This is a genomic window from Sorangium sp. So ce385 (assembly GCF_051474135.1).
Lineage (GTDB): Bacteria > Myxococcota_A > Polyangia > Polyangiales > Polyangiaceae > Sorangium > Sorangium cellulosum_D.
The window spans coordinates 517,134-747,819 of sequence record NZ_CP150337.1; the positions used below are offsets into that span (position 1 = coordinate 517,134).

A 230,686-nucleotide genomic window follows, 5' to 3' on the forward strand; every position below is an offset into this window, starting at 1 on the left:
GGAACCGCATCACAGGCGGCGGGGTGACGTCAGGCATCGATTTCGGCCTCCGGATCGCCGCCAAGATTCGGGGCGAGGCGGCCGCGCAGACGGCGCAGCTCGTGATGGAGTACGACCCGGATCCGCCGTTCCAGGCGGGCTCGCCCGACTCCGCGCCCGCGGCGGTGGTGGAGGGGCTGCGCGACCGCATCGCGCCGGCGCTCGCGCAGGCCAGCGAGGCCGCGGAGCAGGCCGCGGTGCGCTGGTGAGGCGCGCCGGGTCGACCCCGAAGGGCCGCTGATGCCGCGCCCGCCGGCCAGGGCCCGTCAGCTCGTCCGGAAGGCGCGGTAGAGCTCGTCGCGCCACGCGATCAGGTCGGCGTAGCGATCGCGCATCTCGGGGTCGGAGAAGCTCCGGCGGCTGGCCGCGCCGAGCTTCAGCGCGGCGGGCGGCGCCACGTTCACGAGCACCTGGCTCATCGCGATGTCGGCGAACGTGAAGCGGCCGAGGAGCGTCCTCGGCCCGTCGCCCGACGGCGCGCTCCGCGCGAGCGTCGCGCGGAGCTCGTCCAGCGCCGCGACCATCGTCCGCAGGTGCGCCTCGGCGCCGTCCTCGTGGCCGCCGTACTTGCGCAGGGTGCGGCGGACGCCGAACGCGCCGAGCCGCGCGGCGAGGGCGCCGTGCGCGCGGCGGATCGGCGGCGGGGCCATCTCGGCGAGCGCCTCGTCGTCGGCCAGCATGCGCGCCAGCGCGCGGGCGCGCCCGGCGGCGAGCGCGCGCTCCGACAGGTCGATGAGCCGCGCGATCTCGGCCTCGTGCTCGGCCGGGAACAGGGTCGGACCGGCGCCGCGCCCGTCGGCCCAGCGCGCGATGTCGGCCGAGTCCGCGAGCACGCGCCCGTCGTCGGCGGTGAGCACCGGCACGGAGACGCGCCCGGTGAGCCGGCGGAGCTTCACCCGGAGCGCCGGCTCGCCGAGGAGCGGCTGGTAGTGCCGGAAGGTGTACGGCACGCCGCGGACGTCGAGCGCCCAGCGCGCCTTCTCGGTCCACGGCGAGAACACGAGGCCCAGGAGCTCGGTCATGGCGCCGGCAGCCTACCACACGCGCCCGCGCGCCCTCGGCCGATCGCCCGCGGAGGGCGCGGCTCCTCGCCGCAGGCCTCGGGCCCACCCCGGTCGATCTCACGCGCCGGCGTCGATCTCGACCCAGATCGACTCGGGCGCGTCGAAATCCTTGAGCCGGAACGCGCCCGCCCGGCGGAAGTCCGCGCGCGCCGCGTCGGGGAGCGCGGCGGCCGCCGCGCGCGAGAGCGTCACCCGACCGGGGCGCGGCAGGGCGACCCCGGAGCTCGGCTCGTCCGCGCGATCTTCCTCGGTGACCGCCTCGATCCGGAAGAGCCGGTGGACCTCCGTGCCGAAGACGTCGTGATCGCTCATCCGCACCCGGCCCCAGTGGACGATGAGGCGGAGCTCGGCCGCGTCGCCGACGGCGCGACGGAGCACGCGGGCCGCCTCGACCGCGCGGGCCACCGTGGAATAGACCGCGAGGTACCCGTCGCCGGTCCCCTTGAGGAGGCGCGGGCTCGTCGACCCACGCAGCGCGCCGCGGAGCCGGTCGAGGTGAGCGACGAAGCTCGTATCGCCGATGTTGTGGAGCATGCGGGTCGATCGGACGATATCGATGAGCAGCATCGCCACCTCCACCCGGTCGGTCAGCTCGGGCTCCTCCTCCCGGCGCCGTGTCGGGAAGAGCTCGAGGAGCGCGAGGTGGAGGTCGTCCCAGTGGATTCGCTCCAGGTGCGCGCTGACGCGGGCGAAGGTGGGGGAGGCGGCGATCGCGCGGCGCGCGGCGCCCTCGCCCTCGCCGTCGGCGATGTCGGCCGAGAGGCGGTCGAGGAGGGAGAACACCGCGTCGCCGATCTCCTCGTCGGCGTCCGGTCGCCGGAAGAGCTCGCGCTGGACGTCGACCACGAGGTCCCAGTGGCGGGGCCAGGGCTCCCCGTGGCCGATGACGATGTTGCGGATCGCGTGGAACTCGCCGCCGCCGGGGAGCGGCTCGATCAGCGCGCGCAGGGAAGGGTGGAGCAGGTAATACCGCGAGCGCGGCAGCGCGTGGCGCGAGCCGACCACGGCGTCGTGCGGCTGTCGGAAGCGCTGGACCTCGGGCTCGTCGCCGAGCACGCCGAGCAGGCCGCACTCGAAGAGCTCGCGGAAAGGGTGGTAGACATCGTCGGCGTCCCGGCCGTGGGCGTCGAAGTACGCGCGGTCGACCTGGTGGAACTTGCACCACACCTCGACCAGCTCGTCGTGGGTGAGGACGTCGCTGGGGAGCAGGGCGAGGAACTCGGCCCGCTTGTCGCGGTGGCGGAGCACCTCGAGGAAGACGCGCATCTCGTCGAAGATGTTGGCGACGAGGAGGCCGGCGCTGGTGCTCTGCACGATCCGCGTGAAGGTGCGCTCGTCGAGGACCTGCCGGTTGCGCGAGATCTCCGAGGCGAGGATCACGAGATCGCGCGGCCGCCCGAGGGTGTGCCGGTAGAGGAAGTCGAAGGTCGACTCGCCGCGCGCCGAGCGCCCCGCGCGCACCTCGTCGAGGTGGATGAACTCGCGGAGCGGCAGCCGCTCGTAATAATACGAGAGCTTCTCGAGCAGCTCGAAGAGCTCGTGCTTTTCGTAGCGGAGCCTCGCGGTCGCGCCGAAGAGGTTGTTCTTGATGTCGGACTCGTAGGCCGAGAACGCCTCTTCCCGGATCGTGGCGAAGATCTTGACGTGCGGATTGGCGTTCATCAGATCCCACGCGGCCTCGATCATCCCGGCTTGCATGTGGATCCACGCGTCCCGCGGCAGCCCCCGGAGCGCCTGATCGAGCTTGTCGATGAAGATGAAGACGCCGCTGTGGAGCGAGCGCAGCCGCCGCTCGAGCGGGCGCTCCATCGCGTCGACGACCTGGTTGATCTGGCGGACGGTCATCGAGAGGAGCTCCTTCAGCACCATCGTCGGCTCGACCGGCCGGCCTTCGAGGAGCCCGCGCAGGTTCCGGGGGAGCGGCGAGAGGTCCTCGGGATCGCCGGCGCCGGCGCCGGACTGGTAGGAGACGATCGACAGGCGGAGGCTGAAGCTCCAGAGCCGCTTGCAGTCGTTGAGCCGCGACATGAGGTCGCGCTGGGGCTGGTCGACGCTGGGCAGGTCGCCCATCAAGTCGAGGTACGGCCGCCCCTCCGGGATGAACTGCACGGCGGCGTGGCGGCGCTCGCGGCCCGTCGCGAGGTAGATCTCGCTGAGGACCGAGCGCTTGTACGTGAGGAGGAGGGTCTTGCCGAGCCCCTTGCTCCCCGAGACGAAGTGCTTCTTGGCGCTGTCGAGGAACTCGCGGACCACGGCGTTCTTGAACGTCAGGTCCTTGAGGGCGCCGATGTCGATCTGGTTGCCGTCCGAGATCCAGCTGTGGTCTTTCGGGAGGTCGGGCGGGCCGCCGGGGGGCGGCCTCTGCGCGGGCCTGTCCGGCGGGCGGCCGGCGAGCGCCCGGAGCGCCTCGAGGAGCTCGCCGGCGGAGGCGAACCGGCGGTCGCGGTCGCGGTGGGTCGCGCGGGCGAACCAGGCGTCGAAGCCGCTCGGGACCTCGGCCAGCCGCGACGGCGCCGGCGGGACATCGAAGCAGATCTTGTGGACCAGCTCGAACAGCGACTCGCCGCGGAAGGGCCGGCGCCCGGTCATGCACTCGTAGGCGATCACGCCGAGCGACCACAGGTCCGCGCGGTGATCGACGCCGCGGGCGTTGGCGATCTGCTCCGGGCTCATGTAGCTCACGGTGCCCAGGGTCGCGCCCGCGTCGGTCTGCGGCGTCCCCTGGCGATCGAGCCCGAGGTCCTCGAGCTTGACGATCCCGAAGTCGAGGACCTTGCAGAGCGGGCGATCGTCGTCGACGAGGAAGATGTTGGCCGGCTTGATGTCGCGGTGGACGACGCCGAGGCGGTGGGCCTTGCCGAGCGCGCTGCAGACGTCGCCGAGGACCGCGACCGTCTCCTCGTAGGAGAGCGGCCCGCGGGCGATCCGCTCGGCCAGGTCCTCGCCGCGGAGGAGCTCCATGGCGATGTAGGGCACCTGCGTGGCGGCATCGACGTTGAAGTCGAGGACCTGCACCACGTTCGTGCCCCGCAGCTTCGCCCCGGTCTGCGCCTCGCGGAGGAAGCGGGCGCGCGCCTTCTCGGTCCCGACGACCCCCGGATCCATCAGCTTGAGCGCCGCCGGCCCGCCGAGGTGAAGGTCGGTCGCCCGGAAGACCCGGCCCATGCCCCCTTTCTTGAGGAACTCCTCGAGCCGCCAGCGCTCGCCAACGACGTCCCCCGGGCCGAGGCGCCTCCGCGACGAGTCGCTCTGACCCGCGGAGGACACCGTGGCTCCTTCCGGTCGGTGGGCACTCTCATCCGACATGTCGCGCAGCGTACCAGCCCCGGCGCTCCAGGAGAACCGGTGTCGCCCGCGGCTACCAGCCGAGTCCGATGCGCAGCGGCAGGAACACCGCCATCCCGGTCACGATGGTGCCGAGGATGTCGCGGCGAGAGAAGTAGTAGACGCTCGCCGCGAGGCTCGCGGGCAGCCGCGCGTCCTGCAAGGTCGCGATCAGGCGCCCGTCCGTCATCACCACCTCGGGCACGATCACGGCCGCCAGCGCGGCCAGCGGCGCATAGCGCAGCCCGCGCCGGAGCCAGCCGGGCAGCGGCAGATCCCGGTCGGGGTACAGGAAGAAGGCGCGGGTGAACGCCGTGATCAGGGCGAGGCCGAGGATGGCGACGAAGATCTCCGAGGGGCTCATCGCCGGGCCTCCTCGGCCCCCTGGCGCGCGCGTCGGTGCGCCCCTTCGGCCGCCTCGATGCCCAGGCCGACCACGACCGCGGCGGCGATGGCGACGAGGATGTTGAGCTTCAGCGGCAGCGCGTAGGCGGCCACCGCGGCGCTGGCGGCGGTGCCGGCGGCGAGCCAGGTGGCCCTGTCCTGGAGCAGCGAGCACGTCACGCCGAGGAGCGCGAGCACGCCCGCGAAGCCGAGGCCCCACTCGATCGGGATCACGTTGGCCAGCGCGATGCCGCCCAGCGACGAGCCTTGCCACGCCGACCAGTTCGTCGCGACGCCGCCCCAGAAATAGGGCTCCTGCTCGGGCGCCGGGCCGGGCACGGGGAAGCGCTTCATGAAGATCACGTAGTTCAGGTCGCCGCTGAAGTAGCCGCACAGGCACCGCCGCCAGCGCGGGAGCGGCGCGAAATAGGGCCGCCACATCGCGCTGAAGATCACGAACCGCAGGTTCACGCAGGCGGCGGTGGCCCAGACGACCCAGATCGGCGCGCCGGACGCGATGAGCGGCATCGCGGCGAGCTGCGCGCTGCCGGCGAAGACCGCGAGCGACATCAGCACCGCGAGCGGCGCCGTGAGCCCGCTCTTGACCATCGCGACGCCGGTCACGAGCCCCCAGGCGGAGACGCCGAGCGACACGTGCAGCATCTCGCGCGCGCCGCGGCGGAACTCGGGGTGGAGCGCGGTGGCGCGGGCGAAGGCGGCGAAGGACATGCGGGCGCTCGGGAGGTAGGAACTGTCCAGGCGGGCTGCAAAAGTCAAGGCCGTCAGCCCGGCGCCGCCGCCCGTCCAGGGCGGCCGCCTCGGGATCCTCCGGCGCCTGGCGCTGGAGGGGAGCGATCGCCTTGCATACCGACCGACTGGTCGGTATACATCTTCGATGCCGGCGCGGACCTACTCCAGCGCGCGAGAGCGCATCCTCGACGCGGCCGAGCGGCTCATCGTCTCGCGCGGGGTGAACCAGCTGACCGTCGAGGCGGTGATCACCGAGGCGGGGATCAGCAAAGGGGGCTTCTTTCACCACTTCGCGACGAAGGACGCGCTCCTCTTGGCGATCGTCGATCGGCTGACGGCGCGGGTGAACGACGACGCCGCGAGGCGCGCGGCGCAGGACCCGGAGCCCCGGGGCGCCCGGCTGCGGGCGCAGATCGCGCTGACCTTCGATGAGGACAAGCGCGAGACCGCCGCGCCTCGCGCCTTGCTCCTCGCGATCATCGAGGCGGCGAGCGCTCAGCCCGCGCTGGCGCGCCACGGCAGCAAGCTGACCGCCGAGGCGGTCGCGCGCGACGCTGCCGAGGACATCCCGGAGGGGCGGGCCATCGCGATCCAGTTTGCGCTCGACGGTTTCTGGCTCTCCCAGGCGCTCGGGGCGATGGCGCTCAGCGAAGGCCAGCTGCGGGCGCTGCGCGACGCGCTCCTCGCGCTCGCGCAGCCCGAGGCGGGCGCGGGGCGCCGGCCCAGGCGGCCACGAGCTTCCAAGAAAGGCGGTCCAGCATGATGTCGATCCCGGATATCTCCAGCGCGAAGCACAAGGCGAACCCTTATCCCCTGTACGCGCGGCTGCGCGCGGAGGCGCCGGTCGTGCGCACCGTTCTCAAGGACGGGAAGCCCGCGTGGCTCGTGACGCGCTACGCCGACGTGGCGTCTGCGCTCAAGGACCCGCGCCTGGGCAAGGACCCGTACCGCGCGCTCAGCGCGGAGGAGCGGGCGAGGCAGGTGCCGTGGACGCCCGAGTTTTTTCGCCCGTTCACGAAGAACATGCTCGATCAGGACCCGCCGGATCACACCCGCTTGCGCGCCCTGGTGCACCAGGTCTTCACGCCGCGGCGGGTGGAGGAGCTGCGCGGGCGCGTCGAGGCGATCACCCAGCGCCTCGTCGCGCGGGCGCGGGCGCGCGGCGCGGTCGACCTCCTGGAGGAGATCGCGCTGCCGCTGCCGATGACGGTGATCTGCGAGCTGCTCGGCATTCCCGAGGCGGACTGGCCGCGTTTCCGGGCCTGGACGAACCGCATGGTCGGCATCGCCACGAGCGTGGACATGGTGCTCGCGATGCCGTCTCTCTACATGTTCCTGCGCTACCTGCGCGCGCTGCTGGAGCGGCGCCGCCGCGCGGGCGGGGACGATCTCATCGCGGCGCTCGTGCGCGCCGAGGAGGCGGGCAGCCGGCTGAACGAGGAGGAGCTGCTCGCGATGGTCATGCTCCTGGTCGTGGCGGGCCACGAGACGACGGTGAACCTGATCGCCAGCGGGACGCTCGCCCTGCTCGACGATCCGGAGGCGCTCGATCGCCTGCGGCGCGAGCCTGCGCTGATCAAGCCGGCGGTCGAGGAGCTCCTGCGCTTCACGAGCCCGGTCGAGCTGGCGACCGAGCGGTACACGACGGAGGACGTCGCGTTCGGCGAGCGCGTGGTCCCGCGGGGGCAGCGGCTCTTCGCGGTGCTCGGCTCGGCGAACCGCGACGAGGAGGTCTTCGCGAGCCCCGAGCGGCTGATGCTCGACCGCGACCCCAACCGTCACCTCGCCTTCGGCAGCGGCGTGCACTACTGCCTCGGCGCGCCGCTGGCGCGCCTCGAGGCGCAGATCGCGTTTCCCGCGATCGTCCAGGATCTCCCCGGCTTGCGGCTCGCCGTGCCGCGCTCGTCCCTGACGTGGAAGCCGTCAGCCATCCTGCGCGGGCTCGACCGGCTGCCGGTGACGTGCGCGGCGGCGCCGGTCTACTCCGTCCCCCGGGCTGCGCGACCGCCCGAGGCGGGCGCGCAGCTGTAGAGCACGCTCTTCGCGCTCGGCGTTCGTGCGCCGATGTCGCGGAGTGTCCCGGTGTGGCAGAAAGGTCGTTTTCTCCTCTGCGCAGCCGGGAAAGCCGGGTGAGGATCCCGCCTGTTTCCGTCCGTGGCCGTGCCTTTGCCGTCCTCCCGTTCACGCGATCTGGAGCCCGGCGACCGGCATGCTCCATGCACTCACCGTGCCTCATGCGCTCCGGGGAGCCCGGGCTTTGTCCTCGCGATCGTCGGCGAGCGGGTCGCCGGGAGCGCGCCGAGCGCGCGACGTGCGGTGTGCCCGCCTCGACACCGGGCCATCGCGCGGCCGTCCCCGGGGCAGGGTAGCGGCGAAAGGAGAGGCGTCCGTGCGAATCCATCATCTCAACTGCATCTCGACCTGTCCGATCGGCGGCGCGCTGATGGATGGCCAGACGCTGGGGCTCCGCGGGAGGCTGACGTGCCACTGCTTGCTCCTGGAGACGGACAGCGGCCTCGTCCTCGTGGACACCGGGCTCGGGCTGCTGGACGTCTCGATGGCGCGAAAGCGGCTCAGCCGGTTCTTTCTGTTCCTGGTACGACCGGAGTTTCGCGCCGAGATGACGGCGTACCGGCAGATCCAGCGCCTCGGCTTTCGGCCCGAGGACGTCCGTCACATCGTGCTCACCCACCTCGATTTCGACCATGCTGGCGGCCTCGACGACTTTCCCGGCGCGGAGGTCCACCTGCTCGCGGACGAGCGTGACGCCGCGGTCGCCCGTCGGACGCTGCTCGACCGGATGCGTTACCGGCCGGCCCAGTGGTCGACGCAGCCGAACTGGATCGCCTATCCCTCGGACGGCGGCGAGCGCTGGTTCGGCTTCGAGGGGGCGCGGCCGGTGGGTGGTTTGAAGGACGAGGTGCTCTTCGTCCCGCTCGTCGGTCACACGCTCGGCCACGCGGGCGTGGCGATCCGGAGCGATGGCGGCTGGCTGCTCCTCGCCGGCGACGCGTACTTCTATCACCGCGAGATGGACCTGGTGCGGCCCACCTGCACGCCCGGCCTGCGCTTCTATCAGATCATGATGGAGAAGGACCGCGGCGCGCGGCTCGAGAACCAGCGCCGGCTGCGCGCGCTGCGCCGGGAGCACGGCCACGAGGTGACCCTCGTGTGCTCTCATGACGTCGTGGAGTTCGAGCGCCTCACCGGGCGGAGCCACGCCGTACCGGCGGGCGCCCGGGAGAAGGGCGCGTCCGAGCCACCGCTGTGGGCCCCCGCCGCGGCCCGAGCGCAGCGGATTTGAGCCGCAGAGGGCCTGTGACTACGCCGCGTCCCGCCGCGGCGCCGCCCCCACCGGCAGCGTGAAATAGAATGTCGTGAATCCCCCTTTGGGGCTCTCGACCCAGATCCTGCCGTGGTGCGCCTCGACCAGCCCCTTCGCGATGTACAGCCCGAGCCCGAGCCCGACCGCGCGTTCCTCTCTCGCCCTCCCCCGGAAGAACCGCTCGAACAGCAGCGGGAGATCCTCGGCCGGGATCTCGCGGCCGCTGTTCCGGATGGAGACCTGCACCTCATCGCCGCGCCGCTCCAGCGACGCCCGGATCGGCGTCTCCGGATCACCGTATTTCACGGCGTTGGAGAGGAGGTTGCTGAGCACCTGCTCGACGCGCCCCGCGTCCGCGCACACGACCGGGATCTCGCCCCGGATCTCGACCTCGACCGCGTGCCCTGCCGTCTCGCCCGCCATCCGCTCCACGACCGCCTGGAGGAGCGCCGGCAGATCGACGGGAGCGCTCTCGATCGTGAGCCGCCGCGACTCGATCTGGGAGATGTCCGTCAGATCGGACACCATCCGCCCGAGCCGCTTGGCGCTCGCCAGGATATGCCCGGCCCGCGTCTTCACCGCGGCCGCCACCTGGGGCTTGCGCTCGATCTGGGTCGCATAGCCGATGATCGTCGTCACCGGCTGCTTCAGATCGTGCGCCACCACCGACGTCCACTCTTCCTTGAGCCGCTCGAGCTCCTTGAGCCGCGTGATGTCGTCGAACACGACGACCGCCCCGAGCAGCTTCCCGCTCCCGTCGACGATCGGCCCGGCGCTCACGAGCACCGCCAGCGTGCCGCCGTCGGCGCGCCGCAGCGCGAGCTCCCTCGAGCTCGTGACCTCGCCGCGCAGCGCGCTCGCCGAGGGCTGCTCGCCGTCGGGGAGCGGCTGCCCGTCCAGGGAGTAGAGGCCCCACGCGCCCGCCTGTCCGGGCGGCGCGTCGATGCCGGCGAGCTCCTGGGCGCGGTGATTCCAGGCGATCTGCGCGCCGGACTGGTCGAGGAGGAGGATGCCGACCGGCGAGCGCTCGATGACCGCGTTGAGCCAGCTCCGCTCGGCCGAGAGCTGCCGGAGGAGCTGCTCGCGCTCCTCGTCGGCGAGCTTCTCCGCCGTGACGTCGCGCGAGATGCCGATCCCGGCGACCGGGTTGCCGTGCTCGTCGCGCTGGATGGTGATGTGGGTCGATATCCACCGCGTCCGGCCGCTCCTGTCGATGATCCGGAAGGTGAGCCGCCCGCCGGCCGCGGCCATCTGCTCGACGAACTCGTAATAACGCCGCTTGTCCTCGGGATGGATCAGCGTGAGGAACAGCTGAGGGTCCTCGTACCAGGCCTCGGGCGGATGACCGGTGTGCTCGAGGACGGCGGGGCTGATGTACTCGTAGCCCCCTTCGGGGCCGAGCCGCATGCGGAAGATGACGTCGCTCGCGTGCTCCGCGATCAGCCGCAGGCGCTCCTCGCTGAGCCGCAAGGCGTGCTCGGCGCGCCGCTGCTCGGTGACGTCGAGGGCCGTGCCGATGAGCCGGAGCGGGGTTCCGTCGTCGGCGCGGACCACGTCCGCCTCGGTGTGGATGAGGCGCTCTTCGCCGCTCGGGCGGAGGATCCGGTACTCCATGCAATACGGCCTCTCCCCCTGGAGCGCGAGGTCGACGGCGCGCATGAGGCCTTCGCGATCCTCCGGGTGGACGCAGGCGAGGAAGCGCTCGTACGTGAGCGCGCCGGCGTCGCGGGACAGCCCCAGCATCGGATAGCACTCCTCGGACCAGAACAGCTCGTCGGTCGGAATGTGCCAGTCCCAGTTGCCCAGCCTGGCGATCTTCTGCGCCCGGGCGAGGCTGTCCTCGCTCAGCCGGAGCGCGGCCTCGGTCTTCCTGGCCTCCGCGATCGCCGCGTTCAGCTGCTCGCGCGTGCGCTCCAGCGCGCGCTTCTCCTGTTCGAGCTCCTCGATCCGCGCGCGCAGCGCGCGGGGCTCGGCGGCGGCGAGCGCCATCCCGAAGAGGCTCGCCAGGGCGCTCGCGATCTCGACCGCCTCGGCCTGCGGCAGGGTCGGCTGCGCGGCGGCGCAGAGCAGCACCGCGCGCACGTCGCCGGCGAAGGCGACCGGGATCGCGACCGCGTGGGCGCAGCCGCAGCGGTCGCGCAGGTGGGCGACGTCGAGCAGCGCCGCGGCGCCCTGGCCGTCGGGCGCGCCCTGCACGACCCTGGCGCGGGCGGCCTCGGCCGCGAGGCTCGGGGCGTCGAGCGGTAGGCGCTGGAGCGCGTCCAGCGAGCAACCGCCGCCCTCGGAGGCGACGAGCACGAGCGTACGCGGTCCCTCGGCGAGCTCGTAGAGACAGGCGATGTCGGCCTGCAGGAGGCGCGACGCCGCCGCGACGATCGCGCGCGGCGTGCCGCCCTCGCCGGCGCGCAACAGGGCCAGCGACGCGTCGGCCACGGCGCCGGCCAGCGCGCCGTCCGGCGCCGGCGGCTCGCCGCGACGTCCCCTCCCGGACGGCCCACCCCGCTCGGCCCCACGCCCTCCGTCGTCGCTGTTCACTCCGCCCCTCGCGCCTTCTACCAGGATTCCGGCAGGCGCGAGGTGAGATTATCACGAGCGCTCGGGAGGCAACTCGGTCCGCTCAGCGGCCCTGCGTCGGGCTCGAGGCAAGGCGCCGACAACGCTCGGCCCCGCGCAGCGGAGATCGCCGGGGGAGCCTTGGGTGCTCTCCGGCTGCGCGGCATTCGACCGCGGGAGACAGCGCACGTCGTTACAGTGTGAGCGTCGCGATCGCTGCCGTCGAGCTCGCCCTCGTGGCGAGGACGGCGAACCCCGCGCTGCCGAGTCGATGCGAGCCCGAGGGGATCCGTCGGCCCTTGAAGAGAGCCCCTCGGCGACCCGACGGCCGTAGTCCTGATCGCACTGGACGAGGTCGCCGATCATCCGCTCCTGGACGGCGCGGTCGCGCTGCGACAGCGCCTCAACGAGGTTCTTCACGAGCTCGTCGCGCTCCCAGGGCTCGAACGCGCGGTACCGCTCGCCGGGCGTCCCCGCCGCGTGGTCGGGGTGCGGGTGCTCTCGTGAACCGTATCCTTCGTGGTGCCGCTCCTCATCGCTCCATCCTCCCCGGCCGATAGCGACGGCTGCGCGACGCGGCAGGCGGCCGCGGCGCGCCGGGAGCCGCGGTGCTCGGCGACCGCGAGCGAGTGCTGGAGCTGGCGGAGCGTGAGGGGACGCGGTGACCAGCGCACGGGCGCAGGGTAGTACGCGGCGCGCGGGGGTGCTCTGGGGGCGGAGGGGCGGGCCGCGGGCGGGGGGTGGGGGGCCTCGGGGGGCGGGCGCCCTGGGCGACATGCCCGGCGGTTGACGCCTGCGGTCATCTCTCCATGTTCCCCGCGGACGCGGGTTGTCCGCGCACGGAGGGACCATGTCCAAGACAGCGTCGAACGAGACCAGGAAGATCCGCTACGCCGTCGTGGGGGCGGGCAACATCGCGCAGGTCGCCGTGCTGCCGGCGTTCAAGAACGCCGCCGAGAACTCGGAGCTCGTGGCGCTGGTCTCGGGCGACCCCGAGAAGCTCGCCGCGCTGGGCGAGCGCTACGGTATCACCGAGCGCGGCGGGTACGACGAGCTCGAGGACGTCCTGAGGCGCGCGCGGGCGGACGCGGTGTACATCGCCCTGCCCAACGCGATGCACCGCGAGTACACGGAGCGGGCCGCGGCGGCGGGCGCCCACGTGCTCTGCGAGAAGCCCATGGCCATGACCGAGGAGGACTGCGAGGCGATGATCCGCGCCACGAAGGACCGCGGCGTGAAGCTGATGATCGCCTATCGCCTGCATTTCGAGGAGGCGAACCTGCAGGCGATCGAGATCGCGCGCTCGGGCAAGCTCGGCGAGGTGCGCGCCTTCACCTCGCTGTTCACGCAGGTGGTGCGCCCCGGCGACATTCGCACCCGGAGGGACGAGGGCGGGGGCGTGCTGTTCGATCTGGGCGTGTACTGCGTGAATGCCGCTCGGTACCTCTTCCGCGAGGAGCCGAGCGAGGTGCTCGCCACGAGCCTGCGGATCGACGAGAGGCGCGCCAAGGATGTCGACGAGACCACGGCGGCCATCCTGCGTTTCCCGAGCGGCGCCGTCGCGCAGTTCACCGTCAGCCAGGGGCTCGCGAGCGTGTCGTCGTTCCGCCTCGCGGGCACCGAGGGGGACCTGCGCGTGGAGCCGGCCTTTGATTACACGGCCGACATCAAGCATTACCTGACGGTGGGCGGGAAGACGGAGGAGAAGACGTTCAAGAAGCGCGACCAGTTCGCCCCCGAGCTCGTCTATTTCTCGCGCTGCATCCTTGAGGACAGGGAGCCGGAGCCGTCGGGGCTCGAGGGGCTCGCGGACGTGCGGGTGATGCTGGCGATCCAGAGCTCCGCGGCGAGCGGGAGGGTCGAGGCGATCCCGCCGCTCAAGCTGGAGCAACGGCCTGATATGGGCCAGAACATCAAGAAGCCCGCGGTTGCCGCGCCGGAGCCGGTGAAGGCGCCGTCACCGTCGGAGCAGTGAAGGAGGACCAGGACGACGCCAACCCGGACGACCCAACCGGATGGCCTTAACCCCGGACGGCCTTACCCGGGTTGGGACGACGCCAACCCGGACGACCCAACCGGATGGCCATAACCCCGGACGGCCTTACCCGGGTTGGCAGGAGAGAGGGCCGATCCGATCACGTCGCGCGGACCACGCGTGAACCCAGGTTGCAGGGCCACCCGACGACCCACCACCCGACCCAGGTTGAGGACCATCCGACCCAGGTTGCGCGACCGACTGGACCATCCGACCCAGGTTGCGCGACCGACTGCGACCCGACCCGACCACCCGACCCAGGTTGCGCGACCGACCGAGGTTGGGACGACCAGATTGGTGGCGCCCGACCCGCTCTCCGCCCTCCGCTCTCGCCCAACCCAGGTCGGGAGAGGAGGAGGAGGGCGATGGTGACGAACACAGGTCAGGGGAGGGGAGGAGGGAGAACCCAGGTTGGGGATGGGTGTGGGTGGGGGAGGGGCAGCCCAGGCCAGAGGAGCCGCCGCAGGTTGGGCGAGCCGCAAGACTGTCCAGGTGGCGGACCACCGGGCGCCCTGGCGGCGCCACCCAAAGGGGCGAGCCAAGGCCCTGAAATCATTCGCCCCAGCCGCCGGCACGGCGTTTGTCATTGCACGCCAGCCATGAGCCAGCCCCGCGAGATTGCCGCAGGCGCCACCTACCTCATCACCCGTCGTGTCCTGCGCAGGCATCTGCTCTTCCGCCCCGACGCCGCCATCACCCAGCTCTTGGTCTACACCCTCGCCGTCTCGACGCGCCGCTTCGGCATCGAGGTCCACGCGCTCTGCGCGATGTCGACGCACCTGCACCTCGTCGTGACCGATACGATGGGCGTCCTGCCGCGTTTTTTGCAATTCTACCATCGCATCGTCGCGCTCGGGACCAAGGTGCTCCGCACGTGGGAAGGGCCAGTGTGGGACCACGAGGCGACGAGCGTGGTGCGGCTGCTGACGCGGACGGCGGTGGTGGAGAAGATCGCCTACGTGCTCGCGAATCCCGTGGCCGCCGGCCTGGTCCGACATGCGCGCGAGTGGCCGGGCGCCAAGGTGGACGTGAACGAGCTCGGCTGCGGCGTGCTGCGCGCGATGCGACCCGCGGCATATCTCGATCCGAAAAACCCGCAGTGGCCAGAAGAAGTAACGCTCGCGCTCGCGCTGCCGCCTGCCATAGAACAGGACGGCGGCGACGGCTTTCGCGGCGAGGTCGCCGCCGAGCTGGAGCGACAGGAAGCGCACGCACGTGAGGAGGTGGAGCGGCGAGGGCAACACGTCCTTGGCGCCGAGGGCGCCATCCGGGTGTCCCCCTATGAGCGTGCCACGAGCTTCGAGCCGCTGCGCGACTGCAGTCCGACGTTTGCGGTCGGCCGCGAGCAGGGTGATGCATGGCGAAACGCTGCTGCCGCCGTGCGCGCGTTTCGCGCGTCGTACCGCGCGGCGCTCGAACGGTGGCGCAGCGGGGTGCGCAGCGCCGTATTCCCCGCGGGGACGTGGTGGATGCGAGCGTTTCACGGGGTCGCCGTGACGGACGCCGTGCTCACGGTGTAGTTGCTGCGCCGGCGGGGCACAGTGAGGCGGTGAGAGGCGACGGGGGGCGACACGTCGCCGGGGGGCACGTGCGTCTGAAGATGGCGGAGCGAGGCGACTCAAGACGCCCATGAGCCATGCGCATGACGACGTGGGATGGCGTTGCGGGCCGAGCGACCACGATGTGGCGCCGGGGTGAGATTGCGACAGGCTCTGCTTGGTCGGATCGAACACAACCTGGGTTGACTCGGGTGGGTAGGTCGCAGGTGGCAATGCAGGTTGCAACCCGAGTTGAATTGCTCTTCACGGGTCCGTTTGAAGCTGTCTGCGGCGCGTGGGTGTACAAGCGCGAGGTGCTCTGTACAGATTCGTGACTGGCGAGCGGCCGAGGTCCACTCGGGTAGCTCGCGGGTGAGCATCCGGGCCGGGTGAGCCGCCCCTGGGTGGCTTGCAGGTGGGCAACCCGGGTCGGGCAAATCCGGGTAAGTCCGGGCGAGCAACCCGGGTCGGGTAAGCCCGGTGAGCAACCTGGGTCGAGCAAGCCCGATAGTACGGGTGAGCAACCCGGGTCGGGTAAGTCGGTCGGGTAAGTCCCGCGGCCGACCTCCACTCGGGTAGCTCGCGGGTGAGCATCCGGGCCGGGTAAGCCGCCCCGGGTGGCTTGCGGGTGGGCAACCCGGGTCGGGGAAGTCCCAATCCGGGTCAGGTCCGCGTCACTCAATGGGGGTCAGGTCCGCCCACTCAGCGTCAGGTCCGGGCCGGCTTACCCGTGGGCCGTGACGACCGCCTCGAGCTGGGCAGCGCACTGGCCCCAGCCTTCGTGGAACCCCATCTTCTCGTGCGCCTCGCGGTCGGCGACCGTCCAGTGGCGGGCGCGGGCGGTGTACTTCGTTTTGCCGCCTTGATCCTCGAACGTCAGGATCACCGTCATGAACGGCTTGTCCGACGGCTCCCATGCCGAGGTGTACGCGTCGGTAAAGACGAGCCGCTCGTTCTCGACAACCTCGAGGAAGACGCCCCTGTTCGGGTACTCGTTCCCTTGTGGGTCGCGCATCACGATCAGGCTGGCGCCGCCAGGCCGCACGTCGAGCTCGGCGAAGGGCGTGGTGAACGGCTGAGGGGCGAACCACATCTTGAGGAGCTCAGGGTCGGTCCAGGCCTTGAACACCTTCTCGCGCGGCGCGTCGATGATGCGCGTCAACACGAGGTCGCGGTCAGAAGTCGGGGTGGCTTCGGGGTTGGTGGTCATGCGTCGTCTCCTCGTTCGGCGATGGGCGTAGGACGTTCGAGAGAGCCCTGGGCAGCCGCCGCCTCAGACGGCTGGATGCGCGTGGCGTTCAGCGTTTAGAAGGACGCGAGCACGGCGCCGCCGTTCCGGTCCTCGGCTTCCTTGGCTCGTGCTCGTTCGCTCTTCGAAGTGTTGGACAGACCGGCGCCCCGAAACTCATCGGTCGTCGGTCGTTTTTGGGGACGGGTGCCGCACTTCCGCGTCGCGCTGGACGACATCAGCGCCGACACGGACGAGGCGCTGCGGGCGCGGGCGACGACGGCGCTGGCGCGCGTCGTGCTCCGGCGCTTCAGCCATGCCCGTCACCCGAGGAGCCGGTCGCGCGCCTACCAGGTTGGAGCGATCGGGCCCCGCAGGCGCGTCGCGCACCGGGTGCCCGTGGGTGCGGCCTCGCGCGTGTGGCGGGATCCTGCGCATCGCCGAGCAGCGAACCACGTCGCTCCGTGGTTCCAGCTGCGCATCGGCGAGCTCCCTGGGCCGATCGCGACGCGTCCGCGCCGCCGCCGCCGGCCCGATCGAAGGCTGCGCGAGCGCGCCCTCACCGCGCCCCCGCTCGCCGGTCGCTTGACCGAGCGCTGGCGCGGCTCCACGCGCCCTCGCGCGCGCCTCGGCCCCGCGGTCACCCTTCGAGGTACGAGCCGAGCTCTCGTTGCCGCGAGCGCATCCGGAGCTTCTCGAGCAGCTTCGCCTCGATCTGGCGGATGCGCTCCCGCGTCAGCGAGAACGACTGCCCGATCTCCTCGAGCGTCTCGTCCTCGTTGCCGTCGAGGCCGAAGCGGCGCCGCAGGAGCTCGCGCTCGCGCGGCTGCAGCGAGTCGAGCAGCTCGCGCGTCTGCTCGATCAAGCGGCGCCGGGCCAGCATGTCGGCGGGCGTCGGCTCCTCGTTGGCCAGCAGATCGCCGAACCGGGTGTCGCCTTCCTCGCCGACCGGGGCGTCGAGGCTGAGCGGCTCGAGGGCGAGCTCGCCGATCACGCGCACCTTCTCCACGGAGAGCCCGCTGCGCTCCGCGACCTCTTCGACGGTGGGCTCGTGCCCGCGCTCCTGCACCAGGTCGCGCCGGGCGCGCACCACCTGGCTGCGGATCGCGGTGAGGTGGACCGGCATGCGGACGGGCTTACCCTGGTTGAGGATCGTCCGCTTGATGGCCTGCTTGATCCACCACGCAGCGTAGGTGCCGAAGCGGTGGCCGCGGCGGTACTCGAACTTGTCGGCGGCGCGGATCAGGCCGAGGTTGCCTTCCTGCACGAGGTCGAGCAGCGGGACGCCGAAGCGCTGGTGCTCCCGCGCGATGGCGACCGCGAGCCTGAGGTTCGCCTGGACGAGCTCGGACTTCGCCTGGGCGACCGCGCGGCGCCCCCGGGCGATCGCCGCGAGCGTGGCCTCGATGGACGCGCGCTCCGCCGCGTCAGCTGCGGCCGCCGCGGCGCGCAGGCTCCGCTCGATGCGCTCCTCGAAGGCCGGATCGAGGCGCAGCTCGGCGAGGCCTGCGGCCAGGCCCGCGAGGGCGATCTCCACGCCCTCGTCGTCCTGCTTGCGGGCGGCGAGCGCTCGCGCGACATCGAGCAGGCCCGCGAGCCGCGTCGCGCAGGCGTCCGCCTCGGGATCGTTCGCGTCGGCCTCGCACAAGAGATCCCGGAGGCTGAGCGCCCCGTTCTCGACGTCCTCCGCCGTGAAGGCCAGCTCGCGAAGGGCGACCGGCGAGCGGACCCACGCCTCGAAGCACGCGAGCGCGCCCGCCTCGATGCGACGGCCGATCGCGACCTCGCCCTCGCGCGTGAGCGGCTGGCTTCCGGCGAGCGACCGGAAGTAGAGCTCGGTCGCCCCGAGCGTGGCGTGCGCGCCTGCGGCCTTCGCACGGCGCGCAGGAGCGCGCTCGCCCCCGCGCTCGCCCGCGGAATCGATGGAAACGGGAAAACTCGATTCGGACTCGCTCGCCGAGAGCGAGGAACGGAACCTCATTCAATGCGCTCCAGGGTTGCCGCTGCGTCGTGCCTGACCACGAAGGGCGTGAGGGGGCACGATCATCGAGGCGCCTCGATATCCTAACCGCCGAGGACGTAAATAGGAAAACGAATCGCGCGCCGATTTGGCGTATTTTCAAGGCGTTTTTCTTGGGTCTGCCGCCGCTCGGAGCGGCGGCTTCCTCCGCCGGCGCGGGACCGCGCGGGCGCGGGTCGCCAGACGAGCGGGCACGGCGTGCTGGGCCGTCGGCGGTGCACGCCGGTGCGGCTTGGTCGTCGGGTACTGTCGCTGGAGGTGGCCAAGCCGGCGCCCGACGCACACGGCGGAGCGAGTCGCCGGGCCTTGTTCGTCATGGACATCAAGGCCGAGGTTGCTCGAAGCGTTCCCGACCTGCGCGATCCATCGAGGCAAGCGGGGCGTTGGAAGCGAGCGGAGCGGCTCATGGGGGAGCGCTCCAGAGGCTCCGCTCGGCGCGCTGTCGAGGGCCCGTGCTCCGTGCGTGGTGCCGGGGTCCGGCGTCCGGGCGAGCCGCCTGGCGACCCGGCGTTCTGGCGAGCGCCTAGCGACCCGGCGTCTGGGCGAGCGCCTGGCGACCCGGCGAACCGTGCGCCTCCCCGCGGGCTGCGCTTCCGGGGACTTCAGGGGGAGGCGCGTCGCTCGATCCGACCCGCTGAAGCTCGTCTGATCCGACCCCCTGAAGCTCGTCCGACCGCTGCCGCCCCACCCGTGCCGTGCCGCCCCACCCGGGTTCGCCTTCGCGGTGCCGCCCCACCCAGGTTCGCCTTCGCCGGGGGACGACGCGGCGCTCGTGGATGGGTTCGGGCGACGTGATCCCGGGGCGTGCTCCGCCCTGTACGACCGGTGTGCCGAGCACGTTTAGCGGGTGCTCTACCGGCTGCTCGGCTTCCATCGCCACCTCGTGGACCTGCACCTCGACGTCTTCGTGCGCGTGCTCGGGTCGCTGTCGAAGCTCGAGGCCCGAGCGCGCCAAAGCCTCCCCGCCGGCGAGCGGCTCGTGGTTTCGCCCGCGACAAACTCGCTCGAGGTGGGGCCGATCGACGCGACAACGTTGACCGACGCTGCGGCTGCCGGCCGCAACCTCGGTCGGCGGCGGCCGGCCGCAACGTCGGAGGGCCGCAACGTCGGCCGGCGGCTCAACGTCGGCCGGCGGCTCAACGTCGGCCGGCGGCTCAACGTCGGCCGGCGGCTCAACCTCGGTCGGCGCGACCTGCGCAACCTCGGTCGGCGCGACCTGCGCAACCTCGGTCGGCGCGACCTGCGCAACCTCGGTCGGAGCAACATCGCCCAGCGTTGCTCCCGCGACACGTCGCTCCCCGATGCCCTCTTCCTCCCCGCCACCCCCGGCCCACGGCCGGGCCTGCGCTGCGCTCCGCGTCGTCGAAATCCTGCGCGCCAGCCTCCACGAGTCCTTCCCGCCGACGCCTCCGCCCGGAGAGTCGCTCGCGACCCCCGAGATCTGCGCGAAGACGCGCGTCCCGGCGCTCGCCGCCGCGCCGGCTTCGCCGCCGCGCCGGCTTCGCCGTCCGCCCCGGCGTCGCCGTCCGCGCCGGCGTCGCCGTCCGCGCCGGCGCTCCTCTCTCGTTCGCTCCCGGCGCCCTGCTGAGCCCGGGCGGCCTCGGCGAATCGGCCAACGCCGACCTCGGCCTCGTCCGGACGCCGAGCCGAGCGCGTCGGCGTCTTCGCGCGCGCGGCGTCCCCGTCCAGCAACGCGCAGCTCGATCGATCGCCGATCGCGCCTGAGCGTCGCTCCCCCGGCCCTGCTCGCCGGCGGGGCACCTTGCCACCCGTGAGGGCCGGTTTGCCCCCTCGGTGGATCTCGGCCCGGCCGTCGTCTCGTCGTCTCGCTCTGGAGCCCGGCGACGCTCGTCAGCTCGGATGAGCCGTCTTCGCGCCCTCCAGGGACTCCATATCAGCAACCCGATCCGGAGAATGAGCGAATGAACCGACGAATGATGGCTGTCGGAGCCGTGGCCATGTTGATCATAGGGTGTGACGAGATCCCCTTTCCCCCATTCCAGGGCGGATGGGGCGACGGCGATGCCCCCTCGGGCTCCGGCGGCAGCGCCGCGGACCCCGATGTCATCGCGATGAGAGCCGGCGACGTGTCTTTCCCCCCCGACATCGAGCCTCTGATACCCCCCGCGGATGACCCTGACGCGCTCGTCCTGTTCTTCAGCAGCGTTGTTCAGCAGTGCGCAGACCCCTGGGTCTCCGTGACGTGCGACACCGCGCCCATCTGGCAGTTCATCCTGGTCGTGCCGGCCGAGCTCCTGACGGACGGCCTCATCGACCTGTCGGATTCACGGATCAGCTATTACGAAGAGCTGGCCTACCCCGGTTGCTGGGGCACGGGCGCAGGCGGCTCCGGGTTCCGGGGCACGCTCGAGATCGTCAGCAGCGACGACGCCTCTCTCTTCGTGAAGCTGCGCGGCGCCGCCAACGAGGATCTCTCGCTCGACGGAGACTACACGGTCGACCGCTGCGGTGCGGCGACCGTCCCCGCACCTGACGAGTGATCATCAGCCTCGCCCCCGCTCGAGCGCTGCTGCACAGCGGCCGCACCGGCGCCACGCGGGCGCTCTTCACCGCGTCCCCGCCCGCTCGCCCCGGCGGCCGGCCTGCTCCTGGTCCGGTCCGCCGGTCCCGTCCTCGCGCGGCGCGGGATCCACCGGCGTCCCGCCTCGTTGCCGCCTGGTCGGCTGCCGCGTCCGCGCCTATGCTTCACGCCCGCGCTGCCCTCGGGGCGCGAAGCGGGCCACGCCACGCAGGAGCGACGCGCATGATCCAGATCTTCGGCACCGCCAAGTGCAAGGCGACGCGGGCGGCGCAGCGGTTCTTCGCCGACCGCGGCATCAAGGTGCAGCTCGTCGACGTGCGCGAGAAGGGCCTCTCCAAGGGGGAGCTCGCGAGCGTGGCGCGCGCCGTGGGCGGCATGCGCGCGCTCTACGACGCGGAGGGCGCTCGGGTGAAGGAGCGCGGCCTGCAGCACCTCGGCCCGAGCGAAGCGCGGATCGCCGAGCTCCTGCTGGACGATCCGCTCCTGCTCCGCACGCCCATCGTGCGCGACGGCGCGCGCGCGTGCGTGGGCCAGGCCGAGGCGACGTGGAAGGCCTTCGCGGAGGCCGCCAAGGCCGGCTGAGGCGCTCACGCGACGGCCGCGGGAGCCCTCGACAGGCGCGCCGTCACGCCGTCACCCCCCAGGCGCGCGCCCGTACTCCTTGAGCTTGCGGTACAGCGTCGACACGCCGATCCCGAGCTCCGCCGCGGTCCGCGTCTGATTGCCGTCGTTGCGCGCCAGCGCGGCCAGGATGTGCTCCTTCTCGACCTCGCCGAGCGTCCGCGCGCGCTCGCCGAACGTCCGCGCGCGCGCCGGCGCGCGCGGGCCGGCGTCCGGCGGCTGCAGGGCCGAGCGCACCTCCTCGGGCAGATCGTCGGCCTCGACCCGCCGCGCCTCGGCGAGCGCCACGGCGCGCTCCATGGCGTTCTCCAGCTCCCGCACGTTGCCGGGCCACGCGTACCGGACCAGGCGATCGGCCGCGCCGGGGCTGAGGCGCGGCGCCGGACGCCGCATGCGCGCGGCCGCCTGCGCGAGCAGCGCCCGCGCGAGCGGCAGGATGTCCTCCCGGCGCTCGCGCAGCGGCGGGAGCCGGAGCTCGACCACCTTCAGCCGATAGTAAAGATCCTTCCTGAATCGGCCGGACGCCACCTCCGCGGCGAGCTCGCGGTTGGTCGCCGCCACCACCCGCACGTCGACCGGGCGGCTGCGGTTCTCGCCCACCCGCCGCACCTCGCGCGCCTGCAGCGCCCGGAGCAGCTTCACCTGCGCCCCCGCCGGCAGCTCGCCCACCTCGTCGAGGAACAGCGTCCCTCCCGCCGCCGCCTCGAAGATCCCCGCGCGATCCCGCGTCGCGCCCGTGAAGGCGCCGCGCGCGTGCCCGAAGAGCTCGCTCTCGAGCAGCGGCTCCGGGATCGCCGCGCAGTTGATGGCGAGCAGCGGCGCCCGCGCGCGGGGCGAAGCGTCGTGGACGAGCCGCGCCACCCGCTCCTTACCGGTGCCGCTCTCGCCCGTGATCAGCACCGTGGCGTCCACCTGGGCCACCCGCCGCGCGAGCTCCAGCACGCGCTGCATGGCCGGGCTCGACGCGACGATGCCGCCCGGCTCCGCCGCCGCCGCCGCGGTCCGCAGGAGCGTCTCGGCGCGCGCCTTCAGCCTGCGCTCGGCGCGCCCCAGCGCCTCGGCGGCGCGGCGCAGCGAGGCGTCGAGGCGATCCTCCTGGAAGAACGGCAGGTGCGGCTCGAGCTCGGCGCCCCAGGCCTCGGCCGTGCGACCGGCGAACAGGCAGCTCGCGTCGCCGCGGCCGAGGCAGCGGCGCTCGATCACGTAGATGTCCCGGCCCTCGACGCAGCTCAGGTAGCCGCTCGCGAAGCCCGCGAGCGTCCAGCACACCGGCGCCTCCGCGCGGCCGAGGTGCAAGAGGTGCTGCTCCGCCTCGTACGAGGCCTCCACCGTCGCGCCCCCGGGCGACAGCGGGCCGTCCGCGCCCGGCGCGAGGCGGATCATCCCCTGAAGCGTGTGGATGCGCCCGCCCGCGTCGCGCCACTCCTCGTCGCTCTCCAGCGGCAGCTCGGCGCGCGCCGCCTCGGCCGTGCGGAAGCCGTGCGCGAAGCCGAAGCGGGTGAGGAGCGCGCGGGCGGCCGCGGCCCCCAGCGCGTCGATGAGCTGCTTGCGCAGGAGGCCCATCGCGACGGCATCGAGCAGGATCGCTCGCGCCCCGGAGAAGCGGAGCTCGCCGGCCTGCGGATCGACCGTGAGGAGCTCCGAGAGATCGAGATCCGCTGCGCGCATGCTGCCTGCCGGGTCGGCGTGACCGGAGCATAGGTGGCTCGCCGGGCGCGCGGAAGGCTCGGACGCGCCGCTCGGCGCCCGGCGGGGAGCGGGCGGCGCGGGGCCCGCCGGACCGCTGCTTCACGAGACATCCCGGCGAGCGCGCGTCACAGCCGAGCGTGGTAGTCCTGGAGGATGTCGTGATGCGCCTGCGACATGACCGGTCCGGTCGAGAGGCGCTCGATGCGCGGCTGCCTGAATCGCCACGAGACCTGTGATGGCGACACGCCGAGGGCCCGCGCGTCAGAGGCGTCCGACCGCCCTGGCGCGCCGTGTCGAGCTCAGAGCGGCTTTTTCGCACGATAGCGCGAGTAGCAACCCGGGCAGCGCCACTCCATCGTCCTCCGCCCGTTCGCGTCGACGGTCCGCGTCAATCGCCAGCCATAACGAGAGCTGATGAGCGTGTAGTTCGTCTCCGTCTTCGGTGCGGGAGTACCGCAATCCACGCACCGCTGCGCGACGCGCTGCTCGCTGTCCGGCGGCTCTCCCGTCGTGCGACCCGACGCAGGGGCCGTGCTCTTCGGGCCGTCGAGCGTTCCCGGGTAGAATGAATCGCGCCTCGTCGCCGACATCTGAACCTCAGGGGGTGCGCCGAAAGTCCGCTGAGCGTGCCACCTCGCCCGTCCTCGGGGCGCCCGGAGGCTAGCCGTGAGAAGTGTACCGAAGCACGTCTCGGGTGCCAAGGTTGATCTCGGTGAGCCGAGCCCTCACGGGGGGCGCCGGCCTCTCCTGCATTCAGCGCATGCAGCGGCTCCGAAAGCGATACCGCGGATTGCGGATGGACGCCTACAGCGCGCGAGACCGACCTCCCTTGTCGCCACGATGCGCGCTCGCGTGCGCTGCGTGGGTGATGGGCACGTGAAGACCCTCGACCTCCACATTCCCAGTCTCGATCGGGGGTCCGATCACGCGATGCGACGACGTGCAGGTACAGCCGGTGCGTAGCCGATTTCGCATTGTCGCCCGCGCGCTCGCCGCCGGCGGGGCGGCGAAGGCTGCGACGCTGCTCATCTGGCTCCGTCCCACGCTGCCCCGGGCTCGGCGCGGGCCGGCCCGCCGCGGCGTGAGTCGGGGTCGTCCCGGTCGTCCGGGCGCGCTCATGGCGCTCGGTGGAGCCTGGAGGCAGCGACGGGCGGGAGCGTGCTGCCGCGATCACCGCTCGCGGTGCCGCTCCTCGACGTGGTGCCGTCGACGCTCCGCGCGAGGCTTCTTCGCCGGCCGCGCCGGTGTCGCCGGCCTGGCCGCCGCCCCCGCCTTGACCGTCGCGCCTGCCCTGACCGTCGCTCCTGCCCGGACCGTGACCGCTGGCCTCGCCGGCGCCGCCGGCCGGACCGTGGCCGCGTGGTGCCCGTGGTCGCGGTGCACGTGGCCGCGGTGCACGTGGTGCCCGTGGTCGTGGCGCACCTGGGGATGGTGGTGATGGTGAGCGCGGCGGCGCTCGAAGTCGACGCGGTAGTGGACAAGCGCGTGCGGCTCGTCGCGGTAGTAGACCCAGCCGTGGCGCGACGGATAGTACCAGCGGCCGTCCACGTAGTAGACGTAGGCCCCGCGGTAGTACACGCGCGGGTAGGTCTCGACGTGGACCGGCGGCGCTGCGATGTGAACGACTGGCTCCTCGTACACCGCGAACTCGTGGTACGTGACCGTCGCGGGCGCGGCGGCCCTGGTGTGGACCTCCGCCGCGCATCCGGTCGCGCCGAGGAGCGCGAGCGCGACGAGCGCGGCCAGCGCGGCGAGCCTGCTGCGCTGCGGGGGATGCGCCGTGGCTGTGGGGGACGAGTGTTCGAGGACTGGCACGTTCATCTCCATGGGGTTCACAGGAGCAACTGCGATGCCACCCGGCAGCCCGGAGGCAGCCGCCGGCGCCTGGCAGCGCGCCTGCTCCTGGTATAGCGCTTGCTGACCCTCCGCGCATCGGCGCGACGGCGCCAGACTTGGATAAAGGAAGACGATCCCATGAAACTCTCGAAGGTGCTCTCGGGTCTCGCTGGCTGCGTCCTCGCCTCCGCCTCGCTCACGGGGTGCATCATCGTCGCTGATGACGATGACCACGTTCACGTCACGAGCGGCTCGCTCACCGTCACGATGACCATCGACGGCAGCGACGACGCGTGGGAGTGCTTCGATCACGACGTGAGCGGGCTCGCGGTCAGCGTCGAGGACGAGGCAGGCTTCCTCGTCGCGGAGGAGGTCGTGGACTGCGAGGATTTCGGCCTCACGATCGGCGGCCTCTCCGACGGTTACTACGACGTCGACGTCTGGCTCGTGGATTTCGACGGATACACCATCAGCGATATCGTGCGCGTCGAGGGCGTCGACGTGCTCGAGGGCCACGACACGCTCGTGGACGTCGATTTCCCCTGGACGTGGATCGATCCGTGACGCGCGCGGCTCGCCCGAGCGGCCGCGGGTAGGCCCTGCCGCCGGCGGGCGCTCGCGCCGCTCAGAATTTTTCCACCGACGGGCGCACGTCGATCTCGTGGGTCCAGGCGCTCGGCGGCTGGGCGTGGAGCTGGAAGTACGTCTCTGCCAGCGCCTCCGGGGCGAGCAGCGTGGCGGCGTCTCGGTCCGGCGCCATGGCGCGCACGCGGGGCGTGTCGATCAGCCCGTCGACGATCACGTGCGCCACATGGATGCCGCGCGGGCCGAGCTCGCGCGCGAGCGACTGCGCGAGGGCGCGGAGGCCGAACTTGCCCACCGCCAGGGCCGCGAAGCGCGCGCCGCCGCGGAGCGAGGCCGTGGCGCCGGTGAAGAGGAGCGTTCCCCGGCCGCGCGCGAGCATGTCGGGCAGCGCGGCCTGCGCGCTCAGGAAGCCGCCGAGGCAGTTGATCTTCCAGGCGTCCTCGAGCTCTCGCGGCGTGAGCTCCAGGGCGCCGGCCATGCGAAATACACCGGCGTTGTAGATCATCGCCTCCGCCGGGCCGAGCGCCTCCTTCACCCGCGCGAAGGCCGCCGCGACCGAGGCCGGATCGGCGGCGTCCGCGGGGACGCTCAGGGCGCGGCCGCCGGCCTGCTCGATCTCCCGCTGCACGGCCTCGCAGGTGGCGGCCGTCCGGGCCACGAGCCCGATGGAGAATCCCGCGCTCGCAAAACGCCTGGACACCGCGGCCCCCAGGCCGGGGCCGACACCGACGACGACAGCTACCCTGTTCGAGCTCATGCGTTGACCACCTTCCTGCCGGGCCTCGCGCCCGGCGAACGCTGGCAGATTACCCCCGTCCTGGGCTCGCAGCCGCGCGCGTCGCATCGCCTGGAGCAGACCCTCGTCAAGGCGCGTGAGGCGCCCCGCGCCGTGACGGGGATCTGCCTCGAAGCTCGGCGAGGGCGTCCTCCGGTGGTGCCCTCCACTGACGCACGAAGAAGGGCCACGCGTCGTGGAGATACACGCCGAACGGGACCCACCAGAGGAGGTCGTTCGTCAGGCAGAGAACGGCGGACCGGGGCGGCCACTGCCCGGTCGCGAGCAGGGCCGCGAGGCCGATCGGCCCGAGGACCTTGCCGAGCAGGCCGACGGCGGCGAGGAGAAAGCCGCGCTCCGGGGCGCGCGCGACCTCCGCATAGAGGATGGCGTACACCCCGACCACCATCCCGAGGCAGGCGAAGATCGCGGGGTGGTTGAGGGGCGGCATGCCCGCGAAGCGAAACAGCCATTGCGGGTCGAGCGCCGCGTAAAGCCCCCAGCAGGCGTTGTAGAGGGCGGCGAGCGAGAAGACGGCGCGGTGCAGTCGGCGGCGGGCGATCATGGGGGCTCTCAGGCGGTGGGCGTGAGGGCCAATATATCCGTGATCCGCGCGATCCTGAAGAGCGCGGCCACGATCGGGGAGGGATTCCCCTTACCGCTGATTCGGCTGACTGCCGTGCTGCTGCGCGTACGCCTGCGGGCCTCGCCGCTGGCCGCGTTGCTGCTGGCCGAGCTAGACGCCCTGCTGCTGGCCGAGCTAGACGCCCTGCTGCTGGCCGCGTTGCTGCTGGCCGAGCTGGGCGCCCTGCTGCTGGCCGCGTTGCTGCTGGCCGAGCTGGGCGCCCTGCTGCTGGCCGCGTTGCTGCTGGCCGAGCTGGGCGCCCTGCTGCTGGCCGCGTTGCTGCTGGCCGAGCTGGGCGCCCTGCTGCTGGCCGCGCTGCTGCTGGCCGAGCTGGGCGCCCTGCAGCCGGGACTGCGCGCGCTGCTGTCCTTGCTGCTGGACGCTTTGCTGGCCGAACTGGGCGCCCTGCTGCTGGCCGCGCTGCTGCTGCGCTTGCTTCTGCGGGCCCTGCTGCTGCACGCCTTGCTGCCCGTACCGGCCGCCTTGCTGCCCGTACTGGGCGCCTTGCTGCTGGCCGCCTTGCTGCCCGTACTGGGCGCCTTGCTGCTGGCCGCCTTGCTGCTGCTCCTGCAGCAGCGCGCAGAAGAGCTGCTCGGCCTCCCTCAGGTGCTGCTCGACGTCCGCTCGCATCGCCTCGACGCGAGCGCGCAGCTTGGCGTTGTCCGCGCTCGCGACGAGCGGCATGTCGAGGAGCTCGAGGGCGCGGCGATGGAAGGAGACCTGCGCCCAGATGTAGGCGATGTCGAACTCGGCGCCTTCCTGGTCTTCCAGAGACTCGCTCAGCTCGGTCGAGCTGGCCTCGAGCTGCTCGCAGCGCGAGCAGGCCTCGATGTTGGCCCTGCCGCCCTGCGACAGCTCCGCCCCGCGCTGCCCCGCCTGCGAGTGCTCCTCGATGATCTGCTCGGCGTAGCGCTGCACCTCCGGGGATTCGGCCTTGTCTCGGGCGACCTCCGACAGCTCGACCTCCTTCCGGTGGATGAGCGAGACCAGCATCGTGATCTCCGTCTCCGACCCCTGCTGCATCGCGCCTTGCCGGCCGGCCTGCCCGCGGTCGCCTTGCCGACTGCCAATCTCGCCGCGGCCTCCCTGCCTGCCGCCTTGATAGCCGGCCTGCTCGCCGCACTCGTGCGTGCCGCCCACGCGCTGCCCGCCGCCGCGCTGCCCGCCTTGCTGGCCGGCCTGCCCGCCGCCGCGCTGCCCGCCTTGCTGGCCGGCCTGCTCGCCGCCGCGCTGCCCGCCTTGCTGGCCGGCCTGCCCGCGGCCTCCCTGCCGGCCGCCGGCGTGCTCGCCGCCGCGCTGCCCGCCAGCGCCTCTCGCGCCGTCTCTGCCTGTCTGGCCGCCGCCCCTGTCTGCGCCCGTGGTGCCCCTGCCGGTCCCGTGGTCGCCGGCCGTCCCCCCGCGGCCCGCCTCGGCATCGTCGTCGCTGCCGATGCAGCCGCCAGCCCCCGCGAGGACAAAGCTCCCCGCGAACATGATCGCCATGAGGCGACCTGAACGATTGCCCAACATCTGCTTGCTCCTTGCTCGATATCGGCGCGCTGTCGCGCTCACCTGCCGGTTATCGGCCCCCAACATCTGGGTTCGCGCTGCGGGGATGGTGAGCGAGGGGGAGCCCGAAGCCAGCATCGTCTTTTCCCCGAGAGCCCCACGCCTCCGGCGCCATCAGCGCGACAATCGTAGTCCCGCTCAACGTCGACCCTGCCCGTCGCAAAACAGCCAACCCGCAGCTGCGGCTCTATCTCACGCTCACTGACCTCTCCGCGCATGCGCCCGCCCGGGGCGCCGCCCCGGAGCCGCCGCCCGCCCCCGTCCGCGCCGGCGCGGGTCGGACAGGCCGCCTGACAGCCGAGCCGCCGTGCGCGCGCCCAAGAACCTGCTCGCCGCTCGCCGGCGGGAACCCTCCGGCGCGCGCGGCTGTCCCACGGGGCCATGCCGCCGACCGTCGTCCGGTTCTTCGTCCTCGCCTATGCCATCACCTGGCTGTGCCAGCTGCCGCTCCTCCTCCAGCAGTGGGGCGCGCCCATCCCGCCGGAGGCCGCCATGGCGCCGCTCGCGCTCGGCGCCGTCGGCCCCTCGGTCGCAGCAGCGGTGTGCGCCTGGAAGGAGCGCGGCCGCGCCGGGCTCTCTGGGCTGTTCTCGGCGCGCCGCGCTCCAGCGGGCTGGGCCCATGCGCCGCTCGCGCTGTGCATGCCGGCGCTATTGCACCTCCTCGGCCTCGCGCTGCTCGCGCTCGCCGGCGGGAGCATGCCGGCGACGCTCCTCTACCCCCCGATCACCCCGGAGCAGCGCGGCATCGCCGTGCTCGCGCCCCTCGGCGAGGAGCTCGGCTGGCGCGGCTATGCCCTCCCGCGGCTCCTGCCGGCACACGGGCCCATTCGCGCCAGCCTCATCATCGGCGCTGCGTGGACCCTCTGGCACCTTCCCATGATGTGCCTGCCGGGCGTCCCGTGGTGGTCGATCGTGCTGAGCGCGCTCTTCATCACCTCGCTGAGCGTGCTGATGACGGCGCTGCACCTCGCCTCCGGCGGCAGCATGCTCGTCGCGTGGGCGGCGCACCTCGGCATCCACCTCGACAACGTCTCGCGCGCGCACCTGTCCGGCGACGGCGCGACGCCGCTCCTCGTGACGACGATCGCCGCGATCGCCGCCGCCACGGTCGCGGCGCGGCGCATGCGGACCCGGCAGGCGTCGGCCGAGGCCGCGGCGGCGGCGCAGCCTCGATCGCGCGCTGCGTGAGCCGCTCCGGCCGCGGCCTCGCGCGGCGGGGCGGCGCGCGATCCGGCCCGCGCCGCCGCTCGCCGCGCCGCCTTTCGCCGCGCCGCCGATGAGCGTAAGCTCCGGGCGACGTCCGCCCGAGCGACGCCTCGGCCCCGCCCCGAGCCCCCGGTTGCGGTCACTCTATGGGAACCCCCGCGCACCCCCGCCCGTCCTCCGGCCCCTCGATCAGCGTTGACTCCATGGACATCGAAGCCCTGAAGCGCGAGCTCGAGCGGCTCCGGGTCGTGGCTTCCCGCGATCGCGGGTGGCTCAACGCGGTGCTCGAGCACAGCCCGCACGGCGTCATCATCTGCGACGCCTCCGGGAAGCTCGTCCTGCACAACCGGGCGGCGGAGCGCATCTGGGCCGGCAGCGCCTCGACCGAGTCGATGCAGGACTGGACGTTGTATCGCGCCTTCCACGAGGACGGCCGCCCGTACGAGGCCGCCGACTGGGCGATGGCGCGCGCGATGTCCGCGAGGCAGGTCATCGAGAGCGAGGAGACCCGGATCCAGCGCTTCGATGGGACGCGGGGCATGGTCCTCGGGAGCGCCGCGCCGATCATCGGGCCCGGTGGCGAGCTCGAGGGCGGGATCTCGGTGTTCGCCGACATTTCCCGCCTGAAGCAGGTCGAGGCGGAGCGCGGCGAGCTCGCGGCGCAGCTCTCGCGGCGCCTCGAGGAGCTCGATCGCAGCGCCCGGCTCACGCAGGCGCTGCTCGCGGTCAGCTCCGCGCTGAGCGGCGCGATGACGATCGAACAGATGGCCTCCGCCGTCGTCCACGACGTCCACCGCGTGCTCGGCGCCTCGACGACGATGATGTACGCGGTCGACGAGGCGGCCGGGGCCGCGACGCTGATCGGCCAGTCGGGGCTGGAGGAGCAGCGCGCGAGCCCTTACGCGATCGTGCCCCTCGACGCCCGACTGCCGCTCTCGGAGGCGCTCCGGCAACGCCGCCCGATCTGGGTGGACACCCAGAGGAGCTTGTACGCGGCGTACCCCGAGCTCGCGGCGCTCAGGCCTGCTCGCGACGACATCCAGGCGCTCGCCGTCCTGCCGATCGTCGCCCACGGAGAGCTGCTCGGCGCGCTCTCGTTCTCGTTCGCGGCCGAGCGGGCGTGGACCGACGAAGCGCGCGAGTTCTTGCTCAGCGTGGCCGCGCAGTGCGCGTCGGCGCTCGACCGGGCGCGCCTGCTCGAGCAGGAGCGAAAGGCCCGGGCGCGCGCGGAGATGCTCGCGGCCGCGCTCGAGCGGCAGCAGGCGACCTTGCGCCTGCTGAGCGAGGCGGGCGCCGTGCTCTCGAACTCGCTCGACGTCGGCGCGCGGCTCGCGCACCTGACCCACCTCGCGGTGCCCACGCTCGCGGACTGGTGCGCCGTCGACATGCTGAACGGCGACACCGTCGAGCGCGTGGCCGTTCACCACTGCGATCCGGCGAAGATCGCGCTGGGCGAGCGCCTGCGGGCGATGTCCCCGCCCCGGCTCGACGCCCCGACGGGCGTGCCCGCGGTCATCCGCACGGGTCGCCCCGAGTGGATGGCCGACATCCCGGACTCGATGCTCGAGTCCGCCGCGATGAACGCCGAGCACCTGCGCCTGATCCGGTCGCTGGGCCTCAGGTCCTACGTCGTCGTCCCGCTCCGGGGGCGCGATCGGAACATCGGGGCGCTCACGCTGGTCCACGCCGAGTCGGGCCGGCGCTTCTGCGAGGCGGACGTCGCGCTCGCCGAGGAGCTCGCGAACCGCGTGGCCTTGCAGATCGACAACGCGAGGCTGTTCCAGCAGGTCGACGCGTCTCGCCAGCAGCTCGCGGGCCTGTTCAACCAGGCGCCGGCCGGCATCTGCATCATGCGGGGCCCCGAGCACGTCTTCGAGCTGGTGAATCCGACGTATCGAGACATCCTCGGCGGCCGAGAGGTGTTGGGCAGGCCGATCCGGGAGGCGCTCCCCGAGCTGTACGGCCAAGGCATCTTCGAGCTCCTGGACGGGGTCTACCGGAGCGGTCAACCCTACGTCGGCACGTCCGTGCCCCTCCGCCTGCGCCGCGGCGCCGCCGGACCGGAGGAAGAGCGCTTCTTCAACTTCGTCTATCAGGCGATGCGCGCGCCGGACGGCAGCACCGAGGGCGTCATGGCGTTCGCCTTCGAGGTGACCGACCAGGTGCTGGCGCGCCGCCACGTCGAGCAGCTCGCGATCGAGCTCGCCACGAGCGAGGCGCGCCTCCGGACGCTGGTCCAGGCGACCACGGCCGTCGTGTGGACGGCCACGCCGGAGGGGACGATCGTCGAGAGCTCGCCGAGCTGGCTCGAGTTCACGGGCCAGGACGAGGCCGAGTACCTGGAGAGGGGCTTCCTGCGAGCGATCCACCCCGACGATCGGGAGGCGATGATGCGGGCCTGGTCGGAGGCGACGGCGCGCGGCGGCGTGTATGAAGCGGAGTACAGGCTCCGCCGGAGAGACGGCTCGTATGCCTACACGGTGGCGCGCGCGGCGCCGGTCCGCGCCACGGACGGCAGCGTGCGCGAGTACGTGGGCTGCAACATGGATATCAGCCAGCAGCGCGAGGCCGAGCGGCTCACGCGAGAGCACGCCGAGGTGCTCGAGACGCTCCACGAGGTGGGGCAGGTGCTGTCGGCGGAGCTCGAGCTCGACGCGCTCGTCCAGTCGGTCACCGACGCGGGCACGAAGCTCTCCGGCGCGGAGTTCGGCGCGTTCTTCTACAACGTGAACGACGCGCGAAACGGCAGCTACATGCTGTATGCGCTCTCGGGGGCGCCGAGGGAGGCCTTCTCGCGCTTCCCGATGCCGCGCAACACGGCGCTGTTCGCGCCGACGTTCAGCGGAGAGGGCGTGATCCGCATCGATGACGTGACCCGGGATCCGCGCTACGGAAAGAGCTCTCCTCATCACGGCCTGCCGGAGGGGCACCTCCCCGTGGCGAGCTACCTCGCCGTCCCCGTGGTCTCGAGGAGCGGCAAGGTCATCGGCGGGATGTTCTTCGGCCACCCGAAGCCGGGCGTCTTCACCGAGCGCTCCGAGCGCATCACCGTCGGCCTCGCCGCCCAGGCGGCGGTGGCGATGGACAACGCCCGGCTGTTCCGGGAGGCGCAGTCGCTCATCCGCGCGCTGGAGCGCACCAACGCCGAGCTCGACCAGTTCGCGTACGTGACGAGCCACGATCTCAAGGCGCCGCTCCGCGGCATCGCGAGCCTCGCCCAGTGGATCGAGGAGGACCTGTCGGACAAGCTCACCGCCGACACGCGCCAGCAGATGGAGATGCTGCGCGGCCGCGTGCGGCGCATGGAGGCCTTGATCGAGGGGATCCTGGCCTACTCCCGCGCCACGAGGTTCCGCGAGAAGCCCGAGAGCGTGGACATCGAGAAGCTCTCGCGGGACGTGGTCGAGCTCATCGCCCCCAAGCCGCCTGCGCGGGTCACGCTCGACGTGCCGCCCGCGTTCTTGCGGACGTACCGGGTGCCGCTGCAACAGGTCTTGATGAACCTGATCACGAACGCCCTCAAGCACGCTGGCCGCGAGGATGCGGCGGTGTCCGTGTCCGCCCGGGAGCAGGGCGATCAGTACGAGTTCTCGGTGTCGGACAACGGTCCTGGCATCGCGCCTGCGTTTCAGGAGAAGGTGTGGGGCATGTTCCAGACGCTGCAGGCGCGGGACAAGGTGGAGAGCACCGGGATCGGCCTTGCCATCGTGCGCAAGATCGTGGAGAGCCGCGGCGGGCGGGCCTGGGTGGAGTCGGACGGCAAGAACGGCGCGACCTTCCGGTTCACGTGGCCGAAGAGGGAAGAGGCGCAGGGCGCGGCGTAGCGCAAGGCGCCTGGGGGCGCTCGCTCCTGGAGACGGTGGATACGGGATGGATACCCCGCCTCGGCCAGGCGGGCCGTGGTCGATTCACGCTCGCGATCGCGGCGACCCGGGGAGGTGCGGGGCCGCGCTCAGTTCGAGGGCTTCGGCATCTGGAACACCACGGCGTCCTCTTCGGCTTCCAGGTTGTTGACGTTCCAATAGATGAACCCGCAGTCGACGGCGATCTCGAAGAAGTATGGCTGTCCGGTCGTGAGGGTGATCGTGTCGCCCTTGCCGATGTGCGCCCTGCGCACCTCGCCTTGCCCCTCGCCGTTCATGTAAACGGTCCAGTAGACGAACTCGTCGTCCACCGCGAGCGACTTGGCGACGGCCTGAGCGTCGACCGTGGTGGTGAAGGGCGGGGCATCGAGCGCCGCGTCCGTCGCCTTGGACTGGACCGCGCCGGTGTTGTCGGTCACCCAGTATACGACGCCGTCGGCGAGGACGATCTCGGTCGGGTTGCCGTTCGTCTCCGCGAAGACCTCGGCGGTCTCGCCGAGCGGCTCCTTCGTCTTGCGCAGGATCTGGCTCGCCCAGTAATCCGACCAGTAGACGTGCGTCGCGTCGACGGCGACGCCGATCGGGTGTTCGCTGGCGGCGACCTGCTCGGCGAGCGCCTGGCTGCCGTCCGCCTTGGCCCGCCAGACGGCCGGGGGCGTCTGCGTCCCCCAGTAGACGCTGTCGCCGAACGAGGCGATGCGGCCGAAGCCCGGAAGGACGTCCTCGTCCTCCTGACGAGGGACCGCCGCGATCCGGATCGGGCTGGAGCTCGGCGGATCGATGGAGATCCCCAGCACGTCTCCGTTGCTCCAGTTGATCCACGAGAGCTGCCCGCCCGCGTAGGTGACCCAGGCGGTGTCGCCGAATCCGAGGGTGCCCGGGAGCGTGCGCGCGGCCCCGCCATCCTTCGGGATGGCGACGATGGCCTCGTTGTTGGCCATCAGCACGGCATCCTGGGTGACCACCATGCCCTTCGGGTTGGACCCGAGCACCCCTGGCATCTGCGTCACGGGGCACTCTCCCACGGCGCAGCTCGACGGAGGGCACGAGGGCGCGCGCCCGCCCGCCCCATCGGCGCCACCGGTGCCCGACGTGGCCTGCGCCGAGCCGCCATCTCCGGAGCCCGTGGCCGCCGTCGCCGAGGAGGCCGTCGTCGAGGACGAGGAAGGGGTCGCGTCCGTGCCGGGCTCGATGCCGAAGATGAGATTGCAGCCGGTGCCAGCCGCTCCGAGCGCGAGCAGGGCGCAGGGCAGAGCGATTTCCTTGACCATGACGAAGTGTATAGAACGCGAGCGCGGCGCTGGCTACGATGGGCCAAGAGCGCGCGATGGGAGACGAACTGCGAGCTGGATTCGAGCGTGTCCGGAGCGGCAGCTGCGCCTGCGGCGCCGTGAGGTTTCAGCTTCGTGGCGAGCCTGTGCGCGTGGGGCTCTGCCACTGCACGTCGTGCAGGAAGGAGACCGGCTGCGTCTTCATGCCGTACGCGGTGTGGCCGTGGTCGAGCTTCGCGTCGACGGGCGAGACGAGGTGCTGGGAGGGACGCAGCTTTTGCCCGACGTGCGGGTCGCGGCTGTTCTCGCCGCGGGAGGCGGAGGGCGAGGTCGAGATCAAGCTGGGGTGTCTGGACGACGCTCCGACGGATCTCGCTCCGAGCTACGAGATCTGGATCAAGCGCCGCGAGCCGTGGCTGCCGCCGCTCTCGGGCACGGAGCAGCACGCGGAAGATCCGCCGTGGGTCACCGGCGCCCAGAGCGCGTCGTCGGCTCCTGGCGAGCCCGGGTGACTGGCACCCTGAACGCGCGTCCGGGCGCGACACCCGCGCTCACGCCAGCCTGCGGAGCTGCTCCAGCCGCCGGCGCTGGTCGATGTCGCGCCGCTTGATCTTCCCGGTCCTGAGCTCCTCGTAGGGCCCGCACACGGGCCGGTAATCGCACTGCGCGCACGCCCCCTCCGCCGGCATCGGCAGGAGCGCCGCCCTGTCGATCGCGTCGCCGATGATCCCCGCCACCTGCGCGGCCGCCTCGCGGGCCCGCGCGTCCAGGTAGATCGGCACCTCGGTGAAGCCGCCGGCGGAGGTGCAGTAATAGAGCCGCCCCGACTCGACCTGCGTCCCCGGCGGCATGAGCTTCTCCAGCGCGAGCGCGTAGAGGACCGGCTGGAGCGTGCCCCCGCCGCTCACGACCGCGTCGCGCGGCGCCCGCGCCTTGCCCGTCTTGTAGTCGGTCGCCCGCATCGCGCCCCACACGCTCCGCTCGACGAGGTCGATCGACCCCCGGAGCTTGACCCCGCAGTCGAGCTCCACCGGCTGGTCCGAGCTCCCCGGATCCCGGGTGGCGAAGCGGCGCGGCAGCCCGAACGACAGCTCGAAATGGATCGGCTCCCAGTCGCGGTCCTCCGCGGCGCGCCGCAGCCACTCGCGGAGATCGGCCCGCACCGACGCGATGCCGTCGTCCCAGACGCGCTGGATCGCCGGCGCGAGTTCGTCGGCGTAGCGCGCGGCCACGCGGTCGAGCGCCCGATCGAGCTCGGCCCGCGCTTCGTCGAGCGAGGCCACGCTCACCGGCAGCTTGCCCGCGTCGCGCAGCGCGACGAGCACCTCGTAGAGCACGTCGTGCACGAGCCGGCCGCGCTGGAGCGGATCGAGCTCCTCGATCGCCTCCGGCGCCGGGCGCGGCGCGAGCTTGTGCACGGCGTAGAGGAAGAACCGGTAGGGGCACGCGGCGAAGTGCTGGAGCGCGGTCGGCGAGAACGACCGGCGCCCGAACGCGTGCTTCGCGAGCGCCTCGCGCGCCTCCGCGACCGGCTTGAACAGCCCGTCCGCGCTCGTCCACGCCGGGATCCAGCGCCGCGCCCGGAACCTGAGCGCCCGCGCGAGGTGCGGGTTCGCGCCGAGCAGGTAGCGCGCCGTGCCGATGGTGCGGTCCTCCGGGAGGCTGAAGAGCGTCTCCAGGAGCGCGAGGTCGTGCTCCGCCGCGTCGATGGCGTCCTCGGGCCGCGCGGGCGCGGGCCAGCCGATGCGCGCGGCGCCGCCCTGCTCGGCGCGGCGCTCGAGCTCGCCGAAGCCGGGCAGCCTGCCCTCGGCCGCGCGCAGGAGCTCGAGCCCGTAGAACGACGGCACCCGCGGCCGCGACTGGTCCATGTCGACGCGCGGGTACGACACGACGAGCTTGCGGCGGGCCGCGCCGACCGCGAGCCGCAGCGCGAGGCGCTCGCGCGCCACCCGGTCGTCGCTCGTGTCGAGGCCCGAGGCGCCCCCGGCGATCGCCCGGCGGAGCGCGTCGCGGAGGATCGGGTCCTCGGTGACCTTCTGCGGGAAGATCCGCTCGGCGAGCCCGGGCACGAAGACCACGTCGAACGAGCGCCCGCGGGCGGCCTCGATCGGCGCCACGAAGAGGCGCCCGTCGCGGCGGGCGGCCGGGGGCATCACGAGGTCGGTGAGCCGGTGCGCGAGGCAGAGGCGCACCTCGCCGAGGTCCACGGGGCCCACGTCGGCCATGGGCGCGAGCTCGGCGAGCACCGCGAGCACCCGCTCGGGGCGCCGGAGCGCGCGCGTCGCGAGCGCCGAGAGCCGGTCGCGCCACGCGCCCCAGGTCGCGCGCTCGCCCGGGCTCGGCAGCGCCGAGAGGAGCGGCAGCGCGAAGTCCCGGAGCGCCTCGAGGTCGGCGAGCGTCCGCGCGATGCGCGCGGCGTCGCGCTCCTCCGGGGCGCGCGCGAGCTCTTGCCGGAGCTCCCGCTCGAAGCCGGAGAGCCGCGCCTTCCACCGGTCGAGCCCGCCGATCACCGCTGCGTCGACGAGGATCCGCTCCCAGCGCCGCGGGGCGCGCAGGGTGCCGTCCTGCACGGGGGCGTCGCGGTCGTCGCTCGGCGCGGCCTGCGGAGCCGGCGCGCCCGGCGGCTCCGGCGGTTCCGGAGCGCCCGGCGGTTCCGGCGCACTCCGCGGCTCCGGCGCGCCCGGCGGTTCCAGCGCGCCCGGCGCGCCTGCACCGGGCAGCGCGCCGCCGCCCGAGGGCGCCTCCTCTTCATCTCCGATCGCCAGCGCGTCCCCGAGCTCCTCCGCGCCCTCGTCGAGCTCACCGCGCAGGAGCGCGGGGAAGAAGTCGTCGTCCGGCGGCACCCACCGGTCGGCCTCGGACGCGGCCGGGGGCGGCTCGCCCGCGGGCGTGGCGTCGGGCACCTGCCCGAGCGAGAGGTACTCGGCGAAGCGCGACGCCGAGAGGTGCTCGGCCGCGCACGCGAGCAGCGCGAGCAGCGCCCGGCCCGCCGGATCGGGCTGGACCGAGCCCTGCGCGAAGTACGCGGGGATCCCGGCCCGGCGCAGCGCCTCGACGAGGTGCGCGCGGTACTGCTCGGGCGCGCGCAGGAGGATCGCCATGCGCTCGAACGGCACGCCGCGGCCGGCCTCGCGCAGCGCGATGCGCGCGAGCTCCACGCACTCCCGGCTCTCCCCGGGCGCGGAGAGGATCTCGACCTCGTCGCCGAGCCCCGGGGCCTCGTCGGTCAGCGGATCGAACAGGTGCTCCTGCAGGCGCGCGAGCGAGGTGCTGGGCGCGCCCGGCGGCGGCCCGTCGTCCGCGTCGTCCGCGTCGCCGCCCGCGCCGCTGGCCGCGCCGGCGCCGTCGTGCGCGGCCGAGATCGCGGTCAGCGAGATCCGCCGCGACGGCGACCGGAGCGCGGCCTCGAGGTGGCGCAGCGACGCGGCGTCGCCGGCGGGCACGGTGGCGAGCGCGTCGGGCGAGCGCGCGGCCAGCGCCTCGATCAGCTCGCGCTCCAGCGCGAACCGCACCGGCAGGTCGAGCAGGAGCGTCGGCAGCCCGAGCAGCGGGTGCCTGGCGCGCGGATCGCCGCCGTCGTCGGAGCGGGCGCGCTCGGCCGCGAGCCGCAGGACGAGCGCGCGATCGGCGAGCCCGGCCGCGTCCAGGGCGGCGTCGAAGGCGCGGGCGATGCGGTCGAGATCGGCCGGCGCGAGCGCGTCCGGATCGACGCCGGCGAGCCGCACCTCGTCGAGCGTCCGCGCCACGGCGCGCGGCAGCCCGGGCCGGTCCGCGACGCGGGCGAAGCGGCCGAGCAGCCCGTCCTGCGCGAGCCCGTCGATGGCGCGCGCGCACAGCGCCTCGATCGCGAGCGCGCTGGCCGGGACGAGGCCGCGCGCGGCGAGCGCCGGCATCGCGAGCGCCGCGGCGACGCGCCCCAGGGTGAGCCGGTGCCAGCCGAAGGTGGCGCGGCGGCCGCGGATCGACGCGCGGGCGAGCTCGCTCACGGCCTCGACCGACGCGCCGACGAGGAGCACGCGCTCGGCGGGGCGCCGGCGGCGCAGCCAGCCCACGGCGCGATCGAGCCGGGCGGCGGCGCTGGGCGAGGTGATGACGGCGTGGGGCACGAGGGCGATGAGGGATGCGGCGGAGGCCGCGGGGGAGACGGGGAGACGCCGGGCCGCGGTGAGGACCGCTGCACGACGGTGCTGGGCGGGAGTGTGAAGCAGAACGGCGGTGGAGGAAACCCGGCGCCGAGCGGGACGGCGCGGGCGCCGGGCCGGTCGAGGCCGCCGGCCTTGGGGCAGTCGAGGCTACCGGGCGGGGGCCCGCGCGGTGGTTGGCCGGGGCGGCTGCACCGCGTACGCTACCGCGCGCGAGTGCGCCGCCGCCTCGTCGGTTGAGCATGCACATGCAAGCTTCGACTGGTTCCGGCCGCACGGGCGCGGTGTCCTGGGCAGGCTCCGTGCGGCTCGACGGACCGGAGCGCCGGCGGCCGAGCGGCCGGAAGTACGTGCTCATGCAGCAGTCAATCGGTGGAGGTGCGCTGATAGGGCGCAGAAGGTCACGGCCTATCCACGGGAATACGGGCGTAAGCCGCACGAGATGCGCCCATCCGTGGGAATACGGATCGTAGGCCGCGGTGCTCGCGGCCTACATGCGGAAATGCGCAGATTGGCCGTGCGTCACAGACAATAGCAATGTTGGGCCGGCTGCCGTTGAGCATGTCACGTCGGCGGCCCACCAGCGGCGGCAGCTCCGCAACCCTCCGGAGGTCCTCGGAGATGACGGTAGGTTCGCCTCGGTCGCCTGCTGGTTCTGCGACCTCTCTACAGGTATGGTGCAGCTTCCTGCGGGTTCTCCCCGAGCCGAAGAGCGTCGCCTGATAGCTCGCCGACGTAGGAGAGCTCCGTGCAGCAGGGCCCAGAACAGTGACAGTGTAACGCGCCCGACCGAGGGGAAGGCGCCAAGCGCCGTCGCTGTGCGTGCGGTGGCCCGAAGGGGCCGGTGTGTTGCTTGTGCACGCGAGCGATGCCGAACCGTGGTACATGAAGACGTGGATGAGCCGCCTCATGCTTCGCGCGATGAAGAAAGCGGACGATCACATGCCTCTGCTCGGCCGAACCGCTCGAACCCTGGGCGTGAGAGTCTCCGCCGCAGGTGCCGTCCCGGAAGACCCGCCTGAGTTCGACGTTTATCCCGATGCTGCCGGTTACGTCACTCCCGGCCGAGGCCTCTCTGTTGCGATGGACGATCCCGGCGGGCTTCCGAGGCATCGGAAGCCCCGATCGCTGGGAGGCGAAGGACGAGATCCAGTCTTCTCGCTTCCTATGAGCGCAGTCGGTAGGGTCCTGAACGTGAACGAGGATCGCCCGCCGCACGCACTCATCGAACCGGCCACCCGGTGTTCGCTCGCGGAATACGAGGCCGCTCTCGCGGAAACGCGGACGTCATGGAAGGTGTACGATGTCTGAAGCGCTCGAGAGGTACAGGCTCCTCGAGAACGAACTCGTGCGTATCCGATGGATCCACCGCGGCCTTGAGTCCCCGGAGGAAGACGATATTTTGGAGAAAATGGACGCCGCATGGTCCCGATTGTCCGCGGAGGAACAAGTTGCAGTGGGTGCCGAACCCGTTCGGTCGATTCTCCGTGAGAGCCCTCTCCTCACGCGAACGGTGGTGGACGAGGATGTGTGGGTTTACCGGGAACTGCCGCCTCGCAGGAAGGAGGTTGCCTGATGTATCTGACCGCGCAGCACGTATACTCGATCGCGAAAAGAAAGAGCGGCATCAACGCATTCATGTATCGGCATGGCGCTGGGGCTGTGCCCGGCATGTCGTGGGCTCGGCCCGTCGTTGAGCCGGTCGCGGACGAGCACGTCGGGACGCGAGGTCCGGAGCACGTGGAGATCGCGCCTGGCGGCAACAGAGTACTCAGCTTCGTTGACATCGTCACCGCCGATGACACACCCATCGAGCAGGTCCAGGATGCGATCCGGACTTTCGGCGCTACCTTCTCCCCGGAGCGCCTGCCGGTGTCGACCACCATTGGCGCTGTTGCGATCCGCTTCGGCGCGCAGTCTGGCCTTGCTCAGGGCCAGGCTCATGCAGAGTTCGCGCAGATCGCCGCGCGGGCGCTGGACCTCCTTAGGAACCCGCGCGAACCGGCATGGCGCACTCAGGAACCTCTGGAAGTTGACGTCGAGCAGACCGTGGAGGGGCTTCGCTTCACTCTCCGACTGGAAGCCAAGCGCCGGTTGGCAGCAATCCACGGCGCCGAATGGGCCGCTCCTCGAATCAGTATTTCGCACGATAATCGCGAAGCCTTCGAACTCGCCCATGGCGACGTATTCAAGAACTTCGTTCCCATTCTCGCGAATCTCGACATCGAGCGTGTGGCGGACCTTGGCGGCATGCGTTTCTACAGAGCCAACACTAATGACGTGATCGCCGAGTGGCCGCAACGATAGCTGGGCCCACTGTTCCGTGTGTCCTCGTGACCATTAAACGGGAAAGCCTCGCGACTACGCCGGCGCAGGCAGGGTTCCGGCGGGCACCTACCGCGGTTCGGTACACTGCATGTGCGGGGGCGGGCACTGACGCACTCCGCGTGCTTCGAGTACGTTGAGCGTGTCGGCCGCCCTCACATCAACAAGCCTGGGGACGGAGCACTACGACCCGAGGTGGCGGCGGCGCCTCCAAGCGCAGTCGGCCCCGAATGTCCTGCGGTCGCGCGCCGCTTCCGCGGCGCCGAGAGGCGCGGTGGACCGTGGGCCTCCATGCAGACAAACTCGCGCGTGGTACTCTTTCTGCCAAAGCGAGATGGCTCTCCGGGCCCCACGCTATGCGGCGCGCCGCCGAACCAGCGGCTGTGCTGACGGCGCGAGCCGAGCCTCGCTAAGCTCGCACGGCGCCCAAGAGCACAGCCGCAAATCGTTGGACAGGTGCGTGCACTCGTTGCGCGGTTCGTCCTTGCTGATCCTCTACCGCGGTCTTTGGATCCACGGCGGTGCGAGTGGGCTTGCACGCCGCATACCGTGAGTGTAGCCTCACATTGCTTCCAAGCAGAGGAGTCACGACTATGGTTGACAAGTCCGAGTGGTACAAGGCAGCGGGGGCAACTGCTGCCGGAGCGGCTGCGGGAGGCGTGACATCCGCCGCCGTTGGCTCCATGGGTCTTGCCGTGGGCGGAACGGCGGTCGCGATTGGAGCTGCGCCGCTGGTTGCCGCGGGCGCCGTCGTTGGCCTCGCGAGCTACGGGCTGTATCGCCTGTTCGGTGGCTCGAAGTAGTGAAACCGGAGTCGAGAGCCCTCGGGCAGGCGTTGCTGGACCATCATCATGCCATGACGCAGGCGTACCCGCCCGCGAAGCGCCTGATCGTCAGCCGGTACCTCATCGGCTACGCACTGCTGTGCCAACGAGCGGGCGTGCCACATCTCACGCGCGTGGTCGGACACTTCCTGGTAGAGATCGCGGAGTGGTGTCGAGACAACGATTATCCTCCGTTGAACTCGCTCGCTGTAAACGAAGAGAAGGGCATGCCCGGCGATGGCTACGATAAGGCTGGTGGCTTTCTCATGATTGACTGGGCGAACGACGTGCAGGACTGCATCCGGTTCACGTCCTTTCCAGCCACGATGCCGTAGCGGGATTCCACGTAAGCTCCTCGACTCTCCAGCGAAGGGTCCTCTTCGACTGCAACGACGCCCATGTCGCGGATCGCTTCGTCGTCGATCACGGCATCACCCACCTCTCGGCCGCCGTTGTCTCCCACCTCGACGTCGACCACATCCGCGGCGTCCTCCCCCTTCCTGGAAGGGTTCTTGGCCCGCGGGGGCAATGTCGACGAGCTCTACATCGGCATGGATGGCGACCCGAACGAACGAACGATGAAGGAGGCGTGCACGGCCCTCCTCGACAAGGCGTTCGCGTGGGAGAGAGACGAAACGCTCGTGCTCTGCTCGCCCACCCGCGAATCGAAGCCCAAAATCGTGTGCAGCGGCGCCGGCTGGAGCGTGGACGTGGTGCTCCCGTACTATGGGAAGCAGCTCAAGGCGCTCGTCGACGGCGAGCAGCCCAACGAGTGTTCCGCCGTCCTGCGCGTGACCTGCGGAGGGATCGCGGTTCTCATCGGCGGCGACGCGCCGCTCTCCTCCTGGTCTCACCTAGACGACCGGCTGGTGAAGGCCAGAGTCGTCCGCGCGCCCCACCACGGCGGCGAGATCCGCAGCGGAGATGACGATTTCCGCGACCTGTACGAGCGCGTGGAGGCCGAGCTCTCCGTCTTCTCGGTGGGGACGAACAACCGCTGGGGCCATCCATTCGAGGACCACGTCCACGCAGCGCATCGCGCTGGATCGTGCCGCGTCCTCTGCACCCAGCTCACGCCGAGATGCCACGATCGGCCTGAAGAGCGCCTGGCGAAGGCCTGGCGCGCACGGAGAGGTGACCTACGCGTATCGTCACCAGGTGAAGTGCTCGGCGGACACGGTCGAGGTGCCCTGCGCGCGCTCGATCGCCTTGACCCTCGACGGCGCCGGAGGCTACTCCGTCGCGCCGGCCCGCTACGGCTGGCACGACGCCTTCGTCGCCAAGCTGGACCAGCCCATGTGCCTCTAAGGCCCCGGCGTCGCGCTGCACGCCCCACTGGTTCCGGCCGCACGGGTTGGGCGGGTGAGGGCCACCGCCGGAAGCTCGCGCATCAGACAGCTCGTGCGTGGTCGACACGCACCGAAACGACGAGGCGACCCCTCCATGTTCCACTACCTGACCATCGGGCATTTCGACCCTGACCTCATCTACCCGTGGCGCCGCCTGTCCGTGGAACGGCCGCTCACGCCCGACGAGATCAGCGCCGTCGAGCACGCCGTCGAGGAATCCGTGGGTCATCCCGTCGACCTTGGAGCGGCGCTGCAGCCGAACGGCGTGTTGCGGATCCTCTGGCTCGGGGACCGCCGGCAAGCGGCGATCGCGAGGGCCGTCGCCGACGCCGCGCACCGCCTGCTCGGGGCGGTGGCTGCGGACCGGGAGCACGCGGAGGTGGTCGTCCCGGGGCGCAGGGGCCCGCCGTGGCCCAGGTTGACGCTCGAGTTCGTCATGGAGGGCCGAGCGCGAGAGCTGATCGTGGACCGGCCCATCGGCGCCGAAGACATCGCCGCGCTCAAGCGCGTCGCTTCCGAGGCTTGCGGCCGGCCGGCGGGGCTTTACCTGACCGAGAAGTCGTACGGCGCGTACATCTTCTGCTGGCTCGGGGAACCCGGCGCAGAAGCGATTCTCTCGGCGGCCGAGCGGCTCTTCGGCACGCTCGCGCGAGAGATCCCCGCCTCGCGGCGCCCTTGGGGGTGAGAGCTCATCCAATGCCATGTCATGGTGGGCGGCCGCTCAATCGGAGGTGCGTTGCATGCTCTGGAGGATGGTGTCCAGGTTCCACGTCTCCGGCTTCTGCCGGGGAGGGAACTTCTGGAACGAGGCCGCGAACTTCCTGGCGAAGGCGAGGGGCGGGATGATCACGAAGGCATGATCCATACGCCACTTTTGCCGAACTGCCCAGTGGCGTAGCCGGGCGGCTGGAGGATCTCGGCGATCGTGGGATCCTCGTCGCTGAGCCCCCGCTTCGCGCCCGGGATGCCGACCTTGGTGAGGCCGGTCCGGAGCGGCGTCTGGCCCGTCATGAGGGCGGCGCGCCCGGCGGTGCAGCTCTGCTGTCCGTAGTAGTCGGTGAAGAGGATCCCTTCGCGCGCGATCCGGTCGATGTGGGGCGTCTCATAGCCCATCATTCCCCGGTTGTACGCGCTCAGGTTGAACCAGCCGATGTCGTCTCCCATGATGATCAGGATATTCGGCCGCTCCCTGCTCCCCGTCCTGGTGCGAGCTCCGCCGCGCAGACGCGATGCTTGCCGTCTCATGTCCGGATCATGCGCGCGGGCGTCCGGACCGGGAGCAGGGCGGCGCGTTATCATCCACTTCCACTGTCGCCAGCCGTTCCGAGGCCGGAGTCTCCGTCGCCTGGGTCGCGTCCCGGAGCTCGCTGCGGCGTGACGCCCTCCGCCAATGTGACTTCGCGGTGAGCTCAGGAGCGAGGGGTTCAACCCCGCGGACGGGCACATACGAACGAATGGCACGAGCGCATCTACGCCGAGATGGTCGACGATCGCGCCCGGCCCCGTCGAAGAGCCCCCGCCAGGACGGCCGAAGCCGTCCAGACGCCCCCGCCCGGGGGGGGCGGTACGCCATGAACCCATCCGGGTGAGCCGGCTCGTCCACGCCGGACATGGGTGGCACCCGTCTCCCGGTGGACGTGCCACCACCAAAACATGGGCGGCACCCGTCTCCCGGTGGACGTGCCACCACCAAAACATGGGTGGCACCCGTCTCCCGGTGGACGTGCCACCACCAAAACATGGGCGGCCCCCGTCTCCGCGCTGGACATGCCTCCCTCCGCCGACCCCCGCGACCCTCGGCCAGCCCCTCTCGCCGGCGCTCCGGGTCCCACCCTCCCGACCCGATGCGTCCCAGGGTGAGCCGGCTGCCCGTCGAAGGTGACGCCGCAGCCGCGGCCCCGACGAGCGGGCGAGCCCGCTCACCGTCGCTACCCCGACCGCGGCCCTCCGCTATACTGGCCGCGTGATGCAGTGCGATGTTGCGGCGAGGCAGGCAGGCCGTCCCTTCACGGCCCGCCGTGCCCCGGGGCCGGCATGAACGACCTCGATCTTCGCTGGATGGATCGCTGCCTGGAGCTCGCGAGGCGCGCCGCCGGGCGCACCGCCCCGAACCCGATGGTCGGCTCGGTCATCGTGCGCGGCGGCGAGGTGCTCGCCGAGGGGTTCCACGAGCGAGCCGGGCTGGCCCACGCCGAGGTCGACGCCCTCCGCAAGCTCGCCGGCCGCGCCGAGGGCGCCACGCTCTACGTCAACCTCGAGCCGTGCTGCCACCACGGCCGGACGCCGCCCTGCACCGACGCGCTCCTCCGATCCGGCGTCCGGCGCGTCGTGATCGGGATGATCGACCCGAACCCCCTCGTCTCCGGCAAGGGCGTGGCCCTGCTCGAGAGCGCCGGGATCGAGGTCACGATCGGCGTCCGCGAGCCCGCGTGCCGCGAGCTCAACCGCGCCTACATCGCGAGCATGGCCGAGCGCAGCGCCGCGGTCGCTCGAGCGACGCCGACGTCCTGACACCGCGCACCCGCACCGCCGACACCCCTCAGGTGGCGGCGGTCGCGTACCACCAGCTGGCGGCGGTCGCGTACCGCCCGCATCCACGGCCCGCGCGCCCCCCTGGCGAGCGCGGCGCCGCGACCTCTCCCCCCATGAACCTCCCGGCCGTGCAGGCCGCGGCCAAGCGCCCGGCGAACCTCGCCGCTCGCGCGCCATTCCAGGACGCGACCCGGCGAGATCCCCCCACGCGCGCCATTTCCAGGCCACCGCTGCGCGCGCATCCGGCTCGTAGGCCCGGAGGCGCGCCGCGCACGGCGCTGGCACCACGCTTGTTATGCCCTCCACCCACCCGTGGGCCCGGGCAGCGCAAAGACTGTGTGCGTCCTCACGCCATGGCCGTTGTAGACATCATTTGTAGACGGAAAGGTGGCAGTATGAAGAATGCTATCCCGATCGCGATCCTGTGCCTCGGCGGGCTCGGCTGCGCGGATATGCCTGCTGGGGGCGAGGGCGAGCAACCGTTGCTCACGTCCCGACAGCGCATCGTCGGGGGCGCCGTGGACACTGCGCACGCCTATGTCGTGGGCGTGGGCAATCGCGGCCGGGCGTACTGCAGCGGGACCGTGATCTCCCGGCGCACCGTGATCACGGCGGGACACTGCCACGGCGGGCTCACGCGGGTCTTCTTCGGCACGGACCTCGGGCGGCGCTCGGCGAGCGTGCCGGTCGAAGCGTCGAGGCGCCACCCCGAGTACGACCCGGGCACCTTCCAGAACGATCTCACCCTCCTCAAGCTGGAGAGCGACGCGCCCGTGCAGCCTGCGCCGCTCCTGCGCGAGTCGATGGACAACAGCCGCTGGTACATCGGGCCGGACTACACCTTCGTCGGTTATGGCGTCTCCGACGGGGTCGCCGGGACAGGGTTCGGCATGCGACGCGCCGTGGCGTTTCCCATCCTGGCGATCGGCCCTGCCCAGGTCGGCGGCACGCCGGGGACGATCGACGAGACCCAGTTCTATTACCAGGTCCCCGCCATGAACACGTGCGCCGGCGACTCCGGAGGTCCGGCGTTCCTCGTGCGGTGGGGCGTCGAGCGCCACGCCGGCGTGACGTCGTTCGGCGACAACCCCTGCACCCTGGACGGGGTGCAGGCGCGCACCGATCACGACCAGATCTCCCGGTTCATCCAGCCGACGATCGACGAGTTCGAGGCGGACAACCCATGCCGCGCGGACGGCCTCTGCGACGCATCCTGCGATGTCGGCCCCGATCTCGTCGACCCGGACTGCGCCGACCGCCACTGCGGCGCAGACGGGGTGTGCGCGCTCGCCTGCGTGTCCCCGCCCGACCCGGACTGCGCTTCCGGCGACGATGGCGGGGGCGAGTGATCAGGGCGTGTCCGAGGGGTCCGCCGGGTCGCTGCCGGCGCTCCGCTCGTCGCCGTCGAGGAAGCCGTCCTCGTCGCGATCGATGCCGGCGCGGTAGCCCGAGCCCGGCGGCGTGCACGTGTACGTCAGCGGGCGCCCCGTCGCGACCGCGATCTGGCGGAGCACGGCGTCCGGGATCGGCGGCAGCGCCAGCCGGTCGGCGGCGAACTTCCCGGCGCCGGTGTAGAGGAAGCCGATCTCCTGCAAGATCACGTGGCTCTTCGCGATGAGGTCGCACTCGCCCGCATCGGCCCGCTGGATCAGGAGATCGACGCGCGGCCCGGCGGCGGCCTGGTCGTCCCAGCTCAAGGTCACCTGCTGGCCGACGATCGGCGCCAGGTTCGAGTCGAAGGCGAGGAGGAACGCCTCGAGCTGCCGGCGGACCGCGTCGCCCGCCGGCGAGTCCGGCAGGCCGTCGGGGTTGTCGGGGAAGGTGCCGAACTGGTTCGTGAAGCCCGTGAACGGCGAGAACCCCATGCCGCGGAAGAACCGGAACAGCGTATCGAAGCTCCCGTCGTGCAGGAATCCAAACCCCCGCACCTGATCTCCCTTGTGCGCGTTGTCGCCCGGCAGGATGCCGAAATCGGGGGCTTCCATCCCGAACATCCCGACCTTCTGGTACAAATTGCGCAGGTGCGGCGTCTTCATGAGCTGCGGCTGGAAGTCGAACGTCATGTTGCCGTCGGTGCCGAAGAAGCCGGGCTTGTCCGTGCCGGGGTTGCTGTCCGGGTCGAGGACGTGGCAGCCGTTGCAGATGGCGGTCCCGTCCAGGTTGCTGTTGAAGAAGGTGTCGCGCCCGGCCTGCTGATCCGGCGTGAGCGCGTTGTCCAGGCGGCGGATCGGGTTGGGCGGATACGTCACCTGGAGGATGAAGTCGGCGAACGCCTCCATGTCGGCGGCGGGGATCGGGCCGCTCCGGCCGAGCAGGTCGGTGAAGCCGGCCTGGAACTTCCGGAACGCGGCGCGCTCGTCGTACGAGCCGCTGTCCGGCTGGGCCGTCGGCGCGTCGTTGCCGCCCGTGCGATCGCCGCGCCAGTGCATGGGCCCGTGGTTCGCCATGCCGCGCAGGCTCTGGGTCGTGGTCGGGCCCTTCATCGGGTGGAACTCCTGCGCCATCGGCTGCTGCGTGAACAGGTTGAGCAGCGGGCCGACGAACGGGCCCGGGTTGGTCGTGACCGCCGCGTCCGGATTGCCGAGATCCCACCCGAGGCTGTCGAAGTCGCCGAAGATATGGCAGCTCGCGCACGAGGAGTCGCCGTGCGCCGAGCTCGATCGCGCGTCGTAGAGGAACCTCCGCCCGAGCGTGACGCTCGGCGGCTCGGGGCTGTACATCGCGACGTGCGCCGTCTCGGTGCCGGCGGCGGTGTCGATGATCGAGATCGCGTTGTCGAAGCGGGTCAGCACGAACAGCTGGCCGCGCGGCTCGTCGAGCGCGAGCCCCGACGGGCCGCCGCCGCTCACCTCGATGTGGTCGGCCGCGTCGGGCACGAACGTGTCGTTCTCGAGCGCGGCCGTGCTGAACACGCCCACCTTGCTCGAGCCGAGCGCGGCGACATAGAGCGTCGCGCCGTCGCTCGTGACGGCCATGTCGACCGGCTGGGCCAGGCTCGCCTCGCTCTCCGCGTTCGGCGTCGGGGCGCAGCAGACCGAGTAATCGATGTGCTTGTTGAGGTGCCGCGGGGCGACGCGCGGGGCGCCGTTCCGGCGGAGCACCGTGATCCGGCTCTCGTGCAGGTGGCCCCGCAGGCTCTGCCCGGCGAAGGCGCCCGGGCCCTCGAACCGCTGCTCGTTCCTCGCGTCGGTGTTGGAGACGTAGACCTTCCCGTTCGCCGGGTTGACGACCATGTTGAAGAGGATCGTCCCGACGCCGGTGAAGACCCCCGAGGGCCCGGCGACGGGCTGCGGGGGGCTCGCCATCGCGTCGATGGCGAACACGTCCTTGTCGGGCAGCGAGAGCTTTACCCGGTAGTCCCAGGGGTTGCCGAGCTCGTCGACCCAGTGCGCGCCGTCGAACTTGACGATGAGGCTGACCGGGGGCGCCGGGTCGCCGTCCGCGTTGGTGGCCGGGCCCGGCGCGCTCGGGTCGGGCACGAGCAGCTCGGTGATGACGGTGGTCTGGTTGCCCGAGTGGAAGCCGGCGGCGTAGACGCGGGCGCCGTCGGGCGTGGCGGCGAGCGCGCGCGGCGTGTCGGTGAAGAGGGTGAGGATGGTGAGCGGCGCGCCGCCGAGCGACGTGCCCAGGTGGTTCGCGTCGAACACCCAGACGTCGGCCCGGCCCACGCCGGGCGTCGTGAGCTGCGGGTCGTTCGGGTTGTTCTGGCCGCGGTGCGCGGCCGTGATGAAGGCGCGGCGCCGCCCCGGGCCGGCAAACACGATGTCTCGCGGCTCGTCGCCCACGAGCAGCGTGCGCTCGACGCGGCCGCCGTGACCGCCGGGGGAGAGCTGGACGACGCTCACGCTGTCCGACAGGTGGTTCACGACCCACACCTCCGTGTCGCTCCGCGCCGCCACGGCGACCGGCTCGAGCCCGACCGGGATCGAGCTCCGGTGGTCGAGCGCGCCGTCGCGCACGCGGAAGACCTCGAGGCGGCCGTCCGGCGTGTTGAGCGCGAACAGCAGGTTTCCGCTGGGAGACAGCGCGAGCGGGCGCACCTGCCCGCTCTCGAAGAGCGTGGTCGAGCCGGCCAGCGAAGGCGCGCTGGACGCGAGGACGGTCGCGGCCGCCGCGGCGGACAAACGTCCGGCGGCGACCCTTCGCAGAGCGAACGGTGACTTCATGGGGCCTCCTCGAGCAAGCGACTTCAGGGAGCGATCGGAGATCGGGCGATCATTCAACGATTAACACAACCACGCTCTCTCGAGGTCCATGAATGCGCGCGAAGGTTTCAATTTTGAAATGTGTGCGCTGTCCCACGCGCGTTCCGGCCTTCGAGGTCACGGCGCGTCACGAGGCAAACGTCGAAATGCTGCGCCGCGGAGCGCCGCGCGCGGTCACGCGGTCACGCGGTCACGCGGTCACGCGGTCACGCGGTGGTCAGCGCTCGCGGGCGCAGGAGGGGGCTGGAAGAACGGGGGAGAGGCGGTCGGCGCCGGAGGGGTCGACGACGCCTGAGCGGGGCGCGCCCGGGCGGGGGCGCTACTTCTTGACCGTCACGTACCGGAAGCCGTCGCGCTCGGCGCCCATGTCGAGCGCGCCGCTGCGGCGGAGCTCGATGCCGCGGGGCTCGTTCGCCTTGAGGTCGTCGAGCTGGCCGATCATGGCGACGATCTCCGGCGCGCCGTGCCGCTTCGCGAAGGCCACGAGCGGGCAGTCGCGCGCGCCCGAGGCGAGGCGCGCGCCGGCGTCGCTGACCTTGTCGAAGCGGGAGCCGCCCGGCGAGCCCGGGAGCGTGCTCTTCATGATCAGGCGCCGCGCGGGCTTCAGCCGGAACACGATATCCATCGCGGCGTCGAGCAGCGGGCTCCGGTTCAGCTGCTTGCGGTAGAACGCGAGCAGCATGTCCTCGGCGAGGCGCAGGGCCGGCCCCCGGTCCACGCCGAGGTCGTGCAGGAGCGCCTGGTAGATCGCGAGCACCGGCGGGCCGAGCTCGAAGAGCTTGCGGCTCATGCTGCTCTGGAACCGAGGTATCGTCGCCTCCAGCGCGAGATACCTCTCCTTGGCGTGCGTGTGGAGCTCCGCAGCGCACTCTTCGCCGAGCTCGCGAGTCGCGACGAATCGGCCTTCCCTGAGGATCTGAGCAAGACGTTCGGACGGCGACGACATGCTCCTAAATTACCACACGCGGCGCCGCGGCGAGAACCATCCTTCGCATTTTTCCCGGCGCAAATGGGCACTCGCGGTGGCCGGCCTGGCCGGCCAATGGACCCTTGAAATGGCCGGCCAGTCCGGCCAGCGGCGCAGCGGACTCGGCATGTCAGCCGGACTACGCGTCAGACGGTCCTCCGGCCGCCGGGCCGTCCGGTCAGCCCGGCGTCCAGCCCGGCGTGATCGGAGGAGTCCTGTCCGGACGCAACGGCGGAGTCCCGGGTCTCCGGACTGGGCCTCTCGTGGAACGAGACGGAAATCTTTCGGCAATACGCCGGGATGGCGCCGGGCCGCGCCCCACCGGTCGAGCGCGGCCGGCGGGGCAGCGCTACGCGGCCGCAGGTCCCCACAGGCCGGGCACGCGCGTCCCGCACGCGGGGCACGCGCCGCCGGAGAGGAGGACCTCCTGCGTCTCGTAGTTGAACCGCCGCACCACGACCTCGTAACAACCCGGGCAGCGGGTGTGCGAGAGCTCGCGCACGCGGTCGGCCACGTTGCTGACGTAGACGTACCGCATGCCGCGCGCGTACGCGACGCCGGCCACGTCCACGAGGAACGCCGGGTCGGTCGTCAGGCGATCGCGCATCTTGTAACGCGGGTAAAAGGCGTTGAGGTGCCAGGGGATGTCGGGATCGACGCGGGCGATCTCGGCGCCGAGGGCGCGGAGGCCGTCCGCCTTGTCGTTGAAGCCCGGGACGACGAGCGTCACGACCTCCACCCAGTAGCCGAGGCGGCGGGCCTCGCCGATCGCCGCGAGCACGGGCTCCACGCGGCCGCCGAGCGTCCGGTACTGGTCGGCGCTCCACCCCTTGAGATCGACGCGGAACACGTCGGTGACCGGGCGCATGTACGCGAGCGCCTCGGGGGTCGTGTTGCCGTCCGAGATGAGCGCCGTGACGAGCCCCCGCCGCCGCGCCTCCGTGAACACCGCGCGCGCCCACTCGGCCGTGATCATCGGCTCGTTGTAGGCGCTGGCGAGGACCCCGCAGCCGGCGGCGACGGCCGTCTCGACGAGATCCGCGGCGCTGATGTCGATCGGCTCGCCGTCGCCCTCGGGCTCGCGCAGCGCCTGCGAGACCTTCCAGTTCTGGCAATAAGGACACCGCAGGTCGCACCCGAACATGCCGAAGGTGAGCGACCGCGCGCCGGGGCGCACGTGGAAGATCGTGTTCGTCTCGACCGATCGCACGTAGTGGCGAGCGACGTAGCCGAACGGGACGCGGAGCTCGCCGCCCTGCTCGAAGCGGATCCCGCACGCGCCGGCGCGCCCCGGCGAGAGGACGCAGCGGTGCGCGCACGCGGTGCACCGGAGATACCCCTCCTCGGGCCCTCGCTCGTAGAGCTCGCCGGGCACCGTGCGGCGGGCGAGCTTCGCCGTGAGCGGCTCGCCAGGCGCGCCGCCCGCGCCGGGCTCGGCGGGGGCGCGCTCGCCGCCGGCGCAGCCCGCGCCCGCGTCGGCGGGGGCGCGCTCGCCGGCGGGCGCCGCGCCGCGCACGAGGTCCTCGACGCGGACGTGCGGGCGGCAGCCGGGGTCGAGCGGATCGCCCATCGCTGCCTCCGGGGCGCTCTGGCCGTTCGTCTCCATGGGAAGGCGCCCATCCTCGCATCGGCGCCGCGAAAGACAAGGGCCGGCGCCCGGAACTCGGAGGCCGGGGGCCCTCGATCGCCGACCGCCGACGCGAGCACCGGTGGGAACGGCGCGTGACCCGTCGCGACGCTCGATCTTGTCAGGGGCCGAGAGCCGAGCGCGCCCGGCGCAGGAGCTCCCGCTGCGCGGCGTTCAGCCGGATCCCGGGCCGGCGCTGCCGGAGCCGGGCCTCCATCGCGTCGACGTCGGCCGCGAGCTCGCGCTCGAGCAGCAGCGCGGTCGCGAGGGTCGCCGATCGGCCGCGGCCGGAGGCGCAGTGCAGGTACACGCCGTCCACGCCGCGCAGCCGCTCGAGGAGCTCCCGGAGCCTCTCCACCTCGGGGCCCGTGCCGTCGAGCGTGGGCACGCAGAGGTAGCCGGGATGGCGGCGCACCGCGGCGGCCGCCGGAAACTCGGCCGTCAGATCCACGACCAGCCGCACGCCCGCCGGCAGCTCGTGCGCCAGGGGGCGGCGGCCGACCCAGAGCCCTGGCGCCACCTCGTTGGCGCAGTCCGCCCGCCCGAGCGCCCGCTCCGCGCTCCACAGCGCCCAGGTCAGGAGGAAGTACGGACCGAGCAGGACGAGCGCCCACGCGGCCTGCGTGCCGTCAGGCCGCTTGCCCAGCATCGCGGGCCGGCGCGCCAGGTACGCGGCGCCGACCAGGCCGAAGCTCAGCGCCGGCCAGAGGAGGACGAGCGCGGCCCCGTCCGCGAGGGCGGCGAGCGAGGCAACCGAGGCGCTCAGGACGAGGAAGGTCAGGCCGTATCGCATGGAGCGGGGATGCGTCCGCTCGGCCATGCTCTCACATCGGGTGCTCCTCGAAGAAGTCGAGCAGCCGCTCGCTCGCGTCGAACGTCTCGCTCTTCGGCCCGAACACCGGCGGCAGATCCCCTCCGCCCGGCCACGTGTGCCCGCCCCCCTCGACCGCGCAGTGCTCGACCTCGGCCTCGTCGGCGCAGCGCGACCACGCCGTACACGTCGTGTCGCCGCGCGCGTAGGTGACGTGCGAGACGTCGGCGCAGCCGTCGCGCTCGCGCCAGATCGCGAGGCTCTCGGCCACGGAGATGAACTCCAGGCTCCCCGGCACGGGCACCGGGACCACCCCCGTGCCTCCGTTGTAAGGGATCACGATGTCCGCGGTCCCGTGCACATGCAAAACGGAGATCGGGCGCGCCGGCTCGCAGGTCGCCGGCGGCACGTGCAGGACGCCGGCGACCGGAGCGATCGCGGCGACCCTGTCCGCGAGCTCGCAGCCGAGGCGGTGGGCCATGAGCGCGCCGTTCGACATGCCGGTCACGAAGATCCGCCGCGGGTCGACGCGGTGCTCCTCCGAGATGGCGTCGATCAGGTCACGCGTGAAACCCACGTCGTCGACCCCCTCTTGCCACGCTTGGCCGCAACACAGGCCTGCGTTCCAGCTCCCGCCGATGCCCGCGGGATAGGCGACCAGGAGACCCCGTTCGTCCGCAAGCGCGCTGAGCCCCGTGAGGGCGGCCTCCGCCTCGGGCGTCCCGTTGAAGTGGTGAAAGTCGAACACGAGCGGGACACGCCCCTTCTTCCTGTGAAGAGATCTCGGGACGTGCAGGAGGGCCGAGCGCTCCCGGCCGCCGCTCGTCACGTGGATCCAGCGGTCTCCCGCGGGGCTCTCCCCGCCGGAACAACCCGGCTCACCCGCCATGACACGCTCCGCCGCCGTCCCCAGCGGCTCCGGCGAGCCGCAGCCAGCAAGGACGGCGGCAGCGATCATCAGGAACACCCCTCTTCCGTGGCTGACGATATCCATGCACACCTCCCGAGAGAGGGAACAGTACAATGCGCGTCAGGCATGGCCAGCGCCCCCCTTCTCACGATCGCGCGTGCGATCCGGATGTGTGCTGTGCGCAAATAGCGCTTCGCGCGCCCGGCAAAGCCGACGGCGCGGGTCAGGGGGCTGGCGAGCGCGGCGGCCACGGCCGCGCGAGGCGAGCGTTCAGGCCGGGAGCGCGCCCGCGCCCTCGGCGAGCCTGGCGAGCTCGTCCTCGCCGAGCTCGCGCTCGCCGGCGAACGCGATGCCCACGACGGCGCGCACGCTCGCCGAGGCGTCACGCACCGGCAGGGCCACCGCGGCCTGCGCCGCGACCGCCCTGGCGCCCGGCCGGACGTCGCCGGACGTGTCCGTCTGCAGGTTGCACGTCTGCACGGGCTGGCCGCGCTCCCAGGCGAGCCCGGCCATGCCCTTGCCGCGCGGGACGAGGCGCGTGATCTCCTGCACCTTCTCGGGGATGTTCACGGCCGCGGCCAGCGCGAGCGCGTCGCCCTCGACGAGGTGCACCGTCCCGGCGATGCCCCCATTCTCGGCGACGAAGCTCCGCAGCCACGGCTCGAACGACGCTTGGCGCGCATGCATGCCCGCACCCTCGACCGGCGCGGGGCGTGCGTCAACCGCGAGGATTCGCTCGCCCCCGTCATCCGTCTTTCGTCTTTCGTCTTTCGTCCTTCGTCCTTCGTCCTTCGTCTTTCGTCTTTCGTCTTTCGTCTTTCGTCTTTCGTCCTTCGTCCTTCGTGCGCGTGCGCGTGCGCGCTGACTCCGAAGAATCGCGCACGCGCACGCGCACGCGCACGAAGGACGAGCACGGAAGACGGGAGAGGGGAGAGGGGAGAGGGGGGACGGGAGACGGGAGACGTCTGCACGAAACCCGAGCGAAAACCGCTCTAGCGCGCTCACGCCTCCTCCTTCACGCGCTTCGGCCAGCGCACGAAGAACGTCGCTCCCTCGCCGGGGCGCGACGCGACGCCCACGCTCCCGCCGCGGCTCTCCACGGCCTTCTTCACGACCGAGAGCCCGATCCCGGTGCCCTCCACCTTGTCGCGCGACTCGAGCGTCTGAAACAGGTCCCAGATGCGACCATGGTACTCGGGCGCGATGCCAGGCCCGTTGTCCTTGACGGCGAACTCGTAGAAGGCCCCGGCGTCGTTGCTGGTCACCTCGACGCGCGGATCGCTCCGCCGCGCGTGCTTCAGGGCGTTGCTGATGAGGTTCTGAAACACCTGCTGCATCGGGACGCGCTCCGCGACGAGCGTCGGCATCCCGGGGGCGATCTCGATCCGGGCGCCCGCCGGCGGCGAGAGCAGCTCGACGACCTCCGCGAGCAGCTGGCCGGTATCGACGCTGACCAGATCGCCGCGCAGCCGGCCCGCCCGCGAGTAGTGGAGGATCCCGTCGATGAGCGCCTCCAGGCGGCGCACCCGCCCGCGCAGGAGGTGAATCTGCTCCTGCGTCTCGTCATCCATCTTCCCCGCGAGCGACTCCTCGATCCACTCCGACAGGTTCGCGATCCCCCGGAGAGGCGCCTTGAGGTCGTGCGAGGCGACGTAGGCGAACTGATCGAGCTCCTGGTTCGTCTTCGCGAGCGCCGCGATGAGCTCCTCGCGGTGCTGGCTCAGCTGCTCGATGCGGCGGCGCGCGAGCACCTGATCGGTCACCTCGAAGGCGACCACCATGACGCCCGTGACGGCGCCGGACGGGTCGCGGATCGGCTGCGCGACGTAATTGAAGAAGGCGTCGCTCGCCACGCCCCCGCGCACGATCGGGATGTTCAGCTCGATGATGCGCAGCGGCTGACCGCTCCTCAGCGCGCGATCCAGGGTCGCGATCACCTCGTGCTCGCCGATCTCCGGGAACACGTCGCGCACGCTCTTGCCGACGATCTGCGGCCGGCCGACCATCTCGCAGTACGGCGGGTTCGCGACCTCGTAGACGTGCTCGGGGCCGACGAACACCGCGATGGGGACCGGCGCCTGCATGAAGAGGTCGTACAGCTTCTCGCGCTCGCGCTCGGCCGCCGCCCGCAGGCGCGCGAGCTGGAGGTGCGTGGCGACCCGGGCGACGAGCTCGCGCGCGGAGAACGGCTTCGCGAGGTAGTCGTCCGCGCCCGCCTCGAGCCCCTCGACGCGCGACTCCTCGCCCGCGCGGGCGGAGAGCATGATCACCGGGACGCTCCTCGTGGGCTCGTCGGCGCGCAGCGCGCGCAGCAGGCCGAACCCGTCGAGGTTCGGCATCATCACGTCGGTGAGCACGAGATCCGGCGGGCGCGCGCGCGCCGACTCGAGCGCCGCGACGCCGTCGGCGACCGCCTCGACCGTCCACCGCTCGCGCAGCACGCGCCCGACGTAGTCGCGCATGTCGGCGTTGTCGTCCGCGAGGAGGATGCGCGCCGCCGGGCCCGCCCCGAGCGCGGCGTCCGCCGGCGAGGTCAGCCCCGCCGGCGCGAGGGGAGCGACGTCGTTGTCGGGCTCCGCCCCGGGCAGCCAGCGGAGCGCCTCGTGCACGAAGGGCGCCGCGCCCGTCGCCGTCGACACGAGCGTCCGCCGGGCGTTCACGCGGTCCTGCGGGAGGTGCGCGGTCCCGAGGGGAATGGAGATCGTGAACGACGTGCCCTCGGCGACCTGGCTCGCGACGTGGATGGTCCCGCCGTGCAGCCGGACGAGCTCGTGGACGAGCGCGAGCCCGATCCCGGACCCCTCGTGCGTGCGGGACCGCGCCCCCTGGACGCGATGGAACCGCCTGAACAGGTGCGAGAGCTCGTGATCCGGGATGCCCGTGCCCGTGTCCCTCACGGTGAGGTCGACGCGATCGCCGTGAGCGCGGAGCGAGAGCGCGATCGTGCCCTCGAACGTGAACTTGAGCGCGTTCGAGAGGAGGTTGAGCACGATCTTCTCCCACATGTCGTGATCGACATAGACGGGCTCGGGGAGCGGAGGGCAGTCGACCTCGAACGCGAGGCCCGCCCGCTCCATCGCGGAGCGGAAGGCGCTGGCGAGGTCCGCGGTGAGCGCGGACAGGTCGGTCGGCTCGTAGGACGCCTGGATCCGGCCCGCCTCGATGCGCGAGAAGTCGAGCAGCGCGTTCACCAGCTTGAGGAGCCGGACCGCGTTGCGGTACGCGGTGTCGAGATCGGCGCCCGACAGGCTCCGCTTCGAGGACGCGAGCGCGTCCTCGAGCGGCCCGAGCATCAGCGTGAGGGGCGTGCGGAACTCGTGGCTCACGTTGCTGAAGAAGGTCGTCTTCGCGCGATCGAGCTCGGCGAGGGCCTCCGCCCGCCGCCGCTCTTCCTCGTACGCCTGCGCGTTGGCGATGCCGGCCGAGATCTGGCCGGCCGCGAGGTGGAGGAAGCCGCGGTAGTTGTCGTCGAGGAGGCGGAACGGATTCAGCCCGACGATCAGGACCCCCGCGCGCCCGGTCTCGCCCGACGGGGAGATCGTGAGCAGGGCGGCCTGCGCCGGCGGCCTCGGCCACGCGCCGGTCGGGAGATCCCGGAGGTCCGGCGGCAGGTCGACGACCCGGCTGGCCTCGTGCCCGCGCAGCACCTCGGCCACCGGCCAGATCGACCCCTCCGCCAGCGCGATCGTCTCCGGGGCCGCGGCGTGGCCGCGCGCGATGCCCGTGGTCCCGGCGAGCTGCATGCGCTGCTTGTCGGCGTCGACGACGTAGATGAGCGCGAACGGGAGATCCTTGGCGTCGGTCGCGAGCGAGCGCGCGCTGTGCGCGCACGCGTCCTCCCACGTGCGCGCGTTCGCGGTCTGCGCCGCGAGGTCGCGGAGGAGCGCCAGCTGCCGCTCCCCGATGATGCGCTGCGTGTCGTCGGTGTTGGCGCAGATGATCCCGCCCGTCCCGCCCTGATCGTTGGGCACCGGGCTGTAGGAGAACGTGTAATACGTCTCCTCCTGGTAGCCGTGCCGCTCCATGATGAGGAGGAGCGCCTCATCGTAGGTGCCCTCGTCGCGGCGCATCGCCGACGCGGCGCGCGGCCCGACCTGACCCCAGATCTCGCGCCAGACCACGGACGCGGGCTGCCCGAGCGCCTCGGGGTGCTTGCCGCCCACGATCGATTTGTACGCGTCGTTGTAGAGGTTGATGAGCGCGTCGCCCCACCAGACGAACATCGGCTGGCGCGAGGTGAGGATGATGCGCACGCACGTCTTCAAGCTCTGCGGCCAAGACTGGACGGGACCCAGCGGCGTCGTCGACCAGTCGATCGCGCGCATGCGGGCGCCCATCTCTCCTCCGCCGGCGAGCACGGCGTGGGCGTCCGCGCGATCGGGCGGCGGGCCCTCCTGCTTGAGCGACATGGCTCCTTGTACCGTGCGGGAGGTGGCCGGAGAAGGGCAGAAAGACCGGTGCGCTCCGGGGGAATCGGCGGCCCGGGGCGCGGCGAACCGGGCAACCGCGCTACGCGTCCTCGCCCTCGGGCGGCGGCGCGTGGAGCACCGCGCGGAGCGCCCGGCGCACGACGTCGGGCGCGTAGCCTTGCCGCGCCAGGAACGCGTAGAGCTTCTGCCGCTGTTCCACCGGATCGAGGCGAGAGAGGGAGCGAAGCTTCTTGCGCGCTGCCCGCTCGGCGACGGCGAGCTCATCGGTCCCCTCGTCGGCCATCACCCGGCGGATCGCCGCCTCGGCCACGTCGCGCGCGACGCCCTTGCGGGCCAGGTCCTGCTCGATCCTGCGGCGCGAGCGCGGCTTGCCCACGATGCCGGAGCGGGCCTTCGCCTCGGCGAAGCGCGCGTCGTCGAGGAGCCCGTTCGCCGAGAGCCGCGCGATCGCGGTCGCCACGTGCTCCCGGGGCTCGCCCTTCTCGATCAGGCGCTTCTCCAGCTCCCTGGCCGACCGCGCCCGGAACGACAGGAGCCGCAGCGCCCGCTCGTAGGTCTTCTGCTCGCCCGCGGCGTCCTTCCGGGGCGGCTCCGCCGCGGCGGCGGGGCTGTCCTGCCCGGGCGCGAGGCCCGCGGCGCTCGCCTCGGGGACGGTGGCGAAGGCGACCCCGTCGACGAGGATGACGACGTGGCCTGGCTTGTCCGGCGAGGGGACGATCCCCGTGATGATCGGCATGCGCGGGAGCACGATGGCGCAGCCCGCGCGGGCCGCAAGCGCGCTTCGCCCGGCAGGCCCGGCGGCGCCGCGGCAGCCGCCCGGCGACCCGTCGCTCGGCGGTCGGGTCAGGGATCGAGCACGAGCACGCCGAACGCCTCGGGGACATGGAAGTTCGGCTTGCTCGTGCGGGGCGGGCTCCACGCGAGGTAGCGCCGCGGGTCCTTGCCCTCCATCCGGTAGAGGTTCATGGGCAGCCGCGCGTTCGGGGCGAGCGCCTTCACGATCTCCGGCGCCGCGAGCAGCGCCTCGATGACCGCCGTGCGCTCCTCCGCGCTCTGGCGGGCCGCGATCTTCGCGCCGCTCGACCACGCCGTGTCTTCCAGGCGCGCGCCGCGGTCGACGGCGATATCGAAGAAGTGACCGAACGGCCCGATCTCCACCTCGAAATACCGCCTCGGCGCGCCCGGATCCGGCGTCAGGAACAGCTCGATGCAGTCTTCCCTGTAAAGCCCCTTCCGCTCCTCGCCGACCGGCTTCGATCGATCCGTGTTGAGCCCTGTGTTCGAGAGCTCGAAGAGGGCGTGGAGCCCCGCCTCGGACCAGAGGAAGCGCGCCCGCGTGGGGAACCCGGTGCGCTCGCCGGCGTAATCGGTGTCCCACGCGACGGCCGTCGCGCGGCCCCAGGCCGGGTCGTCCGCCTTCCCGTCGAGCGCGACCTGCTCTCCGGGCTTCAGCCGAGCCGCGCGCGCCTCCGGCTTCGCCGGGCCCGCGGCCGCCCCGCCGTCCCGCGCGCCCGCGGGCGCCGCTTGCGGGGCCGGCGGCGCGGGCTCCGACCCCCTGGCGGGCCCGCCGCCCGGCAAGGGCGCTTGCCCGGGCTCCCAGTCGAGCCGGAAGGGCGCCATCGCCTTGTAGTGGACCGGCCTCGGGGCCTTCAGGAGGTCAGCGCCGTCCCCCGCGATCGTTGTCGTCTTGAGATCGAGCCCGAAGCGCTTCGCCGCCGCGTCGATGAGCGGCGATGTCCGGTGGCCGCCGAGCTCGCGCGCGAGCGCCGGGCTGTTCCACACGCCGAGGAGCTCGGCCACCACCCGGTCGACCCGCACCGGGTTCGTGCCGCCGACCGCCACCATCTCGGCGGTGGGGCGCAGGACCTGGAAGCCGTCGCCGCCCATCGCCGGCGCGCCGTCGCCGAGCACGGCGTCCGGGGTCGAGATCTCGAGCACGTCGACCATCCGCTCGGCGAAGGCGCGGAGCGACGACAGGTAGAGCGCGCGGTCCTCCTGGCCGGCGGCCTTGGTGTCCAGGTAGGGCTTGAGCTCGCGGTGCATCCGCCACTTCTGCTTGTAGGCCGGCGCGCTGTCCGACAGCATGACCGTGCCCTGCATGCCCTTGATGCCGGCCGAGATGACCGAATACCGGTGCATCTTGAGCCGCGGGAGCGACAGGAACAGCCCGCGATCGAGGTGCTCGGCAAGCACCTTGGGCATGAGCAGCGTCGGGACGTGGCTCGCCTCGATGCCGCGGATCGCGAGGGGCTTTCCGGGCCTGTCGCCGGCGACGTCGAAGACCCCGTCGTCGTCCATGGCGACGAGCGCGGCGCCCTCCTCCGCGGCCATCGCCTCGTAGCCGGTCCGCTGGACGAGATCCTTCCAGAACTTGTGCGAGTGGCCGCACCCCTCGGCGATCGTGATCTTCGTGTGCCCGCGGGCCTTGAGGCACTGGACGACGCCGCGGACGAACTCGGGCTGGGTGATGCGGCCGGTCACGCCGTCGTCGCCCTTCGATTTCGCCGGGTCCTTCACGCTGTCGAAACCGCAAATGTTGGGCTTGAGGAGCACGGGAGTCGCCGCGGGCCGGCGGGGCACGACCGCCTCGCAGATGCGCTTGCCGAGCTCGAGGGGACCCTGGCCGCGGAGCACGGTGACGGGCGAGCCGTCGGCCTTGAGGCGCTCGACATGCCGCTTCCGGAGGGCGGCGCCGTCGATGCTGTCCGACGCGATCACCGAGGGGCCGGCGTCGTACCGCTGCGAGGCGCCCGCGACGACGTCGCTCGACGCGGCGGGCACGGCCGTGGGCACGGCCGGGTGCGCGGACGCGGCGGCGAACGAGGAGGCGCTCGCCGCCGGCGCGGGCGCGGCGACCGAGGCCGGCGGCGCCGCGTCCGGCGTCGGCTGCGCGGCGGCGGGCCCGCCGTCGCCGGGGCCGCCGGCCGGCGGGGGCTGCGGGTCCTCGCAGCCCGAAAGCAGGGCGAGCAGCGCCGGGAGCGCGGCGATCGCGCAGGGAGACCGCCGTGGTCGGCGGGCGTGGATCGTCGGAATCCGGTTCATCCTCGCGAGCACGATGGAGCGAAACGGCGCCCGGGTGAAGGCAGAACGTCGAGGGGGGAGCGCCTTGCCTGCCGCGCGGTCGCCGGGTGCGTGTCTGGAAGGGGGGCGCGGGATGAGCGATGACGCCCGCTCGGGCGACCGGCCTCGCGGGACGACGTGCAAGGTGGGAAGGGGACCGCCCTCCGGATGCGTACAGAGGACGAGCCTCGATCCTCGTTGCCCGGAAGCGCGCCGCCGTGACGGCGCGATTCGGAGGCACGGCTCTCCAGGTCATGACAGCCGCCGCGCCGCGCGCGGCGGGGCCTGGGGCTCTCTTGATGACACTTCCTGGAGGAACTCATGAAATCCCGTTTTCCTACGTGCTCAATCCTGCTCGTGGCATCCCTGCTCTCGCTGTCCGCGTGCGGCGACGACGACGGCGACAGCGATGGCGGGGGCGCCGCCTGCGGAGCGTTCGCGGCGTGCGGCGGGGATCCGACCGGATCGTGGACCATCGAGGAGACGTGCCTCGACCCCTCGATGTTCGCGGAGCTCACCGAGAGCTGCAACGCGACGATCGATATCAGCGGCGTCGAGATGGTCGGAACGGCCGAGTTCAAGCCCGACAGCACCTATGTCACGACATCCACGATGGAAGGGCCGATGAAGATCGTGTACCCGCCGTCGTGCCTGACCATGGAGGGCGTCACGCTCACGTGCGCGCAGCTCGACGCGACCATGCAGGAGCTCCTGGCGCAAGGCGCCGCGCCGTTCGCGTCGGCGTCGTGCGCGGCCGCGGGCGCGAACTGCGCGTGCACCCTGGTCCTCGAGGGGACCACCACGACGGGAGCGGGCACCTGGTCGGCCTCCGGCTCGAGCTTGACGGTCCAGGCCGACGGCGAGGCGGCGCAGGAGGTGCCGTTCTGCGTGGAGGGATCCTCGCTCACGATGGCCGTCCAGGCCGGGGAGGAAGGCGACGCTCCGGAGGGGGCGAAGAGCTACATGCGGCTCACGAAGCAGTGAGCCGCGGCGCTCCGGGCCGAATGCGATGAACGCGGAGCGAGGCGGGCGGCGAGGGCGGCGCGGCTCCCCCCGGGCCTCGTCGCCGGCACTCCAGGTCGACGGCGGATGAATGCGGAGCGGGGTGGCTGCACCGAAAGCGGAGGTCCATGGCGCGCATCGCGGAGGGGACCGGGCCGTCGTGCGCCATGGACATCCGCGAGTTCCTCGGAACCTGGAGGTGTGAGGATGAGCCGCCATTCACCGCGTTCGACCGCGTCGCGAGCGTTGACAGGGCAACGCAGCCCCTTCCTGCGCTCGTGGGACGAGCGCCCTACCTGCCTCGCGCCGTTGCTGGCGACCCTGACGTTCCTCGCCGCCGGCTGCGCTGGAGGAGACCCGGCGCGCGGCGCTCCCGAGGACACGCAGGAGGCAGAGCTGCCGCTGGGCGCGGTCTCGATGAGCGTCGCGCGCGCGCGCCACACGGCGACGCGGCTCCTCGACGGCAGGGTCCTCGTCGCGGGCGGCCAGACGGACAATCACGATGACGGGACCCGCCTGCACGCGAGCGCGGATCTCTTCGACCCGGCGACGGACCTCTGGACCCCCGCTGCCTCGATGGGCTCGCCGCGCACCGGCCATTCGGCGACGCTGCTCGCCGGCGGGCCGGTGCTCGTCCTCGGCGGGGAGGCGTTCGTCCCCGGCTTCAGCGGGCAGCCGAGCGGTATCCTCGCGACCGCGGAGATCTATCGACCAGCGCTGAACGCCTGGACGGCCGCGGCGCCCATGTCGACCCCCAGCGTGGAGCACGCGGCCACGCTGCTCGCCGACGGCAGGGTCCTCGTCACGGGGGGACGCACACCGACGTTCTCGAGCGCGGCCAGCTGCGTGATCTACGATCCGGCGACCGACGCGTGGAGCCCCGCTGCCTCGATGCTGTACCAGCGCCGCGGCCACACCGCCGTGACGCTCCTGGACGGCAGGGTCCTCGTGGCCGGGAGCGCGAGAAGGGGCGAGATCTACGATCCTGCGAGCGACACCTGGTCGCCCACCGGGAACATGCTCGCTTCGCGCAGTTACGCGGTCACCGGCGCGCTGCTCCCGAGCGGCAAGGTCCTCGTGACCGGCGGCACGGGCAGCATCGCGTCGGCGCAGGCCGAGATCTACGACCCCGCGACGGGCTCCTGGAGCGCGGCCCCGGGGCTGACGGGCCCGATCGACGACGCGTCCTCCTTCAGCGCGGGCCTCACCGGGCAGCGCGCCGCGTCGCTCCCCGACGGCAGGGTCCTCATCTCGGGCGGGGAAGAGACCACGTACGCGAAATGCCCGTACGACGACTGGCTCCAATGCGACTCCTGGTACGAATGGACGCCCCAGCAGCCCTCCTTTCTCCTGCACGCGCGCTCCTCGCTCTACGACCCGGCGACGGGCGGGTGGAGCCTGGGGCCGTCGCTGCGCCTCGGGCGCAGCCATCACACGGCGACGGCGCTCCTCGACGGCAGGGTCCTCATCGCGGGCGGCTACTTTGCGGCCCGGTCCTCCTACCTGTCCGGGATGATCTTTTTCACCGAGTCCGCGACCGGCAGCGCGGAGCTGCTCACGAGGAGAGTCGCCCCCGGCGCCTCGTGCAGCTCGGCGTTCGATTGCGGGAGCGGCTTCTGTGTGGACGGCGTCTGCTGCGACGCTCGCTGCGACGGGGCGTGCGAGGCCTGCTCGGCGGCGGCCGGCGGGGAGGCGGACGGCGTCTGCTCGCCGCTCACCGGGCCGAGCTGCGACGACGGCAGCGCCTGCACGGGCGGAGACACCTGCCAGGCAGGCGCTTGCGTCGGGACGCCGGTGGGGGATGACGCGCCCTGCGACGACGGCGACGCGTGCACGCGGACCGACGCCTGCCAGGCAGGCGCGTGCGTCGGGTCGGCGCCGGTCACCTGCGCCGCGGCGGGGGTGTGTCATGTGAGCGTCTGCGATCCGGCTTCCGGCCAGTGCGTCGACGCGCTGGCCCCCGGCGGCGCGGCCTGCGACGACGGTGACCCTTGCAGCCAAGGAGACGTGTGCCAGGCGGGCTCCTGCGCCGCGACGACCTCGGACTACGATCATGACGGCGTCTGCGCCGACGCGGACAATTGCGATGAGGACGCCAACCCGGGGCAGGAGGACGCGGACGGCGACGGGGTCGGCGATGCGTGCGAGACCTGCGCTGGCGTGGGCATCTGGGACTTCGACGTCGACGGGATCTGCGACGCCGCCGATAACTGCTTTTCCATCGAAAACCCGGGTCAGGAAGACGCCGACGGAGACGGCCACGGCGACGCGTGCGACTCCTGCGCCGGCGCGGGCGCCTGGGACAGCGACGCCGACGGGGCCTGCGACACATCGGATAACTGCGAATACGTCGCTAACCCAGGGCAGGAGGACGCCGAAGGAGACGGCCACGGCGACGCGTGCGACAACTGTCCGAGCGCGCCGAACCCGGACCAGCGGGACGCCAACCTGGACGGGCTCGGCGATGCCTGCGACCCCTGCTGGCATACGTCGGATCCCGACCGCGGCGCGGTCTGCGACACGCTGGACAACTGCCCCATGTCCGCCAACCCGGGGCAGGAGGACGCGGACGGCGACGGGATCGGCGACGCGTGCGACAGCTGCCTCGGGTACGGCGGAGCGGACAGCGACGGCGACGGCCTCTGCGATGACGCCGACAACTGCGCCTATTCGCCGAACCCCGGGCAGGAGGACGCTGACGGCGATGGCCTCGGCGACGGCTGCGACAACTGCCCGGCCGTGGCGAACCCCGGCCAGCTCAACTCCGACGCGATCGGGCCCGGCGACGCCTGCGACGCGTGCTGGCTGGCCGGGCGGTCGGACTACGACGCCGACGAGCGCTGCGACGACGTCGACAACTGCGCCTATTCGCCGAACCCCGGGCAGGAGGACGCCGACGGCGACGGCCTCGGCGATGCCTGCGATCCCTGCGCCGGCGCGGGGGTCGACGACTGGGATCGCGACGGGCTGTGCGACGCGAACGACAACTGCCCCTACAACCCGAATCCGGATCAGGCCGACAGCGACGGCGATGGCCTCGCGAACGCGTGCGACAACTGCCCGTCCGTCGCGAACCCCGACCAGGCGAACTCCGATGGCAGCCTGCCCGGCGACGCGTGCGACCTTTGCTATCTGGCCGAGCTCGGCGACGTGGACGGCGACGCGGTCTGCGATCCCGTGGACAACTGCGTCGATGTGGCGAACACCGATCAGCGCGACCTGGACCAAGACGGGCTCGGCGATGGTTGCGATCGAACCTGCAGCGCCGTCATCGGCAACGGCGTCGTTCAGCTGGGCGTCACCTGCGCGGGCAACCTCGGCCATCAGGGGGATCTCGGCTCGGACCCGCCCCTGCAGCTCGGTATCCGATACCTCCCCACGGGGAACGAGGGGCTCGGGGATGCATGGAGCTGGGACTCCACGTTCCACGTCGACAACTGGGCCATCGCCGACGCCGACGGCTCGCCGCTCGGCTACACCCGCGGCAGCGATCCGTTCTTGGAGCTCGGGACCATGATCGACGGCTGGCTTTGGTGGAGCTCCGCGTTCCCCGAGGGCTTCGAGGCCACCGCGCTCACCGCGGTGTCGACCGTGCGCCTCGGCTCGACGTTCCTGGTCACGCACGACTACCGCCCGTCCAGCCGCACGCCCGCCCTCTACGAGGTGCTCGTCACCGTGGGGAACATCAGCGCGAGCCCGGTATCGCTCCGGTATCGGCGGACCGTCGACTGGTACGTCCAGCCGGCGTCCGGGTCACCCTCGGAGTTCGTCACCCTCGACCCCGGGACGTCCTCTGCGCTCTTCCACGCGGACGCCGTGTTCTCGCCAGCGGACGCGCTCCTCTCGGCGAGCCACGAGCGGAGCCCGGTGACCGACGCGGGCCCCGCGGACCTGGGCGCGGTCTTCGACTTCGATTTCGGCGCGCTCGATCCCGGCGACACCCGGGTATTCCGGCTGTTCTACGGCGCGGCGGGCACCGAGGCGGAAGCCCTCGACGCGCTCTCCGCGGCGGGCGCGGAGGCGTACGCGCTCGCCCAGCCGAGCGTGCCGGGAGGCGAGACGACCGGCGGCCCCAACACCTTCCTGCTCGGCTTCGCGTCCGGCGACGGCAGCCCGTCGTGCGCGGAGGAGGGCACGTGCGAGGTGACCTGCACCACGGTGCAGCGGGGCGCTTCCGGCGACGTCGCCGACGCGACGATCTTGGCCGCGCACCCCGACAGGAACGAGGGCGGCAGCACATACGCCTTCTCGGGCCTCTATGGCGGCTCCCGGAAACAGGCGCTGTTCCGGTTCGCGCTCGACGCGATCCCGGCGCACGCCACCGTCACGTCGGCCCGGCTCGGCGCGCGCGTCTACGGGTCGAGCGGTCAGACCCTCCGTGCGCACCGGATCACGGCGCCGTGGCAGGAGCAGTCGGTCACGTGGCGGAGCTTCGCGGCGAGCTACGAGGAGGCCGCCGCGGCGTCGCTCTCCGAGGTCTCCCACGACGCCGTGGCGCTCGACGTGACCGAGCTCGTGCAGGCCTGGGTCGGCGGCGCGCTCCCGAACCACGGGCTCCTCCTCGAGGGCGACCCGGCGCGGCAGACGTCGTATCGCTCGAGCGAGCACCCCCGGATCGAGGATCGCCCCTGGCTCGAGGTCTGCTACTTCACTCCATGAAATGCCGGCGCGGCCGCCGCCGTGCTCCGCTCACGCAGAGCACGCGTGCAGCGGCTGCGCGACGGAGAGCCCCGGGACGAGCATCTCGAGCCGCGCCCGCTGCCGCCTCGTCAGCTCCCCGAGGGCGCGGAGCACGGCGAGATCCTTTTGCTTCGCCTCCACGAGGATCGCCACCTCGCGGCCGCCCGACGCCGCCGCGACCTCCTCGCAATAGCGGAGCAGCCCGCGCCCGGTGATGTGCTCGGCGTGCGCCCCGGCCGGCTTCCCCTTGCACTGCTCGCTGTAATGGAGCTCGGGCAGCCGATCGGCCGGCCAGCTGCGGAGGGCGCGCTCGAGCTCCACCTCGAGGGGCGCGCTCCGCGGGTTCGCGGCCCAGTGCAGGTTGTCGAACACGATGGGCACCTCGCCCCCGGTGGCCTCGAGCAGCTCGGGCACCGTCCAGCAGCGCTCGTCGTTCTCGAGCGCGAGCCGCGCGAGCGCCGGCGGCGCGAGCCGGGCGATGCCCGCCCGCAGCCGGGCGGCGGTGCGGTCGCGATCGCCGTGGACGCCGCCGCCGTGCAGGGTGATCGAGCCCTGCGCGCCGAGCAGATCCATCACCCAGCCCTGGTCGTTCATGACGGCGAGCGAGTTCAGCAGGACCTCCTCGTGCGGTGAGGAGAGCACCACGAACTGGCTCGGATGATTCGACAGGTGCACGCCGCCCCGCTCCGCTGCGCGGCGGGCGGATCGCAGATCCGGCACCAGCATGCGCGCCCCCGGCGCGATGTCGAGCAGCGGGAAGAGGTCGCTGGAGATGCGGTGCGCCGTGAAGCCGAGGCCGGCCGAGTGCGCGATGGACCGCCGGACGTACTCGGCGTTGTACCCGTAGATCGGCGTGAGATCGACCAGGCCCTTCAGGTAGCGCCCGAGCTGGGCGGTCTTCAGCGAGGGCTCCGGCATTCCGAGCGACTGACAGACATAGCCGAGTCGAATCATGGCGACAGGGTGTGTCGTCCACGAATCCCCGGCATCGGGGGCGCCGCGATTTTATTCCATGCTGTCGGCTGCTGAGCCCCGCGGGGCTGCCCGGGAGCTCCTATGCCGCGCCGGGGCGCGGCGGGCCCGAGCGGCGATCGCCGGCCGCGCCGACGGAATGCCGTCCGCCGCGTTCGTTTGCTTCGCCGCGTGCACCGTTGACACCGTTGGCGTCGGTGGCCCCGGATGCGCCCGGCGTGGGCACCGGCCGCGCCGCGGCCCACGGCGCGACGCCGCGCCCGCGCCGTGGCAAGACCCGGCCGCGCGCGACGCGGCGGCGGGAGCGGGCAGGTCGCGCCGGGACGAGGCGCGTCGTTCCTGTTGACCCCGCCGGGCGTGAATCGTCTAGTCTCGACGCTCGCTCCCTCTCCGAGCGCGCGCGGCGCTGCGCCGCCTCATACCGCGTTCGATCCGGCGACGGAGCGCACCAGCCAGGCATCACGTCGAATCACGGGTCCTCGTCCAGCGAAATCGTCCGTTCCGACCTTGGTTCGACCGGCGGAGCCGTGCCTCCCCATCGAGGTTGACCATGCCCCACGTGCGGATCTTCTTCCTCCTCGGTCTCACCTTCTTCCTCGCAGCTTGCTCGAGCGACTCCCCCGGGGAACCCAGCGGCGGAGCACCCCTGTGCGGGACGGGGCAGACATTGTGCGGCGATGTGTGCGTCGACCTCGCCACCGACGCGGCCCACTGCGGGGCGTGCGACGTCTCCTGTGAGGAGGGGCAGCTCTGCGATGGGGCGGGGGAGTGCGCGGTGTCGTGCCAGAGCGGGCTCGTGGCGTGCGACGGGACGTGCATCGATCCGGACACGGACCGCGATCACTGCGGGGCGAGCGGCGACTGCACCGGGAGCGACGCGGGCGTGACGTGCGCGGCCGGGGAGATCTGTAGCGGCGCGGGGCGGTGCGAGCTGTCGTGTCAAAGCGGGCTTCTGGCGTGCGACGGGACGTGCATCGACCCGGACACGGACCGCGACCACTGCGGGGCGAGCGGCGATTGCACCGGGAGCGACGCGGGGGTGGCGTGCGCCGATGGGGAGATCTGTAGCGGCGCGGGGCGGTGCGAGCTGTCGTGCCAGAGCGGGCTCGTGGCGTGCGGTGGGACGTGCATCGACCCGGATACGGACCGCGACCATTGCGGGGCGAGCGGCGATTGCCGCGGGAGCGACGCGGGGGTGGCGTGCGCTGACGGGGAGATTTGCAATGGCGCGGGGCGGTGCGAGCTGTCGTGCCAGAGCGGGCTCGTGGCGTGCGACGGGACGTGCATCGACCCGGACACGGACCGCGACCACTGCGGGGCGAGCGGTGATTGCACCGGGAGCGACGCGGGGTTGGCGTGCGCTGACGGGGAGATTTGCAATGGCGCGGGGCGGTGCGAGCTGTCGTGCCAGAGCGGGCTCGTGGCGTGCGGCGGGACGTGCATCGACCCGGATACGGACCGCGACCACTGCGGGGCGAGCGGCGATTGCACCGGGAGCGACGCGGGGTTGGCGTGCGCTGACGGGGAGATTTGCAATGGCGCGGGGCGGTGCGAGCTGTCGTGCCAGAGCGGGCTCGTGGCGTGCGGCGGGAGGTGCATCGACCCGGACACGGACCGCGACCACTGCGGGGCGAGCGGCGATTGCCGCGGAAGCGACGCGGGGGAGGCGTGCGCTGACGGGGAGATCTGCAACGGCGCGGGGCGGTGCGAGCTGTCGTGCCAGAGCGGGCTCGTGGCGTGCGACGGGACGTGCGTCGACCCGGACACGGACCGCGACCACTGCGGGGCGAGCGGTGATTGCACGGGGAGCGACGCGGGGGTCCCGTGCGCGGCCGGGGAGATCTGCAACGGCGCGGGGCGGTGCGAGCTGTCGTGCCAGAGCGGGCTCGTGGCGTGCGACGGGAGGTGCATCGACCCGGACACGGACCGCGACCACTGCGGCGCGAGCGGCGATTGCGCCGGGAGCGACGCGGGCGCGATCTGCGGCGCGGGCGAGATCTGCACCCACGGCGCGTGCGAGGCCTCGTGCGCGCCGCCGCTCGTCGCGTGCGGCGGGGCCTGCGTCGACCCGTCGACCGATGAGACCTACTGCGGCGCCGCCGGCGACTGCGCGGGGGCCAGCGCGGGCGTGACGTGCAGCGCGGGCGAGGCGTGCGTCGCGGGGGCCTGCGCGAGCGCGGACGCGAGCCTGTCCGGGCTCGCGGTCTCCAGCGGAGCGCTGAGCCCGGCCTTCGATCCGGGGTCGAAGCTCTATGTCGTGTCCGTCGAGGATCAAATCGCCTCGATCGAGGTGACGCCCACGGCGTCGGCCGAGGGGGCCACGATCGCGGTCAATGGGACCGCCGTCGCCTCCGGGAGCGCCTCGCCGCCCATCCCGCTGATCGAGGGCGGCAGCACGGCGATCACCATCGAGGTGACCGCGCCGAGCGGGGACGTGACGAGCTACGGGGTGGTGGTGCTCCGCGGCGGGGTCGCCTCGGCGTACCTCAAGGCGTCCAACACCGACGCGGGAGACCAGTTCGGCTTCGCGGTCGCGCTCGACGGCAACACGCTCGCCGTGTCCGCGCTCGGGGAGGACAGCGCCGCGACCGGGGTCGACGGAGACCAGAACGACAATACGAAGAGCTCCGGCGCCGTGTACGTGTTCGTGCGGGACGGCGGCTCCTGGGTCCAGCAGGCGTACCTGAAGCCGAGCACCGCCGACGTGAACGACGACTTCGGGTACAGCCTGTCCCTGTCCGGCGACACCCTGGCGGTCTCCGCGCGGGGCGAGGACAGCAGCGCCACCGGCGTGAACGGCAATCAGGCGAACAACGGTGCGCCGGGCTCCGGTGCCGTGTACGTCTTCCGGCGCAGCGGAGGGACGTGGTCTCAGGAGGCTTATCTCAAGGCCTCCAACACGGATGCGCAGGATCAGTTCGGCCACGCGGTGGCGCTCGCGGGAGACACCCTGGTGGTGGGCGCGCCGGGCGAGGATAGCGGCTCCACCGGCGTGAACGGCGGACAGGGGGGCGCCGTGGTATCGCAGACCGGGGCTGCCTACGTGTTCACGCGCGCCGGGGCGACCTGGGCCCAGCAGGCGTACCTGAAGGCGTCGAACACCGGGGCCGGCGACGCGTTCGGCACCAGCGTCGCGATCTCCGGGGACACGATCGCGGTGGGCGCGACCGGCGAGGCGAGCGCCGCGACGGGCGTGAACGGCGTGCAGACGGACAACGCGGCTCCCGGGAGCGGCGCCGTCTACGTGTTCGCGCGCGCCGGGACGACGTGGAGCCAGCAGGCGTACCTGAAGGCGTCGAACACCGGCGCGGGCGACGCGTTCGGCGCGAGCGTCGCGATCTCCGCGCACGCCCTCGCGGTGGGCGCGACCGGCGAGGCGAGCGCCGCGACGGGCGCGAACGGCGCGCAGGCCGACGACAGCGCGCCCGGGAGCGGCGCCGTCTACGTGTTCACGCGCAGCGGGACGAGCTGGTCGCAGCACACCTATCTCAAGGCCTCCAACGCGGAGAGCGGCGACGCGTTCGGCGCCTCGGTCTCGATCGACAACGATTTCCTCGCCGTGGGCGCGCCAGGCGAGGACAGCAGCTCCGCGGCGTGGGGCTGGCTCGAGTCGGACAACGGCGCTCCCGGGAGCGGGGCCGCGTACCTGTTCGAGCGCGGAGGCGGCGTGTGGTCTCAGGACGCGTACATCAAGGCGTCGAACACCGGGGCGTCGGACGCCTTCGGGGCGCGCCTCGCCCTGTCCGGCACGACGCTCCTCGTGGCCGCGGCCTCGGAGGACAGCAGCGCCACGGGCGTCGACGGCGACGGGGCGAACGACGCGGCCGACGGCAGCGGCGCCTGCTACACGGCGAGCTGGTAGCGGCGGCGAGCGCCCAGGTCCTCCGCCTTCCCCGAGAACCGGAGCTCCGCACCACCGCCGCTCAGCGCCGATCCAGCCCCACGATCCGGTCGAGCAGCCCCCGATCGAGGCTCGCCTCGACCGCCGTGGCGAGCCGGTCGTACTCCTCGTGGCGGCTCGGGATCGCCGCCTCCCCCGCGGGCGCAGGGAGCCCCCGCCGCGCGCGCAAGGCCGCGAGGAGCGACCGCCGGAGCCCGTCGTTCTCGAACAGCCCGTGGATCATCGTGCCCACCACCGCGCCGTCCGCCGACACGGCCCCGTCGAGCGCCGCCTCGGCCCGGCCGCTCCTCGACCGGATCGCGAACGCCGCGCGTGCGCCGCCCAGCCGCTCCACCTGGCCCATGTGGATCTCGTAGCCGGTCAGCTCTCCCGCCCCCCCGCTCGCTCCCTCTCCGCTCGCCCCGTCTCCGCCCTCTCCCTCCCCAGCGCTCCCCGCGCCGAGGAACGACCTCCCCGCGATCCGCGCCCGCACCTGCGCCGTCGTCTTGGTCCGCTCGAACCGCGTCCACACGTCGAGCAGCCCCAGCCCGCGCGCCGACGGCTCGGCCGACTCGACGCCCTCCGGATCCTCGATCGCCCCGCCGAGCATCTGGCAGCCGCCGCAGATCCCGAGCGTCCACCCGCCCCGCTGGGCGCGCGCCGCCACCGCCTCGGCCAGGCCGCGCTCGCGCAGCCACGCGAGATCCGCCATCGTGCTCTTCGTCCCGGGGAGCACCACGAGATCCGCCCCGCCGATCTCGTCCGGCCGCTCGATGAACCGCACCACCACGCCCCGCTCGTGCTCCAGCGGCTCCACGTCGTCGTAGTTCGAGATCCGCGGCAGCCGGACCACCGCGATGTCGAGCTCCCCCGGGCCCGCCGGCGCCCGCCGCCGACGGCCCTCCAGCGCCACCGAGTCCTCGTCCGCGATCCGCAGCTGCTTCAGGTACGGCACGACGCCGAGCACCGGGACGCCCGTCCGCGCCGTGAGCATCTCGAGCCCCGGCTCGAGCAGCTTGATGTCGCCGCGGAACTTGTTGATCACGAACGCCGCGACGCGCGCCCGCTCGTCGGGCTCGAGCAGCGCCATCGTCCCGACCAGCGCCGCGAACACCCCGCCGCGATCGATGTCGCCCGCGAGGAGCACCGGCGCGTCGGCGACGCGCGCGACGTGCATGTTCACGATGTCGCGGTCCTTCAGGTTGATCTCCGCCGGGCTGCCCGCCCCCTCGATCACCACGACGTCGTGCGCCTCCCGGAGCCGCCCGAGCGACCGGGCGATGATCTCCTTGAGCTCCCCCCGGTACGCGAAGTAGTCGCGCGCGTGCAGGCTCCCGATCGGCTTGCCGAGGACGACCACCTGCGAGCGCGAGTCCCCCTCCGGCTTGAGCAGCACCGGGTTCATGTCGACCGTCGGCGGCACGCGCGCCGCCTCGGCCTGCACCGCCTGCGCCCGGCCGATCTCGCCGCCGTCCACCGTCGCGAACGAGTTCAGCGCCATGTTCTGCGACTTGAACGGCGCGACCCGGAGCCCCCGCCGCTGGAACATCCGGCAGAGCGCCGTGCACAGCAGGCTCTTGCCGACCGAGGACGCGGTGCCCTGCACCATCACCGTGAGCGCTGTCATCGCCAAAGCTCCTGTCCGAGGGAGGTCGCCCCGAGCGCGGCCGCCGCGAGCCCGGCGAAGAGGAGCGCCGCGAGCACCACGATCCGGCAGGCCTCGTCGATGAGCTCCCGCCGGAGCGGCTCGATCGCGTCGCCGAGCCGGTAATGCCCGCGCTTCTCGAGCTCGACCCGGAGCAGCCCCGCCATCGCCGCCATCGGCCGGCCGGCGTTCGGGCTCTCGGTGCGGCCGCCGTCGCGCCGGAGCACCGCGAGGCCGCGGCGCGCGTCGGCGCCGCGGAGCCAGCCGGCCGCGAGGAGCAGGAGCGCGGTGAGCCGCGCCGGCACGAAGTTCAGCGCGTCGTCGAGCCGCGCCGACGCCTTGCCGAGGTACTCGTAGCGGCCGTGGTAGCCGATCATCGCGTCGAGGGTGTTCACGGCGCGGTAGAAGAGCGCGCCCGGCAGCCCGAAGAGGGCGAAATAGAAGAGCGGCGCGACGAAGCTGTCCGACGCGTTCTCCGCGACCGACTCGACCGACGCGGCGACCAGCGCGGGCTCGTCGAGCTCCGACGGGTCGCGGCTGCAGAGGCTGCGCAGGGCGCCGCGCGCCGCGGGGACGTCGCCGGCCGCGAGGGCGTCGCGCACGCCGAAGGCCGCGTCGCGGAGCGCGCGGAGGGCGAAGGTGGGCTTCAGGAGGAGCCCTGACAAAGCGACGCCGACGACCGGGTGCGGGGCGATCAGCGCGGCGGCGAAGGCGCCCAGCGCCGCGAAGAGGCAGGGCACGGCGAGGGCCATGAGCGCGCCGAAGAGGAGCTCGGCCGCGCGGCCGCCCCGCGGCGCGCGGCGCTTCAGGGCGTTGATGGCGGAGCCCATCCACACGACCGGGTGGACGGCGGCGGGCGGCTCGCCGCAGGCGAGGTCGAGCGCGACCGCGAGGAGCAGCGCCGCGGCGGCCGTCATCGCCTGTCCTCGCCGCCGACGAGTGCGACCGGCCCGGGGCGCAGGCGCAGGATCGCGCCCATCACGGCCACGTAGAGCTCGCTCGCCGAGCGGCCGAGCCGCTGGTGCGCGCGGCCGGCGAGGTCGCGGAAGACCCGGCCGAGCCGGCTCTCGGGGACCACGCCCATGCCCACCTCGTTCGAGACGAGGACGACGTGGGGCGCCGCCGACTCGATGGCGGCCGCGAGCGCCTCGATGCGCGCCTCGATCCGCTCGGGCGCGCGGCCCTCGGTCTCATCGCGGAGCAGCAGGTTCGACAGCCAGAGGGTGAGGCAGTCGACGACGATCACGTCGACGCCGGTGAGCGAGGCGATGCGCTCCGGGAGCGCGACGGGCTCCTCGACGGTGACGAACGCGTCGCCGCGCTCGCGGGCGTGGGCGTCGATGCGCGCGCGCATCTCGTCGTCGAACGGCTCGGCGGTCGCGACGAAGGCGCGGCGCTCCCCGAGCGAGCGCCCGAGCGCCAGCGCGAACGCGCTCTTGCCAGAGCGCACGCCGCCGCCGACGAGGGCGACCCGCCGCGGCGCCGCGCCGTGTCCGGTCATCGCGCCCGCTCCTCGCGGTGCGCGGCGGCGCTCGCCACGAGCCCCTCGGGGATGAGCGGGTTCGAGGCCCAGTGCGCGTGCACGTAGGAGGCGAGGACCCCCTGCGCCCGGTACCCCTCGCGCGCGACCTGGCCGCCGCGCCGGCGCCGCACGGAGTAGGCGTGCTCGATCGGCAAGGGCGCCTGCGCGGCGGGCGAGGGCGCCGGCGCGTCGGGCGAGGGCGCCTGCGCGTCGGGCGAGGGCGCCTGCGCGGCGGGCGAGGGCGCGGGCGCCGCGGGGCGGAGCTCGGAGTAGCGGAACTGGTGCCCGCGGAAGCGCAGCCCCGGGCCGCCGAGGATCGTGCGCGCCTGCGTCTCGACCTCGACGTAGCCGAGCGCCTGCAGCTTCTCGCACATCACGGCCTCGGCCGGCACGAGCCCGACCATGGGGTGCGCGCGCCCGTCCAGCGTGCGGATCGCCTCGGTCAGGTACATGAGCCCGCCGCACTCGGCGTAGATCGGGCCCCCGCGGCCGGCGAACGCGCGGATCTCGGCGCGCAGGGCGGCGTTCTCGGTCAGGCGCTCCGCGTGCACCTCGGGGTAGCCGCCGCCGAGGTAGAGCGCGTCGACGTCGGGCAAGCGCGCGTCGCGGATCGGCGAGAACCGCACGAGCTCCGCCCCCGCCGCCTCCAGGCGGCGCAGGTTGTCCGCGTAGTAGAAGTGGAACGCCTCGTCGAACGCCACGCCGATGCGCGCCCGGCGCGGCGCATCCCCGGCGGCGGACGCGCCGGCCGGCGACGTCGCCGCGTCGGATGTGCCCGGCGACGTCGCTGCCTCCGAGGCCGCCGGCAAGGCCGGCGCCTCTTTCGCGTCGGAGGCCGCCGGCAAGGCCGGCGCCTCTTTCGCGTCGGAGGCCGCCGGCAAGGCCGGCGACCTCCGCGCGATCTCCAGCAGCGCGTCGAGCCCGATCCACGCCTCGGCCTGCGCGCCCCAGTGGTCGAAGCGCTCCTCGGGGATCGCCGCCTCGTCGGCCGTCCGCAGGCCGAGGTGGCGCTCGGGGAAGCGCTGCGCCTCGTCCCGCGGCAGGCCGCCGATCACCGGCGGCGAGCGCTGCGCCTGTCGAAGGATGTCGAGGTGCCCCCGGCTGCCGACCTGGTTGCACACGACCGCCGCCACGCGGAGCGCCGGATCGAAGCCCGCGAAGCCCTGCACCAAGGCCGCGACGCTGCGGGCCATCCCGGACGCGTCGACCACGAGCGCGACCGGCGCCTCGAGCCACTTCGCGATCTCGGCCGTCGAGCCCACCTCCCCGGTCGGGCTCGCCCCGTCGAACAGCCCCATCACCCCCTCGATCAGCGCGACGTCGGCGCCCGCGGCCTCCGCCGCGAACGTCGACAGGACCGCGTCCCGGCCCATCATCCAGCCGTCGAGGTTGTGCGACGTCCCGGCCACGGCGCGGCCGTGGTACGTCGGATCGAGGTAGTCGGGCCCGCACTTGAACAGGGCGACCCGGAGGCCGCGGGCGCGGAGCGCGCGCGCGATCGCCACGGTCGCGGTCGTCTTCCCGACGCCGCTCGCCGTGCCGGCGATGACGAGCCGGGGGATGGCCGGGGACATCAGAAATCGACTCCGATCTGGGCCTTCATCCCCTGCTCGAACGGGTGCTTCACGGACCGCATCTCGGTCACCAGATCGGCGAGCGCGACGAGCGCGTCGGGGGCGTTCCTGCCGGTGATCACGACGTGCACGTGCGGGGGCCTCGCGCGCAGCGCCGCGAGGAGCTCGTCCTCCGTGATGAAGCCGTAGTGCAGCGCGTACGTGATCTCGTCGAGCACGACGATGTCCTGCTCGCCGCCCCCGATGAGCGCCGCCGCCTCCTGGAAGGCCGCGCGCGCCGCCGCCTTGTCGCGCGAGAGGTCGTCGCTCTCCCAGGTGAAGCCGCGCCCCATCACGAGGAAGGTGAGCCCGGGGAGCGTCTCGGCGAACAGGCGCTCTCCCGTCTTCCATTTCCCCTTGATGAACTGCACGACGGCGACGCGCATGCCCCGGCCGAGCGCGCGGAACACCATCCCGAGCGCGGCGGTCGTCTTGCCCTTGCCGTGGCCGGTATAGACGATGACGAGCCCTCGTCGCCCCGCCGCCGCCGCGCCCGCCCCGGCCCCTTGCTCCGCGCTCACGAGCCCTCCTCCGCCGGACGGGGAGCGCGCGGCTTCTCCGCCTTGCGGAAGCGGTGGCTGAACTCCGGATCGTAGAGCCGCGAGTCGGCGAAATCCGTGGACGTGAGCACCCGGCCCACGAGGATCATCGACTGGCTCTTGATCCCCTCGGCCCGCACCTTCTCCCGGATGTCGGCGAGCGTGCCCGTCACGATCTTCTGATCGGGGCAGCTCGCCTTGTGCACAACGGCGACCGGGCAATCAGCGCCGTAGGACGGGATGAGCGCCGCGGTCACGTCCTTGAGCAGGGTGATGCTGAGGAACAGGCAGAGCGTCGCCTGGTGGCGCGCGAGCTCCTCGAGCCGCTCGGCGGGCGGCACCGGCGTGCGCCCCTCGGCGCGGGTCAGGATCACGGTCTGCGAGAGCTCGGGCAGCGTGAGCTCGCGCCCGAGCGCCGCGGCGGCCGCGGTGAACGACGAGACGCCGGGGACGATCTCGTAGGGGATCCCGAGCGCTTCCATCCGGCGCATCTGCTCGGCCGTCGACCCGAACAGGACCGGATCGCCCGTGTGCACGCGCGCCACGTCGTGCCCCGCGTCCCTGGCCTCGACGAAGACCTCCACGATCTGGTCGAGGGTCATGCCGGACGAGTCGATGACCCGGGCGTCCGGCCGCGCGGACGCCACGATCTCCCGCGGGACGAGGGAGCCCGTGTACATGACGACCGGGCAGCGGGCGACGAGCTCGGCGCCGCGGACCGTGATGAGCCCGGGATCGCCCGGGCCCGCGCCGATGATGTAGACGCGCATGGGGGTTCTCTCCTCGTGTCGTGCGCCGGCGGTCGCGCCGGGGCCGGCGGGCGCGCGAAGCTAGAGCGAACGCGCGGCGAACGCCAGGGCTCATCGTGGAGCCTCCCGGTCGCGCCGCCGCGGGCGCAGCTCCGCCCGCGTCGCCAAGAAAGAGCCTTGACCGCTGTCGGTTCACTGTTATAAGAAGTAACACTGTTACGAACTGGCGACGCGGGAGCCTGCGCCGCCGCCCAGCGGCCCCACGACACGGACATGGCGAGCACGCGCGTGAAGACCACGAAGACCGGCGGCGCGACCCAGGCGGAGCGCCTGCAGGCGTCGAGCCTGCAGCGCCGCGAGCAGCAGAAAGAGAACCTGCGGGGCGCGATCCTGGCGGCGGCGGGCGAGCTGTTTCTGGAGCAGGGGTACGAGGCGTTCTCGATGCGCCAGGTGGCCGAGCGCATCGGCTACTCGGCGACGACGATCTACCGCTATTACGAGAACAAGGACGATCTCCTGTTCGCCATCGTCCACGAGGGCTTCACCGAGTTCCTGCGGGCGCTCGTCGCGGCGGCCGAGAGCACGGCGGACCCGATCGAGCGGATGGAGGCGCTCGGCGCCGCGTACGTTCGGTTCGGCATGCAGAACCCGGTGCACTACCGGCTGATGTTCATGCAGCGGTTCGACTTCGTCTTCGACCAGCGGAAGGAGCAGCAGCAGCCGATGGTCGAGTCGTTCGATGTGCTGCAAAAAGCGGTCGCGTCCGCGATGGCTGCCGGCGCGATGCAGCGCGGCGACGTGGAGCGCCACAGCCAGGTGATCTGGGCCCTGGTCCACGGGATCACCTCCCTCGCCCTGGCCAACGGCGGCCGCTTCAGCCCCGAGGACGTCGATCGGACCATGGAGATCGCCATGAAGATGATGGTCCGAGGCCTGCGCCCCTGACCGCTCTCTTTTTTTCTCGCAAAGTTAACACTGTTACGCATGGTTTCGACGTTACTTTCGTCGATGGAGGATGTGATGGATCGCGTCTTTGGTCTGAGTGGCTTCCTCGTACTGCCGTTCTGGGCCTTGATGATCTTTCTGCCCCGCGCTCGCTGGACGCGGCGGATCATGGAGTCGCCGCTCGTGGTCGTCGCGCCCGCGCTGCTCTACACGGCGCTCGTCCTGCCGGTCATCGGCGAGGTGCTGCCGATCGTCAACCGACCGAGCCTCGCGGCGGTCGCCGCGCTGCTCGGCTCGCCGGCCGGCGCCACGATCGGCTGGGTCCACTTCCTCGCCTTCGATCTCTTCGTGGGCCGGTGGGTGTACCTCGACAGCCGCGATCGCGAGATCTCGCCCTGGCTCATGGCCCCCGTGCTCTATCTGACGCTCATGCTCGGCCCGATGGGGTTCGCGCTCTACCTCGCCGTCCGCGCCGTGGCCGAGCGCTCGGCGCGCGCCCGCGGCGCGATCGCGGCGAGCCTCCGCGCCGAGGAGGCCTGAGATGAGCGCGCGATCGCTGCACACCTCTCTCCAGCTCCCTCGCTCGATCGAGGAGCTCCTCCGGCGAAGCCCGGTCCTGTTCACGGCCGCCGCCGTCCACGTCGCGCTGCTCGTCCTGCTGCTCGGCGTCGCCCCGCTCGACACGCGCCTCGTGACGGGGTTGAACCCGTGGATCAAGCCGGCGAAATTCGCCGCCTCGATCGCCATCTACCTGCTGACGGTCAACTGGCTCGTCGGCGACGTCGCGCTCCCGCCGAGAGGCCGGCGGGCCGTCGTCTGGGGCACGGTGGCGATGGTGAGCTTCGAGATGATCGCGATCACCGTGCAGGCGGCGCGGGGCGTGGCGTCGCACTTCAACCGATCGTCGCTGTTCGACGGGGCGGTGTTCGCGCTCATGGGCATCGCCATCCTGGTGAACACGGGGCTCGCGGCGTACCTCGCGTCCAGGTTCTGGACGGCGCGACCTCCGCTGCCGGCGCCCTATCTCTGGGGCATACGGCTTGGTTTCGTCCTGTTTCTGCTGGCGTGCGCGGAAGGCGGATTCATGTCGGAGCATAACAACGCGCACAGCGTCGGCGTCGCGGACGGCGGGCCCGGGCTCCCCATCGTCAACTGGAGCACGCAAGGCGGCGACCTGCGCGCGGCGCACTTCTTCGGGATGCACGGGCTGCAAGCCGTCCCGCTGTTCGGAGCCTGGCTGTCGGCGCGGGCGTCGGGGTCGGCGTCGCGCACGCGGCGGGCGGTGCGATGGGTCATCGCGTTCGGCGTCGTCTACGGCGCCGTCGCGCTGGGGCTCTTCGTCATGGCGCTCGCGGGGCAGCCGCTGATTCGCATGTAGCGCGCCACGGGGAACGGCGGGCCCAGGCTCCGAGGCGCCGACGCAGGCGATCACCTGTAGAAGGCGACGTCGTCGACGTAGACGTCGAAATCCTGGTCCTGCGCGAACCGGAACTCGATCACGTAGAGCCCTGCGCGGTCGAGGGCCTGGGCCTCGGGCTCGGCGCCCCAGCCCTCGCGCGTGAGCTCGTCGAAGGGGATGACGACCTCGGCCCACTCCGCGCCGAGGTGCGCGGTGTAGAACCAGTGGTCGAAGCACCGGTTGGGCTCGCCCGAGCCCGCCGCTTCATCGCAGATCCCGCCCGCGGGCTCCGAGACCTTGTCCGAGACGTTGACCTTCATGGTCGCCTCGGCGCCCGCGTCGCCGAGCTTGGCCCAGAAGACGATACCGGTGTACGCAGACGCGTCGTAGGGGAACACCTGCATGTCCTCGCCGTTCAGCGCGAAGCCGATCCCGGCGCCCCACTCCGTGAAGCCGGACCCGAACGTGTGCATCGCCAGCGTGCTCTCGCCGCGCGGCGGCATGAGCGCCTCGGGGACGAACCCGACGGGCATCTCCTCCGTGTAGACCGGGGGAGATTGCGTGCCTGTCCCATCATTGTAGCTGTACCAGTGGCCGAGTCTGCCACCCGTCTCCGTGATGGAGCTGTCGCCGTCCTCCATGTCGTCGATCAGATCGAGGTCCGTCGGGACGGCGACATCGCCCCCGCCGCCCCCCGCGCCGCCCGAGGCCGAGGCGGACGACCCGCCGCCCGCGCCGCCCGCGCCGCCCGCCCCGTCCGCCAGGTGGTAGCGCTCATCCAGCCCCACGAGGGCGGTGCACCCGCCGGCTGTGAGCGTCCACGCCGCCCACATCCATGCTGCGCGCCTCTTCGCCATGGCTTCTCCTACCACCGCCGCGCGGGCGCGGTCCACCGGCGCGCTGGACCGCCGGAAGCGCCGTGCTGCCGCACGCGTCCTCCGCGCCCGGCGATCGTGGCGCCTCTCGACGAGCTACCGCGGGCGGCACCCCGCCGGCAGGGCCGGCAAAGATTTGCCGGCAACAGGTTGCCCACCGCCGGCAAATCTTTGCCGACGAGAGGTCGCCGGGATGCCTGACCGGCCGGCGATCGTGCCCTCGGAGGTGCCGGGTCGGGTCGGGCGCCGCCGACAAGGGGCTTTGGCCGTGTAGACGGCACGGGCGCTGCAAAGCCCCGGCGCGGGCAAGCTCTCGCGCAGCCAGGCGAGGTGAATCGCGATGCGCGCGGGCAATCGCGTTCGGTCGCGCACCACGACAGCCCGACTGCCATTCCGACGGGATCGATCGTCGACACGAGCGCGCCCCGGCTCGGTCAGGGAGAGGCGCGCACCGCCCTGAGGCGTGCGATGCCCGAGCGTCCTCGACGCACGCCGCGCCCTCCGGAGACGCGACCCTTGTCCGTGACGCCGGAGGGACAGGAGAGCACCCATGAACTGGGCGAGGTCCCCCCTCGCTCCGCTCGCGCGCGGCTCGCAAACCCGTGGGTCCCCATGTCCCGAGCTCGGCAGTCGAGTCCCAGCGGTCAAGTCCGCTCAGGCCGCTGCTCGGCAGTCGCAACTGTTGTATTGCCTACCTTTGCCCACATCTCGCAGCGCGCTCGGGCGGCGTCTCTTGGACCGGTCGAACGAACCTGATATGGAGAGCAGCGAGGGGCATTACATGCAGTCGAGCGAACCGGTTCGGGACGACGCGGGGACGACCTGGACCTTGGAGGCGGGGGTGCCTTCAGCGCTGCAGCAAAGCGCGGCGCTGCGCATCGCCCTCATGTGGCGCCACGCCGGAAAGATGGAGACACGCCTGCTCTCGCCGGACACGCCGCTCGTCGTGGGGCGCAGCGTGCCTGCAGCGCTCTGGATCGACGATCGTACCCTCTCGCGGGAGCACGCCCGCTTCGTCCTCTCCGGCGGGCGGGTGTGGGTCGACGATCTGGGATCCAAGAATGGTACATTCCTCGACGGCCGCCGCGTCTCGCGTGCCCGGATCGCGGTGGGGGATGAAATCGTGCTCGGCAACGTCGCGCTGCGGGTGCAGGCGCTCGGCGCCGGGGGAGAGTCCCTCGATCTCGAAGGAGAGGAGAGGCTCTTGCGCCGCGTGGAGGACGAGCTCACGCGCGCGCGACATTTTCGCCGCCCGTTCGCGCTGCTCCATGTGCGTATCGGCGCGGCGGTCACGGCCGAGGGCTGGATCAAGGTCTTGCGCGCGTGCCTGCAGCCGGTGCACCGCGTGGCGCTCTACGGCACCGGCGCGGCCCAAGTGCTGCTGCCCGAGACCGGCGCCGCGGAGGCGGGCCGCATCGCTGAGGCCATCGCGGCCTCGCCCATCGGCGGCGACGCCCGGCTGCTCGTGGGCTGCATCGTCTACCCGGACGCCGGCAGCAACGCGAACGAGCTCTTCGCGGCCGCGCGCGAGGCCGCCCGCCGCGCCTCGCCCGAGCGCCCGGTCGCGCACGGCCCCTCCGCGGCTGCGGCCACGGTGCTCGCGCGGGAGGACCCGGCCGCGGGAGGGATCATCGCCGGCCAGCGGATGCGCGCGGTGCTCGAGGCCGTGAAGCGCGTGGCGGCCTCGCGCATCCCGGTCGTCCTGCACGGCGAGACCGGGACAGGCAAAGAGGTCCTCGCGCGGATGATCCATGAGAGCGGGCCGCGCAAGGGGATGCGCATGGTGCGCGTCAACTGCGGGGCGATCCCGAAGGACCTCGTCGAGAGCACCCTCTTCGGCCACGAGCGCGGGGCCTTCACGGGCGCCCTCCAGCAGCAGAAGGGCGTCTTCGAGGAGGCCGACGGCGGCACCGTGTTCCTGGACGAGATCGGCGAGCTGCCGCCGGCGGCGCAGGCCGCGCTCCTCCGCGTGCTCGAGGTGGGGGCGTTCAGCCGCGTCGGCTCGAGCCGCGAGATCGAGGTCGACGTGCGCGTCGTCGCGGCGACGCACCGGGACTTGGAGGCGATGGCTGCGTCCGGCGCATTCCGGGAAGATCTCTATTATCGGCTGAGCGGCGTCGTCGTCGACATCCCGCCGCTGCGCGAGCGAAGGGACGAGATCGAGCCGCTCGCGCGGCACTTCCTGCGCGCGGCCGGCGAGGCCAACGGTCGACACGTCGAGGGCGTCGCCCCGGAGGCGCTCGCGCTGCTCGGCGCCTACGCGTGGCCTGGCAACGTGCGCGAGCTGCGGAATGTGATCGAACGCGCGGTCGTGGTGGCGCGCGGCGCGATCATCGAGCCGGAGGACCTCCCGCCGAGGGTGCGCGCGGCGGAGCGCGCGGCAGAGCCGGAGCGCGTACCGCACGCGGGCGGCGCTTCGGCGCCTGGCCGCCTCTCGACGTTGCTGGACTCGGCGCCACGCTCCTCGGCGCCGCCCGCCCCGGAGGAGGCGCCGGCCGCAGCGGGGCGGCCGGTCCGCGGGAAAGTGCAGCAGTACGAGGCCAAGCTCCTCCACGACACGCTGGAAGCCGCGGGCTGGAGCCGGGCCGAAGCCGCGCGGCGGCTCGGGATGCCGGTGCGGACCCTGTCGTACCGCATGAAGGTGCTGGGCGTGAAGCGGCCCTCTTCTTGCTAATGCTCCTTGCCCATGTTCGATGCACCCCGGCAGACGCGCGCCGCCGGGAGCGCGCCACCTCGCGATGACCATGTCGAACCGGACGATTGCGCGGAAGTACACGCTGATACGTGAGATTGGCCGCGGTGGGATGGGCGTCATCTGGGAGGCGCTCGACCAGGCGCTCCGCCGGCCCGTGGCGCTCAAGGTGATGACGCCCGAGCACGTCACCTCCAGCACGGCGCGGCGCCGCTTCGAGCAAGAGGCGATGGCGATCGCCCGGCTCCGGAACGAGCACATCGTCCAGATCCATGACTATGGTATCGACGAGGATTGCCCTTACATCGTGATGGAGCTCCTCGAAGGAGAGGACCTCGAGGGCAGGCTCGTCCGCGAGCGGCAGCTCTCGCCGTCGGCCACGCTCGCCCTGCTCCGGCAGATCGCCGTCGGCCTCCAGGCGGCGAGCTCCGCGGGGATCGTCCACCGCGATCTGAAGCCGGCGAACGTCTTCATGGCCCGGAAGGAGCCCGGGGAGTGCGTGAAGCTCCTCGATTTCGGCGTGGTGTGGACGGTCTTCGAGCGGTCGGACGAAGAGGCGCAGCGGGCGGCGGCCGGCAAGACCCTCGGGACGCCGTCGTACATGAGCCCCGAGCAGGTGCGCGCCGTCGTGCCGAATCACCTCAGCGATCTCTGGTCGCTCGGCGTCATCGCCTACCGGGCCCTCACCGGCCGGCTCCCCTTCTCGGCGAGCGGGATCGGGGAGCTGTTCATCAGCATCTGCACCGACGCGTTCCCGCCGCCGTCGAGCCTCGTCCCCGGCCTGCTCCCCGGCTTCGACGCCTTCTTCGAGCGCGCGCTGGCGAAGGACCCGGCGCAGCGGTTCCAGTCCGCGCGCGAGTTCGTCGCGGCGTTCGCGGCCGTGACCGAGGCCAGCAGCCGGCCCACCAAGGTCCTCGTCGCCGACGACGAGCCGGACATGCAGCTCATGATGAAACTGCATTTCCGGCAGAAGATCCGCGACGGGGTCTACGAGTTCATCTTCGCCGAGAACGGTCAGGTCGCGCTCGACGAGCTCCGGCGCCACCCCGACATCGACGTCATCTTGACCGACATCAAGATGCCCGTGATGGATGGACTCACGTTCCTCGGTCGCGTCCCGGAGGTGAACCCGTTCGCGAAGACGGTGATGATGTCGGCCTATGGCGACATGGGCAACATCCGGTGCGCGATGAACCAGGGGGCGTTCGACTTCCTGCTCAAGCCGATTCATCGCGCCGATCTCGAGGCGACCATCGACAAGACGGTCAAGCACGTGGCGGAGCTGCGGAGGAACGCCCGCTCGGACGAGGAGAACAAGATCCTCCGCCAGTACACGAGCGCGGCGCTGGTCGAGCGGATCCGGGCGATGGGGCCTGCCATCGCGCTCGCGAGCGAGGCGGTCATGTCCACGGTGGCCTTCATCGGCGTCTTCCAGTTCACGCCCGTGATCAAGGAGAAGCTGCCCGGCGAGGCCATGAGGCTGCTCAGGGCCAACTTCGAGGTGATCGTGCCGGAGCTCGTGGCGAAAGGGGGAGTCGTGGACAAGTTCCTCGGCGACGCCGTGATGGCGGTGTTCCAGGGCCCGGAGCACCTGTCGAGGGCGCTCGGCGCGTGCGTGGCCGTCCGCGCCCAGATGGCGGTGGTGGCGCGCCGCGCCGGCGAGGGCTCGCCCTACACGCAGGGTATCTGCATCGGGCTGTCCTCGGGGCAGGTGCTCGCCGGCAGCGTGGGCTCTCAGGCGTACGGCCGGCTCGACTACACGGTGCTCGGCGAGGCCGTCGACGCCGCCGCGCACCTCGCCAGGGCGGCGCTGCCGGGAGAGATCCTCGTCGGCGCGGCGGTCCACGAGGCCGCGCAGGAGCTGTTCGACTTCGAAGAGGTCGGCGCGAGGAGCCTCCTGCCGGACGCTCCTCCCGTGAGCGTCTTCAACGTGGTGCGACGCGATCGGGCCGCCCTCCCCATGAATTGCGAGCCGACCGTGCGTATCGCCACGACTACCACCATGCGATAGGTCGAGCCGTGCCGACGCTCATCCACAACCCCGGCGGTCCTGAGGAGCAGGTCTTCTTCATCGGAGGCGCCTCCGTCACCATCGGCCGCGCGGAGGATCAGGCGATCTGCATCCCGCACAGGAGCCTGTCGCGCAGCCAGGCGCGGATCGAGCTGTCCGAGGGCAAGTTCTTCATCGTCGATCTGCAGAGCAAGAACGGCACGTTCGTGAACGGCGCGCGGGTCCAGCGCAGAGAGCTCCGGAGCGGCGACACCATCACGCTGGGCGATCTGGACCTCTTGTTCACGGTGGACGCCGAAGCGTCGACGGAGGCGTCGCTCCGGCCGCAGGCGATCCGGCCCCTGACGCACACCTCGATCAGCAAGCTCGTGGGGGACACGAAGCCCGGCCGCGCCGGGGGGCCGAGCGCGGAGGCTCGGCTACAGATCCTGATCGAGGTCGCCAAGCTGCTCCCGGTCTCCGATGACATCGACACCCTGCTCCACAAGGTCCTCGATCTCATCGTTCAGATCCTCGACGTGGACCGCGGGGTCATCCTGCTCGTCAACGAGGCGACGGGGCAGCTCGAGCGGCGCGCGGTGAGGACGTCGCGGCGCTCGCCGGACGACGAGCCGATCTTCAGCCAGAACATCGTCGACTACGTGCTGCGCAACAGCGTGGCGGCGCTGTTCGCCGACGCCGTGCTCGACCCGCGCCTCGGCGCGGCGCGCTCCGTGGTCGCCCAGTCGATCCGAGCCTCGATGTGCGTCCCGCTCAAGCCCAAGGACGACATCATCGGCGTGCTTTACGTCGACAACCTCAGCGCGGCGCACGTCTTCACCGAGCCGGATCTGGACTTCCTCGTCGCGTTCGCGAGCCAGGCCGCCGTCGCCGTGAAGAACGCGTCGCTGTACCGGCGCCTCGAGCGCGAGACGGTGGAGCGCATGCAGCTCGTGCTGGACGCGAAGCTCGCGTCGCTCAGCGGGGTGGTCGTGGGGATCGCCCACGAGATCCGCAATCCGCTGAATTTCATGAACAACTTCGCCGATATCGCCGCCGAGCTGGCCCAGGATTTGACCGAGGGCCTGCGCGCGCAGGAGGCGCGGCTCGATCCCGGGGGGCGCGCGCGGATCGAGGAGAACCTGGCCCAGCTGCGCGACAGCATGGCCCGGGTCACCGAGCACGGCCGGCGCGCGGACGCGATCATCAAGCGGATGCTCCAGCACGCCCGGCGTCCGTCGGGCGAGCGCGCGCTGGCCGATCTGAACGCGGTGGTGGACGAGAGCGTGCGGCTCGCGCTCGCGGGGGCGCACGGCGGCGACCTCGATGTGCGCGTCGACGCGGCCTACGATCCGGGGCTCGCGCCGGTGGAGATGGCGACGCTCGACATGGGGCGGGTGTTCCTCAACGTCGTCGACAACGCGCTCTATGCGATGCGGCAGAAGAAGCGCGAGCGCGGGGCGGGTTATGCGCCGGAGCTCAGCGTCCGCACCGCGGATCGGGGCGATCACGTCGAGGTGCGCATTCGGGACAACGGGATGGGGATACCCAAGAACGTCGGAGCGCAGATGTTCGAGCCGTTCTTCACGACGAAGCCGCCCGGACACGGAACGGGGCTGGGGCTGTCGTTGAGCCGCGAAATCGTGGCGCAGGGGCACCAGGGGGCGATGCGGGTGGACAGCGAGGAGGGGGAGTATACCGAGCTCGTGATCACGCTGCCGAAGGCGGCCGGCGCGCCGCCTCGGAGCTGACGTAGGCCGCTTCTCGCACGACACACGCAGCCGGCGGACGCCAGCGCCGCGGCGCCGACGCTGGCCGAGCGGACACGCGGACGGCGCGCTCCCGCCCCAGCGTCGCCCGGAGCCGCCGGGGGGCAAGCTCGCCCCGGGCTGCTCCGACCGGGGGCGAGCGCTGCGTCGCGTCCACAATCGATCCGCCCCCCAAGGCACAGAAAGTAGGATATCCTGGAATTGGATCAGGCAGATGTCAGACACGGTGCAGACCATCAGCGCGGCGCTCCAGGGGCGGTACGAGCTCCAGAGCCCCCTCGGCGAGGGCGGCTTCGGCACCGTCTACAAGGCTCGGCAGAGCGCCACGGGGCAGTCCGTCGCCATCAAGGTGCTGCGCCTGCCGGACGGCGACCGCGCGGCGCAGGCGGAGGAGCGGCGCATCGCGCGCTTCCACCGCGAGATGCAGCTCTGCGGGCAGATGCACCATCCGAACATCGTGCGCCTCGTCGACTCTGGACAGGCGGACGGCGGCGTCGTCTATTCGGTCTTCGAGTTCCTGCCCGGGAAGAACCTCGCGGAGGTGCTCGCGACCGAGGGCCGCCTGGATCCGAGCGAGGCGCGCCACCTGATGATCCAGGTGCTCGACGCGCTCGCCTGCGCGCACGGCGCGGGCGTCGTCCATCGTGACCTCAAGCCGGCGAACATCATGATCGTCCCCACGGGCGCGCGGCGGAACGCCGTGGTCCTGGATTTCGGGATCGGCGCGCTCACGCAGGAGGCGCGCCTCGAGGGGGAGGCGCGGATCACCCAGACCCACGAGTCGGTGGGCACGCCGTCCTACGCGGCGCCGGAGCAGCTCCGCGGGCAGCCCTCGACGGCGCGATCCGATCTGTATGCCTGGGGCCTGGTGTTCCTGGAGTGCCTGACCGGCAAGCGCGTGATCGAGGGGGCGACCGCCGCCGAGGTCATCTTGAAGCAGGTCTCCGCCGATCCGATCCCGATCCCGCCGGCGATCGCCGAGCACCCGGTCGGGGCGCTGCTGCGGCGCGTGACGGCCAAGGATCCCGCGGCGCGCGAGGCCACGGCGGAGTCGCTGCTGCGCGAGCTCGAGGCCTGCGACGTCAGCGGGCTGCGCGTCACGAGCGGGCACGTGCGGATCCAGCCGTCCCCCTCCGACGCGAAGACGGCGACGATCGCCATGACCAGCGCGGCACCCGCGGCGCCCTCGCAGCGGCTCGTCGAGGGCGAGCGCCGGCAGATCACCGCGCTGTGCTGCAACCTCACGGCGACCGGCGCCGGGCCGAAGGCCGCCGACATCGAGGAGCTCGACCACGTCCTCGGCCTCCAGCAGGAGGCCTGCGCCGAGATCGCGCAGCGCTTCGGCGGCCACGTCGCGGGGGCGCTCGGGGACGCGGTGCTCTTCTATTTCGGCTACCCGTCGGCGCGCGAGGACGACGCCCGGCGCGCGGCCCGCGCCGCCCTCGCGATGGTCGAGGAGATGGCGCGGCGCAGCGCGGCGCTCGCAGCCGAGCGCAAGGTGCGGGTCGAGCTGCGCGCCGGGATCCACACCGGCCTCGTGGTGGCGCGCGAGCTGCGCGAGCCGGCGACGTCCGGGCTCGGTTACGTGGTGGGCTCGACGCCGAAGCTGGCGGCCCGCCTGAGCGCGTTGGCCGAGCCCGGGGGCGTGCTGGTCAGCGGCGGCACGCAGCGGCTGCTCCGGAAGCAGCTCCTGCTCGAGGAGACCGGCATCCGCGTGGCGGACGACGCCACCACGCCGGTGGAGGTCTTCACGCTGCACGCGGGCGATCCCACGACCGGCCTCTCGCAGGTGCCCCTGGTGGGCCGCGCGCGGGAGCTCGACGCGCTGCTCGAGCGCTGGGCCCGGGCGCGCGGCGGCGCGGGACAGGCCGTGCTGATCGGCGGCGAGCCGGGGATCGGCAAATCGCGCCTCGCCCGCGAGCTCCGCGACCAGCTCGCCGCCGAGCCCCACACCTGGCTCGAGTGCCGCTGCACGCCGGAGGGGACGAACAGCGCGTTCCATCCGGTCGTCGAGCTCCTGGATCGCCTGCTCGACCCGAGGCGCGAGGCGAGCGCGGAGGAGAAGGCGCGCAAGCTGGAGGAGCTGCTCTCCCTCTACGGCTTCGAGCTCGCCGAGGCGATGCCGCTGTTCGCGCCGCTGCTCTCGCTCGCGCTCCCCCCGAGGTGGGCGCCGCTCGACGTGTCGCCGCAGAAGCAGCGCGAGCTCCTGCGCGTGGCGGTGCTCTCGCTGCTCTTCGAGATGGCCGAGAAGCAGCCGGTCGTGCTGCTCGTCGAGGATCTGCACTGGGCCGACCCGAGCACGATGGAGCTCGTGGCCCAGCTCGTCGCCGAGGTGGGCTCGGCGCGGGTGCTGGCGCTCTTCGCGGCGCGCCCGGAGCTCGCGCCGCCGTGGCCCGCGTCGGCCGTGCTGCACCTGCGGATCGAGCGCCTCGGCCGCGCGGAGGTCGAGCAGCTCGCGATGCGGGTGACCGGCGGCCGGCCGCTGCCGGCGGAGGTGCTCGCGGCGCTCGCGGAGCGCACGGACGGCGTGCCGCTCTTCGTCGAGGAGCTCTTGCTGACGATGATCGGGGGCGGCGCGCTGGTCGAGCGCGAGGGCGGCTACGCGCTCGCGGGGCCGCTCGCGGGGCTGTCGATCCCCGGGACGCTGCGCGATCTGCTGGTGGCGCGCCTCGATCGGCTGGGCCGGGCCAAGGAGACGGCGCAGATCGCGGCGGCGATCGGGCGGGAGCTGTCGTTCGAGCTGCTGCGCGCGGTGAGCCCGCTCGGCGAGGCCGAGGTGCAGGAGGACCTCGACAGGCTGGTGGCCGCGGAGCTCCTGCAGCGGAAGCGGCGGCTCCGCAACCCGACGTACCTGTTCCGGCACGCGCTGGTGCGCGACGCGGCCTACGACTCGATGCTGAAGCGGTCGCGGCGGGAGGTGCACGCGCGGATCGCGAAGGCGCTGGAGGAGAGGTTCCCGGAGACGGTGAGCGAGCGGCCGGAGCTGCTCGCGCACCACCACGCCGAGGCGGAGCAGAAGCGGGAGGCGTTCGGGTACCTCCTCAAGGCCGCGGTGGGCGGGCTGCAACGGTCGTCCTACCGCGAGGCCCTCTCCCAGGTCGGGATCGGCCTCTCATGGCTGGACGCCATCGACGACGAGCAGCAACGCGCGGAGGCGGAGCTCACCCTGAATGGCGTGCTGATACCGCTCTTGATGCTGAGCGAAGGCTACGGATCGCCAAGGCTCGTGGCCGCCGCCGGTCGCTCTCTGGAGATCATCGACACGATTGGCGAGAGCCCGCTCACCTTCCCTTCGCTATGGGCAAACTCGAGCTATTACCACGTGCGGGGAGAGCGGGAGAGCGCCCTCACGCTCGCAGAGCGCCTCGTCGAAACGGCGGAGCGCGGCGGCGACGTCGGTCAGCAGGCCATGGCCCGCTCCTCGCTGGGCTCGTGCCTCTGGATCGACGGTCGGCCCGAGGAGGCTCGCGCTCAGCTCGAGAGGGGCATCGCCCTCTACGACACGACCGCGCACCGGACGCTCAGCTATGCCTACGGCTTCGACCCGAAGGCGGGCTGCCACATGTTCCTCGGCGCGGCGCTCTGGTTCCTGGGCTACCCGGATCAGGCGCTGGCGCAGGTGGAGCTCGCGATGCAGTGGTCTCGTGAGCTCCGCAACGCCAGCAACCTCGGCCTGGCGCTGATTTACACAGCGATGATCCGTCACTTGCGTCAAGAGCGACAGGAGGCCCTCGCGGCCAGCGAGCAGCTCCTGGAGCTGGCCGAGCGTCACGGGCTCGGCTTCCTGAATGTCTATGCGGCCGTGTTCCGCGGCTGGGCGACGCGCCAGGTCGAGGACGCGAGCCGGATACTGGCGCGCCATGAGGAGACAGGGCAGCTGCTCGGGATCTCCTATTATCGCTCGCTGCTCGCCGAGGCAGAGATGGCCCTCGGGAGGTACGACGACGCCCTCCGCAGGATCGACGGCTGCCTTGAGCTCGTGAGGGATACAGGCGAGCGGTATTACCTCGCAGAGCTGCTCCGATTGAAGGGCCTCTGCCTGCTCGCGCAGGGCGGCGCGGCGCAGCGGTCCGAGGAGTGCTTCCTGGAGGCGATCGCCATCGCGCAGTCACAGAAGGCGAAGATGCCCGAGCTCCAGGCGACCGTCGCGCTCTGCCGGCTCTGGAAGGAGCGAGGGCGGACCGAGGAGGCGCGCGATCGGCTGACCGCCGTCGCGGGCTGGTTCGAGGAGGGAGCCGGAACAGCCGCCCTCTCGGCGGCTCAGGAGCTCATGCAAGAACTGCGCGCTTGAAGCGCGCTGGGCTGGCGAACACGATAACATCAGGGTGGCATCTCATGTCGAACAAGGAACAAGGCTCACGTCATCGAGTGGGGGCTGTGACCCTCGACGCGCTGCAGGCGCTGGAGGAGTGGAACCTCGCATGGATGAAGGCCGTCGCGCGCGTATGGAGTGACCCCAGCAAGTACGAGGATGCGCTGAAGGAAGACCCCCGCAGCTTCCTGAAGAGGCACTGCGATTACGAGCTGCCTGTCAACATGACCCTGGAGGTGAAAGGGTCCACCCAGCGCGACGAGGGGGCGCCCCCGGGCACGGCGGACGAGATCCCCATGCCTGATATGCATATCACCGTGTGGCTCCCGAAGCGACCGGATCAGATTGAGGATGGCCCTGTAGCGCTGATAGATTATCTCAAGCATCGCGGTTATCCCTGCTTCTGTTGTTGAACGCCGGCCGCCTTCCGCTCCGACCAGCCGCGCCCGCCCGTGTCGCCCGCTGCACCATGGAGTGCTGATGCGTGATCGGTAGCCTGCCGGGTCGGTTCACGAGGACCCTTTGACCGCCCCCTCGATCTCACCGGTTCGCGCGACGTTCCACCCCATGCCGCTCGATCTCACCGGGCTCGTCCACGCGCCGGACGCCCTGCTGATCGTTCCTCCGTTCGCCGCGCTCGATTTCCCGCACCTCGGGCTCCACCTGTTGCAGGGCAGGGCGAGGAAGGCCGGGTTCAAGGTGGAGGTGCTCTATGCGGGGATGTTCCTGGCGCGCGAGATCGCCCGGCCGGTCTACGATGCCCTCAGCGACGCCGTGACGCTCCACTGGTCCGGGGGTCGTGTCTTCAGCAACATGCTGGGCGAGCGCATATTCGCGCGCGCCGCGTACGACGTGCCGCTGCTGGGCCGCCGCTCGGAGGAGAAGCTCTCGTCGATCCGGCTGGAGGCTGGCTACGGGCGCAAGCATTGCATCATCGACTACGATGAGCTCGCGCGGATCGCCGCGCACGCCGAAGGCTGGCTCGAGCGCTTCGTGCAGGCCGTCGTGGAGCTCGACGCCCCGGTGATCGGGTGCACCACGGTGTTCGAGCAGACGGCGTCCGCGATCGCCATCCTGCGGGGGATCAAGCGGCACGCGCCCGAGGCTACGACCATCATCGGCGGCGCGAACTGCGCCGGCGACATGGCCCAGGGGATCAGCGCGCTGAGCCCGGCCATCGACTTCGTGTTCTCCGGCGAGTGCGAAGAGGTCTTCCCTGCGTTCCTCGCGGGCGCGCACAGAGGCCAACGCGTCATTCGCGGTGAGCCCTGCATGGACCTCGACGCGCTGCCGATCCCCGATTATGCCGGCTACTTCCGGCAGCGCGGCCATTGCCTCGAAGATGACGCTCGCTCCCGCGATCTCATCGCGCTGTCCCACGAGAGCAGCAGGGGATGCTGGTGGGGGCAGAAGCATCATTGTACGTTCTGCGGCGTGGCCACGATGCAATACCGGGAGAAGTCGGCTGACCGAGTGATCGAGGAGCTCGGGGCGCTGACGCTCGAGTACCCGGGCACCCGGGTCCACAACGTGGACGACATCATGCCATATTCGTACTTCAAGAGCGTGCTGCCACGCCTGCCGACGGAGATCCCGGGCCTGAGGATGTTCTATGAGCAGAAGGCGAACCTCACGCTCGAGAAGGTCATCGCGCTCACGAGAGCCGGCGCGGACATCGTGCAGCCGGGGATCGAGGCGCTCTCGAGCCCGCTCTTACGTCGAATGGACAAGGGCCTCCTCGCGCGCCACAACATCGCGCTACTCCGCTATGCACGCTCGACATACCTGAACCTGATCTGGGGGCTCCTGTTCGGATTCCCTGGGGATCGTCCCGCGGATTATGAGCTCTACCTGAAGCTGTTGCCGCTCCTGCACCACCTGGAGCCCCCCAGGATATTCATGCCGCTCTCTCTGTTCCGCTTCAGCCCTTACTGGAGGTCTCCGGAGCGGTACGGGATCAGGAACCTTCGGCCCGCGGAGTTCTACTCCGACCTTCTGCCCGAAGGCGCGAACGCGGACCTGCTGGCGTATTACTTCGATGGAGACTTCGAGAGCGTGGCTACGGATCACCCCGAGCTCATCGCCGCCATCGATCGAGAAGTTCGGGCCTGGAACGCGCGCTGGGTGCCGGGGAGCGGCGGGCCGCCGCTCCTCGCGGTGAGCCGGGAGGCGTCCGGCGCTTATCTGCTCATCGATACGAGGGACCTGCCCGGCGGCGCTCCCAGGCAGACGCTCGACCGTGATCAGGCAGCCGCCGTGCTCGTTGGGCGTCCCCTCGCTTCCCTGGGGCCCCTCGCCGCGAAGATCGACTGGGCGACGGCGGCCGGGTACGCCGTCGCGATGGACGGATGGCATGTTCCGCTGGCGACCGCCCAGCCCGGCCTGCTCCTGGAGCTCGAGCGGGAGCTGGGACCGGGCGCGGAGCTGCAGACGGCGGTGGACGACGCGCCGGAGCCCCAGATCCTCGTGAGCCCCGAGGCGCTCCGGCGCGTCGGGGCTCGCAAGCTCGATCCACCAAGCTCCTGAGCTGAGCGCCCTCCGGCGCCCGTCGCCCGTGGCTCACCCGGCGCGCCCGCACCATCGGGCCGCGTTGTCCCACAGCATTTTCCGGACCGTGTCCGGAGGGAGGCGACCTCGAAGCGCGAGGGCGCGATCGACGACACGATCATCGTGATCGAGGTGAGGAAAATCGGTGCCGAAGATCAGGTGATCCTCGCCGATATACCGCAGCACGTCGGGCAGGTAAGGCTCCTCGGGCTCGAAGGCGACGACCCCCTGTCGTCGGAAATACGCGGACGGCGGCTGGACGACGTTGGCCGCGACCTCGCCTGCCATGTGCTTGTATTCGACTTCATCGAGGCGCCAGAGCCAGTACGGGAGCCAGCCGCAGCCGGCCTCGAGGAAGGCTACGCGCAGCCCCGGGTGTCGCTCGAGCACCCCGCCCTCGATGAGCGCGAGCATCGCCATCATCTGCTCCATGGGGTGGGAGCAGGCATGCAGGGCGAAGCGGGTCTCGAACCGATCCGCCCCGGCGCTGGGCGAACGCGCGTGCGTCCCCTCGTGGATCGCGACCGCGATCGAGCGCTCCTCACACTCGGCCCAGAAAGGCTCATAATCCGGGTGCCCCAGGGTCCGCCCCTCGATAGGGTTCGGCCTGAGCATGACGACCTTCCATCCATACGCCGCGATGCGGTCGAGCTGCGCCACCATGCTGGCAGGGTCGTGCGGGCTGATCAGGCCCACCGCCCAGAGACGCTCGGGATCACGAGCGCAGAAATCCCGGAGCCACGCGTTGTACGCCGCGGCGAGGGCCGACGCGAGGCGCGGCTCGAGCCGGTCGATGCCCATCAGGTAGAGCGTGAAGGTCGGATACAGGAGCGCGGCGTCGATGCCCGACCGGTCCATCGCGAGGAGCTGAGCTTCCGGGCGCGCGCCCGCCGCCATCAGCTCGGCTCTGCGGGAGCTCGCCCACGCGAGCTCCACGCGCGCCCGCTCCGAGAGCTTGCGCCACACCGGCTCTCCCTGGAGCATCGGGGTCGGCAGGGGAGGGAGCAGCCCCTTCGCGCCGAACCGACCCAGCCTCGACGCCAGCGTCTCCGCCGCGCCGGCGTCCACGAGGTAGGGGGCCTGCGCCGCGAACTCCGGGTCGAGGTACTCGCTCCACATCTCGATAGGCTCGATCACGTGGCGATCCGCGTCGAGGATCCTGAAACCATCACGCATGGACGTCCTCGCGTCGTCGGCCGCTCACCCGAGGAGGTGCACCGGGTTGAGCTCCTCCTCGGCCCGCGGTCGCTCCAGCCAACCCTCGCGTACCGGGACCTGATAGAGCCGCCCGGGGCCGAAGCGGGGCCAGTAGTGGCGCAGCCCAGGTACGACGACCTTCACGACGCAGAGCCCGATGTCCGGCCGGGTCTGGTCGAGCACCATCGTCTCCAGCCCCACTCGCTCCGCCCGGGCCACGCACTCCTCCACCGCGGTGAGGATGTCTCCCGCCTCGAAGGCGGGATAATCTGCGCGCGCGCGCGGCGCCATCGCAGGGCTCGGATAAAGGTAGAAAGGATCGCGGACTGCGCTCGAGTCCCATAGCGGCGAAGCGCGGAGAGACGGATCGAAGATCTGATTGAGCTCCGTCAAGGCCCTGGAGATCCCGACCCTCGCATCGAGGTGACAGCCGAACCCAGGGTAGAAATGAGCGCCGTCGGGGCCCTCGGCGAGCGCGACGAAGGAGGGGATCTCGAGGTCGTGGGTGAGATCCAGCACCCGCACGGACCAGCCGAGCTTCCGGTAATGTTCCTCGAGGGCGAAGAAGAACGGATCCTCGAAGCTAGCCAGATCCACGCGCGGCCGCTGGACGCGATTGTACCACCAGACGGCCACGGCGTCGCGCTCCACGAGCTCGAGGTATCCTTGCAGGATCGCCTCCTCGAGGCAGTTGCCCGCGGCGTTCCCGTTGGAATTGAAGGGGCAGCACTGTTCGTCACGCCGGACCGGAGCGTTGAGGTAGCAGTACTCCGTCGGTACATAGCGGTGTCTCTTCTCGGTGAGCGACCAGACCGGGCTCCACTCGATCGGGGTCCTCTCGTCGAACCGAGGCGGGACGAGCAGCCGTGCGTCACGCGTCCTCGCGTTCGTCACCTCGCGCGCCCGGTATTGCGAGTCGCTGATGCCCTGGAGCAGCTGCGGGTGAACCGCGCCGTCGCCGAGCTCGTCGAGGCGCGCGCGCACGCGCGGCTCATCTCCCTGGAAGATGGCGCAGTGACGCTCGATGGCCTCACAGAGCGCGCTGGCGCGGGCCTGCGCCGGCGTGCGGCCCTTGCCGGAGCTCGTCCGGTGGAAGTCGTCCAGCGAAGGCGCGTCGTGCAGCGGACGGACGCGGAACGATGCCTGATACACCGTCCGCGGCGGGCCCTCGCATCCAGGCAAGGGGCCGAGGCTGCCGACCACGCCCGTGAGAGGGCTGATGAGGTGGCGGTGACGAGAGTACGTCTCCTCGGGAGAGAGCGCGCGATACCCGCCGTCGTCGTCGCCGTCGGCGTGGCTGGGGCGTCGCTCGAACTCCAGCGGCGCGCGCGCGCGCCTCTGCAGCATCTCGGGGTCTCCGCAGGCGCGGCACTGCGGTCGTCGCGTGACAGCGTGCTCCGAGACCTGGAGGCTGCCGGCGTCGAGGGTGAAGAGGTGGTCGACGATCGAGCCTCCTTTCTCCACGATCCATCGCGACAGGGCGAGCGCCGAGAGCTCGATCCCGGCGCGGATGCTGGGCTCGATCCCGGCGCGCGGCGCCGCGGGCGCCGCCGCGACCCCGCGGCGGAGCGAGAGGTAGCCCTCGACCGGGCGGTTGACTCGCAGCCAGTGCGCCATGCACTCCCAGCAGGCGCCGCCCGGCTGGAGCACCGGTCCCCACCACGGCGAACGCCCCGTGGGTTTGACGGGGAACCATGCGTATCCGCCGGACAGCGCCTCGAGGTTCCATGCGGCGAGCTCGGCAGCCAGGTAGTCCTCCGTGAGGACTACCCACAGGCCCGCGCGCTCGTCCACGAGGAGCCCCGCGCGCTCGAGCGCCTCGACGAGGGGCCTGGGATCCACCCCGTGCGGGCTCCGGATCGCGACCGCCGTCCGTTTCAGCCGCTCCGCTGCGAGCCGCGCATCGGCGCCGAGTGACTGCCAGAATGCCGTGGCCTCCGGAGCGAGGGCGGCGACGGCCTCCGCCAGGTAGCCTCGCTGCTCCAGGGTCGAGAGCGCCCAGTACACCTCCGCCGGCGAGACCTGCCCAGCCAGGGCAGTGACGATCTCCCGCTCCGCCCGCGTCCCGTCGAGCAACGGCGCGAGGAGCGCGTAGACGCGCCCGCGCAGCATGAACCTCTCCTGCTCGCCGACGAGGAAGACCCGCTCCTCGTCCAGCGGCTCGACCCGAAGGTGAAGCTTGAATCCGACCACGCTACGGGCATACCGTAAGCCGTTGTCGTGCCCACCGTCAACCGAGAAGCACGGCCAATCCTGGGCGGGGGCGGCCCTGGAGCACGAGCCTGCGGCGGGTTCGTCGTTGGACGCGCCGGGAGCATGGCATGCAAACCACGGCCCCACAGAAACAAAGGCAATCATGAGCGAAGCAGCGAGCACCGTTCAGGTCACCCTCATCCTCCGCACACGCGAACAGCTCCCGTCGGTGGATGCTGTCTGCCGTTTCCCGCCCTCGAGGGCGGCGCACGACGATCCGGATGAGCTCCCCCCGCCCGGCCATCTCTCGTATGACCAGCTCAAGGCGAAATACGGAGCTGACGACGACGCGCTCCATGCGGTGGGCCGCTTTGTCGCTCAGTACAAACTGCGCGTGGTGGACGGCGACAGCCACATCGATGACGGCGGCAAGCTCGCGGGCGCCGCGGAGCTGAAGGCTGAAGTGACGCTCGAGGGCCCCGAGGTCGTGTTCAAGGATGTGGAGAGCCGTGTCGTCGGTGTGCTTCATGTCCTCCGCTCGACGACGGCCCCGAGGATGTCCCCGCGCCGCGTGTCGCTCACCTCGCTCCTCTCGAGCCCTCGCCCGGGACACGACAAGGAAGGCGGGACGAGCGGTGATCCTGCGAGCATTTCAGCGAGGCGCGTTGCCGAGGTCTACCGATACCCGCCAGCGTCGAAGTTCATCGTCGAGCCGCGTCCCTGCATCGGGATCGTCGAGATGGGCGGCCAGCTCAGGTCGGCTGATGTCGAAACGTACTTCAAGAGATATCCCCCGCGCCCGCACATCATCGAGTCGCCGGCCACGCCGCCGCCGCACGCTCCTGATTTCGTGTTCGATGTGCATGTCACCATGGACGCAGAGCTCGCGGGCACCGTCTGCCCGGGCGCGCAGATCGTGATCTACACCCAGGGTTCGACGAGCTTCACGCTTCAGGATTTGTACCGCGCAATATCGAGGGCGGTGTTCGACACGGTGAATGCTCCGTCCGTGCTCTCGGTCATCTGGTGCGCGCCGGAGGACTCAGGGATGACGGCGCGCGACGAGGCGCCGTTCCAGGAGCTCTTCGTCAAGGCTGCGCTCCTCGGCATCACCATTTGCGTTCCGTCCGGCGATTTCGGATCCATGAACCCGGCGCCGGAGCTTCGCAAAGGCATCCTGCTCGCAGGTCCTTATACCAGCTTCCCCGCGTCCAGCCCGCTCGTGCTGAGCTGCGGTGGCACGCGCCTCGTCGTCGAGAGGGACGGGACGTCCGCCGAGACGGTCTGGAACCAGCTAGGGGAGCTCTGGATTCTCAAGGATGATGAGGGCAAGGAGATCTACGAGGGGATCGGCATGGCGAGCGGAGGCGGAGTGAGCCGGCTCAACAAGCTCCCCTTCTATCAAGAGGGCGTCGACGCACCTACCGCGACGACGATGGTGACTCGCGACACGGTGCTTCAGCCGCTCCAGCAATTCGCCGGACGTGGGGTCCCCGATCTGGCAGCCAGCGCAGATTTATGCTCTGGATATGACATCTATTTCGATGGCAAATGGGGGGTCGGCGGCGCGACGAGCGCCGCGACGCCGGTCCTCGCCGGACTGTTCGCCCTGCTCAACCAAAAGCTGAAGCGGCGCGTGGGGTTCGTCAATCCGCGTCTGTACGCGTTGCAGCGCTCCACCGGGGAGCTCTTCCGCAGGATCACGCGTGGGAGCAACGGCGCGTACGAGGCGCACTCGGGCGTCTGGAATCCATGCACCGGCCTCGGCTCTCCGGTGGGCACCGCCATCCTCGAGGCGCTCAAGGCGTATTACGGGCCCTAGTACTACAGCCGCGGTTAGGGAGCCCGGGCGCGGGCGCGCGGCCGGTTGCGGCGGCGCCGGTAGCAACAGGCGCGAGCCTGGGCGCGCTTTCGGCGCCGCCACCTCGACCATGCCCAGCGGAACTCGGGCGAATGGGCGGGCAGCGGAAGCACCAGCTCCATCAGGCGGCGGACTTCGGGAATGCTCCAGGGCGCCAGCGTCGACGGACCGTCGCTTTCTGCGGGCGCCGTGGGCTTTTTTTCCCCGACGTGTCAAGCGCCGTCTTCTGCATGCGCTCGACGTTCTTCCCCAGCCTCGGGCGCGCCGTTTTGGGCACGAGCTCGGGGTTCATGGCCGGGGCATACGGGAAGGCGCCCTCCGCGGGAAGCTTCGCGCGCACGGAAGCCAACCACGCCAGGGCCATCATCCCGAGCGTGATGTACCGATGCCAGCTTGGCCACGAGCGGACCTCGTAGTGGTCGAGGCCGACGTCATCCTTCGCTTCCTCGAAGCACTGCTCGATCGTGTAGCGCGTGGAAGCCACGTGCGCGAGCGTTGCCAACGGCGTGGCGGCTCCGGCGTTGGACAGGTAGTAGGCCACTTCCGACGGCTTCGAGACAGAGCGGCGGGCCAGGAGCCAGAGCTCGTCGGCGGGCAAGCGCCGACGGCTGTCGACGACGCGCGCGCGGGCCCAGTCGTACTCGATGGGCCCCTTCTCGCCTTGATGGACGGCAAGGCGATGCCATTGCTTCGGCGACCACTGCGCCGCCACCTTGGCCACGGTGGAGGCGTGCGGCGCGCCCGGTGCAAGACGAGTGCGCGTGCGGCGCGGGCCACGAGGGTGTTCGCGCTCGGTAGGGGGCTCCGCGACCGCGGGTCGCCGGGGCCATACCGGCGTGCTCGAGATGACGGCGAGAACATACCGATGGCCCTGCGCGGCGATGCCGTCGCGAAGCACGGGATCGTCTCCGTAGACTTCATCGCCGGTGACCCACGCCATCGGTACACCACGCTGCCAGGCGCCATGGAGCATCTGCATCGCCAGCTGCGGCTTGGTCCGGAACGCGACATCCTCCGGAACGTGAGCGTCCTGCCTCCGCTCCGGATCGCTGCACCACGATTCTGGCAAGTAAAGACGACGATCAAGGATCACATGCCCACGTGGGCTGGTGTAGCTGAGGAACACACCGATCTGGCAGTTCTCGATCTTGCCTGCCGTCCCGCTGTATTGCCGCGCCACGCCGACGGACTTGGTGCCTTTCTTGAGGAAGCCCGTTTCGTCCAGTACACCGATGCCCTGCGGGTCGCCGAACTGCTCGATCGTGAAGTCCATCAGCAGATCGCGTGCCGCATCCGCGCTCCAGTCCGCACTGTACAGCAGCCGCTGCACGCGATCGGGCGTCGGATCTCCGATGGCCTCGGCCAGCTGCCAACCGTTCCGCCTTGCCGCCGGCCCCATCAGCGAGCGCACGTACTTGATCGCCTGCTCGCGCGGCTCGCTGCGCGCGAACAGCGTCGCGAATCGCGCGTGAAATGCCTCGAAATCTGCTGCCAGCGCGTCCCACGCGGCCGCTGCTGGCAGCTCGCTTGCCCGCGGATCCATGGGCCGATCCTGGATCCAACCCGAGCGATGTCGAGGTGCGGCTGTAGTACTAGAGCACCGATCAGCTTGAAACGCCCGAGAATGAAGAGATTCGAACCACAGAGGCACAGAGGGGAGAGAAGAGATAGAATTTTTATTCTCTTCCCTCTGTGCCCTCTGTGCCTCTCTGTGGTTCAATTTCTCGGGGTTTCAACCCGTTCGGTGTCCTAGCCGCAATCGGCGCCTGTGCCGAAGCACGGCTCGGTTCGGGGAGCGTGAGCACATCCTCCGCCCGCGCCAGTCCGCCTATCACGGGGAGGTCCTTCAGACCGCCTGCGCTCGGGCGACAGCCGCCCGGGTCGTGGACCCGCGTCGGCGCCCGCAATCCCTCGCGCAGGACGCCGGCGCTCCCACGACCTCCGCGCCAGGAGGCGGCCCGCGTCCCGCCCGGACGCGCTGCGTCCGCGGGGGACACCGGCCTCGTCGTTCCACCTGGACCCGCCTCCGTTATCCTGCTTACCTGCTGGCTACCGTGACCGTATCCCGTGACGAGATCTTCACCGCGCTCGTCCCGCGCCTCGTGTCGGCCACGTACTTCGAGGAAGCGGCCACGGCGGTCCTCCAGGCCATGTTCGCCTGCGTCGAGGAGGCGCTCGCCGACGGCCCGCTCGCCAGCCGCGCGCGGATCCTGCGCGGCGTCGTCCACCTCCGCCCCGAGGGCACCTACCAGCGCCTCTTCGGCATCGACCGCGCGAGCGGCGCGCGCATCGAGGGCACCGGCTACCTCACCTCCGGCAGCGTCTGGAGCTGGATCGAGCAGCACCGCTGTTCGGTCTCGATCGACGTCCAGCGCGCCTCGATCCGCTCCTGGATGCGCGACGGGGCGATCGAGCTCCGCGACCCGTCGGACGCGGCCGGCGTGCCCGGCGACGCCACGCGCAAGCGCATGCTCGATCGCGACGCGACCCACGTGCACGTCGTCCCGCTGCGCGCGCCCGGCGGCAGCGTCGACGGCATGATCACCCTCGAGGCGAGCTGCAGGGGGACCGCCGGGCGGGAGCTCCCCTGGGCGGAGTGCCACGAGGGGCTGGAGATCCTCGCCAGCATCGCCGGGGCGTTCATCGCCGCCCGCGCGCTGCCGCTCCGCTCGGACGAGCCGGCGAGCCCGGACGAGTTCCTGCCGGTCGTCGGTCAGAGCACCGCGCACCTCGTCGAGCTGCTCCGCGCCTTCGCCCCGCGCGACGACACCATCCTCATCACCGGCCCGACCGGCGCCGGCAAATCCAGGCTCGCGCGCTGGTGCCACGAGCACTCGCAGCGACGGGGCCAGCCGTTCGAGTCGCTCGACCTCCTCGGCGTGCCCGAGGACCTGCAGATGGCCGAGCTGTTCGGCTGGAAGCGCGGCGCCTTCACCGGCGCGGTCAAGGACAACCCGGGCGCGGTCGCCCGCGCCGCGAAGGGCACGCTCTTCCTCGACGAGATCGACAAGCTCTCGCTCAAGGCGCAGGCGGGCCTCCTGCGCTTCATCGAGGAGCGCGCCTACCGGATGCTGGGCGACGACGGGGCGGGGGAGCGCCGCGCCGACGCGCGCCTCCTCGTCGGCACCAACGCCGATCTGCGCGCCGCCGTGCGCGCCGGCCGCTTCCGCGAGGACCTGTACTACCGCATCAACGTCCTGCCGGTGCGGCTGCTCCCGCTCGCCGAGCGGCTCGACGAGCTCCCGCGCTGGGCGGAGTACATGCTGAACCGGCGCCATCAGGAGGCCGACGGCAAGGGCGCGGCGCGCTTCGAGCCCGAGGCGATGAAGCTCCTCGTGTCCGCGCCGTGGCCGGGCAACCTGCGGCAGCTCGACAACATCGTCCGGCGCGCCTACGCGCTCCAGCTCGCGGGGCAGAGCGGCCTCGGGGGCGATCTCGTGATCCAGCGGCGCCACGTCGAGCGCGCGCTCACCTTCGACGGCGACGCCGAGCCGAGCGCGCTGGTCAAGCTGCTCTGGCGGGCGGCGCTCAGCTTCGTGAGCGAGGCCGAGCGGCGCCGGGGCGGCGGCGCCCCGCTCCCGCTCGAGCTGACCGACGCCTTCCGGGGCATGGTCCTCGGCGCAGCGGTGCAGCGGACGGGCAGCCGCGACGACGCCTTCACGCTGCTCGGCCAGGAGCCGCTGCTCAAGAACCGCAACCACCACCGGACGCTGCGCCGCGAGCTCTCGCGGGTGCGCGAGGTCCTGGACGTGCTCGGGGGCGAGGTCGATCCGGATCTCCTGGCGGTGCTCGACGCCGACAAGGAGCCCTGACGGAGAGGTGCCGGCGCGCTCCGCGCGCCTCCGGCGACGAAGAGCTCGAGCATGCAGCGCTACGTTGCCAACGATGCAGCACTCGCACCAGGCGCCACGTTCGCGGGGCGCTACGAGGTCCTGGCCAAGCTCGGCGAGGGCGGCTTCGGCGTGGTGCACAAGGCCCGCCAGCTCACCACCGGGCAGCCGATCGCCCTGAAGATCCTGCGCCTCGCCGAGCATGGAGGCGCCGCGCAGGCCGACAGGCGAGCCGCGCGCTTCCTGCGCGAGACGCGGCTCTGCGCCCAGCTTCACCACCCCAACATCGTCCAGCTCGTCGACGCGGGGCAGATCGAGGACGGGACCCTCTACACCGCGTTCGCCTTCGCGCCCGGCGACGACCTCGGCGCGCTGCTCGAGCGAGAGGGCGCGCTCGCGCCGGCCGAGGCGCGGCACCTGATGCTCCAGGTGCTCGACGCCCTCGCCTGCGCCCACGCGGCGGGCGTGGTCCACCGCGACCTCAAGCCCAGCAACATCATGGTGATCCCCACGGGCGCCCGCCGCAACGCGCTGGTGCTCGACTTCGGGATCGGCGCCGCGCTCGACGACGGGCGATCCACGCGCCTGACCGGCAGCCACGACGCGCTGGGCACGCCGGGGTACGGGGCGCCGGAGCAGTGGCGCGGCGCCGAGCCGTCGCCGCGCGCGGATCTGTTCTCGTGGGGCCTCGTGTTCCTCGAGTGCCTGACGGGCGCGCCGGTGTACGGCGGCACGGAGGCCGAGATCTTCTATCGCCTGCTCGGCCCCGAGCCCGTCCCGCTCCCCGCCGCGCTCGAGCGCCACCCGCTCGGCGACCTGCTCGCCCGCGCGCTCCGCAAGGACGAGGGCGCGCGCGACGTCACCGCCCGCGGGCTCTTCGAGGCGCTCGAGGCTTGCAGCCTGCGCGGCCTGTCGCGCGAGGCGATGCTCGGCGCCGGCGGCCCCTCGTCCGGCGCGGACACGCGGTCGCTCGCCTCGGCCGCGACGGTCTCCGCGCCGCTCGACCGGCGGAGGGCGCCCGCGCTCGACGGCGAGCGCCGGCAGCTGACGGCGCTCTGCTGTCACCTGAGGGCCCGCGCCGCCGCCGGGCAGGCGGCCGACGCCGAGGCGCTGGACGACCCGCTGCGCGCGGCGCTCGCTCTCTGCGCGGACATCGGGCGGCGGCACGGAGGGTACGTGGCCGCGGCGCTCGGCGACGATCTGCTCGTCTACTTCGGCTACCCCAGCGCGGCGGAGGACGACGCCAAGCGCGCTGCCCGCGCGGCGCTGGCGATGGCCGGCGCCGTGTCGCCCGAGGACCCGACGAGCGCCGCGCGGGGCGTCCGGATCGCGGCGAGCGTCGGCCTCCACACCGGCCTGGTCGTCGACGGGAACCTGGGCGATCTCGACGGCGCGTGCCTCGTCACCGGCGCCACCCCGCGGCTCGCCGCGCGGCTCGCCGCGCTGGCGCCGCCGGGCGCCGTGACGGTCAGCGCCGCGTCGCAAGCGCTGCTGCGCGCCTCCTTCGACCTCGAGAGCGAAGGGATCTGCTCCATGGAGGGGATCGGGGCGCCGATGGAGACCTTCGCCCTCCGGCAGGAGCACGGCGACGCGGCGCGGTGGCCGACCCCCGACGGCTCGAGGGCGCGGCTCTGCGGCCGAGATCGAGAGCTCGGGCTCCTCGTGGAGCGGTGGCGCCGCGCGTGCGAGGGGGCGGGCCAGTCGAGCCTCATCACCGGCGAGCCAGGGATCGGCAAGAGCTGCCTGGCGCGCGCGCTGCGCCACCGGGTCGCGCGCGACGACCACACGTTCCTGGAGGCGCGGTGCTCGCCCGACACGCAGAACAGCCCGCTCCGCCCGGTGATCGAGCTCCTCGAGCGCGCGCTCGGGCTCGACCAGGAGCCCGACGCGGGCGGCAAGATCGCGCGGCTCGAGGGGGAGCTGACCGGCCACGGCCTCGCGCTCGCCGAGTCGATGCCGCTCTTCGTGCCGCTCTTCTCCCTGCCCCTCGGCGCGCCGTACGCACCGCTCGACGTCTCGGCGCAGCGGCAGAAGGCGCTGACGCTCAAGGCGGTCGCGTCGCTGCTCCTCGCGATGGCCGACGAGCGGCCCGTCCTCCTGCTGGCCGAAGACTTGCATTGGGCCGACCCCACCACGATGGAGTTTCTCGCGCAGCTCGTTCGCGAGGCGCCGGCGGTCCCGCTGTGCGCCGTCATGACGGCGCGCCCCGAGTTCTCGCCGTCGTTCTCGACGGCCGACGTGCTGCTGCTCCCGCTGAGCCGCCTGGAGCGCCCGCAGATGGAGGAGATGCTCGCCGGGCTGGTGGGCGACAAGGCGCTGCCTCCCGCGGTGATCGAGCAGGTGACGGACCGCGCGGACGGGGTGCCGCTCTTCGCGGAGGAGCTGCTCCGGATGATGCTCGACGCGCTGCTCCTGGTGGAGCGGGACGATCGCTACGAGCTCACCCGGCCGCTCTCGGGCGCGGCGATCCCGGGGACGCTGCGGGCGCTGCTCACGGCGCGCCTGGACCGGCTCGCGCGCGCCAAGCAGACGGCGCAGCTCGCGGCGGCGCTGGGCCGGGAGTTCAGCCTGCAGGTGCTCGCGGCCGCGAGCCCGCTCGGCCCGGAGGCGGTGGCGGAGGACCTGGAGCGCCTGACGAGCGCGGGGCTCGCGCTGCGCCGGCGGCGGGGCAAGGAGGCGGTGGGGATGTTCAAGCACGCGCTGGTGCGGGACGCGGCGTACGAGTCGCTGTCGACCGGCGCGCGGCAGCGGGTCCACGCGCGCATCGCGAAGACGCTGGAGGAGGGGTTCCCGGACGTGGTCAGGACGCGGCCGGATCTGCTCGCGCACCACCACGCGGCGGCGGGGCAGAAGCAGGAGGCCATCGGGTACGCCCAGCAGGCAGCCGAGCAGGCGCTCGGGCGCTCGGCCTACGCCGAGGCCAGCGCGCACGCCTCCAACGTCGTCGCGTGGATCGAGGCGCTGCCGGCCGCCGAGCGGGTGGAAGCCGAGCTTGGCGCCAACAGCGTCCGCCTGCAGGCCTTGATGTCGACGCAGGGCTGGGCCTCCCCCGACGTGCGCGCGCTGGCCGAGAAGTCCCGGGCGCTGCTCCCCGGGAGCAAGACGACCGAGCACACCGTCTCCACCCTCTTCGGCCTGTACATGCACTACCACGTGGCGAGCGAGCGCGCGGCGTGCCGGCAAGTGGCCGACGAGCTCGTGGCGTTCGCCGACCGGATCGAGGACCCGTCCCTCCAGTGCGTGGCCGCGACGGCCAAAGGCGTCGGCTTCCATGCGGAGGGGCGGTTTCTGGACGCCGAGACGTGGTTCGACAGGGCGCTCCGCCTGTATGACCCGGCGCGCGACGCGAAGCAGGGCTCGGCGTTCGGCATGGACTGCCGCGTCTGGGCCTCGGGTCAGCTCGCATGGGTGCAGTGGGGTATGGGGCGGACGACGCGGGCGTTTCAGCTCGCGAACGAGGCGATCGCCTGGGCGCGGGAGATCAACCACGTCCCGTCCCTCGGGATCGCGTTGCTCTATCTGAGCCAGATTCAGCATATGAACGGCGACAAGCCCGCGGTGCGCAAGACGACGGGCGAGCTGCTCGAGGCTTCCAAGGCATACGGGCTGCCTGCCTTCGAGGGCTACGGCGCGGCCCTCGCGTCGTGGGCCGCGGGGGACCTGCAGGGGGTCGAGGCGATCATCGGGATCCTCAGGTCCCTCCACTGCAACCTGGCGCTCACCTATTACGGGTCTTTTCTGGCGGACATCGAAGCAGACGCCGGCCATCTGCACCAGGCGATCGCCCACGTGGAGACCTGCCTTTCGATGTGCGCCGAGCTCGGCGAGCACTTCTTCGAGGTGGAGCTCCTGCGGCGTCGCGCGCGCTATGAAACGCGCCTCTCGAAGCCCGATCGGGACTCCGTCCGAGCGCTGCTCGCCCGGGCTCGCCTGCTGGCCGGCGATCGAGGCATGTACCGCTTCGAGGCAGCGGCGATCCAGGAGCACCGGCGTATTTTCGGGGACGACGCCGCGCTCGTGTGCCGATTGACGCAGCTCCACGGCTTGTTTCCTGATCTGAAGGCATCTCTCATCGAGGAGTGATCCATGAGCACGACGCACGAACACAGAGACTATAGCACCATGAGCGGCGACGCCGCCCCGTTTCCCCGTCTACGCGCCGCCTACCTGCGAGCCATAGCGCGCGCCTGGCGCGACGAGGCGTTTCTGAACGAGCTGGTCGCGTGCTCCGCGGGGCACGAGCACAGCAGGGGCGCGCTCCCCCTCCTCGAGAAGAACTACAATTTCAAGTTTCCATACAACGTGAGGTTCACGATCGCCACGACGCCCAGGCCCCAGTGGCGGCCGAACGAGGTGCTGGGCTGGTTCGGCGTCGGCGACGAGTTCCACATCTACTTGCCGGAGCGGCCGGAGCAGCCGCACGGGTCGATCCCAGGCCTCGCGGACGCCCTCGGCGTTTACTGCGAAAGGTTCCCGTCCCTGCTCGGTGCGGCGACGGACGGGAAGAGCCAGGCGCCCGATGACTTCGCCAATTTCGGGGTGATCACCTCACGCATCCTCGCGATGACATGGGCCCATCAGGAGTTCGCGAAGGAGCTCTTCGCCTCGAATGACGCTCGGGATCTGGTACAGAAATCGCTGAGCATCATCGTTCCATGGAACTTCAGGTTGAGGTTCTCCCCGAAGACGTGGAGCGAGTTCGAATCCGGGCGGCCCCCCTACAACGAGATCACCGTATATATCCCAGCGCCGCCCAAGGAGCAGCACGACTGGCCGATCGCCCTTGCCGCGTACAACGACACGGGTCCCCAGTACCCGTTCACCTGCGCTTGATCCCGCGATCGCCGTCAAGATCGGGCGCGAAGGACAGGCTCGAGCCATCCGATGCCGCAGGACGGCCTGCGGCGCGTCCTCTCCACCGCATGGAGCTCCGGACAAGTTACTCGTAGGAAGAGGGTTGTGTGCGCAACGGGATTGCGATCATCGACATCGACCGCCACGTCATGGAGCCCATGGGGCTCTGGCCGGAGTACCTGCCGGCGAAGCACCGCGACGCCGCGCCGGACGTCCGCCCCCTCTCGCCGCCGGACGAGCCCCTCCGGGCTCGCCTGGACCGGCTGGGAGACCACGCTCTCTTGCCGACCCCGCCGGTGGTCACGGTCGGTGGAAAGCCCATCTGTCGGGGGATGACCGAGGTGGGCTACATCGAGGTCGGGCTCCATGCGGAGGAGCACCGCCGAGAGCTGATCGCCGCGGAGACGGCGGCCGGCCAGCTCGCGGCGATGGACGAGGCAGGGGTCGACGTCGCCGTGCTGCACCCGACCTACACGGGCTTTCTGGTGTATGATGAGGAGATCGACGCGGACCGCTCCCGCGCCTACGCGAGCGCCTACAACCGCTGGCTCGCGGACCAGTGCCGACGAGCCCCGACCCGGCTGAAGGGGGCCGCGTTCCTCTCGCGCCACGATCCCGCGCACATGGTCGCGGACCTCGAGGCCGGCCTCGCGGACGGCCTCAGCGCCGCCGTGATCCGGCCGAACCCGGTCCGCGGGAAGACCCTCGGCGCGCCGGAGCTGGAGCCCTTCTTCGCGGCCTGCGAGGCGAACGACGTCCCGCTGCTGCTGCACGAGGGGACGCACACGCGCGTGCAGACGGCCGGCGCCTCGCGCTTCCAGACGCACTTCGCCCAGCATGCCTGCTCTCACCCGATGGAGGCGATGATGGCGTTCCTCGCCCTGCTCGAAGGAGGCGTCCTCGAGCGCCATCCGGGCCTCCGCGTCGGCTTCCTCGAGGCGGGCTGCGGGTGGCTGCCCTACTGGCTCTGGCGCCTCGACGAGATCGAGTATGCGCAGCTCAGCAACGAGGTCAGCGGTCGCGTGAACCGGCGCCCCTCGAGCTACTTCCGACGCCAGTGCTGGATCGCCTTCGAGCCGGGCGAGGCGATGCTCGCGCACTGCGTCGACGCCATCGGCAAGGATCGCGTCGTCTTCGGCACGGACTTCCCCCACGTCGACCACGATCCCGCGATCGTCGCCCGGCTGTTCGAGGGCGGCGCGCCGCTTGCTAGCGGCGGCGCGTCGCTCGCCGACGACGTGCTCCGGGCAGCCTTGTGGGACAACCCTGCGCGGCTCATGGGGCTGTCGGAGGCCGCGCGCCCGCGCGGCGCGTGAACGAGCGGATCAGGACCGACGATGGACCCTCTGGAGCTGAGCCAGGTGCTGGCGTTCAAGCCCACCCTGCGCGTCGAGCGCATGGAGACCGGGGCGATCTTCCTGATCGGCGAGCGCGAGCGCTTCGTCCTCTCCGGCGCCTGCACCGCCGAGGTGGCCGCGCTCGTCGACGGCCGGCGCACGGTGGGCGAGATCCTGCGCGCCGCGGCCGGCCGGTGCTCCGAGCCCGAGGCCCTGTACACCCTGAGCCGGCTCGCGGAGCGCGGCTACCTGGTCCCCGCGACGCCGGAGCTCCCCTCCGAGCGCGCGGCGTTCTGGCGCGGGGTGGGTCTCGACGGCAGGGCGGCCGCCGAGGCCCTGAGCCGCACCCCGGTGTCGGTCCTGGCCCTCGGCGAAGCCGCTTTCGCCGGGTGGATGACCGAGGCGCTCGAACAGGCAGGCGCGCGGATCGACGGCGATGCGGCCGTGCAGGTGGTCGTGACCGACGACTGTCTGCGGCCCGAGCTCGCCTCGATCAACCGCCGCGCGCTGCGCGAGGGCGCGCGCTGGTTCCTGATCAAGCCTGCCGGCGTCCAGCCGCTCCTCGGGCCCGGCTTCGAGCCAGGCGCCGGCCCCTGCTGGGAGTGCCTCGCGTTCTGGATGCGCCAGAACCGCCCGGTCGAGGAGCTCGTTCGCCGGCGCCGGGGGCACGAGGGCTACATCGCTCTCCCCGGGGCGGCCACCGAGGCGAGCGTCCGGACCGCGTGCGGGCTCGGCGCCTCGGCCATCGCTCGCGCGCTCGCCCGGCAGGACACGAGCTCTCCCCACGCGCTCAGCGCCCGGGTGCTCGCCCTGGATCTGGTCACGTTCCAGCTCACCGCGCACGCGGTCGTCCGGAGGCCGCAATGCCCGGCGTGCGGAGATCCGGCGCGAATGGCGGCCGTCGGCGAGCGCCCGATCGAATTGCAGCCGGTCGAGAAGGCGCATTTCGAGGATGGCGGATACCGCCGGCAGAACCCGCGGCGGACCTACGAGCGCTACCGGCACCTCGTCAGCCCGATCACGGGCGCCGTGACGCACCTCGTCCCGATGCCGGGTCGGGACACCGAGCTCCGCGCCGTGTACGCGTCCGGTTATCTCGTCTGCCCCCGGGAGGGCGTTCCGAGCACCAACGTCTTCGACAAGGTCTGCGCCGGCAAGGGGCGCAGCGCGGACCAGGCCCGGGTGAGCGCGCTCTGCGAGGCCCTCGAGCGCTACAGCGGCGTGTACCAGGGGGACGAGGCGCGCGTGCGCGCCAGCAAGGACGAGCTCGGCGCGGCGGCGCTCGCGCCCGGCGACCTGCTGAACTTCAGCGAGGCTCAGTACCGCGAGCGCGCTCGCCTCAACGCGCGGGCCGCGGATCGTCGCCAGTGGGTGCCGGAGCCGCTCGATGCCGGCACCCGGATCGACTGGACGCCGGCGTGGTCGCTGAGCAAGCGCGAGCGGCGCTACGTCCCGCTGGCCTACTGCTACGCCGAGGCTCCGGCCGAGAGCGGCGCCGCGTTCTGCGGCCCTTGCAGCAACGGCGTGGCGGCCGGCACCTGCCTCGAAGAGGCCGTGCTGCAGGCCTTGCTCGAGCTCGTGGAGCGCGATGCCGCCGCGGTCTGGTGGTACAACCGGCTCGCGCGCCCGGCCATCGCGCTCGACAGCTTCGGGGACCCGTACTTCGAGGCGCTCCAGGCGGACTATGCCCGCCTCGGCTGGGCCGTCTGGGTGCTCGACCTGACGCACGACCTCGGCATCCCCACCTGCGTCGCGCTCGCCCACGAGGCGCGGGAGGATCGGTTCACCATCGGCTTCGGCTGCCACCTCGACCCGCGGCTCGCCGTGCAGCGATCGCTCACCGAGCTGAACCAGCTCTTCGATCCCGGGGGCGCGCGCCGGGCGCCGTGGGATCACGAGCGGCTGCCTGACCGCGCGCATCTCTTCCCGAGCCCGGATCTCCCCCGGGTCGCGGCCGAGCGCCTGCCCCGGATCGGCGGCGCCGATCTGCGCGCCGACATCGAAGGGTGCCTGAGGCGCCTCGACGCGGCGGGCCTGGAGCTCGTCGCGGTGGACAAGACCCGCCCCGACATCGGCTTGCCCGTGGTTCAGGTGATCGTCCCGGGGCTGCGCCATTTCTGGCCCCGGTTCGGCCCGGGCAGGCTGTACCAGGTGCCGTGCGCGCTGGGGTGGCTCCCCCGCCCGCTCGAGGAGGGCGAGCTCAACCCGGTCCCTCTGCTCGTCTGACCGCCGAGCGCCAGAACACCGATGACGCTGAGCGAGCGAGAAATGAACCGCCGCGCCGCCAAGGACGCCAAGGTGGGATTCTCTTCTTGGCGGCTTGGCGGTTCGACGCTCTGCGCGTTTCAGACGGTTTCAATCCGTTTGTCGTTCTAGCCGCCGAGAGCCGCGCGAGGAGCTGCGCATGGCTCAATCCGCGAGCGATAGTAGCGTAGCCGCCCGGGGCTGCGCGGGCGGCCACGAGTGTCCTGCCGAGACGCAAGCCCCCATGGCGCCGGGGCTCAGCTCTCGGCAGCCGCGCCTTCGTCCGGGGGGGACGCGCAGTGTCCTGCCGAGACGCAAGCCCCGGTCGGTACGGCACCCATGCGAACGGGCGCCGGCGATTGTCCGCGTCGCTGCCTCGGCCTACGCGGCCCAGGTCCCCCAGCGGTACGAGCATTGCAATACACGAGCGTCGCGGCGCGACCGCGACACATGGGGTTCGCCGCGCATGAGATGGAACGCATCCCTCGGTCCGACGCAGGCGAAGGGCCCTGGCGATGCTCACCTGTCCTGAGCCCGTCCTGACCTAAATAGAGTGAGGTAAGCTGAACATGTCGATACTCATCAATGCGCCCCAATTCGATAAGCTTGGCGTTCAAGCTGATCCCCCGGTTATCGGGTATTCTTCGCCCGTTGAGGTTGTTGTCAGCGTATGGACCACGGACGGCAGCACAACCATCAGCCAGCTCAATCTGAAGGTGTCAGCGCAACCCACGGGTCAAGTGCAGGAAGATGCCTGGAGGGTGGCCATTGCTACAAGGCCCGATATGTCAGATAAGGAGATTGGTTCCAAAAATATAACGTTTGATAGTTTTAGCGGGCTGGTTCATAAGAGTGTGTATGTTCTGTTGGTTCAGGGGATCTCCAGGACGCAAGGTAGTTACACTTTGACGCTGACGCCCACGTCGTATACGGCGTTGACGCACGATGCGTATACGCGTGGGGCCACCGCTACGGGTGCCATTTCACCTTGAGCTCATGAGCCTCGACGAGCGCCGAGGCCTACAGGATCGGGTACCACCCGCAGAGCGGTCCGGCGGCCCCGCCTCCTTGCCGCCGTCGGCGAGCGCCTTCGCCACCATCGCGTCCACCGCGGCGCGGCCCTCGCACGAGAGCCCAAAGACCCCTCCAGGCGCGTCGCGGTGTCGCAGATCTCCTTCGTGGTGATCGTCTTGAAGAACGGCTCGACGAGCAGCATCGTAGGCGTGCTTGCCGATGAGCATGCAGCGGCCTTCTCACCCGTGAGCGAGGCGGCGCTTGGCTGGCGCGAAGAGCCTCGGGGGAAGCTGACCGTCACGACGCCGACGACGTTCGGCGAGCTGCACGTGCTGCCGATCGCCGCATCCAGGAATGCATGAGGCGCCTCGGCGAGGTGGGCCTGGATCTCGTCGTTGTGGACAAGACCCGACCCGACATCGGCTTGCCCGTGATCCAGGTGATCGTCCCGGGGTTACGTCACTTCTGGCCGCGATTCGGCCCGGGGAGGCTCTACCAGGTACCGTGCGCGCTGGGGTGGCTGCCCCGCCCGCTCGACGAGCGCGAGCTCAACCCGGTATCTCTGCTCGTCTAGGGCGAGGTCTGGGCCCAAGGAGGCTGCCGGACCGGCCGCGTGCGTCGCGAGAAGACGCGCTGCGTCTCCAGGTGACGCACGCAGCCCCGGTCGCTGCCGGCTGCCGGGAGGCCCGGCCCGCCCACGCACGCCGCCGCGCCGATCTCCACGCCGGCGGCTCGTGGGAGAGACGATTCGAGCTCCTGGTATACGTGGTGCAAGCGCCAGGGGCAGGGGTCGAGATGACCACCAGCGTGCGGCGGTGATGGGTCGGGCTCGATGCCCCCCTGCGCGCGTCGCTGCGCTCCGCGTTACCCCAGGTCTCGCCTGCAGTCTCCGGGAGGGCATGCGCAGCGTTGTATGAAAAAACGAACACGAACGAGGTGAATTCGTGAGCAAAGACGATCCGGTTCAGCTTGAAGGCAAGGTGGTCAGCGTCGGCAAGGGCGGTACCTTCTCCGTCGAGGTCCAAGGCGGCCACCAAATTCTCGCCAAGCTGGCTGGCAAGATGCGACGCGCGCGCATTCGCGTGATGCAGGGCGACGAGGTCCGCGTGGCCGTCTCGCTGTTGGATCCCAATCACGGGATCATCGTTTATCGCGCGCGGTGAGCGTTGCCCGTCCCGCGGCACATCCTCGAGCAGCTGCAGGAAGCCGAGAAGGCCGTCGCGGGAGAATACCAGGAGCCTCGGGGGGAGCTGACCGTCACGGCGCCGACGATGTTCGGCGAGCTGCACGTGCTGCCGATCGCCAGCGAGTTCCTTGCCGCGCATCCGAAGATCGATCTGCGCCTCTTCCTGACGGACGTGATGGTGAACGTCGTGGAGGAGCATGTGCACGTGGCGGTCCGGATCGGAGAGCTGGAGGACAGCTCGCTCATGGCGAGGCGTGTCGGGTCCACACGCTCCATCACCTGTGCGAGCCCGAGCTACCTGCGGGCATTCGGCGCCCCTCGGGCGCCAGAGGACCTGACGGAACGGGACGGCGTGACCTATCGTGGGTTCGTGTCCTCGCCCTGGCGGTACGTCCGGAGCGCCTCCCACGTGACCGCGGAGCCGCGCGCGCGGGTCGCGGTCAATTCGCCCGCTGCGGCGGTGATGGCGGCCAAGGCAGGCCTGGGGATCACGAGAGCCCTGGACTACCAGATCGCATCGGAGCTGCGAAGCGGAGCCCTCACGCCGCTCCTCGAGGCCTTCGAGGTGCCTGCTCTTCCGATCCACCTCGTCTTCTCCGGTCAGGGCCGCCTACCGCTGAAGGTCCGCGCCTTCCTGGACTGGATGGCGCCCCGGCTGCAGGCCCGGCTCGCGGCCGAAGGCGTCGGGGCGCCGGCGGGGCAGCCGAGACCAGGCGCCTAGCGGCCCGCCCAGGCGACGGCGGCCTCTCGTTTTACGAGAGGGAGCCTCACGAACTGATCCCCTGCAGCGCCGCCGGCGCGACGGCTAAGTCTCCGCAACGACGAATCGCCGTCGATGCACGGGAGGCACGAGATGATCAGTTCAGGTCTCACGACACCGAAGCCCACCGACGCCGGACAGGCGCCGCAGAAGCCGCGGATGCGGCGCTGGGAGCTCGATGCCCCAGGCGTCCGGAACCTGACGCTCCGCGACGCTCGGAGGCCCGAGCCTGGGCCTCGTGAGGTCCTCGTGAGGATCCAGGCGGTCTCGCTGAACTACCGCGATGTTCTGATGTGGGAAGGCCGCATGGGCGAGCTGGCGCACCCTCATGTGCCCGGAAGCGACTTCGCCGGGCAGGTCGTGGAGCTCGGACCGCTCGCGACGCGGTTTTCCGTCGGCGACCGGGTGGTCGGCGTCGACATCGCGGACTGGATCGACGGGGCGGCCCCGGGTCATCACACGAATACCATCGCGGTCTCGGGCCGCCTGGCCGAGTTCGCGGTGGTCAGCGAAGACATGCTCGTCGCAGCGCCCCAGACCCTCGGCCCCGAGGAGGCGAGCACGCTCTCGACGGCAGGTCCGACCGCCTGGATGGCTGTCGTGGAGACCGGGCGGGTGAGGGCGGGGCAGACCTGGGTCGTGCAGGGGACGGGCGGCGTTTCGCTGCAGTTCGCAGCAGCGCACGGGGCGAAGGTGATCTTGACCTCCAGCAGCGATGAGAAGCTGGCGTTCGGTCTGGGCCTGGGCGCGCGCGCGGGCATCAACTATCGCGCCCGTCCCCGCTGGGACCGCGAGGTCATGGCGTTCACGAGCGGCCGCGGCGCGGACGCCGTGATCGAGATGGCCGCGGGCGAGAACCTCGCTACCTCCGTCGAAGCCCTGGCCTACGGCGGAAGGATCCTGCTCGTCGGCCTTCTGGACAGCGACCGCATCTCGACCCCGGTCGGCCCCTTGCTCCTGCGTCGTGCGACGATCAACGCGATCGGCGTCGGACCCCGGCGAGCGCTGGAGGACATGATCAGGGCCATCGATAGTCTCGGGATCCGCCCCGTCGTGGCCGCGACCTATGACTTGGGCGATCTCCCGGCGGCCGTCGCCCATCTCAAAGGGGGCGCCGTCGGCAAGGTCGTCGTGCGCGTCCAAGACTAGGCGAACGATCGATCACGAGACGACCGCAGCGCAGGCTCGCGAGCCTGGCCGCGGAGGAATAGCGCTCTAGACCGCATGGCAGGCCGCAGAATGCGGCCATCTGGAGGAACAGAAGATGAGTGCCCAGACCTGGTTCATCACATGCGCGCTCGGGGGCGCGGCACGATCGTCAACATGTCTTCGATGAACGGCGTCGTCGCCATGCCCGCCCTCGGGTATTACAGCGCTTCCAAGCTCGCGCTCGAAGGCCTCACGGAGGCCTTGTCGCAGGAGGTCGCGCCGCTCGGCCTCAAGGTGATGTCGGTCGAACCGGGCGGCTTCCGGACGGGCATCGTCGAACGGAACCTCCGGAGCCCGAGGATCGACGCCTATGGCGCCACCGCCCACGCGGTCATGGACCTGCTGGTGAACGATAAGGACGGCTCACTCGCGCCAGGTGATCCCGTCCGGATGGCGGACATCCTCGTCCGACTCGTGGATTCTGGAGAGATGCCCCAGCGCCTCAGCCTCGGCGCGGACAGCTGGACAGGCATCATGGCGAAGCTCGATGCGCAGCGCGCCGAGTACGAGGCCTGGAAGGACGTATCCCACAGCACGTATTTCTCGTGATGGAGCGAGCCCGGGGGCCGCACGTCGCGCGCCGGCGCGATGAGCGGCTTCCCCGGGCGGCTCGCGCGGCGCCGCTGCGCAGGTACGCCTGAAGGATCCCGAGCGCCGTCCGGCGCCCGCCGGGGAGCGGCGCCCCGCGCCCATGTCCGGGAGGGACGCAGCGCGTCCGGGAGGGACGCGGAGGCGGCGCCAGGAAGCCCCCTCGACGCCGCCGTCCCCCCGCGCGCTCTCGCATCGCCCGCGCGCGCAGGGGCATTCCCCGCAGCCCGCCTCATTTTTCACGAGCGGCATACATCATGCAATTCACCGCGTGCGTGGCGCGCTGGGCTCGGCGCCTGGTGCCCGCCCGACAAGGTCCGCGAGCGCCTCGCGCGCGCACGGATGCGCCGCGCCCGCGCAGCCTTCTCCGACGCCGCTGTCGGGTCGAGGTCGTGCGGTGGGCATCGATGGATGTGCCCATCGTCGCGACGGGCATGTCCATCGCCGGGATCTTCATGAATTCGAACGAACAACGGCTCATCGAGCTTCATCTGCAGCACGAGCCCCGAGCGCCCGACGCCGCCTGAGGCCGAGGTCCTCGCAGATGGCACCGCGGCCCCGCGCGTCGCTGCGCCCCGCCTCCTGCCGGATCTGCGCCTGTCACCGGACCGCTCGACGAAAGGACACCCTGATGCTCTCAAGGAAGATAGACAGATCCGTCGTTGCCCTCGCATTCGCCGCGGGCCTCTCCGCGTGCGGAGGCGCCGCGCAGACCTCCACGAACCCTGGCGCCTCGTCGGCGGGAAACGGCGCCAGCGGCCCGCAGGTCCTGGCCTCGCAGCCGTCGTCGCCGGCGGACCAGCGCCAGTCGACGACGGTGCAGGCCGCGCCGGCGCCGCGGCCGCCCATCCTCGTCACGGGCTTCACGGACGTCACCGCCAGGTTCACCGACAACCGTCCGAAGCTCCAGTCCTTCGCGTTCGCCCGGTTCACGAACGATACCCAGTACTGGATCTTCATCGCCGGACGGAACAACGGATTCCACGGCTTCAAGAAACCCGACGAGGACTTCCCCGCGACGAACGCGAACACGAAGATCTGGGTGATCAGAGATGTCTATGGCAGCCCCACGGTGTACTCGATGGATGTCGCTCAGCTTCCATCGAAATTCGACCCGATCAAGCCGCAATGGATGTCGTCGAATCCGCTCTTCTACCAGGACTACTCGAGCGGCCTCCTGTACATCGCGGGCGGTTATGGACCGGACATCGACGGGACATACAAGACGTTCCCCATCCTCTCTGTCGTGGATATCGGGGATCTCGTCTACGCGGTGACGGGCAATGACCCACGCAGCCTCGGCAACTCGATCGCCTACGCGAGCTCACCGCTCGTGCAGTCGACCGGCGCCGAGATGCTCAAGCTCGCGGACGGCAATTTCTACGTCGTCATGGGCCACAACTTCCAGGGCAAGTACAGCGATTTCATCACCAATAACCAGCAGAACACCGCAAAAGCCTCGCAGACGTACCTGAAGGCGATCAACCAGTTCCGCGCCACCCCGAACTTCACCGCCGGCACCATCGCCCTGACGCCGGGAAAGGTGTTCAGCAACGCGGATCAGTTCGGGCGGCGCGATCTCAACGTGGCCTACACCGTGATGCAGGACGGACAGGCGGGGATCGGGGCCTACGGCGGTGTCTTCACCCCGAACCCGGTGCAGCTCAACTATCACTTCCCCATCTACCTGGGCCCGGGCCAGGGCACGCAGACGCCGATCATCGACACCAGCTACGAGCAGAAGATGAGCGCCTATTCGTGCGCCAAGGTGGTGCTCTACAGCAAGGCCAAGCAGGCGACCTACACCACCTTCTTCGGCGGCATAAGCCGGTGGCGCTTCGACTACACGATCAACGAGTTCGTGGAGAACGCGCGCATCGGCGACCCGAGCGTGCCCAACTTCAGCGACGGAATGCCCTGGATCAACAGCATCACCACGCTCGTGCACACGTGGACCAGCCCGACGACCGGAACGACGTCCGAGGTCGCACAGCCCGCGACCACGCTGCCGGGTTACCTGGGCAGCGAGGCCCTGTTCATCCCGCGCACCAAGGGGAGCCCGACCCTCAACGTCTACCAGCAGGACATCATCGATCTCGACGCTCTCCCGAAGGGCACGCCGTTCTCGCTCGGATACCTCTACGGGGGCGTCGTGGCGATGCCGTCCAAATTCTATCAGGGGGTGCAGGTCGACTCAGGGAAGACGCCGAACGCGATCAACGACAAGATCTACGAGGTATTCGTACAGATACCCACAGACTCGAACTAGTGCGTCAACGAGAAGAGGAGATAGAGAGGTCGTTCTCATGAACTATGAATACGTGCAGGTCAACGCCTTCGTGCCGAACAGCACGAGCGGCTGGAGCTCCTTCGCCGACGTCGCGTCCTACGAGCGAACGAGCTCGGGGACCGGCTTTCTGCTCCGCGACAGCGACGGTCGGGTGCTCCAGCTCGCCTTCCTGTCGCCGACGGCGCTCCGGGTCCGCTTCAACGCGGGCGCGGAGGGCTATGACGACGACAGCCCGTCGTACGCCGTCGTCAACCGGAGCCTCGGCCCGGTGACGCCGCGGGTCGCCGCCGATACGACCGCGCTCTTGACGATCGACACGGGCGCCATGCAGGTGAAGGTGCAGAAGCAACCCTTCTCGCTCGCGATCTACCGCGACGGGCAGCTCATCCACGCCGACGCGACGGTGAGCGGCGCGAACAAGGGCCTGCTGTACGTGGAAGGCCAGCCGGCCGTCGCGTCGATCAAGGTCGCCCCGGAGAACGCCGTCTACGTGGGGCTGGGCGAGAAGGCGGGCTCGCAGCTCAAGAAGAACGGCTTCTCGATGACGTTCTTCAACTACGATAATTTCAAGTACGGGGGCACCTCGGTCATCCCCGCGCCGCCCGCCGAGGGCTGCGGCGGCCCCCTGAACCCCAGCGAGCCGCTCTACAACTCGATCCCGCTGCTCATCGAGGTGAACCCGAGCCCGACGGGCGCGTACGCGGGGCGGCCGTACAGCTACGGCATCTTCCTCGATAACCCTGCGCAGACCTACGTCAACATCGCCGCGGACGTGGAGACGGTGTACCCGTCCTTCAGCATGCAGGGGATGTATTACTTCGGGGCGCTCTACGGAGACCTGGACTATTACTTCCTCCTCGGCGACGGCGTCCCGTCCGTGGTCGACCAGTACACCCAGCTCACGGGGCGGCCGACCATGGTGCCGAGGTACGTGTTCGGATACCACCAGGGCGCCTACGGCTACTACAGCCGCGAGGTGCTGGAGCAGGTCGCGCAGTCGTTCCGGGACGCGAGCTTCCCGATCGACGGCCTGCACATCGACGTCGACTTCCAGAACAACTACCGCACGTTCACGAGCAGCGACAAGAAGTTCCCGAACGTCTCCGAGATGTTCTCCCAGCTCGCCGCGCAGGGCTTCAAGTGCAGCACGAACATCACGGCGCTCGTGACGTGCAACCCCTACGATGAGGACGGGAAGACCTACGACGAGGGCGGCCTCCGCTACGCTACCCGCGACGAGGGCCTGGCGAACGACTACTTCATCTTCAATACGCGCGTGAACCAGGGGGCGAGCCCCCAGCAGTTCATCTCCCAGGAGAACTACGGGGTGAACTACGGCCTGAACCCGTTCACGTCCCCGCCCTTGCAGAAGGACTCCGAGGGATACACGCCGCTCATCTCGTGCGGCTTCTACCCGAACCTGGGCGACCCGGCCGTGCAGGCCTGGTGGGGCCAGCAGTACGAGGGCCTCCTCTCCGCTGGCCTCGAGATGATCTGGCAGGACATGACCTGCCCTGCCATCGAGTACGATCGCACGCCGCAGGCTGGCGAGTACGTCCCCTACGAGCAGCTCCTCGACTTCAACACGAGCGACCACGACGACTCCGATGAGGTCAAGACGCTGCCGCTGGATCTCATGATGGTGGGCCCGGACGGCAAGACCTATCAGCCGCACGCGCTCCTTCACAACGGGTACGCGCTGTCCCTGTGCAAGGCCACGTTCAACGGCATCAACGCGCTCCGGCCGGGGCGGCGCAACTTCATCATCGCGCGCGGCGGATACGCGGGCGTCCAGCGTTACGCGGCGCTGTGGACCGGCGACTCGGCGTCGAGCTGGGACTTCTTGAAGATCAACATCCCGGAGGTGCTCAACCTCGGCATGTCGGGCGTGCCCATCTCGGGCTGCGACATCGGCGGCTTCGCCACGGGCTCGGGCTCGACGCAGGAGGGCTACGTGACGGATCCGGCGCTGTTCGTGCGCTGGATGAACGTCGGCGCATTCCTGCCCTGGTACCGCAACCACTATGACCACTACGAGAAGTGGTACCAGGAGCCCTACAACTACGGGGAGCCGTACCTGTCGTATTGCCGCAAGTACGTCGAGCTGCGCTACCGCCTGAACCAGGTCTTCTATGACGCGATGTACCGGGCGACGCAGACGGGCATGCCCATCTGCCGCGCCATGTTCCTGAACTTCCCGGACGACGTCGAGGTCTACGACCACCTCGACGACCAGTTCTTCCTGGGAGACTTCCTCCTGATCGCGCCGATCGTGGACGAGGGGGATACGCGAACCATCTACCTGCCGCGGGGCGCGGACTGGTATCCTTTTCCCGAGGAGGGCGCGCTCGGCGCCAAGGTGGCCGGCGGGACGAACATCGGCGTGACGTCCGGGACCACGCCGTACCATGCCCCCCTCGGCGTCGTGCCCATCTACGTCCAGGCCGGGGCCATCCTGCCCATGCGTGAGCTCGAGCAGTGGGTGGGCAAGCTCCCGCAGAACATCTTGACGATCACGGTCTTTCCGGGGCCGAGCTCGTCGTACGCGCTCTACCAGGACGACGGGATCAGCACGGGCTCGTCCTACCGCCTCTCGGCGATCACGCAGGAGACGACCGCGGCGAGCCGCAGCGTCCGCGTGACGCGGAAGGTCGACCGATACACGCCGCCCGAGCCGTACTACTACGTCGCGCTGCTCGGCGTGACGGCGGCGCCGTCGAGGGTGACGGCCGGCAAGGCCACGATCCCCTTCGTGGCGGATGCCTCGAGCCTGTCGGCGTCCGCCTCGAACGCCTATACGTACGATGCGACCACGGACACGGTCACGGTGAAGATCTTCGACACCTCCGCGGACATCACCGTGAACGCCGCGCTGGCCTGACCGGCGCGGCGGCGAGCAACGGAATTCACGGGCCGGGCGGGAGGCCAGCGCGCAGCTGGCGCTCGGCAGCACCAAACCACGTCTTTTCATCGAAGGAGAACATCATGTCCGTACCGTCTGCAAGCTTTCAGATCAACGGCAGCCGCGGGTCGTATACCTTTCAAGTCCTCTCATGCAACCCACAGCAACCCGTCAGCTTCATGCTTCCGAATCAGACCTATGATCCGAGCCGGCTGCAGGACAGCGGGGATATCGGCGTCATGGGGAGCATCCGCATCATCAACGTCACCACCTTCCCTCGAATCGCCATACCGTCCACCTGGAACCAGAACCCCATCAAGCTGATCATCTCCACTGTCACCACGGGTGAAGGTGATTATACCGGAAACTCAGCCGTGCTTTACGGGTACTACCTCGGCTACGGCGGGGATGGGCTCGGGTTTTATTTGAACCAGGAGCAAAGCACCACGGCTGGTCAATATGGTCGCTCGGGGATCGACTGCGGGATCAACAACTCGACGCGGAGTATTTTCCTGCCCTGAGCCGCTGACGGCGCGCAGCGGGCGCTTCGATAGCGACCTCGCGGCGCTCAGCCTGCGCCACCGCCGCGAGGTCCAGAGAGAGGCGGGCTACAGGCAGCGCAGGACGTTGTCCCGCACGAGCTGCCAGATGGTCTCGGGGATGTCCCCGAGCCACCGCGCGTCCCGCTCGACCGGCGCCTCGGCGTCGTCGAGCGGGTCATCCGGGCTGTAGACGAGCCGCCAGAGCCGCTCGCTCACCGAGCCGTTCCGGTCGATCACGAAGCGCTGCACGAGCTTCTTCGCGAGCGCCTCGCCCTCGACGTCGAGCAGCAGCACCGGCGCCGCCACCTTGACCTCACGCAGCGGCTTCAGGCGCAGATACGCCCCCTTCACGAGCTCCGCCTCGTCCGGCGGCTCGAACCCCGCCTCCCGGAAGTTGACCGGCGCCTTGGTGTTGCCGACGAGGTAATACTCTCCCTGGGTCTCGGCGAGGATCGCGCCGCCCAGCCTCCCTACGCGTGCCATCTAGACCTCCTCCGCGGTGACGCTCTCGTCCGAGAGCACGAGCGTGCGCCCCGGCGTCTGGCCCGGGAGCGCTTCCCCATCCCATGTGTACTTGTTGGTATACCCGCGCGGCGTGACCATGTACCCCTCGAAGACGAAGGTGTTGGTCGACCCGACGAGCACCGTGGTCAGCATCCCGATCTCGTAGTCGAGGAAGTGATCGAGATCGGTGAGCACCGCGCTCTCCAGCTTGCGATACGCGCTCTTCACCAGCGCCACCGGCGTCGTGCCCGCCCGGTGCTGGCGGATGATCTCCTGGGCGCGCACGATCTGGCGCGTGCGCCGCCCGCTCGCCGGATTGTAAAGGCCGATGACGAAGTCGGCGGACGCCGCCGCCTCGAGCCGCCGCTCGATGACCGGCCACGGGGTCAGGAGGTCGGACAGCGAGATGGCGCAGAAGTCGTGCCCGAGCGGCGCGCCGACGAGCGATCCGCACGCGTTGAGCGCGGTCATCCCGGGCACGAGGCGGAGCTCCGGCGACTCGCCCCGCTTCCAGCCGATCTCCTCCAGCACCTGGAAGACGAGCCCGGCCATGCCGTACACCCCCGCGTCGCCCGACGAGATGATCGCCACGCGCCCGCCGTCCCGCGCCCGCTCCACCGCGGCGCGCGCCCGGCCGATCTCCTCGGTCATGCCGGTCTTGATCACCTCCTTGCCCTCGATGAGGTGCTTCACCAGCCGGATGTACGTCGTGTACCCCACGATGAGATCCGACGCGGCGATCGCCTCGAGGGCGGCGCGGGTCGCGTGCTCCTCGGCGCCGGGGCCGATCCCGACGATCGACAGGACTCCTTTGCTGTCACCCATGGCTCTCCTCGACGTTGCGCTTCGCGAACGGGACGCGCGCCACGGCGAGCGTCATCGACCGGCCCACGCCGGGCTCGGTGTAGGCCCGCTTCGGCACGAGCAGCTTCGCGGCCCCCGCCGCGCGCAGGGCGGCCGGCTCGGCGACGCCCCGGGCGCCGATGTGCTTCTTCACCGTCTCCGACGGGTTCTCGATCCCCTCGGTCGCGTCGAGCTCCTCGGCCGTGAACGTCACGAGCGGCCACCCCCGCCGCGCCGACAGCGCGAGCAGCGCCTCCTCGTCGGCCTTCTTGTCGATCGTCGCCAGCGCCTTCACCGACTTCGCCGACAGCCCGTGCTCCTCGAGCAGCCGGTCGACCCCGCGCTCCACCATGTCGAGCGGCGCGCCGCGGTCGCAGCCGACGCCGAGCACCAGGCTCTTCGGCCGGTAGACGACGGCGCGCTCGACGACCTCGGGGTGCGAGCGCCCGAGCTCGCGATCGCTCGCCACGAGCAGGATCTCCCACGCGCCCGGATCCACGCCGTCGAGCGACGTCGCGTAGCGCACGCCCGGCGGGAGCGGCGAGCCCTCGGGCCAGAACGAGGGCTCGCCCGTCTCCTGCACGAACAGCACGGGCGCGGCGTTCACGACCGCGGCGCAGCCGCGCGTCACGTTGCGGTCGGGGTCGTCGAGCGTCCACCCGAGCTCGCGGCCGAGGATGTCGACCGTCAGCGTCCCGATCGCGTCGGACGCCGTGGTCACCACCGGCTGCGCGCCGAGGAGCGCGGCCACCTTCTCGGTGAACGCGTTGCCCCGGCCGACGTGGCCGGACAGCACGCAGATCGAGAACCGGGCCGCGTCGTCGACGCACACGACCGCCGGATCGACCTTCTTGTTCTTGAGCAGCGGCGCGATCATGCGCACGACGGCGCCGACGCTGATCACGAACACGTGGCAGTCGTAGGCCGTGAACGCCTCGGTCAGGAGCGGCCCCATCGGCAGCGGCAGCGGCTTCGCGCCCTCCGGCGCCCCGCCGAAGAGCTTCTGCGACACGTAGAGATCCGCGCCCGGCAGGCCCGGGACGAGCTTGCGCGCGATGTCGATCCCGTGGCGCGTGATGGCGTAGACGGCGTAGGGCTTGCGCTCGGGCGTCACGGGGCCTCCGGCTCTTCGTTCAGGCTCTTGTCGAAGCTGCCCGGCAGCGACGCCTCGGCCTCGCCGACGAGCAGCCCGCTCCGCTCCCCGCGCGTGACCACCACCATGGCGAAGCAGTCGCCCCGCTCGCCCTGCGCGGCGCGCAGATCCCGCACGATCCGCTGCTCGGGCATCGTCGCCTTGGAGACGAACACCGCCCGATCGAGCAGGCCCGCCCCCGTGAGCGCCTCGGTCACCTTGGGCATCTCCGAGCCGATCTTCATCAGGACCACGGTGTCGAAGCGCCGGAGCACGTCGGTCAGGTCGTCGACGCCGTACGTGGCGGGGAGGATGGCGATCCGCTCCTGCCCGTCGGCGAGCGAGAGCCCGCTCACGGCCGGGACCGCCGTGACCGAGGTGACGCCGGGGACGACCTCGACCTCGAGCCCGGGGAAGCGGCGGAGCGCCTCGCGGCGCACGTAGACGAACGTGCTGAAGAGCGACGGATCGCCCTCGGTGGCGAACGCGACGGACAGGCCCCGCGAGAGCCGGTCGCCGATCTTGTCGACGGCCGCGTCGACGTAGGGGCGGACGCGATCCGGGTCCTTGCTCATGGGGAAGGTGAGGAGCAGCCGCTCCTTGTCCCGCTGCTTGCCGACGACGGGCTCGAGGATCCGGTACGCCATCGACGCGCCGAAGTCCGAGCTGCGGGGGAGCGCGAGCACGTCCGCGCCCTCCAGCACGCGCACGGCGCGCAGCGTGAGCAGGTCGGGCGCGCCGGGGCCGACGCCGACGCCGTAGAGCTTGCCGAGGCCGCTCACGGCGCCTCCGGGGCGCTCGCCGCGGGCTTCGTCGCGGCGAAGACGTGGATCGGGTTCAGCGCCTCGTACCGCATGTAGCGCGCCAGCGGGACGCCGCGCGAGACCGAGAGCAGCGTGACCTCGGGGTCGAGCCCCCGCGCCCGGAGCGCCCGGTACGTCTCGGCCACGTTCTCCATCGTGATCGCGTTGACCACGAGCCGGCCGCCCGGCCGCAGCCGATCGAGCGCCGCCGTGATGATCTCTTCCATGCTCCCCTTGCTCCCGCCGACGAACACCGCGTCCGGATCCTCGAGCCCCGCGAGCGCCTCGGGCGCCCGGCCCGCGATCACGCGCACGTTGTCGACCCCGTGCGTGCGGACGTTGTCCCGGCAGATCTCGACGCCCTCCGGGTCGACCTCGACCGCGTAGACGCGCCCGAGCGGGCAGAGCATCGCCGCCTCGATCGAGACCGACCCCGAGCCGGCGCCGACGTCCCAGACGACCGCGTCGGGGCGGATCGCCATCGACGCGATCGAGAGCAGGCGCACCTCGCGCTTCGTGATGAGGCCGTTCTTCGGCATCCGCTTCGCGAACGCGTCCTCGTGCAGGTAAGGGACCGCGGGCGGCGGCCGCCACGCCGGATCGCTCCGGAGGAGCAGGAGCACGTTCAGCGGCCCGATGTCCTCGCACGCGGCGAGCGCGGCGAGGTCGAACGCGCGCACGCGCTCGCCCGCGCCCGCGAGGCTCTCGCAGACCCACGCCTTCCAGCCGGCGTCGCCGTGCTCGAGGAGCCGCGCCGCGAGCCGGGCCGGGCCGTTCTCGCCGTCGGTCAGCACCGCGACCTTCGAGAGCCGGCGGAGGCGCGTGGCGAACCCCTCGGGCGAGCGGCCGTGGACCGAGACGAACGCGGCGTCGTCCCAGGCGATGCCCGTGCGCGCGAACGCCCACTGGACCGAGCTCAGGCTCGGGATGATCTCGACGTGCTCGCCGCCGAGCTTCCGGACGACGAGCGCGCCGACGCCGAAGAACAGCGGATCGCCCGAGGCGAGGATGCACACGTTCTGCTCGGCCGAGAGCGCCTCCACGCGCTCGAGCGCCGCGGACAGGCCGCCCTTCAGGGCGATCTTCTCGCCGCGGAACTGCGGGAAGAACTCGAGGTGCCGCTCGCCCCCCACGAGCACCTCGGCCCGGGCGACCGCGGACGCGGCGCGGCTCGACAGGCTGGCGCACCCGTCGTCGCCGATGCCGACGACGGTCACGGCGCGGCGGGCGCTCACCGCGCCCCCTGCGCCGGCTCGCCCGCCGGAGCCGGCGCCGCCTCGGCCGAGAGGAGCAGCAGCGCGTGGACGATCGCCACCGCGATGGGGCTGCCGCCCTTGCGGCCGCGCGCGACGATGGAGGGGAGCCCGGACTCGAGCAGCGCCTCCTTGGACTCCGCCGCCGACACGAACCCGACCGGCACGCCGATCACGAGCGCCGGCCGCGCCCCCTCTTCCCGCGCGAGGCGCACGACCTCGAGCAGCGCGGTCGGCGCGTTGCCGATCGCGACGATCGCCCCGTCGAGGAGCCCGAGCCGGTGCGCCTTGCGCATCGACTCGATCGCGCGGGTCGAGCCGGCCGCCGACGCGGCCTGGATGACGTCGTCGTCCGAGATGAAGCAGTGGATCTTGCAGCCGTACGACGCGAGCCGCTGCTCGTTCAGGCCGACGCCGATCATCTTCACGTCGACGAGCACCGGCGCGCCGCCCCGGAGCGCCTCGATCCCCCGCGCGATCGCCTCGGGGTGGAGCCGCATGAGCGACGAGAACTCGAAGTCCGCGGTCGCGTGGATCACGCGGCGGACGACCTGCCACTCCGCGTCCGGGAAGCCGTGCGCCCCCGCCTCCTCGTCGATGATCGCGAAGCTCTTGTCCTCGATGCGCCGCCCGAGCGCGGTCATCTGCCGCATGTCGTTCACCGCGCGCGCCTCCTCACCGCTCATGGCTCCTCCGCTCTGTCTCTGCCGGCGCCCTCGGCCGGGTACCGGCCGAGCAGCGCCCCGTTGAAGTCGACCAGGCAGGCGTGCACCTCGAGGCCGCCGCCCGCGTGGCGCGAGGTGTGCTCGACGACGCGCCTGCAGATCCCCCCGGCCACGCCCGTGAGCCCCTCGCGCTGGCACAGCTCGAGCACGTGCCGCGCGGTGTTCGCCTGCCGGATCTCGGCCGCGATCTCCGGCCGCGCGCCGAGCTCCTCGGCGATCTGCGCGAGCAGCTCCATGCTCACCTCCGAGCCGGCGGCGTGCGTCATCATCTTGCCGTCCGCCATCTTCGAGAGCTTGCCGATCATGCCGACGATCACCGCGCGGGCGATCCGCCGCCGCGCGGCGTGGCGGACGCCGGTGCCGATGAAGTCGCCCACCTGGATGAACGCGTCCTCCGGGAGCTCCGGGTAGAGCTTCATCGCGTACGCCTCGGACTTGCCGCCGGTCGTCAGCGCGAGCGTCGCGATGCCGCGCTCGGCGGCGACGTCGATCGCCTGCACCACGCTCGCGCGGAAGGCGGCGGTCGAGTACGGCTTCACGATCCCGCTCGTCCCGAGGATGGAGATCCCGCCGATGAGCCCGAGGCGCGCGTTGATGGTCTGCTTCGCCATCTCCTCGCCCTGGGGGACGCTGATCGTGACCGTGGCGCCGGCGAAGCCCGAGCCCTCGAGCTCCTCGAGGACCATCTCGGTGATGTTCCGGCGCGGCACGGGGTTCACGGCCGGCGCGCCGACCGGCAGCCCGAGCCCGGGCTTCGTGACCACGGCGACCCCGTCGCCCCCGCGGATCTCGACGCCCGGCTCGCGGCGGAGCTCGACCTCGGCGACGAGCTCGGCGCCGTGGGTGCAGTCCGGATCGTCGCCGGCGTCCTTGATGACGCTGCACGTGGCGCGCGGCCCCTCGCGGTCGCAGCGCTTCAGCGGGAAGGTCACCCGCTGCCCGTTCGGCAGGGTCGTCTCGATGGCGTCGACGGCCGCGCCGCGCGCGAGCACGCGCGCCGCCGCCTTGGCCGCGGCGGCCGCGCACGCGCCCGTCGTGAACCCCTCGCGCTGCCCTTTCGGGTCTCTCGGCCGGACCTCTGCCATCCAGGATCCTGAGCGATTACGCGGACTTCTTCAGCGGGTTGTTGAAGAAGCTCTCGAGCAGCACGCTGCCCTCCGGCGCGCCGAGCGCGGCCAGCCGGTCGCGGAGCGGGTAGATGACGGCGCCGTCGCCCGCGCAGAGCGCGGCGTCGTAGGGCCCGGCCGCGAGCTCTCGCACGCGGTCGCCGACGAGCGCGCACGCGCGCGCCGGCCGCTCGGGGTGGCCGACCGGGAGGAAGCCGCCGAGGACCGTGAGGCGGGCGCGCTCGGGGAGGCGCTCCCGGACGAACCGCTCGGACACGAAGGTGTCGTCGGACTCGACGAGCCAGACGAGATCGAGCTGCGCCGCGCCGGCCGCGGCCGCGCCCCGCGCGACGCCGAGCGCGGCGGTGATGCCGGTGTCGGTGGCGACGACGAGCGCGCGGCCGGAGAAGCCGTCCGGGAGCCGCAGCTTGCCCCAGGGGCCGCTCCACTCGAGCTCCGCCCCGACGGCAATGTCGTTGAGCACGTTCGACCCCGGGCCGGCGCCGATGCGCTTGATCGCGATCTCGACGCTGCGCTGCTCGGCGTCGCTCGAGAGCAGCGAGTAGGCCCGCTTCGCGAGCTTGCCGCCGGGCAGGGTGACCCCGGTGTTGATGATCACGTACTGCCCGCCGGCGAAGCCGAGCGCGGCGCCGTCGACGCGCTCGATGCGGAGCAGCCGCGCCCCGTGGCCGAGCGGCTCGGCGTGGACGATCCTGATCTTGGCGCTGCCCTGGGCCATGGGTCTGCTCCTGCTCCTGCTTCAGCTCCTACCCCGATTACTCCGCCGGGTAGATCTCGTGCACGAAGTCGTGCATCTCCTCGAGCTCGCGGTAGAGCCGGCCGAGCCCGTCGACCTGGGCGCGGAGGTCGAGCTCGACCTGCTTCGTGAGGATGAGGAGCGAGCGCAGGTAGGCGATCTTCTCGTCGCCCGCGGGCGTCTTCGCGACCTTCTCCTGGAGCTCCGCGAGCGACCCCTCGAACAGCCGCGAGAGGCTCTTGAGGTCCCCGGCGCGCAGCATCGCCGAGATCGGGCCGGGCGCCTCGGCCGCGGGGCCGAGCTCGGCGAGCTCGTGCGCGCGCTCGGCGGGATCGTCGATGCCCAGGATGTTCATGAGCCCCAGGCGAAGCGCGGCGATTTCGTGACAGGCCATGTCGGCTCCCTCCTAATCCGCCCCCTCCTACCAGCTAGGGAAGAGGGCGGGAAGGAGCAGGCGGGAGGGCCCGTGCGGGCGCTTCGACGGGCGCTCGGTCCGTGCTAGGTGGGCCGGCGCCGCGCGCCCAGCGAGCGCGGCGCTCGCGCGCCCATGCAGAAGATCACCCTCCTCGATCGCCTCCGCTACCGCTTCGATCTCACCATGGCGAAGGGCGCGCCCGCGCTCATCGCCTGGCTGTTCGTGCTCTCGACCGCCATGGTGGTCGTGTTCGCGGCGATGGTCGTGGCCCTCGGGCTCGCCCCCGACGGGGAGGACGGCGCGCCGGTGTCGTTCCCCTCCGCCCTCTGGATCACGCTGATGCGCGCCCTCGACGCCGGCACCGTCGCCGGCGACACGGGCAGCCGCGCCTACCTCGCCGCGATGTTCGCCGTCACGCTCGGCGGCATCTTCATGGTCAGCATCCTCATCGGCATCATCACGAGCGGGATCGAGGACCGCGTGGCCGAGCTCCGCAAGGGCCGCTCCCTCGTCTGCGAGGAGGGGCACACCGTCATCCTCGGCTGGTCGCCGCAGATCTTCTCGATGATCCAGGAGCTCGCGATCGCCAACGAGAGCCGCCCGCGCGCGGCCATCGCCGTGCTCGCCGAGAAGGACAAGGTCGAGATGGAGGACGAGATCCGCGCGCGCGTCGGGTCCACCGGCAAGACGCGCGTGGTCTGCCGCACCGGAAACCCGTGTGATCCCGCGGACATCGCCATCGTGAACCCGGACGCGGCGCGGTCGATCATCCTGCTCTCGCCCGAGCAGGGGAACCCGGACTCGCAGGTGATCAAGTCGATCCTGGCGCTCACCAACAAGGCGGGGCGCAAGAAGGGGCGCTACCCGATCGTCACGCAGATCCGCGACCGGCGGAACCTCGACGCCGCGCGGCTCGTGGCGCGCGACGAGGCGGCGCTCATCCCCACGGAGGACGTGCTCTCGCGCATCACCGTGCAGACCTGCCGCAGCGAGGGCCTCAGCGTGGTCTACGGCGAGCTGCTCGACTTCAAGGGGCACGAGATCTACACGCGCGAGGAGCCCGCGCTCGCGGGCAAGTCGTTCGGCGAGGCGCTCTTCGCGTACGACGACTGCGCGGTCATCGGGATCCGGCTTCGCTCGGGCGAGGTGCGGCTCAACCCGCCCATGGACGCGCGGATCGAGGCGGGCGACGCCGTCATCCTCATCGCCGAGGACGACAGCGCGATCGGCGCGCCCTCGAAGAAGCCGCCGAAGGTCGACGAGCGGGCGATCCGGGACGGCAAGCCCGCGGCGCCGAAGCCCGAGCGCACGCTCCTCCTCGGCTGGAACCGCCGGGCCGCGGCGTTCATCAACGAGCTCGATCACTACGTCGCGGAGGGCTCCGAGGTCACCGTCGTCGCCGACGTCCCCGACGCCAGGGAGCAGCTCGAGGCCGACTGCGGCGAGCTCCGGAACCTCGCCGTGAGGATCGAGCGGGGCGACACGACCGACCGGCGCACGCTCGACCGCGTGGTGGGCGCCTACGATCACGTGGTGACGCTGAGCTACTCCGACGCGCTCGATCCGCAGGAGGCCGACGCGCGCACGCTGGTCACGCTGCTCCACCTGCGCGACATCGAGGCGAAGCGCGGCCAGAGCTTCAGCATCGTGAGCGAGATGCTCGATCTCCGGAACCGCGAGCTCGCCGAGGTCGCGCACGCGGACGACTTCATCGTGAGCGACAAGCTCGTCAGCCTGATGCTCGCGCAGATCTCCGAGAACCGGGACCTCGCCGCGGTCTTCGAGGACCTGTTCGACCCGGAGGGGTCCGAGCTGTACCTGAAGCCGGCGCGCGACTACGTGCGCCTCGCCCGCCCGGTGACGTTCGCCACGATCGTCGAGTCGGCGCGGCGCCGCGGCGAGGTCGCGGTCGGCTACCGCCTCGCGGCGCAGGCCGACGACGCGGCGCAGGCCTACGGCGTGAAGGTGAACCCGAGGAAGCGCGCGTCGCTGACGCTCGGCGAGGGCGACAGGATCATCGTCCTGGCCGAGCAGTAGCGGGGTCAGCGCGCGTCGGCGCGCTCGAGGAGCACGCCCGCGGCGGCGATGGCGAGGGCGGCGAGCGGGACCGCGAGCGCGAGCGCGACCGGCCCGAGCCAGGCCGAGGCGGCGTCGTTCCAGAGCAGCGACGCGAGCACGACCGCGTCGCGGAGGCCCTCGCGCGCCTCGAACGCGTCGGGCCGGTACATGAACGCCGCCGTGGGCAAGAGCGGCGCGATCCATACGGCCGACGCGACCAGGAGCGCGTGGAAGCCGTCGCGCATCCGCGCGAAGAGCGGCAGGAGCGCCGAGAGCAGCGCGATCGCGAGCGCGACGAGGGCGAGGCCGGCGCCGAGCGCGCCCGCCGCGCTGACCCTGTCGTTCGCCGCGATGTGCGGCGCGACGGCGAGCGCGGCGCAGGCCGCGACCGCCGCGCCCGCCCCGGCCCCGGCGAGCAGCGAGGGCGCCGTGCGCGCCGCGAGGAGGACGCGGGCGCGGATCGGCTTGGCGAGCAGGATCTCGAGCCGACGCTCCTCCCGCGCGGCGACGGTCGCGTCGAGCAGGCCCGACAGGGCGACGAAGTAGGCGACGAAGTAGACGGCGAGGAGATCGTTGAGCAGGAGCACGGCCGCCATCCCCTCGATGCGGAAGGCCTGCTCGAAGAAGCGGACGATCTGCGCCGGCATCCGGACGAGCAGCGCGTGGCTGCCGAGCACCACGAGCGCGCCGGCGACGGCCGCGGCGAGGGAGGTGCGGCGCGGGGCGCGGCGCGCCTCGAGCGCGAAGTAGCCGCGGAGCGAGCCCGCGGCGGGGGCGGTCGCCCGGGTCATGCTTCCATCCTCCGGACGCCCGCGGCGCCGGCCGCGATCAGGAGGGCGGCGAGCGCGGCGAGCGCGAGCATCGGCGGGCCGAGCACGGAGGGGCCGAGGTCGTCGAGGCTCCCGAGGCCGAGCGCGCCGAGGGCGATCGGGTTCAGGAGGGCGATGGCCCGCCAGGCGGGCTGGTAGAAGCCGATGAGCGCGAGGCCCACGAGGCCCCCGAGCGTGGCGAATCCGATCAGCGCCGAGGCGCCGCGGTGCTTCACCCACGCGGCGATGGCGGCGGACAGCGCGGTCGCGAACAGGGCCGCGAAGGCGTGGAGCGACATCGCGCCGAGGAAGCTGCCGGCGCGGAAGCCGGGGACGCGCGCCGCGAAGTAGACGGCGCCGGCGAGCTGGGTCGCGGCGTGCAGGGTCAGCATCACCGCGCACACGCTCAGCGCGCGGAGGGCGAAGTACCGCGGGAGCGAGAGCGGCTTGCTGGCGAGGAGCGGCAGCACGCCGGCGTCGCGCTCCCGGAGCACGACGCCGCTCGCGAGCACCGCGGGGAGGAAGGCGATCACCTTGTTCATCACCAGGTCGATCCACACGTACATGAAGATCGGGAACGGCCCGGCGTCGCCGAGCCAGGCGGCGATGGCGGCGCGCACGTGCTCGGGCGGGCGCTCGAGCAGGACGGGGACCGCGACCACGGCGTAGGCGAGCATCGCGGCGCAGAGCCAGGTCTTCCGCTCGCGGAGCGTCGCCAGGTAGTCGAGCCACAGGAGGCGGATCACGCGGCCTCCCGGCGCACGAGCGCGAGGTAGAGATCGTCCATGCTGCGCGCGCCGTGCGCGCCCTTGAGGCGCTCGACCTCGTCGCAGGCGACGAGGCGCGAGCGGTGCATCACCGCGACGCGCCGGCAGAGGGCCTCGACGTCGGAGAGGATGTGCGACGAGAACACGACGGTGACGCCGCGCTCGCGCGCGAGCTCGCGGAGCAGCTCGAGGAGCTCGTGGCGGCCGAGGGGGTCGAGCCCCGAGGTCGGCTCGTCGAGCAGGAGCACCGCGGGCTCGTTGATCAGCGCCTGGGCGATCCCGACCTTCTGGGCCATGCCGGTGGAGAAGCCGCGCAGGGGGCGGTCGGCCTCGCGCTCGAGCCCGAAGCGGCGCACGAGGGCGTCGGCGCGCGCGGCCGCGACGTCGCGGGGCAGCGCGAACATCGCGGCGACGTAGTGGAGGAACCCGCGCGCCGTCATGTCGGGGGGCAGCGCGTACGAGGCGGGCAGGTAGCCCGCGCACCGTCGGACCTCGAGCGTCTCGCGGACGACATCGCGCCCGAGCACGCGCGCGGACCCCGAGGTCGGCCGGGTCAGGCCGAGGAGCATGCGCAGCGTGGTCGTCTTGCCGGCGCCGTTGTGCCCCATGAAGCCGAAGATCTCGCCCGGCGCGACGGTGAAGCTCACGCCGTCGACGGCCGTGACCTCCCCGAAGCGCTTGCCGAGCGCGTTCACCTCGATCGCCTGGTTCATCGCTTTCTCCCTGCGCGCGATGCGGTCGCGCGGTGTGTCGTGGAGACCGTGGTCGTGGCGGCCGCCGCGGGGCGCGCGGCGAGGCCGGCGCGGAAGATGTCGGCGATCGCGTCGAGCGCGCGCTCGCCGGCGAAGTTGCCGAACGACGTGACCAGCCCGAGGTGCTGCGGCGCGAAGCGCAGCACGCCGAGCACGAACGGGATCGCGTCGCGATCGACGTCGGGCCGGATCTCGCCGCGCGCGATGCCCTCGTCGACCCAGCCGACGATCTGGGCGACCTGCGCCTTCGCGGCGGCGGCGCTCGCGGCGTCGTCCTGCGGGCGGAGCGCGCGGAGGTCGGGGTCCTCGCGGAGGAGCTTGCCGAAGAGCGGCTCCGCGGCCTGCTGGCGGTAGGCGAAGCGGAGGGTCTCGACGAGGCGATCGAGCGGCGATTCGAGGCCCATCACCTCGGCGGCGAAGCGGGCGCGGATCGCGGCGAAGGCCTGCTCGACCACCTCGCGCAGGAGAGCCTCCTTGTCGGCGAACTCGAGGTAAAGCGCGCCCTTCGCGCAGCCGGCCTCGGCGGCGACGGCGTCGAGGTTCACGCCCTTGAAGCCGCGCTCGGCGAAGAGGCGCCTGGCGGCCTCGAGGATCCTGGCGCGACGGGCAGGGTCGCGGGGCTTTTCGGGGCGGCGGACGGGCACGATTCGTATATGACTCAAATGAATATTCTGGTCAACTTAGACAAATCGCGGGTGAGGCGAGCGCCGGAGCGCGGGGGGTGAATGTGCGCCGTCGGTGGAGCGGCGGGCGGCCCGGCTCGTGCGAGGCGGCTCCGGGATCCTCCGCGAGCTGCGGCCGGCTTGTTTGGCCGATATTCGTATGCTACGAACTTCGTACGATGTCGGGCGCCTCGGAGACCGAGCAGCTGAACGCGGCGCTCCACGTGCTGCTGCTGCGGCTCAACCTGGCCCGCCTCGATCTCTGGTCCGACAAGCTCGCGGGCGTCGGCTACCTCGATCTGCACGCGATGTCGTTCGTCGAGGAGAAGCCCGACCACACGCTCGCCGAGATGCGCGCGTACCTTCAGGTCCCGCAGAGCACCCTCACGAGCATCCTCGATCGCCTCGAGCAGCGGGGCCTCGTGCGGCGCGGCGTCCACCCGACCGACAGGCGCTCCTACCTGATCGAGCTCACCAAGAAGGGGGTCGAGCTCCAGCGCGAGCACCACCGCGTCGAGCGCCTGATCATGCGCAAGATCCTCGACGCCCTCCCGGACGCCGGGGAGCGCGCCCAGTTCGTCGAGCTGTTCCGCAAGATCGCCAGCAAGGTGTGAGCCGCCGCGGAGGGGCCGCGGCGGCTCTCTCGTGCGCATTTGTACGATATTCGTAATTTACGAAAGATGTAAAATAGGAGGTTCGTATGTCGAAGCCGCGGGTGAGGGTCGCGATCGTCGGGGGTGGGATCGGCGGCTTGACCGCCGCGCAGGTGCTCCTGCGCGCGGGGCACGAGGTGACGTGCTTCGAGCGGGCGGCCGAGCTCCGGGAGGTCGGCGCCGGCATTCAGGTGGGGCCCAACGCCGCACGGGTCCTCCACCGCCTCGGCCTCGCGGAGCCGCTCGCGAAGGTCGCGGTGCAGCCCGTCGCCATCGAGATCAAGCGCTGGGACACGGGGAAGGTGCTGAGCGCCATCCCCGGCAACCCGGAGATCTCGCGGCGCTACGGGGCGCCGTACTACACGATGCACCGCGCCGATCTGCACGCGGCGCTGCGCGCGGGGGTGCCGGACGCGGCGCTGCGCCTCGGCGCCCGGTGCGTGGGCGTGACCCACGGGGAGCGGGAGGCGATCGCCCGCTTCGCGGACGGGTCGACCCACGCGGCCGATGTGGTGATCGGCGCCGACGGGATCCGGTCCCAGATCCGCCGCAGCCTCAGCGACGACGCGCCGCGCTTCTCGGGGCACGTCGCCTGCCGTGTGCTCGTCCCCGCCGCGAAGGTCCAGGCCCTCGCGTCCCCGCCCACGGTGCGCATCTGGCTGGGGCCCGGCCAGCACATGGTCTGTTACCCGGTGTCGGGCGGGAGCCTCCTGAACCTCGCCACCGCGATGCCCTCGCGCTCCCCCGGGGCGGAGTCGTGGATCCGCGAAGGGCGCCGCGAAGATGCCCTCGAGAGGGTCGCCGGCTGGCACGAGGATCTCCACGCGATCATGAACGCGGCCGACGGGACGCTGGAGCTGCCGCTCTACGACAGGGCCGCCCTCGCTCGACCCGGTGAGGGGCGGGTCACGCTGCTCGGCGACGCCGCGCACCCGATGCTCCCGTTCTTCGCGCAGGGCGCGGCGCAGGCGATCGAGGACGCCTGGGTGCTCGGGCGGTGCCTCGAAGGGGTCGCCCCCGAGGGCGTGGCGGGCGCCCTCCGCCGCTATGAGCAGGCGCGCGCGCGCCGCGCGGCGCAGATCCAGCGCCTGTCGGTGCGCAACGGGAAGCTCTTCCAGCTGCCGGACGGCCTGCGCCAGCGGGGGCGCGATCTCCTGCTCAGGAGGCTGTCGCTCGAGAGCTTCGACTGGCTGTACGGCTACGACGTGACCTCCGCGCCGCTCGATCCGGAGCGCAGGAGCGACGGAGGCTGGGGATGGTGGATGGGCCGCAGCGCGCCGAGCCCGCGGATGCCCGAGGCATCATGAGCGACCGGCGCTGCCGGATGCCGAAAGGGGGCCATCCGCCCGCGCGGGCTTGAAGCGCGCATCGCGCCGGGGCGCGGCTCCTCGGCGCCCTGCCTCGCCCCGCCTCACTGCATGATGTCGTCGACGAGCCGCGCCACCAGCCGGTCGCCGAGCAGGTGCTCCTCCACGAGGTCCTTCGCGTCCTCCTCGCGGACGCCGCGGTACCACACGCCGTCCGGGTAGACGGCGACCGTCGGCCCCTCGCCGCAGCGCCCCATGCACGACGTCTTCGTCACGCGGATCAGCTGCTGCTGGCCGGCCTGCTTCACGCGGCGGCGCAGCGACTCGAGCAGCGCCAGGCTGCCGCGGTCCACGCAGTCGGCGTTGCCGCAGACGAGCACGTGCTTGCGCAGCGGGCGGTGCGCGTGCGGGTGGTTCGACGCCTGCGTGTGCGTCAGCGTGTGGCGCACGCTGTAGAGCATCGCCTTGAGCCCGCCGACCTCCCGGGCGAGCCCGGGCAGGGCCGTGCGGTACATGCACGTGTCGCAGGGGAGGGGAGACTCGCCGGCGAGCGCCTGGCGCGCGCGCTCGTCGATCAGCCCCGAGAGCGCGCTCGACCGGCCGAGGTGGGGCGCGAGCGACGCGCGGATCCACGGGTACGTCGACGCGAAGCGGTCGACCTGCTCGGCGAGCTTCGTCATGAGCCGGCCGGCGAAGAGGAAGTAGGGGACGACGACGACGCGCTCGGGCCGCTGGCGCGCGACGCGCTCCAGCGTCTCCTCGACCGAGGGTCGCGTGACGCCGATGAAGGTCGGCTCGACGAGGAGCAGCCCCCGGCCCTCGCCGATGAGGCGCGTCATCTTGCAGAAATCGCCGTTCGCGTCCGGATCGCTGGACCCGCGCCCCACGACGACGAGCGCCGTCCGGGCGCGCGCCGCCGGGTCGTCCGGCAGCGCGGACGCGGCGCGCTCGAAGGCGAGCTCCGCGAGCGCCGGGTGCACGCCGAGGTGCCGCGCCGCCGAGAAGCGCACGCCCGGGTGCGCCGCCCGCGCCTGCTCGAGCGCCAGGGGGATGTCGTTCTTCACGTGCCCGGCCGCGAACAGGAACAGCGGCACGACCGCCACCCGGGACACCCGCGCCGCGAGCGCCGCGAGCGCGTCGGCGAGGTACGGCGTCGCGAGCTCGATGTAGCCGTGCTGCACCACGAGCGCGGGCCGCGACGCGCCGTAATCGGCCACGAGCGCCTCGAACTCGGCGTTCGACGCGGCGTCGCGGCTGCCGTGGCCGATCAGCAGGAGCCCTTGGTCATGCATGCGAGCGCCTCCTCCAGGGTGAGCGGGAGCCCCGCGCGGCCGCGCGGGTCGATCGATTCGGCCGGGCTCATCCGGGTCCAGAGCTCCGCGACCCACGGCCGCCGGAGCCGCGCCCGCGCGAGCAGCTCGCCGGCCGCGAACACCTCCCGCGGCGGCCCGTCCGCGAGCACCTGCCCGTCGCCGAGCAGCACCGCGCGCGTCGCGAAGAGCGGCACGAGGTCGACCGCGTGCGTCGCGGCGACCAGCGTCGTCCCCTGCTGCTCCGAGAGCGCGCGCAGCGTCCGGCACAGGGAGAGCTCGCCCTCCGGGTCGAGCCCCGCGGTCGGCTCGTCGAGCAGGAGCACGCGCGGCTGCATCGCGAGCATCCCGGCGATGCACGCGCGCTTGCGCTCGCCGAAGCTCAGCGCCTCGATGGCGCGGCCGGCGAGGTGCGCGATCTGCACGGCCGAGAGCGCCGCCTCGGCGCGGCGCCGCGCCTCGGGCGCGGGCAGGCCGAGGTTCCGCGGGCCGAACAGGACGTCGTCGAGGAGCGTCGCGCCGAGCAGCTGGTCGTCCGGGTCCTGGAGCACGAGCGCGGCGCCCGCGGCCACGGCGTCCGAGGGCGAGCCCACGCGGCGGCCGGAGATCTCGACGCTGCCGCCGGGCGCGGGGAGGAGCCCGACGAGCGTCCGGAGCAGCGCGGTCTTGCCGGCGCCGTTGCCGCCGAGCACCGCCACGGACTCGCCCTCGGCGACGTCGAGGCGCACGTCGCGCAGCGCGGGCTCGGCGCCGCGGTAGCCGACCCGGGGGGCGCGGAGGGCGATCGCGCTCATCCCGCCGCTCCGGCGGCGACGCTGAGCCCGAGGGCCGCGAGGGCGAGGGCGGCGAACGCGAGGTTCGCGGCGGGCGCGCTCGGCCGACGGTCGGCGACGGGGAGCTCCCCCCGGTAGCCGCGGAGCTGCATGGCGACGGCGGCGTGCTCGGAGCGCTCCAGGGTCCGGAGCGCCACGACGCCCGCGACGGCGCCGGCCGAGCGCGCGGCGGCGACCGGGCGCGCGAACCCGCCGCGGAGCGCGGCGGCGCTCCACGCGCTGTCGGCGGCGCGCTGGAGCACGCCGGCGAAGCGGCGCGCGAGCGCGAGCAGCTCGACGAGGGCCGCGGGCGCGCCGAGCCCGGCGAGCGCCGCCTCGATCTCGGCCGGCGCGGCGGCGCTCGAGAGCCACCGGAGCACCGCGGCGGCCGCGAGGACGCGCGCGGCGATGGCCGCGGCGCGGCGGGCGCCGTCGCGCGCGATCGCGTCGAGCGGGAACGGCGCGCCCGCGAGGAGCGGCTCGCCCGGGGTGAGCGCGAGCGCGAGGGCCGCGGCGAGCCCGCCGATCCACGCGGCGGGCGCGAAGGCGCGGAGGATGGCGCCGGCGGTCATGCCCTGGAGGGCGAGGGCCGCGCACGCGACGGCGAGCAGCGCGGCCGGCGTCCAGGGCGAGCGCGCGCCCGCGGCGACGCAGCACGCGGCCACGGCGGCCCCGAGGCGGAGCCGGGGATCGACGTCGCGGAGCCGCGCGGGGGGGTCAATCCGCACGGAGCCCGTCGCCGCCCGGCTTGCCGGCGGGCTGGCCGGCGCGCTCCACGAAGAGCACGCGCGAGAAGTAGCCCAGGGCGAAGCCGGAGAGGAGCCCTGCCCAGAGGAACGCGAAGAGCAGGAGGTCGCCCTCGAGGCCTGCGAACAGCGGCCCCGTGTCGTGGCGGCCGGCGTCCTCGGCGACGCGGCGGACGACGGCCTCGTCGACCCCGTCCCACGAGGCGTTGCCGCAGGCGGCGAGCCAGAGCGCGGCGGCGGCGAGCAGCGCGCGCGGCGCGACCCGCGTCACGACGCCCCCGCCGCGAGCGGGACGACCTGGAGCCGATCGAGGATGTCGGGCCGCCGGGCGCGCAGGAAGACGAGCGCTCCCGCGGTCATGGCGCCCTCGAGGAGGCCGAGCGGCAGCTGGGTGGGGACGAAGGCGAGGGCGACGCCGGTGAACATGGATGCCACCGACCCGTCGCCCGCGAGCCCGAGCGCGAGCTCGAGCGCCGTGGTCGCGTACGTGGCCCAGTCGGACGTCACGCCGGCCAGGAACCCCGCGACCCAGAGGCTCGCGCCGCAGCGCCGCGCGAGCCGGAAGACGAGGTATCCGGTGAACGCGCCTGCGATGCCCATCGACGCGACGTCGGCGCCGAGCGTGGTGAGCCCGCCGTGCGCGAGGAAGAGGGCCTGGATGAGGAGCGCCACCACGGTGACGAGGACGGTCATCCAGGGGCCGATGAGCACCGCGGCGAGCCCGGTGCCGCACGGGTGGGAGCAGGTCCCTGCGGTCGGCACCGGCACGGGCATGCACGAGATGGCGAAGACGGCGGCGGCGACGAGGCCGACGAACGGCTTATAGAAGGCGTCGTCCCGGGTGCGGCGCCGGAGCAGGTGGAGGGCGACGGCGACGAAGGGCAGGGCGAGCGCGTTCCAGACCGCGCACCAGCCGAGCGGCAGGACGCCCTCCGCGAGGTGCATCGCGGCCGCGGGCCGGGGCGCGAGCAGCGTCGCGAGGAGCACGGCCGCGATGGATACAGCGCGGCCGGGAAGACCGATTTCGGCGCTCCGGGTGAAGTCCGCACCCGAACGCCACGAAGACGTGCGCAAGCTGCACCTCGTGGGGGGCTCGGGTAGGTCTCCCGGCTCATGGGTTCAGGGGGCCTTTCGGGCTCCCAGCGCCGCGTCCACCTTCCCAGGCCTCTTCAGAGGCCCAGTGGTCTTCGGAGGCGGCTCCCCACTCACGGTGGCGGTACCGCGCCGGTTTCGCACCGGCTTCCCTGTTATGCCCAGAGGGCACCCGAGGTGTGGATTGTCAGATGGATGCTCGGTAGTCCCGTTTCGCGCCCGGCGTCAAGGACGTCGCGCCGCGGCCGCGGGGCAGGCGCTCGTCCTGCGGCGGCTGCCCCGCGGCGCGCTGGCGCGTTCGCGGCGGCCGTCTCGCGGCGCGCGCCGGCGCGTTCGCGGCGGCCGTCTCGCGGCGCGCGCCGGCGCGTTCGCGGCGGCCGTCAGGCGGCGCGCGCGGGCGCGTTCGCGGCGGCCGTCAGGCGGCGCGCGCTGGCGCGTTCGCGGCGGCCGTCAGGCGGCGCGCGCCGGCGCGTTCGCGGCGGCCGTCAGGCGGCGCGCGCTGGCGCGTCTCACGCCGGACCGAGCTCGGTGACGATCCGCGCGCGCGGGCTACCGCCGCGGGCGGTCCAGTGCGTCGCGGGCCACCGAGCGCCCGGCGTCCGGAGGTCCGGCGCGGCGGGGGGCCGTGCTGTACCGCGCCCGGCCTCGTGGCATTGCGAGCGGCCGATCCGCCGCTGCCGCGGTGTCCACCGCGCGTGGCGCCGCCCCAATCGAATCGACAGGCTGCGCTGCGCGCGCTCGCGCCCTCCGGTCGCAACGCGGCGTCCGCGAAATTGACCGAGACGCACGCGGACAAGCTTCCTCGAAAAAGCTGCAAGCGATGTGCTTCTGTAGTTAAAGTCTCTTTACTTGTTCATCCCGGGATCGCCGCTCGCCCCCGGGTGCCCGCTCGGAGCGTGCGCCGCCCCGCGCGTGCGGCGCACGTTCCGGTGATTTTCTCGCCGCAGTGTGCTTTGTTCGTCCTGGCTCTTTACTTGTGAGCAAGTGTTCCGTGCCTGGCTCGCTTCGTCGCTGAGCCTGGCGTGAAGGGGCGGCGGGCTCTCGTGTTCTCTTTTCGAGGGCGCGGCGAGCGACTCCGCCGGACGCTGCTCCGGCGCGGGTATGCCCGGCTCGGACGCGCATTCGCGGAAATCGGCGGCGTGCGCGCTGCGCTGTCACCTGGCTGTCATCGTGCCGGTAGCAATTCGCTCATCGCGTGCAGCGGTTGCACTTTGTTATCGACAACCTGCTTCCGGGTGCCACACTCCGATCACCGCATGCGCACCGGCGCGGTTTCCCCCCCCGGCCCGGAGCGCGTGCGGGCTATCTCGAGCACCGCAGCGGACGTTCTCCGCGCCGCTGCGGTTTCCCTACCGCGGTCATGTCTGGCCCCCCTCCAGCATGACACGCGGTCTTTTTTTGGGTCTTCTGGCGCGCTGTTCGAAAACTCACTTTCCTGTGAACGTGGCCTTCGATTTCGCCAGGAACGCTTTCATTCCGAGCTGTTGGTCCTCGCTGCCGAAGAGCGCGGCGAAGGCCTGGGCTTCCAGCTCGTTGGCGGCGGTGAGGTCGAGGCTCTCGCCGCGCAGCAGGACGCGCTTGGCGGCGGCGACGGCGAGCGGCCCGCGCGAGGCGATTTTGAGGGCGGTCTCGCGGGCGCGCGCGAGGAGCTCGGCCGCCGGGAAGACGGCGTTGACGAGGCCGATCGAGAGCGCCTGCTCGGCGGTGATCATGTCGCCTGAATAGATGAGCTCGCGCGCGCGGCCGGGGCCGACCCGCCGCAGCAGCCGCTGCGTGCCGCCGAACCCGGGGATGACGCCCAGGTTCACCTCGGGCTGGCCGAGCTTGGCGCCTTCCGCGGCGTAGATGAAGTCGCAGGCGAGGGCGAGCTCGCAGCCGCCGCCCAGCGCGAAGCCGTTGACCGCGGCGATCACGGGGAACGGGGCGGTCTCGATGAGGTCGGCGAGGCGGTGGCCTGCTTCGGCGAACCGCTTCGCGGCGATGCTGTTCATGGCGGCCATCTCCGCGATATCGGCGCCGGCGACGAACGCCTTGCCGGCGCCGGTGAGCACGGTCGCGCGCACCTCGCTGCCCTGCGCGAGGAGGTCGTGGAAGGCCGCGGTGAGGTCGCCGAGGACGGCGGGGTTCAGGGCGTTGAGCTTGTCGGGCCGCTGGATGGTCACGGTGGCGACGTGGCCGGCGCGCTCGACGGCGACGAACTGGAGGGCACCGCGAGCAGGGACCCCCGGCTGCTGTTCTAGAGCGGTCATGACCGGTGGTTAGCAGCGCCCGGCGCCGGGGGGAAGCGCGCGCCGTGCGCCGGGGAAGGGGGCATTTCGTGCCTGCCTGGGCCCACTGTGCTGAGCCGACGAGCGAGCGATTTCCAGCGGAAGTCACGTGCCCGTTCTGGGACATGGAACGAACTTCAAGTTTCGAGCGGCCCCAGCAATCGCCCCGCGCTGGCGCCTATTCGTCACTTTGATAAGTGCGCCCGGCCCGCGCGCTATCGAGGGGAGTCGCGCAGACAGGCCCTCTTCCGAACCGCAGCGCAGCCCCGCCATCCACCCCGTCCCGCCCTGGAGAGAGCCAGCGGAGGAGGGGGTGCCGCGCGGGGGGCCGGCGGGGTAGGGCCCCACAAACCCGAGCGCCGGCGTGCTCCTTGCGACGCCCTCCGGGACCGACCCACCCATTCCCACGGCAATAGCCCCCCAAAAGGCGCGAGTTTGTGGGAGGGGCCCCCGCCGGCCCCCCGCGCGGCACCCCCTCCTCCGCTGGCTCCGCTGCAGCCGCGCCCCCTCCGCTACACCGCCCGCCCCGTCTTCTGCCCCTTCTCGTCGTACACGTAGAACCCCCGCCCGCTCTTCTTCCCGTACCACCCCGCCGCCACCAGGTTCCGCAGCAGCGTGGGCGCCCGGTATTTCGAGTCCCCGAACTCCCGGTGCAGCACCTCCGCGATCGAGAGCACCGTGTCCAGCCCGATCAGGTCCGCGAGCTCCAGCGGCCCCATCGGGTGGTTCAGCCCGAGCCGCGCCCCCGCGTCGATGTCCTCCGGCGTGGACAGCCCCTCCTGGAGCGCGAAGCACGCCTCGTTCAGGAACGGGATCAGCATCCGGTTCACGATGAACCCCGGCTGGTCCTTCGAGGTGATCACCGTCTTGCCGAGCCCCACCGCGAGCGCCCGGACGGCCTCGTACGTCGCGTCCGACGTCTGCACCCCCCGGACGAGCTCGACCAGCTTCATCAGCGGCACCGGGTTCATGAAGTGCATACCGATGACCAGCTCAGGCCGGCCGGTCACCGCCGCGAGCCGCGTGATCGAGATCGACGACGTGTTCGACGCCAGGATCGCCCCCTTCGGCATCGCCGCGTCCGCGAGCTTGAAGATCCCGCTCTTCACCTCGAAGCTCTCGGTCACCGCCTCCACGGCCAGGTCGACCCCCGACAGGCCGGCGATGCCGTCCGCGACCGCCACGCGGCCGAGGAGCGCCTCGCGCGCCTCCGCGGCCATCTTGCCCTTCTCCACCTGCTTCGCGAGGATGGCGGCGATCTGGGCCTTGCCCGACTCCGCCAGCGCCCTCGAGACGTCGCACAGGACCACCTCGAGGCCCGCGGCCGCGGCGACCTGGGCGATGCCTCGCCCCATCTGGCCCGCGCCGATCACCCCGAAGCGCTTGATCGTCGTAGCTTCCATGGCCGCGGTTGATACCCGAAGCCGAGGGCGCGGTGAACCGCCCATGCCGACGGCCCGCCCGCTGGCCGTCCCCGCAGCAGAAGCACGCGAAAGCTCCGCCCTCGCTTCCCGACCCGCGGGGGCGAGGAACCTTGAAACCGTGTCGGCCGCCCGGCTATCTTCGCCCGGCCCGTGAACGGACCGGACCGATCTCGCGAGGTCCGCGGAGAGACGATGAGCGTTGAGACGATTCGGATGGCCCTTGGGCGCCTGCAGGATGAGCCCGAAAACGAGGCGGCCTGGAACGAGCTCGCGGAGGCCGTGACCGCTCCGAACAACGGCGCGGGCGCCGGGGACGTCGAGCGCTTGCTCGGCGCCGCCCGCGCGCGGCACGAGCAGCGGCGCGAGTGGCAGGCCGTCGCCCGCCTCCTCGAGCTGGAGATCGCGCTCGCCGCCGGCAGCCCGGTCGAGGGCGCGATGCAGGCGGAGCTCGCCCGCGTCTACCACGAGGAGCTCATCGACGTGGACCGCGCGGCGGCCGCCTACAAGCGGCTGCTCGAGCTGCGCCCCGACGACGACACCGCCGCCGAGGCCCTCGAGACCGACGCCTCGAAGCGCGAGCGGTGGCGCGACCTCGTGGACCGCTACGTGGCCGAGGCCGAGGCCGCCACGGACGGCGCCTTCAAGAGCGCGCTCTATACGAGCGCGGCCGACATCGGCTACCGCTACGGCCGCGCCGAGCTCGGCGAGAAGGTGCCCGAGCTCATCGATCTCGCCCTCAAGCTCGACCCGAAGAACCGCCGCGCCGCCAACCTCGCCGAGATCGCCTTCGCCGCCGCGGGCGACTGGGAAGCCGTCGTCCGCGTCCAGTCGCTCGTCAAGGCCGAGGCCCAGGCCAAGGAGGACCGCATCGCGGCGGGCCTCCGCTCGGCGCGCACGATCAAGACCCACCTCAATGACCCGGCCCGCGCGGTCGCGGCCTACGAGGAGGTGCTCGACCTCTCGCCCGGCCAGCCCGAGGCGCTCTCGTTCCTGGCCGAGGCGTACTCCGCCGCGGGCGACTGGGATCGCCTCGTCGCGCTCTACGAGGACCAGCTCCGCAGCGGCGGCGTGAAGCCCGGCGAGGAGCTCGGCATGCTCGTGCAGATCGCCATGGTCCACTGGCGCATGCGCGGCCAGCCCCAGGCGGCCGAGCCCTATTTCGATCGCGTGCGGCGCGCCGACGCGGCGCACGCCGGCATGCTCAACTTCTACCGCGAGGTCCTGGAGCAGCGCGGCGACAAGCCGCGGCTCACGACCATCCTCACGGACGCGCAGCGCGCCCTGCCCGACGGCCCCGAGAAGCGCGCCATCGCCACCGAGCTCGCGCGGCTCGCCGAGTCGCAGGAGAACGCCGCCAAGGCGATCGAGCAGTACAAGTCCGTGCTCCGGACCGATCCGGAGAACCGCCAGGCGCGCGACGCCCTGAAGCGCCTCTACCTGCAGACTGAGGGGTACAACGCCCTCGTCGAGCTCTACCGGCAGGACCTCGAGCGCACGCCCGCCGACGACGTCGCCGGCAGGGTCGCCGTGCTCCGCGAGATCGCCGGGATCTACCGCGACCGCGCCAAGAACGACGCGGCGCTCGTCACCGTCCTCACCCAGATCGTCCAGCTCGACGACAAGGACGTGGACGCCGTGCGGGAGCTCACCCGCATCTACGAGGCGCTCGGCCGCTGGCGCGACCTGCTCTCGTACCAGCAGCGCCTCGCCGAGCTGACCGAGAGCCGCGCCGAGAAGGCGGGGCTCTACCGCGCGGTCGCGCGGCGCTGGTTCGACCAGTTCTCGAACGTGCAGAACGCCATCGCGGCGTACGAGGCGCTGCTCACCGTCGAGCCGATCGACGAGGAGGCGCAGCAGAAGCTCCGCGAGCTCTACCTGAAGCGGCGCGCGTGGCCGCAGCTCTACTCGCTCTACGAGCGCAAGCTCGAGAGCGCCGAGGGCGCCGCGAAGATCGAGCTCCTCGGCGAGATGGCCAAGCTCGCGGCCGAGCGGCTCGATCGCGGCGCGGACGCGATCGCGCTCCAGAAGCGGATCCTCGAGCTCGACCCGAGCGCCCCCGGGGTGCTCGACGCGCTGGAGAAGCAGGCCGAGCGCGAGAAGGACTTCGCCACGGTCGCCGAGGTGCTCGAGCGGCGCGTCGACCTCGCGGCCGACGACGCGGCGCGGCTCGTCTCGCTGCAGAAGCTCGGGGCCGTGTACGCCGAGCGCCTCAAGGACCCGGCCCAGGCGGCGCGGACGTGGCGGCGGGTGCTCACGCTCTCGCCGGGGCACGCGCGCGCGCTCCGCGTCCTGCGCGACGCGTATTTCGCCGCGGGCGACTGGGACGGGCTCGAGGAGCTCTACGCCTCGCAGAACGACTGGGAGGGCCTCGTCGACTTCCTCTCGGGCGCGGCGGACAAGGCGACCGACCCCACGACGAAGCTCGACATCTCCTTCCGCGCGGCGCGGATCTTCGAGGAGCAGCTCAAGGCGCCCGAGCGCGCGGCGCGCTCGTACGAGCGCGTGCTCAGCGTCTCGCCGAAGGACGCGCGCGCCGCGGCGGCGCTCGTGCCGATCTACGAGGAGGAGGAGAAGTGGGCCCGGCTGCCGGCGCTCTACGAGATCCTCCTCGACGCGACCGACGACGCCGAGGCGCAGGTCGGCATGCTGCGCAAGCTCGCGGCGGTGACGGGCGGCCCGCTCTCGGACAAGGCGAGCGCGCTCGGCTACGCGCGCCGCGCCTACGAGCTCAAGCCCGACGAGGAGGGGCTCGACCTGCTCGAGGCCTGGTCGCGGGCGGCGGGCTCCTGGGCGCCGTTCGTCGAGGCGGTCGAGGGCCGGCTCCGGACGGCGACCGACCTCACGACCGACGTCCAGCGCACGCTCCGGCTGAAGCTCGCCGAGGTCTACGCGCGCGAGATGGGTAAGCTCGACGAGGCGGTGATCGTCTACCGCGGCCTCGTCGAGGACGACCCGTCCGACGACGCCACGGTGAGGGCGCTCGACGCGCTCCTCCGCGCGAACGAGCGGCAGGCGGACCTCCGGTGGCTGTTCGAGCTCCGGGCGAGCCAGGTCGGGGGCGAGGATCGCGCCGAGATCCTCGAGGAGTGGGCGACGCTCGAGGAGGAGGTCTTCGGCGACCCGGCGAAGGCGATCGAGCTTCTGCGCAAGGTCATCGCGCTCGCGCCCGGGCGCATCAACGCGCTCCGGGTGCTCTCGCGGCTCCTGAACGCCGCGGGCGAGTACGAGGCGGCGGCCGAGATCGTGGCCACGCACCGCGACGTCAGCGAGGGCGACGAGCGGGCGCGGCGCGAGATCGAGCTCGCGACGCTCTACCTCGACCGGCTGGACCGGCCCACGGACGCGTTCGAGGCGGCGGTGCGCGCGCTCGAGCTGACGGCGCACGACCCGGACGCGATCGCCGTGCTCTCGCGGCTCGTCGAGCGCCCGGAGACGCGCGTGCGCGCGGCCCGGGTGCTCGCCGTCGAGTACGCCGAGACGGGCAACCACCGGCGCGAGGCCATGGCCCTGCGGGTGATCCTCGAGGCGGAGCGCGACCCGGAGCGCCGGCGGGAGCTCTACCTCACGCTCGCGAACGTCGAGGAGACGAAGCTGCACGCGGCGGGGACGGCGTTCGACGCGCTGCTCCGGGCGCTGCACGAGTTCTCGGACGACATCGAGCTCTGGGACCGCGCCGCGGAGCTGTCGCGCCGCGCCGGCCGCCCGACCGACCTCGCGGAGGCCTACCGCGTGCACCTCGTCGCGGGGCGCACCGAGGGCGACAAGGTGCTCGGCAGCTCCGTGGAGGTCGAGCTCTGCGAGCGCGCGGCGAGCCTGCACGACGAGCAGCTCGGCGACCCGGAGGGCGCGAAGCCCTACCTGGAGCGGGTGCTGAGCCTCGACCCGAACAACCACCGCGCCTTCGAGCGGCTGAAGCAGATCCTGACCGCGGCCGAGCGCTGGGGCGAGCTCGAGGAGCTCTACGACCGCGCCGCCAAGGGCACGACCGACCAGAGCGAGCGCATCGAGCTGCTCAACGAGGTGGCGCTGATCGCCGAGGAGATCATCGGCGACGCGGCCAAGGCGATCGGCTACTACGAGCGCATCCTCGAGCTCGATCCGTTCTACACGGCGGCGCTCGACTCGCTGGAGAAGCTCTACGAGCGCGAGGGGCGCTTCCGCGACCTCGCGGCGCTCCTCGAGCAGCGCCTGAAGACGGCGACCGAGTCCGAGAGCGTGGAGATGAAGCTGTCGCTCGGCAGCATCTACCTCGACCGGCTGCACGAGCCGGAGGGGTCGCTCGGGCACCTCGAGGACGTGCTCCGGATCCGGCAGAACGACCCGAAGGCGCGCGAGCTCGTCGAGCGGCTGCTCGACATCGGGGCGCTCCGGCTCCGGGCGGCGCGCGTGCTCGAGGCGGTGTACGAGGCGCGGGACGAGATCCGGCAGCTCGTGCGGGTCCTCGAGATCCGGCGCCAGGGCGCGGAGACCGAGTCCGAGCAGCGCGAGCTGCTCCGCCGCGTGAGCGTGCTCCAGGACGAGCGGCTCAAGGACGACGCCGGCGCGTTCGCCAGCCTGTCGGAGCTCCTGCCGCTCGAGCCGGAGGACCTCGCGGCGCGCGAGCGGCTCATCGAGATCGGCCGGCGCCTCGGCGAGCACGAGCAGGTGGCCGAGGTGCTCACGGCGGCCGCGGACGCGTGCGGGACGGCGTCCATCCGCGGCGAGATCCTCATGGAGGTCGCGAGGATCTGCGAGGATCTCCTCGGCGACGCCGACCGGGCCGAGAAGGTCTACCGGCGCGTGCTCTCCATCGATCCGACCGACCCCTCGCTGGTGATCCCGGCGGCGCAGGCGCTCGGCCGCATCTACGCGGCGAAGGAGGAGCACCAGGCGCTCGCGGGCGTGCTCGCGATCGAGGTGCGCCTCGAGGAGGACGCCGACACGCGGCGGTCGCTCTACGAGCGCATCGGCACGCTGTACGAGACGGTGCTCGACGACCCGGCCAAGGCGATCGAGGCGTGGCAGGCGCGGCTCGGCGACGACAGCGCCGACGCGGCGGCGCTCGCGGCGCTCGAGCGGCTCTACGAGCGGACGTCGCAGTGGCGCGAGCTCGTCTCCGTGCTCCGGGCGCGGGAGCAGTCGACCACCGAGCCGGAGGAGCGGCGGCGCGCCATGACCAAGGCGGCCGAGACGCTCGCGCAGCGGCTCGCCGACGTGCCCGAGGCGATCAACGCGTGGCGCGCGGTGCTCGACGAGTTCGGGCCCGAGCGCTCGACCCTCGCGGCCCTCGAGGCGCTCTACGAGCTCGACGAGCGCTGGGTCGACCTCGCCGACACGCTGGAGACGGACCTGTCGCTCGCGGTGGAGACGCCCGCCCGGCTCGACCTGCTCGCGCGGCTCGGCGACGTGCGGCGGCTGCACCAGGGCGACGCGGCGGGGGCGCTCGAGGCGTACCGCCAGGCGCTCTCGCTCGACCCGTCGAACGCGCGCTGCCGCGCGGCCCTCGAGGCGATGCTCGAGCGGGACGACGCGCGCCGGGACGCGGCCGAGACGCTCGAGCCGCTCTACGAGGCGGACGGCGACGCCGAGCGCCTCCTCCGGGTCCTCGAGATCAAGGTCGAGACCTCGGATCTGCCGAGCGAGCGGCTCGCCACGCTGCAGAAGGCGCTCCGCACGGCCGAGGGGCCGCTCGGCGACACGTCGCGGGCGTTCGGCTACGCGCTCCGCGGCGTGCGCGAGGCGGCGGGCGAGCCCGACGTGACGACCTGGATCGAGACGGTCGAGCGGCTGGGCGAGGCCACCGGGCGCTGGGCCGAGGTGTGCGAGCTGTTCCAGCGCATCGCGCCGGACATCCTCGACGGCGACGTGCAGCAGAACGTCCGGCTCCGGGTCGGCGAGCTCGCGCGGCACAAGCTCGACAACCGCGAGCTCGCGGTCGAGCAGTACAAGAAGGCGCTCGAAGCCCGCGGCGACGATCGGCGGGCGATGATCGCGCTGGAGGAGCTCTACGGCGAGGCGAACGACGCCGGACGGCTGCTCGAGATCCTGAAGCTCCGGGTCGAGAACGCCGAGAGCGACGAGGAGAAGACGGGGCTGCTCTTCCGGATCGCCGAGCTCGAGCGGGGCCCGCTCGGGGACCAGGCGGGCGCGATCGCGACCTACGAGACGATCCTCGACATCGCGCTCCACCCGGACGCGATCGCGGCGCTCGACAGCCTCTACCGCGAGGCGGGGCGCTTCCAGGACCTCATCCGGCTCTACGAGCGGCAGCTCGACGTGCGCGCCGGCGATCTCGCCGAGCTGCACGTCAAGATCGCGCTCGTCGCGCACCGGCACACCGAGGACCTGCAGCGCGCGTTCGACGAGCTCTCCGAGGCGCTGCTCATCGATCCGGCGCACGAGGGCGCCGTCGCGCTGCTCGAGACGATCCTCGCGGGCTCGGCCGAGGCCGAGCACCGGGCGCGCGCCGGCGAGATGCTCGAGCCGGTGTACCTGCGCCGGGCGGACTGGAACCGGGTGCGGGTCGCGCTCGAGGCGCGCCTCGCCGCGAGCCAGGACCCGGTCGAGCGCCGCGACCTCCTCCAGCGGCTCGCGACGCTGCACGAGGAGCAGCTCGAGGACTACCGCGCGGCCCTGGAGACGGTGGCGAAGCTCCTCCACGAGGACCTCACCGACGAGGGGGTCTGGGCGGAGCTCGAGCGGCTCGCCAAGGTCGCGAGCGCCGAGCGGCGGCTCGCGGAGATCTACGCGACGGAGCTCGGCGAGCTCACCTCGGACGACGCGTCGAGCGCGAAGCTCAGCCGGCGCACCGGCGAGCTCTACGCCGAGCTCGGCGACGTGGCCGACGCGCTGAAGTGGTACCGGCGCGCGCACGAGTTCGAGCCGGACTCGCGCGAGCTGTTCGACGCGATCGACGGGCTGCTCATCAAGGAGGGCCGCCACGCCGAGCGCATCCAGCTCTACCGCGCCGCGCTCGACTACCGGAAGGACGAGGACCGGCTCGACGCCCTGCACACGATCGCGCGCCTGGAGCGGACGGAGCTCCGCGAGCCCGCGCTCGCGATCGAGACGTACCGCGCGGCGCTCGACGTCGACGAGGACGACGCCCGGGCGCTCGACGCGCTGACCGAGCTCTACCGCGAGCTCGACCGGCCGCGCGACCTCGCCGACCTGTACCTGCGCCGCGCCGAGGCGGCGCCGAACGGCGAGCGGGCGGCGCCCTACCGGCTGGCGCTGGCGGAGCTGCTCCGCACGCGCCTCGAGGACACCGCGGGCGCGATCGACCAGCTCGAGGCGATCGTCGGCGAGGTGCCGACGCACGCCGAGGCGATCCGGGCGCTCGAGGCGCTGATCCAGGACCCGCAGCACAAGGCGCGGATCGTCGAGATCCTGCGGCCGCTCTACGAGGGGGCGGACGACTGGCGGCAGCTCATCCGGCTCAACGAGGAGCGGTTCGGCCTCGCGTCGGACGCGCGCGACAAGGTCGCCGTGCTGCGCGAGACGGCGAAGCTCTGGGAGACGCGGGGGAGCGACGAGCTGCGCGCCTTCGACGCGATCCGGACGGCGTTCAGCCTCGATCCGGACGACGGCGAGACGCGCGGCGAGCTCGAGCGGCTCGCCGAGCAGCTCGGCGCCTGGGAGGAGCTCGCGGAGAGCCTCGAGCAGGGCGTGACCATCACGTCCGACGAGCTCACGAAGCGCGAGCTGCTCTCGTCGTTGGCCAAGGTCTACGACACGCGCATCGACGACCCGCGCCGGGCGCTCCGCGCCTACGCGCGGCTGTCCGCGCTCGACCCGAGCGACCCCGAGCCGCTCGAGCAGATGGACACCCTGGCCGTGCTGCTCAGCGACTGGGACACGCTGATCGCCGTCCTCGAGAAGAAGAGCGAGATGGCGTCGGACGAGGAGAACGCCTCGATCTGCCGGCGCATCGCCGAGACCAAGCTCGAGATGCTCGAGGACACCGAGGGCGCCATCCAGGCGTACGAGCGGGCGCTCGAGCTCGACCCCGAGAGCGCGATGACGATCGACGCGCTCATCGAGCTGCACGAGCCCCGCGGCGCCGCGAGCCGGCTGGTGGAGCTCTACGGCCGCCGCGTCGAGCTCGCGGGCCCCGACGAGGAGGAGCTGCGCTACGACCTCAACGTCCGCGCCGCCGAGCGCTACGAGAAGGACCTCTCGAGCCCGCGCGACGCGATCACGGCGCTCACCGCGGCGCTCGAGGCGAAGCCGGGCGACCCGTCGGTGCTCTCCTCGCTCGAGCGGCTCTACCGGGCCGAGCGGATGTGGGACGAGCTCCTGTCGAACCTCATGCAGCAGGCGAGCGCCGCCGCGGACCGGGACGCGCGCGTCAAGCTGCGGACGGCGATCGGCGACCTCTACGCGCGGGAGCTCGAGAGCCCGAGCGACGCGATCGAGCAGTACCGGCTCGTCCTCGACGAGGATCCGGCGAACGATCACGCGATCCAGGCGGTCCGGGCCATCGGCGAGGGCCGCGAGGAGCTGCGCCTCGACGCGGCCCAGGTGCTCGAGCCCGTCCTCCGCGCGGCCGGCCGCCACGAGGAGCTCGCGGCCGCGCTCGAGCTGCGCCTGCGCGCGCAGACCGAGCCGTCCGACCGGGCCGAGACGCTGCGGGCGATCGCGGCGGTGCAGGACGTGCAGCTCGGTCGGCCGCTCGAGGCGGAGCAGGCGCTGCTCCGCGCCCTGGAGGACGCGCCGGACGACGCGTCGCTGCACGGCGAGATCGAGCGGCTCGCGGAGCGCACCGACGGCTTCGGCCGCTACTGCGACGCGCTCGCGCAGCGGGCCGCGTCGACCTTCGACGCGACGATCGCGAAGGACCTGTTCCTCCGGATCGGCCGCATCGCCGAGGAGAAGCTCAAGGACGACCGGCGCAGCGCCCAGGCCTACGCCAAGGCCGTCGAGCACGCCGGCGACACGCCGGAGCTCCTCGAGGCGCTCGATCGGCTCTACGGCCGCCTCGGCGACGAGAAGGCGCTCGCGGACGTGCTCGAGCGGCGCGTCGCGGTGACGAGCGGCGATCGCGACCAGGCAGATCTCTTCTACCGGCTCGCGGTGATCCAGATCGAGTCGTTCGGCGACAAGGCCCAGGGGCTGAACACCCTGCGGCAGGCGCTCGATCGCGCGGTCGATCACGAGCGGGCGAGCGCCGCGCTCGAGGCGCTCACCGAGGATCCGGCGCTCTTCGACGAGGCGGCCGAGGCGCTCGAGGGCGTCTACCGCACGCGGGGCGACAACGCCGCGCTGGCGCGCCTCTACGAGAAGCGCATCCGCTTCGCGCCGACCGGCGTGGAGCGGATCCGGATGCGCCTCGACCTCGCCAAGGTGCTCGAGGTGCGCTCGAACGACCCGCGGGCGGCGCTGGAGACCCTCGAGAAGGCGCTCGCCGACGACCCGTCGGACCCGGACGTGCTCGGCGAGATCGAGCGCCTCGCCCCGCTGACGGGCGGCTGGGCGAGCGCCGCGGCCGCGCTGGAGCGGGCGGTGCGGGCCGGGGCGGACCTCGACGGCGACACGGCGCGCGACCTCTGGATGCGCATCGCCGAGTGGCAGAAGAACAAGGTGGGCGACGCCAAGGCCGCCGAGGCGGCGTACGAGGCGGCGCTCACGCACGACCCCACGAGCGAGCACATCCTGCGGTCGATCGAGGAGCTGCAGCGGGCCCCCGGGCGCGAGCGCGACCTCATCGGCACGCTCCGCCGGATCGCGGCCCTCGACGGCATGGAGGGGACCGCGGCCGAGCTCCGCCGCGAGGCGAAGGAGCTGGCGGAGCGCGCGCTCGCCGACCGGGAGCTCGTCGAGGCGATCCTGCGCGAGATGATCGCCGCGGACGAGGGCGACACGTGGGCGCTCGCCGAGCTCACGAAGGTGCGCGAGGAGGCGGGCGACCACAAGGAGGTCTTCCGGCTGCTCGTGCGCCAGTCCGAGCTCTACGCCGAGGCCGATCGCATCCGCGACGCGCGGCACGCCGCCGCGGCGGTCGCGCGCGAGAAGCTCGGCGACGACGCGGCGGCGATCGAGCTCTACGAGACGCTCTTCGAGGCGGATCCGGGCGACGCGCGCGCCGCGACCGCGCTGCGCGAGCTCTACGCGAAGGCCGGAAAGCACAAGGAGCTGCTCTCGCTCCTCGAGCGGCTCACCGACCTGGCCGAGTCCCCCGAGGCCCGCTCGGCGCTGCGGCTCGAGAGCGCGGAGATCTGCCTCTCGCGGCTCGACGCGGTGAGCGAGGCGACCGAGCACCTGCGCGCGGTCCTCGACGAGCAGCCCGACAACGAGAAGGCGACGGTCCTGCTCGCGCAGCTGCTCGAGAAGACCGGCCGCGATCAGGAGCTGTCGGATCTGTTCGTCGCGCAGATCGAGCGCGCGAAGGACCGCGGCGACGTCGCGGCGGAGCTCTCGTACAGCGTCCGCCTCGGCGAGGTCTACGAGACCCGGCTGAACGACACGGCCCGGGCGATCGAGACCTACCGCGCGGTCCTCGAGCGCGAGCCGCGCCACCCCGGCGCGCTCCTCGCGCTCGCCCGCCTGCACGAGCAGCGCGGGGAGAAGGCCGAGGCGGCGCAGCGGCTCGAGGTGATCCTCGAGGACGCGAGCGGCCCCGAGGCGGTGAGCACGTCGCTCCGGCTCGCGGATCTGCACCGGTCCCTCGGCGACGAGGGCGCGGTCCGGCGCGTGCTCGAGCGGGGCCTCGCGGCGGACGCGTCGGCGCAGGACATCCGCAAGCAGCTCCTCGCCCTCTACGAGAAGCAGCAGGCCTTCACCGAGCTCGCCGATCTCATCACCGGCGACGCGGAGACGGCGGCGCAGCCGGCCGAGAAGGTGGCGCTCTACCGCAAGGCGGCGGGCATCCACCTGACGAAGCGGAACGACCCCGGCCGCGCCGCGGACCTGCTCGTCAAGGCCACGGAGCTCGTGCCGGGCGATCGCGAGCTCCTGCTCGCGCTGTGCGACGCGTACAGCGCCTCGGGCCGCGGCCAGAAGGCCGCCGAGGCGCTCCAGCAGATCGTCGAGTCCTACGGCGGCCGCCGCTCGAAGGATCTCGCCGCGATCCACCACCGCCTCGCCAAGGCCTACCTGGCCGAGGGGCAGCGGGAGCGCGCGCTCGCCGAGCTCGACACCGCCTTCAAGATCGACCCGGGCTCGATCGCCATCCTCCGCGACCTCGGCGTGCTGGCGCTGGAGCTGTCGGAGTCGGGCGACGACGCGGCCAAGGCGGCGCACATCGACCGCGCGCAGAAGACCTTCCGCGCGCTGCTCCTCCAGAAGCTCGACGACGGCGCGCCGATCAGCAAGGGCGAGGTCTTCTATTACCTCGGCGTGATCAGCCACCGTCAGAACGACGACAAGAAGGCGATCCAGATGCTGGAGCGCGCCATCGACAACGAGAAGGACTTCGCCCCGGCGAAGGAGCTCCTGGCGCAGCTCAAGAAGTGACGTAATCTCGCCGTGTGACGCGGCTCGTCAGCATCGACGGTGTCATCCATCGGCCGGAGGAGGCCAAGGTCTCGGTCTACGACCGCGGCTTCCTCTACGGCGACAGCGTCTTCGAGACCATCCGCACCTACGGCGGCGAGCCGTTCGCGCTGGAGGAGCACCTCGCCCGCCTGGAGCGCTCGGCCGAGCGCATCGCGATCGCGCTGCCGATCCCGCGCAACGAGCTCGGCCGTGAGGTGCGCGCGCTGCTCCGGGCCGCGACCGCGGCGGAGGACGCGGGAGCGGCGGCGGGCTCTGCTGGCGCCGCGGGCTCTGCTGGCGCCGCGGGCTCGGCTGGCGTCGCGGGCTCGACGGGGGCTGCGGGCGCAGGCGCGCCGCTCGAGAGCTACGTTCGCGTGATGCTGACCCGCGGCAGCGGCCCGCTCGGGCTCGATCCCGCGCTCGCGGGCGCGCCCCTCCGCGTCATCGTCGTCGAGCCGCTCAAGCCGCTGCCGGGCGCGCTCTACCGCGACGGGATCTCGGCCATCACGACCTCCACCCAGCGGGCCGGCGACGCGGCGCCGGGCGCCAAGATCTCGAACTACCTCGAGAGCCTCCTCGCCCTGCGCGAGGCGCGGGCCGCCGGGGCCCACGAGGCGCTCATCCTCGACCCGTCCGGCCACGTCGTCGAGGGCACGACGTCCAACGTCTTCCTGGTGGAGCGGCGGCCGCCCGCGCACGAGGGCGCGCAGGACGCGGGGCACCTCTTGATCACGCCGCCCAAGGAGGCCGGGATCCTGGTCGGCATCACCCGGGCCAACGTCATCGACGTCGCGGGCGAGCTCGGCATCCCCGTGTGCTGCGAGCCGGTCACGATGGCCCGCCTCCTCGCCGCCGAAGAGGCGTTCATCACCTCGAGCCTCCGCGAGATCGTCCCGGTCGTGCGCGTGGACGGGCACGCGATCGGCGCGGGCGTCCCCGGGCCGAAGACCCGGGCGCTGCACGTCGCATTCCGCAAGAAGGTGGGTCTCGGTGAGGCGCCTCTCCCGTGGGAGGCGCCCTGAGCCGCGGCGGCCGGCCGGACCGCGTCGAAATCTTGCGATCCAGGATGTGCCGCTCGGAGACCACGTCCAAGAAACGGGCCAGCGCGCTCCGTGCGCGGCCGGACGGGGCTCGGGCCTCGCCCGCCGTACCCTTTGCTCGAGAGGAATCCATGATGAATCGCTCGCTTCGAATCGCCTGCTTCTTGATCTGCGCGGCCTCTGCCGCAGCGACGGCCGGGTGTGTCATCACCGCCGAGACCCTCGTGCGCTACGAAGGCAACGACGAGAGCGTGCGCGTCGAGTACCTCCCGACCCAGAGCATCCGCATCGTGAGCGACAACGGCGACGTCGAGGTCCGCACCGGGGACGTGAGCGGCGTCGAGGTCACCTTCTCTCCGTTCACGATGCGCAAGAAGGACGAGAACCAGCTCGCGGTGCAGGAGATCGAGGAGGACCTCGAGCTCGCCGCGGAGATCGACGGCGACGTCGTCATCACGACCCGCACCAGGGACGGCTCCTCGGGGTACCTCGGCGCCGACATCAAGGTCGTCCTGCCGAGGAAGGACTTCGACGGCGTGCTCCGCATCGAGCAGGACAACGGCAGCATCGACGTCGACCTCGGCGGCGCCCCGTCCCGCGGCACGACCATCGTGAGCGACAACGGCAGCATCGACGTGGTCGGCGCGCGCGGCGCGATCGACGTGGCCACCGACAACGGCAGCGTCTTCGTCGACCTCGACGCGTGGAGCAGCTCGGACGGCGCGATCAGCTCCGGCAACGGCGCGATCGAGCTCTCGGTGCCGGCGGGGGTCGACGGGACGATGACCGCGCAGACGCTCAACGGCGACATCGTGGAGCAGGGCCTCCCCTCGACGTGGGCGACCGCCGGGGAGGGCAGCGGCGGCGACCGCTTCGATCACGCGACGTCGTACACGATGGGCGACGGCGACGGCGGCCTCCTCGAGCTCTTCACCGAGAACGGCGATATCACCATCGACGTGAAGTAGCGCCGCCAGGACAAAAGCCGAGAGGCGAGCGCCGGAAGGACCGGGGCTCGCCTCTCCGCTCTTTGGGATCAGCGCGCCGGTGTCGCCGGCGCGCTGATCACGCGCCGGTGTCGCCGGCGCCTTCGATCACCCGCCGGCCGCCTGCTGCGCCTCGCCCTCGGCGGGCGCCTCGCCGCCCGCGCCCTCTGCAGGCGCGTCGCCGCCCGGCGCCGGGGCGCCACCCGCGGCCGCGCCCGCCGGGACCGGCACCCGCAGCTGCCCGCCGCCCTGCTGCGCGAGCACGCCGAGCGCCTTCTGGAAGAACGCCGCCAGGAAGGGGATCTCGCGCGGCGGCGAGGTGATCAGCCCCGCCTCCTTGATGGCGCGCGCCACGGCGAGGGCGGCGGTGGCCGCCGCGTCGCCCCTGCGCGCCCGCAGCGAGACCGCGCTGCTCCGGATCCGCGTCGCGAGCTGCCCGCGCACCTCGGGCGAGAAGAACCGGTCGGTCGCGAGCTCGAGCTCCTCCCGCAGCGCCGTGTTCACCAGCGCGGGATCGCGCATCCCGGCGGCCCCGAGCCGCTGGCCGACCTTCTGCAGGAGCTCGTCGAGCGCCTGCCGCGCGGGCAGCCAGTGCCGGAACTCCGGCTCGTCGTGCAGCGAGGCCGAGCCGGCGATGTGCGACGCCACCTGCTCGTCCGTCAGGCTCTCCTCGAGATCGGCCACCGGGTGCCGCGGCTCGGCCTCGGGCGCGGGCTCGATGAGATCGCGACACCCCTCCAGCCCGAGCGGCAGGACCTGCCCCGACGCGGCGTTCTGCCGCTTCGCGAGCGCGATCCGGTGGCGGGCCCACTCCAGGGAGACCGGCACGGGCGCCGTGCCCAGGTTGTCCTGCGCGCGCGCCCGGCCCTCCTTGAGCTGCGAGCCGCTGAGCCACCCCGCGCCGGCGTGCACCACGCCGACCCCCTCGCGCACGATCACCTCCGCGATCCGGTAGCGGCCGCTGGTGTCGCGGCTCGTGATCGCGATCGCCTCGGTCCCGCTCGAGTCCGGCGGGATCAGCGTCGCCTCGACCACCTCGGCGCGCTCCTCGGCGAGCCGCACCACGCGCGGTCGCGTCGGGATCGCCGCCCCGCGCGACTTCAGCACGTTGAGCGCGCGCCGCGCCGCCTTCCGCGCCGCGCCGGAGGCCTCCTCCGACTCGGCGGCCGCCGCGATCGCCTCCGCGTTGGAGGCGCCGAGCCAGGCGTCGACGAGCGTCGGCGCGGCGTCGCCCGCCGACCGCAGCGCCTCGATCGCCCGGTCCCAGCCCGCCGCGAGCACCTCGGCGTCGAACTCGACCTTCGCCGCCTCGGCGCCCGCGCTGCCCTCGGGCCGCGCCCCGCTGTCGGCCTTGCTCTTCGCGGCCGCGGTCGCCTGCTTCGACTTCGCCTTCGCGGCGAGCGCCTCGCGCGCCGTGAGCGCCGGCTTGTCCGCCGCGACCTGCTTCGCCTTGGCCGCCGGCAGCGCGAACAGGAGGTGCGCCGGCTTGGCCGGGCCCTGCTGCCGCGCGCCCTTGCCCGTCACCACCGTCGCGGCCGCGCCCTGGCCGACCACGGTCACCATCCGGTCGCTCTGCTGCTGCTTCGCCGCCGCGGGCGCTCGTCCCTCGGCCCCCTGGGGCCGCGCGTCCCCGCCGCCCGCCCGGCCGCCTTCCGCGCCCGGCCGCGCCGACAGCCCGCGGTCGGGCCTCGGCCCCCGGTCGGGCCGCGGCCCCCGGTCGGGGCGCGGGCCGCGCTCGGGCCTCGGCCCCCGGTCGGGCCTGGGCCCCCGGTCGAACCTCGCGCCCTGCTCCGCGCCGGCCCCCTGCGCCGCGCCAGGTCCCTGCTCCGGCCTGGGGCCGCGGTCGGGCCTGGGCCCCCGGTCGGGGCGCGGGCCGCGGTCGGGCCTGGGCCCCCGGTCGGGGCGCGGGCCGCGGTCGGGCCTCGGCCCCCGGTCGAACCGCGGCGCGCCGGAGGGCGCGGCGGCTCGCTCGGGCCTGGGCGCGCGGTAGTCGCGCACGACGCGCGGCGCGGCCGTGGGCGGCGGCGCGGCGTCTTCTGTCGTGGGCGGCGTCGTGGGCGGCGTCGTGGCCGGCGGCGGCGCGTCCGCCAGGGCCGGCCGCTTGCGGGGCGCGATCACGTCCAGCAGCGAGCCCTGCGGCTCCTTTGCGGCGGCCTTCGCCGAGGGGCGCGGCGCTTCGCCAGCGGGCTGCGCCGAGGCGCCCTCGGACGGCTCGTCGGCTCGCTTGGCGGAGGCCGACGTGCTCGCCGAGCGGACGACCCTGCGCGCGCGCGGCTTGTCTCCGCTCTCTGCATCGGGGGCGCCCTCGTGCGCAGGTTCGGGAACTGCGCTGGCGGTCCGCTCCGTGCTCTCGCTCTCGTTCTTTGTGCTCATGTCGAGGCTCCCGGGGACATTTTGGAGAGGGGGGCCGCGGCCGCGGCTCCCCGATTATCGCGATAGATGGGCAACAGCTTCGATCTCGACGGCGGCGCCCTTGGGCAGCGCCGCCACCTGCACCGTCGCCCGTGCGGGCGGCGCGCCGCCGACGGCCGCCCCGTACACCTGGTTGACGACGGCGAAATCCGCGAGGTTCGTCAGGTAGATCGTGGTCTTCACCACGTCGTCCCAGCCCGCGCCGGCCGCGGACAGCACCTCGGTCAGGTTCTTGATCACCTGGGCCGTCTGCGCCTCGATCCCCCCTGCGACGAGCTCGCCCGTCGCGGGATCGATCGGGATCTGGCCGCTGCAGAACACGAGGTCGCCGGCCCTGACGGCCTGCGAGTAGGGCCCGATGGCGCGCGGTGCCCGGTCGGATGTGATGGTGGTTTTGGACATGTCGACCTCTGAATCGTGGAGCGCCCCGGCGTGCGGAAGGCCCGCCGGCCCCGGCCCTCGCTCTCGTGGGCCGGGGGCCGAGCTGCGCGGTTTCCGCTAGCCGAAGCTCTTCCGGCCTTCGATGGCTCGCCCCAGCGTCACCTGGTCGGCGAACTCCAGATCTCCCCCGTGCGGCACGCCGCTGGCAATCCGCGTGACCTGGATCCCCATGGCGCCGAGCTCGCGCGCGAGGAGCAGCGCGGTCGCCTCCCCGTCGACCGAGGGCGGGGTGGCGACGAGCACCTCCCGGACCGGCTGCTCGGGGTCGCGCACGCGCGCCCGGAGCGCCTCGAGCGGCAGCTCCTCGGCCCCGACGCCCTCGAGCGGCGAGAGGAGCCGGCCGAGCACGAAGTAGCGCCCGCGCATCGCCCCGCTCCGCTCGATCGCGAGCAGGTCCTGGACGCGCGCGACGACGCAGAGGAGGGCGCCGTCGCGCCGCGTGTCCTGGCAGACGGCGCAGAGCGCCCGGCCGTCGTCGTCGAGCTCGGCGATGTGGCCGCACCGGGTGCACGGCCGGATGTGGTCGCAGAGCTCCGCGAGCTCGCTGCCGAGGTCGCGCGCGGTGTCCTCGCCGGCGGTCACGAGGAAGAGGGCGAAGCGCTGCGCCGTCTTCTCGCCGACGCCCGGCAGGCGGGCGAGCAGCTGGGCGACGCGCGACAGCCGGCCGGGCAGGCCGCCGGGCGCGCTGCGGAAGCCGGCGGGGCCGCCGTTCGGGAGCTTCGAGGAGCCGGGGAGCGAGGCCGGGGGACGCAATGCGGTCAAGTGTGCATGCCGGGGAGCTTGACGCCGCCGGTGACCTTCGCGATCTCGGCCTCGACGAGCTTGTCGGCCGCCTCGAGGGCCGAGTTCGACGCGGCGACGACGGCGTCGAGCGCCATCTCGAGGCCCTCGCTCGCGAGGAAGGCGGGGTCGATGTCGATCCGGCGCACCTTTCCCTCGCAGGAGACGACGACCGTGACCTTGTCGCCGGCGGCGGTCGCGCTCACCTCGCGGTCCTTCAGCTCGCCCTTCACCTGGTCGATCTTGCGCTGCATGCGCGCCGCCTGGCGAACCAGCTCATTCATTCCGCCGCGAAATTGCATGGTCAGACGGCGGTCTATGCCGTGAACGGCGCCGCGCCGCAACCGGAACCGGGAAGGCGACGCGGAGAGCCCGGCCGGCCCCGGCCCGTCCGGTCCGTCGCGCCGCGAGCGGGCGCTTCCGCCTCTCCAGGGACTCCCCGGCGCGTGTCGGCGCGTGGCGGCCGGCCCCGGTCCCGGCGGAGCGGGGTGCGTTTCGAGCGGCAACTCTGGCAAACTGACCGGAATGCGGGGCGCCGTCCGTGCCGGTCACAGCTGCGGCGACGCGCCCGCGAGAAGGTGCTAGTCGAGCAGCGTATGAGCTACGTCGTCCTCGCGCGGAAATGGCGCCCGCAGTCCTTCGAGGATCTCGTCGGCCAAGAGCACGTATCCACGACGCTCGGCAACGCCATCGCGCGGGATCGCGTCGCGCACGCCTTCCTGTTCACGGGCGTCCGCGGGGTCGGCAAGACGACGAGCGCGCGCATCCTCGCCAAGGCGCTGAACTGCGTGCACGGCCCCACGGCGAAGCCGTGCCAGACGTGCCCGGCGTGCGCCGAGATCACCGTCGGCGCGGACGTCGACGTCCAGGAGATCGACGGCGCGAGCTACAACGGCGTCGACGAGGTGCGCAAGCTCCAGGAGAGCCTGCCGTACCGGCCGGCGCGCGACCGGTTCAAGATCTTCATCGTGGACGAGGTCCACATGCTCTCGAACGCGGCGTGGAACGCGTTCTTGAAGACGCTGGAGGAGCCGCCGCCGCACGTGAAGTTCATCTTCGCGACGACGGAGGTGCACAAGGTGCCGGTCACGATCCTGAGCCGGTGCCAGCGCTACGACTTCAAGCTCATCGGGGCGCAGCAGATCGCGGCGCGGCTCCGCTGGGTGCTCGAGCAGGAGAAGATCCCCGCCGACGATCCTGCGCTCAGCGCGCTCGCGCGGGAGGCGGCGGGGAGCATGCGCGACGCGATGAGCCTGCTCGACCAGGTGATCGCGTGGGTGGGGACGAGCGGCGATCGCATCACGGCCGAGGGCGTGGCGAAGGTGCTCGGCGTCGCCGATCGCGTGGTGCTGCACCGGCTCGCGGAGGCGCTCGTGGACGGCGATCCTGCGGCGTGCGTGCGCATCGTCGGCGAGCTCGCGCAGCAGGGGTACGACCTGCCGCACGTCGCGCGCGACTTCCTCGCGCACCTGCGCGATCTCGTGGTGGCGAAGGTCTGCGACGATCCGGCGCCGCTGCTCGATCTCGCCGACGAGGAGGTCGCCGACGCGCGGGCGCTCGCGGCGCGCGCGGACGCGGACGATCTCACGCGGCTGCACCAGGGCTTCTCGCGCGCGTTCGACGACATCGTGCGGAGCGGCCAGCCGCGGGCCTCGCTGGAGATGGCGCTCGTGCGGCTCGCCCGGCGTCCGCCGCTCTTGCCGATCGACGAGCTGCTGCGCCGCCTCGGCGATCTCGAGCGGCGCCTGAACGGCGGCGGCAATGGCGGAGGCGGAGGCGGAGGCGGCGGTGCGCCGGAGCGCGCGCCGCAGCGGCCCGGCGCGCCGACGGGCGGCGCGGCTGCGCCCCGGCGCGGCGCGGCGGAGGCTGCGCCGGAGGACGCGCGGGCGGAGTCGCGCGGCGCGGGCGCGGCGCCGGCGTACGGCGCGGGCGCGGCGCCGGCGTACGGCGCGGGCGCGGCGCCGGCGTACGGCGCGGGCGCGGGCGCGGCGCCGGCGTACGGCGCGGGCGCGGCGCCGGCGTACGGCGCGGGCGCGGCGCCGGCGTACGGCGCGGCGGCGAGCGGGGCGGCGCGGGCGAACGGCGCGGCGGCGAACGGCGCGGCGTTCGCGAGCGGCGCGGCGTTCGCGAGCGGCGCGCCGAGCGCGGGCGCGGGCGGAGCGGCGAGGGCGAACGGCGCGGCGGCGAACGGCGCGGCCGTGGCGCACGGCCCCGCGGTGGCCATGGCGGGCGGCGCGACAGCGGCGGGCGGGGTGGCGAGGGCGAGCGGCGGCGTGGCTGCGGGCGGCGCGGTGGCGGCTGCCTACGGCGCGCCGGCGGCGGGCGTGGTGGCGCGCCCGAGCGGCGGCGTGGCGGCGAACGGCGCGGCGGCGAACGTCGTCTCCCTCGTGAACGGCGCGCCGGGCGTGAACGGCGCGGCGGCGTCCTTCGCGGGCAGCGCCGCGCCGGCGTTCGCGGGGGCGGCCGCGCCGGCGTTCGCGAAGGCGCCGTACGCGAACGGCGCGGCCGCGCCGGCGTTCCGCCCCGACAGCGCGCCGCCTCCGTCGCCGCGCGGCGCGCTGTACTCCGTCCCGCAGAGCGCCCCGGCGGCCCCCGCGCCGTCGGGCCCGGTGTCAAGGGCGAGCAGCGCGCCGCCCCCGGCGATGAGCGCCAGCGACCTCGCCACCTGGCGCGCGGTGATCTCCGCGGTCCGGGCGCTGCGGCCGGCGCTCGCCTCGGTGCTCGAGCACGCGGCCGTGCTGGAGCTCTCGCCGACCCGCGTCGTTCTCGGCTACGAGGCGAACTCGTTCCTGTCGGGCCAGGCCACCGAGCCCGCGGCCCGCGACATGCTCGCCCGCGTGCTACAGTCCCATTTCGGCGGCCCTGCCGAGCTCGTCTTCGAGACGATCACCCGGGGCAGCGCCGGCCCGTCGCTCGCGCAGGTCGAGACCGCCGAGCGCAAGGCGCGCGTCGAGGCCGCCCGGCGGGCCGTGGCCGACCACCCGCTCGTCACGGCCGCGATCGAGCTGCTCGGCGCGGAGCTCAAGGACGTGCGGCTCTCCCAGGAGTTCGCCGACGGGTGAGCGGCGGGCTCCGCCGCCCGAGCGGCCTCAGCCGGGGTTCCGCAGCCAGCCGCGGAACGCCTTGACCGCCGCGTGCTGGTCCGGCCAGCGCACGAACCGCGCGAGCGCGGCGAGATCCAGATCCGGGAGCAGCTCGCTGGCCGCGATGGCCTCGTATGCCTCGCCGCGCAGCGTGTGGAGGTGGAAGGCGTCGTTCTCCCAGAACCAGACCTCGCGGACGCCGAGACCGCTGTAGACGGACAGCTTGTCGATTCCACCGCTCGTCAGCACCACCTCGATCGCGATGTGGGGGAACTCCTTGATCTCCTCGCCGACACAGTAACACTCGTCGGGCTCGAGCCCGCGTGCCTTGGCCTCGCGACGGAACGTGGTCGACCCGTAGCCGTAGAGCGGCACATCCCGTTCCACTGCGAAGAGCTCGATCAGGCGGCCGATGAGCGTCTTCGCTACTTCGTGATCGATGGACGGGCTCATCAGCTCTAGCGTGCCCTCGCAGAAGGTCATCCGCAGGCCGGGCCTGTCCAGCTCGTCCCGCAGCCTCACGTAGGTCTGCCAGGGAACGCCGTGGAGCACGAACCGCTGCTCACCCGCGGGAGCGGTCGAGGACGGAAACGGCATGTGCGCGGCGGCTACCATGGGCGCTCACGCAGGATAGCACGCCCGCCCCGCGCGTCGCCGCCCTCACACGCCGCGACAGGCCACCTCAAGCGCGGCGCGCCGTGCCGCCGAGCCGCGCGCGGCTCGCCAGGAGCTCCGCCCGCTCGTCCACGGTGCCCGGGCCGACGTCGACCACCTCGAAGCCGGCCGCGCGGTACAGCGCGCCGAGCCGCTGGTTGATCCGCGCCGCCTCGGCGGCCCGCGCCTCGCTGCTCCTGCCCCAGCGCGGCGCCTGCAGCTCCGGCATCACGGCGAACAGGAACACAAGCGCATAGCGCTCGAACGCGGGCTCGCCGGGCGGCCAGGGATACTCAGTCTCTCCGCTCGTGCGCAGGTAGTATTCGACCGGATCGAGATACCCGCGCTCCAGCCAGTCCCCGTCTCTCGCCTCTGCCTCGATCGCCTTCTGGGTCTCCAGCACCCGCGCGGCGAACTCCCGCTTGCGGCACATGGGACAGAGGTGGTCCGGCGCGTCGATCGGGCGAAACGGCGCGTCGGGCGGGTGGCCGTGGGTGCGCGCCCCGAGCGCGTCGAGCACGCGCCGGTGCGCCTCGCCGTGCACGCGGTAGCCCCGCGTGGCCGCGAGGTGGCGGAGCGTCGTGGTCTTGCCGCACGAATAGGCGCCCGTCGCGACGAAGAGGCGCTTGCTCGTCTCTTCCGCTCTCATCGCCGCGCCCACCACACCGAGTTGGCGCCGCGCTCGATCCGCCGCCCGGCCAGGGACATGAAGTGGGCTGTCGCGTCCACGACGCCCGCGTGCTCGTCGTTGTGATCGTGGCCCCCGAGGACGCCGCCCGGCTTGAGCTTCGGCCACCAGGCCTCGAGATCGGCGAGCACGGCTGCGCGGTCGTGCGAGCCGTCGAGAAACACGAGATCCAGGCTCGCGTCGGCGAAGCGCGCCGCCGCGCCCGTGGACGGCATCTGGAGGACGTGGGGCCTTATCCCGAGCGCCTCCATGTTCGCCCGGAACACGCCCGGCACGTCCTCCGCGGCCAAGAGGGCGCGATACCGCTCGTCGTAGGCGTCGCTGGAGCCGTCCCACGTGTCGACGCAATGAAGCGCGACGCCGTTCCTCGCCGCGAGCCGCCCGACGTACGCCGTGGAGAGCCCCTTCCACGAGCCCACCTCGACCATCGCGCCGCCCCGGAGCGAGCGCACCAGCGTTCGGTACGCGAGGCCGTCTTCCTCGGAGAACCAGCCCTGGATCGGGTCGACCCGCGTCACCGGGAACAGCGCGAGGAGCGCCGCCTGCTTCCGCGCTGGATCGCGGTATTCGTACTGCCGGTCGCAGAGCTTGACGAAGCAGCGGGCGTCGTGCGCGACGAACAGCGGCCGCTCGATCGCGGCGAATTTCTTGAGCGACGTGGACCGCTCCGGCTCCCGCTCTCCCCGCCGGATCTCCTCGGCGGTGGTCGCGAAGATCACGTCCTCGTGCCGGATCGGGCGCCCCTGGTCCGGTCCATCGGTCCACGGCCGCTCTCCCGGATATCCGGCGCGGTCGGTGCCGTGCTCGAGGAGTCGAGCCAGCTTGTCCGCCTCGCTCGCGCGGAACAGGAGAGGGCCTGTGACGCCGCGCGCGTCGAGCTCGTTCAGCACCTCCTCGAGGAAGAGCAGGTTCCGGCCGATGTACGGAACGGGGATGACGGGCGGCGTCATGACGGGTCGACGGACGCGCGCGCCGCCGGGGGCGGGCCCAGGATGCCGTCCCAGGGCTGCCAGGTGGACGCGAGCCGCGCGTTCGGGTGGAAGATGAGCTCGTGGACGATGCCCGGGCCCGAGCGCTTCGTCTCCTCGAGCTGGGCGAGATCGGCCTCCTCGAAGACCACATCGATGTCCTCGAAGCGGAACACCTCGACATAGTAGTAATACCCCACGATCTGCCGCTCGAACGAGAACCGCGCGTCGGCGCTGAGCGCGTCGAGGATCGGCTCGAGCCGGACGCGCGCGCGATCGCTGTACTTCACGACGTGGTTCTCGACGACCGCGGTCGGGTCGGTCTTCATCAGCTGCCGGAAGATCACGTTGTCCACGCCGAGCGACCGGGCGAACCGCAGATAAGAAACGATGGCATCGACCGAGTCGATCTGCCCCGAGAGGAGCACGCAGGAGAGGCGCACCCGGGTGCCGCCCGCCGCTGCCGCCGAGACGACGCTGCGCAGCTCGTCGACGCTCAGGCCGTCTTTCATCACCATCAGCCTTGCGTTCGCGTCGTGATCGGGGTGGGCGCGGCTGATGTTGAGGTGCTGGATGCCGGTGTCGACGATCCAGTCGATCACCCGCTTTCCTTCGCGCTCTTGGAGCAGCCCCGAGCCGTTCGTGGTGAGCGTCCGCTTGCGCCCTCGGCGGGCCTGCCCGAGGGCGAGGATGCGGGGCAGCCGCGGATCGTGGCTCGGCTCGCCGCCGGTGATGGATACCGTCGGATCGAGCGGCCTCAGCGCGTCGAGGGACTCGGCCATGGCGTCGAAATAGCGAGCGTCGTCCTCCTCGACGGTCTTCTGCAACGACAGGCTCCGCCCGCGCGACGCCGGCCTGAGCTCCTCGACGCAGAAGTGGCATTTTGCATTGCAGGGCTGCCGGCTGTAGATGGAGAAGTTCGCGTTGCGGTAGATCTCGACCGGCCGGCCCCACAGGTCGAAGCGCACCGTCTCGCCGGCGGTGCTGTTGCCCGTCAGGTCGAAGGCGCGGCTCTTCAGGCGGCGCCATTCGTCGCGGAAGGGGCGCGCGCTCACGGCAGGCCCCGCATCGCGTCGGAGCGCGCCACGAGGTCGGGGCCGAAGGCGCGGCCGTCCGGGTTGAGCATCGTGAAATGGGTGCCGACGAGGAACGGCTCGTCCCAGTCCTCGCGCTTCTGCGCGAAGCCGTAGCGCTGGAGGTGGAACACATTGGCGAGCGCGAGGAGCCCCGCGTCGCGCACCGCCTCCACGACCCACGCGTCGCCGTCGGTCTCGGTCTTGCGCAGCCGCACGTTCAGGACGAGCTGGCGGTCGCCGCCGAGCGCGGCGAGCCGCGCGTGAAGGGCGCGCGCGAGGGGGAGGAGGCCGCTGTCGTGCTCGAGGAGGTGGTGGTTGATCGAGAGCTTGAGGGTGGTGGGCTCGCCGAGCTTACGGAGCCAGGCGTCGAGCCCCGCCGGATCGCGCGGGATCTCGACGCCGTTGGTGACGACGACGACGCGCGCGCAGCGGGGCTCGGCGCGGGCGAGGCGCACCATCTCGTCGAAGTGCGGGTGGATGGTGGGCTCGCCGCCCTCGAGCTGCACCTCGAAGGGGCCCTCGGCCGGGAAGCTCTCGCGGTAGCGGTCGAGGGCGAGGAAGGTCCGGCCGCGGGGCGACGAGCAGGTGCAGCACCACGGGCACGCGCGGTTGCAGTGGTTCGTGGTGGCCACGTAGAGCCGGTGCGGGCGCTCCGCCGTGGGGCGGTCGAGCGGGAGCGCGCCGGTGAGCGTGGCGTTCTGGGGTCTCGTCGCGGTCGGCATGGGGCCTCCAGCGAGGAGGATACGGCGGCGGGGGGAGGGGATGAAGGAGATCTGGGGCCGCCCTCGCCTCGCCCCCACGTCACCTCAACACCTCGCCTCCGCCGCCCCCCGCGGCAGCCGCGCCGTGAACGTCGTCCCCCGCTCCGCCTCGCTCTCGACCTCGATCCCCCCGCCGTGCGCCCTCGCGATCTGGTGCGCGATGAACAGCCCCAGCCCGAGCCCGCGCCCCATGCTCGCCCTCCCGCCGACCGGCGCCTGGTGGAACGGGTCGAACAGCGTCGCCAGGAGCTCGGGCGCGATCGCCGGCCCGTCGTTGTGCACCTCGATCAGCACGTCCTCCCCGCGCGGCCGGATCGCCACCCGGACGGCGCTCCCGGGCGCGGCATAGTCGACCGCGTTCTGCACGAGGTTCGTCACCATCTGCGCCACCCGCTCCGGATCCCACTGCCCGGCGCCGCTCCCGTGCAGATCGAGCCGGATCGGCACCCCCGCGTGCGTCGCCTTGAGCTCGTCGATCGCCCCCTTGCAGATGAGATGGACGTTCCCCGGGCTCGGCGCGATCGGGATGCTGCCGCCGAAGCGGCTCCGCGTCAGGTCGAGCAGATCCTCGATCGTCCTTGCCATGCGGCGCGCGCTCGCCGCGATCCGCTCGACGCTCTTCGCCTGGTCCGGCGTCAGGTTGCCATGGTGCGTCAGCACGCTGGCCGCCAGCGTGACCGACGTGAGCGGCGTGCGCAGGTAATGGCCGAGCGCGCCCAGGAACCGATCCCGAAACGCGAGCTCCTCGCGCCGCGCGGCCTCCGCCCGCTTGCGCTCCGAGATGTCGATCACCGTGCCGATCATCCGGACGCTGCACCCCGCGGCGTCGAAATAGGCGCGCCCCTGCACGCAGACCCAGCGCTCGATCCCGTCGCAGAGCCCCACGAGGCGGTACTCGACGTTGTACTCCCCTCCGCTCGCCGGATCCTGCGAGCGCAGCACGGCCTCCTGCACGCGCGCCCGATCGTCCGGGTGGATCGCCGAGACGAAGAGCTCGTAATCGACCTCCTGCTCCGGACCCACCCCGGCCACCTTCCGGCAGCGGTCGTCCCAGCGCAGCGCGCCGGTCACCGTGTCGTAATCCCAGACCCCGACGCCGCCGGCCTCCGTGGCGAGCCGCAGGCGCGCGGCGCTGTCCTCGAGCGCGGCGCGCGTCGCCGTCTCGATCTCGCGCGCGCTCGTCCACATGCTCGCGTCCACCACCGCGTGGAGGACCTGCGCCTCCCTCACGCCGAGGGAGATCCCCTGTGCGGCGCACACCTCGATCAGCGCCGCCCGGAGGTGCGACAGCTCGCGCAGGGTCGCCGCGATGCAGCGGACCTGCGCGGCGTGGAGGCGCGCCTGGTCCTCGATCCGCTCGTGGGCGCTCGCGGGCTCCCCGTCCTCGCCGGCGCGGAGCTCGGCGCGCCGGCTCGCCGCGAGCGCCTCGATGAGATCATCGAACAGCCTGGGGACCTCGTCCGCCAGCAACGGACCCCCGTGCTGCTTCGCCATCGCCCTCGGATCGTCGAGCACCCGGCGCGTCCAGCGCTCGATCACGGCGCGCTTGCAGCTCTGCAGCCTGGCGGCGAGGGAGCTCGTGAGGGGCGGACCGGCGTCATCCATCGCCACAAAAGCGAGCGCGCGCCACCGCGGATGTCACGTGAGGGGACCCCCTGATTGGCGCGTCGGTGGCCGTCATACGAGCTCGCGCAAGCGCCGAGCGCTCTCACGGACGAGGAGGACGCGACGGCGAGGAGACGGGCCGCCAGGGCACCCACAGGAGAAAAGAAAAGAGAGGGGGAGAAGCCGCCGAGGAGCCAAGAGCGCCGATGAGGAGAGCAGAGAAAGATACCCTCGCCATGGAGCCATGACGCCAGAGGAGAGAAAACGAGAAAGCTGCCATGGTCGAGAGATCCAGGAAACCCTCTCATCAGCGTTTTATCACTGCAATTGCCGCCCGAGATTCGTACCTTCCGGCAGCGACCAAGCGTCACCATGGAGTGACGGCGCCGCCGGGGAGACCCACCGGTCTCGGGCGCCGGGCAGGCAGCCTGGCGCTGCTGTTCGTGCGCGCTTCTCGCGCTTCAGGAGGTCCGCGGATCGATGGCAAAGATCACCGGGTGGCGAAGGGTGGCGTCGGCCATATGGCGCGCGCCGGAGAACCCGCAGATCTTCGGCGCGTTCGAGTGCGACGCCGGCCCGCTCTCGACGTTCATCGGGGCGGCGCGGGCCGCGGGCCACCACCTCACGCCGACCCACCTCGTCGGCCGCGCCGTGGCGCACGCGCTCTTCGAGATGCCCGATCTGAACACCCGCATCGCCGCGGGTCGCGCGGTGCCCCGCCGATCGATCGACATCTTCTTCATCACGACGGTCGAGGGCGACAGGGATCTCTCCGGCGTGAAGATCGCGTCCGCCGATCGCAAGAGCGCTGTCGAGCTCGCCCGCGAGCTCGCCGAGCGGGCGCGTGGGCTCAAGGCGGGCCGCGATCCCGGCTTCGCCCGGACGAAGCGGACGGGGAACGCGCTCCCCGGGCCGATCCTGCGCCAGGTGCTCCGGTTCTCGTCGTGGTGGACCGGGACGCTCGACCGCGACCTCCCGGCGCTCGGCCTGGAGCGAAGCCCCTTTGGCAGCGCGATGGTCACCAGCGTGGGAATGTTCGGCATCCCCACGGGGTTCGCCCCGCTCGCGTCGTTCTTCAAGGTGCCGCTCATGGTCCTCGCCGGAGAGATCGCCGACAAGCCGGTCGCGATCGACGGCCGCGTCGAGGTACGCCCGATGCTCCCGATCACGGCGACCATCGACCACCGGGTCGTGGACGGATGGCATCTCAGCCAGGTGCTCCGGCACTTCCGGGACTACCTGGCCGACCCTGCGGCGTTCGAGCCCGAGGTGCCGGCCCGCCCAGCGCCGCCGCCCGCGTGAGCACCGCAGTTTCACGGCGCCCGGGCGCGACGATCGGCCAGCGGGCGCGGCCGTGAAGCTGGACGCGCTCTGTCGCCCACCGCACCGACGCGGCGGGAGAGCGCGCGCACGACGTTCCAACCGTCACGCGCTTCTGATACAAACCATCTTCGTCGAGGGGGGCTGGGCACCGGAGGGGGATACGGTGCGCGGAAAGGACACTGCTGCGGCGTCGCTGCAACCATTGCTTTCATCCTGCCCAGAGATGCTCTTCATCCTCGCGGCCCGTTGGGCCCGTGCCAGGCGTGCCCCCTTTCACCCAAGCTGTTGAGGGACCATCAGCGACGCCGTCGGCAACCGCTCATGAGCTTGCTGGCTCTCCATCCGCTGTGGGCGCGCAGGCCGTACAGTGAAGACAGACGCGCTGGTACGTGGATAAACCGTTGATTGCTCATCTCTTTTCGAGAAGATGAGCGGATCGTCATCCAGCGTCGATCCTCGGAGAGGAACGCGGACATTCGTCCTTGACATCATCGAATCTTTGGCGCTCTCCTTCTACCGACCATGACAACGAGACGCCCGGGGGTTGAGCGAGGGACGGCGCGAATCAACGGATATCAAATCACCGCGAAGACGGGCGAGACGGCGGCCTCGGTCACGTACCGAGCCCGCCGAGAGGGGGATGGTAGGGAGGTGGCGGTGAGGATGCTCCACGCCGATCTCTCGCGGATCGCCGATGTCACGCGCTTCAAGCATGCCTGTAGCGCCATCCGGCGCATCGACTCGGAGCGGATCGTCAAGGTCCACGGCGTCGAGGAGCACGCGGACGGGCTCTTGCTCGTGACCGAGTATTTCCCGGGTGCCGCGCTGTCCGAGCTCTTGAAGGATCGGGGCGAGCTCGACGTCGGCGGGTTCCTGAGCGGCGCCATCCGGATGACCGAAGCCCTGGCCGACATCCACCGGCGCGGCCTCCTCCACGGCGACATCAGGCCCCGGAACATCCTGCTCGGGGAAGGGGGGCAGATCAAGCTCACCGGCTTCGGCGTCGAATCCATCGTGACGCGCGAGCGGGAGGCGATCTACGGCCGCGAGGTCCTCTCGGAGGTGCTCCCGTACACCTCACCCGAGCAGACGGGCCGCATGAACCGCAGCGTCGACTACCGCGCCGACCTGTACTCGCTCGGGGTCGTGTTCTACGAGATCCTCGTCGGGCGAAGGCCGTTCGAGGCCGCGGACCCGCTCGAGCTGATCCACGCCCACATCGCCGTGAGGCCGACCCCGCCCTCCGAGCTCAGCCCGAAGGTGCCCCCGGCGCTCTCGGCCATCACGATGAAGCTGCTCGGCAAGAACGCCGAGGATCGCTACCAGAGCACCGAAGGCCTGAAAGACGATCTGGAGGAGTGCCGGCGGCGCTGGGAAGAGCGCGGCTCCATCGACGACTTCACCCCGGGCCAGCACGACAGGACCGATCTCTTCCAGATCCACCAGAAGCTCTACGGCCGCGAAGGCGATATCCGGCGGCTCATCGAGTCGTTCGACGACGTGATCCGGGGCAGGCGCGCGATCGTGCTGGTCTCGGGCTACTCGGGGATCGGCAAATCGTCCCTCGTCCAGGAGATCCTCAAGCCGCTGGCGCGGGAGCGGGGCTATTACGTCAGCGGCAAGTACGACCAGTACAACCGCGACACGCCCTACAGCGCCGTCGTCCACGCGTTCGACGCGCTCGTCAAGCAGCTCCTGTCCGAGAGCGAGGAGCGCGTCCAGAGGTGGCGGAGGGCCATCCTCGACGCCCTCGGGGGCAACGCGCAGGTCATCTGCGACGTCCTGCCGTCGCTCGGGCACCTCATCGGCGCGCAGCCGGCCGTGCCGGCGCTCGGCCCGGTCGAGGCCCAGAACCGCCTGAACCTCTGTTTCAAGAAGTTCGTCTCGGTGTTCGCCCGCCCGGCCCACCCGCTCGCCGTCTTCATCGACGATCTCCAGTGGGTGGACTCGGCCAGCCTCAGCCTGCTCAAGTCCCTCCTCGCCGACGAGGGGATGGAGTCTCTCTTCTTCTGCGGCGCCTATCGCGACAACGAGGTGAGCCCGACCCACCCCTTCCTCGTCGCGCTCGAGGAGCTCCAGGCGGCGCGCCTCGGGGTCGTCGACATCGTCCTCGAGCCGCTCCGGCTCGCCCACCTGAACGAGCTCCTCAGCGACAGCCTGCGGACCGGCGGCACGGACGCGCTCGCGCGCGCGGTGCTGAAGAAGACCGGCGGAAACCCGTTCTTCGTCAAGCAGTTCCTCCGGCACCTGGTGGAGGTCAGGGCCCTGGTCCTCGATCCCGCGGCGGGGTGGCGCTGGGACCTCTCGACGATCAAGGAGCTCGAGCACACGGACAACGTCCTGAGCCTGATGGCGCAGACCATCCGGCGCCTCCCGGAGGACACGCAAGAGGTGCTCCGGCTCGCCGCGGCGATCGGCAACAGCTTCGAGCTGGAGATCCTGAACACCGTCAGCGCAGAAGCCCCCGACGCCACCTACGGCAGCCTCGCCAGGGCCATCGACGATGGCCTGATCGTGAGCGCCGGCGAGGGCTACCGCTTCGCGCACGACAAGATCCAGGAGGCGGCATACTCCCTCATCCCCGCGCGGGACCGGCCGCGGTTCCACCACCGGATCGGGAGGCTGCTCCTCGGCAGGCTCGACCCCGACGACGGGCAGAGCGTGTTCGATGTCGTCAATCACCTGAACAGCGCCGGCGACCTTATCGCGGCGCCGGAGGAGCGGCTCACCTCGGCCAGGCTCAACCTCCGCGCGGCCGCGCGCGCCGAGGAGTCGAGCGCCTTCTCCGCGTCGCTGAAGTACCTGGAGCACGGCATCTCCCTGCTCCCCGCGGACGCGTGGGCCTCCGAGTACGACCTGACGTTCGCCTACCACACGAAGAAGGGCGTGCTGGAGTCGCTCTGCGAGCGGCACGACGACGCGCTCGCGACGCTCTCCGGCTGCCTCGACAAGGCGAGGGGGCGGGTGCACGAGACCGAGGTCCGGCGCCTGAAGATCAACGTGCAGATCCTGAAGAACGACCTGCCCGCCGCGCTGGACGAGGGGCTCGCCGCCCTGCGCGCGTTCGGCATCGACCTGCCGCCGTACCCGGACGACGCCATGCTCACCGCCGAGATCGAGCGGACCATGGCCATGATCGGAGATCGGCCCATCGCCTCCCTCATCGATCTGCCCGTCCTGACCGATCCCGAGATCGCCGCCCTGCAGGACCTCTTGCAGGAGATGTTCTCGCCCACCTACCAGCTGGGGACGAACAACTTCGGCATCACCGTGATGAAGATGCTCCAGAACTCGCTCACGCACGGGCTCTCGAGGAACTCGATCTACGCGTACGTCAACTTCGGGACGATCCTGTGCGCCCGGCTCGACGTCGAGCGGGGCTACGAGTTCGGCAGGGCGGCGGTCCGCCTCAACGAGCTCAATCCGGACAAGAAGTCCGAGGCCATGCTGTGCAACATGTGGGGCGCGTGGGTGCAGCACTGGAAAGAGAGCTATGCGACCTACAAGGCGTCGCTGCGCAAGGGCATGCACGTCGGCCTCGAGACGGGCCAGTACATCTGGGCTTTTTACAATGCGTGCAACTCCCAGCTGAGCAGCCTGCTCCAGGGGAAGAACCTCCACGAGCTCGTCCAGGAGGCGAAGGACAGCGAGCACATCTGCAAGCTCGACAGGTTCAACGCGATCACCTGGATCGTCGCCGCCGCCGCCGATCTCGGCGAAGAGCTCAGCACGTCGGCCGAGGGGGACGGCGACAGGCCGCGCGCGCGCCGGGTCGATCTCGACGCCATCATCGCCGAGGCCAGGCGGATCAACAACACCGCGAGCCTCTACTTCACGAACATCTTCACGGTCATCGGCGGCGTCTTCAAGGGCGAGCACGAGCGGGTGGCCGCGGTCTGGGGCGAGACCGACCCTGGCGCCGACGTGATGCTCGGGGCCTGGCACGCGAGCCCTTGCTATTATTTCTATGGCGGCGTGGCGTTCTCGCGGGCCTCGACGGCCGCCGCCCCGGCGCTCGGGGGCGCGTACGTCGAGCGGCTCAGGGCGTTCGCGGGCAAGCTCGATCTCTGGGCGGGGCTCAACCCGCAGATCTTCCGCCACCGCAGCCTGATCTTGCGGGCCGAGCTCGCGCGGATCGAGCGGCGCGAGGGGGCGGGCGCCCTCTACGATCAGGCGATCACCGCCGCGAGGGAGGCGCGGCTCCTCCACGACGAGGCGCTCGCGAACGAGCTCTGCGCGCTCCATTACCGCGACATGGGCAGGGAGTTCCTCGCGCACGCCTACATCGCCGAGGCGCACCGGCTCTACGCGCGCTGGGGCGCCGCGCGCGTGACGGAGCGCCTCGAGCGGGACTTCCCGCAGGCGCTGGGGCGGGAGTCGCCGCGCCAGACGGGCTCGGGCGATTACGCCGGGGCCGCCCAGAGCGCCTCCCTCGAGCACGCCGCGGAGGTGGACCACGGCAAGGCGAAGCTCGATACGCTCGCCGTCATCAAGGCCTCGCAGGCGATCTCGGGCGAGATCCTGTTCCCCTCGCTCCTCAGGAAGCTCATGCAGAGCATCCTCGAGAGCGCAGGCGCCAGGAAGGGGCTCGTGATCCTCAGGGACAACGACAGGCTCGTGGTCCAGGCGGAAGGTCACGTCGAGGCGCGGGAGATCAAGGTGCTGTCGCCCGTCCCCCTGGAGGCGTGCGGGGATGTCGCCGCGAGCGTTGTGCACTACGTCACGCGGACCGCGGAGAGCGTCGTCCTCGGCGACGCCGCCCGCAGCGACCTGTTCGCGAGCGACCCGTACATCGCGAGGACCCAGGCCCGCTCGATCCTCGCGGCGCCGATCCTCCGGCAGGGGCGCCTCGTGGGCGTCATCTACCTCGAGAACGATCTGGCCGCCGGAGCGTTCACGCCGGACCGGCTGGAGGTGACCCGGCTGCTCGCCGCCCAGGTGGCCATCTCCATGGAGAATGCGCTGCTGTATGCGAGCCTCGAGGAGAAGGTCAGGACGCGCACCGCCGAGCTCGAGATCGCCCACGAGAGGATCGAGATCGAGCTCTCGGAGAAGCTCGCGCTGATCGCGCGGCAAAAAGAGCTCATCCGCACCCTCTCCACGCCCATCCTCGAGGTGTGGGACGGCGTGCTCACCATCCCGGTGGTGGGCGGGCTCGACGACGACCGGGCCTCGACGATCATGCAGGATCTGCTCGAGCGGGTGGTCCATACCCAGTCGAGGTCCACGATCATCGATCTCACCGGGGTGAGCGCGATCGATCCCGGCACGGCCGAGCGCCTCGTGCGCATCATCCGATCCGTGCAGCTCCTCGGCTCGCGGAGCGTCATCACGGGCATTCAGCCCGAGGTCGCCCGGACGATGATCTCGCACGGGCTCGACCTGAGCCGCGTGACGACGCGCGCGAAGCTGCGCGACGGCTTGCGGATGTGCATGGGACAGCGGAGCTGAGGGCGGGAGCTCGCCGGTCGCGCCGGTCCGCCGCCGCGAAGCCGCCGTGGGGCGACGCGCTCCGCGGGTCTACTTTTTCACTGTCGAATGTATGAAGTCCAGCTTCCACTCGTCTCCAACCTTCTTGAAGGTCGCGCTCTCCAGCCAGTCGCGCGTGGTGAGACTCGCGTCGTCCTTCACGAACTCGCCGTGGTTGGAATACCTCATGTTTCCAGAGGCGTTGTCGACGTTGATCGTGAAGCCATCGAACGAGTAAGTGGCTTTGGCGATTGGAGATTTGTTGATGATGTCAATCAGGCCGTCGTTGTTGATCACCTTTCCATTCTCGTAGATGATAAAATCAGATGTTGTCAAGGATTTCATTCGTGTGAAATCCTTCTTGCTGATGCAGTCGAAATACGCGACGATTACTGCTTTCAGCTCTTCGGGGCTGTCGGGTTTTCTGGGCTGGCAAGCGGATAATGTCGCGATGAGCGCCAGGGGAACCAACATGGTCTTCATGGCGAGTGTCAACCTCTGCTGTTGCTGATGTCGCTTCCGATCATTCTTCGTTGGGAGCCGTTCGCGGGCAGGATCGAGCGTCGGTTATCCCTTGCCTCCGCGGCGTAGAGGCCGCGCCCGCCGGAACGTCGAAGGCCCGAGGGCTGCCGCCGTCGGGCCTTCTGGATCTCCGCCTCGCCGGAGGTCCCCACCTGATATCACGAGACGGGCTCCAGGTCCAGAGAGCGGCGGTCTGAGGCGATTGCCTTCGTCCGTCTGCCGCCTCGCTCTCTGCACCTGCTGCCGCGTCCAGCTTCGCCTCTGCCATCGCTGCGATCGCGGCCAGCGCCTCTGCCTCGACTGCCGCCCTCCGGCGTCGTGAGTCGCGCCGCCGCGCCGGCGCCGCCCACCGGACTCGGCCTCACGCCCGCCCAGCTCGTCCGGCACGCGGCTGCAGCCGCGAGGCGCCGCGAGCGCGACACGTCGGTGCATAGGAAAAAGTTCCGCCACCATGGCCACGCGGCAGAGCGCGCGGGTCGGGGCAGGTCGTGACGAACAAAATCTGAAGGATCGCTCCCCGTGGCGGCATGAAGTCCGGCGAGGTGCAGAGATCCGGCAGACGAGCAATCCCTCGGTTTCGCCGGGCGACGCCCCTCGAACGAACGTCGACCATCCTCCCGATGAAGGCTCGCATAGGTACGCGAGATGCAGCGCTGGACACCATGTTCCAGGGGACCCCGAGTGGAGGCGGCCGCAGCGCCCGACTCGTGCACCGAGGGGCAGGGGGCGCGCCCCCGCTCCCAGCGTCGGCCGCCTGGCTCGGTCCGGTTTGGCTCGGCGATCCAATTCGACGGAGTCTAACATGAAATTTTACACCATTCTTGCTTCTTCCGTTCTCCTCTCGGCGTGCATGGGAGGGGGCGACGACGTCTCCACCCATGGGACAGACGGCAATTCCGCCGCCATCCTCGGCGGCGCTGCCGGTGACGCGCCGTCGGCGAGGGATCGTCCGCCGACCCGCGAGGAGGCGGAGGCGATCCTCGATCGCGTGGTCGCGCTCTACCAGGACAACGCCGCGGCCGCGAATCCGGCAGGTACCCACGAGATCTCGTGGAGAATCGACTGGGACAGCGATGCGGTCAGCGCCCATGTGCTGCTCAAGGCCGGGGAGGACTGGACCATCGAGGTGAGCAAGGGATGGCTCACGGCCCCGAGCATGACGACGGAGGTGTTCGCGCTCACGATGTGCCACGAGATGGGGCACTTCATCGGCGGGTTCCCGTTCAAGACCTCCGGCCGGGACAGCTCCGGCGCGCTGGGCACGTCGGTCTCCTCCGAGGGACAGGCCGACTACTTTGCCACAAAGGATTGCTTGCCGCGGCTGTGGGCGAATGAAACCGAGGCCAACGCCGCGGCGTTCGCCGAGCTCGACCCTTCCGCGCGCGAGCGTTGCACGACGGCCTACGGCGACCTGGCGAGCCAGCAGCTCTGCGGCCGGATCCTGCTCGCCAGCCTGCAGACGGGGCGGCTGTACGAGGAGCAGGACGTGCTGCAGGCCCCCAGGGAGCTCGTCTACCCGCGGTTCGACACGCCGGACACGACCGAGGTCGCGGTGACCAAGGAGGGCCATCCTGCGCCCCAGTGCCGCCTCGACACGCTCGTGGCGGGAGCCGTGTGCAGCGTGAAGGCCACGGGGACCGAGATCCCGGGGTTCGTGCCGCCGTACGGCGAGTATAGCGATGCGAGCGAAGAAGCTGCGCGCCCGTTCGCGTGCCAGACCGGCCCCGGGGCCCGACCGAGGTGCTGGTTCCAGCCGGACACGGTGGCCACCGACTGCTCCGAGCTCGGTGAGCAAGCGTGCGTCGTCGAGGAGGGGCGAACGGGGGTCCGGTACTGCGACACGACGTCCGGCGTGACCTATTACTGGTGCTTCGGGGACGAGGTGTGCAAGACGAGCAGAGACGGCTTCTCGGACTGCTATGCTCCCGATGTCGATCCCGACGAGGGATCTTTCTGAGCGCGCTCGGCCGATCTCGGGGCGTCGCGCGCGGCGCCGCCCGCTGGCGCGGCAGGCCGCTGCTTTCGTCGCGTTCGGCCGAGCGAGGTGACCACCGCGCGTCAGGCGGAACGCTCTCGCGCAGGCCCGGAGGCGAGAGCCGCCCGAGGGGCCGTCGATGAGCGGCGCCTGCGGCCGCGTCGCGCGAGCGTGAGCCCCACGAGCGCCGAGGCGAGCGCGGCGGCACCTTGCAAACCTGCGTTCTGGCCGGCGGCGCTCCGGCCGGCGCTGCAGCCCATGGCGGCCGGCGGCGGATCGCCGAGCGCGCCGGCGCTGGCGAGATCGCCGGAGAGCGGCGTCGCCTCGACGTCGTCGAAGGTGTCCGGGGCGGCTTCGGGGTCGCCGCGATCCGGCGCCGGCGGTTCGGCGGTGCCGGCGGCGAGCGGCGCCGTGTACATGAGCTCAAGCCCCGCCTCCGGTCGTTCCATGACGGGGCGCCCGGCCATCTCCTCCGCCGCGACCGCGCCATCTCCCGTCGTCCCGTCGCCGGTCGCTACCTCGAACAGCGTGTTGCCGAGCGTCACGTACCAGCCCCCGTCGAACCAGCGCGCATGACCGAGATCGGAGCCGATCTCTTCAGGCTCTTCCCCCGGGCGCCCGATGTAACGTTTCCCGTCGTTCAGGAACACGACATCGCCCGTATCGCCGATGCCGTCGTGCCCGATGCGGAGCCTCTGCTGGTCGAACCGGCTCGACGTCGGGAAGTCGCTGAGCTGGTGCAGATCACCCGCCGGGGTCCGCACCCAGACCTGATTGACGGCGCCGTCGCTCTTCAGGAAAGCTGTATACCCCGCATGCAGCAGCAGCCCCGCGGCGTTGCCTTGCCTCGAGTCGCCGAGGAACACCTCCTGGCCGTCCGCTGTATAGAGGTAGCTCGAGCACACGGCCCCGTTCCACCACCGGCCTGCGACGTTCGTGCCGTCCGTGATCGGCCGCTGCAGGTAGCCGGGATGGTTCCCGAGCCGGAGCTCGCCCGGGCCGCGGATCGACGGTTCCTCGTACGTGCTGAAGTAGATATCGCCGGAATCCGCGATGTCGGCTTGAAACGGTGAGGTGGTGCCTGGCCTGAGATGGAACGTCGTATCGACGTCCGTGGTCAGCGTGAGCAGGTTGATCCGGTCCTCGTCGGGCGTCATCCAGAGGAGCGAGTCGCCGTTCACCGCGTCGATCCATCCTCGCCTCGCGGTCGTGCTGAAGCGGCCGTTCGCCCACGCGAAGAGGTACCCGTTCCACGATTGCATCACGACCCCTGACGGCGTGAGGGCGCCGTAATCCTCGGTCGTGGTGTGGGGGGTGGGCGGCTGGAGCTCCCCGATGTAGGTGACCAGCTCGGTCGCGCGGTCGACGACGCCGAGCAGGTAGTTGTGATCGAGGAACAGGATGCGCGTCGCGTCGAAATCGATGATGGCGCCGGGGACGCGCTGCACCACGGAGAGCTTCGGGCTCTCCTCGACGTAGTAGGCGGGGGCGTACGTGCCATAGCTGGCCGGCATCGTCAGCGGGCCGCCGCCGGGGTTCTCGGACTGGAGCCTGATCGTGAGCACTTCGCCCGACTGGAGGGGAGGCGACAATGGGGGCAAGATGATCTCCATCGCACCTGGCAGCGCCGACGGCCCCCCTGTCAGCACCTCAGCCTTGCGCATCTGGCTGGATACGACCGCCCTGAATTTGAGGCACGAGTAGGGGGGAGTTCCAACACACCTCGCGACGATGGGGGTGTCCCTGGTGATCGGGGTGTAGGGGCGTGGGCTGGCCACCCACATGGTCGGGGGCGCATACAGGTGCACGAGTCGCTGAACCGTCGAAGCGTCCCCGTACCTGTCGTACGCGGTGACCTTGAGGGTGTACGGACCGTAGGGGATCGGGGTCAGGTCGAACGTCCCGGAATGCATGCCATTGACCTGGTTGCGCGTGAGCGGGATCGTCACCCCGGCGTACTCCGCCTCGACGGCGTAGACCTCCTCGGGCGGTGTCGCCCGGACGCTCACCCGCATCGAATTCAGTCGGGTCACCCCGACCGAGCTGTCTGACGAGTCGTTCGGATCCGTGGTCAATTGACTCACGGAAACTCGCGCAAGAGCCGCCGTGGACGAGAGGGACGTCAAACCCAGAACGGCCAACCCGATGAGCGCGCGGTGCATGTTCATGCGTCCTCCATGGATCCATGGTTCCGCCCGTCTTTGATGCCGGCTCGGAGCGTTCCATTCAAGCGGTCGATTGGGATCCGCGCCGCCTCATCCGGACGGCTCCCGCGTCTTGGATAGCCCGTACCAGGCGTCGAGGGCGGCCGGCGAGAACACCTTCAGGCGGGCCAGGATCACGCGCGCGAAGTCGAGCGGCGCCAGGGCCGAGGCGGTGATCACGCCGCGATCTTCCACCGCGGCCCCACGCGCGCCGGCACCTCGGTCTCCTTCGCCCGTGACCAAGAGGCGTCGACCATGACGTGCTGGTCCTCGGGTGAGGCGAGGCCGCCGGTGGCGCTCCGGACACCGAAGAATGCGCTTGCCAGGCCGCTCTGTGAGGGCATCATGGCCAGGACCCCCCAAGGGCCGCACGCATGCCCTCGCAGACCCTCGCGACCAAGGTCGCCCCGCCGGACACAGAGCAGCAGAAGGCGCAAGCCATGGAGCCCTGGCTCTTCCCGGTGTTCTTCCTCTCGGGCTCGGCAGCGCTGGTATATCAGGTCGTCTGGCAGCGCGCCCTCTACGCGATCTACGGTGTCGACATCCTGTCGGTCACGATCGTCGTCACCGCGTTCATGCTGGGTCTCGGCCTCGGGAGCCTCGCGGGTGGGGCGCTCTCGCGCCGATACCCGCGAGCTGCGGTGACGCTGTTCGCTGTCGCCGAGCTCGGGATCGGCCTCTACGGCGCGCTCAGCCTCCGTCTCTTCGCCCTGATTGCAGGTGTCACGCACGGCATTGGCCATGTCGCCGCCGGTGGGGTGGCCTTCCTGCTCGTGGTGCCCCCGGTCATGCTGATGGGGGCCACACTTCCCCTCCTGGTCGGGCACGCCACGTCGCGATCGCAGAACGTCGGTCGCTCGCTGGGTGACCTCTACTTCGCCAACACGCTGGGCGCGGCGTTCGGCGCGTTCCTGGCGGCGCGCTACCTGCTGGGCGGGCTGGGCCTCCGGGCCACCACCGAGGTCGCCGCGGCGCTCAACGTCCTCCTCGGTGTGCTCGTGATGGCCCTGCGCCGGCGGCGTCGCGGCGAGCCATGAGGCTCCTCGTCGCCGTCCTCGTCGCCACGCTCGGCGGCTATCTCGCGCTCTCGCACGAGGTCCTCTGGGTCCGGGTCTACAGCTTCGCGACCGAAGGCGCGCCCGAGGCCTTCGGCTTTCTGCTCGCGGCCTACCTCGCCGGTCTGGCCGGCGGATCGCTCCTCGCCGGTCGCTACTGCCGGAGCGCCGCGGCGGAGCGCTCCGGGCAGCTCTACCGCGTGGGCGGGGTGATCGTCGCCGGGGCGCTCGCGGCCTTCCTCGTGGCCCCCGCCGTCGCGCACCTCGTTGGCCGCGGCGTGGACCCGGCCTCGACGCTGCCTGTCTTCGCGCTCGCGAGCACCTGCCTCGGCGCGGGGTTTCCGCTCCTGTGCCACTTCGCGATCCCCGCGGACGAGCTGGCCGGCGCGCGGCTGTCCTACGTCTACGTCGGCAACATCGCGGGCTCGACGCTGGGCAGCCTGGTCACCGGCCTCGTGCTGCTGGATGTCTTCCCCCTGCGCGAGCTCAACGTGGCCCTCGCGATCGCGGGCGCCGCGCTGGGCGTGATGCTCATGCTCTCCGCGTCGAGGACGACGCGCTCGCGCGTGCTCAGCGGCGCGCTCCTGGCGGCCGCCATCGGGTCCTTCGTGGGGTCGGCGAAAGCGCTCTACGGCGACCTCTACGAGAAGCTCCTTTACGCGGAGGAATACCGCGAACACGGTCGCTTCTCCGACGTCATCGAGCGACGCGAAGGCGTCGTCACGGTCTCCCGGTCGGGCACCGTGTACGGCGGCGGATCCTACGAGGGCATCGCCAGCGTCAGCCCGCTGCCCGAAGAGGACGAGAACCGGGTGTTGCGGGCCTACCTGGTGTCCGCGTTCCACCCCGAGCCGCGCGACATCCTCATGATCGGCCTCGGATCCGGCTCCTGGCTCCAGGTGCTGGCGAACGACCCCGACGTCGAGCACCTCACCGTCATCGAGATCAACCCCGGCTTCATCGAGGCGGCGCGGCGTGCGCCCGTCGTCGCGAGCGCGCTGGACAACCCCAAGGTGGAGCTCCTCATCGACGATGGTCGGCGCTACCTGGGGCGGACCTCGCGCCGCTTCGACGTCATCGTCGAGAACACCATCGTGTACTGGCGCTCGTATGCCTCGATGTTGCTCTCCCGAGAGATGATGGAGCTGTCCCGCCGGCACCTGAAGCCGGGCGGCGCGCTCTATTACAACACCACCATGTCCACCGCGGCTCAGAAGACCGGGGCGACCGTGTTCCCCCACGCCGTCCGCTACCAGAACATGCTGATCGCGAGCGACGGTCCGATCACCATCGACCGCGCGCGCTTCGAGAGAAAGCTCGACGCCTGGCACATCGACGGCCGTCCCGTGCTGCCCGCCGGCAGCCGGGCCGCGCAGCTCGATCTGCTGAAAGAACAGGACTGGCGCGGCGGGCCCACGTGGGAGAGCCGAGAGTCGATCCTGCAGCGGACGCAGGACGACCCGATCATCACCGACGACAACATGGCGACCGAATGGTGGGCGTTCGACACGTACCCCTAGAGAGCGGCGGTCACCCGCTTAGAGCGGCGGTCACCCGCTTCGGATACGGGCCCATCTCGACGTTTTCGGTGCTCAGCGCACCGGAGTGCGCTTCCGCGCCGAAAACGCCGAGCTGGACCCGTCTCCTGTGCGGGTGACCGCCGCTCTGTAACGCGTGTACCAGAGACGGGCGACAACGGCTCTGGACGCTAGAACGCCCCCAGCACGCCGACCCCGCCGCCCTCCGGGCCGAACAGCGGCACCACGCGCGCGTGCACCCGCCCCGGCGCGCTCGCGCCGGCGGCGCTCGCGCCCTCGGAGCCCGACCGGCCCGACGTCAGCACCAGGATCGCCCCCGCGCCGAGCGCGGCGACGCCCACGCCGATGCCGATCGTCGACACGAGCGCCTTGGTCTCCGCCGCGTCGATCTCCGCGCGACCCCGGGGCGTGCACTGCTTGTCCGGACACAGCGCCGGGTCCTTCTCCGCGTCGCTGGCCTGCCCGGCCGCGAGGATCCCGAACACCGCACCCACGCCGAGCACCGCCGCGCCCGCGCCCCCGATCACGAAGCCCGCGGTGCGCAGCCCTTCGCCGCCGCCCCCGCCGGCGCTGCCACCCGCGGCGATCCCGGCGCCGCCGGCGCCGCCCGCCGGCGGCGCCGCGGCCGTCTGCGCGGGCGGCGCGGGCTGGAGCTTCGGGACCGCGATCGTCTTCAGATCCGCGCTCTCGCCGACCTGCACGGTCGTCGACCACACCGAGTAGCCGCTCGCCGTCGCCTCGACCTCGTGCGCCCCCGGATCGATCGGGATCGGCGTGCCGAGCGCGGCCGCGGGGATGTCGTGGCCGTCGACGCGGACCAAGAGGCCGGGCGTGCTCTCCGCCTGGAGCACGATCTTCGAGAGCCTCGGCTCCAGCGCGCCGATGTGCTCCTGCGCGAACGCCTCGCGCGCGGCGTTGCCCTCCTTCTTCGAGGCGAAGAGCGCCTCCTTGAACTGCCCCCACGCGGTCGCCGTCCTGCCGAGCGCCTCGTTGCACAGCGCCAGGTTGAGCAGCGTGCCCGTGCCAGGCCGCAGCCGCTGGCTCTCCGTGAGCTTGGGGCACGCCTCCGCGTACGCCTTCGCCTCCATCAGGCGGCGCCCCTCCTCGAACAGCGTCTGGGCGAGCGTCGGGTCGCTGCTCATGCCCTGCGCCAGAGCGCCCACGGGCGCGAGCAGCGCGGCCGAGGCGAGGACGACCGAGGCGACGGCGAGTCGAGCGCGACGGATCGCGCGGGGCGCAGGCAATCTCGAGAAGATCATGGTGGTGGGCTCAGTGCGGGTCGTTGAGGTCGATGCCTCGGGGAGGACGCTGGGTCGAGGGCGCTGGCGAGGTGCGGGCCGCCGCCCCGCCGCGCCCCGCGGGCGCCCGCGGGGGCGCAGCCCTCGTCGGCGCCGACGCAGGCGCCGCCGCCGAGGCGCTCGCCGCCGCCGAGGCGCTCGCCGCTCCGGTCGGCAGGATCGTCGGCTCCTCCGGCGTCGCCGCCCCGGCGCCGGGCACGGGCGGCTCCGGGCCCGGCGCCGGCGCGGCGGTCGCCGTCGCGCTCGCCGCCTCCGTCGCGCTCGCGGCCTCCGTCGCGCTCGCCGCCGCGCCGCCCGGGTCGTCCGCGCCGCGCCCGCGGAGCATGAACACGCTGACGGCGAGCACCCCGAGCACGAGCGTCGCCGAGAGCAGCGCGATCGCGATGACCACGGCAGGGGAGGCGGGCAAGCCGGGGAGCCGGCGCCCGTCCGAGGAGATGCCCAGGTGGGTCGACGAGGCGAAGGTCGCCGCGGCGCGCGAGCTCATCGGCGCGCTGTACGGGCCGGGGACGATCTGCTGATGCGGCGAGAAACCGTCCGGCGGCACCGGGCTCGGCCTGCCGCCGTCGCCGGACGGCGCCGGGCTCGGCCCGCCGCCGTCGCCCGGCGGCACGCCCGGCGACGACCCCCGGGACAACGGCGACGGCGGGTGCGGGAACGGCGTCGTCGCCGAAGCGACAGCGACCGGCGTCGGCGGCCGGGAAAACGGCGACGGCGGGTGCGGGAAGGGCGTCGTCGCCTGGGCGACCGGCGGCGGCCGCGAGAGCGGCGACCCCGCGCCGGGCAGCGTCCCGTTCCGCGGCGACGGCGCGGCGTCGGCGTGACCGGCGGCCCCGGGCGAGGGGAGGGCCGGCCACGACGGCTCGCGCAGCGCCGGCGCCGAGGCCCGCGGGTCCACGGAGGAGAACGAGGGCTGCGACGCCCGGTGCCCGCCGGCGGCCGCGGCGTGCAGCGACAGGCCGCCCATGCGCGCGATCCGGACGAGCGTCGGGTACGTGCGCGCGGGCGCGAACGGGGCGAGCGCCACGACGAGCTCGGCGACCGACGCGTACCGCTGCTCGCGATCGCGGGCGTAGGCCTTCTCGAGCACGGTCGCGAGCGGGGCGGGCACGTCGGGGCGCAGGTCCCGGAGCGGCGTCGGGGTGCCCGTCAGCACCTCCGAGCAGAGCTGCGGCAGCGTCTCCGCGTAGTACGGCTGCCGGCCGGCGAGCAGCTCGTAGAGCGAGACGCCGAGCGCGTAGATGTCGGTGCGGTGGTCGACCGAGCGCGTCTGCCGCATCTGCTCCGGGGACATGTACAGCGCCGAGCCCAGCGCCGCGTCCGTGCCCGTCAGGACGTCGACGGCGGTCGTCATCTTCGAGATGCCGAAGTCGAGCACCTTGACGAGCGGCGAGCCGTCGGCGCGCGCCGTCAGGAACAGGTTCGCCGGCTTGAGATCGCGGTGCACGATGCCGATCCCGTGGGCCTCGGCGATCGCCTCGCTGCCCTGGACGATGTAGTCGACCGCGTCCTCCAGGCCGAGCACGCCCTGGTCCCGGAGCAGGCGCGCGAGATCGCTCCCGGTCAGGAGCTCCATGACCATGTACGGGGCGCCGTTCTCGAGCGTGCCGACGTCCGAAACCCGGGCGACATGCTCGCTCTTGATCCTCATGCCCGCCTTGGCCTCGCGCAGGAAGCGGGCCGACCCCTCCGGGTGCTCGGTGAACGCGGGCAGCAGGAACTTCAGCGCGACGTGCTCGTCGAGCACGATGTGCCGCGCCTCGACGACCACCCCCATGCCGCCCTGGCCGATGATCCGCTCCACGCGGTACTTGCCGGCGAGCACGGTCCCCGGCTCGACCGGGGCCAGCGAGGGCTGTTTCGTCTCGGAACCCGACACAGCGCGCGATGATCACCGCTTCGCCCTCGGACGGCAAGCGCGCGGCGCCCGCGCGGGGCGTCGCGCGGCACGGCAGGCAGAACAACGCGAAAGATGCAGCGACGCGGGCCGCCGCGCGCCCGCGCCGCAGCACGGTTGCGCCGTTGCTCGCTCGTCGCGCTGCGCTCCTCGCGCCTGCGGCACGGCCGCGCCGCGCTCGTCGCGCCCCGCGGCACGGCCGCGCCGCCGCTCGTCGCGCTCGCCACACCGCCGCGCCTCGCGCCGCTACACCGCCGTCTTCCGGCCGAATCCTTCAGGAAACGAAGGCGTCGTACGTCCGGAGCGCGTCGCGGAGGGCGAGACGGAACGGGGTCACTTCTGGTTGGATAGGACCACCCTCGGAGACAACCACCGTGCGCCTGCTCATCCAGCACCGGACCCGTTACACGTATCCCCGCCCCGCCTCGCTCGGCCCGCACCTCATCCGCCTGCGGCCGGCGACGCACGCGAAGGCGAAAATCGAGTCGTACAGCCTCAAGATCGACCCGCCCATCGCGGCCCACTGGCAGCAGGACCCGTACGGCAACCACGTCGCCCGGGTGCTCCTGCCCGCGGGCGAGCGCGTCCCGCACTTCGACATCCTCGTCGAGCTCGCCGTAGACGTCCGCCCCGTCAACCCGTTCGACTTCTACCTCGACGAGCGCGTCAAACAGGTGCCGTTCGCGTACCCGGCCGAGCTCAAGCAGGACCTCGCCCCTTTCCTCGACAGCGCCGATCCGTCGATCGCCCGCGGGCCGCAGCTCGACGAGTTCCTCGCCGGGCTGCCCTCGAAGGGCGACACCGTGTCGCTCATCGTCGCGCTGAACGCCGCCGTGAACCGGCGCATCAAGTACGTCATCCGCGAGGAGCCCGGCATCTGGACGCCAGAGGAGACGCTCGCGCACGGCCGCGGCAGCTGCCGCGACTCGGCCGTGCTGCTCATCGCCGCCCTGAGGTCGCGCGGCCTCGCCGCGCGCTTCGTGAGCGGCTACCTCGTGCAGCTGACCGACGAGGGGATGATTCCCGACCAGCCGCGCGGCGTCAGCCGCGACGTCGTCGACCTGCACGCGTGGGCCGAGGTCTTCCTGCACGGCGCCGGCTGGATCGGCCTCGACGCGACGAGCGGACTGCTCTGCGGCGAAGGCCACATCCCGCTCGCCTGCACGGCCTCGCCCGCGCTCGCGGCGCCGGTCGAGGGCACGAGCGACACGCGCGCGGCCGACGTGCTCTTCGAGATGAAGGTCGGCCGGCTCGGCCACGAGCCGCGGCCGACGACGCCCTACGAGGAGCCCGTGTGGCAGGAGCTCCTGTCCGTGGCCGACCGCGCCGACGAGCGGCTCGCCGCCGCGGGCCTCACCCTGACCATGGGCGGCGAGCCGACGTTCAACTCGCGCGAGTACCCGGACGCGCCGGAGTGGCGCGAGGGCGCGCTCGGCCCGACCAAGTGGTCGCAGGGGCTCCGGCTCGCGCACGAGCTCCGCCGCCGGATGGCGCCGGGCGGCATCGTGCTGCTCCGCGCCGGCAAGCACTACCCCGGCGAGAGCCTGCCGCGCTGGGCCCTCGAGATCGTCGGCCGGCGCGACGGCGCCCGCCTCTGGACCGAGATGTCCGGGGCGCGCCACGCGGACCCCGCGACCTCGACGGGCCGCTCGCCGCGCGCGAAGAACGTCGCGCTCTCGCGGAGGTTCGCCGAGGCGCTCGCGGCGCGGCTCGGCCTCTCCGAGTTCCTGCTGCCGGCCTACGAGGACCCCTGGCGCCACCTCCAGGACGAGGCGAGCCTGCCCGTCGACGTCGACCCGCTCACGGCGAACCTCGACGACCCGGAGGAGCGGCGGCGCCTCGCGCGCGTGCTCGACCGGGGGCTCGGCAGCGAGGCCGGCTTCGTCCTGCCCCTCGCGCGCCAGTGGGGCGCGTGGATCAGCGAGCGCTGGGGCTTCCGGCGCGGGCACCTCTTCCTGCTCCAGGGCGACGGCGCCATCGGCCTGCGCCTGCCGCTCCGCTCGCTGGTCGCGGTGGCCCCGCCGCCGCCGCTCGAGGAGCTCGTGTCGCCGCCCGACCCGCGGCGCGGCGATCCCGAGGCCGACGAGGAGGAGGAGAAGCAGCGCCGCGTCGAGATCGTGGAGGGCGACGGCGCCCCGGAGCACGCCGAGGCGGCGCGCGCCCGCGCGGCGCAGCGCCACGCCCATGACGGCGAGCGCGCGGTGCACGCCCAGCGCGCCGCGCCGGCCGCCGGGCGATCGGGCTACGGGGTGCGCACGGCGCTCTGCGTCGAGACGCGCGACGGCGCCGTCCACGTCTTCTTGCCGCCGCTCCTCTCGCCGGCCGACTTCTTCGAGCTCATCGCCGCGATCGACGCGACCCGGCAGGAGACGGGCATCGACGTGCTGCTCGAGGGCTACCCGCCGCCGCCCGGCGCCGACGTGCTCCGCTTCTCGGTGACGCCGGACCCGGGCGTGCTCGAGGTGAACCTCCCGCCGACCGACGGGGTGCGCAAGTACGCCTCGCTCCTGGAGACGGTGTTCGACGCGTCGCTGCACAGCGGGCTGCACTGCGAGAAGTACCTGATCGACGGGCGCATGGCGGGGAGCGGGGGCGGCCACCACCTCACGTTCGGCGGCCCGACGCCGCTCTCGAGCCCCTTCCTGCGCCGGCCGGATCTCCTGGCCAGCCTGCTCACCTTCAACCAGCACCACCCGTCGCTCTCGTACATGTTCGCGGGCCTGTTCGTCGGCCCGACGTCGCAGGCGCCGCGCGTGGACGAGGCGCGCCACGAGAACCTCTACGAGCTGGAGATCGCGCTCGCGCGCGCGTTCGAGCGCCGCGAGGGCGAGCCGCCGTGGCTCTCGGATCTCCTGTTCCGCCACCTGCTCGTGGACATGACGGGCAACACGCACCGCGCCGAGGTGAGCATCGACAAGCTGTTCGATCCGCAGACGGCGCACGGCCGGCAGGGGCTCATCGAGCTGCGCGCCTTCGAGATGCCGCCGCACTTCCGGATGGCGGTCGCGCAGACGCTGCTCGTCCGGACGCTCCTCGCCTCGTTCGCCGAGAAGCCGTACACCGGCCAGCTCGTGCGCTGGGGCCAGGCGCTGCACGACCGCTTCCTCCTGCCGTATTACCTGTGGCGCGACTTCGAGGACGTGCTCGCTTACCTCGAGCAGCGCGGGCTCGCCCTGCCCGCGGACGCGTACCGCCCGTTCATCGAGCTGCGCTGCCCGGTGGTGGGCACGCTGCACGCCGGCGACGTGATGCTGGAGGTGCGCAACGCGATCGAGCCGTGGCACGTGCTCGGCGAGGAGCTGACCACGTCGGGCACGTCGCGCTACGTGGACTCGTCGATGGAGCGCATCGAGGTGCGGGTGAAGGGGCTCACGCCGGAGCGCCACACGGTGCTCGTGAACGGCCACGTGCTGCCGCTCCGGCCGACGGGCACGGCGGCGGAGTTCGTGGGCGGCGTGCGGTTCCGCGCCTGGGCGCCGCCGCACAGCCTGCACGCGCACATCGGCATCCACCACCCGATCCACCTCGACGTCGTCGACACGTGGGGCAAGCGCTCGATCGGCGCGTGCGCCTATCACGTGTGGCACCCGGAGGGCCGCGCCTTCGACGCGGCGCCGCTCACGCGGTTCGAGGCGGCGGCGCGGCGGGCGCAGCGGTTCACGATCGAGGGACAGACGCCCTGGCCGGTGGCGGGGAAGCCGGCGGCCCCCCACGGCGACGCGCCGTACACGCTGGATCTGCGGCGCTATCCGATGGACCGGCCGCCGCCGAAGCCGCCGGTGCCCGAAGACGAGGGGTGATCGGACCGACGTGGGAGACGAGGTGAGCGCCTGGACGGATGTCGGGCGCTCACGGTCGAGGCAGGTGTGACATTCGATCTCACCGCGCCCGAGCCGCGCTGAAGCCGGGGAAATCCCGGACATCGAGGGGCCGAGCCCAGCCGCGGCCCGCGCCCCTGTGGCGATTTGCCTTGGAGTGACGTGCTGCGTCTACCGGCCGCGGCGGCTCGATGTCCGCCGCAGGGCTCGTCGCGCGCGGCGCCGCGCCTCTCCCCGGCTCGCGAGAGCGCGTGAGTCGCGCGGGAAGGGTGATTGGTACGCCCCCTGCTTGGTGAGTCGATGTCCCCTGCATCGCATGCGGACAGTACACCACGAAGGAGGACAACCCATGATTCGCAAGATGTTGGCTATGCTTCTGGTCTCCACGGTTCCCCTGGCGGCGGGCTGCTTCGTCGACGCGGACGACGACAAGCCGGGCGAGGGCGACGACAGCTGTATCACCACGTGCTCGACCGAGCGCGAAGACTGCATCTCGGCGTGCGATGACGACGGCGATTGCGTCTCGGCGTGCGAGGAGGATCACGACTGCGATTCTCTGTGCGTCTGAGCGACGAGCGCGCGCCGAGGGCGCGGAGCGCGCCTTGATGGCCCGGAGCGCGCCGTGCTGACGCGCGGCGCGCTCCGCTGGAGAGCCGTCAGCGCGCAGCTCCATGCGTAGATGGCTGCTGGCTCCCGCTTCCAGGCTGGATGGCCCGGAGGCGGGAGCGCTCCATTTCGGGGCCGCGATCGGCCGGGCGCGTCTGCGGCTCAGCGCGGCCCGGGCAGGCGCCGCGAGAGCCACGCCGAGAGCGAGGGGCCCTTCCGGAGCGTGAGGCGCATCGGCTTGATCCCGGAGGCGAAGGCCGCCTCGGCGAGCGCGGGAAGGAGCGCCTCGTCGATGTTCTTGAGGGCGACGACGCGCTCTTCTCGCCGCTCGATCCAGACGGGCTCGCCGTCCTCGGCCTGCCCGAGGCGCGGCTCGCCCTCGTCGAGCGCCGCGCCGCCGTAGAGCTGCCACATCGCGGCCTCGACGCTCGCCGCGGCGGCCGCGTCGTCCCACGCGGACGCCCACGCGGTGCCGGTCGCGCCCGTCTTCCGGTCGCGCACGAACAGGGCGCGATCGCCGTCCCAGGTCGCGGCGAGCGCGCGCAGGCCCCCGAGCTCCAGCGCGCCGTCGAGCGGGCGCAGGAGCAGGTAGGAGAGCCACTCGCCGAGCGAGTCCCAGTCGAGCGCCTCCAGCCGATCGGCGAGCTCGGCCGGCACCTCCTCCAGCCCGACGCGCACCACGGGATCCTGGCCGTCGAGGGTGAGGATCTGCTGGGTGGTGGCGGGGATGCGGTCGGAGAAGAGCGCGTCTTGCCGTGACCAGTCGAACGGGAAGGCCCGGTCGGGCGTGGGCGACGCCGCGCTCGCGCCGCTCAGGTTGTGGGCGCAATACTCGAACCCGAACCCGTAGGCGAACGACGGATAGTCGACGAACAGGGCAGGGAGCTCGTTCGCCTCGAGGATCTGCTCGCCGGCCGCCTGGGCGGCGTCGATGATGCCGGCCCAGTTGAGCTGGTCGAGATCGGCGTCGTTGGTCTCCTGCATGAGGAAGCGCACCTCGGCGAGCATCGCGTCGCCCTCGATGGCCGCCCTCAGCGCGAGGTGCGCGTCGCTCGTCAGCGGAGCGTCGAGGAGCTCTCCGAGGTCGAAGTGCTGGTCCTGGAGCCCGTGGACGTACTCGTGGACGAGCACGTTGTCCTCCACCTCGCCGATGAGCGAGATCGCCTTGGTGTCGGTCGAGTACCAGGCGGCGAACACGTCCATCGACTGGCCGAAGGCGGCCTGCAGGTCGGTGTCCGGCGGGAAGAAGCCGAGTCGGCCGTAGGTGGCGGCGAGCGTGGCGAGCGCTTCCTCGTCGATCGCGTCCGCGGCCTGCTCCGCCTCGGCGTCGACCTCGGCCCGCGAGATGGTGCGGACCGGCACCTCGCGCTCGAACGACAGCTCGCGCACCTGTTCGGCGCGCATGGCGAGCCAGGCGAAGCGGCTGGGCTCGGGGTCGTCCCCATCGCCGCAGCCGGCGGCCAGGGGAAGGGACGACATCAAGAGGACGAGCGCTGGTTGTCTGAACGATCGACGCATGGCCTTTCACCTCGCAGGCTCGCGTGGAGCCGGGTCCGTGGAGGCCTCCGCTCGCGGCCTCCGCGCTCTTGGCAAGCGGCGATCATCGCCCGACCCGACGGCGCGTTCCAGCGGCGCGCCCGGATGGCACGATTCTCACGGGGGGCGCTCGCGCGCGCGTCCGGGGTGCCGTGGCCGGGCGCGGCCCGCGCCGCATCGGGCCTCACGCCGCGGCGTGGCCAGAGGCGGGCGCGCGGCGATCGTGGCCAGAGGCGGCAGCCTCGTTCTGGGGGCCAGCGCGGCTCAGGCCGCCTGGACGTAGTGGCGCGAGAGGAGATCGTTCTGGATCCAGAGCAGCTTGTTGAAGGCGCGCAGCGTGCGCACCTCGGTCTCCCGGTCCAGGCCGAGGGACAGGATCGTCTGGAGCAGGGCGTCCGACACGAAGCCCATGAGCGCGTTGATCTGCACGAGCGGGACGACGATCTCTGGATTGCCGGCCTTGGCCGTGTGGATCCGTCCCACCATGTCGAGGTAGGCGACCATCTTCGGGTCGTACGGGTGGGTCACGAGCCGGACGAGGTAGTCGGAGAGGTGCTTCTTGCGGAACTGGATCTGCTCGTGGCTCAGGGTGAGCGACAGGACGTCCGTCGGCCCTTGCCCCTCGTAGCCGTGCTGCTTCGGCACGAAGTGGCGCTTCGTGGCGTCGTAGAGGAACAGCTTCTCGTACACCGCGTCGACGAGCCCCTGGACCTTCGGGGCGAGGTGCAGCGCCGCGCCGTGGATCGCGGCGATGTCCGCCTCTCCAAAGCCGACGAACTCGATGAGATATCCGAACCGAACTTCGAGATCCGACTCCAGCAGCTTCTCGTCGATGTGTTTCATGGCAAACCGATGCTCCTCTCCGCCTCCGCGTGGGCGGCGTGCTGCGGGACAACGCAAGGCGACGACACCGGAGCAGCTGTCCGCTGTCAAGCCTTGACTGGCGGGCCGCCGCGGGCTCATCAGGACGCGGCGTCGCGCGATCGATGCCGTGGCGTCGCGCGATCGAGCGCGGAGAGGCGCGCCCGCGCCGCCGGGGCGCGCGGCGGCGGCGGAGCTCGCGGCGCGCGCGGCCGGGTAGGGGGAGCTCCGATCCGGAGTGCAGGCTGCGACCGATGGTCGGGCTGGCCTGGCGTCCTTATTGCCAGGTACCGCTGGGAGCGCGATCGGCTTCCCACCAGAGGACAGCGGGAAGGAGGAGGCATGCAGAACACTGGACCGAGCGAGGATCCGAAGGGCGCGGGCCCGAAGCCGCCTTTCGAGGGCAAGAGCCAGGACCGGCCGGGCATCGAGGCCAAGATGGATCCGAGGCCCGATTACGGCGAGTCGTCGTACAAGGGCCTCGGCCGGCTGAAGGACCGCGTCGCGCTGATCACCGGCGGCGACAGCGGCATTGGCCGCGCCGTCGCGCTCGCGTTCGCCCGGGAGGGGGCCCACGTGGCGATCGCGTACCTGAGCGAGCACGAGGACGCGAAGGAGACGGCGCGGGTCGTGAAGGAGGCGGGGCGCGAGGCGATCACGATCCCCGGCGATCTGGCCGACGAGGCGCATTGCCGGAAGGTGATCGAGGAGACGGCGCGCAAGTTCGGGCGGATCGACATCCTCGTGAACAACGCGGCGGAGCAGGGCAAGGCCGCCGAGCGGTTCGAGGAGATCGACGCTGCGCGCGTCGAGCGCACCTTCCGCGTCAACATCATGGCGATGTTCCACCTCGTCCGGCACGCGCTGCCGCACATGAAGGAAGGGAGCTCGATCATCAACGTGGCCTCGATCCAGGCCTACCAGCCGAGCCCGAACATCCTCGACTATGCGTCGACCAAGGGTGCGATCGTCACCTTCAGCAAGGGTCTGGCGCAGGACCTCATCAAGCGCGGCATCCGGGTGAACACCGTCGCGCCCGGCCCGGTGTGGACGCCGCTCATCCAGCAGTCGTTCCCGGAGGAGAAGGTGGCCAGCTTCGGGAAGGACTCGCCGATGCAGCGGCCGGCGCAGCCGGTCGAGCTCGCTCCAGCGTTCGTGTTCCTGGCCTCGAACGAGGCCACCTACATCAACGGCGAGGTGCTCGGGGTCACGGGCGGCAAGCCGCTCGCCTAGCGCCGGCTCGGCCGATCAAGCTCGTCCTCGACCCGCAGGAGGGCTCACCGAGCCGCCCGGCCCGGCGAGGGGGTCCCTCGCCGGGGGCCTCGTCGCCGGGCTCGACCCATGCCAATGGACGCCAGCCACCCGAAGAGGACGAGCATGAAGAGAGCCAAATCGAAGGACGGCACGGAGCTGGCGTACGATGTCCATGGCAGCGGGCCCGCGCTCATTTACATCACTGGAGCTAGCTGTTTCCGCTCCTTCAAGCCGGTCCTGCAAGACGCCAAGGAGTTTGCCAAGGAGTTCACCGTCTACAACTACGACCGCCGAGGGCGCGGCGACAGCGGCGACACGCCGCCGTACTCGATAGAGCGCGAGGTCGACGACATCGAGGCCATGATCGACGCAGCCGGCGGCAAGGCCAACCTGGTTGGCCACTCCTCCGGCGCCGTGCTGGCCCTCGAGGCTGCCCTGCGCCTGGGCGACAAGGTCGACAGGGTGGCGATGTACGACCCTTCCTATGTGCACGACGAGGCAGAGAAGGTCACGTACGGTGAGTTGAGCCAGCAGGTGCAAAGGCTGCTCGATGGGGGCAAAAACAAGGAGGCGATGCGCGTCTTCTTGAAGGGCATCGGCATGCCTGGCGTCTTCGTCTGGCTGCTGCCCCTGTTCCCTGGCTGGAAAACGATGGTCGCGCTCGCGCCGACCCTCGCGTACGACATCGCCTTGACCAAGGACCTCCCGCCGGTCGAACGGGCCGCCCGGGTCGCCGTGCCGACGCAGATCATCGTGGGCGAAAAGAGCCCGGCGGGTATCCACGACGTCGCGAGCCAGCTGACGAAAGCGATCCCGAACGCGAGGTTCGAACGGCTCGCCGGCCAGGACCACATGGTCAGCGCGAAGGCTTTGTTGCCCGTGCTCTCGCGTTTTCTCAAGCCGTAATCCGGGGAGGAGCCCCCATCGATTCACCGGCGGCGAGAGGGCGCCGGCCCGGGCTGGGAATCGGGCGGCTCAGCCCCTGATCCGTGCGTTGATGAGCTGCATCCCGGGAGTCTCGTTCAGCGGGAGCAGCCGGCGATCGGAATTCACCGCGGGATTGCCGCCCTGGAGCGGCGGAGCCTCCGCCGGAGGGCGGCCCCGGCCACAGCGAGGTAGATGGCGCTCGCCCCGCCGCCGGGCGCCCTTGGCCCCACGGCGCAGCCGGTGTCTACCGGCTCGCCCGCTCCGGGGCCGCTCGACGTGCTCGTCGAACCCGGGCCTCCATCGCCGCCAGCGCCCGCAGCGCCGCTGGATGCGGTCGCCGTCCCCGAGCCGCCAGCGCCGCTGGATGCGGTCGCGGTCTCGGAGCCGCCCTCCCCGCCAGCGCCGGCGGTGGTGCTCGTCGAGCTTCCGCTCGCCGAACCGCCGCCCTCGTCCCCGGCGCCGCCATTGCCGCCCTTGCCGCCTGCACCAGCGTCTTCGCCGCCGGCGCCGCCCATGCCGCCAGTGCCCGAATCACCGCCACCGGCGCTGCCGACGCTGCCAACCCCGGAACCGCCGCTGCCAGCGCCGCCAGCGCCGGAATCGCCGCCACCGGCGCCGCCAGCGCCGGGCTCAGCCCCGCCAGCACCGGGATTACCGCCGCCGGTTCCGGGCTCAGCCCCGCCAGCACCGGAGTCCGCGCCGCCAGCGCCGCCCGTTCCGGGCTCAGCCCCGCCAGCGCCGCCCGTTCCGGGCTCAGCCCCGCCAGCGCCGCCCGTTCCGGGCTCAGCCCCGCCAGCGCCTCCCGCGCCGCCGGCGCCGCCCTCTCCGCCAGCGCCCGTGCTGCAGCCGTTGTCCCCGGGGCCGTACCACCGAGGATCGTACAGCTCCGCGTCCTTGTTGGGGCCGACGATGAGGACATGACCGCTCGGCAGGAGCACGGACGCGGAAGCGAAGTGAGAGAGCAAGGTCGACGGGGCGGGTGTCCAGGAGTTCGTCGCGGGGCCATACACCTGGGCTGTCGTGCCTTCGATGACGAGCACCTCGCCTGTCGGCAGCAGCAGGGCGACGTGACCGAAGCTCGACACCGGGCTCATGGGCCCCGTGGGCGTCCAGACGTTCGTCACGGGGTCGTAGACCTCTGCGGCTCCACCGACGACGAGCACGCGACCGTCCGCGAGCCGCGTCGCCGTGGGCTTGCCCCGAGGCTCCGCCATGGGCGCCGCCAGAGACCAGCTCTGGGTCGCGGGATCGTAGATCTCGGCGCTGGCGAGCGGCTCCGCGGTCGAGATCTCGTAGTCGTCGTATCCCTGCATCCCGCCGACGACCAGGACCCTGCCGTCGTTCAGCAACGTCGCCGCGTGCTCCGCCCGGCCTGCATTCATCGACGCGACGGCGACCCAGGTGTCGTCGGCCGGACGATACAGCGCAGCCGATCCGGTCCTGTGGACGAGATACGGCTCCATCGGGTAGTCCGCCACCGCGCCTCCCGCGATGAGCACCTCGCCGCTTCCGAGCAACGTCGCCGTGTGGTTGGTGCGACGCTCGTCGTCGGGGGCGGCCAGCGTCCAGGCGTCCGCCGCCGGATCGTAGATCTCGTTGTGCAGATCCGTCTCGAGATCGTCGAAGGCGCCCCCGCTGAGCAGCACCCTACCGTCGGCGAGGCGCGTCAGGTCGGGGAAATACCGCGCGAAGCTCAAGGGCGCCGCCAGCGAAAACGTCATGCTCGATGGATCGTAGAGCTCGGTCGTCTTCGTGGTGGCGCTGCCGCCCGCGATAAGGATCTTCCCGCCCTCCAGCGCCACGGCCTTCGCGTAATTCCGGTTGACGTTCAGGGGGCCGAGCTGCGTCCCCGAGGGCGGCACCGACGGGTCATAGATCGCGGCGCCCGGCGCGCTCGAATCGCCGCCGACGAAGAGGACCCGTCCATCCGAGAGAAGCGTCGCCGTGGCGCCGCTGTGGCCCATCTCGGCCCTGGGCGCCGTCGAGAAGGTGCGCGTGCTCGGATCGTAGAGCTCGGGCGGCTGGGTGCCAGAGATGAAGACGCGCCCATCGCACAGCCGCGTCGCCGTGTGCGAGCCGCGCCGCACGCTCATCGTGCTCGCGACCGACCATGCGTTGGCCTCGGGATCGTAGAGCTCGGCCTCGGCCTCCCAGCCGGTCACCAGCACGTCGCCGTTCGCCAGCAACGTCGCCGTGGGCAGCTGCCTGGCGCGGAGCATGGCCGGCCCCGCGGTCCACGCGCCCGTCGTGGGATCGTAGAGCTCGACGCTGGACAGCATGCCGGCCCCGATGACCCTGCCTCCCGCGAGCAGCACGCGGCCGTCCTGCAAGCGCGCCGCCGCGTGATCCCTGCGCACGCTCGACGCCGCAGGCGTCGGCGACCAGGTGTCCGACACGGGGTCGTAGAGCTCGGCGGCGGCAGACGGAGCGGCGCCGGCCGGAGCGCCCCCGGCGGCGAGCACCCGCCCGTCGGCGAGCAACGTCGCGGTGTGCGCCGAGCGCTCCGAGGTCATGGTCGCGGCGGGGGTCCACGCGTCGGTCGCCGGATCGTAGAGCTCCGCCGTGGCGACCCACTCGGCGCCGTCCGTGGCGCCGCCCGTGACAAGCACCCTGCCGTCGGCGAGCAAGGTCGCCGTGTGACCCGACCGCGGCGCGCTCATCGGAGCAGCGGCCAGCCAGGCACCGAGCGCGGGATCATAGATGGCCGCGCTGGCGAGGTGGACGTGCGTCGACGAGCCCTGCCGTCGCCACCCGCCCGCGACGAGCACCCTTCCGTCGGGCAGCAAGGTCGCGGTGTGCTGCGCGCGGATCGTCGCCTCCGAGGCCGCCATGACGGTCCATGACGGGGCCACGAGGAGCGGCGAGGCCGTCGCCTCGACGTCGAGCGCCTCGCCCGAGGGCGCCGCGCAGCCGAGCCCGCATGTCAGTTGGATTGTCCAGAGCAGCGCCACCCATCGGGCGAAGCGACACCCAGCCCAGGAAACTAAGCGTGAGCCCATACCCTCCTCGATTCTCGAGAATGCGTCGCCTGCGAACACGTCGGGACGGCCGCCCCGCGCGGCCGGCACTCCTCGGGTGCAGCGCGCGTCGCGAGGATTCAGGAGATCGCGGCGGAATCTTGCCGGTCGGCTCGAGCCGCATCTCGGGCGGGCCGAAGGCGCTCTCGCCGCAGGCGTGTCCGGATCGTCACGGGCGCGACGGCCCGCGCGGCGCCGGCCGCTCGGGGGCCGCCTCGCGGGCGAGCGCCGCCTGGAAGCGCTCGGGATCGTCATCGACCTGGATCATGTCGCCGGTCCGCGAAGCTTCTTTGCTCAGGGCCACGACGAGCTGCAGGAGCTTCGAGCCCACGAGGATCCGGACGCGGGAGATCGTCGCCCGGTTCGCGGCGAAGAACGCGGTCCACGCGTCGCTGACGCCCGGCGCCGCCACGGTCACCGCGCGGACGTCGACGAACAGCGCGGCCGGACCGAAGCGCGCGATCTCCTTGCGGACCTCGTCGAGCGGGAGCTCGCCGAACTCACCGCCGTCGTGCCCCGCGATCGCGATCAGCATCACGCCCGGACGGAGCCGCCGGAACGTGTACGAGCAGCGGTCGTTCGCGAGCTGCACCGCGCCGTCCGCCAGCACCTCGCGCCGGATCGCGGCGCTCGCGGTCGCGCCGGCGACGCCCGCTGGCGCCGCCCCGGGGCCGACCGCGGGCTCGGCGGCGCGCGCGGGCTCGGCGGCGCGCTCGGGCTCGGCGGCGCGCGGAAGCCCCGGCTGCGACGGCGCCCGCGCCGGCGCGGGCGCGGCGCTCGCGACCGCCTCCTCGAACCGCCGCGCGTCGGACTCGACCTGGATCAGCTCGCCGGTGCGCGAGAAGAGCTTGGCGACGTCCACCACGAGCTGGACGAACGGCGTGCCGACGAGGATCCGGACGCGCCGGAGCCGATCCCGGTTGGCGCTGAAGAAGCGCGTCCACGCGTCGCTCACGCTCTCCGCGGCGAAGGTGGCGTCGCGCGCGTCGACGTAGAGCTCGATCGGAGGATAGCGCGCGATCTCCGCCTGGAGCTCGTCGAGCGGCGCGTCTCCGAGGCCGCCGGTGTCGCGCCCGGCGATGGTCACGAGCATGGCGCCGGGGCGGAGCCGGCGGAAGACGAAGGAACAGCCGTCCTTCGCGAGGCGGATCGAGCCGTCGCCCAGGATCTCACGGTGAATCATCGCTGTCCCGCCGCGCCGACGCCCATGCCTCGTTGTCGCACGGCGCGCGCGCAGGTTCAACGAGGCGGGGGCGGGCCGGCCGCGCCGGCGAGCGCCGCGGCGCGATCAGCCCCGATCCGCGCGACGACCGCCTCGCAGAACCGACGCGCCGAGAGCGGGCCGCCGTGCTCCAGGTACAGGTACGGCTCGATCAGCTCCACTTCCATGACCTGCAGCCGCCCGTCGCGGATGAAGCCATCCACCCGCGCATACGCCGTCTTCCCGGGCAGCGCCCCGACGACCGCGGCGGCCTGATCGAGGAGCGTCGGCGGCGGCTCCTGCGCCGTGACCGTCGCGCCGAAGGTCGCTTGCGTGCGGAAGTCGCCGCGGCTCGGCACCTTCAGGAGCGCATGGCTGAACTCGCCTCCGAAGAACAGGAACGACCACTCGCCGTCGCGCGGGATCTCCGGGAAGAACGGCTGCACGAGGAGCCCCGAGTCCCGCAGGATCACCTCGATCTGCTCGGCCACCCCGCCCGCGTCCGGCGAGCTCGCGCGGAACGTGCGATAAGCGCCGGCAGAGATCGCCGGCTTGAACACGAGCTCTCCCCACCCGAGCGACGCGAGCTCGGCCCGGAGATCGCGCGGGCCGCCCCGGTCGACGTACACGAGCGGCGCGACGCTCACGCCGGCGCCGCGCAGGTCGAGGAGGTAGCGCTTGTCGCTGTTCCATCGGACGAGCTCCAGCGGGTTCAGGAGGCGGGCCCCGACGTCGCGCAGCCGATCCAGCCATGCAAAGAACTCGATCGGCCGCTCAGCGTAGTCCCAGCAGGCCTTCGGGAGCACCGCGTCGAAGCGCGCCCAATCCACCTCGGGATCCCTCCACGCCGCCGTCGTCATCTCCGCGCCCAGCCGCGCGAACTCCCGCGGCAGCACCCGGGTCTCGTCCTGCTCCCCCGGGCGCGCGGCCATGAGCTCTCGGTACCCGTCCATCACCACATAAGCGATGTTCACCGTATGTGTCCCTCCTCGCGCGCCGCGGCGCCCTCGCCGCCACGATGTCCCCCGTGCCGCGCGGCCGTCAAGGGCCCGAGGCGCTCTCGAGAACGACGATGTTCCGGCGCGATCGGCGCCAGCTCGCCCGGCGCCAAGGTCGTCGGTCGGGCACGCGTCGGGGGCTACGCCGCCCGCCGAGATGGAGTACAGTCGGGCCTCCAGGCCGCCGAGCGTTCGCGCGCGAACGCCCATCTTGCTAGGAGGCTCACAGATGAAGAAAACGTACGCAGGGAGCTGCCACTGCGGCGCGGTCCGCTTCGAGGCCGATATCGACCTGAGCGCCGGGACCAACAAGTGCAACTGCTCCATCTGCACCAAGACGAGGAACTGGAACGCGATCATCAAGCCGGACGCGTTCCGGCTGCTCGCGGGAGAGGAGGCGCTGAGCGACTACCAGTTCGGCATGAAGGTCGGGCACCACCTGTTCTGCCGGCACTGCGGCGTGCGCTCGTTCGGGCGCGGGTACGTGGAGCAGATCGGCGGCGACTACGTGGCGGTTCAGCTCGCCTCGCTCGACGACGTCGATCCCGGGGAGCTCCTCGCCGCGCCGGTCCGATACGCCGACGGGCGCCACAACAACTGGCAAGCTCCACCGGAAGAGACCCGGCACCTGTGAGCATCGCCGCCGCTGCCCCCGGTGGACGGGGTGGGCAGCCCGGCGAGGCGTCCCGCGCCGCCAGGGCCCCTAAGGGCTCTTGAGCTGCGTCAGGTCGACGCGGACGCCCAGGTGGAGGAGCGCGTCCTCGGGCCGGGTGAAGGTGCTCACGGGCGTGACAACCCCCCTCGAGAGCCGCCCCACCTGGAGCACGCCGATCGCGCTCCTCAGGATGACCGCCGCCCTCTTGAACCCCTGGAGCAACCGCGCGTGCGCCTGCCCGAACGTCACCTCGAACCCGTCGTCATTGCGCATCGGCGCGTCCCGCGCGTCCACGAGCAGGAGAGAGCGCGGTCGGGAGATGCTCCGGATCGCCTGCTCGATGCGCCGGAAGCTCTGCTCGAGCTCCTCGATGCTCGGATAGGGCACCGACGACCGCCGGATGAACACGAGCTGCTGGGTCGGATCGTGATGGACGGCCGTGTACGGGTCCCGCTCGATCTCGCGCAATCCGTGGAGAGGCACGCGCAAAGGTTAGGCGCATTGCAGCCCCACGTCGACCCCCGCGGCGCCGCCGCGGACGACGGCGCCGCGGCGGCTCACCCACCCTCACACTCGGCGTCGCACTGCGCCCCTTCGCACGCCGACACCTCCGCTGCCGCCGGCGCGCCGCTCTCGTACAGCATCGCGCACAGCTCCCGGCACGCGGCGTCGCCCGCGGCGCACGTGTCGGTGCACGCGACGAGCGCCCGGCACGACGGGTCGGCGGCGCACGCGTTCATCGCGGCGGCGCACCGCGCATACCGGCAGGAATCGCACGCGGACAGCGGGGCGCGCGACGGGCACTGCACGGCGCACCGCTCGGCCGCACAGCCGCCTTCCAGCGAGACGCCGGAGATGCCCTCCCGGTGCGCGGTCATGCACGTCTGCCGACAGGGCTCCTCTGCCGGATCGCACCCGAGAAGGCAGTTGGCCAGGGCGGCGCACTCCGCGCTCCGCTGGCACGCGCAATAGCTCTCCTGGCAGCGCAGCGCGAGGCACGTCGTGCAGGGATCGCCGAGCGAAGCGCAGGCGTACTCCGCCTCTCCGCCCGCCCCGCCGCCGGCCGCCGTGGAGCTCGCCCCGCCGGTTCCCCCGGCGCCGCCCGCTCCCCCCGCGCCCGCGCCGCCGGACCCGCTCGCGCCGGCGCCGCCCGCGCCGCCGGATCCGCCCGTCCCGGGGCTGTCCGGCGCCGAGCCGCAGGCCGCTGCGAGGAGCGCCACAACAGCGCACGTCTTCCAGGAAGAGCAGGTCATGGTCGACGCTACCCCGAAGTTCGCCGGCAGCTCAAGGTGGGGTGACGGGCCCGCGTGCTACCGTGGCCCCACAAGGAACCTCCACGATGGCCCCCCTCCTCGATCGAGACCTGGAGCGCTACGTCCACGACCACACCGAGCCGCCTCCCGCGCTCCTCGACGAGCTGCGCGAGCACACCCTCGCCAGCGATCCGCGGGCGGGCATGCAGGTGGGGCGGGTCGAGGGCGCCCTGCTCAAGCTGCTCTGCGCCCTCATGCAGGCGCGCCGCGTCCTCGAGATCGGCACCTTCACCGGCTACTCGGCCCTCAGCATGGCCGAGGCGCTCCCGCCCGACGGTGAGCTCATCACCTGCGACCGCGACCCTGACGTGACCCGCGTCGCCAGGTCGTTCTTCGACCGCAGCGAGCACGGCAAGAAGATCCGGATCGCGCTCGGCGACGCGCTCGAGACGATCCGCGCCCTGCCGGCGAGCCCGGCGTTCGATCTCGTGTTCATCGACGCCGACAAGGAGCGGTATTCGGCGTACTTCGAGGAGGCCCTCCCGCGCGTCCGCCGCGGCGGGCTGATCGTCGCCGACAACACCCTCTGGGGCGGCGAGGTCCTCGCCCCAGAGACCGCGGACGGCCGCGCCATCGCCGCCTTCAACGACCTCCTGGCCCGCGATCCCCGGGTCGAGAAGGTCATGCTCTCGGTGCGCGACGGGGTGACGCTCGCGCGCAAGCGCTGAGGGAAACCGAGGGAAATCGAGGGAAACCGAGGAGACCGCCCCGCCCGCGGGCCGCCGCGCGCTTCCGAAATCCCTCCGTGATTTCCAGCGCGCGGCGCTAGAGTCCAGCCAGCATGCTGCTCGCCATCGACGTCGGGAACACGAACATCAGCTTCGGGGTGCTGGAGGGCGAGGTGCTGCAGCACCACCTCCGCTGCGAGAGCGCGCGCTCGCGCACCGCGGACGAGTACGCGGTGCTCGTCCGGCAGATGCTCGACCTCCGCCGCGTCGACCTCGCCCGCATCGACAGCGCGATCATCGCGAGCGTCGTGCCGACGCTGACCGACACGATGGTGGGGCTCGTCGAGCGGGCCTTCGGCATCGAGCCGCTCGTCGTGGGCCCGGGCATCAAGACCGGCATGGCCATCCTCTACGAGAACCCGCGCGAGGTCGGCGCCGACCGGATCGTCAACGCGGTCGCCGCGCACGAGTGGATGAAGCGGTCGCCCGAGCCCGCGCCGCCGCCCGAGCCCGGCCGGGGCGATCACGCCGCCTCCGGCGTCATCGTCGTCGACTTCGGCACGGCGACCACGTTCGACTGCGTGACCCCGAAGGGCGAGTACCTGGGCGGCGTCATCGCGCCGGGCATCCAGATCAGCGCCGAGGCGCTCTTCTCCCGCGCCGCGCGGCTGTCCCGCGTGGAGATCGCGCTCCCGCCCCGGGTCGTCGGCCGCAACCCCGTCCACTCGATGCAGTCGGGCATCGTGTACGGCTACGCGGGGCTCGTCGACGGGCTCGTGAACCGCCTCCGGCGGGAGCTCGGCTACCCGTGCCGGGTCATCGCCACGGGCGGCCTGGCGCGGCTCATCGCGCCGCAGACCGAGACCATCGAGGTGGTCGACGACGACCTGACGCTCACCGGGCTGCGCCTCATCTACGAGCGGAACGCCGAGCGCGGCAGCGGGTCGTCCCTGCATCCGCCCGCGGCGGGCGGAGGCGGCCAGGGTTGACGGCGCCCGCGCCCGGCCGCGCTCCTCGACCCGCGCTCGCCCTCGCCGCGGCGCCCGCGCCCGGCCGCGCTCCTCGACCCGCGCTCGCCCTCGCCGCGGCGCCCGCGGCGCTCGCCCTCGCGCTCCTCCTCGCCGTCCTCCTCGGCGCCGAGCCCGTCTCGGTCGAGCGCGCCCTCGCGGGCCCGGGCCTCGACCGGACGCTCCTCCTCGACGTGCGCCTGCCGCGCGTGCTCCTCGCGGCCATCTCCGGCGCCGGCCTCGCGGCCGTGGGCGCCGCCTTCCAGGCGCTGCTCCGCAACCCGCTCGCCGAGCCGTACGTGCTCGGCGTCTCCGGCGGCTCCGCGCTCGGCGCCGCGCTCGCGATCGCGCTCGGCGTCGGCTCGGCGACCGTCCTCGGCGCCACGCTCCTGCCGGCGGCGGCGCTCGCCGGCGGCCTCGTCGCGACGGTGCTCGTCTACGCCATCGCCCGCGGCGCGGCCGAGGGCACCTCCGGCGCCTCGATGCTCCTCGCCGGCGTGATCGTGAACTCCATCGCCGCCGGCCTCATCACGTTCCTCAAGACGATCGTCTCCCCCTCGCGCTCCCAGCAGCTGCTCCGGTGGCTCATCGGCTTCGTCGAGCTGCCCACGGCCTCGGTCCTCCTCGGCGTCGCCGCCTACGTCGCCGTCGGCTGCGCGGTGCTCCTCGCCGACGCCGCGCGCCTGAACCTCCTCTCGCTCGGCGACGAGTCGGCCGGGACCCTGGGCGTCGACGTGCGCGCCGTCGAGCGCCGGATTTTCTTCGCGTCCTCGTGCGTGGTCGGCGCGATCGTCAGCCGCACCGGCCTCATCGGCTTCGTCGGGCTCATCGTCCCGCACGCCGTCCGCCGGCTGGCCGGCGCGGATCACCGGCGGCTCCTGCCGCTGTCGCTGGTCGCCGGCGCGGTGCTGCTCACGACGTGCGACCTCCTCGCGCGCCTCTCGTTCCGGTGGCTCGGCACGGAGCCGCCCGTAGGCGCGGTGACCGCGGTCCTCGGCGGGCCGCTGTTCCTCGCGCTCCTCCGGCGCTCGCCGCGCCTGTGAGGGCGGCGCGCCGGGCCGCCGCGAGCGCGACGCTCGGCCGCCGCGGTCGCGCGCTCGGCCGCCGCGGTCGCGCGCTCGGCCGCCGCGGGCGCGTCAGGCCATGCCGAGGAGCTTGTTCATGCTGGCCTCGTCGGCCGGCGTGAACGGGTAGCGATCGAACTCGGCGCTCGTGACCCACCGGAACGCGTTCACGGCCAGCGAGGCGAGCTCGCCGCTCTTGATGTGACACTCGTAGAGGTACAGGTCGACGATGTAGCGCTCGTACGGGTGGCTCACGAACGAGATCAGCTGGCCCACCTCGATCTCGACGCCGAGCCGGTGCCGGACCTCGCGCTTGAGCGCGGCCGCGTCGGTCTCGGACTCTTCCACGCGCCCGCCGGGGAACTCCCAGAGCATCGGCAGCACAGCGGTCGGGCGGCGCTGGGTGATGAGGTACCGGCCGTCCTGTTCGATCACGGCGGCGACCACGCGGATGGTGCGGACCATTTCCATGGCGAGTGCCTCAGGGATGCCCAGCGTACGGCGGGGCGTGGGGTTGTGCGAGCGGGACGGTCGCGTCCTCGGAGCTCGGGCCGCGTGGCCTCACACGCTCACGCGGAAGAGCTGCTGGCCCATGAGCAGGATGTCGCCCCCGGTGATCTCGGCCTCGCCGAGGACGCGGAGGAAGGTGCCGTTCGAGCTGCCGAGGTCGGTGAGGAACAGCCGGCCGCCCTGGTGCGAGATCTGGCAGTGGAGCCCGGAAACGTAGCCGTCCTCGGGGAAGAGGATGTCGCCGCGCTCGCGCCCGAGGTGCAGGCCGGTGTCGGGGACGGGGAACGCGTTGCCGGTCGCGTCCCTGCCGATGATCAGCGCCAGGCGCGCGACGTAGCCCTTCGAGGGGCTGCCGAGCCGCTCGACCCCGTCGGGCGTCGCGGGCGCGGGGGTGAGCGACTCGACGCGGACGATCTCCTGGCCGATGCGGAAGACGTCGCCGTTGTCGAGCTGCACCGGCGTGTCCCTGCGCAGCCTGCGGTAGACGCCGTTGAGCGAGCTCTCGTCCTTGACGAAGAGGCGCCCGCCCTTGATCGAGAACGTCGCGTGGCGCGGGGAGAGGTAGCTGTCGCCGCCGAAGATCGCGCCCGCGTCGCGCCCCACGGTCGTGGGGTTCGCGGGCAGGGTGTACGAGCCGGCCTCGGTGCCGTCGGCCCGGAGCGCGGTCAGCACGACGTTCGCGGCGCCCGACGTGGACACGACCGGCGCGGGCGGCTGCACCGAGGCGCCCGCCGGCTTGACGAGCTTGAAGCCGCAGAGCGCGCAGAACTTGTTCGACGGCGGGTTGGGCTCCTGGCACTGCGGGCAGACGACCGTCCCCGCGCCGGCCGACGCCGCGGGCGTCGACGCCAGCGCGGCGGCGGGCGCGGCGGCCGCGGCCTTCCTGCTCGTGCCGGTGTCCTCGCCGCGGACCGGCGTGGCGAACGCCGCCGGATCGATCAGCGCGGGCGGCGGGGGCGCGACCGCGGGGCCCTTCTGGGCGCCGGTGCCGATGGCGGTCGGCTCATCGCCGTAGGGCTGGTTCGACCGCGAGGCCGCCGGCACGCCGTGGGGCGGGGTGCCCGCCGCGAACTTCTTCGGCGAAACGTCGCGAGGCAACTCGGCGCCGCAGCCGAGGCAGAACTTGTAATGGTCCTGATTTTCCTTGGAGCACTTCGGGCAGGTGATCACCAGGCCTCCTCACAACGAGCGACCGGACGGGGTCTCAAGGCGAACGGCGGCGGGAGCATATTCGCCGCGGCCGCCCTCTGTCGACAGTCTGTCGCTCCTTCATGCGTTCATGCGCGGCCGGCCGGCGGCACGCGCGGGCGGCCGGCGGCATGCGCGGGCGGCCGGCGGCGAGCGCGGGCGGCCGGGCCCGGAGGGGCCGCCGGCTCGCCTCCCCGGCGGCGCTCCCTTGCGCGGCGCTCACTTGGACAGGAGCGCGAGCGCGTCGCGCACGAGATCCCCGAGCGGGGCGCTGTCGACGCGCGCGCCGAGGGCGGCGACGGCCCGTTCGGCCTCGGCCGGCCGGTAGCCCATGCGGGTGAGCGCGCTGTGCAGGAGCTCCTGCTTCGAGCCGGCGGCCGCGGGCGGCGGGGCCGCGGGGGAGGGCGCGACCGAGGGGAGGTTGACGAGCTTGTCCTTCAGCTCGAGGACGAGCCGCTCGGCGGTCTTCTTGCCGACGCCGGGGATGGCGGTGAGGCGCGCGGTCTCCCGGCGGGCGATGACCGCGGCGAGCTCGCCCGCGCCGAGCGCGCTGAGGATGGCCACGGCGATCTTCGGGCCGATGCTGGAGATGCCGATGAGCACGCGGAACGCCGCCCGGTCCTCGCGCGTCGCGAAGCCGTAGAGGAGGAGCGCGTCCTCGCGCACGTGGGTGTGGACGAACAGGGTGATCGCGTCCGAGCCGGAGGGCGCGGCGAGGCCGCGCGCGCGCCCCACGGCGCCGAGCGGGACCGTCACCTCGTAGCCGACCCCGGCGACGTCGAGCACCACCGTGCCCTCGTCGCCCTCTTCCACGACGTGGCCGGAGAGCCGGCCGATCAATTGACCTTGGCCCCTTGCTGGATCCACCGGCGGATCGCGTCGCGCTCCGCCGCCGGCAGGATGTCGCCGGTGTAGGGCATCGGGGCGCCACACTGGTCGGGGGTGCACTCGAGGTCCCCGCAGCTCAGGGTGTCGTCGAGCTTGTGCATGAGGAAGCTGTTCGCGGGGTCGCCGGCCGCGATCCGCGGCATCCCGGACGGCGCGCGCGACGGGACGCCGACGTTCTGGGCCACGATCGCGTCGATCTGCGCCGGCGTGGCCTGCTCGCTCACCGCCGGGCCGAGGTAGGTGAACCCGGCCGAGCCGGCCTCGGCGCCGTGGCAGGTCGAGCTGAACGAGCAGGACCGCTGGAAGACGGGGAGGACGTCGGTCGCGAAGCTCACCTCGGGGGTCGCGCCGTCGAACCTGCTGTAGTCGAAGCACGCGGTCTCCGCGGGCCCCGGACCGTCGTCGCCGCCGCACGCCGCCGCCGTCGCGATCACGAAAATCAAGAAGAATTTCCGCACGTTCACCCCTCGCAGCTCGATCCTCGGGGCGCGACCCTAGCAGAACTGCGCGCGCTCCGTAACGCGCGACGTCGCGCCGCCCGTTGGAGCGCGCGTCGCTCCGGCGCGACGGGCGGCGGCGCGTCGAGACGGCCGCGCGCCGCGCGGAGATCGCCGTGCGTTTGGCCGGCCGGCGCGGCGGCGGGTAGGCTGGGCGCTGCATGAGGATTGGCCTGGGCATCGGCTCGATGGGGCTCGCGCTCGCCGCGCTCGCCGCCGGGTGCGGCGGGGGGCGGGACGCGGTCGAACAGCAGCTCGCCGAGCTGCGCGCGGAGCTCGTCCGGGTGCGCGCGGACAACGCCGTGCTCGCGGACCGGGTGGGCTCCCTGGAGCGCGCGCGGGTCGCCCCGCGCGTCGCGGCGCGCCCGGACGAGGCCGAGCCGCGCGCCGCCTCCCCGGAGGAGCTGGACAGGCCCGACCTCGAGGTCGTGCGGCTCGCGCCGGAGGACGACGGCGCGCGGCCGCCGGTGCTCCGCTCGACCGCGAACGGCGTCGTGATCGACGAGCCGCCGGGCGGGTCGCCGCCGCCGAGCCCGCCACCCTCCACCCCGTCGAGGCGCAAGCGATGAAGTTCCACCCGAAGGCAACGCTGGTCACGGTCTCCCTGGCGCTCGCCGCGGCGGCGCCGCTGGCGCTCGCCCAGGAGCAGGGAGGCGCGGAGGGCGCCGGCCAGGGGCCCGGCGTCACCGTGGTCCAGCTCCCGCCGGCCGAGCCGACCGTCGAGACGCAGGTCGTCGTGCCGGGCTACCCGCAGCCGGGGTTCGATCCGAACGCGCACCTGCCCTCGAGCTCGCGCGGCACCACGGACACGTCCCGCGCGTCGGACGGCTTCGATCTGGGCCGCCGCAGCGAGGGCCCCGCCTCGGTGCGGGGCGGCGCGAACGGGAGCTACGTCGTCGAGGGGCAGTTCGTGCCCGAGTCGCACTCGGTGCGGCGCGGCGACACGCTCTGGGACATCTCGGGCAGGTACTACACGAACCCCTACGCCTGGCCGCAGGTCTGGGCGCTGAACCCGCAGCTCCAGAACCCGCACTGGATCTACCCGGGCGACCGGATCCGGCTCCGCGACCCGAACGAGGCGCCGACCCGCGGCAATATCGGGCTCGGCTTGACCAAGGCGGGCCGCGGGGGGCGGGTGCCGGCGAAGACGATCTTCCTGCGCGACCTCGGCTGGGTCGACGACGTGAAGAAGGACACGTGGGGGGAGCTCGTCGCCAGCCCCGACGACCAGATGCTCCTCAGCGAGGGCGACGACGTCTACCTCCGCCTCTCGGACGACCACGAGGTCGCGATCGGCCAGGAGCTCACGATCTTCCGCGAGATCAAGAAGGTGAGGAGCGGCGGCGACGACAAGGGCGAGCTCGTGACCGTGCGCGGCACCGCGCGCGTCGATCGCTACAACCCGAAGACGCACATGGTGCGCGCGCGGCTCATCGAGTCGCTCGACGTCGTCGAGCGCGGGGACCGGGTCGGCTCGGTGGCGCGCCGCTTCGACGTGGTGCCGCCGGCGAGCGCCGACGCGGACCTCGAGGCGCGGATCATCGCGGCGATCTACCCCTACCAGCTGTTCGGGCAGCACCAGGTGGTGTTCATCGACAAGGGCGAGAAGGACGGGGTGAAGCCGGGGCAGCGCTTCTTCGCGGTCCGGCGCGGCGACCGCTGGGTGCAGCAGCTCGGGGGCGCCGGCAAGCTGGCGACGCTCCGGCCGCGGGTGCAGGACGAGCGGCCGGCGCAGGTCGACGCGCCGAAGTTCGGCGTCGACGAGGAGCTGCTCCCGGACGAGACCTACGCCGAGCTGCGCGTGCTCAACGTGCGCGAGCGCACGGCCGCGGCGCTCGTGACGAGCGCGATGTACGAGGTCGAGCGGGACGCGGTGCTCGTCTCGCGCAAGGGCCTCTGACCGCCGCGGCGCGGGGCCGGGCGAGGTCGGGCCGCGGCGTCGCCGTCGCCTGCGTGGGGGAGCGAGCCGCGGCGGTGCGCGGCGGCACAAACGGGGCGTCGCCGCGCCGCGGCTCGCGACCCGGACGGCGGGGTCGAGGGCCGCGCTGACCGCGACGAAACGCGCCATCGCGGAAATGTACGGCGACGCGCCGACGCGTGTACGTGGAGGCGTGGAGGGAGAGGAAGGCGCGGAGTCGGAATGTGCATGGGCGCGCGGGCGTCGGCGCAATGTCTCCACGAGGGGGGCGCGGGCGCGGTATGATGTTCCGTCTATCATGCGTCGCCGCGCAGAAGCCCAGTCCGAGCTGAAGGGCGTGGATGGAGAGCCTGCCACGCAGCGGTCGTTCGAGAGCGCGTCGGATCGCTGCGCCCCGAAGAGCGGATCGCTGACCGAGGTGCTCGTCGACGGCGCGGTGCGGGGCCCCCGATCGAGCGGCGCGCCCCCGAGCCTCGCCGGCACGGCGCCGGAGGCGCGCGGCCACGCGCTGCGCGAGCGCGGCAACCTGCTGGTCCGGCGCAACGACCACGCGAGCGCCGCGCGCGATTACGACGAGGCGCTCGCGCTGTTCCAGGCCGCGGGCGACGCGCTCGGCCAGGCCCAGGTGCTCATGGATCGCGGCGCGCTGCGCCTGCGGGAGGGCGTCCCCGTCCAGGCGGTGCGCGACTACGACGAGGCGCTCGCGCTGTTCCAGGACGCGGGCGACCGCGCCGGGGAGGGGGAGGCGCTGCGGGCGCGGGGCTTCGCGCGCGCCGAGGAGGGCGATCTCGGCGGCGCGGTCTGCGACTACGATCTGGCCATCCAGCTCTTCCTGCAGCTCGGCGATCGCGAGCCGCTCAAGCCGCGCGCCGGGGCGCGCGGGGCCGCCCCCGACGCCGACGGCGCGGGGCCCACGGAGTCGCCCCGCGCCCGCCCGCACGGCGCGGCGCACGCGCGGGCGCTCAAGTCGCGCGGCGATCTGCGCGTCCGCCTCCGCAACCTGCCGGGCGCGGCGCGCGACTACAGCACCGCGCTCGCGCTGTTCCAGGGCGCGGGGGATCGGAGCGGGCAGGCCAGCGTGCTGAAGGCGCGCGGCGACATGCGGCTCGGCCAGGACAACATGACGGGCGCGGCGCGCGACTACGACTGGGCGCTCACGCTGTACCAGGCCACCGAGGATCACCTCGGCCAGGCCGGCGTGCTGAAGGCGCGCGGCGATCTGCGGACCCGGCAGGAGGACCTCGCGGGCGCCGAGCGGGATTACGATCAGGCGCTCGAGCTGTTCACGGCGACGCGCGACGTGCTGGGGCAGGCTGCGGTGCTGAAGGCGCGCGGGGACATGCGCTCGCTGCAGGAGGACCTCGTGGACGCGGTGCGCGACTACGACCGGGCGCTCGCGTTGTTCCGCACCGGCTTCGAGCGCCGCGGCCAGGCTGCGACGCTCAAGGCGCGGGGCGATCTCCGCCGCAAGCAGTTCGAGCTGGTGGCCGAGCTCGTGGGCGTCGCGGCGGCCGACGCGTCGGATCTGGAGGACGCGCTGTCGGACTACGAGCAGGCGCTCGCCCTGTTCGAGGTGCTCGAGGACGGCGCGGGGCAGGCCGGGGTGCTCCGGGCGCGCGGCGATCTTTCGCGCATCCAGGGGGATCTCGGCGCGGCGCTCGCGCTGTACCTGAGCGCGAAGCGGCTCCTGGACGTCTCGGGGAACGCCGCGGAGCTCTCCGCGACGCTCGCCGAGATCGCCCGGACGCACGCGCTCGCGGGCCGTGCGGCCGAGGCCCGCGCCGCGGCCGAGCAGGCGCTCGCGCGCGCCGATCGCGCGACGAGCCCCGAGGTCCGCGAGCTGGCGGAGGCGGTCCTCTCGGGCCGGATCACGGCGCGCCCGGAGGAGGGCGCCGCCCGCGATTCCCGGGTCCCCATCAGCCCGGGGCGGTTCGAGCGAGAGAGGTATTGAGAGACCGAAGGGCAGAGGTTCTACTTCAACCTCCCGTCTTTCGTCTCCCGTCTTTCGTCTCCCGTCTTTCGTCTCTCGTCTCTCGTCTCCCGTCTCTCGTCTCTCGTCTCTCGTCTCCCGTCTCTCGTCTCTCGTCTTTCGTCTCCCGTCTTTCGTCTCCCGTCTTTCGTCTCTCGTGCGCGTGCGCGTGCGCGTGCGCGTGCGCGCTGATTCCGGGGGAATCGCGCACGCGCACGCGCACGCGCACGAAGAGGGAAGAGGGGAAGACGGGGGAGGGAAGAGGGAAGACGGGGGAGGGAAGAGGGGAAGAGAGTAGAGGAGACCAGAAAACCGGCACGAGAGACCGAGGACGGCGTCTCAGCGCCGCCCTCCGCGCGCCGGCTTGCCGCTGCCCCGCGGGGTCGGCCTACCGCCGCCCCGTGAGGCCGGCTTGCCGCCGCCGCGCGGCCCCGGCTCGCCCCCGCCACCCCCGCGCGGCGCGGGCTTGTCCGGCGGCGCCTCCGTCGTCCGCACCACGAGCAGCGCTCGCCCGCGATCGAAGGTCGGCGTCACGCTGACGTAGCCGCTCTCGCGCGCGAAGCCCGCCATGTCGCCGCGGTGCTCATCCATGTACCGGCTGAAGCGCGTCCAGAGATCGCGCGCCTCCTCGTCCGGGAGGGGCGCACCGTCGATGGAGGCAGCGAGGTTCGATCGATCGCTCACGGGATCCTGTGCGCGTCTCGGGGTGGCGCGCCGGCAGGGCGCGCCCGCTCCGCGCAGCACAAGCGTGCCCTCGCGCGCGCGGCCCGGCAAGACCGCAGCGACCGCCGCCCCACCCCGGCGCCCGGGGCGCGGCGGCGAGCGCTCACTGGATCCCGTACTCCTTCAGGCGCCGGTAGAACGTCCGGCGCGGCAAGCCCACGACCTGCGCCGCCTTCACCCGGTTCCAGTTGCAGCTCGAGAGCGCCACCAGGATCCGCTCGCGCTCGCTCGCCTTGTGCGCGTCGAGCGACGTCTCGACGCGCACAGGCTCGCTCGACGGCGGGGCCCGGCCGGCGCTCGCTGGAGCCCCGCCGCCGCCGAGCGGCGCGCGCGGCGGGGGCGGGGCCTCGGCGCCACGGAGCGACCGCGGCGCCGCGTCGGGGAGCTCGAAGTCGTCGCTCTCCAGCTCGGGGCGGTCCGACAAGACCCACGCGTTGAGCAGCACGTTCTCGAGCTGCCGCACGTTGCCGGGCCAGCTGTACGCCGACAGCCGCTTCAGCGCGGCGCGCGAGACGCTGCGGCGATCCCGGCCGTAGCGCGCGGCGAAGATCCCGAGGAAGTAGTCGATGAGCAGCGGGATGTCCTCGATCCGCTGGCGCAGCGACGGGACCCGCACCTCGACGACGTGCAGCCGGTAATAGAGGTCCTCGCGGAACGTGCCGCGCGAGACCATGTCGGCGAGATCCCGGTGCGTCGCCGCGATGACCCGCGCGTCCACCGGCTCCTCGCGCGCGCCGCCGACCGGGCGGACGACCTTCTCCTGCAGCACCCGCAGCAGGCCCGCCTGCATCTTCTGCGGCATCTCCCCGATCTCGTCGAGGAGGATCGTCCCGCCGGTCACCTCCCGGAAGAGCCCCTTGCGGTCGCGATCGGCGCCCGTGAACGCGCCGCGCACGTGGCCGAAGAGCTCGCTCTCCAGCAGGTGCTCCGGGATCGCGCCGCAGTTGACGCCCACGAACGGCTTCTTCGCCCGCGGGCTCGCGTTGTGGATCGTCCGCGCGACGACCTCCTTGCCCGTCCCGCTCTCGCCCGTGATGAGGATCGGGATGTCCGTGTCCTTCACCCGGTCGATCAGCGCGTACACGCGGCGCATCGCCTCGCTCGTGCCGACCAGGCCCTCGTAGCCGAAATGGCCGCGGATCACCGCGCGCGCCGAGCGCAGATCCCGCCGCGTCGCGGCGAGCTGCGCGGTGCGGTGGCCGAGGAGCTCCTCCAGCTTGGCGCGCGCGGCGCGCAGCTCCTCGTTCGCGCGCTCCAGCTCGCGGGCGCGGCGCTCGTTCTCGCCGACGAGGCGCGCGGTCTCGATCGCGATCGCCACCTGGTCGGCCAGCGCCGTCAGCGTGGGGAGCTCGGCCTCGAACTTCGCCGCCGCGCTCAGGCGCGTCTCCAGGTACAGCGCGCCGATCACCTGCCCGCTCCGCTGCCGGATCGGCACGCAGGCGACCGACTGCAGCATGAGCTGGTGGACCGAGACGTAATCGCTCATGCGCGCGTCGTCCCGCGCGCTCGCGGTCACGACCGGCTCGCCCGTGGAGATCACCCGCTCGGCGATCGAGCTGGAGAAGCGCGCGTGCGGATCGTCCCCGGCCTGGTCGCGCGAGGCGTGGATCGAGAGATCGACCGCGCCCTCGCCCGCGGCGGGCGGCGGCTCGCCGCGCGGCGGGCGCTGCAGGATGATGAACCCGCGCTCCGCCTGGAGCAGCGCGATCGCGTGATCGGTCACCTTCGCGAGCAGGCGCGTGAGGTCGTGCTCGCCCGCGATCTCCCGGTTGATCTCGAGCACCCGCGCCAGCCGGTCCTCGCCCGGCGGCGGCGCCGCGGCGGCCTGGGACGCCGAGCCCTGCGTGGACGCCGCGCCGGGCGCCGGCGCCGCGCCCGGCTGGGTGAACGGCACCGTGCGGCTGCTCATCAGCTCGAGCATCGCCGCCGCCCGGATCTCCTTGCGGCGCGCGTCGTTCCAGAAGACCTCCCGGAGGTCGCGCGGCAGCTTCGAGGCGATCTCCTCCAGCGTGATCAGCGCCTCCTCGCGGTCGTGGCGCGCCCGGATGAGGTGCCCGCGCTCCGTCTCGAGCTGCGCCCGCGCCTCCAGCGCGCGCCAGATCCAGTCGCGCTGGCCCGCCGCGCGCGCCGCCTCGAGCGCCTCGTCGTACGCCGCCCGCGCCCGCCGCTCGTCGCGCGCGAGCGCCGCGACGCGCCCGCGCGCGAGCGCGAGCAGCGCCCGGTGGGCGCCGGTCGTCCCGAGGCGCTCCGCCGCCACGTCGATCTCCTCGCCGAGGGCGCGCGGGTCCGCGCCGGCGCGCGCCACCGCGAAGAGCACGCGCTCGAGCCGCGCCTCGACCCCGTCGATCCGCCGGCCCATCGCCTCGTACGCCTCGGCGCACTCCAGGCAGAGCCGCTCGGCCTGCTCGAGGTCGCCGGAGCGCGCCGCGTGCTCCGCCTCGAGCGCGAGCAGCTGGGCGTGCTGCTGCGGCGCGAGATCCGCGCGCTGGGCCGCGAGCGCGTCGAGCGACACCCGGGCGCGCGCGAGCCGCCCGAGGTAGAGGTCGAGGTTCGCGAGGTTGAGGAGCGCCTGCCGGATCGTCGTCACGCGGCCCGAGCGCCGGCCCAGGTCGACGGCCGCCTCGAGGTGGCGGATGGCCGCGCCGAGGTCGCCCTGGAGCTTCGTGAGCGCGGCGAGGTTCAGGCGAGTCGTCGCGAGCGTGCCCGCGTCGCCGGCCTGCTCCGCCGCCGTGAGCGCCTCCTCGTAGACGGCCTTCGCCTCGCTGAGGCGGTCGTCCCGCTGGAGCGCGAACGCGAGCGAGACGAGCGCGACGGAGAGGATCCGCGGCTCGCCCGTGAGCCGCGCGAGCCGCACCGCGTGCTCCAGCGTGCGCTTCGCGTCCTCGTGCCGCGAGGCGAAGCTCTGCGCGAGCCCGCGCGTCGCCACCGCCTCGGCGACGATCGCCTCGGGCGAGGCGCCGAACGCGGCGGCCGTCGCGAGCTCGGGGCGCGGCTCGCCGGGGAGCTCCGCCTCGAGCTTGACCGGGCCCACCCGCTCGACGGCCTCGCCCGCGCGGCGCTCCGCCTCGCCGTAGTCGCCGGTGCGGAGCAGCGCCCGGGCCATCTGCAGCGACCAGAACGCCGCCTGCGCGCGATCGCCCGAGGCCTCGACCTGGTCCTTCGCGCGCGCGAGCTCCGCGAGCGCCCGCGCGGTGTCGCCGCGGTTCACGGCGAGCCGCGCGCGCGCGATCACCACGACGGGCGAGCCGTCGCCCTGGAGCCGGTCGAGCGCCTCCGCGGCCGCGTCGAAGTGGCCGCGATCGAGCAGCCGGTGGATCTCCGCGGGCGGCAGCGCCGCGCCCTCGGCGCCGGCGCCGCCCGGCCCGGACGCCGCCGCCCCCGAGGCGGGAGGCGCCTCGAGCAGCCGATCGACGTCCTCGGTCGACGCGACGGGCGCGCGCGCGATGCGCGCGACGATCTCCCGGATGCGCCCGGGCCACCGGCCCGCGCGCGCGACGACGTGCGCGGCGACCGCGTCGCTCAGCGACAGGATGGTGCGCTGCACGAGCTCGAGCGCGACCTGCTCGTCGAGCGGCGCCATCTCGAAGCGCTGGAACCCGCGGGCGAAGGCGGCGGCGCGGCCCGGCGAGGGCGCGCCGGCCGCCGGAGCGCCCTCGGCGCCGCCGGCCGCGCGCTCCTCGGGGTCCCCGAGCACGAGCACGAGCTTGCCGCCGGCCTTGCGGACCTGGTCGAGCCGCTCGATCTCCGCGTCGCCGAGCCGAGCGGCGTCGTCGACGAGCGCCGTCACCCGGCCGGGGTCGTGCGCCGACAGCTCGATCGCGAGCGCCCCGCGCGGGTCGGCCACGCGGGCCGCCTCGACCCACGCGACGGCGTACCCGCCGACCTCGAGCGACCACGCGATGCGCCGGAGCAGCGCGCTGCGCCCGGACCCGGGCGGCCCGGCGATCGAGAGCCCGGAGCCCGCGGGCAGCGCCATGATCTGCGCGAGCAGCCGGCCGGACGGCGCGTCCAGCCCGACGATCGGCCAGACCACCGCGCCCGCGCCCGCGTCGGGCCGCGCGCCCGGCTCGGCGGGTCCGGCGGGCTCCTCGCTCGGCCCGCAGGGGAGCCGCGCGGCGCGCCGGAGCGCGTTCGCGAGCTCGTCCGCGCTCGGGTAGCGCGCGTTCGGGTCCTTGGCGGTGGCCCGGTCGACGACCTCCTGGAGCGCGCCTATGACCTTCGGATCGCGCGCGCCCTCGCCCTCGCTCTGGCGGAGCGCCTCGGCGAGGGTCGCGCCGAGCGCGAACACCTCGGCGCGGACGGTGAGCGGGTCGCCCTTGAAGAGCTCGGGGGCGGCGTAGCGGGGCGTGAGGCCCACGGGCCGCGAGCCGTCGTCGCGGAACGGCGCGGCGAGGCCGAGGTCGACGAGCGTGGCGCGCCCGCCCTCGCCGACGATGATGTTCGCGGGCTTCACGTCGCCGTGCAGCAGGAGCGCGCGGTGCAGGCGCGTGAGCTGGTCGGCCGCGTCGGCGATGGCCGCGAGGTTCCTGGCCAGGTCGCCCTTGCGCGCGAGCAGGTCGGCGAGGCTCGTCCCCTCGACGAGCTCGCGCACCATGAAGGGCCGCCCCGACGCGGGCAGCCGGCCGAAGCGCAGCACGCGCGGCACGCCGAGGCCCTCGACGCCCGACAGCGCCGCCGCCTCGCGGACGAGCGCGAGCACCTCCGGCTCGTCCGCGTCCTCGCCGAGCGTCTTCAGCGCGACCGTCTTGCCGGTGATCCGGTCGCGCACCGCCCACACCTCGCCGCCGCCGCCCTTTCCGAGCGTCCCGATCGGCTCATATCGCGGGGGGAACAGCGGGTGTGACGTCACGCGATCCCTCGATCAGAGGCCATATCCGGCGGACAGCCCGAAGAAGAAGCCCGTGATGGAGAACCCGGCGTCGAGCCGCGTCTGCAGCTGCTTGATCGGCTTGTACCGGAAGCTCACCTGCGGGAACGAGATCCACGGGAACACCGACGGCTTCGAGCCCCCGTTGACCCAGCTCGGCTCGCTGTAATCGCCGTAATGGTTGTTGGAGCCGTCGCAGTAGGCGCCGCCCGGGCCGCCCACGCCGGAGCACTTCCGCCACGCGCTCACGTCGTCGGGGCTCGGGTTCGACCCCGGGGCGCCCGGGTACGCCTGGGCGCGGTGGAGATCGCCGAACACAAGGCCGATCCCGACGCCGCCGCCGACGAGGAGCGAGAAGCGGCCCTTGTCGTCGATGGGGACGTCGAAGAGGAGATCGCTGGTGAAATAGAGGAGCTTCATGTCGCTCGACACCATCTCCCAGGCGAACTGGTCGTCGTTCTTCCCCTTGAAGAGGAAGGGATCCATCGAGTAGTCGGCGTAGGACAGCCCGAGATCGATCTCGAGCCCGTTCTTGCGCGAGGTGAACTCCGGGCCGATCATGAAGACGTTCACCGTCGCGCCGCCGTCGGCGAACAGGTTGATCATGAACTTCGGGACGATGACGTTCCGGAGCCGGAGGCCGATGAACTTGTGGGCCTTGCCGTCCTTCTCGAACGGGCTGTTGTCGTCCGCGGCCTCGGGCGGCGCTTCCGGCAGCTCGTCCTTTTCGGCGTTCTCGCCGGGCGCCTTGTCGTCCTGCGCCTGCTCATCCTTGGCCTGCTCGTCCTTGGCCTGCTCGTCCGCGGCGGCGGCGTCGTCCGGATTGCTGCCGCCGCCGTCCTTCGACTGCGCGCGGGCCGTCCCGGCGAAGCACACGGCGCCGAGCAACGCGGCGAGCGCGGCGGCCCTGGCAGGCACCCCGACCGCGAGCTGCCGACCCATCTTCAAGTGGTACATTGTAGGTCACCTAGCGATGCGTAAGGTCAAGGCCGGACCCGGGCACGCACGGAATGAACGCGCCGAGGCCAAGCTCCGGTTCTCCGCGCGCCCCGGTGCACCGGGGACCAGCCGAGGGGAGGGTACACGAGACGCCGCGCCGTGTGACGCCTGCGGACCGCCCAAGGCAGAGCTTTTTCCACCCGGGCGTGCCCGAGCGCGCCCGCTCGCGCCCTGGTCTGGGCGGCCGCACGATACCGGCGCTGGCGACGCCGCCGCGCCGGCGTCCCCGGCGCGCGAAGCGCGTCGGCCCGAGGTTGCGCACGGCAAAATAATCCGCAATAGACGGAAAGGATGATCCTGCATCAATCTCAGGTCGAGCAGACGGTCGACCGCGATGAGCGGGACAGGTTCATCAAGGAGCTCGTGGTGGTGCGGGTCCGCAGCACGGCGGTCGAGGTCGCGCCGGCGAGCCGCGGGATCGAGGGGGCGCGCGCGCCGGGCGGGGAGGACCCGGTGGTCGACCGGGAGCCGGTGGCGCACGACGTGCCGCTCGCGATGATCCGGAAGCGCAGCGCGCGGCTGCGGAGCACGGTGGCGAGCGTGCTGCTGATCCACGGGTACGGCCAGAACCGGTACATCTGGCACCTGCCGTCGCGCAGCTTCTCGAACTACCTGGCGCGGGCGGGCTTCGACGTCTTCAACCTGGACCTGCGCGGGCACGGGCGGTCGCGGCACCTCGGCGCGCGGCGGCCGGGTCACGTGACCGATTTCGTCCGCGAGGACGTGCCGGCGGCGATCGAGGAGGTCCGGCGCATCTCGGGCCCGCGGCCGGTGTACCTGATCGGGCACTCGCTCGGCGGCCTCATCAGCTACGCGACGGCGCCGACGATGGGTGACGCGGTCGGCGGGATCGTCACCCTCGGGAGCCCTTACCTGTTCACGCACGGGTCGCGGGTGCTCGAGCTGGTCGGCCGGCTGATGCTGACGGTCGATCAGCGGGTCCCGCTCGGGCAGGGGGCGCTGCCGCTGTCGGCGTGGGGGGAGCCGTTCCGGTTCGTGCGCGCGTTCATCGAGAGCCCGATCTTCCCGCTGCCGATCCGCGGGTTCGTCCCGGGCTCGATGGAGACCCGCGTGCTCACGCAGCACATGTCGCTCGCCATGGACAGCGGCAGCATCACGGTGCTGCGGAACATGTTCCTGGACGCGGCGGCTTCGCGGAAGAGCGGCCACCACATGGGGAGCCTCTTCGGCTACGCCGAGCGCTTCGAGCACCTGGACCTGCCGCTGCTCGTCGTCGCGGGCACGCAGGACGACCTCGCGCCGCCGGCGTCCGTGAAGCCGGCCTACAATTTCAGCCGATCCTCGGACAAAACGTACCGCGAGTTCCCGCGCGGACACCTCGACATCGTCGTCGGGAAGGACGCGCCGCTCACGGTGTGGCCGCTCATCGAGGCGTGGCTGAAGACGCGCGTCCGGCGCGCGGCGGCGCGGGAGCGTGAGCGGCTGAGCGCGTAGGCCGCCGCGGGCGCGGCGCCGCCGGCGGAGATCGCCGCGCCGGGGAGCGCGGATCCTTTGCTTCTGCGCCGGGGCGCGCGGCTCCTTTGCTATCGTGCCCGCATGGATATCGAGCTCCGGCAGATGACGGCCGAGCAGCACGTCGAGTTCCGTCAGCCCATCCTCACCGCGTTCGGCATGCCCACGACCCCCGAGCGCCTCGAGGGCGTGAAGCGCCTCCCGGAGCTCACGTCGCGCATCGGCGCCTACGAGGGCGCGTCGGTCGTCGGGACCGCCGGCTCGTTCTCGCTCACGATGACCACCCCGGGCGGCGCGGTGCCCGTCGCCGGGCTCACCATGGTCGCGGTGAACCCGACGCACCGCCGCCGCGGCATCCTCACGCGCCTCATCCGCCGGCACCTCGACGACGCGCGGGCCGAGGGGCGGCCGATCTCCTCGCTCTGGGCCACGGAGGGCGGCATCTACGGCCGCTTCGGCTACGGCATCGCGTCCCAGGCGTGCTCCATCTCGATCGAGCGGGACCGCGCCGCGTTCCGCCACGAGGCGGGCGCAGAGGGGCGGGCGCGGCTGCTCGACGAGGCGGCGGCGATCGAGGCGTTCGCGTCGGTCTGGGAGCGCGCCCGCGCGTTCGCCCCCGGCATGCTCGCGCGCTCCGACGTGTGGTGGCAGGTCCGCCGGCTGGCCGACAACGACTTCACCCGCCAGGGGGGCGGCCCGCTCCAGCGCGTCGTCATCGAGGTCGACGGGCGCGCGGAGGCGTACGCGCTGTACTGCATGCACCACAAGTGGGACGCTTCCAGCATCCCGGTCGGCTCGATCCGCGTGATCGAGGCGATCGGCGCGACGCCGCTCGGGACCCGGCTCGTCTGGCGCTACCTCTTCGACATCGACCTGGCGCAGCGGATCGAGGCGAGCCTCCTGCCGCCGGATCACCCGCTCGGCCTGCTCCTCGTCGAGCCGCGGCGCCTGCGCCTCACGGCGAGCGACGGGATCTGGGTGCGCATCGTGGACGTCGAGGCCGCGCTCGCGGCGCGCGCCTACGGCAGCGCCGAGGCGCTCACGCTCGAGATCGCCGACCGCGATTGCCCCTGGAACGCCGGCCGGTTCCGGCTCGACGGCGGCGAGCGGCGCGCGGCGCGGACCAGCGCGGCGCCGGACCTCCGCCTCGACGTCGCGGCGCTCGGTTCGGCGTACCTCGGCGGCGTCTCGTTCCGGTGCCTCGCCGACGCCGGCCAGGTCGAGCAGCTCTCCGAGGGCGCCGTCGAGCGCGCGGATCGGCTGTTCCGCGCCGCGCGCGCGCCGTGGTGCCCCGAGATCTTCTGAGGGCCCGCCCCCGATGACGCTCCCGCTCCGCGGCGTCTACGCGGTGACCCCGACGCGCCGCCGCCGCTTCCTGTGGGCCGCCTGGTGGACGGCCGAGCCCGCGCGCGAGCCGTTCCGCCCGCCGGACGCGAGCCAGGGCGGCGCGCGGACCGTGGAGGAGGCGAGGGCGCAGGCCGAGCGCGCCGCCGGGCGCCCGCTCGTCGAGATCGAGCCGGCGTGGGCGACGGCCTGGACGCGCATCCTGCGCGGCGAGCCCCCGTGGCCCAAGCCGCGCGCGCGGCGGGAGGCGCCCCCGCCGCCTGCGTCCGAGCCGTCGCGGCGCGCCCCGTCGCGGCCCGCGTCCGCGCGCGGCGTGTCGCCGTTCGCGGTGCTCGGCCTCCCGGAGGCGGCCGGCGCGGCCGAGGTCCGCCGGGCGTTCCGCCGGCTCGCGCTGGTCACGCACCCCGATCGCGGCGGCGACGCCGGCGAGTTCATGCGCGTCAAGTGGGCCCACGACGAGGCCATGTCCAGGGTCTCACGCCCGAAGCGCCGGGCGTAGAGCGGCGGTCACCCGCTTCGGATACGGGCCCATCTCGACGTTTTCGGTGCTCAGCGCACCGGAGTGCGCTTCCGCGCCGAAAACGCCGAGCTGGACCCGTCTCCTGTGCGGGTGACCGCCGCTCTGTAACGCATGTGCCAGAGACGGGCGAAAACGGCGCTAGCGTTTCGCCGCCTCCGCGACCTTCCTCGCCTCGTCGAGGAGGGGCGCGTAGTCGCGGCCGAGGAGGGGGTTGTCGCGCAGCGCCCGCTCGAGCGCGGACGCGGCGCGCAGCGAGAGCGCCCGGCCCTGCGCCGGCTCGGGCTCCGCCTTCGCCTTCAGCAGGAGCAGCGCGCCCTGCTCGGCGCTCGCCGCGGGGAGGGCCGGGTCGATGGCCAGCGCGCGATCGATCATCGCGAGCCCGGCCTCGACCTCCGCGCGCGCGTCGACGAGGCTCGGCGCGGCCGAGGTCGCGCGCAGCCGGTGGACCTCGGCCAGGGCGCCGAAGATCCGCGCGTTCCGGTCGCTCGACTCGAGGGCCCGGAGCAGCGCGCGCTCCGCGGCGTCGAGCGGCGGCGCCGGGCTCCGGCCCCGGGACGCGAGCCACCGCGCCGCGAGCAGGTCGACCTGGCCGAGCGCGAGGAGCGCCCCCGCGCTCGCGGGCTTCGCGGACAGGACGCGCTCGACCGCGCCCCGCGCCGCGCGGAGCGCGGCCGCCGGATCCTCGCCGCGGTCGAGCGCCCACCGCGCCGCCTCGAGGTGCGCGAGGCCGGCCCCCTGCTGCGCCTCGAGATCCCCGGGGCGGAGGCGCATCGCCGCGCCGTACCCGTCGAGCGACCGCGCGAGCGAGACCTCGGGACCCTCGCCGGCGAGCCGCTCGTACCGGCCCTGGATCAGGTAGGCGAGGGCCAGGGCGCCGTGGGCCGGACGGCTGTCCGGGCGCAGCCGGAGCGCCGCCTCGAGGTTGTCCTTGGCGAGCTCGAGCGACTCGTCGGGCGGCGTGCCGTGGTCGAGCTCGTACTGCGCCCGCTGCGCGTAGAACCAGCCCTGGTTGAGGTGCAGCGGCGCGTCGTTCGGCGCGATCTCGATCGCCCGCGCGGTGTGCGACGCGCTGAGCTCGAAGAGGGGGAGGGGGTCGGCGCCGCGGGACGCGCTGTCCTCGGCCATCATGCCGTAGGCGATGCCGGCGTCGTTCCACGCCCAGAAGGAGCTCGGGTCGAGCGCCAGCGACCGCTCCATGCTCTCGACCGCGCGCCCGAGCGAGGGCCGCACGTCGAGCCCGAGGGAGCTCTCGTGGGACGCGAGCAGGAAGATGCTCGCCCCCATCGCGCCGTGCGCGGTCGCGTCCGACGGGTCGCCCAGCACCGCCTGCTCGCTCTCGGCGATCGCCTGAACGAGGTCCGGCCGAGGATCCGCGCCGCGCGCGAGGTCGCGCCTGGCCCGGTGCACGAGGGCCCAGGCCTTCTTCGCGTGGGCGCCGCTCGCGCGCGGGTTCGCGCGGAGCGCCTTGTCGCAGCGGGCGATGACCTGCGCGAAGAGCTCGTCGGCGCCGCCGCCGCGCTGCGCCTCGATCAGCATGATCTCGCTCAGGGCGCGCGCGGCCGCCTCGTGGACGTCGGGATCGCTCTCGGCCATCTCCGCCGCGACCTCGTACGAGGCGACGGCGTCCCGGAACTCGGCGAGCGCCGCCTCGGGCTCCCCGAGGTCGCGCGCCGCCGCCCCCTTCGCGAGCAGGATGTCGCCCTCGAGCATCTTCGCCTCGTACTCCCAGGGCGATCGCGCGAACGCGCGCCGCGCGTCGGCGAGCGCCTCGTCGAAGCGCCCCTCGTAGAGCTCGATGAGCGCCGCGGTGTACGAGGACGGCTCCGCGGCCGATCGCGCGCTGTCCCGGAGGTGCTTGAGCGCCGGGAGCCGGTGCCGCTCCTCGAGCTCGAGCTGATGCGCGGACCGCTCCCCCTTGTCGGCGAGGCGCCGCGCGCGGTCGAGCCCTCTCCGGTAGAGCATCCCGTGCACGAGGCCCGCCGCGAACTTCGCCTCGCGCGCGGCGTACCCGCTCGCGAGCGCGGCCTCGAGGTGCGAGAGCGCCTCCTCGGGCTCGTGCAGCGCGAGGTGCCCGCGCCCGAGCGCGTAGTGGCCCGGGCCCTCGACGAGATCGCCCCCGGCGTCGCGCATGGCCTGCATCTTCCGGTCGATCTCGCCCATGCGCGCGCGGATGACCTCCTTCTCCCGCGACACCTCGTGGAGGGGGAGCGCGTACGCGTAGCGCATGAAGAGCTCCATCTCCTTCACGTCCTGCCCGAAGCCCTGGGCCAGCGACGCCATGTGCGCCGAGCGCTCCGCCTGGCGCGCGGCGGCGAGCTTCGCGCGCAGGGCGACGGCGCCCGAGAGGGCGAGCACGAGGAGGGCCGCCGCGGCCGCCGAGACCGCGAGCTTGTGCTTCTGCGCCCGCTTCAGGGCGCGGTAGCCGAGGCTCGCGGGCCGCGCGTCGATCGGCTCGCCCTCGAGGTAGCGCCCGAGATCGAGCGCGAGCATCTTCGCGGAGTCGTACCGCCGCTGGGGCTCCTTCTCGAGGCACTTCATCACGATGGTCTCGAGATCGAGCGGGATCCGCTTGTCGATCAGGCGCACCGGCACGGGCGGCTCGTTCGCCACCCGGGCGACGAGGCTCGTCACCGACGGGTCGACGAACGGCGGGCGCCCGGCGAGGATCTCGTAGAGCGTGGCGCCGAGGGAGTAGACGTCGGTGCGGCGGTCGAGCTGGCGCTGGCCGCCGGACACCTGCTCGGGCGCCATGTACGCTGGCGTCCCCTCGCCGCTGGTCGTCGCCCGGCCGTCCGCGGCGATGTCCCGCGCGAGCCCGAAATCGAGGAGGTAGGGGCGGAAGGCGCCGTCGGCCGTCCGCTCGACGAGGATGTTCGCCGGCTTGATGTCGCGGTGGATCAGCCCGAGCCGGTGGGCGGCGTGGAGGCCGTCCGCCACGTCGGCCACGATCTTCACCCGCTGCTCGAGCGACATCTGCTGCGCCACGCGGTGGAGCGGCAGGCCGTCGATGTACTGCATGGCGATGAACGGCTGACCCTGCGCCTCGCCGACCTCGTACACCTTGCAGACGTTCGGGTGCTCGACCCGGGCCTGGGCCTGCGCTTCCCAGATGAAGCGCTGGCCGAGATCCGGGTCGTTGCCGCGGATGAGCTTGAGCGCCACGTACCGCTGGAGCCGCGGGTCCTTGGCTTTGTAGACGGTGCCCATGCCGCCCTTGCCGATGAGCGACACGCACTCGTAGCGATCCCAGTCGCGGATGGGAAACCGGCTCGGCACGCGCGACGACGGCGGATCGACGCACTCGAACACGGTGTCCTGCGTGGCGCCCGAGCCTCCCGGCGCCGCGGAGCGCGACGGCCCGCTCTCGAGCGCGAGCGGGACGGGCCTCGACGTGGGCTCCGGGTCCGCCGGACGCGCGACCTTCGCGCTCTCCGGGCTCGCTCTCCCCGCTCGGCTCATGAACCGGACCCTCTTCAACATCGAAGGCGGAGCCCCCCGGGCTCTGGGCGCTGATCCCGCCCGAGGAGGGGCGCGCCGACCGCGCGCGAACCGCTGCACGATTCATAGCTCATCGCCCGCGAGCGCACCGACATGAACCTTCGCATCCGCACCTGCCTCGGCAGCTCCCAGCGCGATGGCCTCGACTCGCCATCTCCCGAACGCCTGGTCGCCAGCCAGTGAGCGTCTCGCCTGGGGCGTGAGCTACGAGCGATGTCGTTACAGAACTGTCGTGCAACGGTAAGCCGTAGTTTATGTCCATGTCAACACCCGGGCGGCCCGAGCCCCGGTATCGTGCTGTCTTCAGGATGGCGCCGAGGGTGCGATGCTGGCCGCGGGGCGATGTCCGCGCGGCGCGCGCGCGAGTGCGGGGGGCGCGCTGCTCAGGGCGGACGCAGGAAATTGGCGTGTGCGACAACGTCCGTGGCGATTTTTGGTGAGGCGCGCGACGTGACGCCGGGGTGGGTCGAGATGCGATGCTGCGGATGGGCCCGCTTCCGGGGCGCTCAATACTTGACGGTGCAGCCGAACGCCTCGGTCTCTCTCGTGGAGACCGGCTTTCCGGCGGTGAGCTCGGCGAGCGCCGCATCGACGTAGTTGGTGACCTGCTCGTCCGGCTCGGGCTCACCGCCCTTCGTGCTGTCGATGGCGCCCGCGTAGACGAGCGTGCCCTGCGGGTCGATGACGTACATATGCGGTGTGCGCTGGGCGCCGTACGCGCGCCCGACATCGCCCTTCTCGTCGATGAGGAGCGGGTAGCTCATCCCGAACTCCTGCATTGCTTTCACGTTCTCTTCCCGGGTGGTGCCCTGCTTGCCCGGAGCGCCCGAGTTGATGGCGAGCCACACGACGCCCTTCTGGAGGTGCTGCGCCGGCACGCCCTTCAGGCCGCCCTTCCTATGGGCGAGCTGCACGAACGGGCAACCGGGGTTGAACCACTCGAGCACGACCGTCTTGCCCTTGTAGTCGGCCAGCTTGACGGGCTTCCCGTCGAGGTCCGGCAGCGTGAAATCGGGCGCGGGCTGGCCGACCTTCGCCTGGGTCGCGGGCGCCTGGGCCGCCTTCGCCTCGGCGGGCTTCGCCTCCGCGGGCTTCGCCTCGGCGGCCTTGGCGGGCTGCGCCGCCGCGGCGCCGTTCGCCGCCGGCGCGCTGGGCTCGCCGGGCTGGGTGCACGCCGCGAGCGCCGCGGCGAGGAAGGTCAGGGGAATGAGCTTGTGCATGCCGAGACGCTTACCACGCCCCGCGAGGAGCGCATGCGTCAGGGGAACTCCGGCCAGCGATCCCCGGTCGCCCACCGGTACCGCAGGCCGAGCTGCCCGAGATCCGCGCCCAGCAAGCCGAGCCGATCGGGCGTCGCCGCGACCACCATCGCCGTCGCCACCGCGTCCAGATGGTGTGTCAGCGCGACGGCCAGCACCGGCCCGACGCGCACGATGACGCTGCCGCGGCCGGGGTTGCCGATCACCTCGGCGGCGGCGCCGAACCGGAGCTCGCCGAACCTGTCCATCTCCCCCATGAACCCGAGCCGCGCGCGGTAGAGGTACGGCGGCTTCATCACCGTGTGGAGCGCCTCCTCGAAGAGGTAGAGCCCCTCGGGCGCGCCGAGCACCGCGTAGCCCGTGGCCACGCCGAACAGGCTGCCTCCGAGCAGCGGTATCGAGCCCGACACCTCGATCTCCCCCGCGACATAGCGCGACAGGGGACCTTGCATGAGCTCGGTCTCCCTGCGCGTGTACGACGCCCGGGGCTCGAGGAAATACTGGCTCGTCGAGAAGGCGTATCGCGCGCCGCCGCGGAGCTCCAGGCTGGGCAGCGCCGCGCGGAGACCGATGTACTCCGCGCCGCCGCTCGGCGACACGCTCGCGTAGCCCTCGATCCCGAGCCAGGACCAGTGCGGCTTGCCGTAGCCGAGCGCGAGGCTCGGCCGGTAATAGATGACGCCGAGCTCCAGCACCGAGGAGACGAACGGGCGCGCGCCCGCGCTCCGCGCCCAGTACGAGCGCTTCTGGAGCAGGTCGACCCCCGAGGGCACCGGCGGCGCATCGGCGGCGGGCGGCGGCAGGTCGGCCGGGTCCTGGGCGCGGGCCGCGGCGGGCGCGAGGGCGAGCGCGGCGAGCGCCGCGGCGGCGACGAGCGTGCGGCGCAGCGCCATCGCTAGAACCTGCCCACCAGGTACCCGCCGAGCGGCGCGGGCACGAAGCCGATCGTGACGCCGTCCTCGCGCGGCGCGCGCGCCGACGTCGAGGCCGGGGCGCCGCCGCGGTAGTGCAGGAGCCACGGGAGCCCGAAGCCCGTCAGGGCGCCGACGGCCGCGCCGGTGAGCGCGTCGGTCGCGAAATGCTGGTCCGAGACGACCCGCAGCGTCGCCACGGCGGTCGCGGTGCCGAGCGACGCGGCGCACGCGAGCGCGTCGGGCGCGCCGCCGCCGTACAGGGGCAGGTGCGCGTGGTGCGAGCACACGAGCCCCGCCGCCGTGAACGCGGTCGAGCTGTGGCCGCTGAAGAAGCTCCGGTAGCGCTTGCTCCCCCGGCAGTCGTGGTCCTGCTGCTCCTCCGGCCCGGTGCAGCCTGCGCGGTAGGGGCGCTCGCGGCTCGTGAGCCCCGCGACGACGCCGTTCAGCGCCGCGTTGAACGCGAGCGCCTCGATGTCGATCATCGCGATCTCCCACGCGACGCTGCCGCGCCCGTGCCCCCACCAGGTCACCAGCAGGGCGTCCACCGCGAGGTGGTTGGTCATCAGCGTGAGCAGGAGATCGCTCGCGTCCCGCGCCGTCTCGCGCTGGCGATCGCTCCGGATGCGG

159 protein-coding genes, 4 pseudogenes and 1 riboswitch (2 of these 164 only partly in view) are annotated in these 230,686 nt (G+C 72.3%); of the genes and pseudogenes, 74 read left to right on the forward strand and 89 right to left on the reverse strand.

The features are described 5' to 3' along the window. On the forward strand, positions 1 to 248 hold the final stretch of the coding sequence (locus WME83_RS02005; RefSeq protein WP_437317571.1) for a DJ-1/PfpI family protein. It extends 433 nt beyond the left edge of the window; only the last 248 of its 681 coding nucleotides appear in the window; its start codon lies off the left edge, out of view; it ends in the stop codon at positions 246 to 248. Positions 249 to 305: 57 nt separating this feature from the next. On the opposite strand, the gene WME83_RS02010 is transcribed toward WME83_RS02005, so the two are convergent. The 4 genes from WME83_RS02010 to WME83_RS02025 form a co-directional block, all read right to left on the reverse strand. Beyond that, entirely contained in the window at positions 306 to 1,061 is a 756-nt protein-coding gene (locus WME83_RS02010; protein ID WP_437317572.1) for a glutathione S-transferase, read from the reverse strand. 99 nt (positions 1,062 to 1,160) lie between these two features. After that, the gene (locus WME83_RS02015; RefSeq protein ID WP_437317573.1) at positions 1,161 to 4,370 is read right to left on the reverse strand and encodes a protein kinase domain-containing protein; all 3,210 of its coding nucleotides are present in this window, start codon (positions 4,368 to 4,370) and stop codon (positions 1,161 to 1,163) included. 91 nt (positions 4,371 to 4,461) lie between these two features. Beyond that, positions 4,462 to 4,791, reverse strand: a complete 330-nt coding sequence (locus WME83_RS02020) for an AzlD domain-containing protein (protein WP_437317574.1) — start codon at positions 4,789 to 4,791, stop codon at positions 4,462 to 4,464. After that, positions 4,788 to 5,540 carry an AzlC family ABC transporter permease gene (locus WME83_RS02025; protein WP_437317575.1) on the reverse strand — a complete coding sequence of 251 codons (753 nt, stop codon included), beginning with the start codon at positions 5,538 to 5,540 and terminating at the stop codon, positions 4,788 to 4,790. The genes WME83_RS02020 and WME83_RS02025 overlap by 4 nt, the downstream gene beginning before the upstream one ends. Before the next feature lie 166 nt (positions 5,541 to 5,706). Between WME83_RS02025 and WME83_RS02030 the strand changes: the two genes are divergently transcribed. The 3 genes from WME83_RS02030 (at position 5,707) to WME83_RS02040 (ending at position 8,865) form a co-directional block, all read left to right on the forward strand. Next, positions 5,707 to 6,324: a TetR/AcrR family transcriptional regulator gene (locus WME83_RS02030; protein WP_437317576.1), complete on the forward strand. Its 618-nt coding sequence runs from the start codon at positions 5,707 to 5,709 to the stop codon at positions 6,322 to 6,324. Beyond that, positions 6,321 to 7,592, forward strand: coding sequence for a cytochrome P450 family protein (locus tag WME83_RS02035; RefSeq protein ID WP_437317577.1), 1,272 nt, complete (start codon positions 6,321 to 6,323; stop codon positions 7,590 to 7,592). The genes WME83_RS02030 and WME83_RS02035 overlap by 4 nt, the downstream gene beginning before the upstream one ends. A 358-nt stretch (positions 7,593 to 7,950) precedes the next feature. Continuing rightward, complete coding sequence (locus WME83_RS02040; protein ID WP_437317578.1) at positions 7,951 to 8,865, forward strand: MBL fold metallo-hydrolase; 915 nt, start codon at positions 7,951 to 7,953, stop codon at positions 8,863 to 8,865. An 18-nt stretch (positions 8,866 to 8,883) separates the two neighbouring features. Here the strand turns inward: WME83_RS02040 and WME83_RS02045 are convergent, their stop codons facing one another. Beyond that, positions 8,884 to 11,421: a PAS domain-containing protein gene (locus WME83_RS02045; protein ID WP_437317579.1), complete on the reverse strand. Its 2,538-nt coding sequence runs from the start codon at positions 11,419 to 11,421 to the stop codon at positions 8,884 to 8,886. A 51-nt stretch (positions 11,422 to 11,472) separates the two neighbouring features. After that, positions 11,473 to 12,291, reverse strand: a complete 819-nt coding sequence (locus WME83_RS02050; protein WP_437322148.1) for a catalase-related domain-containing protein — start codon at positions 12,289 to 12,291, stop codon at positions 11,473 to 11,475. Here WME83_RS02050 and WME83_RS02055 point away from each other — a divergent pair. Together WME83_RS02055 and WME83_RS02060 are read left to right on the forward strand one after the other, a co-directional pair. Continuing rightward, on the forward strand, positions 12,290 to 13,414 hold the full coding sequence (locus tag WME83_RS02055) for a Gfo/Idh/MocA family protein (RefSeq protein WP_437317580.1): 1,125 nt from the start codon (positions 12,290 to 12,292) through the stop codon (positions 13,412 to 13,414). The two genes, WME83_RS02050 and WME83_RS02055, sit on opposite strands and share 2 nt — an antisense overlap. Before the next feature lie 659 nt (positions 13,415 to 14,073). Beyond that, positions 14,074 to 14,994, forward strand: coding sequence for a transposase (locus tag WME83_RS02060; protein ID WP_437322149.1), 921 nt, complete (start codon positions 14,074 to 14,076; stop codon positions 14,992 to 14,994). A gap of 742 nt (positions 14,995 to 15,736) precedes the next feature. Here WME83_RS02060 and WME83_RS02065 read toward each other — a convergent pair. Then, the gene (locus WME83_RS02065) at positions 15,737 to 16,222 is read right to left on the reverse strand and encodes an SRPBCC family protein (RefSeq protein WP_437317581.1); all 486 of its coding nucleotides are present in this window, start codon (positions 16,220 to 16,222) and stop codon (positions 15,737 to 15,739) included. A gap of 658 nt (positions 16,223 to 16,880) precedes the next feature. After that, on the reverse strand, positions 16,881 to 18,221 hold the full coding sequence (locus WME83_RS02070) for a sigma-70 family RNA polymerase sigma factor (RefSeq protein WP_437317582.1): 1,341 nt from the start codon (positions 18,219 to 18,221) through the stop codon (positions 16,881 to 16,883). 1,997 nt (positions 18,222 to 20,218) lie between these two features. Here WME83_RS02070 and WME83_RS02075 point away from each other — a divergent pair. Both WME83_RS02075 and WME83_RS02080 read left to right on the forward strand, forming a co-directional pair. Further along, the gene (locus tag WME83_RS02075) at positions 20,219 to 20,761 is read left to right on the forward strand and encodes a hypothetical protein (RefSeq protein ID WP_437317583.1); all 543 of its coding nucleotides are present in this window, start codon (positions 20,219 to 20,221) and stop codon (positions 20,759 to 20,761) included. 263 nt (positions 20,762 to 21,024) lie between these two features. Further along, positions 21,025 to 21,384: an arsenate reductase family protein gene (locus WME83_RS02080; protein ID WP_437317584.1), complete on the forward strand. Its 360-nt coding sequence runs from the start codon at positions 21,025 to 21,027 to the stop codon at positions 21,382 to 21,384. A gap of 51 nt (positions 21,385 to 21,435) precedes the next feature. Here WME83_RS02080 and WME83_RS02085 read toward each other — a convergent pair whose 3' ends face one another. Both WME83_RS02085 and WME83_RS02090 read right to left on the reverse strand, forming a co-directional pair. Then, a complete protein-coding gene (locus WME83_RS02085) occupies positions 21,436 to 23,091 on the reverse strand; it encodes a sigma 54-interacting transcriptional regulator (RefSeq protein ID WP_437317585.1) in 1,656 nt (551 codons plus the stop codon). Between the two features lie 1,191 nt (positions 23,092 to 24,282). After that, positions 24,283 to 24,927: a hypothetical protein gene (locus tag WME83_RS02090; RefSeq protein ID WP_437317586.1), complete on the reverse strand. Its 645-nt coding sequence runs from the start codon at positions 24,925 to 24,927 to the stop codon at positions 24,283 to 24,285. 159 nt (positions 24,928 to 25,086) lie between these two features. Here WME83_RS02090 and WME83_RS02095 point away from each other — a divergent pair, with 159 nt between their 5' ends. Continuing rightward, complete coding sequence (locus tag WME83_RS02095; RefSeq protein ID WP_437317587.1) at positions 25,087 to 25,512, forward strand: hypothetical protein; 426 nt, start codon at positions 25,087 to 25,089, stop codon at positions 25,510 to 25,512. 61 nt (positions 25,513 to 25,573) lie between these two features. On the opposite strand, the gene WME83_RS02100 is transcribed toward WME83_RS02095, so the two are convergent. The 3 genes from WME83_RS02100 to WME83_RS02110 all read right to left on the reverse strand — a co-directional run bounded on the left by WME83_RS02100 (position 25,574) and on the right by WME83_RS02110 (position 28,559). Further along, positions 25,574 to 26,290 (reverse strand): SDR family NAD(P)-dependent oxidoreductase, encoded by a 717-nt coding sequence (locus WME83_RS02100; RefSeq protein ID WP_437317588.1) that lies wholly within the window; start codon positions 26,288 to 26,290, stop codon positions 25,574 to 25,576. 106 nt (positions 26,291 to 26,396) lie between these two features. After that, positions 26,397 to 26,873 (reverse strand): hypothetical protein, encoded by a 477-nt coding sequence (locus tag WME83_RS02105; RefSeq protein WP_437317589.1) that lies wholly within the window; start codon positions 26,871 to 26,873, stop codon positions 26,397 to 26,399. A gap of 195 nt (positions 26,874 to 27,068) precedes the next feature. Further along, the gene (locus WME83_RS02110) at positions 27,069 to 28,559 is read right to left on the reverse strand and encodes a DUF4142 domain-containing protein (RefSeq protein ID WP_437317590.1); all 1,491 of its coding nucleotides are present in this window, start codon (positions 28,557 to 28,559) and stop codon (positions 27,069 to 27,071) included. Positions 28,560 to 28,862: 303 nt separating this feature from the next. Here WME83_RS02110 and WME83_RS02115 point away from each other — a divergent pair, with 303 nt between their 5' ends. Both WME83_RS02115 and WME83_RS02120 read left to right on the forward strand, forming a co-directional pair. Further along, entirely contained in the window at positions 28,863 to 29,669 is an 807-nt protein-coding gene (locus tag WME83_RS02115; RefSeq protein ID WP_437317591.1) for a CPBP family intramembrane glutamic endopeptidase, read from the forward strand. Positions 29,670 to 29,890: 221 nt separating this feature from the next. Next, positions 29,891 to 33,511, forward strand: a complete 3,621-nt coding sequence (locus WME83_RS02120; RefSeq protein ID WP_437317592.1) for a GAF domain-containing protein — start codon at positions 29,891 to 29,893, stop codon at positions 33,509 to 33,511. 128 nt (positions 33,512 to 33,639) lie between these two features. On the opposite strand, the gene WME83_RS02125 is transcribed toward WME83_RS02120, so the two are convergent. Then, positions 33,640 to 34,821, reverse strand: a complete 1,182-nt coding sequence (locus tag WME83_RS02125; RefSeq protein ID WP_437317593.1) for an ABC transporter permease — start codon at positions 34,819 to 34,821, stop codon at positions 33,640 to 33,642. Positions 34,822 to 34,877: 56 nt separating this feature from the next. On the opposite strand from WME83_RS02125, the gene WME83_RS02130 reads away from it, so the two are divergent. After that, positions 34,878 to 35,333, forward strand: a complete 456-nt coding sequence (locus WME83_RS02130; RefSeq protein ID WP_437317594.1) for a GFA family protein — start codon at positions 34,878 to 34,880, stop codon at positions 35,331 to 35,333. Positions 35,334 to 35,372: 39 nt separating this feature from the next. On the opposite strand, the gene WME83_RS02135 is transcribed toward WME83_RS02130, so the two are convergent. Then, on the reverse strand, positions 35,373 to 38,927 hold the full coding sequence (locus WME83_RS02135; RefSeq protein ID WP_437317595.1) for a PD-(D/E)XK nuclease family protein: 3,555 nt from the start codon (positions 38,925 to 38,927) through the stop codon (positions 35,373 to 35,375). Between the two features lie 1,339 nt (positions 38,928 to 40,266). On the opposite strand from WME83_RS02135, the gene WME83_RS02140 reads away from it, so the two are divergent. The 6 genes and pseudogenes from WME83_RS02140 to WME83_RS02165 all read left to right on the forward strand — a co-directional run bounded on the left by WME83_RS02140 (position 40,267) and on the right by WME83_RS02165 (position 44,146). Continuing rightward, positions 40,267 to 40,539 (forward strand): hypothetical protein, encoded by a 273-nt coding sequence (locus WME83_RS02140; RefSeq protein WP_437317596.1) that lies wholly within the window; start codon positions 40,267 to 40,269, stop codon positions 40,537 to 40,539. Beyond that, the gene (locus tag WME83_RS02145) at positions 40,539 to 41,270 is read left to right on the forward strand and encodes a hypothetical protein (protein ID WP_437317597.1); all 732 of its coding nucleotides are present in this window, start codon (positions 40,539 to 40,541) and stop codon (positions 41,268 to 41,270) included. The genes WME83_RS02140 and WME83_RS02145 overlap by 1 nt, the downstream gene beginning before the upstream one ends. Before the next feature lie 638 nt (positions 41,271 to 41,908). Next, positions 41,909 to 42,091 (forward strand): annotated as a pseudogene (locus tag WME83_RS02150) (hypothetical protein); the annotation flags it as partial. A 53-nt stretch (positions 42,092 to 42,144) separates the two neighbouring features. After that, positions 42,145 to 42,447: a hypothetical protein gene (locus tag WME83_RS02155; protein ID WP_437317598.1), complete on the forward strand. Its 303-nt coding sequence runs from the start codon at positions 42,145 to 42,147 to the stop codon at positions 42,445 to 42,447. Positions 42,448 to 43,246: 799 nt separating this feature from the next. Then, positions 43,247 to 43,420 (forward strand): hypothetical protein, encoded by a 174-nt coding sequence (locus WME83_RS02160; protein ID WP_437317599.1) that lies wholly within the window; start codon positions 43,247 to 43,249, stop codon positions 43,418 to 43,420. 135 nt (positions 43,421 to 43,555) lie between these two features. Further along, a complete protein-coding gene (locus tag WME83_RS02165) occupies positions 43,556 to 44,146 on the forward strand; it encodes a hypothetical protein (RefSeq protein ID WP_437317600.1) in 591 nt (196 codons plus the stop codon). Positions 44,147 to 44,182: 36 nt separating this feature from the next. Here the strand turns inward: WME83_RS02165 and WME83_RS02170 are convergent, their stop codons facing one another. Continuing rightward, positions 44,183 to 44,326, reverse strand: a complete 144-nt coding sequence (locus WME83_RS02170) for a hypothetical protein (protein WP_437317601.1) — start codon at positions 44,324 to 44,326, stop codon at positions 44,183 to 44,185. Positions 44,327 to 44,331: 5 nt separating this feature from the next. Further along, positions 44,332 to 44,706 (reverse strand): annotated as a pseudogene (locus WME83_RS02175) (sulfatase-like hydrolase/transferase); the annotation flags it as partial. Positions 44,707 to 45,495: 789 nt separating this feature from the next. On the opposite strand from WME83_RS02175, the gene ribD reads away from it, so the two are divergent. Both ribD and WME83_RS02185 read left to right on the forward strand, forming a co-directional pair. Further along, entirely contained in the window at positions 45,496 to 45,972 is a 477-nt protein-coding gene (ribD, locus tag WME83_RS02180) for a bifunctional diaminohydroxyphosphoribosylaminopyrimidine deaminase/5-amino-6-(5-phosphoribosylamino)uracil reductase RibD (protein WP_437317602.1), read from the forward strand. A gap of 416 nt (positions 45,973 to 46,388) precedes the next feature. Then, positions 46,389 to 47,342 (forward strand): S1 family peptidase, encoded by a 954-nt coding sequence (locus WME83_RS02185; RefSeq protein ID WP_437317603.1) that lies wholly within the window; start codon positions 46,389 to 46,391, stop codon positions 47,340 to 47,342. On the opposite strand, the gene WME83_RS02190 is transcribed toward WME83_RS02185, so the two are convergent. The 9 genes from WME83_RS02190 to WME83_RS02230 form a co-directional block, all read right to left on the reverse strand. Continuing rightward, complete coding sequence (locus WME83_RS02190; RefSeq protein ID WP_437317604.1) at positions 47,343 to 50,159, reverse strand: hypothetical protein; 2,817 nt, start codon at positions 50,157 to 50,159, stop codon at positions 47,343 to 47,345. Positions 50,160 to 50,517: 358 nt separating this feature from the next. Then, positions 50,518 to 50,988: a hypothetical protein gene (locus WME83_RS02195; RefSeq protein ID WP_437317605.1), complete on the reverse strand. Its 471-nt coding sequence runs from the start codon at positions 50,986 to 50,988 to the stop codon at positions 50,518 to 50,520. A 526-nt stretch (positions 50,989 to 51,514) separates the two neighbouring features. Further along, positions 51,515 to 52,771, reverse strand: a complete 1,257-nt coding sequence (locus tag WME83_RS02200; protein ID WP_437317606.1) for a radical SAM protein — start codon at positions 52,769 to 52,771, stop codon at positions 51,515 to 51,517. A 142-nt stretch (positions 52,772 to 52,913) separates the two neighbouring features. Then, the gene (locus tag WME83_RS02205) at positions 52,914 to 53,585 is read right to left on the reverse strand and encodes a hypothetical protein (protein ID WP_437317607.1); all 672 of its coding nucleotides are present in this window, start codon (positions 53,583 to 53,585) and stop codon (positions 52,914 to 52,916) included. A 31-nt stretch (positions 53,586 to 53,616) separates the two neighbouring features. Beyond that, positions 53,617 to 54,597 carry an extracellular catalytic domain type 1 short-chain-length polyhydroxyalkanoate depolymerase gene (locus WME83_RS02210; protein ID WP_437317608.1) on the reverse strand — a complete coding sequence of 327 codons (981 nt, stop codon included), beginning with the start codon at positions 54,595 to 54,597 and terminating at the stop codon, positions 53,617 to 53,619. A 186-nt stretch (positions 54,598 to 54,783) separates the two neighbouring features. Next, entirely contained in the window at positions 54,784 to 55,200 is a 417-nt protein-coding gene (locus WME83_RS02215; RefSeq protein WP_020465086.1) for a GAF domain-containing protein, read from the reverse strand. Between the two features lie 314 nt (positions 55,201 to 55,514). Further along, a complete protein-coding gene (locus WME83_RS02220) occupies positions 55,515 to 58,922 on the reverse strand; it encodes an ATP-binding response regulator (protein WP_437317609.1) in 3,408 nt (1,135 codons plus the stop codon). 100 nt (positions 58,923 to 59,022) lie between these two features. After that, positions 59,023 to 59,679, reverse strand: a complete 657-nt coding sequence (locus WME83_RS02225; protein ID WP_437317610.1) for a regulatory protein RecX — start codon at positions 59,677 to 59,679, stop codon at positions 59,023 to 59,025. 107 nt (positions 59,680 to 59,786) lie between these two features. Further along, positions 59,787 to 61,985, reverse strand: coding sequence for a DUF362 domain-containing protein (locus WME83_RS02230; RefSeq protein WP_437317611.1), 2,199 nt, complete (start codon positions 61,983 to 61,985; stop codon positions 59,787 to 59,789). 339 nt (positions 61,986 to 62,324) lie between these two features. Between WME83_RS02230 and WME83_RS02235 the strand changes: the two genes are divergently transcribed. Next, a complete protein-coding gene (locus WME83_RS02235) occupies positions 62,325 to 62,987 on the forward strand; it encodes a hypothetical protein (protein WP_437317612.1) in 663 nt (220 codons plus the stop codon). 264 nt (positions 62,988 to 63,251) lie between these two features. Continuing rightward, a complete protein-coding gene (locus tag WME83_RS02240) occupies positions 63,252 to 67,664 on the forward strand; it encodes a thrombospondin type 3 repeat-containing protein (protein WP_437317613.1) in 4,413 nt (1,470 codons plus the stop codon). 30 nt (positions 67,665 to 67,694) lie between these two features. Here the strand turns inward: WME83_RS02240 and WME83_RS02245 are convergent, their stop codons facing one another. Continuing rightward, complete coding sequence (locus WME83_RS02245; RefSeq protein ID WP_437317614.1) at positions 67,695 to 68,639, reverse strand: hypothetical protein; 945 nt, start codon at positions 68,637 to 68,639, stop codon at positions 67,695 to 67,697. A 568-nt stretch (positions 68,640 to 69,207) separates the two neighbouring features. On the opposite strand from WME83_RS02245, the gene WME83_RS02250 reads away from it, so the two are divergent. Next, complete coding sequence (locus WME83_RS02250; RefSeq protein ID WP_437317615.1) at positions 69,208 to 72,519, forward strand: cadherin-like beta sandwich domain-containing protein; 3,312 nt, start codon at positions 69,208 to 69,210, stop codon at positions 72,517 to 72,519. Between the two features lie 61 nt (positions 72,520 to 72,580). Here WME83_RS02250 and WME83_RS02255 read toward each other — a convergent pair whose 3' ends face one another. The 6 genes from WME83_RS02255 to cobM are packed head-to-tail and all read right to left on the reverse strand — an operon-like array spanning position 72,581 to position 78,626. Next, positions 72,581 to 74,164: a cobyric acid synthase gene (locus tag WME83_RS02255; RefSeq protein ID WP_437317616.1), complete on the reverse strand. Its 1,584-nt coding sequence runs from the start codon at positions 74,162 to 74,164 to the stop codon at positions 72,581 to 72,583. Then, positions 74,161 to 75,099 carry an adenosylcobinamide-phosphate synthase CbiB gene (gene cbiB / locus WME83_RS02260; protein ID WP_437317617.1) on the reverse strand — a complete coding sequence of 313 codons (939 nt, stop codon included), beginning with the start codon at positions 75,097 to 75,099 and terminating at the stop codon, positions 74,161 to 74,163. The genes WME83_RS02255 and cbiB overlap by 4 nt, the downstream gene beginning before the upstream one ends. Next, complete coding sequence (gene cobU, locus WME83_RS02265; protein WP_437317618.1) at positions 75,096 to 75,683, reverse strand: bifunctional adenosylcobinamide kinase/adenosylcobinamide-phosphate guanylyltransferase; 588 nt, start codon at positions 75,681 to 75,683, stop codon at positions 75,096 to 75,098. Before cobU ends, cbiB begins: the two co-directional genes overlap by 4 nt. After that, the gene (locus WME83_RS02270; protein WP_437317619.1) at positions 75,680 to 77,278 is read right to left on the reverse strand and encodes a cobyrinate a,c-diamide synthase; all 1,599 of its coding nucleotides are present in this window, start codon (positions 77,276 to 77,278) and stop codon (positions 75,680 to 75,682) included. The genes cobU and WME83_RS02270 overlap by 4 nt, the downstream gene beginning before the upstream one ends. Further along, entirely contained in the window at positions 77,278 to 77,838 is a 561-nt protein-coding gene (cobO, locus tag WME83_RS02275) for a cob(I)yrinic acid a,c-diamide adenosyltransferase (RefSeq protein WP_437317620.1), read from the reverse strand. Before cobO ends, WME83_RS02270 begins: the two co-directional genes overlap by 1 nt. Further along, entirely contained in the window at positions 77,835 to 78,626 is a 792-nt protein-coding gene (gene cobM, locus WME83_RS02280) for a precorrin-4 C(11)-methyltransferase (RefSeq protein ID WP_437317621.1), read from the reverse strand. Before cobM ends, cobO begins: the two co-directional genes overlap by 4 nt. A gap of 252 nt (positions 78,627 to 78,878) precedes the next feature. Here cobM and WME83_RS02285 point away from each other — a divergent pair, with 252 nt between their 5' ends. From WME83_RS02285 to WME83_RS02295, 3 genes are all read left to right on the forward strand, one after another. Beyond that, a complete protein-coding gene (locus WME83_RS02285; RefSeq protein ID WP_437317622.1) occupies positions 78,879 to 79,550 on the forward strand; it encodes a TetR/AcrR family transcriptional regulator in 672 nt (223 codons plus the stop codon). A gap of 75 nt (positions 79,551 to 79,625) precedes the next feature. Continuing rightward, positions 79,626 to 80,090, forward strand: coding sequence for an ABA4-like family protein (locus WME83_RS02290; RefSeq protein ID WP_437317623.1), 465 nt, complete (start codon positions 79,626 to 79,628; stop codon positions 80,088 to 80,090). 1 nt (position 80,091) lies between these two features. Next, on the forward strand, positions 80,092 to 80,928 hold the full coding sequence (locus WME83_RS02295; protein WP_437317624.1) for a hypothetical protein: 837 nt from the start codon (positions 80,092 to 80,094) through the stop codon (positions 80,926 to 80,928). A gap of 50 nt (positions 80,929 to 80,978) precedes the next feature. Here WME83_RS02295 and WME83_RS02300 read toward each other — a convergent pair whose 3' ends face one another. Beyond that, positions 80,979 to 81,806, reverse strand: a complete 828-nt coding sequence (locus WME83_RS02300) for a hypothetical protein (RefSeq protein ID WP_437317625.1) — start codon at positions 81,804 to 81,806, stop codon at positions 80,979 to 80,981. Positions 81,807 to 82,581: 775 nt separating this feature from the next. Here WME83_RS02300 and WME83_RS02305 point away from each other — a divergent pair. The 6 genes from WME83_RS02305 to WME83_RS02330 all read left to right on the forward strand — a co-directional run bounded on the left by WME83_RS02305 (position 82,582) and on the right by WME83_RS02330 (position 95,113). Beyond that, complete coding sequence (locus WME83_RS02305) at positions 82,582 to 84,498, forward strand: sigma 54-interacting transcriptional regulator (RefSeq protein WP_437317626.1); 1,917 nt, start codon at positions 82,582 to 82,584, stop codon at positions 84,496 to 84,498. A 70-nt stretch (positions 84,499 to 84,568) separates the two neighbouring features. After that, the gene (locus WME83_RS02310; protein ID WP_437317627.1) at positions 84,569 to 86,527 is read left to right on the forward strand and encodes a protein kinase domain-containing protein; all 1,959 of its coding nucleotides are present in this window, start codon (positions 84,569 to 84,571) and stop codon (positions 86,525 to 86,527) included. A gap of 8 nt (positions 86,528 to 86,535) precedes the next feature. After that, positions 86,536 to 88,257: an ATP-binding protein gene (locus WME83_RS02315; RefSeq protein WP_437317628.1), complete on the forward strand. Its 1,722-nt coding sequence runs from the start codon at positions 86,536 to 86,538 to the stop codon at positions 88,255 to 88,257. A gap of 232 nt (positions 88,258 to 88,489) precedes the next feature. Next, entirely contained in the window at positions 88,490 to 92,566 is a 4,077-nt protein-coding gene (locus WME83_RS02320) for a TOMM system kinase/cyclase fusion protein (RefSeq protein ID WP_437317629.1), read from the forward strand. A gap of 44 nt (positions 92,567 to 92,610) precedes the next feature. Next, the gene (locus WME83_RS02325; RefSeq protein ID WP_437317630.1) at positions 92,611 to 93,000 is read left to right on the forward strand and encodes a hypothetical protein; all 390 of its coding nucleotides are present in this window, start codon (positions 92,611 to 92,613) and stop codon (positions 92,998 to 93,000) included. A gap of 154 nt (positions 93,001 to 93,154) precedes the next feature. After that, positions 93,155 to 95,113 carry a RiPP maturation radical SAM C-methyltransferase gene (locus WME83_RS02330; protein ID WP_437317631.1) on the forward strand — a complete coding sequence of 653 codons (1,959 nt, stop codon included), beginning with the start codon at positions 93,155 to 93,157 and terminating at the stop codon, positions 95,111 to 95,113. Positions 95,114 to 95,146: 33 nt separating this feature from the next. On the opposite strand, the gene WME83_RS02335 is transcribed toward WME83_RS02330, so the two are convergent. After that, the gene (locus WME83_RS02335; RefSeq protein WP_437317632.1) at positions 95,147 to 96,310 is read right to left on the reverse strand and encodes an amidohydrolase family protein; all 1,164 of its coding nucleotides are present in this window, start codon (positions 96,308 to 96,310) and stop codon (positions 95,147 to 95,149) included. A 24-nt stretch (positions 96,311 to 96,334) separates the two neighbouring features. Next, on the reverse strand, positions 96,335 to 98,524 hold the full coding sequence (locus tag WME83_RS02340; protein WP_437317633.1) for a TOMM precursor leader peptide-binding protein: 2,190 nt from the start codon (positions 98,522 to 98,524) through the stop codon (positions 96,335 to 96,337). Positions 98,525 to 98,687: 163 nt separating this feature from the next. On the opposite strand from WME83_RS02340, the gene WME83_RS02345 reads away from it, so the two are divergent. Continuing rightward, a complete protein-coding gene (locus tag WME83_RS02345; protein WP_437317634.1) occupies positions 98,688 to 100,346 on the forward strand; it encodes a S53 family peptidase in 1,659 nt (552 codons plus the stop codon). 160 nt (positions 100,347 to 100,506) lie between these two features. Here WME83_RS02345 and WME83_RS02350 read toward each other — a convergent pair whose 3' ends face one another. Beyond that, a complete protein-coding gene (locus tag WME83_RS02350) occupies positions 100,507 to 101,928 on the reverse strand; it encodes an IS701 family transposase (protein ID WP_437313514.1) in 1,422 nt (473 codons plus the stop codon). Between the two features lie 511 nt (positions 101,929 to 102,439). Between WME83_RS02350 and WME83_RS02355 the strand changes: the two genes are divergently transcribed. The 15 genes and pseudogenes from WME83_RS02355 to WME83_RS02425 all read left to right on the forward strand — a co-directional run bounded on the left by WME83_RS02355 (position 102,440) and on the right by WME83_RS02425 (position 123,120). Continuing rightward, positions 102,440 to 104,197: a sigma 54-interacting transcriptional regulator gene (locus WME83_RS02355; RefSeq protein ID WP_437317635.1), complete on the forward strand. Its 1,758-nt coding sequence runs from the start codon at positions 102,440 to 102,442 to the stop codon at positions 104,195 to 104,197. Positions 104,198 to 104,248: 51 nt separating this feature from the next. Next, entirely contained in the window at positions 104,249 to 108,298 is a 4,050-nt protein-coding gene (locus WME83_RS02360; RefSeq protein WP_437317636.1) for a TOMM system kinase/cyclase fusion protein, read from the forward strand. A 3-nt stretch (positions 108,299 to 108,301) separates the two neighbouring features. Further along, positions 108,302 to 109,048 (forward strand): BMA_0021/BMA_0022 family TOMM bacteriocin, encoded by a 747-nt coding sequence (locus WME83_RS02365; RefSeq protein WP_437317637.1) that lies wholly within the window; start codon positions 108,302 to 108,304, stop codon positions 109,046 to 109,048. Between the two features lie 128 nt (positions 109,049 to 109,176). Then, positions 109,177 to 110,385 carry an amidohydrolase family protein gene (locus WME83_RS02370; protein WP_437317638.1) on the forward strand — a complete coding sequence of 403 codons (1,209 nt, stop codon included), beginning with the start codon at positions 109,177 to 109,179 and terminating at the stop codon, positions 110,383 to 110,385. A 21-nt stretch (positions 110,386 to 110,406) separates the two neighbouring features. Continuing rightward, complete coding sequence (locus tag WME83_RS02375; protein WP_437317639.1) at positions 110,407 to 112,632, forward strand: TOMM precursor leader peptide-binding protein; 2,226 nt, start codon at positions 110,407 to 110,409, stop codon at positions 112,630 to 112,632. A gap of 587 nt (positions 112,633 to 113,219) precedes the next feature. Beyond that, a complete protein-coding gene (locus WME83_RS02380) occupies positions 113,220 to 113,642 on the forward strand; it encodes a hypothetical protein (RefSeq protein WP_437317640.1) in 423 nt (140 codons plus the stop codon). A 168-nt stretch (positions 113,643 to 113,810) separates the two neighbouring features. Further along, a complete protein-coding gene (locus tag WME83_RS02385) occupies positions 113,811 to 114,026 on the forward strand; it encodes a hypothetical protein (RefSeq protein ID WP_437317641.1) in 216 nt (71 codons plus the stop codon). Next, positions 113,972 to 114,238: pseudogene (locus tag WME83_RS02390) on the forward strand (YcaO-like family protein); the annotation flags it as partial. The gene WME83_RS02385 and the pseudogene WME83_RS02390, both read left to right, overlap by 55 nt. A gap of 370 nt (positions 114,239 to 114,608) precedes the next feature. Next, a complete protein-coding gene (infA, locus tag WME83_RS02395) occupies positions 114,609 to 114,827 on the forward strand; it encodes a translation initiation factor IF-1 (protein WP_437317642.1) in 219 nt (72 codons plus the stop codon). Positions 114,828 to 114,830: 3 nt separating this feature from the next. Then, positions 114,831 to 115,571 (forward strand): LysR substrate-binding domain-containing protein, encoded by a 741-nt coding sequence (locus WME83_RS02400; protein WP_437317643.1) that lies wholly within the window; start codon positions 114,831 to 114,833, stop codon positions 115,569 to 115,571. Positions 115,572 to 115,685: 114 nt separating this feature from the next. After that, entirely contained in the window at positions 115,686 to 116,759 is a 1,074-nt protein-coding gene (locus WME83_RS02405) for a zinc-dependent alcohol dehydrogenase family protein (protein ID WP_437317644.1), read from the forward strand. A 141-nt stretch (positions 116,760 to 116,900) separates the two neighbouring features. Continuing rightward, positions 116,901 to 117,368 (forward strand): SDR family NAD(P)-dependent oxidoreductase, encoded by a 468-nt coding sequence (locus WME83_RS02410; RefSeq protein WP_437317645.1) that lies wholly within the window; start codon positions 116,901 to 116,903, stop codon positions 117,366 to 117,368. A gap of 670 nt (positions 117,369 to 118,038) precedes the next feature. Further along, complete coding sequence (locus WME83_RS02415) at positions 118,039 to 119,676, forward strand: hypothetical protein (protein WP_437317646.1); 1,638 nt, start codon at positions 118,039 to 118,041, stop codon at positions 119,674 to 119,676. A gap of 37 nt (positions 119,677 to 119,713) precedes the next feature. Further along, entirely contained in the window at positions 119,714 to 122,578 is a 2,865-nt protein-coding gene (locus tag WME83_RS02420) for a TIM-barrel domain-containing protein (protein WP_437317647.1), read from the forward strand. A 104-nt stretch (positions 122,579 to 122,682) separates the two neighbouring features. Then, complete coding sequence (locus tag WME83_RS02425) at positions 122,683 to 123,120, forward strand: hypothetical protein (RefSeq protein WP_437317648.1); 438 nt, start codon at positions 122,683 to 122,685, stop codon at positions 123,118 to 123,120. An 87-nt stretch (positions 123,121 to 123,207) separates the two neighbouring features. Here WME83_RS02425 and cobJ read toward each other — a convergent pair. The 8 genes and pseudogenes from cobJ to WME83_RS02465 all read right to left on the reverse strand — a co-directional run bounded on the left by cobJ (position 123,208) and on the right by WME83_RS02465 (position 130,658). Beyond that, positions 123,208 to 124,470, reverse strand: a pseudogene (gene cobJ / locus WME83_RS02430) (precorrin-3B C(17)-methyltransferase). Beyond that, positions 124,463 to 125,602, reverse strand: coding sequence for a cobalt-precorrin 5A hydrolase (locus WME83_RS02435; RefSeq protein ID WP_437317649.1), 1,140 nt, complete (start codon positions 125,600 to 125,602; stop codon positions 124,463 to 124,465). Before WME83_RS02435 ends, cobJ begins: the two are co-directional and overlap by 8 nt. Next, entirely contained in the window at positions 125,599 to 126,402 is an 804-nt protein-coding gene (cobI, locus tag WME83_RS02440; RefSeq protein ID WP_437317650.1) for a precorrin-2 C(20)-methyltransferase, read from the reverse strand. The genes WME83_RS02435 and cobI overlap by 4 nt, the downstream gene beginning before the upstream one ends. Beyond that, positions 126,399 to 127,658 carry a precorrin-6y C5,15-methyltransferase (decarboxylating) subunit CbiE gene (cbiE, locus tag WME83_RS02445; RefSeq protein WP_437317651.1) on the reverse strand — a complete coding sequence of 420 codons (1,260 nt, stop codon included), beginning with the start codon at positions 127,656 to 127,658 and terminating at the stop codon, positions 126,399 to 126,401. Before cbiE ends, cobI begins: the two co-directional genes overlap by 4 nt. Continuing rightward, positions 127,655 to 128,362, reverse strand: a complete 708-nt coding sequence (locus WME83_RS02450) for a precorrin-8X methylmutase (protein WP_437317652.1) — start codon at positions 128,360 to 128,362, stop codon at positions 127,655 to 127,657. Before WME83_RS02450 ends, cbiE begins: the two co-directional genes overlap by 4 nt. Then, positions 128,359 to 129,486 carry a cobalt-precorrin-5B (C(1))-methyltransferase gene (locus WME83_RS02455; RefSeq protein WP_437317653.1) on the reverse strand — a complete coding sequence of 376 codons (1,128 nt, stop codon included), beginning with the start codon at positions 129,484 to 129,486 and terminating at the stop codon, positions 128,359 to 128,361. The genes WME83_RS02450 and WME83_RS02455 overlap by 4 nt, the downstream gene beginning before the upstream one ends. A gap of 16 nt (positions 129,487 to 129,502) precedes the next feature. Next, positions 129,503 to 130,246: an FAD-dependent oxidoreductase gene (locus WME83_RS02460; protein ID WP_437317654.1), complete on the reverse strand. Its 744-nt coding sequence runs from the start codon at positions 130,244 to 130,246 to the stop codon at positions 129,503 to 129,505. Between the two features lie 37 nt (positions 130,247 to 130,283). After that, positions 130,284 to 130,658 carry a DUF3209 family protein gene (locus WME83_RS02465; RefSeq protein WP_020465127.1) on the reverse strand — a complete coding sequence of 125 codons (375 nt, stop codon included), beginning with the start codon at positions 130,656 to 130,658 and terminating at the stop codon, positions 130,284 to 130,286. Between the two features lie 153 nt (positions 130,659 to 130,811). Here WME83_RS02465 and WME83_RS02470 point away from each other — a divergent pair, with 153 nt between their 5' ends. Further along, the gene (locus tag WME83_RS02470) at positions 130,812 to 132,716 is read left to right on the forward strand and encodes a CASTOR/POLLUX-related putative ion channel (RefSeq protein WP_437317655.1); all 1,905 of its coding nucleotides are present in this window, start codon (positions 130,812 to 130,814) and stop codon (positions 132,714 to 132,716) included. 5 nt (positions 132,717 to 132,721) lie between these two features. Here WME83_RS02470 and WME83_RS02475 read toward each other — a convergent pair whose 3' ends face one another. From WME83_RS02475 to WME83_RS02490, 4 genes are read right to left on the reverse strand one after another with little or no spacing between them, the layout of a single operon-like run. Then, positions 132,722 to 133,528 carry a hypothetical protein gene (locus WME83_RS02475; RefSeq protein ID WP_437317656.1) on the reverse strand — a complete coding sequence of 269 codons (807 nt, stop codon included), beginning with the start codon at positions 133,526 to 133,528 and terminating at the stop codon, positions 132,722 to 132,724. Continuing rightward, positions 133,525 to 134,292: a hypothetical protein gene (locus WME83_RS02480; protein WP_437317657.1), complete on the reverse strand. Its 768-nt coding sequence runs from the start codon at positions 134,290 to 134,292 to the stop codon at positions 133,525 to 133,527. The genes WME83_RS02475 and WME83_RS02480 overlap by 4 nt, the downstream gene beginning before the upstream one ends. Beyond that, the gene (locus WME83_RS02485; RefSeq protein ID WP_437317658.1) at positions 134,289 to 135,026 is read right to left on the reverse strand and encodes an ABC transporter ATP-binding protein; all 738 of its coding nucleotides are present in this window, start codon (positions 135,024 to 135,026) and stop codon (positions 134,289 to 134,291) included. Before WME83_RS02485 ends, WME83_RS02480 begins: the two co-directional genes overlap by 4 nt. After that, positions 135,023 to 135,727: a TetR family transcriptional regulator gene (locus WME83_RS02490; protein WP_437317659.1), complete on the reverse strand. Its 705-nt coding sequence runs from the start codon at positions 135,725 to 135,727 to the stop codon at positions 135,023 to 135,025. The genes WME83_RS02485 and WME83_RS02490 overlap by 4 nt, the downstream gene beginning before the upstream one ends. 179 nt (positions 135,728 to 135,906) lie before the next feature. Between WME83_RS02490 and WME83_RS02495 the strand changes: the two genes are divergently transcribed. Together WME83_RS02495 and WME83_RS02500 are read left to right on the forward strand one after the other, a co-directional pair. Continuing rightward, the gene (locus WME83_RS02495) at positions 135,907 to 136,341 is read left to right on the forward strand and encodes a MarR family winged helix-turn-helix transcriptional regulator (RefSeq protein ID WP_437317660.1); all 435 of its coding nucleotides are present in this window, start codon (positions 135,907 to 135,909) and stop codon (positions 136,339 to 136,341) included. 86 nt (positions 136,342 to 136,427) lie between these two features. Further along, on the forward strand, positions 136,428 to 137,687 hold the full coding sequence (locus WME83_RS02500; RefSeq protein WP_437317661.1) for an FAD-dependent monooxygenase: 1,260 nt from the start codon (positions 136,428 to 136,430) through the stop codon (positions 137,685 to 137,687). A gap of 104 nt (positions 137,688 to 137,791) precedes the next feature. On the opposite strand, the gene WME83_RS02505 is transcribed toward WME83_RS02500, so the two are convergent. The 7 genes from WME83_RS02505 to WME83_RS02535 all read right to left on the reverse strand — a co-directional run bounded on the left by WME83_RS02505 (position 137,792) and on the right by WME83_RS02535 (position 145,317). Next, the gene (locus WME83_RS02505) at positions 137,792 to 138,979 is read right to left on the reverse strand and encodes a CbiX/SirB N-terminal domain-containing protein (protein WP_437317662.1); all 1,188 of its coding nucleotides are present in this window, start codon (positions 138,977 to 138,979) and stop codon (positions 137,792 to 137,794) included. After that, entirely contained in the window at positions 138,955 to 139,791 is an 837-nt protein-coding gene (locus WME83_RS02510) for an energy-coupling factor ABC transporter ATP-binding protein (protein WP_437317663.1), read from the reverse strand. Before WME83_RS02510 ends, WME83_RS02505 begins: the two co-directional genes overlap by 25 nt. After that, complete coding sequence (locus WME83_RS02515) at positions 139,788 to 140,537, reverse strand: CbiQ family ECF transporter T component (RefSeq protein ID WP_437317664.1); 750 nt, start codon at positions 140,535 to 140,537, stop codon at positions 139,788 to 139,790. The genes WME83_RS02510 and WME83_RS02515 overlap by 4 nt, the downstream gene beginning before the upstream one ends. Beyond that, positions 140,527 to 140,826, reverse strand: coding sequence for a hypothetical protein (locus WME83_RS02520; protein ID WP_437317665.1), 300 nt, complete (start codon positions 140,824 to 140,826; stop codon positions 140,527 to 140,529). Before WME83_RS02520 ends, WME83_RS02515 begins: the two co-directional genes overlap by 11 nt. After that, a complete protein-coding gene (locus tag WME83_RS02525) occupies positions 140,823 to 141,500 on the reverse strand; it encodes an energy-coupling factor ABC transporter permease (RefSeq protein WP_437322150.1) in 678 nt (225 codons plus the stop codon). Before WME83_RS02525 ends, WME83_RS02520 begins: the two co-directional genes overlap by 4 nt. A gap of 134 nt (positions 141,501 to 141,634) precedes the next feature. Continuing rightward, a riboswitch (cobalamin riboswitch) is annotated at positions 141,635 to 141,838 on the reverse strand. Between the two features lie 1,236 nt (positions 141,839 to 143,074). Further along, positions 143,075 to 143,896 carry an enoyl-CoA hydratase/isomerase family protein gene (locus WME83_RS02530; RefSeq protein ID WP_437317666.1) on the reverse strand — a complete coding sequence of 274 codons (822 nt, stop codon included), beginning with the start codon at positions 143,894 to 143,896 and terminating at the stop codon, positions 143,075 to 143,077. A 530-nt stretch (positions 143,897 to 144,426) separates the two neighbouring features. Continuing rightward, on the reverse strand, positions 144,427 to 145,317 hold the full coding sequence (locus tag WME83_RS02535) for a 3-hydroxyacyl-CoA dehydrogenase family protein (RefSeq protein WP_129572785.1): 891 nt from the start codon (positions 145,315 to 145,317) through the stop codon (positions 144,427 to 144,429). Positions 145,318 to 145,551: 234 nt separating this feature from the next. On the opposite strand from WME83_RS02535, the gene WME83_RS02540 reads away from it, so the two are divergent. The 3 genes from WME83_RS02540 to WME83_RS02550 all read left to right on the forward strand — a co-directional run bounded on the left by WME83_RS02540 (position 145,552) and on the right by WME83_RS02550 (position 158,800). Further along, on the forward strand, positions 145,552 to 156,771 hold the full coding sequence (locus WME83_RS02540) for a tetratricopeptide repeat protein (RefSeq protein ID WP_437317667.1): 11,220 nt from the start codon (positions 145,552 to 145,554) through the stop codon (positions 156,769 to 156,771). 14 nt (positions 156,772 to 156,785) lie between these two features. Then, positions 156,786 to 157,814: an aminotransferase class IV gene (locus tag WME83_RS02545; protein WP_437317668.1), complete on the forward strand. Its 1,029-nt coding sequence runs from the start codon at positions 156,786 to 156,788 to the stop codon at positions 157,812 to 157,814. A 149-nt stretch (positions 157,815 to 157,963) separates the two neighbouring features. Further along, positions 157,964 to 158,800: a hypothetical protein gene (locus tag WME83_RS02550; RefSeq protein WP_437317669.1), complete on the forward strand. Its 837-nt coding sequence runs from the start codon at positions 157,964 to 157,966 to the stop codon at positions 158,798 to 158,800. Between the two features lie 126 nt (positions 158,801 to 158,926). On the opposite strand, the gene WME83_RS02555 is transcribed toward WME83_RS02550, so the two are convergent. The 4 genes from WME83_RS02555 to WME83_RS02570 all read right to left on the reverse strand — a co-directional run bounded on the left by WME83_RS02555 (position 158,927) and on the right by WME83_RS02570 (position 162,753). Further along, positions 158,927 to 161,191: a hypothetical protein gene (locus WME83_RS02555; RefSeq protein WP_437317670.1), complete on the reverse strand. Its 2,265-nt coding sequence runs from the start codon at positions 161,189 to 161,191 to the stop codon at positions 158,927 to 158,929. A gap of 54 nt (positions 161,192 to 161,245) precedes the next feature. Further along, positions 161,246 to 161,632 carry a RidA family protein gene (locus tag WME83_RS02560; protein WP_020465145.1) on the reverse strand — a complete coding sequence of 129 codons (387 nt, stop codon included), beginning with the start codon at positions 161,630 to 161,632 and terminating at the stop codon, positions 161,246 to 161,248. Positions 161,633 to 161,728: 96 nt separating this feature from the next. After that, complete coding sequence (gene recR / locus WME83_RS02565) at positions 161,729 to 162,433, reverse strand: recombination mediator RecR (protein ID WP_437317671.1); 705 nt, start codon at positions 162,431 to 162,433, stop codon at positions 161,729 to 161,731. Then, a complete protein-coding gene (locus tag WME83_RS02570) occupies positions 162,430 to 162,753 on the reverse strand; it encodes a YbaB/EbfC family nucleoid-associated protein (protein WP_437317672.1) in 324 nt (107 codons plus the stop codon). The genes recR and WME83_RS02570 overlap by 4 nt, the downstream gene beginning before the upstream one ends. 294 nt (positions 162,754 to 163,047) lie before the next feature. Between WME83_RS02570 and dnaX the strand changes: the two genes are divergently transcribed. Continuing rightward, a complete protein-coding gene (dnaX, locus tag WME83_RS02575; protein WP_437317673.1) occupies positions 163,048 to 165,513 on the forward strand; it encodes a DNA polymerase III subunit gamma/tau in 2,466 nt (821 codons plus the stop codon). Between the two features lie 27 nt (positions 165,514 to 165,540). Here dnaX and WME83_RS02580 read toward each other — a convergent pair whose 3' ends face one another. The 6 genes from WME83_RS02580 to WME83_RS02605 form a co-directional block, all read right to left on the reverse strand. Further along, positions 165,541 to 166,149, reverse strand: coding sequence for a Uma2 family endonuclease (locus WME83_RS02580; RefSeq protein WP_437317674.1), 609 nt, complete (start codon positions 166,147 to 166,149; stop codon positions 165,541 to 165,543). Between the two features lie 67 nt (positions 166,150 to 166,216). Further along, entirely contained in the window at positions 166,217 to 166,837 is a 621-nt protein-coding gene (locus WME83_RS02585; RefSeq protein ID WP_437317675.1) for an ATP/GTP-binding protein, read from the reverse strand. After that, positions 166,834 to 167,826 (reverse strand): class I SAM-dependent methyltransferase, encoded by a 993-nt coding sequence (locus WME83_RS02590; protein WP_437317676.1) that lies wholly within the window; start codon positions 167,824 to 167,826, stop codon positions 166,834 to 166,836. Before WME83_RS02590 ends, WME83_RS02585 begins: the two co-directional genes overlap by 4 nt. Continuing rightward, the gene (locus WME83_RS02595; RefSeq protein ID WP_437317677.1) at positions 167,823 to 168,899 is read right to left on the reverse strand and encodes a radical SAM protein; all 1,077 of its coding nucleotides are present in this window, start codon (positions 168,897 to 168,899) and stop codon (positions 167,823 to 167,825) included. The genes WME83_RS02590 and WME83_RS02595 overlap by 4 nt, the downstream gene beginning before the upstream one ends. Continuing rightward, the gene (locus WME83_RS02600; protein WP_437317678.1) at positions 168,896 to 169,642 is read right to left on the reverse strand and encodes a radical SAM protein; all 747 of its coding nucleotides are present in this window, start codon (positions 169,640 to 169,642) and stop codon (positions 168,896 to 168,898) included. The genes WME83_RS02595 and WME83_RS02600 overlap by 4 nt, the downstream gene beginning before the upstream one ends. Before the next feature lie 84 nt (positions 169,643 to 169,726). Continuing rightward, a complete protein-coding gene (locus WME83_RS02605; protein ID WP_437317679.1) occupies positions 169,727 to 171,286 on the reverse strand; it encodes an ATP-binding protein in 1,560 nt (519 codons plus the stop codon). 480 nt (positions 171,287 to 171,766) lie between these two features. Between WME83_RS02605 and WME83_RS02610 the strand changes: the two genes are divergently transcribed. Beyond that, the gene (locus WME83_RS02610; protein WP_437317680.1) at positions 171,767 to 172,588 is read left to right on the forward strand and encodes a 2-oxo acid dehydrogenase subunit E2; all 822 of its coding nucleotides are present in this window, start codon (positions 171,767 to 171,769) and stop codon (positions 172,586 to 172,588) included. Positions 172,589 to 173,131: 543 nt separating this feature from the next. Beyond that, positions 173,132 to 178,060, forward strand: coding sequence for an AAA family ATPase (locus WME83_RS02615; RefSeq protein ID WP_437317681.1), 4,929 nt, complete (start codon positions 173,132 to 173,134; stop codon positions 178,058 to 178,060). A gap of 69 nt (positions 178,061 to 178,129) precedes the next feature. On the opposite strand, the gene WME83_RS02620 is transcribed toward WME83_RS02615, so the two are convergent. After that, entirely contained in the window at positions 178,130 to 178,561 is a 432-nt protein-coding gene (locus WME83_RS02620) for a nuclear transport factor 2 family protein (protein ID WP_437317682.1), read from the reverse strand. An 841-nt stretch (positions 178,562 to 179,402) separates the two neighbouring features. On the opposite strand from WME83_RS02620, the gene WME83_RS02625 reads away from it, so the two are divergent. Further along, complete coding sequence (locus tag WME83_RS02625; RefSeq protein ID WP_437317683.1) at positions 179,403 to 180,557, forward strand: hypothetical protein; 1,155 nt, start codon at positions 179,403 to 179,405, stop codon at positions 180,555 to 180,557. Between the two features lie 101 nt (positions 180,558 to 180,658). Here the strand turns inward: WME83_RS02625 and WME83_RS02630 are convergent, their stop codons facing one another. Next, on the reverse strand, positions 180,659 to 182,608 hold the full coding sequence (locus tag WME83_RS02630; protein ID WP_437317684.1) for a hypothetical protein: 1,950 nt from the start codon (positions 182,606 to 182,608) through the stop codon (positions 180,659 to 180,661). A gap of 222 nt (positions 182,609 to 182,830) precedes the next feature. After that, on the reverse strand, positions 182,831 to 182,959 hold the full coding sequence (locus WME83_RS02635) for a hypothetical protein (RefSeq protein WP_437317685.1): 129 nt from the start codon (positions 182,957 to 182,959) through the stop codon (positions 182,831 to 182,833). A 194-nt stretch (positions 182,960 to 183,153) separates the two neighbouring features. Here WME83_RS02635 and WME83_RS02640 point away from each other — a divergent pair, with 194 nt between their 5' ends. Then, positions 183,154 to 183,816 carry a fused MFS/spermidine synthase gene (locus WME83_RS02640; RefSeq protein WP_437317686.1) on the forward strand — a complete coding sequence of 221 codons (663 nt, stop codon included), beginning with the start codon at positions 183,154 to 183,156 and terminating at the stop codon, positions 183,814 to 183,816. Further along, a complete protein-coding gene (locus WME83_RS02645) occupies positions 183,813 to 185,354 on the forward strand; it encodes a spermidine synthase (RefSeq protein WP_437317687.1) in 1,542 nt (513 codons plus the stop codon). Before WME83_RS02640 ends, WME83_RS02645 begins: the two co-directional genes overlap by 4 nt. Before the next feature lie 188 nt (positions 185,355 to 185,542). Here WME83_RS02645 and WME83_RS02650 read toward each other — a convergent pair whose 3' ends face one another. Together WME83_RS02650 and WME83_RS02655 are read right to left on the reverse strand one after the other, a co-directional pair. Then, positions 185,543 to 186,631, reverse strand: coding sequence for a hypothetical protein (locus WME83_RS02650; RefSeq protein WP_437317688.1), 1,089 nt, complete (start codon positions 186,629 to 186,631; stop codon positions 185,543 to 185,545). Between the two features lie 10 nt (positions 186,632 to 186,641). Next, positions 186,642 to 188,549, reverse strand: coding sequence for a protein kinase domain-containing protein (locus WME83_RS02655; protein ID WP_437317689.1), 1,908 nt, complete (start codon positions 188,547 to 188,549; stop codon positions 186,642 to 186,644). 392 nt (positions 188,550 to 188,941) lie between these two features. On the opposite strand from WME83_RS02655, the gene WME83_RS02660 reads away from it, so the two are divergent. Together WME83_RS02660 and WME83_RS02665 are read left to right on the forward strand one after the other, a co-directional pair. Further along, positions 188,942 to 192,367: a DUF2126 domain-containing protein gene (locus tag WME83_RS02660; protein ID WP_437317690.1), complete on the forward strand. Its 3,426-nt coding sequence runs from the start codon at positions 188,942 to 188,944 to the stop codon at positions 192,365 to 192,367. A gap of 379 nt (positions 192,368 to 192,746) precedes the next feature. Then, the gene (locus tag WME83_RS02665) at positions 192,747 to 192,953 is read left to right on the forward strand and encodes a hypothetical protein (protein ID WP_437317691.1); all 207 of its coding nucleotides are present in this window, start codon (positions 192,747 to 192,749) and stop codon (positions 192,951 to 192,953) included. A gap of 200 nt (positions 192,954 to 193,153) precedes the next feature. On the opposite strand, the gene WME83_RS02670 is transcribed toward WME83_RS02665, so the two are convergent. Beyond that, positions 193,154 to 194,509, reverse strand: coding sequence for a hypothetical protein (locus WME83_RS02670; protein ID WP_437317692.1), 1,356 nt, complete (start codon positions 194,507 to 194,509; stop codon positions 193,154 to 193,156). Positions 194,510 to 194,791: 282 nt separating this feature from the next. Next, positions 194,792 to 195,370 carry a protoglobin family protein gene (locus tag WME83_RS02675; protein WP_437317693.1) on the reverse strand — a complete coding sequence of 193 codons (579 nt, stop codon included), beginning with the start codon at positions 195,368 to 195,370 and terminating at the stop codon, positions 194,792 to 194,794. A gap of 360 nt (positions 195,371 to 195,730) precedes the next feature. Between WME83_RS02675 and WME83_RS02680 the strand changes: the two genes are divergently transcribed. After that, on the forward strand, positions 195,731 to 196,621 hold the full coding sequence (locus tag WME83_RS02680) for an SDR family oxidoreductase (RefSeq protein WP_437317694.1): 891 nt from the start codon (positions 195,731 to 195,733) through the stop codon (positions 196,619 to 196,621). Positions 196,622 to 196,765: 144 nt separating this feature from the next. Next, positions 196,766 to 197,548 carry an alpha/beta fold hydrolase gene (locus tag WME83_RS02685; RefSeq protein WP_437317695.1) on the forward strand — a complete coding sequence of 261 codons (783 nt, stop codon included), beginning with the start codon at positions 196,766 to 196,768 and terminating at the stop codon, positions 197,546 to 197,548. Between the two features lie 143 nt (positions 197,549 to 197,691). Here WME83_RS02685 and WME83_RS02690 read toward each other — a convergent pair whose 3' ends face one another. From WME83_RS02690 to WME83_RS02700, 3 genes are all read right to left on the reverse strand, one after another. Next, complete coding sequence (locus WME83_RS02690) at positions 197,692 to 200,568, reverse strand: kelch repeat-containing protein (RefSeq protein WP_437317696.1); 2,877 nt, start codon at positions 200,566 to 200,568, stop codon at positions 197,692 to 197,694. A 187-nt stretch (positions 200,569 to 200,755) separates the two neighbouring features. Beyond that, a complete protein-coding gene (locus tag WME83_RS02695; RefSeq protein WP_437317697.1) occupies positions 200,756 to 201,769 on the reverse strand; it encodes a hypothetical protein in 1,014 nt (337 codons plus the stop codon). Positions 201,770 to 201,825: 56 nt separating this feature from the next. Then, positions 201,826 to 202,761 (reverse strand): ATP-grasp domain-containing protein, encoded by a 936-nt coding sequence (locus tag WME83_RS02700; protein WP_437317698.1) that lies wholly within the window; start codon positions 202,759 to 202,761, stop codon positions 201,826 to 201,828. A 253-nt stretch (positions 202,762 to 203,014) separates the two neighbouring features. Between WME83_RS02700 and WME83_RS02705 the strand changes: the two genes are divergently transcribed. Then, positions 203,015 to 203,419: a GFA family protein gene (locus tag WME83_RS02705; RefSeq protein WP_437317699.1), complete on the forward strand. Its 405-nt coding sequence runs from the start codon at positions 203,015 to 203,017 to the stop codon at positions 203,417 to 203,419. A 69-nt stretch (positions 203,420 to 203,488) separates the two neighbouring features. On the opposite strand, the gene WME83_RS02710 is transcribed toward WME83_RS02705, so the two are convergent. Further along, positions 203,489 to 203,923 carry a hypothetical protein gene (locus WME83_RS02710; RefSeq protein ID WP_437317700.1) on the reverse strand — a complete coding sequence of 145 codons (435 nt, stop codon included), beginning with the start codon at positions 203,921 to 203,923 and terminating at the stop codon, positions 203,489 to 203,491. A 74-nt stretch (positions 203,924 to 203,997) separates the two neighbouring features. Next, positions 203,998 to 204,693 (reverse strand): hypothetical protein, encoded by a 696-nt coding sequence (locus tag WME83_RS02715; protein ID WP_437317701.1) that lies wholly within the window; start codon positions 204,691 to 204,693, stop codon positions 203,998 to 204,000. An 86-nt stretch (positions 204,694 to 204,779) separates the two neighbouring features. Between WME83_RS02715 and WME83_RS02720 the strand changes: the two genes are divergently transcribed. The 3 genes from WME83_RS02720 to WME83_RS02730 all read left to right on the forward strand — a co-directional run bounded on the left by WME83_RS02720 (position 204,780) and on the right by WME83_RS02730 (position 207,471). Then, positions 204,780 to 205,421 carry an O-methyltransferase gene (locus WME83_RS02720; RefSeq protein WP_437317702.1) on the forward strand — a complete coding sequence of 214 codons (642 nt, stop codon included), beginning with the start codon at positions 204,780 to 204,782 and terminating at the stop codon, positions 205,419 to 205,421. A gap of 113 nt (positions 205,422 to 205,534) precedes the next feature. Continuing rightward, on the forward strand, positions 205,535 to 206,410 hold the full coding sequence (locus WME83_RS02725) for a type III pantothenate kinase (protein ID WP_437317703.1): 876 nt from the start codon (positions 205,535 to 205,537) through the stop codon (positions 206,408 to 206,410). Next, on the forward strand, positions 206,407 to 207,471 hold the full coding sequence (locus WME83_RS02730; protein WP_437317704.1) for a FecCD family ABC transporter permease: 1,065 nt from the start codon (positions 206,407 to 206,409) through the stop codon (positions 207,469 to 207,471). Before WME83_RS02725 ends, WME83_RS02730 begins: the two co-directional genes overlap by 4 nt. Before the next feature lie 93 nt (positions 207,472 to 207,564). On the opposite strand, the gene WME83_RS02735 is transcribed toward WME83_RS02730, so the two are convergent. From WME83_RS02735 to WME83_RS02750, 4 genes are all read right to left on the reverse strand, one after another. Next, positions 207,565 to 207,963, reverse strand: a complete 399-nt coding sequence (locus WME83_RS02735) for a (deoxy)nucleoside triphosphate pyrophosphohydrolase (RefSeq protein ID WP_437317705.1) — start codon at positions 207,961 to 207,963, stop codon at positions 207,565 to 207,567. 90 nt (positions 207,964 to 208,053) lie between these two features. Then, positions 208,054 to 209,172, reverse strand: a complete 1,119-nt coding sequence (locus WME83_RS02740; protein ID WP_437317706.1) for an FHA domain-containing protein — start codon at positions 209,170 to 209,172, stop codon at positions 208,054 to 208,056. A gap of 237 nt (positions 209,173 to 209,409) precedes the next feature. Beyond that, positions 209,410 to 210,030, reverse strand: coding sequence for a Holliday junction branch migration protein RuvA (gene ruvA, locus WME83_RS02745; protein WP_437317707.1), 621 nt, complete (start codon positions 210,028 to 210,030; stop codon positions 209,410 to 209,412). Then, positions 210,027 to 210,542, reverse strand: coding sequence for a hypothetical protein (locus WME83_RS02750; protein WP_437317708.1), 516 nt, complete (start codon positions 210,540 to 210,542; stop codon positions 210,027 to 210,029). The genes ruvA and WME83_RS02750 overlap by 4 nt, the downstream gene beginning before the upstream one ends. Before the next feature lie 194 nt (positions 210,543 to 210,736). Here WME83_RS02750 and WME83_RS02755 point away from each other — a divergent pair, with 194 nt between their 5' ends. The 3 genes from WME83_RS02755 (at position 210,737) to WME83_RS02765 (ending at position 214,444) form a co-directional block, all read left to right on the forward strand. Continuing rightward, the gene (locus WME83_RS02755; protein WP_437317709.1) at positions 210,737 to 211,144 is read left to right on the forward strand and encodes a hypothetical protein; all 408 of its coding nucleotides are present in this window, start codon (positions 210,737 to 210,739) and stop codon (positions 211,142 to 211,144) included. Continuing rightward, the gene (locus WME83_RS02760; RefSeq protein ID WP_437317710.1) at positions 211,141 to 212,475 is read left to right on the forward strand and encodes a LysM peptidoglycan-binding domain-containing protein; all 1,335 of its coding nucleotides are present in this window, start codon (positions 211,141 to 211,143) and stop codon (positions 212,473 to 212,475) included. Before WME83_RS02755 ends, WME83_RS02760 begins: the two co-directional genes overlap by 4 nt. A 316-nt stretch (positions 212,476 to 212,791) precedes the next feature. Next, positions 212,792 to 214,444, forward strand: coding sequence for a tetratricopeptide repeat protein (locus tag WME83_RS02765; RefSeq protein WP_437317711.1), 1,653 nt, complete (start codon positions 212,792 to 212,794; stop codon positions 214,442 to 214,444). 357 nt (positions 214,445 to 214,801) lie between these two features. Here WME83_RS02765 and WME83_RS02770 read toward each other — a convergent pair whose 3' ends face one another. The 3 genes from WME83_RS02770 to WME83_RS02780 form a co-directional block, all read right to left on the reverse strand. After that, positions 214,802 to 215,146, reverse strand: a complete 345-nt coding sequence (locus WME83_RS02770) for a hypothetical protein (protein WP_437317712.1) — start codon at positions 215,144 to 215,146, stop codon at positions 214,802 to 214,804. A gap of 142 nt (positions 215,147 to 215,288) precedes the next feature. Then, positions 215,289 to 220,034 (reverse strand): sigma 54-interacting transcriptional regulator, encoded by a 4,746-nt coding sequence (locus WME83_RS02775; protein ID WP_437317713.1) that lies wholly within the window; start codon positions 220,032 to 220,034, stop codon positions 215,289 to 215,291. Between the two features lie 12 nt (positions 220,035 to 220,046). After that, positions 220,047 to 221,009: a hypothetical protein gene (locus WME83_RS02780; RefSeq protein WP_437317714.1), complete on the reverse strand. Its 963-nt coding sequence runs from the start codon at positions 221,007 to 221,009 to the stop codon at positions 220,047 to 220,049. A 333-nt stretch (positions 221,010 to 221,342) separates the two neighbouring features. On the opposite strand from WME83_RS02780, the gene WME83_RS02785 reads away from it, so the two are divergent. The 3 genes from WME83_RS02785 to WME83_RS02795 all read left to right on the forward strand — a co-directional run bounded on the left by WME83_RS02785 (position 221,343) and on the right by WME83_RS02795 (position 224,367). Next, positions 221,343 to 222,506 carry an alpha/beta hydrolase gene (locus WME83_RS02785; protein WP_437317715.1) on the forward strand — a complete coding sequence of 388 codons (1,164 nt, stop codon included), beginning with the start codon at positions 221,343 to 221,345 and terminating at the stop codon, positions 222,504 to 222,506. 102 nt (positions 222,507 to 222,608) lie between these two features. After that, on the forward strand, positions 222,609 to 223,829 hold the full coding sequence (locus WME83_RS02790) for a GNAT family N-acetyltransferase (protein ID WP_437317716.1): 1,221 nt from the start codon (positions 222,609 to 222,611) through the stop codon (positions 223,827 to 223,829). A gap of 13 nt (positions 223,830 to 223,842) precedes the next feature. After that, positions 223,843 to 224,367 (forward strand): J domain-containing protein, encoded by a 525-nt coding sequence (locus WME83_RS02795; protein WP_437317717.1) that lies wholly within the window; start codon positions 223,843 to 223,845, stop codon positions 224,365 to 224,367. 159 nt (positions 224,368 to 224,526) lie between these two features. Here WME83_RS02795 and WME83_RS02800 read toward each other — a convergent pair whose 3' ends face one another. From WME83_RS02800 to WME83_RS02815, 4 genes are all read right to left on the reverse strand, one after another. After that, positions 224,527 to 227,847, reverse strand: a complete 3,321-nt coding sequence (locus WME83_RS02800; RefSeq protein ID WP_437317718.1) for a protein kinase domain-containing protein — start codon at positions 227,845 to 227,847, stop codon at positions 224,527 to 224,529. Positions 227,848 to 228,392: 545 nt separating this feature from the next. Further along, positions 228,393 to 229,106, reverse strand: coding sequence for a thioredoxin family protein (locus tag WME83_RS02805; protein WP_437317719.1), 714 nt, complete (start codon positions 229,104 to 229,106; stop codon positions 228,393 to 228,395). A gap of 38 nt (positions 229,107 to 229,144) precedes the next feature. Beyond that, complete coding sequence (locus WME83_RS02810) at positions 229,145 to 230,038, reverse strand: hypothetical protein (RefSeq protein ID WP_437317720.1); 894 nt, start codon at positions 230,036 to 230,038, stop codon at positions 229,145 to 229,147. Positions 230,039 to 230,040: 2 nt separating this feature from the next. After that, positions 230,041 to 230,686 carry the 3' portion of a phosphatase PAP2 family protein gene (locus WME83_RS02815; RefSeq protein ID WP_437317721.1) on the reverse strand. The gene runs 350 nt beyond the window's last position, so 646 of the gene's 996 nt are visible here — the last part of the coding sequence; its start codon lies beyond the right edge, outside the window; it ends in the stop codon at positions 230,041 to 230,043.

What these genes read in the sequence shown, in the direction of transcription:
- WME83_RS02105 (WP_437317589.1), bottom strand. Translation starts at nt 26,873, where the DNA reads ATGATCGCCCGCCGCCGACTGCACCGCGCCGTCTTCTCGCTCGCCGCC.
- WME83_RS02720 (WP_437317702.1), top strand. Translation starts at nt 204,780, where the DNA reads ATGGCCCCCCTCCTCGATCGAGACCTGGAGCGCTACGTCCACGACCAC.
- WME83_RS02165 (WP_437317600.1), top strand. Translation starts at nt 43,556, where the DNA reads ATGTTCCACTACCTGACCATCGGGCATTTCGACCCTGACCTCATCTAC.
- WME83_RS02350 (WP_437313514.1), bottom strand. Translation starts at nt 101,928, where the DNA reads ATGGATCCGCGGGCAAGCGAGCTGCCAGCAGCGGCCGCGTGGGACGCG.
- WME83_RS02810 (WP_437317720.1), bottom strand. Translation starts at nt 230,038, where the DNA reads ATGGCGCTGCGCCGCACGCTCGTCGCCGCCGCGGCGCTCGCCGCGCTC.
- WME83_RS02500 (WP_437317661.1), top strand. Translation starts at nt 136,428, where the DNA reads ATGTCGAAGCCGCGGGTGAGGGTCGCGATCGTCGGGGGTGGGATCGGC.
- dnaX (WP_437317673.1), top strand. Translation starts at nt 163,048, where the DNA reads ATGAGCTACGTCGTCCTCGCGCGGAAATGGCGCCCGCAGTCCTTCGAG.
- WME83_RS02680 (WP_437317694.1), top strand. Translation starts at nt 195,731, where the DNA reads ATGCAGAACACTGGACCGAGCGAGGATCCGAAGGGCGCGGGCCCGAAG.
- WME83_RS02320 (WP_437317629.1), top strand. Translation starts at nt 88,490, where the DNA reads ATGTCAGACACGGTGCAGACCATCAGCGCGGCGCTCCAGGGGCGGTAC.
- WME83_RS02605 (WP_437317679.1), bottom strand. Translation starts at nt 171,286, where the DNA reads ATGGATGACGCCGGTCCGCCCCTCACGAGCTCCCTCGCCGCCAGGCTG.
- WME83_RS02550 (WP_437317669.1), top strand. Translation starts at nt 157,964, where the DNA reads ATGATGAATCGCTCGCTTCGAATCGCCTGCTTCTTGATCTGCGCGGCC.
- WME83_RS02475 (WP_437317656.1), bottom strand. Translation starts at nt 133,528, where the DNA reads ATGACCCGGGCGACCGCCCCCGCCGCGGGCTCGCTCCGCGGCTACTTC.
- WME83_RS02215 (WP_020465086.1), bottom strand. Translation starts at nt 55,200, where the DNA reads ATGCATGCGCGCCAAGCGTCGTTCGAGCCGTGGCTGCGGAGCTTCGTC.
- WME83_RS02285 (WP_437317622.1), top strand. Translation starts at nt 78,879, where the DNA reads ATGGCGAGCACGCGCGTGAAGACCACGAAGACCGGCGGCGCGACCCAG.
- WME83_RS02790 (WP_437317716.1), top strand. Translation starts at nt 222,609, where the DNA reads ATGGATATCGAGCTCCGGCAGATGACGGCCGAGCAGCACGTCGAGTTC.
- WME83_RS02645 (WP_437317687.1), top strand. Translation starts at nt 183,813, where the DNA reads ATGAGGCTCCTCGTCGCCGTCCTCGTCGCCACGCTCGGCGGCTATCTC.
- WME83_RS02690 (WP_437317696.1), bottom strand. Translation starts at nt 200,568, where the DNA reads ATGGGCTCACGCTTAGTTTCCTGGGCTGGGTGTCGCTTCGCCCGATGG.
- WME83_RS02495 (WP_437317660.1), top strand. Translation starts at nt 135,907, where the DNA reads ATGTCGGGCGCCTCGGAGACCGAGCAGCTGAACGCGGCGCTCCACGTG.
- WME83_RS02210 (WP_437317608.1), bottom strand. Translation starts at nt 54,597, where the DNA reads ATGGATATCGTCAGCCACGGAAGAGGGGTGTTCCTGATGATCGCTGCC.
- WME83_RS02025 (WP_437317575.1), bottom strand. Translation starts at nt 5,540, where the DNA reads ATGTCCTTCGCCGCCTTCGCCCGCGCCACCGCGCTCCACCCCGAGTTC.
- WME83_RS02675 (WP_437317693.1), bottom strand. Translation starts at nt 195,370, where the DNA reads ATGAAACACATCGACGAGAAGCTGCTGGAGTCGGATCTCGAAGTTCGG.
- WME83_RS02125 (WP_437317593.1), bottom strand. Translation starts at nt 34,821, where the DNA reads ATGGTCAAGGAAATCGCTCTGCCCTGCGCCCTGCTCGCGCTCGGAGCG.
- WME83_RS02455 (WP_437317653.1), bottom strand. Translation starts at nt 129,486, where the DNA reads ATGGCAGAGGTCCGGCCGAGAGACCCGAAAGGGCAGCGCGAGGGGTTC.
- WME83_RS02050 (WP_437322148.1), bottom strand. Translation starts at nt 12,291, where the DNA reads ATGGTCCCTCCGTGCGCGGACAACCCGCGTCCGCGGGGAACATGGAGA.
- WME83_RS02200 (WP_437317606.1), bottom strand. Translation starts at nt 52,771, where the DNA reads ATGGAGACGAACGGCCAGAGCGCCCCGGAGGCAGCGATGGGCGATCCG.
- WME83_RS02510 (WP_437317663.1), bottom strand. Translation starts at nt 139,791, where the DNA reads ATGAGCGCGATCGCCCTCCGCGCCCCCCGGGTCGGCTACCGCGGCGCC.
- WME83_RS02170 (WP_437317601.1), bottom strand. Translation starts at nt 44,326, where the DNA reads ATGGATCATGCCTTCGTGATCATCCCGCCCCTCGCCTTCGCCAGGAAG.
- WME83_RS02100 (WP_437317588.1), bottom strand. Translation starts at nt 26,290, where the DNA reads ATGAGCTCGAACAGGGTAGCTGTCGTCGTCGGTGTCGGCCCCGGCCTG.
- WME83_RS02580 (WP_437317674.1), bottom strand. Translation starts at nt 166,149, where the DNA reads ATGGTAGCCGCCGCGCACATGCCGTTTCCGTCCTCGACCGCTCCCGCG.
- WME83_RS02535 (WP_129572785.1), bottom strand. Translation starts at nt 145,317, where the DNA reads ATGGAAGCTACGACGATCAAGCGCTTCGGGGTGATCGGCGCGGGCCAG.
- WME83_RS02780 (WP_437317714.1), bottom strand. Translation starts at nt 221,009, where the DNA reads ATGTACCACTTGAAGATGGGTCGGCAGCTCGCGGTCGGGGTGCCTGCC.
- WME83_RS02185 (WP_437317603.1), top strand. Translation starts at nt 46,389, where the DNA reads ATGAAGAATGCTATCCCGATCGCGATCCTGTGCCTCGGCGGGCTCGGC.
- WME83_RS02610 (WP_437317680.1), top strand. Translation starts at nt 171,767, where the DNA reads ATGGCAAAGATCACCGGGTGGCGAAGGGTGGCGTCGGCCATATGGCGC.
- WME83_RS02585 (WP_437317675.1), bottom strand. Translation starts at nt 166,837, where the DNA reads ATGAGAGCGGAAGAGACGAGCAAGCGCCTCTTCGTCGCGACGGGCGCC.
- WME83_RS02540 (WP_437317667.1), top strand. Translation starts at nt 145,552, where the DNA reads ATGGCCCTTGGGCGCCTGCAGGATGAGCCCGAAAACGAGGCGGCCTGG.
- WME83_RS02255 (WP_437317616.1), bottom strand. Translation starts at nt 74,164, where the DNA reads ATGACAGCGCTCACGGTGATGGTGCAGGGCACCGCGTCCTCGGTCGGC.
- WME83_RS02110 (WP_437317590.1), bottom strand. Translation starts at nt 28,559, where the DNA reads ATGCTGGCTTCGGGCTCCCCCTCGCTCACCATCCCCGCAGCGCGAACC.
- WME83_RS02560 (WP_020465145.1), bottom strand. Translation starts at nt 161,632, where the DNA reads ATGTCCAAAACCACCATCACATCCGACCGGGCACCGCGCGCCATCGGG.
- WME83_RS02075 (WP_437317583.1), top strand. Translation starts at nt 20,219, where the DNA reads ATGTTGATCATAGGGTGTGACGAGATCCCCTTTCCCCCATTCCAGGGC.
- WME83_RS02295 (WP_437317624.1), top strand. Translation starts at nt 80,092, where the DNA reads ATGAGCGCGCGATCGCTGCACACCTCTCTCCAGCTCCCTCGCTCGATC.
- WME83_RS02410 (WP_437317645.1), top strand. Translation starts at nt 116,901, where the DNA reads ATGCGCGCTCGGGGGCGCGGCACGATCGTCAACATGTCTTCGATGAAC.
- WME83_RS02010 (WP_437317572.1), bottom strand. Translation starts at nt 1,061, where the DNA reads ATGACCGAGCTCCTGGGCCTCGTGTTCTCGCCGTGGACCGAGAAGGCG.
- cbiB (WP_437317617.1), bottom strand. Translation starts at nt 75,099, where the DNA reads ATGACGGCCGCCGCGGCGCTGCTCCTCGCGGTCGCGCTCGACCTCGCC.
- WME83_RS02485 (WP_437317658.1), bottom strand. Translation starts at nt 135,026, where the DNA reads ATGAACCAGGCGATCGAGGTGAACGCGCTCGGCAAGCGCTTCGGGGAG.
- WME83_RS02300 (WP_437317625.1), bottom strand. Translation starts at nt 81,806, where the DNA reads ATGGCGAAGAGGCGCGCAGCATGGATGTGGGCGGCGTGGACGCTCACA.
- WME83_RS02415 (WP_437317646.1), top strand. Translation starts at nt 118,039, where the DNA reads ATGCTCTCAAGGAAGATAGACAGATCCGTCGTTGCCCTCGCATTCGCC.
- WME83_RS02470 (WP_437317655.1), top strand. Translation starts at nt 130,812, where the DNA reads ATGCAGAAGATCACCCTCCTCGATCGCCTCCGCTACCGCTTCGATCTC.
- WME83_RS02760 (WP_437317710.1), top strand. Translation starts at nt 211,141, where the DNA reads ATGAAGTTCCACCCGAAGGCAACGCTGGTCACGGTCTCCCTGGCGCTC.
- WME83_RS02420 (WP_437317647.1), top strand. Translation starts at nt 119,714, where the DNA reads ATGAACTATGAATACGTGCAGGTCAACGCCTTCGTGCCGAACAGCACG.
- WME83_RS02695 (WP_437317697.1), bottom strand. Translation starts at nt 201,769, where the DNA reads ATGATTCACCGTGAGATCCTGGGCGACGGCTCGATCCGCCTCGCGAAG.
- WME83_RS02155 (WP_437317598.1), top strand. Translation starts at nt 42,145, where the DNA reads ATGACGCAGGCGTACCCGCCCGCGAAGCGCCTGATCGTCAGCCGGTAC.
- WME83_RS02235 (WP_437317612.1), top strand. Translation starts at nt 62,325, where the DNA reads ATGAAATCCCGTTTTCCTACGTGCTCAATCCTGCTCGTGGCATCCCTG.
- WME83_RS02685 (WP_437317695.1), top strand. Translation starts at nt 196,766, where the DNA reads ATGAAGAGAGCCAAATCGAAGGACGGCACGGAGCTGGCGTACGATGTC.
- WME83_RS02380 (WP_437317640.1), top strand. Translation starts at nt 113,220, where the DNA reads ATGTCGATACTCATCAATGCGCCCCAATTCGATAAGCTTGGCGTTCAA.
- WME83_RS02530 (WP_437317666.1), bottom strand. Translation starts at nt 143,896, where the DNA reads ATGACCGCTCTAGAACAGCAGCCGGGGGTCCCTGCTCGCGGTGCCCTC.
- WME83_RS02095 (WP_437317587.1), top strand. Translation starts at nt 25,087, where the DNA reads ATGAAACTCTCGAAGGTGCTCTCGGGTCTCGCTGGCTGCGTCCTCGCC.
- WME83_RS02055 (WP_437317580.1), top strand. Translation starts at nt 12,290, where the DNA reads ATGTCCAAGACAGCGTCGAACGAGACCAGGAAGATCCGCTACGCCGTC.
- WME83_RS02795 (WP_437317717.1), top strand. Translation starts at nt 223,843, where the DNA reads ATGACGCTCCCGCTCCGCGGCGTCTACGCGGTGACCCCGACGCGCCGC.
- WME83_RS02805 (WP_437317719.1), bottom strand. Translation starts at nt 229,106, where the DNA reads ATGCACAAGCTCATTCCCCTGACCTTCCTCGCCGCGGCGCTCGCGGCG.
- WME83_RS02705 (WP_437317699.1), top strand. Translation starts at nt 203,015, where the DNA reads ATGAAGAAAACGTACGCAGGGAGCTGCCACTGCGGCGCGGTCCGCTTC.
- WME83_RS02325 (WP_437317630.1), top strand. Translation starts at nt 92,611, where the DNA reads ATGTCGAACAAGGAACAAGGCTCACGTCATCGAGTGGGGGCTGTGACC.
- WME83_RS02230 (WP_437317611.1), bottom strand. Translation starts at nt 61,985, where the DNA reads ATGAACCGGATTCCGACGATCCACGCCCGCCGACCACGGCGGTCTCCC.
- WME83_RS02640 (WP_437317686.1), top strand. Translation starts at nt 183,154, where the DNA reads ATGCCCTCGCAGACCCTCGCGACCAAGGTCGCCCCGCCGGACACAGAG.
- WME83_RS02650 (WP_437317688.1), bottom strand. Translation starts at nt 186,631, where the DNA reads ATGATCTTCTCGAGATTGCCTGCGCCCCGCGCGATCCGTCGCGCTCGA.
- WME83_RS02335 (WP_437317632.1), bottom strand. Translation starts at nt 96,310, where the DNA reads ATGCGTGATGGTTTCAGGATCCTCGACGCGGATCGCCACGTGATCGAG.
- WME83_RS02375 (WP_437317639.1), top strand. Translation starts at nt 110,407, where the DNA reads ATGGACCCTCTGGAGCTGAGCCAGGTGCTGGCGTTCAAGCCCACCCTG.
- WME83_RS02620 (WP_437317682.1), bottom strand. Translation starts at nt 178,561, where the DNA reads ATGAAGACCATGTTGGTTCCCCTGGCGCTCATCGCGACATTATCCGCT.
- WME83_RS02505 (WP_437317662.1), bottom strand. Translation starts at nt 138,979, where the DNA reads ATGCATGACCAAGGGCTCCTGCTGATCGGCCACGGCAGCCGCGACGCC.
- WME83_RS02190 (WP_437317604.1), bottom strand. Translation starts at nt 50,159, where the DNA reads ATGAAGTCACCGTTCGCTCTGCGAAGGGTCGCCGCCGGACGTTTGTCC.
- WME83_RS02590 (WP_437317676.1), bottom strand. Translation starts at nt 167,826, where the DNA reads ATGACGCCGCCCGTCATCCCCGTTCCGTACATCGGCCGGAACCTGCTC.
- WME83_RS02765 (WP_437317711.1), top strand. Translation starts at nt 212,792, where the DNA reads ATGCGTCGCCGCGCAGAAGCCCAGTCCGAGCTGAAGGGCGTGGATGGA.
- WME83_RS02450 (WP_437317652.1), bottom strand. Translation starts at nt 128,362, where the DNA reads ATGAGCGGTGAGGAGGCGCGCGCGGTGAACGACATGCGGCAGATGACC.
- WME83_RS02345 (WP_437317634.1), top strand. Translation starts at nt 98,688, where the DNA reads ATGAGCGAAGCAGCGAGCACCGTTCAGGTCACCCTCATCCTCCGCACA.
- WME83_RS02145 (WP_437317597.1), top strand. Translation starts at nt 40,539, where the DNA reads ATGTATCTGACCGCGCAGCACGTATACTCGATCGCGAAAAGAAAGAGC.
- ribD (WP_437317602.1), top strand. Translation starts at nt 45,496, where the DNA reads ATGAACGACCTCGATCTTCGCTGGATGGATCGCTGCCTGGAGCTCGCG.
- WME83_RS02205 (WP_437317607.1), bottom strand. Translation starts at nt 53,585, where the DNA reads ATGCGATACGGCCTGACCTTCCTCGTCCTGAGCGCCTCGGTTGCCTCG.
- WME83_RS02290 (WP_437317623.1), top strand. Translation starts at nt 79,626, where the DNA reads ATGGATCGCGTCTTTGGTCTGAGTGGCTTCCTCGTACTGCCGTTCTGG.
- WME83_RS02670 (WP_437317692.1), bottom strand. Translation starts at nt 194,509, where the DNA reads ATGCGTCGATCGTTCAGACAACCAGCGCTCGTCCTCTTGATGTCGTCC.
- WME83_RS02785 (WP_437317715.1), top strand. Translation starts at nt 221,343, where the DNA reads ATGATCCTGCATCAATCTCAGGTCGAGCAGACGGTCGACCGCGATGAG.
- WME83_RS02570 (WP_437317672.1), bottom strand. Translation starts at nt 162,753, where the DNA reads ATGCAATTTCGCGGCGGAATGAATGAGCTGGTTCGCCAGGCGGCGCGC.
- WME83_RS02425 (WP_437317648.1), top strand. Translation starts at nt 122,683, where the DNA reads ATGTCCGTACCGTCTGCAAGCTTTCAGATCAACGGCAGCCGCGGGTCG.
- WME83_RS02270 (WP_437317619.1), bottom strand. Translation starts at nt 77,278, where the DNA reads ATGTCCCCGGCCATCCCCCGGCTCGTCATCGCCGGCACGGCGAGCGGC.
- WME83_RS02555 (WP_437317670.1), bottom strand. Translation starts at nt 161,191, where the DNA reads ATGAGCACAAAGAACGAGAGCGAGAGCACGGAGCGGACCGCCAGCGCA.
- WME83_RS02020 (WP_437317574.1), bottom strand. Translation starts at nt 4,791, where the DNA reads ATGAGCCCCTCGGAGATCTTCGTCGCCATCCTCGGCCTCGCCCTGATC.
- WME83_RS02360 (WP_437317636.1), top strand. Translation starts at nt 104,249, where the DNA reads ATGCAGCGCTACGTTGCCAACGATGCAGCACTCGCACCAGGCGCCACG.
- WME83_RS02035 (WP_437317577.1), top strand. Translation starts at nt 6,321, where the DNA reads ATGATGTCGATCCCGGATATCTCCAGCGCGAAGCACAAGGCGAACCCT.
- WME83_RS02800 (WP_437317718.1), bottom strand. Translation starts at nt 227,847, where the DNA reads ATGAGCCGAGCGGGGAGAGCGAGCCCGGAGAGCGCGAAGGTCGCGCGT.
- WME83_RS02245 (WP_437317614.1), bottom strand. Translation starts at nt 68,639, where the DNA reads ATGATTCGACTCGGCTATGTCTGTCAGTCGCTCGGAATGCCGGAGCCC.
- WME83_RS02600 (WP_437317678.1), bottom strand. Translation starts at nt 169,642, where the DNA reads ATGCCGACCGCGACGAGACCCCAGAACGCCACGCTCACCGGCGCGCTC.
- WME83_RS02115 (WP_437317591.1), top strand. Translation starts at nt 28,863, where the DNA reads ATGCCGCCGACCGTCGTCCGGTTCTTCGTCCTCGCCTATGCCATCACC.
- WME83_RS02195 (WP_437317605.1), bottom strand. Translation starts at nt 50,988, where the DNA reads ATGAGCCGCAAGCTCTTCGAGCTCGGCCCGCCGGTGCTCGCGATCTAC.
- WME83_RS02225 (WP_437317610.1), bottom strand. Translation starts at nt 59,679, where the DNA reads ATGCCGATCATCACGGGGATCGTCCCCTCGCCGGACAAGCCAGGCCAC.
- WME83_RS02525 (WP_437322150.1), bottom strand. Translation starts at nt 141,500, where the DNA reads ATGCACCTCGCGGAGGGCGTCCTGCCGCTCGGCTGGTGCGCGGTCTGG.
- WME83_RS02060 (WP_437322149.1), top strand. Translation starts at nt 14,074, where the DNA reads ATGAGCCAGCCCCGCGAGATTGCCGCAGGCGCCACCTACCTCATCACC.
- WME83_RS02130 (WP_437317594.1), top strand. Translation starts at nt 34,878, where the DNA reads ATGGGAGACGAACTGCGAGCTGGATTCGAGCGTGTCCGGAGCGGCAGC.
- WME83_RS02120 (WP_437317592.1), top strand. Translation starts at nt 29,891, where the DNA reads ATGGACATCGAAGCCCTGAAGCGCGAGCTCGAGCGGCTCCGGGTCGTG.
- WME83_RS02625 (WP_437317683.1), top strand. Translation starts at nt 179,403, where the DNA reads ATGAAATTTTACACCATTCTTGCTTCTTCCGTTCTCCTCTCGGCGTGC.
- WME83_RS02365 (WP_437317637.1), top strand. Translation starts at nt 108,302, where the DNA reads ATGAGCACGACGCACGAACACAGAGACTATAGCACCATGAGCGGCGAC.
- WME83_RS02715 (WP_437317701.1), bottom strand. Translation starts at nt 204,693, where the DNA reads ATGACCTGCTCTTCCTGGAAGACGTGCGCTGTTGTGGCGCTCCTCGCA.
- WME83_RS02725 (WP_437317703.1), top strand. Translation starts at nt 205,535, where the DNA reads ATGCTGCTCGCCATCGACGTCGGGAACACGAACATCAGCTTCGGGGTG.
- WME83_RS02305 (WP_437317626.1), top strand. Translation starts at nt 82,582, where the DNA reads ATGGAGAGCAGCGAGGGGCATTACATGCAGTCGAGCGAACCGGTTCGG.
- WME83_RS02065 (WP_437317581.1), bottom strand. Translation starts at nt 16,222, where the DNA reads ATGACCACCAACCCCGAAGCCACCCCGACTTCTGACCGCGACCTCGTG.
- WME83_RS02080 (WP_437317584.1), top strand. Translation starts at nt 21,025, where the DNA reads ATGATCCAGATCTTCGGCACCGCCAAGTGCAAGGCGACGCGGGCGGCG.
- WME83_RS02310 (WP_437317627.1), top strand. Translation starts at nt 84,569, where the DNA reads ATGTCGAACCGGACGATTGCGCGGAAGTACACGCTGATACGTGAGATT.
- WME83_RS02030 (WP_437317576.1), top strand. Translation starts at nt 5,707, where the DNA reads ATGCCGGCGCGGACCTACTCCAGCGCGCGAGAGCGCATCCTCGACGCG.
- WME83_RS02465 (WP_020465127.1), bottom strand. Translation starts at nt 130,658, where the DNA reads ATGGCCTGTCACGAAATCGCCGCGCTTCGCCTGGGGCTCATGAACATC.
- WME83_RS02220 (WP_437317609.1), bottom strand. Translation starts at nt 58,922, where the DNA reads ATGTCGCTCAAGCAGGAGGGCCCGCCGCCCGATCGCGCGGACGCCCAC.
- cobU (WP_437317618.1), bottom strand. Translation starts at nt 75,683, where the DNA reads ATGACCGGACACGGCGCGGCGCCGCGGCGGGTCGCCCTCGTCGGCGGC.
- WME83_RS02755 (WP_437317709.1), top strand. Translation starts at nt 210,737, where the DNA reads ATGAGGATTGGCCTGGGCATCGGCTCGATGGGGCTCGCGCTCGCCGCG.
- WME83_RS02250 (WP_437317615.1), top strand. Translation starts at nt 69,208, where the DNA reads ATGCCCCACGTGCGGATCTTCTTCCTCCTCGGTCTCACCTTCTTCCTC.
- WME83_RS02665 (WP_437317691.1), top strand. Translation starts at nt 192,747, where the DNA reads ATGTTGGCTATGCTTCTGGTCTCCACGGTTCCCCTGGCGGCGGGCTGC.
- cobM (WP_437317621.1), bottom strand. Translation starts at nt 78,626, where the DNA reads ATGCGCGTCTACATCATCGGCGCGGGCCCGGGCGATCCCGGGCTCATC.
- WME83_RS02735 (WP_437317705.1), bottom strand. Translation starts at nt 207,963, where the DNA reads ATGGAAATGGTCCGCACCATCCGCGTGGTCGCCGCCGTGATCGAACAG.
- WME83_RS02460 (WP_437317654.1), bottom strand. Translation starts at nt 130,246, where the DNA reads ATGGCCCAGGGCAGCGCCAAGATCAGGATCGTCCACGCCGAGCCGCTC.
- WME83_RS02615 (WP_437317681.1), top strand. Translation starts at nt 173,132, where the DNA reads ATGACAACGAGACGCCCGGGGGTTGAGCGAGGGACGGCGCGAATCAAC.
- WME83_RS02405 (WP_437317644.1), top strand. Translation starts at nt 115,686, where the DNA reads ATGCACGGGAGGCACGAGATGATCAGTTCAGGTCTCACGACACCGAAG.
- WME83_RS02140 (WP_437317596.1), top strand. Translation starts at nt 40,267, where the DNA reads ATGTCTGAAGCGCTCGAGAGGTACAGGCTCCTCGAGAACGAACTCGTG.
- WME83_RS02085 (WP_437317585.1), bottom strand. Translation starts at nt 23,091, where the DNA reads ATGCGCGCAGCGGATCTCGATCTCTCGGAGCTCCTCACGGTCGATCCG.
- WME83_RS02070 (WP_437317582.1), bottom strand. Translation starts at nt 18,221, where the DNA reads ATGAGGTTCCGTTCCTCGCTCTCGGCGAGCGAGTCCGAATCGAGTTTT.
- WME83_RS02330 (WP_437317631.1), top strand. Translation starts at nt 93,155, where the DNA reads ATGCCGCTCGATCTCACCGGGCTCGTCCACGCGCCGGACGCCCTGCTG.